Raw genomic sequence first — 230,686 nt, 5'->3', positions numbered from 1 at the left:
ATCTTATTTTTACAAAAAGATAAATGGAGAGAAGTGTATACCTCCAGATTTGCATTCAGGATATAGCAGCTTGGGTAGTATTGCTATCGAATATGATATGTCTCGCATAAAATCAATTGTCACATCCAATAGAGAGGGGAAAAGTGATTTTTTTAAACATATATATAATACTTTTTTTAAAGGTTCTCCTGTAGGTGCTGCGAAAGGTTTTTTCATTGATAGTGACTCTGACACAAGCTTTACGCTAAAACTTATAATAAATAAAGATGATTCTGTTTCATGGTCTACAAAAAACGAAGATCACATAAAAATTATTGGATACTTGTTTCCTTTTTTTGAAATTGAAACAAGGCATATAAATTTATACGATTGGGATAAAATATGGGAGCTAATCAGTAGGTTGAAATCATTCAAAGTAAATAGCATTGATAAAGAAGAGATTATCGAGCTTATTAATGAAAAGATTTCACCGACGAGCAATGCTTATAAAGACTTCATCTCAAAAGTTGAAAATATCACGAAAGTTTCGTCTTACAGCTATCGTGAGAAGGTACTTAACTATGTGAAAGTTGGTCTTAATGGTCAGCGCTTCAATGTTAAAGGAAATGATTTAACTACTCAATCTGATGGCACTAATTCTTCTGAATATCTTTCTATTTTTCTCAAGCTATTAATAGCTTTAACTCGACGTGAATACATCTCACCGATAGTTTTTGTTGATGAACCTGAAACTGGACTTCATCCTAAAGCTAGCGAGAAGTTAATATATGAAATATATCAGGCTTGTAATTCTTTTAAAAAGAAAGCTGATGTGTTTGAAGTTGGAAAGTATGCAACACCATTGCCGAAGATATTTATTGCAACGCATTCAGCTAACATTGTCAAATTTGTTGTGAAATATTTTAAGGACAATCATCAGTTGTTGCATTTCAAAAAAACAAACTCAAAAACTAAGGTTAGCACATTAAAATCAACATACAGTGATAAAAGGTTTCTTAATGTATTTAATGACAATGAGGCAAGGCTATATTTTAGTGATTTGATTTTGTTTGTTGAGGGAGATACTGAACTTGAAGCCTTCTCTAATTTCTCTCTAGCAGGAAAATTCCCTCATATGAATTTAATTGAACTGTATCAGGCAAGCTCCAATGTATACTTGGAAAATTTAAACCCTAACAGATCAAAACTTTCGGTCCCTTATTTTTATTTATTTGATAGAGATAAAACCATACAGTTTGAACTAAGTTCAAGGCAATGTAAAATCATTCTCCAAGCTAATGGTCAGCTCTATAGCTTAAAGAATGCTGGTTTAAAGAAAGAAGCGATTTTTTATAAGAAAGGATATAGTCAGGAATTTATGGAGCAAGTTAACTTAATTAAATCATTACAGTCAGTTGAGGGGGTGAAAATTGACTTCAATAACAAAACATTAGACTTTGATAATAGAAATAGAGCTTTTGTAGAAGATATATTTTATAAAATAGATCAACATTTATTGAGAAAGAATATTATTGTTTTAAATAGCACTTTTGAAAAATGTTTAATAAACGAAGGTTCGATACGTATTTTCTTGAAATGGCTTGGTGAAGTAAGCGGTTTTGATGATAAGCTTATAGTTGATTCTTTAAAAGAAAGAGAAGCATTAGATATTAAAGTTCTGGCTACATATATGCGAATGATTTTTAACGGTAAGGCTGAAATAGGATTAGCATATAATCGTGTAGAAAAACCAAGTAAAGACTTTATCATCGCAAGGAAGATATTGAAAATCATTGAAGGAAAAACATTAGAGAAAAGTTATTTTACTGGAAAAACTGGGGGCTGGGTGACGTCTTTCTTAGATTATGCAGTCGATTATATAGATGATGCTTCTCAAGAAAAAGGCATATCCTTTGAAGATGAATTTTCTTCAGTTTTTAGTGAGTTTTATAGTATGATTACGATGCTTCGCCTCGATAGAGGTAAAGGGATCATTAACTGATACTAGATCTACCCCGGTAGACTTGTCTAGCCCTAAAAACTACCAGTTCGTCATATGATTACATGGTTATCTTGGATGAACTTTTAGTTTCACTGCACGTGAAAAGCTGTTCTTGGTATCGGGGCGAAGCATCTTGAAATTTTGTAGGGCTACTACTTAATGTATATCATTGATAAAAATTTTTTTAAGGCTTCCATCCTCCCGATAAATCTCCTTGAACAAGGTATTGTTAAATCTATACCTCCTTCCGCCGTTCACCAGAAAAAAGTCAAGGCTAGGCCATTATTCACACTCGATAAAAAAAGTGATTTTTACACTGCTCAACTGAACATTATCGAACAGTTCCTTAATAATGTTGAGCTTAATGACTGTGCCAAAGGCTTTAGAAAAAATTCCTCATACCTCCATTTTCTTGAGCCACATTCTGGTAACTATCAGTTCCTTCGTCTTGATATAAAAAACTTTTTTCACTCTATTGATGAATTTTTATTGAAAAAGTGTTTTTCTTCATACTTCAGAGATGAATTTATTGACGGAGCCAACAAGCAAAAACTCATAAATTCATTTGTAAATTTAGTGACCTACTATGTTCCATCGCTTGGGGATGATAATGCCCACGCTGGAAAAAGGATAGTTCCAGTGGGTTTTCCTACATCACCTCAGATCTCGAATATATACTTTCGCAGCGCAGATATTCAACTTCAAAAGTTATGCTCAGCTTTAGGGATTACTTATACTCGATATGCAGATGATTTATTGTTTTCTTCTTCCCGAGATAGTGGGTATATACATTCATCTGACTTTGAAAAAGAAGTTAGAATAATTTTGGGGGCTTTATCTCTAAAGTTGAATAACAAAAAAATCATAAAAGTAAAACACAGGATTTCATTAAACGGTTACATCATACAGTCTCGTTCGAAATCTAAGAAGTCTTCGCAGAATGACTTTAAAGGTGTTTTCATTTCGCAAAAGAAAACTGCTTTGGTAGAGAAGGTCTTACATGAAATGTCTCAGCCAAATATAGATTATATAAAAATAATGGAAAAGATTCTTATAAAAAAAATTAAGCCGGGCGACTTTTACTTTCCTTTAACTAAAGTGTTTATTGTTAAATACTATAAGAGTCAAACATTAAATTATTTGGCAGGCTATAGATCTTACCTTATCTCACTATTAAAATTCAATGAAACATATAAATGCATTCCCAAGATTAAAATTGACCGTTACATTACAATTATTGATAAAATAGAGTTATATTTGAAATAACCAATACAATTTCCGTATTGTTGCTATCTCCAACTGAAAAATTTCTCTGGGTCGAGAGCTATGAAATTCGCACCTAGAATCACAAGCCGCAGCTTATCTTGCACAGCTAGCGCGCGCTCGTACCCCCGCCACGCCTGCCCGCTTTATCTAGCAGTTTTCATGCGGCTGCATGAGTCCGTTCAGGCCGCGCCATTGCTGGCCTCAATAGCACAAACTCAGCTGCATTTATTCATGCATTTTCATGCAGCATAGGCATGCACTCATGCGGCTCAGGCTGGCCAGAGAAAAAGGATGTAAAAAAACCGGCACGATGGCCGGTCGGATATTGCTGATGAAGCTCAGTTAGGGGCGTTCTGACGGTTCGAAAGCATGCTGGCTGATCCATAACGGTTTAGCGTCTACCGTGGTGGCGGTGATTCTTTCTCAGGGACGTCTTCATTTACCTTCTGCGGTTTCATGATAATAGTGTCCAGGCTCTCAAGCGTTGTGAACGTGCAGGAACAGTCGATATTACGACACTGATACCACGTCTTTTTTAACGTACCTGTCTGATATTCGCTGGTACGCGTGTGTGCGGTCATGCTGCATTCAGGGCATTTCATTGCCATCACGTTTTATCCTTCTGTTTAGCGCCAGTTCCCGTCCAGGCTGGAGTTAACGGTTTATAAAAACCGTTATCGTTAGCTTTCTTTGTAGGGGGAGAGCCAATGGCGGCTCCGGTGAATGCATTGTGCCGTTGCTGGCACAGGCGAGCTATCGGATGGCGTTGTGTGATGGCCCAGACAAAATGACCTTCATCTGGCTGGCCGCATTGGGGCCAACTTCTGACTCAGCTTTTAGATTTATATATATCCTTCACCATTCTTCACCTTAATAAAAAATAGAGTAAATACAGTATATTAAAGGGTGAATAAACAATGATTATCCCTTCACCCAGTGTTCACCATGCTTCACCCGGCTTTTTATGCAGATAAACTTTATCGAGTGTTTATTTCGATTTTTTTAATGAAAATTAATCATTAAAAACGATTTGCTTAATTCATCTCAGCACTATTGGTCTACATTGCCCTATATTTACCTGTGCAAAAAAAAAGCGGCTAATTTTTGCGCATTTGTGCCAGCCGCAGTACCATTTCGCCTTGTTGCTTTGGCAGTAAATATGCTGAAAATAAAGAGCTACCCGACTTCGGACGCATCTGTCCGTATCACCACGGACTCAATAAGAGGTAGCTCATGCACATCGTATTATCCGCAAACTCCTCCGCTCCTGCGGTCCCGGCTTTACCCGTAAACCCGGTGCTAAACGACCGCTTCCTGCGACTGCCGGAAGTCATGCACGTCTGCGGCCTGTCCCGTTCTACCATTTACGACCTTATCAGCCGCAACGCCTTCCCGGCGCAGGTGTCGCTTGGCGGCAAGAACGTGGCATGGCTCGCCAGTGAAATCAGCGTCTGGATGAGCGATCGCATTGCAGCGCGCGGTCAGGAGCGTACCGCATGAGGTTTTTGAAGCGTGCCGGTAAATCATGCGAACCCTCTGTCGCGCATACAGTGCCGCCTGTGCATGTAACTGGCGCCGGAATGGCTAAACCGCTACAGCAGCAGCGCTTTATCGCAATGAAGCCAGCCTTAGGCATGCAAAGTCCAGGCATCCCGCCCTCCGGTACCCGGACTGTTTCCCGTGGCTATATTCCCGCCGCCAGCTGCTGAGGTTACCTGATGTCACTTTTAACTGCTGCCTCCGGCTTGCGCGCCGGGGCCATTCCCTGGTACAGTAATTTCGCTGTCGCAAAATCGGCAGCCGGGATTGGCGTCCTGAATATCTCAATGGCGACACCAGACGCGCCATGCGTCTTTTTTTGTGTCCATGCCTCAGTGCACCCATTTTTCGGGCTGCGGTTTATTTGCCGTAGTACCGTCTGCGTAATGGTGGCCCGGGCGGGGGCTTCTCACGAAGCGCCGGTATCCATTGAGGCCGGTTACGCCAACCCCGTTCGGGCTACCACCAGTGAAATTGGCGTTTCCGGTGGTAGCGATAACCGCTACTCTTTGGAGACTGCCATCATGGCTACGGTCCTTAATTCCCCATACCCTCAGTTTGTTTTCGTCTTTGCCGCCGTCCGCCGCTGCGAGCGCCGTCAGCAAATTCATATGCTCCGCACCGTTGCCGCCAACGAGCGCGCCGCCCGCCTTTCGCTGGCCCGCGACTACGTGCTGTCCTTTGCCGCCCGCCTGCCGGTCCGGGAGGTGCGCGCATGACTCACGCCACGATTTCTCACGCCGACCTGGTACGCCTTGAGCACCTGCGCAACGCTGGGCGCTTCGTCAGCGACATGACCGCATTTCAGGAGTGCCACGAACTGCCGCAGCCCGCTCAGCGCGCACAGCTGGCTTCGCTGGTCTTTCTCATCACCGAGCAGCTGGATGACGTGGTGACGCGCTGCCAGAACAACTGGATGAACGCGGAGGCTGAATCATGAAAAACCGCACCCTTTCGCCTGAACTGCGCGCCGCGCTTTCACGCCGCGCCGTCGCCTGCGCCTGGCTGACAGTCTGTCATGAACAGCAGCGTTATCCCGGCCTGACGCTGGCGCGCCTCGAGCACGTTATTGAAACCGAGCTCGAGGGCTATTACCTGCGCCAGCATGGGCGGAAGCGCGGTCAGGAAATTGCCTGCGCGCTGCTGGATGACCTGCTGTCCACCGGGCCGCTGAAGTCGGCTCCGCGCCTGAGCTTTCTCGGTCAGGTAATGATGGATGAACTCTGCGGGCGCATGACAGGCGCGCCGGTGCTGCACTGAGGGAGAAAAGAACGATGAAAATGACCGTATCCGAAGCGGCCACCGCTGCGCGTGGCCACTGGCCCCGCATTCTGCCCGCGCTGGGCGTGAAGGTAATCAAAAACCGCCACATGCCATGCCCGGTGTGTCAGGGAACGGACCGCTTTCGCTTCGACGATAAAGACGGGCGCGGGACGTGGATTTGTAATCAGTGCGGAGCCGGTGACGGCATGGACCTGGTGAAAAAGGCGCTCAGCATTACGCTCAGCGAAGCCGCTGTACGCGTTAACGACCTGACCGGCAACCTTCCGCCGGTGGCTGCTGACATCATTACGGCAGCCGCTCCCGAAACGGACGAGGTATCCCGCGCTGCAGCTGCTGCACTGGCGCAACAGCTGGTCAGCACGGCAAAGGAAACGGCGGGCAATCCCTACCTGTCCCGCAAAGGCCTGCCAGAGCAGGCATGCCTTACGCTTTCGAAGGCGCATAAGGTGGCGTTAACGTCCTACCGCACCGGCGATGTGGTTGTGCCCCTGCACGACATGAGCGGCCAGCTGGTTAACGTGCAGCTCATTAATGCCAGCGGGGAGAAGCGCACACTTAAAGGCGGCCAGGTGAAAGGCGCCTGCCACGTTCTCAGCAGCGCTAAGCCGGCAAAGTGCATCTGGCTTGCCGAGGGTTACGCGACCGGCCTGACTGTGCATAACCTGACCGGTGATGAGGTGTGGATTGCTCTCTCATCGGGCAATCTCCTTTCTCTGGCTGGCCTTGCCCGGGAAAAGCACGCCACGCTGCAGCTGATGATTGCCGCCGACCGCGACCTTAACGGCAACGGTCAGGATAAGGCAAAAAAGGCCGCAGATATCAGTAACGCTGTCGTAGCGCTGCCGCCCGTGTTCGGCGACTGGAACGACGCCTTTTTGCAGCACGGCGACGTCCCGACAAAGCAGGCGCTTATTGAGGCCGCAGCGCCCGCTACCGCCAGCCCGTTTGACGTGATGAGCGAAGCGGAGTTTTCGGCCATGAGCGCCAGCGAAAAAGCGGAGCGCGTTGCTGAGCATTACCGAAACGCGCTTGCGGTGGATGCCAGCGGCGAAATCCTGTCACGCTACAAGGCGGGCGCGTGGAAGGTCATTTCGGGGAAGCAGTTTGAGCGCGACGTGGCGAAGCTGTTCCAGCGGCTGCGGGCGCCGTTCTCGGCGGGCAAGATTTCAGGCGTAGTGGATACGCTGAAGCTGATGCTGCCGCAGCAGTCCGACCCGGCGCGCCGCCTGATAGGCTTCCGCAACGGTGTACTGGATACGCGCACCGGCAGCTTCAGCCCACACAGCAAACGCTTCTGGCTGCGCACGGTCAGCGAGGTGGACTTTACCCCACCGGTTAAAGGCGAGACGCTGGCGAACCACGCGCCGCACTTCTGGCAGTGGCTGGACCGCGCCGCCGGACGCGACGCGGCAAAGCGCGATATTATTCTCGCCGCGCTGTTTATGGTGCTGGCGAACCGCTACGACTGGCAGCTGTTTCTGGAGGTCACGGGCCCCGGCGGCAGCGGTAAAAGCATCATGGCCGAAATCGCCACCATGCTGGCCGGAACGGACAACACCACGTCCGCGACCATCGAGACGCTGGAGTCATCGCGCGAGCGCGCGGCGGTGATTGGCTACTCGCTGATAATTCTGCCCGACCAGGAGAAGTGGAGCGGCGACGGTGCGGGCATCAAGGCGATTACCGGCGGCGACGCGGTATCCGTAGACCCGAAATACCGCGATGCCTACTCAACGCACATTCCGGCGGTGATTCTGGCGGTAAACAATAATCCGATGCGCTTCACCGACCGCAGCGGCGGGGTATCGCGCCGCCGGGTCATCCTGCACTTCCCGGAAATCATCCCGGCAAACGAGCGCGACCCGCAGCTGAAGGAAAAAATCAGCGGCGAGCTGGCCGTTATCGTCCGCCAGCTGATGCAGCAGTTCAGCCAGCCGCAGGACGCAAGGGCGTTACTTCAGTCGCAGCAGAACTCCGATGAGGCGATGCGCATCAAGCGCGACGCGGATCCGATGGTGGACTTCTGCGGCTACCTGTTCACCACGCCGGAACCTACTTCACTTTACATGGGGAACGCCAGCATCAGGCCCTTACAGCCGAGGCGCTATCTTTACCATGCCTATCTGGCTTATATGGAGGCGAACGGTTACAGGAATCCACTCAGCATGAAGATGTTCAGTTTGTCGCTGGAGAGCATTATGCGCGAGTACGGGCACCATTATCTGAAGCGGCGCACGAAGCTGGGGATGCAGACCAACCTCGATCTGACTGAGGAAAGCAGCAGCGATTGGCTGCCAAAGTGCGATGTCGCCTGAGCGGTATTATTAACAAGAACCGGCGAAAGCCGGTTATTTACATGGATAAATAGGTCACCATTAACATTACTCTTATTTGCGTTGTGTGTGAGTTCTACTTCTCCGTCAGTCTCTCCTGAGAATCAGGATATCGTTCACCAACAACTTTAAACTTGTTTAGCATTTGCCTGATGTCCTCCAGTTCATCTGGTGAGAATTCAACTCCTATGCTCGCCAGATTCTCATCCAATCGTTCGACCTTTTTCGTACCTGGAATTGGCACAATGCCATCGTACTGGGCAAGCAGCCAACCTAAAGCAATTTGGGCAGGAGTCGCGTTCTTCCTGGAAGCCAGGAGTTTGACGTAATCAACCACCTGCAAGTTTTGGCTGAGATTTTCTGGAGAGAAACGTGCAATTTGGCTGCGGAAATCATCTGAATCAAACGTGGATTTTTGGCTAAAACGGCCTGTAAGCATGGCTTTACCCAACGGGCTATAAGGTACGAATCCAATACCTAATTGCTTGAGTGTAGGTAAAACAGTTTCTTCCGATGCTCGATACCACATCGAATATTCACTTTGCACGGCTGTTAAGGGCTGTACGTGGTGTGCCCTGCGTATGGTATCTGCTGAGGCTTCAGAAAGTCCCCAATGTAATACTTTTCCTTCCGTAATCAGGTCGACTATCGTTCCTGCCACGTCTTCAATGGGTACAGAAGGATCAACACGATGTTGGTAGTAAAGATCAATACGATCCGTTCCAAGACGTTGTAGAGAGCCTTCAATCGCCAAGCGTATTGACTCTGGCCGACTAGAAAGGCCGACTGCACGGCCATTAGGGCCATCCGAATCATTGCCTTTGGCTAAATCAAATCCAAATTTTGATGCAATCACTACTTCATCACGAATAGGCGCTAACGCTTTTCCTAATAAAACTTCATTCGTATAAGGACCGTAAACTTCAGCGGTGTCAAAGAGTGTCACTCCTTTTTCATAAGCGGCACGGATAACCTTAATGGCTTCTTCGTCTGAGATGTAAGGGGGATAACTTTGAGTGAATCCCATACAACCCAGGCCAAGAGCTGAAACTTTTAAGCTGGAGTTTCCTAGAAAACGTGATTTCATCGTTAATCCTCCATAGCGGTTGAAAAATGGAAAGCAATATCACTTAATAAGTTATTAAATAAATGAGCCCGAAATTAGTCCGGGCTCATTTGGATTGAAATTACATTTCCTGACTGGTAGGTCTGAAAAGTATTTCATTGATATCTACATTCGCTGGTTGAGTTATGGCAAATTCAACTGCGCTTGCAAATGATGATGGTGGGATTGCATGTTCATCGTAGAACTGTTGAATATCACCAGCTACACCTTTATCAGTAATGTGGTGAGTCAACTCGGTATCAACAGCGCCCGGCGAAATAATTGTCGTCCGAAGATTATAAGGTTTTACTTCTGAGCGAAGACCTTCACTGATGACTCTTACTGCATGCTTGGTTGCGCAGTAAATGGCCCCAGCGGGTGTTACCTTGTGGCCTGCAATCGATGAGACGTTAATAATGTGGCCGAATTTTTGCTCTTTCATTATTGGCAGCGCGGCGGCAATGCCGTAAAGAGTGCCTTTGATGTTGATATCAATCATGTTATCCCATTCATCAACTTTCAGGCTTTCCAGCATTGATTGCTGCATTAACCCGGCATTGTTAATGAGAACATCAACACGACCAAAAGCCTCAACCGCAGCCTTCAGTAACTTCTCAACCTGATTTTTATCGGTGACATCAGTAGCAAGTGCAATTGCTTTACCGCCTGCGCTTTCAATTTCCTGGACGAGCTTCTCAAGCCGCTCGACTCGACGAGCGCCAAGCACGACAGTTGCTCCTTTAGCGCTCAAACTACGCGCTGTACATTCACCTAACCCGCTGCTAGCGCCTGTTATTACAATAACTTTTCCATCGATATTATTGCTCATTCGATATCTCCATATTGTTCGTCAGAGACCTTTTCCAGCCATTCAACTACGCTGCCATCCTGAGCTTCCTGAATTGCAATATGGGTCATCGCTGTAGTAGCGCTTGCGCCATGCCAGTGTTTCTCATGGGCTGGAATGCATACGACATCACCTGCACGAATCTCGCGAGCCGGCTCTCCCCAGGTTTGGACATAACCGAATCCCGAAGTCACAATGAGACGTTGGCCAAGTGGATGGGTATGCCATGCTGTGCGTGCGCCAGGTTCAAATGTTACGTGGCCAGCGCTGGCACGAGCATTCTCGTCTGCAGCAAACATGGGATCGATTCGGACTGTGCCAGTGAACCAGTCTTCCGGTCCAACCATTGATGCTTGCGAGCCAACTTTGTTGATAATAGTCATCTCATTTCCTTAAATTTTTTTGCGGTGTTCATTTGAAGATTTGAACTAACAGGTTTCTTTCCTGACGTCTTCTTCTTATAAAGCAGAGTTAATCTGCGTATCGGATTTCCAGTATGCATGATGAAAAGCGATGAATTAACCCTCAGGCGCTGAATGCTTTAATGAATGAATTTCATTAATTGGGTGTGGAAAAAAATCAGTTTTAAGCTTGTTTAGATTTTTTCTATTCCCTACAGCCTTAGCGTTAAACACTTCAATCTGTAAAGAAGTTTTAAATTTATGAATTATTGTAATAACTCTATTCATCATTCAATCAAGGTTTTTTGCTATTAGAAAATTTAGAATCAGATCTCTAAGTCATTACGGATGATGATTATATTCACCGCACGGGATTGTTCGGATAAGAGTGAACTATTCAAATTCTAAAATTAGATTTATCTTTGAACTAAGAGGGGTAACCATGCCTGCATTTAAATATACACTACTCTGCTTATCACTGTTAATGGCCTATTCTACCAATACCTTTTCCGCCACACCTAAAACTGTTGCTGAGGGAATCAATGTTGTTGGCTCGCAGAAGATTACATTCAACAACGGTACAATCAGTATGGCCGGAAATTTGTATCTTCCACCGGATTATGACGCTACAAAAAAGTATCCAGCTTTAGTGGTTGCACATCCATGGGGAGGGGTTAAAGAACAAACTTCCGGATTATATGCGCAGCAGTTGGCACGAAAAGGATTTATTACGCTGGCTTATGATGCTTCACACTATGGTGAAAGTGGCGGTGTTCCGCGCGATCTTGAAGACCCTTCTGACCGAGTGCAAGATATTCGTAGTGCAGTAGGGTATCTAGCCAGTCTGCCGCAAGTTGATGCTAATCGTATTGGTGCTATTGGCGTTTGTGCTGGCGGTGGATATACCCTTAACGAAGCTCAGACGGATTTACGCGTAAAAGCTGTTGCCGGAGTAGTAGCTTATGATATCGGCGAAGCGACGCGTACGGGTATTGAAGGCATGCCTGTTACCGCTGAAGATCAGCACAAGTTGCTGGCAAGCGTGGATGAGCAACTGAATAAAGAAGCTGCCGGTGCGCCGGTGCTAGTGAAGCCGTTATTACCCCCTTTAAGTAGCATCAATGCGAGCTCTCCCAGCTTTGTGCGAGAAGCAACAAACTATTATTTGACGCCGCGCGGTGCGCATCCAAATGCCCACAACCGATACGTCGTTACCAGCCCAGGGTTGCATCTGGCCTATTATCCATTGGCACATATGGATCTGATTTCACCGCGTCCCGTTCTGCTTATTTCTGGCTCGCGTGCTGAAACGCTCAAATTCAGCGAAGCTGCATATGCTCAGGCAAAGCAACCAAAAGAGATGGTGGTTATTCCGGGCGCATCGCATTTTGATCTCTATGATAAGCCGCAATATGTCACCCCAGCAGTAAACAAACTGGCGGAATTCTTCGGTAAGAATTTATAGCCCTATTGAGGGAACCTTTTAAACGAGAAAAAGGCTTCCCTCAATCAAATCACTGTTTTTTTCTGCCTAGCAATGCAATCGGAACGGCCATTATCACAACAATGGCGCTCCAGAGGAAAACCACATTCATGTGACCGGAGGACACCGCGAGTCCTAACAGCGGACTTGAAAGACCGATAGCAAGGTCAGGAAATGCTGAGTACGTTGCCATTGCAACACCTTTGTTTGCTCCCCCCAAGCGTCGCACCGCTTCAGACCCAAAGGCGGGATAGACCATTGCCCAGCCAGCACCGGTTAATGCAGCACCTGCAGCAGCAAGCCAGGGAGAAGGTGCTGCCCAGAGTAAAATCTGCCCGAGCGCTGTCACCAGAGAAAAAATCACACCTACGCGGATAGCCCCCGACTGGTCAATTAACTGCCCCAGGAAGAGGCGTGCAGCGATTAACGCGGCTGCAAATGCACTAACCGGTAACCAGCCCATTCCCCAGCCTTTTTCGGCATACATCAGGACAGAAAATGACAATAAAGCGGCGTAACCCACACCATTGAAAGCCGCACCCAATCCGGGCAGCCACACTGATGAAAGAGCCTGGGAGAGGGTTCCTCTCTGTTCTGCGGGGTCAACGCGTTCTGGCAAGATGCGGACAACGAGCATGGCAATGATAGGTAGCAGCGCTGTTGTTAAAGCAATGGCGGCAAAACCAGAATGGTCAAAGATGGCAGTACCTAGCGGTGCGCCAAGGGCAAAAGCAGCAAACATTGCGGTGCCTACCCATGCGATTACTCTACCGGTTTGTTTGCCGCCCGCCAGAGCCAACCCCAGCGTCATGCCGCCAGTGATGATAAAGCTTTCTGCACCACCCACTATCGCTCTGCCAATCAACACTAAAGTGATAGCTGTAATGGGTTGAGTGGCAAATGGAAGTGAAATTAAATAAAAAACGCCTCCCGCTATTGCCAGCAACAATCCCAGATAAATGGCTCGTTTGCCACCACATCGATCGGCATAACGTCCGGCTGCGAAGCGAGTCGCTAAAGAAGCGGCAAACTGCGCGCCAGTGACTAAACCCACAGCAAAAGTACCGAATCCCAACTGGTGGTGCACGTAACGGGGAAGCACAGGCAGTGCGATACCAATAATCAAAAATCCGGCCAAAACGACCAACATTAATGTCAGTAGCATCCGCATAAAATTCATAGATTCACTGGACTCAACCGACTCACTTTGCATAACCAAACTCTCAAGAAAATTAATTGTTTAGCCCGCCAGATGGCGGGCAGGATAATCCATCGCGCTTATTGAGGAAGCGCGAAAGCAATGATGTAGTCGCCCCTAATTGGCGTGGTACGATTTCCCCCGGCACTGATCACCACATACTGCCGTCCATTTTTTGCTGTATAGGTCATCGGGGTTGTTTCTCCACCGACAGGTAAACGCCCCTTCCATAATTCACGACCGGTTTTAATATCCATAGCGCGAAGGTAGTAATCCTGCGTTCCCGCCATAAATACCAATCCGGACGCAGTCGTAACAGGTCCGCCTAAAGTTGGTAAACCTACTGGCATAGGTAAATGCATGGCGATACCCATTGGTCCGGTATCTTCGACCGTTCCCATAGGTACAGACCAAACCACTTTTCTGGTGGCAAGATCGATGGCGGTTAATGTTCCATAGGGGGGGGCCTGGCAGGGTATTCCCAAAGGAGAGAGGAAGCGCGACTGCTCAACACCCCAAGGCGTTCCGTACTGCGGCGCTCCACCGTCATGTGTTCCATCCCCTTGGGCATTAGCATCATATTGCTGCCTACGAACCAAACGGTTCAAAACACCCATGCGCGAGTCGTTTACTAATAGGTATCCTATATTTTCAGCAATAGATGATGATCCCCAATTCATTCCGCCCGCCCAACCTGGGAAAAAGATCGAAGTCTGCTCAGATGGTGGCGTAAATTCCCCTTCATAACGCGCCCGGCGAAACTCAATACGACAAATAAGTTGATCGAGCGGTGTCATTCCCCACATTCGAGACTCTTTCAGTGGTTCTGTTCCGATTGATGGCATTCCTACTGAATAGGGCTGCGTCGGAGAAGTACGGTCATCGCTGACACCTCCCTGAGGAACAGCACGTTCTTCCACTTTCGCAATCGGCTCGCCAGTTCGCCTGTCCAGCATAAAGATTTCACCGCGCTTAGTGGTTTGAATCAGCGCTGGGATGGTACCGCCTTTGCCATCAGGTACATCATAAAGAGCGGGTTGCGAAGGTACATCGTAGTCCCAGCGGTCATGGTGGACAGTCTGGAAATGCCAGCGTTCGCGTCCGGTGGCTATATCCAAAGCCACTACAGAAGAAGAATATTTATCTGCTTCAGGGGAACGATGGCCTCCCCAGAAATCTGGAGTTGCATTGCCAGTTGGTAGATAAATCAAACCAAGCTTGTCATCGTATGCCGGTGTGGACCACACGTTCGGCGTTCCCGGTGTGTAGCCTTCCCCCTTTGGTGGAAGTGCGGTGATGGCTGGATTACCCAGATCCCACGCCCACACCAACTTGCCGGAATGGACATCGAATGCGCGAATGACACCTGATGGTTCACCCGTTTCATGGTTGTCTTGTACCAATCCTCCAACCACAATCAGATTACGCACGACGGTAGGGGCTGCAGTCGGGAAGTAGAATCCCGGCTTAAAGGTCCCCATTCCAGCATGAAGATCAACGATGCCATGCTCGCCAAAGTCCTCACAAGGTTGGCCCGTTTGCGCATCCAGCGCCACTAACCGTGCATCGACTGTCGTGGATATAACGCGACGACGGCACAAAGTCGCTGGTTCAATTGTTGCAGAAACCACTGCTGGATCATTTGAAGCATCATAGAAAGCGACCCCACGACACCGGGGGAAAAAATTGCCGCTGGCATGCGGGTCGAAACGCCAGATTTGTTTACCGTTCTCGGGATTTAGCGCAAAAATCTGGCTCGAATGAGTGCAGCCATAGAGCATGTTATTTGCGAATAATGGCGTGACGACATGGGCTTGAGGACCTTTAGGTATTTCACCGGTACGGTAAGTCCAGGCCTTACTTAAATGAGCTACGTTCTCTGGGGTGATTTGATCAGCATTGGCAAAGCGCGTACCTGCGGGTGTTCGTCCATAATGAAGCCATTCTGCCCCCGGCTCAGCACCCGATGCTTTTCCCGCTACAGGAGCCGGAGGACTGTTTTCGCTCACGAGTGGTTGAGGTATAAAAGCTTTCCATCCCGTGGCGATTAAAGCGAGGATAATAATTCCTGCTGCGCTATAGGCAGATCTTTTCGGCGCATCCCCCTTCCTGAAATTCAGTAGCGGGGTAATCAAAAGAAGAAAGACAGCAAATACACTCAGGGCAAAAAGACGTGAAACAAGTGGCCAGAATGTGAAACCCACTTCCCATATTGACCAAATAAAACTAGCAACCAGTGCTATGAGGTAGAGATAAACCCCAAATGGACGGCGGAGTCCAATTAATATACCCGCGATGGTAATAATGAATCCTGTTGGCGCAAAGTACCAGGAACCACCTAAGGTGATCAGATAAATACCGCCAGACAGCATAAATACACCCACCACAACAATGAGTGTGGCAAGTGTTATTATTAATAATTTCGATGCCCCAGGTTTATTTAACGTAACCATTTTTTAATATCCTTTTATTAACGTTACAAGCAGGTGTTAGATCGAACCATTCGCCTCCAACATGCGAAGACTCTTATCAAAAGAGAAAAGGGGGTTCATCCCATAATTGAAACGAACCCCGAGGGTATTTAACGGACGGTATAGCCACCATCAACAGGTAGTGCATGGCCAATGACAAAAGTAGAGGCAGGACTGCATAACCAAAGTACGGCATCGGCAATTTCTTCAGCGCGGCCCAGACGCTTGATGGGGACATCTTTCATGAGTTCAGCCATCGCTTCAGGCTGGCTTTCCAACATACCAGACACCATTGGCGTCTCGATAATGCCTGGGCAGATAGCATTAACCCGGATGTTTTGCGGAGCATATTCCAGACCTGCGCTTTTGGTTAAGCCCACCACACCGTGCTTTGAAGCATGGTAAATACCACGCTCGGCAATACCCACCAAACCGCCAAGCGAAGAGTTGTTAACGATCGCGCCACTTCCTTGTTTCTTCATCTGAATTAATTCATATTTCATGCAGTTCCAGATACCGCGCAAATTGATATCCATGACGAAATCATAATCCTCAGGATCGGCAATTGCTGTTTCAGCAACTGGACTTTGTACACCCGCATTATTGAATGCAGCATCAATACGCCCAAACGTGGCGACAGCTTGATCAACCATAGCTTTAACCTCGTCAATATTTGCGACATTGCAGCGAATGCCTATCGCACTGTACCCTGCTGCATTCATTTCAGCGGCTGCATTTGCAACCGCTTCTTCATTGACATCCACCATAACGACAGATGCGCCGGATGCAGCGAAAGCCTTCGATGCTGCAAGGCCCATTCCAGAGGCGGCACCGGTAACCAACGCAACCTGATTTTTGAATGAAAAACTCATATGATAATTCCTCTTTATGACGCACAGGAGAACATCAGCGCAAATTAATCAACATGCGCTTGTGCAAGATGTAAATGGATAAAATTTTGCGGGTATTAAGTTATAAATCAGAGCTTGGCAGTCAAAATCAAAGTGGATCGTAGCCAGGTTTTTTATAGAGATTATTTGGCTTTTCTATAATCTCAGGATTGTAAACATCCTTAACCCAACTCTCCTTTGAAATATCCTCTATTGATAAAGAGATGAAATCCTCACTGATTCCCAGCGTTTTGCTCAAGGTATCAGTTAATGCCGCTGCGATTATTTTTTTGTTTTCTTCTGACTGACCAACAATCTTGACAATTATATGGGGCATAAATAACTCCCTGGTTAATTGTAATGCTTTAAATAGCCCGACGATCAGGCTTCCGAATAGCATCAATATTAACATTACATGCCGATAGTGATTACCAACCCTGAATGGGATGGAATCATGAAGAATTCTCATTACTGCGAATTATCTTCGCGTTGCAGTCATGTTTTTTTGAGCGTTAGCTTCAGTAATCTGTCTGCAGACGGGCCTTCCGAACGGGGTGAACGATTGGTAGTAATCACATAGATCGCGTTAGGGGTTGCATAAACATCACGTAGGCGTTCTCCTGAGCTAAAAACTTGCCTAAGTTTCTTCTGCTTGTCATCAAACACATACAAGCCTTTTGCGCCCAGAGCCGCGACTAAAAGGTTTTCGCCCGCAAAGGTTGTACCTGAAGGTGCCCATGTTTGCGAGCCTGAATTGAGCCAGGCAGCTACCATGCCAGCACGTTTTTCATCCCCCTGGATGACCGGCCAGCCGTAATTTGAGCTGGGTTTAATGATGTTAACTTCATCATGTGCGATCTGGCCATGCTCTGTGGCAAACAGCTCTCCACGTTTATTCCACGCTAATCCCTGAGGATTACGATGCCCCCAGCTGTAAACAAGTGAACCGGCAATGGGGTTATCCCGCGGTACCTTGCCATCAAGTGTCATACGTAACACTTTCCCCGCCAGACTTTGTATATCTTGTGGGTGGTCTTCGTTCTCAGTCCAGCCCGTTGTGGCATAGAGATAACCATCTGGCCCAATGGCAATGCGACCGCCGTTATAGAGGCGATGGCCTGGAATACCCGAAAGAATGACTTTCGTTTCCTGCCACTGCTTTCCGTCAAAATGTGCCTGAATGATTTTGTTGGTTAGCCCCGAGCTACTGCGGTAGGTGTGGTATAGCCACGCATTACCGCTTTGAGAAAAATCTTTCGCCAGCGCCATTCCCATCAGCCCACCGCCACCCTCATTAACAATCGGATCTGACGTTGTAATGGCATAGCGCTGAAGCTGACCTTGATGCATTATGACGATGTTCCCGGCCGCTTCAGTAATGACGAGCTGATCCCCTGCGGCTTCCATATCCCAGGGATAATTAAGTTCATCGTTAACAACTTCAACGTTCCAGTCTTGCTGACGGACTGTTTGGAGACGTTCATCAATTCGATCTCCCGCTGCGGCCTCTGCTATTGAAGCCAGTGAAGCCATTGCAGACAATGTTAAAGCAGCAAGCATTCCTCTCATCTATTTTCCCCTATTCAAGAAAACGTCGTGCCGTCACTTGAGCGCCGGCTTTATGAGAATGGTCGCTTCCCGCGTGCGATGACTTATCATTGAACTAAGATATTGACTATATTTATATTTTTTTCGATAAGCATCATCAATCTTATCGATAATATCACCGCGAACAGTTTCGAAGATGACATCTCGGGTGTCACCCGCAGCTACAATTTGTCCCGCTTTTTGCTCCAACGCAGATTGATACCACCGCGAATTTACGCCGTTATAAGCACGGACATACAAAGCGCCTTCAACCTCCACGCACCAGATCCATGTTGGCGTGCCCATAGTTTTACCATCAGCGCGCAAGGGGGAAATATGAAGGTCATCCGCATCAACAATATCGTTAAGTTCTTTGCTGGACCACGGCATAAAAACTCCTCTTCAATGTGATAAATATTAAAACCCCTCCGCTACAGCGGAGGGTAAATACCGACTAAAAACATCAATAAAGGCTTAATTAACATAGCGTGGTTAGCGTTTTTTGATTAGGTGAACATCATGAATAGAGTTATGAGGAATCATCATTAATCGAAAATTAAGTGAGCTGCAGATTCATAGACACTTTTAGAAATATATAGTTAAATCAGCCTCAATCTTTAAGGAGCAAATGAAATGGCACGAGATAACCTCAATGATTTAGTGGCATTTGTCACCGTCGCGCGAGAGCAGAGTTTTACCCGAGCTGCGGCACAGTTGGGCGTATCTCAGTCTGCACTCAGCCATACTATGCGTTCACTTGAAACTAAAATGGGTGTTCGATTGCTGACACGGACCACGCGCAGCGTTTCACCCACTGAAATTGGTGAACAATTACTGGCTAGCCTTGCGCCTAAGTTTGATGATATTTACAGCGAATTGGCTGCCTTACATGACAAAAAAGAACACCCGGCAGGAACGATACGTATTTCAGCTACCGACTTCGCCATTGAAACAATCCTCTGGCCAAAGCTGTCACCCTTAATGCGTACCTATCCTGATATCAATATTGAGTTCGTTAACGATTATGGCCTTACTGACATCGTCGAGAAACGCTACGATGCCGGTGTACGTCTGGGGGGCCAACTGGCAAGCGGCATGATTTCGGCAAGAATTGGTCCTGACATGCGTTTTTTAGTCGTTGGTTCACCGGACTATTTCTCAGGAAAAACGTTGCCAACCTCTCCTCAGGATCTACTGAAACATCAATGTATTAATTTGCGATTACCTGTACATGGTGGCTTCTACGTATGGGAATTTGAGAAAGATGGCCGTGAGGTGACAGCACGTGTTGAAGGACAGATTGTCTTTCATAGCATATTCCAGATAGTAAAAGCAGCTGTAGCGGGTTTTGGCTTAGGCCATGTACCCGAGGAACTGGCTGCACCTTATTTAAAATCTGGAGAGTTGATGAGTGTTATGGAGGAGTGGACGCCCTATTGGGAAGGGTTGCACATTTACTATCCTAATCGACGCGGCTCTTCTAAAGCTTTCTCACTGGTTATAGATGCGCTTCGCTATCGAGATTGATTGGCAGGCTTTCAAGAATGAGAAAGCCTGCAGCAATGAGTCTAACTTCTGCGTGATTCAAAAACTTTTTTTACTACAGGCAGTGCAGAGAATACTTTTGGCCAACCGGCGTAGAACGCCAGTTGTGTCAACATTTCCGATGCCTGGCTTTGTGTCAGACCATTATTCATAGCTCGATTGAGATGGTAGCCAATTTGCTCAACCTGGCCACTGGCAATCAAAGCACTGACGGTGACCATACTGCGATCTCTGGGAGCCAGATCGGGACGTCGCCACAAATCACCAAATACCGCTTTCTCGGTAAATTCAACGGTTCCAGAAGAAACGCTATTAAAGCTATTAGCAACCTGGGTCGATCTCGCTTGTTCAACTTTTTGATCAACCGGCTGTAACGTAACATCGGCTTGCGGCAATTGTGCTCGCGTTATACCGCGCTGGGCGAACACGCTGCGCGTGATTTGCGCGGCGGATGTGGCACTTGGCCAGCCACTATAAAAGGCTAGATGAGCAATAATCTCTGAAATTTCACCTGGTTTAACCCCGTTGTTTAACGCGAGGTTGATATGGTAAGGCAGTTCTACCTGGTCATTGCGCGCGATGAGTGCTGCAATAGTGACAATACTGCGATCGCGGGGACTAAGCTGCGGCCGTTTCCATAAATCATTATCCACATACTTCTGTGTGTAATTCTCTAAGGCGGGTGATGACTGTCCCAAATCGGTTAGTGAAGGAGATAACGGAATAGATGGTTTTTTTGCTGTTGACTGAACACATCCACTCAGCATGATGGCTAATGAAAACACAGTTATAGCGCGAGTTCGCATAGATCAATCCTTATGATTCATTGTTATATTGCTGATCTGATACCTTTTCCATCCATTCAACATTTTTGCCCTCCGGCGTGCCTTCCTGAATCGCCAGATGTGACATGCCGGTAGATGCTGTCGCGCCATGCCAGTGCTTCACGCCCGGTGGGCAATGGATGATATCTCCGGCATGTACTGTTTTCCTCTCTCCTCCCCATTCCTGCGTCCAGCCCGATCCTGATGTGATCACCAAGGTCTGTCCTAAGGGATGAGTGTGCCAGGCGCTGCGGGCACCGGGCTCAAAATTGACATGTCCAACGGTGGTTCTTACGGGAGATTTTGGCTGAGTAAAAAGAGGCTCAACACGCACTGTACCGGTAAAATTCGACTCTGCACCGGTGACCCATGGGCGGCTGCCATTTTTACTGATAATGACGTTCTCTTTCGCTGGCTTGGCAGAAATCGCATGAGAAATATCACTATTATCCGCTAATGTTGAGAAGCTGGCAGCGAGTGTTAAAAAAAATGACGCAGAGGTTATTCGGGACATAATTATCTCCTGATAATAAAATTTATAAATTAAAAGCATTTCAAAGTTTGAAAAATCATCATTCAATTGATTAAAAAGGTAAGTCTGAGGGAATAACTACATTACATATCCAATGCATCAACTTGAGCTATTTGTTTTTAGTGAAACTATTTTGATAGTGGCATTTCTTGAGCCGCCAGTTATCATATGATTCAGATAGGCACTACCTTGATACTTTTGCTTATAGGCGTTGTCGATCTGAGTATTAATATCACCTTGCACCGGTTCAAATCTGACTTCTTTAGTCATGCCTGCAGCAACAATTTTTCCTGCTTTTTCTCGTAAGGCGGCCTGATACCAACTTGAACGCTGCCCATTGTATGCCCGAACATACAGGTTGCCATCTACCTCAACACACCAAATCCATGTTGGCGTGCCATATGTTTTTCCATCTTCGCGAAAGGGTGCGATGTGAAGATCATCAGCTTTTATTATTTGGCTAAGCTCATTAGGGGACCATTGCACTGAAGATAAGTTAGCGTCTCGTTCACTCAGTGTTTGAACTGAATCAGGAGACGTAGTAACGGAAGTTGCGGCATAGCATAAGGATGAAATTGCTAAAGAACCCACAATTAATATAGGTAATTTGAATGTATTCTTTATGGTTTTCATATTATCTCCGTCGCTATCCCTTCATTTCACATTGAGTGTGAATAATGAGAGGCATGAATCTGCCTGAAATGATTTTAATCACGAAGTGATAAATTAAGAATATAGCAACTTAAAGAGTGACACTATGGTGAAAAACTAAATACTACCATGAGGAATTTTCATTAATCTTAAAATGGGTTTCTTTACATTTAATGACATAAAAAGACAACGAGTGCAATTATAACATTGCTAACATTTTACGTTTATCAATTTTTTAATGATAAATTTATGAGCTTTTCTCATGTCAGTATGCAATAAAGCATCATTGAAAATTCAATAGGCGATGCGTAATTTGAATAACAACTGTTGGGCGTGATGGGTTTATCCCGTTAAGGATAGGCCATTTTCCCGGGAAAAATATGAAAATACTATACGAAAATAGAAGAAGTAATTTTTCGCCTATCAACCCCTTTTTAAAAATGATGAACATTAGCCATGTAAATAAAATGGAGGTAAAGCTTTTGCTTTGGGCTTGGTTTTATATTTTTTCACTTTTCCTTTCCTATTATATACTACGGCCAATAAGAGATGAGCTAGGTGTAGCTGGCGGAGTTAGAAACCTGCCATGGCTGTTCACCGGTACACTACTAGCTATGTTGTTGGTGAACCCTATATTTTCATATTTAGTTAAGCGTTGTAGTCGCGAACATTTTATAAAACTGACTTACCGTTTTTTCTCATTCAACTTGTTAGTTTTTCTTGTGGCTTTACAATTCTCATCAAATGCTCAAAATGTCTGGATTGGACGGGTGTTTTTTATCTGGGTATCCGTATTTAATCTTTTCGTGGTCTCGGTGTTTTGGTCTTTTATTGTCGATATCTTCAATTCCGAGCAGGGAAAAAGGCTCTTCGGTTTTCTCACTGCAGGCGCAACAATGGGCGGAATAGCGGGTTCATCACTGACTTCCACCCTTGTTGCAGGAATAGGACAAAATGGTCTGTTGTTTATCGCGATGATTTTGATTGAATGTTCGATTTTCGCTTCACAACGTCTGGCAAATGTACATCATGGTGAGCGGAAAAAAACGGGCACTGTATCTGATGATGAGAAACCGATTGGTGGCGGGATATTCACCGGTATGACGCATACCTTTCGCTCACCCTATCTGTTCTCCATCGCTTTATTTATCTTCTTTTATTCGACAACATCAACCATCCTCTATTTTCATCAGGCCAGTATTGCTGAGTCTGTTTTTAACGACCGTAACAGCCAAACTGCATTTTTTGCCAACATCGATTTCTGGGTGAATGTATTCACTCTGCTCTTTCAACTTTTACTAACAGGCAGAGTATTGGGCTGGTTAGGTGTTGCTTTTACGTTATGCGCTTTACCATTGATTACTACGTTAGGATTTGCAGTATTAATTGGCTATCCCACCATCGCCATATTTGTTGCAGTTCAGGTCGTAAGACGAGTCAGCAATTTTTCATTGGCCAGACCGGCGCGGGAGATACTATTTACCTCTATGACACGGGAAGACCGTTACAAAACTAAAAACTTCATTGATACCTTTGTCTATCGTGCGGGCGATCAATTAGCAAGCTGGACCTACGCGGGGTTCATTGCTGCTGGCTTGAGTTTGAGCGGTATTGCTGTGGTTGCGGTACCGGTAAGTTGCCTGTGGTTAATCCTGAGTATTTGGTTGGGTCGTAAGCATGAAAAATGGGCAGATATGACTATCAAGAGCAACACTGAATGATCTTCCTTAATTTGAAGGAGAATCATGATGACTGCGAATTTCTCTAGCGTCAGTGGGCACCATTTTCATCATATGCAGCAGCAGAAAACAAATCCGGATGCGTTAAACCCGGCAATACAGACGCGGTTTCTTGCACGCTGTGAAGAGTTAACCGGTGTAAAACTTCCAACCTGAATATGTTAGCTGGCTGGCATTCGCAATGCCTCAAGAACCAGTTGAAAAGCGGGTAAAGCGTGTCGGCGGCTAGGATAATAAAGATGATAACCAGGAACATAGGGGCACCACTCTTCAAGCACGGTAGTGAGCTGACCGGATTTAATGTAAGGCTGAAGAATATCTTCTGGGGCAAATGCTAATCCATATCCCTCGACCGCAGCGGTTAGCATCTGTGAAGAAGTATTGAAAATCATTTGGCCGGAGACCTGAACGTTCAGACTCTTACCCTCATGCTCGAACTCCCATGCGTACAAACCACCATGAGTAGCAAGTCTAAGATTGGCACAATTATGTGATATCAACTCATGGGGCGTTTTCGGGGTAGGATGGCGGTTGAAATAATCAGGAGAGCCAACAACTAGCATTCTGTAATCAGGCGAAATTCGCATGGCAATCATATCATTGGCAATTTGGCTTCCGTTCCTGACTCCCGCATCAAAGCGCTCGGTCACAATATTGATCAGTCCATACTCAATATTTATCTCAATATTAACATCGGGGTATTCCCGCAAAAGCGGTGCCAGTTTGGGCCACAAAATTGTGGTGGCCGCATGGTCATGTGCGCTAATGCGGATGGTACCTGAAGGTTTTTCGCGCAGCTCAGTCAACGCAGCAAGTTCAGCCTTAATGCCTGAATAATAGGGTGCAAGATTAGAAAGTAGCCTTTCCCCAGCTTCGGTAGGAGCTGCCCCACGCGTCGTTCGAGTAAGCAGACGCATGCCCAAATTTTCTTCTAAAGCGTTAATACTGTGGCTTACAGCAGACTGAGAAATACCTAATTCTGCCGCCGCTTTAGTAAAACTTTTTTCGCGTGCGACAACGATGAATACCGACAACCCATTGTAATTAATCGTAGTCATTATGAATTTTCCTCATGCTAGTAATCAAAGTATGCCACTTCTGAGATAACTGCGCATTCTCTAAACTCAGTTCTGATTTTCAATTCTTTCTGCATCGTTTCTCGTTGTTGAAATCACCAGAGATGTTATTTATGAGCCAAACCTCAGTCATTGAAGAAACTCGTGAAGCCTCAGTCAAAGCGCAATGGAGCGCGATATTTTCACTTTCATTTAGCGTTATATGTCTTGTCACGGCGGAATTACTGCCTATTAGCCTTCTGACACCAATCGCTTCCGCCCTGAACGTTACAGAAGGTCTGGCAGGCCAGGCCGTCACAGCAACTTCAGTTGTAGGAACCATCGCCAGCCTTTTCATTGCGGCCGCTACGCGTCGACTCGATCGTCGCCATGTGCTGATGATGTTTAGCCTGTTTTTTATTGCCTCAAATGTGCTGGTCAGTCTTTCAACTCGCTACAGCATGCTGATTGCGGGGCGAGTGCTACTAGGTATTTCGCTCGGTGGCTTTTGGTCGATGGCTGCTGCTATTGCAATGCGGTTGGTTCCAGCAACCAAAATCCCGCGCGCGCTTTCCATTATTTTTGGCGGTGTTTCGATTGCCATGGCTATTGCAGCACCATTAGGAACCTGGTTAGGTGGTTTGATTGGCTGGCGAGGTGTATTCGGTGTAACGGCGATGCTGGGACTGATCGGCATCCTATGGCAGTGGCGTGTGTTGCCTGAGATGAAACCTAACAGTCAGTCAACTTTGGCGACGCTGTTCGGCTTGTTGAAAAGACCGCAATTTGGGGCGGGTATTCTCGGGATGGCGCTGGTCTTTGGTGGGCACTTTGCCTTCTTCACCTACTTACGTCCTTATCTTGAGCATGCCATAGGCTTCGGCGTCAATGGCATATCAACACTGCTGTTTTGCTTTGGCGTAGCGAATATTCTCGGAACCTCATTAGCGGGACATATGCTGCGTTACAGCCTCCGTTTAACGCTCGCACTGGTTCCCTTGGTCATGGCCCTGCTGGCAATAGCGCTGATCTATGTCGAGCAGTCTACGACCGGCGTTTCAGTTTTAGTGGTGCTATGGGGATTCTTGTTCGGTGCAGTACCCGTTGCCTGGTCGACATGGGTGACGCGTACCGTTTCCGATGAGGCCGAAAGTGGCGGCGGATTGCAGGTCGCCGCGATTCAATTTGCTATCACTTTAGGTGCAGGGCTTGGCGGCGTACTCATCGATCACGCAGGTCCATACGGTGCAGTCATCGGCAGTTCAGTCACTTTGATAATTGCAGCGTTAGCGATAATGAACCGGATTCGCCCACAACAGATCCATTAATTCTTCTTTAGGAGTCGTTATGCAGAACAACATTACGGGAAAAGTCATTGTCATTACCGGTGCCAGCAGTGGCCTCGGTGAAGCAACAGCTCGCCTTCTTGCAAGCCAGGGGGCAAAAATCGTATTGGCCGCTCGTCGTGCCGATCGTATCAATGCCCTGGCAAAAGAACTGATTGAATCAGGAGCGCATGCTATTGCCGTGACAACGGATGTCGCTAAGCGCCACGACGTGACAAATCTTGTCGATATCACGGTTAAAACGTTTGGGCATATCGATGTGATGATCAATAACGCCGGTGTTATGCCACTTTCGCTGGTTGAAAAGCTTCAAGTTGAAGAGTGGGAGCAAATGGTTGATATCAACCTTAAGGGTGTTTTATATGGCGTAGCCGCTGCACTTCCGTATATGCAATCACGTAAAAGTGGCCAGTTTATCAACGTTGCATCCACTGCTGGGCATCGCGTAATGCCCACTTCTTCCGTTTATTCGGCAACCAAATATGCAGTGCGCGCCTTTTCGGAAGGCCTGCGTCAGGAAGTCACACCGCATAACATCCGAGTTACCATTATCTCGCCTGGCGCATCTGCGACAGAATTAGTGACGCACGTTAGCGATAAAGAGATAGCGAACAACCTGAAAGCCAGCGCCGATTTCGCGTTGCCAGCCAGCGCGTTCGCCAGGATGGTGTCATTCGCTATTAGCCAGCCTGAAGAGGTGGACATTAACGAGATATTGTTCCGACCGACCCGACAAGAGAAATAAGCGCATCCGTCTTATATCATTTGATTGAGGTATTAAAATGAAATCCAGAAAACTGAGAGAACTCAACGTTTCGGCAATCGGTCTTGGCTGTATGGGATTTAGTCATGGCTATGGCCCTGCACCTGAACGTGAAGAATCGATACGACTGATACGCCGCGCCTTTGAAATGGGCTGCAATTTCTTTGACACTGCTGAAGTTTATGGCGCAGGAGATAATGAAATGATTGTCGGTGAAGCACTTAAACCGCTTCGCCAGCAAGCCATCCTGGCGACCAAACTGCATATTTCTGATAACTGTGATAAGTCGCTTAAGTCCATTATCACCGCACACCTTGATGCTTCATTGCAGCGGTTACAAACCGACTATATCGATCTCTATTACCAGCACCGGGTGAATAAAGACATTCCGGTGGAGGAAGTTGCAGAATGTATGGGGACGCTTATTAAGGCCGGTAAGATTCGTGGCTGGGGCCAATCGCAGGCCACTGAGCAAGAGTTACGTCGCGCGCATGCCGTAACGCCATTAACCGCGATTCAAAGTGAATATTCCCTCATGGAAAGAATGTTCGAAAAGGATGTTATTCCAGCTTGCGCTGAGCTAAACATCGGCTTCGTTCCTTTCTCTCCATTGGCCAGCGGATTCCTGAGCGGTAAATACAATGCACAAAGCCATTTCACTGGCGATGATGTGCGCAAAGGCATTACCCGGTATCACAAGGAAAATATTGAGGCCAATCAGCCGTTACTTGATTTGCTAAACCAATTCGCCAGGCATAAACAGGCCACTGCAGCCCAGATTTCGCTGGCGTGGATGCTGCATAAGAATGATTTTATTGTGCCTATACCAGGGATGCGTAGCGAAGCACGGTTTAAGGAAAACTTTGGTACTTTAGAGGTTGAACTGACCACGCCTGAGTTTCAGCAAATCGAGGCTGCACTATCACAGATTGAAATTTACGGTAATCGCACTGACGAAGATATTGCCAGGTTGTATCGTTAAGTGTTCTCAAACACTCTGGCAAATTACATAGCCAGCGTTTTCATGAACATCTATTAAACATAACCAAATATCAACTTACAAATCAACGTTATAAGCGATTTAAAATTAAGGCATCGGCTGTTTAATAATTAACAATTGCGTATAGATGTCTAAAAAGGTGATTTTTTTAATATTAACTACTTGGTGCACATTAAAGTTCAATCTACATACGGTTGTTTTCCACTAACTCATTGTTTTTATTGGTAAGTTAACGCAGGTGAACAGTGTGAAGTATTTTTAACAAAACTTTTTTGGTAAATGGGATAGACCTTAAGGTGGCATCGTTTTGATATGGGGATAGTCATCAGGTAGATAAAAAGTGATTGAAAAAATCTGGGGGCACATAAGGGGGCACTTAAAGTTTTTTATAAATTTATTTTGTTATAATTCAGTTTGTTGCATGGGATTTTGAGTCCGACCTTCGCACCATTCACTTTAATTTCTTATAAAACAGTGAGTTAGAATTAAAATTCTATCTCTCTTGCATGTAAGAAATGTAATAAGTCTTTCACCAAGAATTGCCGCTTAGTTAGTAGTGGTAGATCTTCGGGAATACTAACTCATAGCGGCGTGTCGTTCCAAGCTTCAAACACGTACAGTTTCTCAACTTGAACAGCTATGACGTTGCCCACGTCTCTAAATATCCCAAAACAGTTTGATCGCACGCATTCAAGCCCGATGTCCCGATGTGTAGCGTTGTTCAGCCCCAAAACAGGTCTATGGTGGTAAACGTACCTGCACACGAAATGCAGGCTCTGCCAGCGTCTCAGCCACGCTCCTAACGGTACAGGGTTATCCTGATAAGGTTGTGATCAATCTGGACAGTTGATGAAGTCGCTACGCTCCGCTTGTTGCTAGTACCACCAACGGGACTTTATGGCTTCTATTGCCTTCAGAAGGGCAACTCTCTTTGTATGTCGCAGAACTCATCTAGATCACCATTATGTGCATCTAACATCATCTGATGATGATTGAACCAGTTACCTACCTCAAAAATCGACACAGGCTGATGCATCACGAACCAATAAGCTGTGTTCGTGGTGCGACCAAAACAAAACATCCGTTCTTCACCCTCACGCTTAGTTTCAAAGAGAACTACTGAACCCTGATCAACTCTGTCCAGAAAGCCGCCTGAGTGCACTACTGTCACCCGTTCGGCTCTTTCCCAATAGACTTGAACGCCTCTTGTTACACTAGGATCAAAACCATTCTTGTTGCCCATAAAACCACCACTTAAAAGCTGTATAAATAAACAGTAGTTAGTAAAGGAAAGGAATGCAAGACCTGAGTAGATGAAGAGTGGGTTTATACGTTCGATAGGCTATAACCTCGTCACAACGCTTTAGGTGAGTAATTTCTGATGAGTGGGGATAGGTAGGGGAGAAAGGAAAAAATTACATGAGCTCAGGTGAAATTTAGGATCGTCTTTTTTATACCTAAATAAGCTGGGGCTTCAGCCCCAGCTATGATTAATTTTACCCAGCGTTTGAATCAGGCCCTGCATCATCGTTGGCAGCTCTTTTAAGAAGCTCTAGAACACCTTCTTCTCCGTATTCTTTTACCAAGCGTTTAATGTCTTTCTGAGCCTGACTTTCCTTCTTGCGGCAGGCACTGTCATGACGTTCTTTAAAGACTACTTCCGGTTCAGCTTTTAACCTTTCCTGATCTTCATCAGTAATAAAGAACAGTGATTGCTTTGTTCGATTTCCAACATCCGATTCAGTTTCTACGCGGCGACTGGAGATCGGGAATGAGTATTCCTTCTCTAATGCATGAATCACAGCAGAGGCACGCTTAACACCATAATCAGCCGGGATTGTATAGCCTGATGTGGTAATCGATTTTCTGTCCAATAAGGCTGCAAGTACACAAGCTTGTGTGCGGTTGAGCGCTTGAACGGCTTCTAAAGCTGATGGATGTCCTTCGAAGAAGGAAGCTAACTTGATGCGGGCTTGTTCAGGTGCGTAATCATCGGTAACTTTACGCTGATTAAAATCTTTAGAATTCATAGAGTTTTCTCCATTTTGCTACGGATCAACCTAGAACAGAGATGTAAGTAAGATTTGCAAGAATCCAAAATCTTCTGGAAATCTACGTAATTTAGCCGTAGTCTTCCGCAACGACTTAACCAGATCTGAAAATTTGGTTGAGCCGCTTCAGTCTCTGAACTGGAGCATGAGCAGCTATCGGGCGGGCCTGGAAACCTTTTTGCCTGATAGCTGCTTTTTCGTTTCTGGCATTCATGATCACCAGAATGCCAATGCTACCACGTCATTTCACAATGCACATCTTTAATCTTCCGGTTATGTACATTTTCTGCTCCCAGCGTTCGTCAGATCGATTCTCCGGGCTTTTCTGGTAACTTTTGACGTATACCTAGTTGGACATCGTCAACCGTTTATAGGGCCTTTAAAGCGCTTTAAAACACATGTATAAAAAAATAGGGGTTAAATTTACAGGGGAAAATACTTGGCGTTTTTCCTGTTTAACCTTCATACCTCTCGCTTGCGTTAACTCCACTTCGCTCTTGATTAATATCGATTTTAAAGTGTCTCCGACTATGCAATTTAAATTCATACATGCCAACCTGTGTGCGCAAGCATGCTGAAAAACCCAATATATTGGGGGTAGTGGGAGGTTGAGCTACAAGATGATGAGTATTCTAGTCAGCAATCTCTTCTTAACAAGAGTTGATTTTCACTAAAAAATCGTCATTACCGGGTGGCAAAATTCCTTGATCCGCACCCGGTAAGGCTTGCATTTAGTGTCAACCGCTCAGCACTTTTTTTTTATTTTTTGATCGGGGGATTGTTCTTGCCCATTTAAGTGGTATTTCACGGATAAAGAAGGGGTATTTGTTGAAGAAAAATTAGGATTTGAGTTTCTTTACAATAAATTCAAAAGAAATATTTCCACCAAGGTAATTATTCCTTCGTATCAAAAGTCCTCGCTGCCTTGCAATTCTCACTTGCTGGCACTTCAACAGTACGGGTTAAGTTATGCCCTGTGTAAATGCATAGGGTAGTTCTCCCTTTCTCCACACGCTCAACATCAGTTAGCGTTACCTGCACGGCTGACGCCTTAGCCGCAGCCAGGCACAATAAAATAGTGGCTAATGTTTTATTCATTTCAAATTCCCCCGCCGTGGGCGACTCCATAAGACCATGCCTTTACTCCACAATTGATTGCAGAAAATATCCCATCTCAACGGCTGCTTTGCTAAGCGCGGCACATCCTGCCGGAAATCCTAAACCGCAAAATCCCAAAATATCAGGATGGCTGATCCCGCCAATTACCCTAATTCCGCACGAAAACTTGTTATAAAGCAGGCAACTTTCACCCATTTTTGGTCGCATTAAACATAATGACCCTAACGTGTGCTTGACTAATTTAGTTAGGATTCAAATATCGGTTTGTTGTGTGCTGGCGAAGGTATGAGAATTCTTTGAGCGAACAATAAAAGCTCTTGAGAGAAATTCATGCTTCATCAAATTTATAGGTAATCTTACAGGAACTAATAACTTATAAATTTTGAATCTTACGATTTGTTTCTACGTAGTAGAAAAATAACAATCCAATTCCAAGCGACATGAGTTGGTAAAGGAATCGCTAAAAGGAAGAACACATAATCACCTATTCTTTCTTGAATGAAAGGTTCAAAAATCTATGTCTTAACTCTTTGCGAGTTAGAAGGTTTTGTTGCATGAGATTAAAAGGTAGAACATTGCATGAAATGATAAAAAAATGGCAGCATCTGAAGGTAGGCTATGACATCTATACCAAAACGCGGGTAACATTTTTAGGCAAGAACGGAGAAGTAATAATAGGTTTTATTTACCACTCTGACTAACTTGAAGGCTTAAAAGTTATTTTTTAGGTTTTGATAAAATATCATGTATTAGAAGTGAGTGCTGGTACGCTGGACCTAGGATTTAATATCATTTTTATATCATTGGATGAGCTTAATTATGACGGAAGGTTTAATTGTTGCTCTAACGCCCGTTCAGTTGGCGGCGGTGATTTCTGATAAATCTGTAACAGAAGACGAAACACTCAGCAATCGAGTATGGGGTAGTCTGGATTTTGTTTTAGGCGTCGCTGAAATGGCTGGGGCAGCGACACTTTGTGCTGTACCTGAACCAACTGGGCTGACGAAAGTGGGTTGCGTTGCTGTTGGTGCCCACAGTATGGATGCTGTTAAAACGGCTGCTGATAGAGTTATCACAGGGCTGAATACGCGAAGTGCGACACATCGTGCAGCAGAGGCCTTAGCTAAGGAATTTGGTGCTGATGAAAATACTGCATACAAGATAGGTCTAGCTGTAAATGTTGCCGTACCTCTGGGATTTGCGGCGATAATGGGCGCAGCCAGAGTGGCTTCGGTTCACTCCGGAAAAATTAATCTCTCTAAACATGAAGCAGTTAGTGGTATTCAAGGTGGTGGGCACACAATTGCAAGGCATGTGGGTAAATCATCAGAGGAATTATTGCAGCGTTTGGGGAAAAGCTCTGGCATGCAATCGGCCTCTACGTTCACCGATTTACAGGTTGCAGAGAAAGTCATAAGTCAAACATTAAAAGTTAACCGGCACACTGTTAAGCAATGGGCTAGCAACTCATCATCAGCAAATGTTCTTGAATTGACACATAGCACAGGAAATACTATTGGCTTTGGTTTTCGACAGGGAAGTACAACAAAAGTGATGACAAGCAGTGCTCGCGTAGTTTTATTAAAGAAAGTATATAATGGCCAACCATATTATATCCTCACAGCATACCCGATAATAAAATAGGGGATCATATGAATACAAAGTTCAACCATCTTGGCGTTTTGGTGCGGGTCTTTTTTGGTCAGGATTATGATTTATTTGGTGAAGATTTTTATGAAATATTAGCCGCCTACAAAAACGTAGAAAATACCAAAGCTATTCAGGAAACCATTCGCGAAGCACATCAATTGTTAGAATCCTATCCGGATGAAAACGAACTCAATCTGGTTTTTTCTAACCTTGCTGAGGGGGAGTTTTCACCCACAGCATGGGGGGGTACTGCACGAATTTTTCTCGAGAACGTCATTATTGCGTTGAGTGATTAGATGAAGTGCCTGCGATTGCACATTCTTCAGACGATCTCTGCCAGGGATTGAATCAACGATAAAAATTCGTGGCGCAGCAGGTTATAAATCGCTATCAACTCCACTAAACACTGTATTTTAGATATAAGCGTAGGTCGCTGGCGATACGCGTTGAGCCTATTCAGACGCCTGTTATGGATGTTGTAAAAACCCCGCTTCGCTCCGATATTTCTCCCTTTGTCTCAAAATTCTCTGTTTGAACTTTTTTTTCATCCTGCTGACAAGTTTGCATGGCAGAATGGCGCTCCGGTGAATCAGTGGAGGTGCAGAGGCTATGACAGATGAAATCGAGCAGCGTATCTACGAGCTGGTGCGACGTTACGACGGCGTCTACCTGTTTAAGCAAAAGACGCTGACACCGCAGATTGATATTGATAGCGATCTCAACTTTGAGCGCGAGGAAGCCGCTGCTCTGATGGACGAATTCTTCAACGAATTCAGCGTAGAGCGCGGAGAGTTTGTCATCGAAACTTACTATCCCGCTGAGCCTTCGCTGGTGCAAATTCTCAACCCGTTCAATAAGCGCGACGTGCCGGTGGTGCCTGATTTTACGCTGGGAATGTTAATTGAATCGGCAAAAGTGGGGCGCTGGTTGTACGAATAAAGACAGGCTCACCGCAGAGCCTGCCGCAGTTCACTTCTTCACATGCACATCAAAACCGCGCTCTTCCGGCGCAAATTCATCCTTTAACGTCAGCGCAGGTATCGCATAATCGCCGCCGTTCTGCTGACGATAGGCAATCGGTGCCGTTTCGGCCAACGTATCTAAACGCGTTGCTAGCGCATCACACCAGCCGGCAAAACGCTCCTGCGCTGATTTCTGCACCCGATAGAAAACCAGCGGTGGCAGCACGCTAAAGCCAGGATAAAACAGCATGCCATGATGGATGGGGAACAATAACGCGTCTATCGGGCCATTAATGCCGCGCGGGCTGTAGTGCGATTCCCAGCCGCCGGTCGTCACCACGAGCATGGCGCGTTTGCCGCTGAGATTGCCTTCACCGTAACGATCGCCCCAATGCTGGTCGTTGTGCTCGCCCACGCCGTAGGCAAAGCCGTTAGCGTAAACACGATCAAACCAACCTTTCATGATGGCCGGCATGGAAAACCACCACAGCGGAAACTGGAAGATCACCGTGTCGGCCCAGCGCAGTTTTTCCTGCTCGGCGGCGATATCCGCAGCTTGCAATTGATGATCGTAGGCGAAGCGTGAATCCACAGTGGCATCATAATGACTGCCGACCAGCGGGGCGTGCGTATCACTGGCGTCGAGCTGCGCTTTCCACTGCATGGCATAGAGATCGGAAACCTGCACCTGATGTCCAGCGTGCTGCAGATGTTGTACCGCAAAATCTTTAAGTGAACCGCTAAGTGAGTGCGGTTCCGGATGGGCATACACAATCAGTACATTCATGGCTTAATCCTGTGAGATGAAAACAGCTGCAGATTACGGCCGTGCTGACTATAGTGGAAATCAATTGCTGATATCTCAGGTATAGAAAGGGTGAATATCAACTCACTGGATTTGAATCTGTTGCAGACACTCAATGTACTGTTAAGCGAGCACAACGTTACGCGTGCGGCGCAGCGTCTGCATCTCTCACAACCTTCAGTCAGCGCACAACTGGCGCGGCTGCGGCTACTGTTTGACGATCCGCTGCTGTTGCCCGGTCCGCGCGGCATGCTGCCAACCGCACGCGCTGAGGCGTTACGCGAGCCGTTGCGTCTGGCGCTGGAGGCGGTGGAGCGCGCGGTCGCGCCGCCGGATGCTTTCAACCCAGCCATTGCGGATGTGACCTGGCGCCTCGCCGCCACCGATTACATGTCTTCAGCGCTGATTTTGCCCGCATTGAATTTGGTCCGTGCTGCGGCACCGCTCAGTCGTATGGCGATATTTGCCCTCAATCCACCGCAGGTCGCGCAGCAGCTGGAAAAGGGCGAACTGGATTTGGTGTTTCATACCGGTGACAACGCGCCGCCAACGCTGCATCAGCGTAAATTGTTTAGCGAGCGTTATGTGCTGGCAGGACGGCGCGATCACCCACAGCTGCAACGGCCTCCAACGCTCGATGAGTTTTGCGAGCTGGAGTTTGTCATGGTGTCGCCGGATGGTGGTGGGTTCACTGCGGCGACAGATCGCGCGCTGGCAAAGCGGGGGCGCAGTCGCCGCGTGGCGCTCTCGGTGCCACATTTTCTGTTTATGCTGGATGTCTTAGCAAATAGCGATCTCGTTGCGGTGCTGCCTGAGCGTCTGGTACGTCATGCTCAACAGCTCACGGTTATAGCGCCGCCGCTCGACATTGAAGGCTTTGATATTTTGCTGCTGTGGCACGAGCGTTTGCATCGCGATCCGGCACAGCAATGGCTGCGACAACAAATTGTGGCAGCGCTATAAACCTGAACCTTAACGCGAGTTAAGCGGGCGTTATTGAGCGTAACCTATTTTTTCATAAGGCTTTTTTTCACGCTTTTATCTGAAATCCAATGCGATTAGCGCCGCGGTTTTTCTCCCTGCATCATATGAAAACGACGAAACACTCGCGTTTATCATTTTCAGGAGAACAGACCATGCATGTATTCGTAACCGGTGCCACCGGCTGGGTGGGCTCAGCGGTGGTGGAAGATCTGATCGCAGCAGGCCATGAAGTTTCTGGTCTGGCACGTTCCACAGATAAAGCCCGGGCGCTGGCGGCAGCCGGTGCTCATGTGATTCACGGCTCGCTGGAGGATAGCGATATTCTGCGCCACGCTGCGCAAAACGCCGATGCAGTGATTCATACCGCTTTCAACCACGATTTCTCCCGTTTCGTGGAGAATTGCGAGCAGGATCGACGCGTGATTGAGCAGCTGGGCGCGGCAATTGAAGGCTCCGATCGCATGCTGCTGGTGACGTCCGGTTTATCAGGCATGGCGAGCGGCGCAACGGAGCTGGATCAGCCCAAACCGGTCTCACCACGCCAGTCGGAAGCCGCAGCCCATGTGCTTTCTCAGCGAGGTGTGCACGTGGCGGCGGTGCGTTTGGCACCTTCCGTACATGGCCTCGGCGATCACGGTTTTATCCCGATCCTGGTGCGGCTGGCCCGTGAAACCGGCGTTTCGGCATGGTATGGCGATGGGCAAAACGTTTGGTCGGGTGTGCATCGCCGTGATGCCGCGCGCGTTTATCGCCTGGCACTGGAGCAAGGGGTAACCGAGCGTGTTTACCATGCCGTTGCAGATCAGGCCGTGCCGTTCCAGGCTATTGCGCAGGCGCTGGCCCAGCAACTTGGCCTGCCTGCCGAGGCGCGCGAACGTGAGCATTTTGGTTGGTTCGCGAACATGGCGGCCGGCAACATGGCGGTATCGAGCGTACGAACGCGCGCACTGCTTGACTGGATGCCAACCGGCCCCGATCTGCTGACGGAACTCAACAACCCCGCTTATTACACCCATATTTAATCGTTGGCTGTCGCGGCTTAAGCGACAGCTTTCCGGAATACCATCATGAAATCCACTGTATTTATGACGTTGCTGCCACTCTCGCTGGCGGTATTTATTTCGTTTCTCACCATGGGGATGCAGCTGCCGGTACTGCCGCTGCATCTGCAACAAAACCTCGGCATGGATACGCTCATGATTGGCGCCGTGATCGGTGCGCAATTTATTGCCGCGCTGCTGACGCGTGCCTGGGCGGGAAATTTTGCCGATATGCGCGGACCGAAACGTGCTGTGATTGCCGGGCTGCTGGTCATTGCCAGCTCGGGTTGCATCTACCTGCTGTCGCTGCTGTTCATTCATCAAACCCACACGTCGGTAGCTATTTTGCTGCTGGGCCGCGTGGTGCTGGCGCTGGGAGAGAGCCTGATCGCCACAGGTGCACTCGGCTGGGGATTAGGTTTGGTAGGGCCGGGCAATGCGGGCAAAGTGATGGCGTGGATTGGCATTGCGATTTATGGCGCGTGGGCGCTGGGCGCACCGCTTGGCGTGGCCGTTTATCACGCCTGGCACTTTAGCGGTATTGCTGTAGCCATCATCCTCATCCCTCTGTTACCGCTGCTGTTTATCAGCCGTCAGCGCGGCGTCCAGCCGACGGCAACAACGCGTACGCCATTTTATAAAGTCATGGGGGCGGTTTGGCGGCCGGGCCTGGGTTTGGCGCTGGCCAGCGTGGGATTTGGCATGATCACCGCTTTTATCGCGCTGCTGTTTGCGGCTAAATCCTGGGGCAACGCGTCGCTGGCTTTCACCGCCTTTGGCGTTACGTTTATCGTGGCGCGTCTGTTCTTTGCCCATCTCCCCGACAAGTTGGGCGGAGCACGCGTGGCGTTGGTGTGTGTGATTATTGAAGCTCTGGGGCAGCTGCTGATTTGGGGAGCTGAGAGTGCCAATGTGGCGTATCTCGGCGCAGCGCTAACCGGCTTTGGATATTCGCTGGCGTTTCCGGGCTTTGGCGTGGAAGCGGTACGTCGCGCGCCGCCGCAAACGCGCAGCCTGGCGATGGGCGCTTATGTGGCATTTCTTGATATCGCGCTGGCGATCACCAGTCCGGTTGCTGGCGCGCTGGCGGGCCATTTTGGCATTGCATCGGTGTATCTGGCGGGTGCTATAGCGGTGGGATGCGCGGTGCTGGTGGCAGCAGGTTTACTGGCGCGTGCGCCGGAGACGCAACGCGTAACGGAATAGTCATCGCCGCAAAAAATTCACTTCTCCCGCGTCACAAAAGTCATCACACTAGCCCTCTTTACCATTATGGAGAGATGGCATGTTTACCCGATTGCTGCTGGCGATGTCGTTGCTTGCCAGCTTGAGTGCGCCGTTGTTGGCAGATCAAGATGGTGTCTCCTTTAGCCATAAAGACTGGGAGCTGGCTTGCGATAACACGCTGACCTGTCGCGCGGCGGGTTACAGCGCCGAAGAGGGCGCAGGTGGCTCGGTGCTGCTGGTGCGTGCGGGCGGGCCAAACGCGACGACGCATGGCCGCGTAGTGCTGGCCGATACCGGCGACGATGATTCGAAGCAGGTTGATACTCTAACGTTGTGGATTGACGATCGGGCGTTGGGAGCGGTAGCGAAAGCAGAAAATGACGAATGGACGCTGACCGATGAGCAAACTCAGGCGCTGATTAACGCCATTAAAAACAGCGGCAAGGTGGAATTTCGCGGTGGCGAAGAGCCGTTCGATCTCTCCAGCAATGGCGCGTTCGCGACGCTACTGAAAATGGATGACGCGCAGGGACGTCTCAGCACGCCGGGCGCCCTGGTGCGTAAGGGAAATAAGCCGGAAAGTAGCGTTCCGGCGGCGCAGGCCATGCCGGTGATTCAGCAGGTGAAGGTGGCGAAAGCCGATGCGCGCCCGTTAACTGCCGATGAGCTGGCGCTATTGAAACCGAAGCTGATTGCGTCTCTCACCGATGATGACAGCTGCGACAATCTCGCGCCTTCCGACGATCAGCCGGAAGAGGGCGCAGAGCCACTGACGTTAACGCCGGTGGACAGTGCGCACGTGCTGATTGCCGCGCTGTGCTGGCGCGGTGCTTATAACGAAGGCTACGGTTTTTGGTTGATCGACACCAGGTTACAGGGCAAACCGCAGCTGGTAACGGATTCAGGTACTGATTACAGCGAAGGCGTCATCTCGGAAGCACAGAAAGGACGCGGCATCGGCGACTGTTGGAGCACGGCGGCGTGGGTGTGGGATGGCAAAGATTTTGTACAAAGTAGTGATGCAACCACCGGCATGTGTCGCGCGATTCGCGCCGGCGGCGCGTGGCAGCTGCCAACGTGGGTCACCGAAGTGAAACCGGCTGTGATTCCGTAAGGTGCGCATTTATGCGCACCAGGTCGCCATGAATGGGTACCCTACGACGGGATTATGTAGGGTACCCATTCATGCGTGTCGGGGATTATTTACCGCAGCACTGCTTGTACTTTTTGCCGCTGCCGCACGGGCAAGGATCGTTGCGTCCGGTTTTTGCCCCGGCAAAGTGCGGTAACTGTGGCTCGGGATCCGGTTGCGCCATACGCTGTTCCTGCCAGTACTCATGCAGCTCTAACGCGGCAGGCCGAATCGCATCGATGCTGGCTTCAAACTCTTCTGGCGTGAAAGCTTCACGCTTCGCCAGCTGCTCTTCGCTGCCGTGTAGAGTAATAGCCTCCATCATCGGCTGCAGGGATGCCGGTAGCAGTGACCAATCCGCATCCAGCGCCACGCCGCGCAAATAGCCGTAGCACCAGTCTTCTACCACGGTAAATTCCTGGCCTTCCATCTCTTGCGTACCGAACAGTGGATCAAACTGCTCCGGGAATTCGGCCAGGCGCTCAGCAATGTCGTTGAGATGCTGGAAAGTCAGCGTCATAAAGCGATCCATTTCACGCTCGTTGGACCACTTAGGAATGTGCTTTTTGCCGCCCCACATCGCCACCAGCCACTCGCTCGGTTCGATATCGTTTGGGCCGGAAAGCAGTGCCGTCAGCATGCCATCCAGCTCGGCGGTATCCACCACCGAGTGTTCATTGCCGTATTTCTCCAGCATATCTTCAAGCCAGTTCAGCTCTTTTTCCGTTAATGGGCCCTGGTTCATACGGCGTCTCCTGCTTTGTCATTAAGGGCAATGCCCAAGTTAATGGCGGCGATTATAGCGGGAAGCGGGCGTGATTTACCGCTTTTTGCATATCGATTGCTGAACCTATCCTAAAAATCATTCGCCATAACATAGTGCACAACAGTATTGGCTGCTATTGCCGACAGATGGCAGCGTAAACACCGAACGTTTCCCGATAAAGGATGAAAAAGTATGGCAACCACTTTGCCGGTACTGGATTTAGCGCTGCTGGAATTGCCGGATGCTGAACAGGCGCACTACCTTGCCGAACTGCGGGAAACCGCACGTGACGTTGGTTTTTTTTATCTGGTTAATCATGGCATCAATCCGCAGCTGCTGCAGAACGTGCAAAGTATCACGCGGGCCTTCTTTGCATTGCCGGATGACGAGAAACAGCGCGTCTCGATGATTCACTCGCCGCACTTTCGCGGCTACAACCGCGCGGGCGTGGAATATACCCGCGATCAGCGCGATCAGCGCGAGCAATTTGATATTGGTGCCGAGCGCGAGGCGCTGGCGTTGCAGCCGGGCGATCCGGCGTGGAAGCAATTGCAAGGTCCTAATCTCTGGCCGGAATCGCTGCCGCAGCTGCGTCCGGTGATCCACGCCTGGCAGCAGGCGATGACGCAGGTTTCGCTGCGCTTACTGCGCGCCTTTGCCCGGTCTCTTTCACTGCCGCCGGATGCGTTCGATGCGCTGTACGGTACGCATCCCAACGAACATGTGAAGCTTATTCGCTATCCCGGTCAGGCGGCAGATGCCAGCCAGCAAGGCGTTGGCGCCCATAAAGACTCTGGGTTTCTTACCTTTTTGTTGCAGGACGATCAGCCGGGTTTACAGGTGGAAGTGACGCCTGACCATTGGGTGGATGCGCTGCCAAAACCGGGCGCGTTCGTGGTGAACATTGGCGAACTGCTGGAGATTGCCACCAACGGTTATCTGCGCGCTACCGTGCACCGCGTGATATCGCCACCCGCCAGTCAGGAGCGGTTATCAATCGCCTTCTTTCTTGGTGCGCAACTGGATGCCGAAGTCCCGCTCTACTCGTTGCCACCAGAGCTGGCGGCGGAGGCGCGCGGCCCCACCAGCGATCCCCGCAATCCGCTGCTGCGCGAAGTGGGCTGGAACTACCTCAAAGGGCGTTTGCGATCGCATCGCGACGTGGCGCAGCGTTATTACGCTGACACTCTCCATAGCGTTAAATCATAAGAAACTAAGGGAAGCTCATGAATAAAAAGGTGATAGCAGCGTTAGCGATGATGTCGGTATTCAGCACTTATGCTTCGGCGGCGGCATTGCGCGTGGCGGCGGATGCGGTACCGCACAGTGAAATCCTCAACCACATCAAGCAAACCGACAAGAAGCTCGATCTTAACGTGATTGAGCTTAACGGCAACCTCAACGCCAACGAACTGCTGGCGCGGGGGGATGTGGATGCCAACTACTTCCAGCACGTTCCCTATTTGCGCGATCAGGAAAAAGCGCTGGGCGAGACGTTTTCGGTGGTTGCCACCGTGCATATTGAGCCGCTGGGCATCTATTCGCACAAAGTGAAATCATTGAAAGATCTGCCTGATGGTGCACAGGTGGCGGTGCCGAACAACGTGACCAACCTGAGCCGCGCCCTTTATCTGCTGCAGGCCAATGGTTTGCTTAAACTGAACAGCACCCGCGCCAACACCCTGGTGACCAGCGCAGACATTACCGACAATCCACACCATTTGAAGATTATTGAAGTTGAAGCGCCGCAGCTGCCGCGCGCGCTGGACGACGCGCAGCTGGCGATTATCAACGGCAACTACGCCTTGCAAGCGGGTTTAGTGCCTTCGAAAGATGCGCTGGCGCTGGAACAGGCGAAGGACAACCCCTACGCCAATGTGCTGGTAACGACACCTAAGCTGGCTAAAGATCCACGCATTCTCGAATTAGCGAAAGATCTTGAGTCAAAGCAAACCGCTGAATTTATTAACCAGCATTACCAGGGATCGGTTATTCCTGTTAATCAATAATGCTCGCCACCCCCTGTTTTTGGCAGGGGGCGGTGATTGCCATTAACATGGTTGCTTGCAATTTTACTGCGCCAAAATTCGCCTCAGCTGAGGTATGCTGAGCAGCGAAATTTGACGCGCCAGGCGCGCCGGGGGAACCTTCAGCGTGCTGCGCTTGTCAGTAAATTGGACAGTTAATAATTAACCAGAGTGGAAATCACCAATGCGCAGGACACACGTCACCCTTCTTTCTGCAGGAATTTTTCTGGGCGCTTTAAGCCTTACTCCGGCCGCGCTGGCGGAAGGCGAGCAAACGGATAACGTACCGCCGCCGCCGCAGGTGCAGCAGCCCGCACCCGATGCACAAACACAGGCGCCAACTGCCGATGCACCTGCCAGCAATGAACCGGCCGAATCGAGTGGCGATGTAGCACCTATTCGTCCACCGCAAAGCGGCGATGCTGCTGCACCAAACAATTACGATCTGACGACCATTATCATCGACTACAAAGAGTACAAAGTGGGCGATGTGGTGCCAGACGAATACCGTAAAAAGCAGTACACCATTGTCGAATGGCAGCCGCGTCATCTGCCGGCACCGCAGCCAGGCACACATTGGGCCTATATCAACGCCAACTACATTTTGATTACCGATGATAGCGGCAAGATCGTAATGGGCAAATCGGGTGAAATCTTCTTCCGCGGTTAATCCCCGCGCAGCAGACGCGCTAGCTGCGCAACACCTGCCATAATCTGGCTGGTGCTGGTGTTACCGTAACCCAGCACCAGCCCTTGCTGCTTCTGCTCGCCAAGATAAAATCCTGATAGCGCACCTGGCGCAAAACCACTCTGAATCAATCGATCCACCATCGCCATATCGTTGTGTTCCTCCGTTAACGATAACACTAAATGCATTCCGCAATCCCCACCCAGCAATGGCACCTGCATGCCAAAGGTGTGCTGCAAGGCCTGGCGCAACGTTGCCTGGCGCTGACGATACAGCCGGCGCATTTTGCTCAGGTGACGGCTAAAGTCGCCGCTGCGTAAAAACAGTGCCAGAGCCTGCTGCTCGGGACGATTGCCACCGCGCAGCAGTTCATGCAGAGCAGGGCGTAGCGGCGCGATGAGCTGCGCGGGCATGACCATGAAGCCAAGGCGCAGCGCGGGGAACAGCGTTTTACTGAATGAGCCAATATAGATCACTGGCGTGGGCTGCATCATGCCCTGCATGGCAGCGATCGGCTCACCGCTGTAGCGAAAATCACTGTCGTAATCATCTTCAATAATCCACGTTTGATGTTCACGTGCCGCCGCCAGCAGCGCCAGACGGCGCGGGGCACTCATGATCGCGCCGGTAGGATATTGGTGGGTTGGCGTGGTGTAAATCAGCCGCGGCGTCCGCTGCTGCCACTTTTCCGGCCCGGCGACCAACCCTTGTGCATCAACGGCTACCGGCTCAATACGCATATCGCCCAGGCGCATTGCGGCTTTTGCACCGCGATATCCGGGCTCCTCAACCCATCCAGTGTCGCCTGGGTTGCTGAGTAGCGCGACGCACAGCGTGAGTGCCTGCTGCGCGCCTTCGGTGATCACGATTTGCTCGGGCGTACAGCGAACGCCACGCGCCAGAGCAAGATGTTGCGCCAGCGCTTCCCGTAGCGTGCGCTCACCGAGGGGATCGCCATAGCCCAGCAGTTGCTGTGGCTGATGCAACATCACCCGGTTCAGCGCGCGTCGCCACTGCGCCAGCGGAAAATGGGCCAGCGAAGGAATGCCTGGCCGCAGCGCCATCTCCTGACTGAACGTGCGATGGCTGGATCGCAGCTGGGCAATGCGCGGCGACAACGCGATCTCACTGCTGACGTATTGCGCATGGTCATCAGGCAACTGCGCCATGTGGGTGATATGACTGCCCTGACGATCGCTCAGTAGAAAACCTTCAGCTTGCAACTGCGCGCAGACCGCAATCACCGTATTGCGCGAGACGCCCACTTCCAGTGCCAGCTGGCGCGTGGCGGGCAAGCGCGTGCCTGCGGTGAGTTTTCCCGCCAGAATGGCCTGTTTGATGCGCTGGAATAGCTGTTGTTGCAGCGTCTGCTCGCCCTTTCGCTCCAGCGGGGCCAGCAACAGTTGATGCAGTTCAACGTCACTCATTTATGCGTTTCCGTGGATCCATCAATTTGCGTCATTGTGGCGCTTTTTAACACGCCAGCAAAGTGGCACTCTGCTTCTCAGGCCCTTACACAGAAAGGAAATGAGGAATGTCGCACTACATCAATGCCTATGGACAACCTGTCGGCGCACCCTTGCCGGATTGGCAGCCCCGCGCCTGGCCGAGCTATGAAACTTTCGCCGGGGAGTATTGCCGCCTTGAGCCGCTGAATGCGCAACGCCATGGTGGTGAATTGTATGCCGCTTATGCGCAGGCGGGTGATGGTCGCGACTGGACCTATATGTTCGCCGAACCCTTTGCAGATGAAGCCGCTTATGTTGCCTATGTGCGCAAGCTGGAAAACGGTCGCGATCCGATGCATTTCGCGGTGATCGATTGCCACAGCAATCGTGCGGTGGGAACCCTGGCGTTGATGCGCATTGATGCTACCCACGGCTCGGTGGAAGTTGGGCACGTGGCTTTTTCTCCGTTACTCAAGCAAACCCGCATGGCAACAGAAGCGCATTATTTGCTGATGCGCTATGCCTTTGATCAGTTGGGCTATCGCCGCTATGAGTGGAAATGCGATAGCTGCAATCAGCCCTCACGCAACGCGGCGCGGCGCCTGGGATTCCAGTTTGAGGGAACATTCCGACAAGCGATCGTCTATAAAGGCCGCAGCCGCGATACCTGCTGGTTCTCAATCATCGATAGCGAATGGCCGCAGGTGAAGCAGGGCTTCGAGCGCTGGCTAGCGGCGGAGAACTTTAATGCGGATGGCACGCAGCGCGAGAGGCTGGAAGCGCTGCGCCCTTAATGGCACATTCATACGCACCGGGTCCCAGCTAAAGCGGTAGCTACCCGGAGTAGCTACCGCTTAGCTTTACGGCTGAGGGATGATTTTTATATCCACCATACCGATACCTAATCGGCGCGGATCCTGGCCAATGATATTGCCCACATTCGACTCCTGCGGTTCCGGCGGGACAATAACCAGGTTGCGGCTGCCGGTTGGGTTGGTGAAATGCAGCGTGGTGGTGGTGAAGTCTTCACCCAAATTCAGCTGCTGTTCCTCATCGCCCACGCGCACTGGAATGGCGCGGTGTGCATTCGGGCCATAAGCGCGAGCGGTGATCACCAGATCAAAGCGTTCGGGCAGCGGATCGTTATATTCAATGTTCACTTCAGGCGCCAGATTGGCGTTTGACCAGCGTCCCCAGCTTTCAGGACGCGATATCCCCTTAAAGCTTTTAACGCTGTTGGGCGCGCCAGGCACCGTCAGCAGGAAGCTATCCGCATTGTAACGAATCGCATTGTCTTCGATGCGTATCTGCTGTTCATTAAGCTGGAACGTCTCTGCGCTGACCTCGGCTTTTGGGAACGCTGCCTTACCTTTCCAGAGGGGTTTATCAATGCGGGTAACACGAGGTTTGGCACCCATTTGCCCCATCGATAGGCATAAATCGTTTGAAAGCGCCAAATCTGGCTGCCACAGGCGAGCCATTTTAAAGCAGCGATCCACCCAAACGAACTTGTCAGCGGCAGCGAATTTGGCCAGCTGATAGCGCAGGGGTTCCGAATATTCGCCTTCCGGCAGCGGCTCGACATGCTTATCGGAAACGCGGAACAGAATTGGCAGCTTGAAGGTCGCGCCGGAGAAGCTGAAGGTGTTTTTCTGCTGATCGATGGTGATAGCGTCCATTTTGCTGGGGAAATTCCACAACTGAATAATATCCGCCTTCCAGCCAATAACGCGCTTTGCCATATCGTCGAACTGGGTCGACAGCGAGGTAGAAGAGAGACCGCTGCGGCCAAGGCCAATGGCATTATCGCCGCCAAGAATATCCAGCACGGTCGCACCGTTATCCAGCGTGCTGCGTTTGCTGTCGAGCACCTGCGCCTGTGGCTGATCCCCACGAATCACCATAAACAGGTCATGGCGCGGTTGCTTAATCAAATACTGATGCGCGGTGTTATTCATTGCCAGATGATCGGAGGTCACGACAATGATGGTGTTCTTAAACCACGGTGAAGCCTTGATGCGCGCAATCAGGCGCGCCACATGCTCCTGCGAGCAGGCCACAGCGCTGAAAGACTGGTTGGGTTTGCCATCATAGCTGTAACTTTTTCGCTGGCAGCTACGCGAGATAAAGCCATCAGGATGATGTGTATCTACCGTTAGTGTGAACAATGCGAAGCGCTTTTGTGTACGTGACAGCTCCTCGTATTTCTCAAAAACCTCATCCATCACCGTATCGTCGTAGTAGCCCCAGTTATTGCGATAGTTAGGGTCTGCTACCCGGCTTTTCAGCTCCTGCGAGCCGTACATATTGGCCGCGTCAAAACCGTGTGAAAGCAGGAAGGTGTCTTTACCGGCAAAGCGTAAATCCGCCCCCTGGATAAACCAGTTTTCATAGCCAGAATTTTTCAGTATGTCGCCAAGACAGATGTTCTGAGGATAGAAACTGGAGAGTGATGCCGAGGCATTGCCATCGAAAGGGGCAAACAGCGGAATGCCGCACTGAGAAGCGACCATACCTGCAATCGTGTAATCAGTGCCGGGCAGCTGCTCGGTTTGGCTGAAATCGATGCTGTTATCTTTTTCGCGGCTCAGTTCCGGCGCAAGGCCGGGAAAGGCGTGCTGATCAAAATAGGTCCGTTCGAGACTTTCGCCGTAGATGTAAACCAGATTGAGCTTCGGTTCGGCAATGACCTTATTTGGCGTTTTGTAATAGCTTTCGAAATCGGAGTCAGCGGCGCGCGTATGTGAGGAGATCAGTTCTTTCACCTGGCGAAACGCAGGCGTGGTTTGCACGGAACCGGCGGCACAGGCAATCGCCAGCAAACTCCACCCGAGGTGATGCTGTGTCTTACGTCGACGTAATAGCCACGAAAGCAGGCAAAACAGGGAAAACAGGCCAATGATTAAGCCAATGGCTGGCACCACATATTTGCTCACGCCTGCGCCAGTCAGGCTGTTGGTCAGGGTGTACAGGACGGCGTCATTAATGCCGTCACCGGTAAAATAGTTGCTGGCGATCAGCGTGACGTTCAGCACGATGAACAGGGTGAGCAACAGCAAAATCACACTAAACCAGAATTTATTTCGCCCAGCTTTATAGGAGTAGACTGCAATCGCAGCCAAAAAGAGTACAACCGAAAACAGTTCGGACAACGTCAGATCCTCATCTTGAATGAATACGCATTCCCTGCGCCAACGACCCTCTTTGGGGGTTTTTGCGTCAATCTATATTGGGTGTCATATTGCTGCAACACATCCAACCAGATTTGTGCGATGCATTCCGATTCGTTTAAGGCGAGTTTAAGCAGGCTGTGGTTTGGCCTGGCAGCAACGCAACGGCTGCTGCCAGCGAGGGCAGAGGCGAGGGATTAGAGTTTTCCGGTCAGATATTGCGCTTCACCGTCGGCAAAGCTCCAGTCACCTTTACTGTTGGTGATAAAACTAATCATCAAATCAGTGCCCCTGACGCCACAATTTTCCAGTAGCTCGCGCGCTAACTCTGCCATGAACAGACACTTTTGTTCTTCACTTCTCGGGCTGGTATAGACGCGCACCATGACCAGATTATCGCTGCGCTCAAACCCTAAGCCAGTGTCCTGAAAGACCATCTGGTAGCTTTTGTTTTCGTGAACAATCTGATACCGATCGCGTGTGGGCACTTTAAAAGCAGTTAACACCGCGCGATGTGCGGCATCCAGTAAGGTGCGTAACTCTGCTTCAGAACGGCCCTGAATCACATCAAATGTCAGTAATGGCATCAATAAACCCTCGTTTTTGCGTAGATGAAAAGAGTAGGATGTGGCGCTATGCTGCCGCTTGCTGCAGGAAAGAAAAAGCGCGCTGGTTAAAATGATTATTTATTATTTTGAACAATCTATATGAAAGAAATTAAAACCGATCACCTTTGGGTACATTTGCATTGGCTTACGGTGCTGGCCGAGCTGGGTAGTTTTACCCGCGCGGCTGAGCGATTAGACGTCAGCAAAGCGGCGATGAGCCAAAAGATTAAAGAGCTGGAAAAAATGGCGGGCGTGGCGCTGGTGCAACGCACCACGCGCAGCGTGCGGCTCACCTCTGCCGGGGAAAAGCTGGTGGACGAGCTGCGCGATCCGTTTGCGCGTATTGCGCAGAGTTTTTTCAGCGTGCGTGATGAGGCCGGTCCGGTGCGCGGCATGGTGCGCGTCACCGCGCCGGTGGCATTTGCGCGTCAGCAGCTGGTGCCGATTATTGGCGATTTCTTGCGCGATTATCCGCAGGTACGTTTGCAGCTGGACGTTACCGATCGTTTGGTGTCGCTGGGCAGCGAAGGCTTTGATTTGGCTATCCGTCACAGCGATAACCTGCCGGAAACGCATGTCGCGCTACCGCTGTGTGAAACCCAGGCGCTGCTGGTCGCGTCGCCCACCTATCTGGCACAGCACGGCATGCCCGACTCGCCGCAGGCGTTACAGCAGCATAACTGCCTGTATTATCCGCGCGGGCTGGAGTCGCCGCAGTGGCGCTTCCGTCCCGCAGGCGGTGATAGCGAAACGGTGCAGGTAAAAATTCAGGGAAACTTTGCCACTAACAACAGCGAGTCAATCCGCGACGCGGCGTTGCAGGGATTGGGGATCGCGATGTTGCCCGATTTCAGCGCCAGTGCGGCGTTAGCCAGCGGCACGCTGCAGCAGGTTCTGCCGCAGTGGCAAACGATTGATGCCTTCGCCAATCGTTTGTGGGTGGTGCGCCCGTATGCTGCACAGGTGCCGCGGGCGGTCACCACCTTTATCCACTGGCTACGCGCGCGCTTTGTTGATGGGTGACGCCAGCGCAACAGGCGAGTGCGGCTGCATCATCTGACCCAATAAGCTGCTGCGATTGTAGTGACCCAGACGCAGATTAAAGTCGAGATGCAGCTGTTCATCACCGCTCAGTTTGATGATCGGCGGTGGCGTTTGTGGACGTTGGTGGAACAGCACCGCGTGGGTAAACGCCTCGCTTTTCCAGCCGCTCAGGCGCTGATAGTAATAGGCATTGGCCTCGCATTTACGCAGATAGAGATTGACCCGGCGATATTCTCGCATCGCGACCTGCTGTGCTAACGATCCCAGTTGCTGCTGCGGCTCGGCTATTTTTTGCGTCAGCAATGCATAATCATCGCGCTTACTTAATTCACTGAAATAATTCTGCTCACCAAGATGTTTGACGGGCGCGTAGTGTTTCTGCCATTCGCGGATAAAGGGATTATTGGGCGCAGCGGCCAGGAACCAGCTCTCAATCACCGGCGCAAGAAAATTTACGGTAGAGATTTCGCGATAATAACCAATCACATCCATGCGACGTTCCTGATGCGCGCGATGCACCCAGGAAAGATCTTCAAATAATAACGTGCTGCAATCTATGGCTATGCCGCCATAACGCAACAGTAATTCCAGACGAATCACTTCACTCTTTTGCTGCGCCGTTAATTGAGAAGAGGTAAATATAAAGTCGGGCAATACTTCTTTTACCGTTAGACGGTTTAATAAATGTATCTCATGATCGGGATTATCCTGACGAATTTTTTTAATATTTAATGCCATGGATTTTGGTAAATATTCATTATCCCAATACAGCCAAACTTTTTTCGGAATTTCTGGCAAATCTTTGTCACCAGAAAGTAACACGATATTCTCCTCTTCGCTGGGATCGTATTCCGGCGCACAGAGCGCATTATGCTGTTTTTTCTGCAGGAAAGTCTGGCTGGTAAAGGCAAGCCTTTTCCAGTTGTGCCAGAGCGTTAACGCTGGCTGGAGGCGTTTTTTAGTCATGATGCACCTGATTATTGTGATTATGGCGGCAAGGCTTCCCTGTTACTGGCGCTGAGCGCTCTTCGTTATCCCTTTCTTTGTGCTGTGTAAGAACCTACTTTCTTATGCTTAATAAAACATTCTGTGCGATGAGGCTATCACTTTTTGCTTCTTTCAGATAAACCGGAAAATGAAGGATCCGTTAAGCTTTACATAAAGGGTAAATAAAAGGGGGGATGGCTGTTAATTATATTTTATCCACTTAAGATTATTCCTAATAAAATAACGATACTGCCGCTAACGATGCGACCCGCTTTAAAAAATGGGCGTCAGATCACTGGTTAATCCTGCTGCATTTTTCGCTGGCCCGCCGCGAACATCCCACCGCTATGGTGGGTTAGCTACGCTTAAAGAAGGTGATTAACAAAAGGAGACGCTATGCAGCAACATAACCGTGGATTACTGGCGGTCGATAAGCAGGGCAATCGCGTACTGTTTCTCAATCCAGACACCTTCGCTGTAGAGCAAGAGCTCAACGCATTTCCACCACGCCCGCATGAGCTGTTGCTGTTGCCACAGCTGGAGAAGGCTTACGTACCCATCTATGGCGATGGTATTCATGGCGACAATCCGCATCCGGGCCATAAAGTGGCGATTATCGATTTGCGTTTACGCCAGATCAGCGGCTTTATCGATTTATCACCGTTGAAAGGGCCGCATAGCGGCCAGCTAGCACGTGACGGCAAAGTCTATCTCTGTTGTGAAACCAGTGCGGTGGTCGCGGTGATTGATCCCGTTAGCGATCGGCTGGAAAAAACTATTCAGCTGCCGTCGCATAATGCGCATCGGCTCACGCTATCACCCAGTGGACGCAAGTTATTTACCGAGAACGAAGAGGATGCCAGCATTACCGTGGTCGATCTGTGTGAGGCGGAAGGACGCATTATCGATAATATCCTGATGCCCGGCCCCATTTCAGGCATCGCCGCCTCACCTAAACATCCCTACCTGGTCGCCAGTGCGGCCGATGCTCCGCTGCTGTATGTGGTGGATCGGCAAAGCCACCGCATCCGTCAGCGTCTGACGTTGCCAGGCCATCAGCAGCCTTGTCAGGTGGTGCGCTTTAGCGCCAACGGCGAGCGGCTGGTGGCGATAGGTGATCAGGAGCCGATGGTGACGCTGTTCGACGATCTGCTTAATCCACTTGGTGATATTCATGTAGGCAATAAGCCGATGGATGGTTGCTTCAGTGAAGATAACCACAGCCTGCTGATTGCCAACGAAGGTGATGGTTCACTCAGCCTGATTGATTTGCTGCAAATGAAGGTGATTGCCACGCCGCAGGCTGGCACCGGCTGTGAAGTGCTGAGCTATTTCAGGCTTAAATAAACGGGCGGTGATAAATCGCACTGCTCCAGTGACGGCTGCTGGCGTGTTTCTCTGCCTGCCAGCCGCGCTTACGCAACTCACGCGCGATGAGCTTATTCATGATGCCGTGTCCTACCAGCAGCACCGTGCCTTGCTGCGACAGTGCCACCAGTTTATCCGCCGCACGTCGCGCCCGATCGCGCGCATGCTGCACCGATTCGACATGCCCTGAATAGCCGCATAGCCAGAGAAGACGTAACAATGCCAGCCAGACGCTGAGCGGCAGGTGCGGGCGCGCAAACGGCAGGGTAGGCATCGCGACTTCGCTAAACACGGCGTCCACCGCCTGCGGCTGCAAGCCCAGACGCGCTAAAGAGGAGCGTGCACGCGGCAGCGGGCTGGTGACGATCACGCTTGCCTGGCGCGCAATGGTCACGCTGCGCGGCGGCGGAGAGTCGCAGATCGTAGCCTGATCGTAGCCTTCACTCCACGCGGCCAGCGCTTGTGCCGTGAAACGTCCGGTGACCGGATGATCGGGTTTTCCGTGGCGCATAAGGATGATGGTCATAAGGCTCCCGAATGATCTGGCTTCAGTGTAATGCAGTTGCAGGGTGCATCGCGCGTAAGCGAAAGGTTTTAAGAGTAATACGCCCTTGTCATTAAACCTTCACTGAACTGTGCGAAAAACAGCGCGATGGAAAATCATTTGCCTGCACTGAATGGTAAGCAATTATCGTCAATTACGCGTTTTTGGATGTTTTTTTGCTTACCGGCATTAGCTGTAATGTCATGAATTAACGCCTTTTTTATCTCGTGCCCCAGAGTTATAGTGAAGATTAATTAATAAATATCACGATTATCGCTTGATTTATCTACGCGCGTAGATAGACTGTATTCACAGTGATAACTCACGGTGCCAGAGACGAAGTTGGCCTTGAGATGACCCAGTTACATTTGCCTCACTAATGCGATCGATGAAAATTACATCGGCGGGTAAAGGCGAAGAAGCGAATTCCAACACCAGGGAATTCTTTACTGATTTTTCATCCAGGTTTGCCTACTGAACGTCGTCACCGGGGAGTTCCGCTTGTTGCAAGGGAACTGACCCACGGAAGGGCGTTTGCTATTTTTACCTCTATCAGGGAAATGGTTATGACGGTACATCACTCCGTTTCGCAACAAAGCTCACTCAACTCCTCCTCTTCAGCTGCCGACGCGCGGCTTGAAACAGATGCTGGCCGCAAAGATTTCTGGCGCGCCACGTTCTCCTGCTGGCTTGGCACCGCGATGGAATATGCGGATTTTGCCCTTTATGGCCTGGCCGCCGGAATTATTTTTGGCGATGTTTTCTTCCCCGAAGCCACTCCGGCCATTGCGTTACTCTCCAGTTTTGCTACCTGGTCGGTGGGCTTTATTGCCCGTCCGATTGGGGCGCTGCTGTTTGGCTGGATAGGCGATCGTAAAGGCCGTAAAACGGTGATGATCGCCACCATCATTTTGATGGGTGCCTCCACCACGCTAATTGGTTTGATTCCTTCCTATGCCAGCATTGGCGTCTGGGCACCGGCGTGTCTGGTGCTGCTGCGCTTTACCCAAGGATTAGGCGCTGGCGCGGAACTGTCGGGCGGCACGGTGATGCTCGGCGAATATGCGCCGGTTGAGCGTCGCGGCCTGGTCTCGTCAGTGATTGCCCTTGGATCGAACAGCGGTACGCTGATCGCCTCGCTGGTATGGCTGGCGGTCATTCAGATGGATAAAGAGAGTTTGCTGGCGTGGGGCTGGCGTATTCCTTTCCTCAGCAGCGTAGTGATTGCGGTGGTGGCACTGTGGATTCGCCGTCACCTGCGCGAAACGCCGGTATTTGAGCGTCAACAGGCTGAATTGCAGGCCGAGCGCAGCGCGACGCTGGCGCAGGCGGAAGAGGACGTCGATACCCGCAGCTTCTGGCAGCGCAGTCGTGCATTCTGGGTCATGGTTGGTTTACGCATCGGCGAAAATGGCCCGTCCTATCTGGCGCAGGGCTTTATCGTCGGTTACGTCGCGAAGGTGCTGATGCTCGACAAATCAGTTCCCACTACAGCGGTGTTTATCGCTTCGCTGCTGGGCTTCCTGATCATTCCTTTTGCCGGTTGGTTGTCGGATCGCTTTGGCCGCCGCATCACCTACCGCTGCTTCTGCCTGCTGCTGATGTTCTACGCCTGGCCTGCATTTAGCCTGATGGATAGCCACGATCCGGCAATTGTCATTGCGGTTATCGTCGTGGGCATGGCGCTGGCATCGCTGGGCATCTTCGGCGTGCAGGCGGCGTGGGGTGTAGAGATGTTCGGCGTGAAGCGTCGCTATACCAAGATGGCGGTGGCGAAAGAGCTGGGGTCTATCCTTTCAGGAGGCACCGCGCCATTAGTGGCGGCGGCGCTGCTATCGTTTACCGGACACTGGTGGCCGATTGCGGTTTATTTCTCCGCGATGGCCAGCATTGGTTTTCTCACCACCTTCGTGGCGCCGGAAACGCGCGGACGCGATCTCAATCTGCCGGAAGATGCAATCTGACCCGCAGAGTCGCGTAAATCATCACAGCCATTGGCCGGATATTCCGGCCAATGGCCTTTACGCAGAGGCAAAGGAATGGCGAAGTCTCCAACCGGAAATGTGACACGTACCGATGTTGCCAAAGTGGCGGGAACGTCGGTGGCAGTGGTCAGTTACGTGATCAACAACGGTCCGCGTCCGGTGGCGGAAGCCACGCGGCAACGCGTACTGGATGCCATCAAACAAACCGGCTATCGCCCCAATGCCGTGGCTCGCGCGCTGGCTTCCGGCAGCACCAAAACCTACGGTTTAGTGGTGCCGAATATTGGCAATCCCTTTGTTGCTTCAATGGCGCACATGCTGTTACAGGAATCGCTGAACCACGGCCACGTCATGCTGCTGGGCGACGCCGGTGATGACCGTAAGCGTGAGCTGGAGATCATTCAGGGGTTGCTCAATCGTCAGGTGGATGGCCTGTTCTACAACAGCGTTGATCGCCATCCCTATATTGATGTGATTCAGGCCAGCGGCACACCGCTGGTGATGCTGGATCGTATCGAGCCGCGCCCGGGCGTCAGCATGCTGCGCGTGAATGAGCGCGAGGCGGCACGTCAGGTCACCGCACATCTTCTCAGCCACGGTTATCAGCAGGTGGGCATGATCAGCGGTCCGCTAGACATGCTTAATGCGCAGGATCGTATCCAGGGCTGGCGTGATGCGCTGGCGGAGAAAGGACTGCTGGCGGATGAGGCGATGATTTTCCCCGCCAACTATACGCGTCAGGGCGGCTATGACGCTGCGCAGCGCATGGTGGCGAGCAGTTGCCTTCCTCACGCGCTGTTTACCAGTAATGAAGGCCAGGCGATTGGCTGCATTCGCGCGCTGTCGGAGCATGGACTGCGCGTGCCGCAGGATGTCGCGCTGGTGTGTTTTAACGGCACCGATCAGTCGGCATTTCATGTGCCAACGCTTACTACCGTCCGTCAGCCGCTGCGCGATATGGCGCGCAGTGCGATAGCCATGCTCAAGAACTGGGATGGCGACGCACAGCTGGCGGAATTTCCTCACCATTTAGAAATTGGTGAATCCTGCGGCTGCCAGCTTACTCAACAACAATAAAACTATAACTCTATGAAAAGACTGATTATCGATTGTGATCCAGGAAACGGTATTGCGGGTGCTAACACCGATGATGGCCTGGCACTGGCGTTAGCGTTGGCATCAAAGTCGCTATCGCTTGAGCTGATCACCACCGTAACCGGCAACACGCCGAGTGCGGTTGGCGCGCAGGTAGCGAAAGATTTGATGCAGCGGCTGGGGCTCAATATTCCTGTGGTGCAGGGGGCATTGCAGGCCTTGCGGGAAGATCCTGCGCCATGGCGCGCACGGCTTGACCATGTTGCCGATGAAAAGCTGGGAGAACTTTGGCAGGGCGTGCGTCAACCGCAGCGTATTCCCGCCGATGGTTATGACGCCGCTGGCGTCATGGGGCAGTTGATTTGCGACAATCCTGGCGAATTTACCTTGGTGGCAATCGGCCCGTTAACCAACGTGGCGCTAGCGCTGCAGCGTTATCCGCAAATGGCAGAGTCGGTGGCGGAGATTGTTATCATGGGCGGCGTGTTTGCGCTGGATGATTACATCAAAGACACTAATTTTGGCCTCGATCCAGAAGCGGCACATCAGGTGCTGCACAGTGGCGCAACCATCACGCTGGTGCCAATGGATGCCACTACGCAAACCTTGCTGACCCATCAGGATCTGACGCGTCTTACCGCCAACGATCATCCGCTGCCGCAGTTTGTGCGTGAGACGCTGCGACCGTGGATCGACTATTCAATTCGCACCCGTCATCTGCCAGGCTGCTGGATTCATGATGCGCTGGTGGTGGCGTGGCTGCTTAACCAGCGTGTCGCTGACGGTGTTGATTACCACGTGGATATTGAGCTGCGCCCGGGAGCCACGCGCGGTAAGAGCTGGCGCTATCGCACCCCGTTGCGACTGGATGTAGGCGTGCCGGAACAGAGCGGCGCGCTGGTGCATGTGATTCAAACCGTTAATAACGCGCTGCTACTTGAGATGATCGAAAAGGCGTTTAATCAGCTGAAACGCTGAACCGTTTTTCAGGTGCGCATACATGCGCACCCTACGATGCTGTAGGGGCGCCATTTATGGCGACCCATCCCTCACTTTCCCGCGCGACACGCTTTCTTACACCTCGAATCACTCGCTGACAATTCCCGCCTCAAGTCACCTTTCTGACATGCTATATACAAATAGTTAACACATTAGTAACCGATGCAATTATTTGCGCGGTAACTTCTACAATAAAATCCGGCCAACGATCCGGAAGCTAATCAGACAGGATACCTACATGTTTAACTGGACTGCGACCCAGCGCAACGTGGCTTTTGCCAGTTTCGCGAGTTGGACGCTGGATGCGTTCGACTTCTTTATCTTAGTGTTTGTGCTTAGCGATCTTGCCCAATATTTCCACACCAGCGTCTCCGACGTTTCCATTGCCATCATGCTTACGCTGGCGGTTCGCCCGATTGGCGCACTGATCTTTGGACGTCTGGCGGAGAAATATGGTCGTCGGCCGATTCTGATGCTGAATATCGTTATGTTTTCGCTGTTTGAGCTGCTGTCGGCGTGGTCACCTAATTTCGCAGCATTCCTGGGTTTCCGGGTGATTTATGGCGTCGCAATGGGCGGGATTTGGGGCGTAGCGTCGTCGCTGGCGATGGAAACGATTCCGGATCGCTCACGCGGTTTAATGTCGGGTATTTTCCAGGCCGGTTATCCGTGCGGCTATCTGCTGGCTTCCGTGATTTTTGGTCTGTTTTTCGAAACGGTTGGCTGGCGCGGAATGTTCCTGATTGGCGCATTGCCGATTCTGCTGCTGCCGTTCATCTACTTTAAAGTCCCGGAATCCCCGGTATGGCTGGCGGCGCGTGAACGCAAAGAGAGTACCGCCTTGCTGCCGATCATTCGTAAACATTGGAAAATCTGTATCTACATGGTGCTGCTGATGGCCTGCTTTAACTTCTTCAGCCACGGCACGCAGGATCTGTATCCCACTTTCCTGAAAGTGCAGCATCAGTTCGATCCGCACACCGTCAGTATTATCGCCATTAGCTACAACATCGCGGCAATGCTGGGCGGGATCACTTTTGGTGCGCTGTCGGAGCGTATTGGCCGCAAGAAAGCCATTATTCTGGCGTCGTTCCTTGCGCTGCCGGTGTTACCGCTGTGGGCATTTTCTAGCGGTTCCTGGATGATAGGCATCGGCGCATTTCTGATGCAGTTTATGGTGCAGGGCGCGTGGGGCGTGGTACCGACTTATCTCACCGAACTGGTGCCCGCTAATGCGCGCGCGGTGCTGCCGGGCTTTGTTTATCAGCTGGGTAACCTGATCGCCTCGGTTAATGCGACGGTGCAATCACGCATCGCCGAGGCGCACGGCGGCAATTATGGCCTGGGCATGGCGATTGTGGCCGGGACGGTGGCGGTGCTGATCTGCGTCTTAGTGGCGTTTGGTCGCGAGACGCGCGGCATCGAAATTTCCGGTGCTGCCGCGCGCGAGACGCGTTAAAGCGCCTCGCAGACGTCAATCCATTTTGCCGCGGTGAGATCTGCCATACGCTGCGGTGAAATGCGTACTGCACTATGAATCGATCCGGCTGCTGGCAACACTTCTTCGAAGCTGCGTAGCGTGACATCGCAATAGACGGTCAGCGGGTTTTCCAGCCCGAACGGGCACACGCCGCCCACCGGATGTCCGGTCCAGTTCACCACTTCATCCACGCTTAACATGCGCGCTTTGGCGCCGAGCGCCGCCTTGAGCTTGCGGTTGTCGAGGCGTGCATCGCCACGCGTCACAATCAGCACCACGTCATCTTTCACTTTTAGCGACAAGGTCTTGGCAATCTGCCCCGGCATAACACCATGTACGCGTGCGGCCAGCTCAACGGTGGCGGTGCTTTCCGGCATCTCGATGATGTCGATATCCGGTGCATGTTCGGCAAAGAAGTGCCGTACCGACTCCAGGCTCATTTTTTTCTCCGGTAAAAACAGAGCCAAAAAATGCCATAAGGCAGGAAAACTGTAAACGAGAGAAAAGGAGAATCTGTAACAGAATGCGCGAGCGTTACACCGCTTTTAACGTGCAGTTACCGCAGCGCTCAACGTCGGGGATACGATAGCGCTGACAGCAGCTGCGTCGCTCCATTTCGCCATTACGCGGGATCATGGTGCGGTACAACGGGTTATCACTGCCATCCCGCAGCGATTTGCTGAAAAACAGCGCCTGCTCCAGTTGTAACACTGTGTGTTGCGGCAGCTGGTTTTTTAGCTCGCCCAGAAACCAGTAAAACGAATAGCCCATGTTGTTCCAGATGAGTTTGGCGTTGATATCGCCGTGCTGGGCCATACCGTTGACCGCAGGAATCAGGCATTGCTGAATCAGGCGATCGATGCGCTGCTGCCCATTGAGATAGCGCGCGTCTTCATCTTCCTGCACATCGATCCAGAAAGCGCAGGGGTGTCCGTTTTCGTGGAATTCAACGTGAATAAGATGCGGCGAGCAGTTCAATGCGCGCGGTTCCAGCAATAGCGCCATCATTAGCGGCGGCAACAACAAGCCAAAATACCATTGCGCCCAAAGCGACTGCAGCGGCTTGGCTTCCTGCTGAACATCGGGATGGTCACGGTAGAGGTAATCGCTGTAGCGCTGCGTCAGGCGGCGAAAGTGAACGGGATTCGACCACTCGGCTAGCGTTAAGGTTCCGGCAGGTGCCGGTTGGCCCAGCTTGAGGTTGTCCAGCATATAGCTGCGTTGATCGCGCATCAGATCTTCCAGCGCGCTCGCTAAGCTGCGGTCGCTCTGCATGAAGATCAGGGGATGCTCGCTGTAGCGATGATCCAGACGCGTGATGATGGCCATGCCGGTCCTGAGTGATAACGGGAATCGAGAGACAAATGATAATCGTTCCCGGTTTATTGCACAACTTTTCTGCACGTGTGGTACGTTTGGCCTGGTGCGCATAAATGCGCACCCTACGGGTTACATCGCAGGAACGCCATTCATGGCGACCAGGGTTCAATCCACGCGAAAGACAGGCCGTACCGCCGCCATTTATGGCGACCAGGTTTCAATCCGCGTGAAAAGACAGGCCGTGCCGCCGTAGGGTCGCCATTCATGGCGACCAGGCATACCAAACCAAACCTTATGTCAGCTCGTTACTCACCTGCGCCACTTTCGGCAAATCTTCCCAGGCAAGAATGGTATTACGCCCCTGATTTTTCGCCACATAGAGCGCGCGGTCCGCATTGGACACCGCTTGCTCAAAGTCCTCAGCATAAATCGGTGCGATGCCGGCACTCACGGTAACGTGCGTGGAAACCTTTTCATTAAAGCGGTGAGGGATTTCCAAATCGACGACGTACTGACGAATGCGTTCGGCCAGCTTCATCGCAATAGAGGCATTCACGTTGGTTAACAGCACCAGAAACTCTTCGCCACCGTAGCGCGTTACGACATCGCGTGAACGCACCGCATCACGAATCGCCACGGAGACGCGCGCCAGTGCCTGATCGCCCATCGCATGGCCGTAATTGTCGTTGTAGGCTTTGAAATGGTCGATATCCAGCAGCAGCACAAAGTGGCTGCCTGCGTGGTTTTCCATGATGTTATCAAGACGATTCTTCAGTCCGCGACGGTTATATAAGCCGGTGAGGGGATCAAGCATACTCAAATCACTAAAGCTCTCTTTCTCCTCATACAGCTGGCTGACCAAGCGCAGCGTAAAGGTATCAAAGCGGCGTCGCATTAAATGGTGCAGTGAAAATCCGATTAACGGCAGCATAATCGTGAAGAGGATCATCATTAAATGCTGCCCATCGTCCAATAACAATACTGTTAATACGGGCGGTGTAATGTGTAAACAAAATGCGATCAAATAATCACTTAAGGCAATGGCACTGATAAAAAAGACGCTTAACAGGCTAATTATTAAAAAGCTGCCATCAAAATAGTAAACCAGATGATATCTGAGGTTAATATGCCATGCCCATAATGCGCCTAATAGAAATGCGACAGGATTTAATAGCGGCAATTTTTGTTTTGACACCATTAAGCAAATAAGCAGCAGTGTGGTGCTACAGCCCGCTACCAGCGCGACCGGCAGCGATCGTACGGGATTATCACTGCCTAAAAATGGCAGCAGACAAAAAAGCGAAACGGCGACATTAAGAAACAGAAAAAGCATCAGCGACAGCCGATATTTACTGTGTTTCAACTCTTCATAAGATTGTAATTTCATTATTATTCTCGTGACTGCCCTGATATATCAAAGCGCTACCCGGAATAAATAGCGTTCCTACCCGGATAGTGAGCACGTTATTGTTGTGTTGGCGATTATAGTTATCGGCGGCAATTTAGCATTTTCCAATAATTCTGTCATCCGACATGACGGAGGATAAAAATCCGCTGCAATATGAGAAATATTGTCATATGATAATACGAATACTTATCATTTGAGGGTTGTGCGATGATCGTGGCGATGATGGCCGCCTGCGGCTTATGGGGGGTGAGCTGGATAATGGGTAAGCGTCTGGACAGTGGCTGGGGTGTGTTATTGCCGTGTGCAGCGATGCCGGTTTTTGCCCTGTGGGAACCCAGCTTTAGCCAGTGGCGCGTGGTGATGATCGTGGCGCTGCTGCTGACCATCGTGATGCTGTTTCACCATCGTCTGCGCCACTATTTACTGCTGCCTTCTTGCCTGGCTTTAGCCGGCGGTTTAGCCGCAGTCTCGGTCAATTTCCACGTTATTTAACACAGTGGGCAAATCGCAGAAACGACAACATCACGCTAAGAGCGTGAAGTTCGTTGGCAAAATCTTTTTGGGAATTTACTGCCGGGAAGGAGTGACAACTGTTGGTGCGAAGGGAGGGACTTGAACCCTCACGTCCGTAAGAACACTAACACCTGAAGCTAGCGCGTCTACCAATTCCGCCACCATCGCATCTTAGTTGTCTGTTTATATCATCGCATTGGTGCGAAGGGAGGGACTTGAACCCTCACGTCCGTAAGAACACTAACACCTGAAGCTAGCGCGTCTACCAATTCCGCCACCATCGCTCAGTGCGTACGATATAAACTGTGTGATTATGAGTTTGGTGCGAAGGGAGGGACTTGAACCCTCACGTCCGTAAGGACACTAACACCTGAAGCTAGCGCGTCTACCAATTCCGCCACCATCGCAAACTCACAACACTCTAAAGTATTGCTAACCACGGAGGCGCATTTTAGAGATTTTACTCATTGCGTCAACACATATTTCGCGACGGCAAAACGATCGCTGTAAAAAGCAACGTTTCTGCCGCCGCGCTGCTGGAATCGCGGATTAACGCGTTTTGGCGCCGCGACCATAGACGGCACGATACACCTTAAAGCGGCCGGTTTGCGCCAGCACTTCATGGTTGCCGAAAGTTTCATCCAGAATCTGTGGATACGGTAGGAAGGCGTTGGCCACAATGCGCAGTTCGCCGCCGCTGTTCAGATGCTTCAACGCGCCGCGAATCAGCGTGTTGGCGGCATCAAGACTGGTTTGCAGACCATCATGGAACGGCGGGTTGGAGATAATCATGTCAAAACGGCCGGTTACGTCAGAGAACACGTTGCTGGCAAACACTTCTCCTTCGAGTTCGTTCGCCGCCAGCGTCGCTTTACTGGCTTCAATGGCGGCGGCATGCACATCACACAGCCATAAACGCACGCGCGGCGAGACTTTGGCCATCACGGTCGCCAGCACGCCGCTGCCACAGCCGATATCCAGCACCTTACCACGGAAGTGCGGCGTCAGCGTGGAGAGCAGCAGATCGCTGCCGATATCCAGACCATCGCGGCTGAACACGCCCGGCAAAGTGTGAATAGTCAGATCGTCGAGCTGATAAGTATTGCCATAGCTGCTGGCGTCAAAGGTTGGCTGCTTGTCGAGACGACCGTGATACAGGCCGCAACGGCGCGCGCTGTCGACTTTCTCCAGCGTTGCCCACGCTTCCAGCATGCCTTCGGCGCTGCGCACGCCGCTGCGGTTTTCACCCACCACGAAGATATCGCAGCCAACCGGCAGCAGCGACAGCAGGTTTTGCAGCTGGAACTGCGCTTCGGGTTTGTTTTTCGACCAGTAATAGACCAGCGTATCGCAGCCTTCAACATCTGCCGCCGTGGCAACCATGCTGTAAACCGCACGTTCACCGAGGCGATGGCTAAGGTTCTGCCAGTGATGATATTGCTGGGTATGCACGCGGCTCGACGCGGTTTCTAGCTGGGCGGGCAGGTCATCCTGCAGGTCGCCAGCAAACAACACGTGGCGGGCGGTAAATTCATCACTGTGGCGCAGAATCACTTCGCTGGCCGGGGTAAAAGCAGACATGGAACGCTCCTGTTAAATCAGAGCGGCGATTATAGTGCTTTGTTGGCGCATGTTCGATGGGTTTGCTAGCATAGCGTCGCATTCTGGCAGCATAACGGGTAATAGCATGAGCACAAGGCGCGACTGGCTTCTACAGCAAATGGGGATTACGCAGTATCAGCTGCGGCGTCCGCGCGTGCTGCAAGGGGAAATTGCCGTCACGCTTTTGCCCGATACGCGTTTAGTGTTGGTAGCCGAACAGGCGCCGACGCTGCAAGAACCGCTGATTCGCGACGTGCTGCGTGCGCTGAATATCCAACCTGCGCAGGTGATGGCGCTAACGCCCGAACAGCTGCAAATGCTGCCGGAGCAGGTGGATTGCGCCGGCTGGTTGCTGGGCGTGGAGAGCGAGCATCCCTTTAACGGCATTACCTTCAATACCGCCGTTTTTAATGAACTGATCAGCAGCGGCGCGGCAAAACGTGCCCTGTGGCAACAGATGTGTAACCATGACAGCCATCTCTTTAGTCACCCCTGAAGACCAGCCGCAGCTGCTGGCAATTGAACGTCGCGCGCATGCTTTCCCGTGGAGCGAGCAGACGTTTGCCAGCAACCAAGGCGAACGTTTTGTTAATTTCCGCATTGCAGCAGAAGGTCAGCTGGCCGGATTTGCCATCACCCAAGTGGTGCTGGATGAAGCGTCGCTGTTTAATATCGCGATAGATCCCGATTTTCAGCGTCGTGGCCTCGCGCGCCAGCTGTTGCAGCATGTGATTGCCGAGCTGGAACAGCGCGACGTAATGACGCTGTGGCTGGAAGTGCGCGCCTCAAATACACCGGCGATTGCATTATATGAGCAGCTGGATTTCCACCAGGTGAGCGTACGGCCCAACTACTATCCCACCGCCAGCGGGCGAGAAGATGCCATTATTATGGCGCTAACCCTTTAAGCGATTTGAAAGGAGCACCATGCTAAACGACTGGGACTGCATCCTGTTTGATGCAGACGACACGCTTTTCCATTTCGATGCTTATGCCGGTTTGCAGCGTATGTTTGCCCGCTACGACGTGCAGTTTAGCGCGCAGGATTACAGCGACTATCAGGCGATCAACAAACCGTTATGGGTTGATTATCAGAATGGCACTATATCCGCGCTGCAGCTGCAAACGCGCCGTTTCACCTTGTGGGGTGAAAAGCTCAGCGTGGCGCCGGAAGTGCTTAATAGCGATTTTCTCAGCGCCATGGCCGATATCTGCCTGCCGCTTGAGGGCGCGGCGCATCTGCTGAATACGCTGAAAGGCAAAGTGAAGATCGCCATCATCACCAATGGTTTCACGGCGCTACAGCAGGCGCGTCTTGAACGCACCGGTTTCCGCGATATCTTTGATGCGCTCGTCATTTCCGAGCAGGTGGGCGTGCCGAAACCGGACGTGGCGATTTTTGATCATACGCTGGCGTTACTGGGTAACCCGGATCGCCGCCGCGTGCTAATGGTGGGCGATACGCCAGAATCGGACATTCTCGGCGGCATGAATGGTGGCCTGAAGACCTGCTGGATCGATCACGGTACGCGTCCGTTGCCGGAACATATCACGCCAACCTGGCAGGTAAAAACGCTGGCTGAGCTGGAAGCGTTAATTATTGAAGCTTAAAGTATCTATTCATCTGTAACCTCATGATGATGCTAACAAGCCCGCTGTGCGGGCTTTTTTGTGCAAAAAATCTATTCAAGTATCTATTCACGAATCTATTCATGAAGCGTTCAGATGAGGTAAAACCGCCGATGTTGTTAACGCCCTTTTTCTGTCTCTGAGGCCGCCGCTTCTTCTTCCTCTTTCTCTTTATCCTCTTTCACCGTGCGGCTGGCCGTAAGCAGGAACGGTGATTGCTGCCAGCGGGTGCGGCGGTCACGCAGCAGGGTGCGCGTCAGGATAATACCGATGGCCAGCGCCAGTAACATCATCAAACGCAGGATATTGGTGGTGTTATCCACCTGGCGGGATTCCGTCACCAACACATGGGTATCCAGCGTGACGCGCAGAAAACCTTGCGGGCCCTCTTTGCCTTCCAGTGGTTGCACGATTTGATGGTTGAAGTAGCTGCCCGCGCGTTTGCCATCCAGCGCCAGACGGTCGCGCACATTAATGCTCTCGCCGCTGTGTGCCACCAGGCTGCCGTCGTCAGCATAAACCGAGGCATCCAGAATGCGGCTGCTGTCGGTCATTTGATTGAGGATGGCAGCAATCTGCGCACGGTTATCATCACTGTTGTCCATCAGCGGTTTAAGGCTGAAAGCGACTTGTCTGGTCAGCGTGTGCGCCAGTTCTTCAACCTGTTCGGATCGCGCCATTTGGTGGCCGAGGCTAAACCAGGATGCGCCTTGCATCAGTACCACTAATAGAGCCAGCGAGATAAGAACAATCACCGTGCGATGCAGGCGAAATTTCAGTGCGGTTTTAACCATCAGAAACCCGTGTGATGTAACAGCAGAAAGGCTGGCAATTATGTTGCCAGAACCCGCGCAGACAAGGTAGCCTCTTGCGTGGTTTTGTTGTCCCTACAGGAGCTGTAATGCCAAATCGTCTTACCTGGTGCGATCTGCCCGCCGATGTTTCACTTTGGCCGGGTCTACCCCTTTCCCTCAGCGGTGATGAAGTGATGCCGCTGGATTACCGTGCCGGTCGGACTGGCTGGCTGCTGTATGGGCGCGGGCTCGATAAACAAACCCTGACCGATTACCAGCACAAGCTCGGTGCGGCGATGGTGATCGTCAGCGCCTGGAATGTCGATGAGTATCAGGTGGTACGGTTAGCCGGTTCACTAACGCCGCGCGCCAGCAAACTGGCACACGAAGCCGGTTTCGACGTGGCGCCACTCGGTAAGATCCCGCATTTGAAAACGCCAGGTTTACTGGTGATGGACATGGATTCCACCGCTATCCAGATTGAGTGCATCGATGAGATCGCTAAACTGGCGGGCTGCGGCGAGCAGGTGGCGGACGTCACCGAACGCGCGATGCGCGGCGAACTCGATTTCAAAGCCAGTCTGCGCGAGCGCGTGGGCACCCTGGCGGGCGCCGATCCCAATATCCTGATGCAGGTGCGTGATGCGCTGCCGCTGATGCCGGGTTTAACCACGCTGGTGCAGAAACTGCAGGCGTTGGGCTGGCAGGTGGCGATTGCCTCGGGCGGCTTCACGTTTTATGCCGACTACTTGCGTCAAACGCTGCATCTGGCTGCGGCAGTCGCTAACGAGCTGGAAATTCGCGACGGCAAGCTGACTGGCCAGGTGCTGGGACAGATTGTCGATGCTCAATTTAAAGCCGATACCCTGAACGATCTGGCACAACGCTTTGAGATTGCCCCGGAACAAACCGTGGCGATTGGCGATGGCGCTAACGATCTGCCGATGATTAAAACGGCGGCGCTGGGTATCGCGTATCATGCTAAACCTAAAGTGAATGAGCAGACGGAAATCATCATCCGCCATGCTGACCTGATGGGCGTATTCTGCATCCTGACCGGCAGCCTGATTCACGAAGAGCGTTAACTGAGGATTTGATTTGGCCAAAGCGGCAAAACGCGCCTTCGTTTGTAACGAATGTGGCGCTGATTATCCGCGCTGGCAGGGGCAATGCAGCGCCTGCCATGCGTGGAACACCATCACCGAGGTGCGCATTGCCGCCTCGCCTGCGGCGGCGCGTAACGAGCGTCTAAGCGGTTATGCCGGCGGCAACGCGGGCGTTAGCCGCGTGCAGAAGCTATCGGAAATCAGTCTCGAAGCCCTGCCGCGTTTCTCTACCAGTTTCAAAGAGTTCGATCGCGTGCTGGGCGGCGGCGTGGTGCCGGGCAGCGCCATTCTGATTGGCGGTAATCCGGGCGCCGGTAAATCGACGCTGCTGCTGCAGGTAATGTGCAAGCTGGCGGAAGGGATGAAAACCCTGTACGTCACCGGCGAAGAGTCGCTGCAACAGGTGGCGATGCGCGCCCATCGTCTGGGATTGCCGACCGAAAATCTGAATATGTTGTCGGAAACCAGCATTGAGCAGATCTGCCTGATCGCCGAGCAGGAACAGCCGAAACTGATGGTGATCGACTCGATCCAGGTGATGCACATGGCGGAGATCCAGTCGTCGCCGGGCAGCGTAGCGCAGGTGCGTGAAACCGCCGCGTACCTGACGCGTTTCGCTAAGACGCGCGGCGTGGCGATCATTATGGTCGGCCACGTCACCAAAGATGGTTCGCTAGCCGGCCCGAAAGTGCTGGAACACTGCATCGACTGTTCGGTGATGCTGGATGGTGATGCTGATTCACGTTTCCGTACCTTGCGCAGCCATAAAAACCGCTTTGGTGCGGTGAATGAGCTCGGCGTGTTCGCCATGACCGAGCAGGGCATGCGTGAAGTGAGCAATCCGTCGGCCATTTTCCTGTCACGCGGTGATGAAATCACCTCGGGCAGTTCGGTGATGGTGCTGTGGGAAGGCACGCGCCCGCTGCTGGTGGAGATTCAGGCGCTGGTCGATCACTCAATGATGGGCAATCCGCGCCGCGTGGCGGTAGGTCTGGAGCAGAATCGTCTGGCTATTTTGCTCGCGGTGCTGCATCGCCACGGCGGGTTGCAGATGGCGGATCAGGATGTATTCGTCAACGTGGTCGGCGGGGTAAAAGTCACCGAAACCAGCGTCGATTTAGCACTTTTGATGGCGATGGTCTCCAGCTTCCGCGATCGTCCGCTGCCGCAAGACTTGGTGATCTTCGGCGAAGTCGGACTCGCGGGCGAAATTCGTCCGGTGCCGAGCGGCCAGGAGCGCATTGCTGAAGCGGCAAAGCACGGCTTTAAGCGCGCCATTGTCCCGGCCGGTAACGCACCGAAAAAGCCGGTAGAAGGGATGAAGGTGTACAGCGCGAAGAAGCTGGCGGATGCGCTGGCGATTCTGGATGAGCTGTAAGTTTTACCGGTCGGCATGAATGCCGACCCTACATTCGTAGGGTGCGAATTTATGCGCGCCGTCTTAAAGGCCGCACCGCCCTTTATTCCACGCAGGAGGCACTAAATGTCATCGTTTGACTACCTGAAAACAGCCATTCGCCAGCAAGGCCACACGCTGCAGCAGGTTGCCGATGCCAGCGGAATGACCAAAGGCTACTTAAGCCAACTGCTCAACGCCAAAATCAAAAGCCCGAGCGCGCAGAAGCTGGAAGCGTTACACCGTTTTCTGGGGCTGGAATTTCCCCGTCGCGACAAAACCGTTGGCGTGGTATTCGGTAAATTTTATCCGCTGCACACCGGCCATATCTATTTGATCCAGCGCGCCTGTAGCCAGGTGGATGAACTGCATATCATTATGGGCCACGACGATCCGCGCGATCGTGAACTGTTTGAAAACAGCGCTATGTCACAGCAGCCGACCATCAGCGATCGTTTGCGCTGGCTGCTGCAAACCTTCAAATACCAGAAAAATATCCGCATCCACTCGTTTAATGAGGAAGGCATTGAACCTTATCCGCACGGCTGGGACGTGTGGAGCGGCGGCGTTAAAACGTTTCTGGCTGAGCAGGGCATAGAGCCGAATTGTGTTTATACCAGCGAAGAACCTGATGCCGCGATGTATGAGCAGCACCTCGGCATTCCGGCGGTGGTGGTTGATCCTAATCGATCGTTTATGAACATCAGCGGTGGTCAGATTCGCCAGGATCCGTTCCGCTATTGGGAATACATTCCTACCGAAGTGAAGCCGTTCTTCGTGCGCACCGTGGCGGTGCTGGGCGGCGAGTCGAGCGGTAAATCGACGCTGGTGAACAAGCTGGCAAACATCTTCAATACCACCAGCGCGTGGGAATATGGCCGCGACTATGTCTTCTCGCACCTCGGCGGCGATGAGATGGCGTTACAGTATTCCGACTACGACAAAATCGCGCTGGGACAGGCGCAGTACATCGATTTCGCGGTGAAATACGCCAGCAAAGTCGCCTTTATTGATACTGACTTCATCACCACGCAGGCGTTTTGCCTCAAGTACGAAGGGCGTGAACATCCGTTTGTGCAGGCGCTGATTGATGAATACCGTTTCGATCTGGTGATTCTGCTGGAGAACAATGTGCCGTGGGTGGCGGATGGTTTACGCAGCCTCGGCAGCTCAATGGATCGCCGTGAGTTCCAGACGATGCTCATCACCATGCTGCGCGAAAACAATATTGAGTTTGTCCACGTAAAAGAGGATGACTACGATGCGCGCTTCCTGCGCTGTGTAGAGTTGGTGAAGCAGATGCTGGGCAGTTAATTCAGCCATAAAAAAGGCGCCAGTCGGCGCCTTTTTCACGTAATAACCCTTACTTCGCCATACGTTTGTACTTGATACGCTTTGGCTCGAGCGCGTCGGCGCCGAGAGTGCGTTTCTTGTACTCTTCGTATTCGGTAAAGTTACCTTCGAAGAACTCCACCTTGCCTTCATCCTGATAATCGATGATATGGGTGGCGATGCGGTCGAGGAACCAACGGTCATGCGAGATCACCATGGCACAGCCAGGGAATTCCAGCAGGGCGTTTTCCAGCGCGCGCAGGGTTTCGATGTCGAGGTCGTTGGTCGGTTCATCGAGCAGCAGCAGGTTGCCGCCCACTTGCAGCAGTTTCGCGAGGTGCAGACGACCGCGCTCGCCACCTGACAGCTCACCGACGCGTTTGCCCTGATCGGTGCCTTTGAAGTTAAAGCGGCCAACGTAAGCACGGCTTGGCATCTCGGTATTGCCGACACGCATAATGTCCTGGCCACCAGAGACTTCTTCAAATACGGTTTTGGAATTGTCCATCGCGTCACGGAACTGATCAACCGACGCCAGCTTGACGGTTTCGCCCAGCTCGATGGTGCCAGAATCGGGTTGCTCCTGGCCTGACATCATGCGGAACAGCGTGGATTTACCTGCGCCGTTCGGACCGATGATGCCGACAATCGCGCCTTTTGGTACGGAGAAGGTCAGATCGTCGATCAGCACGCGATCGCCATACGATTTCTTCAGATTGGTCACTTCCAGCACTTTGTCGCCGAGGCGCGCGCCAGGTGGAATGAAGAGTTCGTTGGTTTCATTACGCTTCTGGTAATCGGTGTTATTCAGCTCTTCAAAGCGTGCCAGACGGGCTTTGCCCTTCGACTGACGGCCTTTCGCGCCTTGACGCACCCACTCCAGCTCTTTCTCGATAGATTTGCGACGTGCAGCTTCAGAAGAGGCTTCCTGCGCCAGACGCTGATCTTTCTGCTCCAGCCAGGAAGAGTAGTTACCTTCCCACGGAATACCTTCGCCGCGGTCCAGTTCCAGAATCCAGCCGGCAACGTTATCAAGGAAGTAACGGTCGTGCGTGATCGCCACAACGGTACCTTCGAAGTCGTGCAGGAAGCGTTCCAGCCACGCCACGGATTCCGCATCCAGGTGGTTGGTCGGTTCGTCGAGCAGCAGCATGTCTGGCTTTTCCAGCAGCAGACGACACAGCGCGACGCGGCGACGTTCACCACCAGAAAGGGTGGCGATTTTGGCATCCCAGTCTGGCAGACGCATCGCATCGGCCGCACGGTTCAGCTGCGTATCAAGGTTGTGACCATCATGCGCCTGGATCACTTCTTCCAGACGGCCCTGCTCGGCGGCCAGCTTGTCGAAATCGGCATCCGGATCGGCGTACAGCGCATAGACTTCATCAAGGCGCTTCAGCGCACCCACCACTTCGGAAACCGCTTCTTCCACGGATTCACGTACGGTGTGTTCCGGGTTCAGCTGCGGTTCCTGCGGCAGATAGCCAACATTAATGCCCGGCTGCGGGCGTGCTTCCCCTTCGATATCGGTATCGATACCGGCCATGATGCGCAACAGCGTCGATTTACCGGAACCGTTTAGGCCGAGGACGCCGATTTTTGCTCCAGGGAAGAAGCTAAGAGAAATATTCTTCAGGATGTGACGCTTCGGCGGAACGACTTTGCCGACGCGATGCATGCTATAGACGAATTGAGCCACGTTGTTATGAGCCTTTTGGTCTGTGAGTGGTGGACAACTGATGCAGAAGTTTAGCCGTTTTCCCCCTTTATTCATACCCGTCATACTTCGAGCTGCAGCGGCGTTGGCTGCGTGTGTCCACCCCAGTCACATACTTATGTATGCTCCTGGGGATGAACCCACTTGCCGCCTTGCTGCAGCTCGAATTATTTAGGGTATGGATCGTGAGCAGATTATTGAAAATACAGGAATTATAAACTTATGGCAGGCGCAGTGGGATGTTATGTTGCGCCAGCCAGTTCTTCAGCGCCGGTTCCGGTGCGCTGTCGCTCACCAGCAAATCAAAACCGCGCAGGTCGCCAATCCGTGCCGGCAGCACTTTGCCAAACTTACTGCTGTCGGCCACCAGCACCCGCTGGCGCGCTCGCAGCATGGCATGGTGCTTCATCGCCAGTTCATTGATGTTGTAGCAGGTTGCGCCCTGTTCATGGTCGATCCCCGCTGCGGAGATAAAGGCCAGCGTGGGGCAGAGATCGTCGAGGATCGAATGTGCGCCAATCGGCGTAAACAGCGCATTATCAGCATGAAACTCGCCGCCGCTAAGGATCACATTGCAGGCCGGTTTCTCTTTCAGCGCCAGGAAGGTGTTCATGGCGCAGCAAATCGCCGTGAAGGGCAGGCCATCTGGGATCGCATCGACGATGTAAGGCAGCGTGGTGCCGCAATCAAAAAACACCGTGTCATTTTCACCGATCAGGTCCGCCGCGGCCTGCGCCAGGCGCTGCTTGCGCGCGGCATTTTGTCCATGTTGATCGGAAATGAAATAGTGGCCAGCGTGGTTTTTCGGATCGCTAACAATATAACCGCCTAGCAGCACCACGCTTGAGGCGGGTTCGGTAAGGTCACGGCGGATGGTCATTTCTGAAACGCCCAGTAGCTGCGCCGCGTCTTTCAGGTGCAGTTTATCAGTGCGTTTTAACGCCTGAGCCAACTTGTGAATACGTTCGTCGCGCCGGGTTTCCATGATCATCTCTGCGTTATGAATCCTGAAGTCGAAGTTGCCTGGTCAAAAATCACGATAAATCTCACAGTTTTTAATCAGTTGCGACCTATCTCGCAGGTCGGTTTTCAATCTTACCTGTAATGAGATCGCCCCGCAAACGCCACGCAAATCCGTAATCACCGCGCTTCGCTCACCGGCTGGCTTACTTCTTAATGATGTTGCTTTGTTAGAATAATAACATTCCATTCCATGAATGTTTGGCTGTTTTTCGGCTTTTATTGGCAACTCTGAGGTGTGAAATTTATCACATAATTAACTTTATTAACCTGATATTGTGATTTTTATAACATTTAGGCGTTGAAAATTTACCGGGAGAAAAAAATGGATATCGCGGTCATTGGGTCAAACATGGTTGACCTCATTACCTATACCAATCAGTTACCTAAAGCAGGGGAAACGTTGGAAGCCCCCGATTTTGCCATTGGCTGTGGCGGTAAAGGTGCGAATCAGGCGGTTGCGGCAGCGAAAATGGGGGCGAGCGTCATGATGGTCAGCAAAGTTGGCGACGATCTCTTCGCGCCGAACACCGTAGCCAATCTGCAACAGCAGGGCGTTGATACGCGCTTTGTAACGACCGCGCCCGGTACCTCGAGCGGTGTCGCGCCGATTTTCGTCGACGATCAATCACAAAACCGCATTTTGATTATCAAAGGAGCCAACCAGCAGCTGAAACCAGCCGATATCGATGCCGCCGCCGACGCGTTGAAAGCCTGTAGGCTTATCATCCTCCAGCTGGAGATCCCGCTGGAAACCGTCTATTACGCCTTTGATTTTGCCCGCCAGCACGATATCAACGTGATCCTCAATCCGGCACCCGCCGTGGCGGATCTCAATATTGACTACGCCTGTAAATGCGACTTTTTCATGCCGAACGAAACCGAGCTGGAGATCCTCACCGGTATGCCGGTTAACACCGATGAAGAAGTGCAACTGGCGGGGCAATCACTGCTCAAACGCGGGCTGAAAAACCTGATCATCACGCTCGGCGGCCGCGGTTCGCTGTGGATGTCTGGCGACCAGCTGCATCACGTGGCACCTACCGCTGTTAACGCGGTGGACACCAGCGGCGCGGGCGATGCCTTCATTGGCTGCTTTGCACAGGCGCTGGTGAAAACCGGCGATATTGCGGGCGCGATGGTACAAGCCTCCGCCTATGCCGCCTGCAGCGTGACCGGTCGCGGCACGCAGCGCTCCTATCCCGACGCGGAAACCTTCCAGCGTTTTCTCAACGTTCATTGAGGTCGAGTTATGCAAACGAACATTGTTCAGCAATCTGATGGCTATTTGAATAAAACGCCGCTGTTCCAGTTCATTTTGCTCTCGTGCCTGTTCCCGTTGTGGGGCTGTGCGGCGAGCCTGAATGATATCCTGATCACCCAGTTCAAAAGCGTATTCGCGTTGAGCGACTTCGCCAGCGCGCTGGTGCAGAGCGCGTTCTACGGCGGCTACTTCCTGATTGCCATTCCGGCCTCGCTGGTGATCCGCAAAGCGACATACAAACTGGCGATTTTGCTCGGTCTGGCGCTGTATATCGTCGGCTGCGTGCTGTTCTATCCCGCTTCACACATGGCGACTTACACCATGTTCCTTGCGGCGATTTTTGCCATCGCCATTGGTTTGAGTTTTCTGGAAACGGCGGCCAATACCTATAGCTCGATGATTGGTCATCGCGATCACGCGACGCTGCGGCTCAACATCAGCCAGACGTTCTATCCCGTGGGTGCTTTAATGGGCATCGTGCTGGGCAAATATCTGGTGTTCCAGGATGGCGACAGTCTGGCAAGCCAGCTGGCGGGCATGAACGCTGAACAGGCGCATGCCTTCCGCCTTTCCATGCTGGAGCACACGCTGGAACCGTACAAATATCTGGTTATGGTGCTGGTGGTGGTGATGCTGCTGTTCCTGTTCACCCGCTATCCGCGCTGTAAACCAGAAAGCAGCGAAAAATCATTGCCGTCGCTCGGCGAAACCTTCCGCTATCTGGCCTCCAATCGTCACTTTAAACGCGGCATCCTGGCCCAGTTTCTGTATGTCGGCATGCAGGTGGCGGTGTGGTCGTTCACCATTCGTCTGGCGCTGACGCTCGGCGCAACTAACGAACGTCATGCTTCCAACTTCATGATTTATAGCTTTATCGGCTTTTTTATCGGCAAGTTTGTGGCCAACTTCCTGATGACGCGTTTCCGCGCGGAAAAAGTGCTGATTGCCTACTCGGTACTCGGCGTGATCACGCTAGCGTGGGTGATGTTTGTGCCGAACTTTACTGCCGTGTATGCCGCCATCTTTGTCAGCGCGCTGTTCGGTCCCTGCTGGGCGACCATTTATGCCGGTACGCTGGCGACTGTCGATAACAAATACACTGAAGTTGCTGGTGCGTTTATCGTGATGTCGATTGTCGGTGCCGCCTTTATTCCCGCGCTGCAGGGCTTTGTTTCCGATCATCTGGGATCGATGCAGCTGGCCTTTGGCGTATCACTGCTGTGTTTTGCCTGGGTTGGCTTCTTCTTCTGGGGTGAGCTGCGCCATAAAAAGCAGGCGGAAGCGGTCGGTCGTTTAGTCGAGGAGATGCCATGAAAACCCGTTTACCGTTACGTCGGGAACAGTTTCAGGAAACACCGAGTACGCTGCTACGCAACGAGACTTTTCACGTTGAGCTGTTTCGCTACCCGGCGGGCGTGGAAGCGGTGCGCATCAGCAACCCTCGCGGCACGGTGATCGTGCTGCCGTTTTACGGCCAGATGATATGGGACGCCCATTTTGATGGGCATTCGCTCACGATGGGGCACAGCTTTAAACAGCCGCTGCTCGGCAGTTCGATAATTGATACCTACGGCTGCTTTGCTTTCCACTCCGGGCTGTTGGCCAACGGCTGCCCGGCGGCCGATGACAACCATCCGCTGCACGGCGAAATGGCCTGTGCGCGTATGGATAGCGCGTGGATGGTATTGGAAAACGATCGTTTGTCGCTGGAAGGCGAAACCGAATATGTGAAGGGCTTCGGTCATCATTATCTCGCTGCGCCTGCAGTGCGGCTTGAGGCCAATGCGGCAAGGCTGCACATTGAGATGAACGTCACCAATCTGGCCGGTGCGCCGATGCCCTTGCAGTACATGTGCCATCTCAACAGCGCGTGGATTGAGCAGGGCCGTTTCCAGCAGTCAATCCCGACGGATGCGTTCCAGCTGCGCACCTCGATCCCGGCACACGTCAAGCCTACGCCGCAGTGGCGCGCTTATACCGAGCGGCTGGCGGCCGATCCGCAGGCGTTTCAGCCATTGGATCAGCCGGAGATGTGCGATCCAGAGATCGTATTCTTCGCTGACGATCTGCAGCAGTATGGCGATGAGGTGCAGTTCGAGCTGCACTCGCCGCAGGGTTTTGCCCTGATGACGCGCTTCTCCAGCCAGCATTTCCCACACGCTACGCGCTGGATGCTGCATAATCGCGATCAGCAGGTCGCTGCCTATGTGCTGCCGGCAACCTGCCGCCCGGAGGGGTTCAAGGCGGCGCAGCGCGCGGGAACGTTGATCGAATTGGCCCCCGGCGAGCAGCGCCACTTCAGCGTCGAAACCGGGATTTTGTAATTAAACCGTAGGGTCGCCATTCATGGCGACCAGGTGCGCATCAATGCGCACCCTACGATTAAACGGCGCGACTAAATCGCCACCAACCCGCGCACGCCGTCGGCTTCCATGCTGGATCCGGCGCCGCGCTGCACGATCTCACCGCGCGACATCACCAGATAGCTGTCGGCCAGCTCGGCGGCGAAATCGTAAAACTGCTCGACGAGCAGGATCGCCATATCACCGCGCTGCGCCAGCTGGCGGATCACCGCGCCGATCTCCTTGATCACCGACGGCTGGATCCCTTCGGTAGGCTCATCGAGAATCAACAGCGTTGGTGAACAGGCGAGGGCGCGGCCAATCGCCAGCTGCTGCTGCTGACCGCCCGACAAATCGCCGCCACGGCGCGCTTTCATCTCGCGCAGCACCGGGAACAGCTGGTAGATCTCTTCCGGCACCGCTTTGGCCTGCGCGCCAGAAAAGCGCGCCAGCCCCATCAGCAGATTCTCTTCCACCGTTAAACGCGGGAAGATTTCACGCCCCTGCGGCACATAAGCGATGCCAGCCTGCACGCGCTGGTGTGGCTTGCGGCCGTTAATCACTTTGTCCTGCCAGCGAATCTCGCCGGATTTGGCCGGAATCAGCCCCATCAAACACTTCAACAACGTGGTTTTTCCCACGCCGTTGCGTCCCAGCAGGCAGGTGATTTCACCCGGTTTAGTCTCAAACGACAGGCCGCGCAGAATGTGGCTGCCGCCGTAATATTGATTCAGTTCCGCGACTTGCAGCATGTTAACGCCCCAGATAAACGTCGATAACCCGATCGTCCGCCTGCACTTCGCGTAACGATCCCTCGGCCAACACCTGGCCCTGATGCAGCACGGTCACGTGATCGGCAATGGTTTCAACAAAGCCCATGTCGTGCTCAACCACCATCAGCGAATGCTTGCCGGCGAGACTGCGGAACAGCTCGGCGGTGTACTCGGTTTCGGCGTCGGTCATGCCCGCCGCCGGTTCATCCAGCAGCAGCAGATGCGGGTCCTGCACCAGCAGCATGCCGATTTCCAGAAACTGCTTCTGGCCGTGCGACAGCAAACCGGCCTGGCGCTGACGTTCGCCGCCGAGTCGTAGCAGCTTCAGCACCTCATCAATGCGATCCTGCTGCTCGCCGTTCAGCCGGGCGCGCAGGCTGGCCCACACCGATTTGTCATTTTTCAGCGCGATTTCCAGATTCTCGAACACCGTGAGCGCTTCAAATACCGTGGGTTTCTGGAACTTGCGTCCAACGCCGGCGCGCGCGATCTCCACCGGCGACATTTTGCTGAGATCGGTATCCTGGTCGTAGATCACCTGGCCATTGTCCGGCCGGGTTTTACCGGTGATCACATCCATCAGCGTGGTTTTACCCGCGCCGTTGGGGCCGATCACGCAGCGCAGTTCACCGACGCCGATCTTCAGGGAAAGATCGGTCAGCGCGCGGAAACCGTCGAACGACACGTTGATCTTCTCCAGCTGCAATACCGGATCGGTCTGCGCACGATGACGATCCGCTGGATGAGGCTGGGTAAACAGGTGTTCAGTCATCACGCCTCCGGCGCAGCAGGCCAATCACGCCACGCGGCAGGAACAGCGTGACCAGGATAAACATCAGACCGAGGAAGAACAGCCAATATTCCGGGAAGGCGACGGTAAACCAGCTCTTGGCACCGTTAACGATCGCCGCGCCAAGCAGCGGTCCAATCAGCGTGCCGCGTCCGCCTAACGCCACCCAGATTGCGGCTTCAATCGAGTTGGTCGGCGACATTTCACTCGGGTTGATAATGCCGACCTGCGGCACATAGAGCGCGCCCGCCAGCCCGCACAGCACCGCCGAGAGCGTCCAGACAAACAGCTTGAATCCTTTGGGATCGTAACCGACGAACATCAGGCGGTTTTCCGCATCGCGCACTGCCGTCAGCACGCGGCCGAATTTGCTGCGTGCCAGCGCGAAGCCGATGCCGAGACTCACCAGCAACAGCAGCACCGTGGCAACGAACAGCCCGATGCGCGTGCCGGTCGCGGTGACGTTGAAGCCAAGCAGCGTGGTGAAGCCGGTAAACCCGTTGTTGCCGCCGAAGCCCGTTTCGTTACGGAAAAACAGCAGCATGCCGGCGTAGGTCAGCGCCTGCGTCATGATGGAGAAGTAGACGCCTTTGATTTTCGAGCGGAAGGCGAAGAAGCCGAACACCAACGCCAGCAGGCCCGGCACCAGCACGATCAGGCACAGCGCCCAGGCGAAATGCTGCGTGCCTGCCCAGAACCATGGCAGCTCGTTCCACGAAAGAAACGACATAAACGCCGGCAAGCCGTCGCCGGAGGCCTGACGCATCAAATACATGCCCATCGCATAGCCGCCGAGCGCGAAAAACAGGCCGTGGCCGAGTGACAGCAAACCGGCGTAGCCCCACACCAGATCGAGCGCTACCGCGACGATGGCGTAACAGAGGATTTTGCCGACCAGCGTCAGCGTGTAGGTGGAGATCGCCAGCGGATGCGTGGCGGGCAGCAGGGCGCAAAACGGCAGCACCAGCAGCAGCGCCGTGATGGCTACACCCAGGCTGAGGGTCAGCCGCGGCGCTTTACGCGCCATGGTTAACGTCATTGGTTGGCTCATCAGTCAATCACCCTCCCTTTGAAGGCAAACAGCCCCTGCGGACGTTTCTGGATAAACAGCACGATCAGCACGAGGATGAGGATTTTGCCCAGCACTGCGCCAATCTGTGGCTCCAGCACTTTGTTAAGAATGCCGAGGCCAAACGCCGCCACGACAGTGCCCGCCAGCTGGCCAACGCCGCCCAGCACCACCACAAGGAAAGAGTCGATGATGTAACCCTGACCGAGCTCTGGGCCAACGTTGCCCAACTGCGACAGCGCCACGCCGCCGAGCCCGGCGATGCCGGAACCGAGGCCAAACGCCAGCATATCAATGCGTCCGGTGGGCACGCCGCAGCAGTCGGCCATCGCCCGGTTCTGCGTCACGGCACGCACGCTGAGGCCAAGCCGGGTTTTGTTTAGCAGCAGCCAGGTGAGGCCCAGAACGGCAAATACGAACAGGATCACTGCGATGCGGTTGTACGGCAGCACCAGATTCGGCAACAGCTGCAGGCCGCCGGAGAGCCAACCTGGGTTAGCCACCTCGAGGTTTTGTGCACCAAAAAGCATGCGCACCAGCTGAATCAGCATCAGGCTGATGCCCCAGGTGGCGAGCAGCGTTTCCAGCGGGCGTCCGTACAGATGGCGGATAATGGTGCGCTCCAGCAGCATGCCCATGCAGGCGGTGACCAGAAATGCCACCGGCAGCGCCAGCAGCGGATACCAGGCCAGCCACTGCGGCGCAAACTGCTGGAACAGACTCTGCACAAACCAGGTGGCGTAGGCGCCGAGCATCAGCATTTCGCCGTGCGCCATGTTGATCACTCCCAGCAGGCCGTAAGTGATCGCCAGGCCGAGTGCCGCCAGCAGCAGAATCGAGCCGAGCGACAGGCCGGTAAACGCCTGGCCGAGCAGATCGCCCCACATCAGGCGCTGTTTAATCTGCTTCAGGCTGGCGGCGGCGGCCTCGCGTACTTTGGCATCGGGTTCATTGCTGGCTTGGGTTAAGCGAGTAAGACTAGCCTGCATGTTGGGATCGCTGGATTCGCCGAGCAGCGTCACCGCGTTGAGGCGCAGCGCGGCATCCGGGCTGGCCAGTTGCAGGTTTGCCGCCGCCATCAGCAGCACCGCATGAACCTGCGTGTCTTTCTCACTGGCGAGGCGCTGTTCAAGCAGTGGCAGCATGTCGGCGACGCCATCGTTTTGCAGCTGCTGTGCAGCGCGCAAGCGGATCGCGGGGTCCTCGCTCACCAGCTGGTGGGCGGCGAGGGCGCTGGCGATTACTACGCGCAGCCGATTATTCATAAACAGCTTTTTCGTGTCGCCGCTGGGCTGTTGCGCGCTGTCGAGCGGCTGCAACGTATCGCCCTGTTTGCTGAACGGCTGCTGTTTTTGGTCGATGACCACGGTTTCATTGCGCAACGCCTCGAGTAGCGGCAAGCGGCTGGCCTGCGGCGCGGCGGCCCACTGTTGCAGCAGCGCAGCTTGTTGGGTGCGGCTGGCGGCCGCGAAGTCTGCGCCATCGCCCGCCTGGGCGAGCCAGGGCAGCAGTAACAGCAGACAGCAGAGATAACGGCGAATTGTCATGGTTCTGGCCCTGAAGGAGGTAGTTAGGTGCGGTCTGATGTCCTCACCCCGGCCCTCTCCCACAGGGAGAGGGGGATGCTGCCAAATGTATGCTCGATCAATTCCCTCTCCCGCTTGCGGGAGAGGGTTAGGGTGAGGGCTTACTGCGTTGATTTCACCGGATGATCGGGCTTCTTGTCGTTACCCGCGATGTACGGGCTCCACGGCTGGGCGCGCACCGGTTGCTCGGTCTGCCACACCACGTTGAACTGGCCGTTCTCTTCCACTTCGCCAATCATCACCGGCTTGTGCAGGTGGTGGTTGGTGTTATCCATGGTGAGAGTGAAACCGTCCGGCGCTTTGAAGGTCTGGCCCGCCATCGCCGCGCGTACTTTGTCTACATCCGTGGTGCCGGCCTTCTCCACCGCCTGTGCCCACATATGCAGCCCAACGTAGGTCGCTTCCATAGGATCGTTAGTGACGACGGTATTGGCGTTCGGCAGATTGTGTGCCTTGGCATAGGCGCGGTAATCGGCGACAAACTTAGCGTTGGTTGGGTTATCCACCGACTCAAAGTAGTTCCACGCCGCTAGCTGACCAACCAGCGGTTTGGTATCAATACCGCGCAGCTCCTCTTCACCCACCGAGAAGGCGATCACCGGAATATCGGTGGCTTTGATGCCCTGATTCGCCAGCTCTTTGTAGAACGGCACGTTGGAGTCGCCGTTAATGGTGGAGATCACCGCGGTTTTGCCACCGGCAGAGAATTTTTTAATGTTGGAAACGATGGTCTGGTAATCGCTGTAACCAAACGGCGTGTAGACCTCTTCGATATCTTTATCCTGCACCCCTTTGCTGTGCAGGAAAGCGCGCAGAATCTTGTTGGTGGTGCGCGGATAAACGTAGTCGGTGCCCAGCAGGAAGAAGCGTTTAGCGCTGCCGCCATCTTCACTCATCAGGTACTCCACCGCAGGAATCGCCTGCTGGTTAGGCGCGGCACCGGTGTAGAACACGTTCGGCGACATCTCTTCGCCTTCGTACTGCACCGGATAGAACAGCAGGCCGTTCAGCTCTTCAAACACCGGTAGCACCGATTTGCGCGAGACCGAGGTCCAGCAGCCGAATACCGCCGCGACTTTATCCTGCGTCAGCAACTGGCGCGCTTTCTCGGCGAACAGCGGCCAGTTGGAGGCCGGATCCACCACCACCGGCTCCAGCTTTTTACCCAGCACGCCGCCTTTGGCGTTGATCTCATCGATTGTCATCAGCGCCACGTCTTTCAGCGGCGTCTCGGAGATCGCCATGGTGCCGGAGAGTGAGGACATAATGCCCACCTTGATGGTGTCAGCAGCCTGTGCGGCAAAGGCAAAGCCCATGCTGGCCACCGAGGCAGAGAGCGCAAAAGCCTTGAGCAACGAACGTCTTTTCATCAGTAAACCCCTAACTGTGTTTATGTTGTTATTCAATGGGTTGAAGTCGAGCCTGCTGTAACATATGCAATGTGATCTTTCTGACCTCAGCCTTACTGACGGCGATGTGGTCGGTTAAAATGCGCTGCGCCTCCTCGGTCTGTTGCTGGAAAATCGCCCGTAAAATCTGAGCGTGTTCGCGGTATGTCGCCTCGATTCGGTCGTCGCGGGTGAAATCGAGACGGCGAATGATGCGGATTTTTTCGGTCAGTTCGGCGTGGATGCGCGCCATCTCCTGATTGCCGGCGGCCGCCACCAGCGCCATATGAAAGGCTTCATCCTGCGCGGAGACCGCTTTGCCATCGGCCAGCGGTAGCGCATCAATCCAGAAGCTTTTCACCGCCGTTAAGGTTTGTGCGCACTGCGCAGCAGGCAGCGCGCACAGGCGGCGCACCGCTTCGCACTCCAGTACGGTACGCAGATCGTACAGCTCCTCGAAATAGGCGAAGTCGAACGGCTTCACCTGCCAGCCGCTGCGGAACCACACTTCGACGTAGCCCTCGCGCTCCAGCCAGAACAGCGCCTGACGCACCGGCGTGCGGCTGACTTCCAGCCGGTCGGCGATTTCGTTTTCGCTGAAACGGTCGCCAGGCATCAGACGGAACTCAAAAATGTCCTGTTTCAGCGCCTGGTAAACCTTCTCGGCCAATGCTTCAGGGCGACCTTTGCTGCGTGGGTTCGTGTTCATGCCGTCTCCTTATTCCAGCCACAGCAGGGCATCGCCCGGACTCACCGGACGTCCTGCCTGGCAGGCAATGCGTTTCACCTGGCCTGCCTGCGGCGCGACAATCGCCAGTTCCATTTTCATCGCTTCCACGATGATCAGCGTTTGACCGGCCTCCACCACGTCGCCCGGCTGAACCAGCACTTTCCAGATGTTGCCGTTCATATCGGCGCACACCGCCAGCGCATCGTCGTCGGCTTCGGCCACCACCAACGTCTCCTCGCTGGTGAGCGGCGCGTTCTGCTCTTCCTGCGCCCACAGCGTCACCTCCTGTTCGAAGGCGGCGGACTGGCGCTGACGGAAATCACGAATCGAGGCAGCATGATCGGCCAGGAACTGCTGATGCGCGGCGAAGTCGAATACCGTTTCTTCGATGCGCACCGTGGCGCGGCCTTCGCGGAAGTCATCGCGCAGCTGCGTCAGCTCATCTTCCGTTACCGGGTAGAAGCGCACCTGATCGAAGAAGTGCAGCAGCCAGGGCTCGTCGGCGGCGAACTGCGGGTTTTTGAGGAACTTGTTCCAGATTGGCAGGGTGCGGCCCACCAGCTGATAGCCACCCGGTGAATCCATGCCGTAGATGCACATGTACATGCCGCCAATGCCAACGGTGCCTTCGGCGGTGAAGGTGCGTGCCGGGCTGTATTTGGAGCTCAGCAGGCGATGGCGTGGATCGATCGGCACCGCGCACGGCGCGCCGAGATAGACGTCGCCGAGGCCGAGAATCAGGTAGCTGGCGTCAAAAATCGTGTCGCGCACCGCTTCACGGCTGGCTAAACCATTAATGCGCTGGATAAAATCGACGTTGTTCGGTAGCCAGGGTGCGCTGGCGCGCACGGTTTCTTTGTAGCGCTCCACCGCGCCGAGCGTGGCGCTGTCTTCGAACGCCATTGGCAGCCAGACAATGCGCGACGGTACTTTCAGCTGGCTGACATCGCCAAGTCCAGCCTCCAATTCCAGCAGCAGCTGCATCAGCTGTTTCTGGCTGAGGATCAGGCTGTCGTAGCGCACCTGCAACGAGCGTACGCCAGGTGATAGCTCTTCCACGCCGGGCACCGCGCGCTCACGCAGCGCATTCATCAGCAGATGCACGCGCAGGCGCAGCGCCAGATCCAGCACGTTGTCGCCGTACTCAATCAGCACATATTTGTCGCCCGCCTGACGATAGACCGCCGCGGGCGTGGTTGCCGTGGCCGGTAACGCCGCCAGCAGGGTGGCGGAGCCGATGTCGCTAGCGGCCAGCGATGGCACGGTAAAGGTTGGTGCATGCGCGCTGCGCAGGGTGGCCACGCTGTGCGCCTGGGCTTTTTCCAGCGCCACCGCTTCGTCAGCGCTGATCGGGTGGAAGCGAATGCGGTCGCCCGGTTTCACCTGGCCCACTTTCCACAGCTCGGCATTGGCGATGGTCACCGGGCAGACGAAGCCGCCGAGGCTTGGGCCGTCATGCGTCAGGATCACCGGGAAGTCGCCGGTGAAGTTCACCGCGCCAATGGCGTATTCGCAGTCGTGTACGTTAGACGGGTGCAGACCGGCTTCGCCGCCGTTGGCGCGCGTCCACGTGGGTTTTGGGCCAACCAGGCGTACGCCGAGACGGTTGGAGTTGTAATGCACCTGCCAGTCGCTGGCAAAGAACTCATCAATCGCCGCCTGAGTGAAGAAATCCGGTGCGCCGTGCGGTCCGTACAGCACGCCAATGCGCCACTCGCTGCCGTAATGCGGCACCAGTGCATGATCGAGCGGCTGCGGTGCGCTAACCGGCGCGGGCGTGGTGCAGGCCGGCAGCTGCGGCTGGGAGATCGGCAGCATATCGGCGACGCGCAGGGTGCGTCCGGCGTGGCCGCCAAACTGGCCGAGCGAGAAGGTTGAGCGGCTGCCGAGATACTCCGGCACGTCGAAGCCGTTGCGCACCGCTAAATAGGTGCGGCAGCCGCTTTGGGCGCGGCCTAACGTCAGGGTTTGACCTGCTTTAACGCTGACGGGCTGCCAGTAGGCGATGCTGTCGCCATCAATATCGGCTGGGCAATCGGCGCCGGTTAAGGCGATCACCGCATCGCTATGGAAGCGCAGCGTGGGGCCTTGCAGGGTGAATTCGAGGCCCGCGGCGCTGTCGTGGTTGCCGACAATGCGGTTGGCGAGGCGGAAGGCGAAATCGTCCATCGGGCCGGACGGCGGCACGCCGATATCCCAATAGCCAAGGCGGCCAGGGAAATCCTGAATGCTGCTGAAGGTGCCGGGCTGCAGCACTTCAATCACGCTGGCGGATGGCGTGAAGCTGTCGAGGAAGCGCGTCCACACCTTGCCGCTGCGGAACGCCTCGGTGGCGACGATCTGGCGCAGATAATCGAGGTTACTGGCAATGCCGTGTAGCTGCGTGGCACCTAGCGCCTGCTGCATTTTTGCTAGCGCCGCGTCACGCGTCTCGGCATGCACGATCAGTTTGGCCACCATCGGATCGTAAAACGCCGAGACTTCGGTGCCGGTGTCGATCCAACCATCGACGCGCACATCATCCGGGAAGCTGACGTGGGTCAGCACGCCGGGGCTGGGCTGGAAGTTTTTCAACGGATCTTCGGCGTAAATACGCACTTCAATCGACGCACCTTGCGGTACCTGCTGCAGACGCGCCCAGTCGATGGCATCGCCCGCCGCCACTTGCAGCATGCACTCCACCAGATCGAGACCGGTGACGCATTCGGTGACCGGATGTTCCACCTGCAGGCGGGTGTTCACTTCGAGGAAGTAGAAAGCATCCTGCTCGGCGTCGTAGATGTACTCCACCGTACCGGCGCTGCGATAGTTGACCCGCTCGCCAAGGCGCACCGCCGAAGAGAGCAGCGCTTCACGCGTGGCCTGTGGCAGATTCGGCGCCGGCGTTTCTTCCACCACTTTCTGGTTGCGGCGCTGCAGCGAGCAGTCGCGTTCGCCGAGGGCAATCACTTTGCCGCGGCCGTCGCCAAAAATCTGCACTTCCACGTGGCGTGCGCGGTCGATGCAGCGTTCTAAAAACACCCCCGCATCGCTGAAGAACTGCTCGCCAAGACGGCGCACGCTCTCCCACGCGTTGCGCAGCGCGTCGGCGTCGGCGCAGCGCGTCAGACCAATGCCACCGCCGCCAGCGGTGCTTTTCAGCATCACCGGATAACCGATGCTGTCGGCGGCGCTTAAGGCTTCGTCCAGCGAACTCAGCAGCGGCGTGCCCGGCGTCATTGGCACGCCAGCGCTGGCGGCTAATTCACGCGCGCGGTGTTTCAGGCCAAACTCGCCAATCTGCTGCGCGGTGGGGCCGACAAAGGCGATACCAGCTTTTTCACAGGCATCGGCGAACGGCAGGCTTTCCGAGAGGAAACCGTAGCCGGGCCAGATGGCTTCGGCACCGGTTTCCTGCGCGGCGGCGAGGATTTTATCGATGCGCAGATAGCTGTCGCTGGCTTTATCGCCGCCAAGCGCGATCGCCACATCGGCTTCTTTGACGTGGCGCGCGTTGCTATCGGCATCGGAATAGACGGCGACGCTTTTCACGCCGAGGCGTTTTAAGGTGCGGATGGCGCGGCAGGCGATTTCGCCACGGTTAGCAATCAAAACGGTGCTGAACATGCTTATTTACTCCCCTGAGCAGCCAGCCAGTTACGCCAGCCGCCAAATTCGGTAATTTCCAGCGCCTGCGACAGCACCGCCGGTTCACAGATAAAGCCTTTGACGCTGCGGCCGTCGGCCAGCGTTAACGAGCCAATGCCGAGCGGGGCGGGGATTTCTGCTACGAACTCGCCAAAGCGTGCCAGCGGGATATCCCACAGCTCGACGGTAATCGCCGCGCCGCTCTCGCCGCGCAGCAGGCCCGGCTTCTTAATCGGGCCATCGAGCAGGGCGAACAGGCGGTAGTTACTGGCGGTTTGCGTCTCTTCCACCAGCACCGCCTGACGCGTTGTCAGCTGGAAGTTGAGCGGCATGCCGGTGAGATGCGCGCCAACCACCGCCACGCGCACATGATCGGCAGAGAGCGGCAAGGTGGCAGATTCCGCAGGCTGTACTTTGCCAGTGGCACCCAATGGCAGCGCCATCTGCTGCTGCCAGCGCACACCGAAAGCGGCCAGCGCGCGATCCTGCCAGGCGGGCGCAATCAGCGTGATGCCCGCCGGTAAACCATCGGCGCGGAAGGGCGCTGGCAGCGCCAGCGCGCTGAGGTCGGCAAGGTTGGTGAAGTTGGTGTAGGTGCCAAACTGCGAGTTGTAGTGCACCGGCTCCTGCTGCATTTCGGCCAGCGTGTGGATGGTGGGCGAGGTGGGCACCACCAGCGCGTCAAACTGCGCCAGCGTTTGCTGGATCTGACGCGTCAGCTCGGCGCGCAGGTATTCCGCCTGATAGGCTTCCACCGCGCTGTATTTCAGGCCGCTGCTGACAATGCCGAATACCACCGGATCCATCTCTTCCGGACGATTGATCATCTCGCCCACCGCGACGGTGCGCTCGGCGACCCACGGGCCGTAATAGAGCTGTTCGGCCAGCTGGTGGAACACGGAGAAATCGATCGGGTGCAGCGTCGCGCCACCCGCCTGCAGTTGCTCCAGCGCCGCCAGCCATGCCGCTTCGGCCAGTTTGTCGCCGAAAAATTCGGGCGAGGCGGGAATGGCGAAATCGGGCTGCGCTTTGAAGCTGGCTGGCGCGGTGTGCGGATTGCTGCGCGAGTAGGCATCGCCCGCGTCATAGCCGCCCGCCGCCGTTGCCACCGCGAAGGCATCTTCCACCCGCAACGCGAATACCGAAATGGTGTCGTTCAGGCGGCAAGCCGGTACCACGCCGCTGGCCGAGAACCAGCCTTTGGTGGGCTTGAGGCCGACGATATTGTTGAAACCAGCGGGCACGCGGCCCGAACCGGCGGTATCGGTGCCGAGCGAGAAGCCCACCAGCCCGCGTGCCAAAACCGAAGCCGAACCGGAGCTGGAACCGCCGCTGACATAATCAGGATTGAAGGTGTTACTCACCGCACCAAACGGTGAACGCGTACCGACTAAGCCGGTGGCGTATTGGTCGAGGTTGGTTTTACCAATCACCACCGCGCCGGCGGCTTTTAGCTGTGCCACCACAAAAGCATCGGCCTGAGCGGTATAAGTGAAGGCAGGGCAGGCGGCGCTGGTCGGCCAACCGGCAACATCAATATTGTCTTTCACCGCAAAAGGTACGCCAAACAGCGGCAGCGCGGCCGGATTACGCTGGTAGCTGGCCAGCAGCGGCTCGATTTGTGCCTGCAGCTGCGCGGGCGTGGCGAGATAGAGCCAGGCATTATCCTGCGGGTCGATGGCGTCAAGATGCGCCGCCAGCAGGGAGGTAATTTGCTGTGGATCCTGTTGGTAACTGTGCTGCCAATCCTGGAGCGTAAAGCCAAAGGTCGATGCCATGAGTGAATTCCAACTGGTATACAAGATGGAATTCAACAGAGCAAAGCGCGTGCCATTTTTGTAAGCCGATGAAAGCGCGTAGTTAATTGATGTGTAATATGTTTTTCTGATGATAAATTGCACAACGGCGGCGCAAACGCTGCGCAATGGCGGTGCGCGAGCGTAAATTTTGTGAAGAACATGGCAAGAGGCGGTTGGCCTGGTTAGCATGAAGGAAGTCTGGCATGAGCTGGATCGCAGCACTGAGAGGAGAGCGTAATGGAGAAGTGGCGTTACTGGATGCTAGGGATCTGTCTGGCCAGCACGGCCAGCAGCGTATGGGCCGATTCGCTGGATCAGCAGCGACAGCGCTATGCACAAATCAAGCAAGCCTGGGATAATAAACAGATGGACCAGGTAACGCAGCTGATGCCAACGCTGCAGGATTATCCGCTCTACCCGTATCTGCAATATCGCCTGCTGGCGCAGGATCTCGATCAAGAGACGCCGCTGGCGGTGAAAAACTTTATTCAGCAGTATCCTACGCTGCCACCGGCGCGCTCGCTCTCAACACGCTTTGTGAATGTGTTGGCCAATCGTCAGGACTGGCAAGGCGTGCTCAGCTTCAGCCCGGATGAACCAAAACCGGTGCAGGCGCGCTGTAACTGGTATTACGCCAAATGGGCCACCGGGCAACAGCAGGCGGCGTTTGCCGGGGCCAAAGAGATTTGGCTGCGCGGCACCGCGTTGCCGAATGACTGTGACAAGCTGTTCTCGGTCTGGCAAGCCAGCGGTCAGCTCTCGCCGATCACCATTCTGGAGCGTATCCGTCTGGCGATGAAAGCCGGTAACGATAGCCTGGTGAATTATCTGGCGAAAATGCTGCCAGCGGATTATCAAACCACCGCCAGCGCGCTGATTGCGCTGCAGCAGAATCCGCAAACCGTCACTACCTTTGCCAGCAGCATGGGCCCCACTGATTTCACTCGTATGGCAACCAGCTATGCCTTCGCCCGCGTGGCGCGTGAGGATATGGACAACGCGCGCATGATGATTCCGCAACTGGTGCAGGCGCAGAAGATGAGCCAGGCCGATGAGCAGGATCTGAAAGAGACGGTGGTATGGCGCATGATGGGCGCGGATCTCACCAGCGAGCAGGCGCGCTGGCGTGATGCGGTGGTGATGAACAGCGAATCCACCGCGCTGGTGGAGCGTCGCGTACGTTTGGCGCTGAGCCAGAACGATCGCCGCGGGTTGAATACCTGGATCGCGCGTTTGCCGGTGGAAGCCAAAGAGAAAGATGAGTGGCAATACTGGCAGGCGGATTTGCTGATTTCGCAGGGCCGCAAGGAGGAAGCGGATGAGATTCTACGTAAGCTGATGCAGGCGCGCGGCTTCTATCCGATGGTGGCGGCACAGCGGCTTGGCGTGGAGTATCCATTGCAGGTCGATCAAGCGCCAGCAGCCGACAAGAGCGTGGTGCAGGGCGCCGAGATGGCGCGCGTGCGTGAGCTGATGTATTGGGGACTGGATAACCTGGCGCGCAGCGAATGGGCCAATCTCATCGCCAGCAAAACCCGTTCACAGCAGCAGATGCTGGCGCGTTATGCCAACGAGCAGGATTGGTGGGATCTTAGCGTGCAGGCCACTATCACCGCGAAGATGTGGGATAGCCTGAAAGAGCGCTTCCCGCTGGCGTGGCAGAATCTGTACCAGCAATACACCAGCGACAAAGGTATTCCGCCAAGTTATGCGATGGCAATTTCGCGTCAGGAGAGCGCGTGGAATCCGAAAGCACGTTCACCGGTGGGCGCCAGCGGCTTAATGCAGGTGATGCCCGGCACGGCAACGCATACCGTGAAGATGTATAACATTCCCGGCTATGTGAACAGCAGCCAGCTGCTGGATCCGCAGACCAATATCCAGATTGGCACGCAGTATCTGGAATATGTCTATCAGCAGTTTGGTCAGAACCGTATCTTTGCCTCGGCGGCTTACAACGCTGGCCCGGGACGAGTACGTACCTGGCAGAATAACAGCGGCGGCAAGCTGGATGCGGTGGCGTTTATCGAAACCATTCCGTTCTCAGAAACGCGTGGCTACGTGAAAAACGTGCTGGCCTACGATGCGTATTATCGTTATTTCATGGGTAAGCCGGACAAGATCCTCGCCGACAATGAGTGGAATCGTCAGTATTGAGGAGCACATAGAAATGAGCCGTTTCCTCCATGAAGAAGTTTTTGAGGAAATAATGTAGTCAGGCTCTAAGTTTGAAAAGGATCTCATGGAGATCCTTTTTTTATTGTAGGCATATTTTATTAGGGCGTAGATAATGCCTTACTTAGCGTTCACACAAGAAATAAGGTTCTTTTTGTGGAGCCAACTCAATATTTAATTGAGTTAATGCTCATTGTAAGAGAAAGATTGAAAGTCAGTTAGTTGATTATGTTATCTGAAGAATAGTCAGATAAGCATTCAAGGGAATACTTTTTCTGTTTTCAAAATGATTAATCTTGGCGTGGTTTAATGAATGAGGTGCTTATATGCAGAAAGATTAATGGTTTTTTTCTAAAAATTCTTTATAAAAAGATAGCACTTAAAACATAGGTTTAGTGGGGTTATTAAATAAACCATTAACAGCGAGAAAAGCACCACCAATAAGTTAATGAACAGTTCGGATGTATCGTTATAGTCTGAAATAGAAAGTGGGTAAGTGAGTAAAATAACTACAGACAATAGGCAGCCACGAATAAATCTTCTTTTCATTTCTGGCATGATAGAAATGAGGTCAGGGTATTTTTCACGATTGTTGTTCTTAAGGACGAAATTAAGTTTCTTTAGTTCACTTTCAGTGAAGCCACTTTTTATGAGTTCATTTTTAATGTTTGAATCCATTTTATTTTATCATTCCTTTGTTACAATTACGCTGTAAGAGTATAAAATACGGTCATTAAAATCTGCAAGGCATTCTATTTGAATGCTGAAAACAAACTACGAAAAGTCTGCTCTATTGCTCGATAATTTTTCTGTTTGCGAAACTAAACGGTTGTGAGAAGCCTGCGCGCTTTTTAATAAGAGGATTGTACTCAGCGAAGCGCATTGTTGCTGTCAAAATTTAAGCTCTTAAACAAGGATAATTTGCAAATTCCAAGCGAAATCCGGATTGACTGTGCTATGCTTCCGTACTCGCTAATGAGTACGGAAGCCCGCCATGAGCCAACCCCTTTCTTCCCAGCCGGAATCGGCTCAGCCTGTTGAAGATAACTGGCTGCGTTTTATTGAATTAATGCAAAACGCCTTTGCCGATGGCGTCGCGCTACCGTTGCTACAGCTGATGATGACGCCCGATGAGCGTGAATCTTACGGCACGCGTTTACGCATTATCGAAGAGCTGATGAGCGGTGAGATGAGCCAGCGTGAACTGAAAAATGAGTTAGGCGTGGGTATCGCCACCATCACGCGCGGCTCAAATAGTCTGAAAGAAGCGCCGCCAGAGCTGAAACGCTGGCTAGAGGCGCATCTTGGTCGCGATTAATCTTGCTCGTAGAGCGGATGGGTGAAGGGACACAGCGCCAGAATTAACGCCTGATGATACACGCTCGAGCGGCTCAGCAGGCCATGCGTAAAGGCACCAATCGCGCCGCCTTTGTGTTTGATATTCTCTACGCCAGTCAGGCGTGCCATTTCGTCACCGAGTTCACGTCCGGCCGCTAAGCCAGCCACGACAATCGGTGGCAGGGTAAAGCTGGCGGAACGCGATTCACCGCGCTGCTGTGCATTCTCAATCACCATCCACGCAAAGGCACAATCCCCCTCAATTCCCGCTTCAATCGCCACCCAATAATCGGCCTGTGGACGTTCCTGACGCGCGTTGGCTACGCGTTGACGTGCGCCAGTTCGCGTTTCAACATCGCTAATTGGCTGGGCTGCGACGCCGCTCTCGACCTCGACCCCTTCAATGTGGCAGGATCCTTCGCCGAAAACGTCGTTGAACGCCTGCGCAATCGCGCGAATTTTTGCCGGGTTGATGGTGGCTGCGACAACATGGTACATAATTGATTGAACCCTCGAGGCAAATTTGTCGCAGTATAACGGAAATTAAGCATGCTACAGGTCTATCTTGTTCGTCACGGTGAAACGGTATGGAATGCGGCGCGACGCATTCAAGGGCAATCTGACAGCCCGCTAACGGAAAAAGGTGAGCTGCAGGCTCATCAGGTTGGCGAGCGCGTGAAATCGCTGGGCATTACCCACGTGATTGCCAGCGATTTAGGACGTACACGTCGCACGGCGGAGATCATCGCCGATGCGTGTGGCTGCACCGTTACGCTCGATGCGCGTCTGCGTGAGCTCAACATGGGCTGCCTGGAACAGCGTCCTCTCGATGGTTTGACGGAAGAAGAGGAAAACTGGCGTAAAACGCTGGTGGACGGGACCACGGCGGGTCGTATCCCGGGCGGTGAATCGATGGCAGAGATGGCGGCGCGTATGCACGAAGCGCTGAATGCACTGCTGGAATTGCCGGCCGGCAGTCGTCCGCTGATTGTTAGCCACGGCATGGCGCTTGGCGTGCTGGTCAGCACCATTCTTGGCCTGCCTGCGCATGCGGAACGTCGTTTGCGTTTGCGTAACTGCTCGATTTCCCGCGTGGACCATCAGCAGAGTGCGTGGCTGGCGGCGGGTTGGGTGGTGGAAACGGCGGGCGATGTTTCGCATCTGGATGCGCCGGCGTTGGATGAACTTCAGCGTTAAAAAGGTCGCCAGCAATGGCGACCTTACGATGTTGTAGGGTGCGCATTAATGCGCACCTTACTGATAGGATTAATGATTTTGCGGGCGAATCGGAATCAGGTATTCGCAGCGGATCTCTGCCGGTGGCTCGCTACGCTTCTTGCCGCCGTGCGTATAGAAGCGCTCAATGTCCTGCCCCTGGCGACGCACTAAACCGAGCGTAGGCATGCAGGTTCCATACAGCAGCAGGATGAATTCCCCCAGCGCGCTACGCGCACCCTGATAGGTAAACTGCACGTAATCGCCCGCGTCCACTATCACGCTCTGGTTCGATTGCATGCTCAATGCCTGCTGATCGGTTGGCACCGCCGTGGTGTAGAGAATCTCCTGCTCATCATCCTTTTCATGGCTGGCGCGTACCTGATGCAGGCCATACAGCACCGGCGGCACCGTATCGGTTTCCAGCAGGAACTGCTTCCAGAAATGAATGCGCATCTCATCGCGGTAGCTGGATATCTGCTCCAGCGTGCAAGAGTAGCTCTGCGTCTGACCGACCAGAACAGTTTCTGGCAGGGTAACAAACTGCGCTTCTGGCAGGCTACTGTCATCCAGCCGAATCGGCGGACGGATACCAAAGGAGTTCCACTCCGATGAGCGACGATACCAGGCGGGCGTTTGGTTAAACTGCTTTTTAAACGCGCGCGTGAACGTCTGCTGTGAATCGAAGCGATATTGTAAGGCGATGTCGAGAATGGGGCGGCTGGTCAGGCGCAAGGCCACCGCGGCTTTCGACAGCCGACGCGCGCGAATGTACGCGCCAATCGCGTGGCTGGTTACTTCCTTGAACATACGCTGCAGATGCCACTTGGAGTAGCCCGCTTTCTGCGCAACGTTATCTAATGAAAGCGGTTGATCCAGATGGCTCTCCAGCCAGACAAGCAAATCGCGAATGATACCGGCTTGGTCCATAAAACATCCTCATAACTCTCTGGTGGCGCAACTATGAAGTCGTCGAATAATAGCACGAAATGCACAAAAGCGTGGGGGCGGTTTGCTAATCGAGTGTGCTAAGTCAATGCGGGTTAAAACCCGTTTAGGTTTGGTTCTGGGTTCGATTGACAGTACATTACATTCTCATCTATTCGATTGGCAATGGTAACTCAATGACAATAGCTCGTATTCTTATAATCACGCTGGCAACTTATGTGTTCAGCGCTGGCGTTCAGGCCGAGGAAATCGGCTCTGTAGACACGGTATTCAAGATGTTCGGGCCCGATCATAAGATCGTGGTGGAAGCCTTCGATGACCCCGATGTAAAAAATGTAACCTGTTATATCAGTCGGGCAAAAACCGGTGGCATTAAGGGCGGACTGGGTTTGGCGGAAGATACTTCTGACGCCGCCATCTCCTGCCAGCAGGTTGGGCCGGTAGAGCTTAGCGATAAAATCGCACAAGGCAAGTCGCAAGGTGAAGTGGTGTTCAAGAAACGGACATCGCTGGTATTCAAGAAACTGCAGGTAGTGCGCTTCTTTGACCAGAAACGTCATGCTCTGGTGTACCTGAGCTACTCAGACAAAGTGGTGGATGGTTCGCCAAAAAATGCGCTTAGCGCCGTGCCGATTATGCCCTGGCATTAATGCAGGCATAAAAAAACGCCCTGATGGGCGTTTTTTTTCATTCAAACTTAATCCTGCAGCTCACCGCAGAAGCGGTAGCCTTCGCCATGAATGGTGGCGATGATTTCTGGCGTATCTGGCGTAGATTCGAAATGCTTGCGAATACGGCGGATGGTGACATCCACGGTACGGTCATGCGGCTTCAGCTCGCGACCGGTCATTTTCTTCAGCAGGTCGCCACGCGTTTGGATTTTGCCTGGGTTCTCACAGAAGTGCAGCATGGCGCGGAATTCACTGCGCGGCAGTTTGTACTGTTCGCCATTCGGGCTGATCAGTGAGCGGCTGTTGATGTCCAGCTCCCAGCCATTAAAGCGATAGCTTTCAACCTGACGGCGCTCTTCACTCGGCATTGCCAGATTCATGGTGCGCGACAGTAAATTGCGGGCACGAATAGTCAATTCACGCGGGTTGAAAGGTTTGGTGATGTAATCATCGGCACCAATTTCCAGGCCGAGGATTTTATCCACTTCATTATCACGACCTGTCAGGAACATCAGCGCCACGTTTGCTTGTTCGCGTAATTCGCGCGCCAGCAGCAAACCGTTTTTACCTGGCAGGTTAATATCCATAATCACCAGATTGACGTCGTTCTCCGTCAAAATCTGATGCATCTCGGCGCCGTCGGTGGCTTCATAGACCACGTAACCTTCTGCCTCAAAGATGCTTTTGAGGGTGTTACGCGTGACCAGTTCGTCTTCAACGATAAGAATGTGCGGGGTCTGCATGTTTCGCTACCTAAAATTTGCCAACAAATCGAAAACAGGGCGTACGGCGGTTGCTGAACCTTGTCGCAACCGGTATACGAAATAATCTTCGGAATACACCATCCATCTACGTCAACTTCAGTGTTAGCTCAGCCAGTCAGGATGGATATTTGCGCGCCCCGAGGGTATCGGACTGGCGCTCATCCTAACCGTATTAACAGCAACCTAACAGCACCAACAACAACCGATAAGCATAAAAACAACGCTTCGTTGACTTATATCAAATGCAAGTGTAGCACGTTAACACTTTTATGAAAAACTTCTCCAGGAATGCTAGTTTAGCTCACAAAATGCAGCATTTTCGCTACATTTATCCCTGGCCGAACGGAAAGGTAAATGCGCAGGAAATTATATTTCAATAAATTGAAATGAAAGGGGTTTGTGCCAGATAAGTGCTATAATTTTGCTTATGCCCACTAATTTTCCCTACACAGAGATTTTCTCCACTTTTAACATCCTTAACATCTTATTTTCTCACACCGCGACGGTTGGTATTTTCTCTGCTGCATGCCAACATAATGCGAGTTGTTAATTGCTCGATGGAAAAATCATGCATTTCCCCTTAATCCTTGTCTCTCCCGCCCGTCCGGAAAATATCGGCGCGGCTGCTCGTGCCATGAAAACCATGGGATTCAGCGAGTTGCGCATTGTGGCCAGCGATGCCTGGCAAGATCCGGCAGCACGGCGTGTGGCGCACGGTGCCGGTGAGATCCTCGATAACGTAAAAACTTATGCCACGCTGAGCGAGGCGCTTAAGGATGTGGATTTCTCCGTGGCGACCACCGCACGCAGCCGCGCGAAGTTTCGCTATTACGCTACACCCGTTCAGGTTGAAAACATTCTGCAGGAAAAACGTCAGTGGTTAAGCCGTATCGCACTGGTGTTTGGCCGTGAAGACAGCGGCTTAACCAATGAAGAGCTGGAGCAGGTTGATCTGTTGACCGGCATTCCCATGGCGAATGACTATCCTTCGCTTAATCTTGGCCAGGCGGTGATGGTGTATTGTTATCAGCTTTCAGCGTTGAATCAGATTGCGGCCGAACCTGCCGAGGCGGCTAACGCCCATCAACTTCAGGCGCTGCGAGAGCGTTTCCACCAGCTGTTGGTGAAACTGGATGTCAGCGATGACGTCAAAATGTCTGACTGGATCGACCAGCGCATTGGCCTGTTGGAACAGCGCGATAGCGCCATGCTGCATCGCTTACTCCACGATGTAGAAAAAAAACTTATAGATAATTGCTCGGATAAATCCTGAGTTGCTAGTGACAGATCGGGTTAATCCCCTCATCTCGTGAACGATCGCAATAGGATTTACCCCGACAAGCGCAGCAGTGCGCAGCAGTGAAGCGGGCGCGGCTAAGACAAATTCGTTGACTTAACGTGCGCTTTGCTTTACTTCTGGAAGGCAGACGGACAAGACAAAGACAGACAGAAAAAAATCTAAATGCGTAAACTCAGCCTGAACACCACAATTATTATTACCACCACCATTACCACAGGTAACGGTGCGGGCTGACGCATACAGGAAAAACAAAGAAAAAAGCCCGCACCTAAACAGTGCGGGCTTTTTTTTCGGCAAAAATTCAGGAGAGCTTCAACTATGCGAGTGCTGAAATTCGGCGGAACCTCAGTGGCCAATGCGGATCGTTTTCTCCGCGTGGCGGACATTCTGGAAAGCAATGCACAACAGGGACAGGTTGCGACCGTTCTCTCTGCGCCAGCGAAAATTACCAATCATCTGGTGGCGATGATTGAGAAAACCATCAGCGGCCAGGATACGTTACCGAATATCAGTGATGCCGAACGCATTTTTGCCGACCTGCTGCAAGGCTTGCATGATGCGCAGCCCGGTTTTGACTTCGACGGACTGAAAACCCGCGTACAGCTGGAATTTGCGCAATTAAAGCAAGTGCTGCACGGCATCAGCCTGCTGGGCCAATGTCCCGATGCCGTCAACGCAGCCATCATCTGCCGTGGCGAGAAGCTGTCGATTGCCATTATGGAAGCGCTGCTGCAGGCGCGCGGCCATAAAGTGACCGTTATCGATCCGGTTGAAAAGCTGCTGGCCGTCGGTCATTACCTTGAATCTACCGTTGATATTGCTGAATCTACCCGCCGCATTGCTGCCAGCCAGATCCCGGCGGATCATTTTATCCTGATGGCCGGTTTCACCGCGGGCAATGAGAAGGGCGAATTGGTGGTGCTGGGCCGCAACGGCTCTGACTATTCTGCTGCCGTGTTGGCCGCTTGCCTGCGCGCCGACTGTTGTGAAATCTGGACTGATGTCGACGGCGTCTACACCTGCGATCCACGTCAGGTGCCAGATGCGCGCTTGCTGAAATCCATGTCTTATCAGGAAGCGATGGAGCTCTCCTACTTCGGCGCTAAAGTACTTCACCCTCGCACTATCGCACCTATCGCCCAGTTCCAGATTCCTTGCCTGATTAAAAACACCGCCAATCCGCAAGCGCCGGGCACCTTAATTGGCGGCGAAGGCGAGCTGGATGAAAATCCGGTGAAAGGCATTACCAACCTGAACAACATGGCGATGTTTAACGTCTCCGGTCCGGGTATGAAAGGCATGGTGGGCATGGCGGCGCGCGTGTTCGCTGCCATGTCACGCACCGGCATTTCGGTGGTACTGATCACTCAGTCCTCTTCCGAATACAGCATCAGCTTCTGCGTACCGCAAAGCGACCAGGCGCGTGCGCGTCGCGTGCTGGAAGAGGAGTTTTACCTGGAGTTGAAAGATGGCCTGCTCGATCCGCTCGACGTGCTGGAACAGCTGGCGGTGATCTCGGTGGTGGGCGATGGCATGCGAACGCTGCGCGGCATCTCCGCTAAATTCTTCTCGGCATTGGCGCGCGCCAATATCAATATCGTGGCGATTGCGCAGGGCTCGTCTGAGCGTTCCATCTCGGTCGTCGTGAGCAATGATGAAGTCACCACTGGCGTCCGCGTGGTGCACCAAATGCTGTTCGCCACCGATCAGGTGATCGAAGTGTTCGTGGTCGGCGTTGGCGGCGTTGGCGCGGCGCTGCTCGATCAGCTGCACCGCCAGCAAGCGTGGCTGAAACAGAAGCATATCGATCTGCGCGTGTGCGGCATCGCTAACTCGCGTGCGCTGTTAACCAACGTGCACGGTATCGACCTCAGCAACTGGAAGGCGGAGTTGAGCGAAGCCAAAGAGCCGTTCAATCTCGGCCGCTTGATTCGTTTGGTGAAGGAGTATCACCTGCTGAATCCGGTGATCGTCGATTGTACCTCCAGCCAGGCGGTGGCCGATCAATATGCGGATTTCCTCGCCGAGGGCTTCCATGTGGTCACGCCGAACAAAAAGGCCAACACCTCGTCGTGGAATTATTACCAGCAGATGCGTGCCGCAGCAGCGAAGTCGCGCCGTAAGTTCCTGTACGACACCAACGTGGGCGCCGGTTTACCGGTGATCGAAAACCTGCAAAACCTGATGAACGCCGGTGATGAGCTGATCAAATTCTCCGGTATTCTTTCGGGTTCACTCTCCTTTATCTTCGGTAAACTCGATGAAGGCGTTTCGCTGTCAGAAGCCACCAAAATGGCGCGTGAGCTGGGCTTTACCGAGCCGGACCCGCGCGACGACCTTTCCGGCACCGACGTGGCGCGTAAGCTGCTGATTCTGGCACGCGAAGCCGGACATCAGCTGGAGCTGAGCGATATCGATATCGAACCGCTGCTGCCCGCCAGCCTGGCGGATATCGCCGACGTTGAGCAGTTTATGGAACGCTTGCCGGAGTTGGATAATGCTTTTGCGGCGCGCATTGCCAAAGCGCGTGACGAAGGGAAAGTGCTGCGCTTCGTCGGTGCGATTGAAGAGGGCGGCGTCTGCAAAGTGAAGATTGATGCGGTGGACGGCAACGATCCGCTGTACAAAGTGAAGAACGGTGAGAATGCGCTGGCATTTTACAGCCGCTATTATCAGCCCATCCCGCTGGTTCTGCGTGGATATGGTGCGGGGAATGATGTAACAGCTGCTGGCGTATTTGCTGACCTGTTGCGTACGCTGTCGTGGAAGTTGGGAGTTTGATGATGGTAAAAATTTATGCACCGGCCTCGATAGGCAACGTTAGCGTCGGCTTTGATGTGCTGGGCGCAGCGGTTTCGCCGGTGGATGGCACCCTGCTGGGTGACTGTGTTTCCGTGGAAGCGGCCGACAGCTTTAGCCTGGTGAATTCCGGGCGCTTTGTCAGCAAACTGCCGAGCAATCCGCAGGAAAACATCGTTTATCAGTGCTGGGAGCGTTTTTGCCAGGCGATTGGCAAACAGGTTCCGGTGGCGATGACGCTGGAAAAAAATATGCCGATCGGTTCCGGCCTCGGCTCCAGCGCCTGCTCGGTGGTGGCTGGGCTAATGGCGATGAACGAGTTCTGCGGCAAACCGCTGAATGATACTGAACTGCTGGCGCTGATGGGCGAGCTGGAAGGGCGGATTTCCGGCAGCGTGCACTACGATAACGTCGCGCCATGCTTCCTCGGTGGCGTACAGCTGATGATTGAAGAGAACGGCATTATCAGTCAGGAGGTGCCGTGCTTTGACGAATGGTTGTGGGTGATGGCCTATCCGGGCATCAAAGTCTCCACCGCCGAAGCGCGCGCCATTTTGCCGGCGCAATATCGCAAAGAAGATGCCATCAAGCATGGACGTCTGCTGGCGGGCTTTATTCACGCCTGTCATACGCGCCAGCCTGGGCTGGCGGCTAAACTTATGCAGGATGTTATCGCCGAGCCGTATCGTACCAAACTGCTGCCGGGCTTCGCCGATGCGCGTAAAGCCGCGCAGGATATTGGCGCGCTGGCGTGCGGCATTTCGGGTTCTGGCCCCACGCTTTTCGCCGTTTGCAACGAGATGGCAACGGCACAGCGGATGGCGGACTGGCTGAGCCAGCACTATCTGCAGAATGAAGAAGGTTTCGTCCACATCTGCCGTCTTGATACGGCTGGCGCACGTAAATTGGGATAATGCATGAAACTCTACAACCTTAAAGATCACAACGAGCAGGTTAGTTTTGCTCAGGCGGTTAAACAGGGCCTCGGCTCGCAGCAAGGGCTGTTTTTCCCGCTCGAACTGCCGGAATTTGAACTAACCGATATCGATGCCATGCTGGAGATGGATTTCGTCAGCCGCAGCAGCAAAATCCTGTCTGCTTACATTGGCGATGAAATTGCGGCGCATCAGCTGGCTGAGCGCGTGAAAAACGCCTTTGCTTTCCCGGCTCCCGTCGCGAAGGTGAGCGCTGATGTGGCTTGCCTTGAGCTGTTCCACGGCCCAACGCTGGCGTTTAAAGATTTCGGCGGCCGCTTTATGGCGCAGATGCTCTCGTACGTAAGCGGCGCGGATGAGCAGATCACTATTCTGACCGCGACTTCCGGCGATACTGGTGCCGCCGTGGCGCATGCGTTCTACGGCATGGAAAACGTGCGCGTGGTGATTCTCTATCCGCAGGGCAAAATCAGCCCGTTGCAGGAGAAACTGTTCTGTACGCTGGGCGGCAACATTGAAACCATCGCGGTTGAAGGCGATTTCGATGCGTGCCAGGCGCTGGTAAAACAGGCATTTGATGATGAAGAGCTGAAGAAGGCGATTGGTCTGAACTCGGCGAACTCTATTAACATCAGCCGCCTGCTGGCGCAGATTTGCTACTACTTCGAAGCGGTGGCGCAGCTGCCACAAGAGCAGCGCAACCAGCTGGTGGTTTCCGTACCAAGCGGTAACTTTGGTGACCTGACGGCGGGTCTATTGGCGAAATCGCTGGGTCTGCCGATCAAGCGTTTTATCGCTGCGACCAATGCCAATGACACCGTGCCGCGCTTCCTCGGCAACGGCGCATGGCAGCCAAATGCGACGGTGGCTACGCTGTCGAATGCGATGGATGTCAGCCAGCCAAATAACTGGCCGCGCGTGGAAGAGCTGTTCCGCCGCAAAACCTGGCGCTTGACCGATCTGGCTTACGGTGCGGTTTCTGATGAAACCACCAAATCCACTATGCGCGAGCTGGCGGAGATTGGCTATATCTCAGAACCGCATGCGGCAATAGCTTATCGTCTGCTGCGCGATAACCTGCAGGAGGGCGAATATGGCCTGTTCCTTGGGACTGCGCATCCGGCGAAGTTCAAAGAGAGCGTGGATGAGATTTTAGGTCAGGATCTTCCGCTGCCAAAAGAGCTGGCCGAGCGTGCCGATTTGCCACTGCTGTCACACAATCTGAAAGGCGATTTCGCTGAGCTGCGGGCGTTTTTGCTGAAGTAAATCCAGTAGGTGCGCATTAATGCGCACCCTACATAACCATGCTGAGATGGGGTCGCCATTCATGGCGACCCTGCTTATTTCTGCTCGCGGCGCTTAAACACCAGCTCGTTATCTTTGCTTTCTGCCGCATCAAAGAAGTATCCATCCACATCGAATTTCTTCAACTGCGCTGGCTTGGTCAGGCGGTTCTGAATCACATAGCGGCTCATCAAACCACGCGCTTTCTTAGCGTAGAAGCTGATGACTTTAAATTTGCCGTTCTTCTCATCCAGGAAAACCGGTTTGATCAACTGCGCGTTGAGTTGTTTTGGCTTGATGGCTTTGAAATACTCATCGGATGCCAGATTGATCAGCACTTCATCGCCCTGTTCCGCAATTGCCTCGTTCAACTTCTCTGTTAGCAGATCGCCCCAGAAGCCGTAAAGATCCTTCCCGGCCGGATTCGCCAGCTTGATCCCCATCTCCAGACGATAGGGCTGCATCAGATCGAGTGGTCGCAGCAAGCCATATAAGCCAGAAAGCATGCGCAGGTGCTGCTGGGCAAACTCGAAATCGCCATCGTTGAAGGTTTCAGCCTGCAAACCGGTATAGACATCACCTTTAAACGCCAGAATCGCCTGACGCGCGTTATCTGGTGTGAATGTGGGTTGCCAGCTGTGAAAACGATCGGCATTGAGATGCGCCAGCTTATCGCTAATGCCCATCAGCGAGCTGATTTGCGCCGGTGAAAGGCCGCGCGCCACCTGAATCAGCTGTTGTGACTTGTCTAACAACGCCGGCTGAGTAAAACGCTTGGTCGCCAGCGGGCTTTCGTAATCCAGCGTCTTCGCAGGAGAGATGACAATCAGCATGGTTTTGCTTTTCCATTGAGTTTTGAAATGACGTGATGAGTGTAACAAATTCATCTGCGTAATCGAACCGGCCAGAGTGCGTTGTTAATTATCAAAGCAACAGGTGGACTTTTAAGAAACGGTAAATAGAGGTATCGATGTTATTTGTGGTGCAGGTTAAGCCCAGTCTTAAATTTAACTTTTTTCCTTTATAAAATTCTGAAAGTTTAATGTTGAGAACGGTCTCAAAGGATGTCTTTTTGTATTTTGTGTTTATTTATCAATTATTTATTATTTTTGTTCAATCGTTTTCTTCTGATAAATTAAAGCGGCTGTTAATGGCTATTGGCGCATATCTCTATTAGCAATGGAGTGAAACTTTAACTATATGGATGAATGGTTATGAGCAATGAAGAAAATAAATTAATAAAAGAAAAAAGACGGTCGCAGCGAAATAGATCATCAGTTCAATTATCGGGTAAAAAATGGGTTGCCTGGACGACGTTATCCATACAGATCGCCACCCTATTAAGTTCAACATTGCTGCCGGTCGCGCAGGCCGCTTCAATAAGTCGCGACAATGAAAAAGCGCTCACGGCCAAACAGGCTGAAACCTTACAACAAACTGAACAAGAACGTTACGCCACTTACAGTGATAAAGCACAAACTTTGGCGACGGTACTCAGCCAGAAAGACAGCGCCAATGCCGCCAGTTCGCTGGTACGCGGTGCTGCCGTTAATGAAGTGAATCGTTCAGTTGAAAGCTGGCTAAATTTATATGGATCGGCGCGTGTTGCGCTGAACGTTGATGCAAAAGGCGGGCTGGACGGCAGTGCTGCCGATGTTCTCTTCCCGCTGTACGATCGTGAATCCTGGCTGTTATTTAATTCGCTGGGGCTGCGCCATATCGATCAACGTACCACCGGGAATATCGGTATTGGCGGTCGTTATTTCGCTGATAGCTGGATGATGGGTATTAATACCTTTCTGGATAATGACTTTACCGGTAAAAATCGTCGTTTTAGTGTGGGAGCAGAACTGGGGCGTGATTTTGCTAAAATCTCAGCCAACACTTACTGGCGCATCAGCGACTGGCATCAGTCGCGCGACTTTGTCGATTATGATGAGCGTCCAGCCAATGGTTACGATTTGCGCTTCGAAGGTTGGCTGCCGATCTACCCGCAATTAGGGGGGACGCTGGCGTATGAAAAATATCGCGGTAACGAAGTGGCTTTATTTGGCAAAGACCATCGTCAGAAAGATCCTTCCGCAATGACCATGGGCATTAATTACACCCCAATTCCACTGGTCACATTAGGCAGTAACTATCGAAGCGGAAGCGGCGGTAATAACGAAACGCAGTTCAATCTGCAGCTGAATTATCGCCTGGGTGATAAATGGAGCGATCACCTTGATAGCGATCGCGTAAAACAAACCCGAACATTAGCAGGCAGTCGCTACGATTTAGTCGATCGTAATAATACTATCGTTCTTGATTACCGCCGTAACGATACCGTCACGCTGGATATCGCGCCTAAACATAGCGGCAATGCCAGTGATACGTTATTAATCAAAGGTCATGTCAGGTCAAAATATCCGCTCAAAGCGATTGATTGGGATACAGGACCTATTTTGGCTGCCGGTGCGAAAATGGTTCAACAACAGTCTGATTCGATAGTGGTTATGCTGCCCGCCTATCATTACGATCGTGACCTGAATGCGAACAAGTATGTTATTTCCGCCGTCGCTCGGGATGAAAAAGGCAACGCTTCCAAACGTGTACAGACCGTGGTTGAAGTTATGCCTGCAACCGGTTCATTTGGCGCTGTGAAGGTGGTTAAGAATCACGCGGTCGCCAACCAGATTGAACACAACCAAATCACGGCTGAAATTCTGGACAATCTCGGGCAGCCGCTGGAAAACGTCGAAGTTCGCTTCAGCACATCCTCCGCCGCTCTGCTTTCCAGCAATAAAGCCTTGAGTGATGCCCAGGGTAAAGTCAGCGTGGACATCCGACATAACAAGGCGATATCGGTTCCCGTGACATTTGAAGTCAGCGGGAAACAACAGACAACGGCAGTGGACTTTATTGCTGACAGCACAACGGCCACCTTTGAGCCGGGAACGCTGCTGGTTAAACAGGATAATGCCATTGCGGATGGCGGTTCATTTAACCAGGTGACCGGACGTATCCTGGATGCTTTCGGTAACCCGGTCGCGGGCATGAAGATGACCCTGACGATGACCAATGGCGCGACGATACAGGGCGATGTGATTACCGATGAAAATGGTGTCTTCGTCGCGGATGTCTTCAACAAAAAAGCTGGTGAAGCGCGGGTTACTGTACAGGTCAATGGTCAATCTCAGGAGTTGAGTACGACGTTTATTGCCGATAACGGATCTGCTTCGCCAACCTTGACGCTGGTGAAGGATAACAGTGCCGCCAATGGCACGGCGATGAACACCTTGCAGGTGAAAGTCGTTGATGCCAATAGCAACGACGTTCCCGCACAGAGCATCACTGTCTCAGCCAGCAATGGCGCTAAATTAAAGGCCGATACCGTGGTGACCAATGCAAGCGGCGTGGCGACTATTGAAGTCAGTAATACGCTGGCTGGCATCACGAATGTCGTTATCGAAACCAACGGTAAGCAGCGTAAGCTGGATACGCACTTTATTGCTGATGTTGCTACGGCAAAAGTCACCGACTTTGTGGTGCAGCAGAATGGTGTGGTTGCCAATGGCAGTGCGACAAACACGTTGAAAGCAGTGCTTAAAGATGCCTTGAATAATCCGATTGCAGGCGAGGTCATCAATTTTACGGCGACCAATGGTGCATCTATACAGGGCAGTGGCACAGCGAGTAATGCACAAGGGGAAGTGATCGTTGCCGCGACGAACCTGCGCGCAGGAACCAGCAAGGTCAGCGCGGCATTCAATGGCTCGCAAATGACGCAGGATATTCAGTTTATTGCTGATGCGAGCACCGCTAAAGTTGATGATGCTACTTTTATTATCACCCGCGATCGTGCCGAAGCAGGAAAAGAAGCCAACCGCGTATCGATGAAAGTTGTGGATGCTAATAGTAACCCGGTGGCAGGCGTGAAAGTGCGGTTCAGCGCCACGAACGGCGCTACACCAGCAAATCCCGAAGTATCTACCGACAAAGATGGCAATCTTTCCGTGGAGATTAACAGCACAAAGATTGGCACTGCTCGCTTAACCGCAACGTCAGGGAATGTGCTGACTCGCGATCTCACGTTCTCGGGAATAAGTAGCATTGAGGGATTGGATCTGGCCAATGGCGCCGTTCGTAGCCATCAGCCTGGTGCTGCATTCCCTCAAACCGGTTTTAAAAGTGCCAGCTTCAATGTGGTGGTGAATAATCTGACGGCAGCGGCAACCGACTTTATCTGGAGTAGTAGCGACCCTGCGGTAACCGTCAATGCGAGCGGTAAAGTCACAATTAACGACTTGCCTGCTAGCCGCACGGTTGAAATCAGTGCCAAAGATAAGACAACAGCAACATCATTGCGCTACAGCTTTACGATTAAACACTGGGCGTTTGTTCCTTCGCCTAATAGCGACATCACTTATTCAGTTGCAAAATCGTATTGCGCATCTGAAGGAGCCGTTCTTCCCAACTCCACCTTGCTGGGGGCTAAAGGCGTTAGGGGTGTAGGAACGGTGTTTGGTGAATGGGGCGATTTAACGCGTTTGATAGCAACCTTATTCTGGTCTGATAATTCTCTCTACCATTTCCATCAAGATAGTGCTGAATATCATGCTAATACCGGAACGCTGTACTATCAGACTCTATGTATAAAATGAGTTTAAAATAGTTTTATTTTTTTCCCAAGAGGCAGATTAGCTGCCTCTTTTCCCTTTTTTCAGTAGCACTCTGTGCACTGAACCTCTCCTTGCACCGCCGTTGCTGCATGATATTATCCCTTCAGCTTTTTTCACCCTGACAGTCAACTAAGAGAAAAGAACATGACGGACAAACTTACTTCCTTGCGTCAGCTGACCACCGTAGTCGCCGACACCGGTGATATCGCAGCGATGAAGCTGTACCAGCCGCAGGACGCTACTACCAACCCTTCTCTGATTCTGAACGCCGCGCAAATCCCTGAATACCGCAAACTGATTGACGAAGCCATTAGCTGGGCGCGTCAGCAGAGCAGCAACAAAGACGATCAGCTGGCGCTGGTTTCTGACAAGCTGGCCGTCAATATTGGTCTGGAAATTCTTAAACTGATCCCGGGTCGCATCTCGACGGAAGTCGATGCGCGCCTCTCTTACGACACTGAAGCGAGCATCGCGAAAGCGCGTAGCCTGATCAAACTGTACAACGATGCCGGCATCAGCAATGACCGCATTCTGATCAAACTGGCGTCAACCTGGCAGGGCATCCGTGCCGCCGAGCAGCTGGAAAAAGAAGGCATCAACTGTAACCTGACGCTGCTGTTCTCCTTCGCGCAGGCGCGTGCATGTGCCGAAGCGGGCGTGTTCCTGATTTCGCCATTCGTAGGCCGTATTCTCGACTGGTACAAGCAGAACACCGATAAGAAAGAGTACGCAGCACACGAAGATCCAGGCGTGGTCTCTGTGGCTGAAATCTACAACTACTACAAGCAGCACGGTTATGAAACCGTGGTCATGGGCGCCAGCTTCCGTAACGTTGGTGAAATCATTGAGCTGGCTGGCTGCGACCGTCTGACCATCTCTCCAGGCCTGCTGAAAGAGCTGGCGGAGAGCGAAGGTACCGTTGAGCGCAAACTGAGCTATACCGGCGAAGTGAAAGCGCGCCCGGCGAAAATGACCGAAGCTGAATTCTTCTGGCAGCATAACCAGGATCCAATGGCTGTGACCAAGCTGGCCGAAGGCATCCGCAACTTTGCCATCGATCAGGGCAAACTTGAGAAGATGATCGCCGAACTGCTGTAAGGTGATATGTCGTGGCGGCGTCGAGTCGCCACGGTTTTACCCGCTTCCCTCGCTACTGTATTATCCTTTTCATTTCCCCCATTTGCAGCCTACACAGCGATAACACTATGGATACTTTACGTATTGGCTTAATTTCCGTTTCCGATCGTGCGGCGAACGGCATCTATCAGGATCAGGGCATTCCAGCGTTGGAAAGCTGGCTCGCCGCCGCGCTTGCCACGCCGTTTGAAATCGAAACGCGGCTGGTGCCGGATGAGCAGCCGATGATTGAGCAGGCGATCTGCGAACTGGTCGACGAGCTGTTCTGTCATTTGGTGCTCACCACCGGCGGTACCGGACCGGCGCGGCGCGATGTAACGCCCGACGCCACGCTGGCGGTCGCCGATCGTGAAATGCCGGGTTTTGGCGAGCAGATGCGCCAGATCAGCCTGCAGTTCGTACCCACGGCGATACTTTCGCGTCAGGTTGGTGTGATCCGCAAGCAGTCATTGATCCTCAATTTGCCGGGCCAGCCGAAATCCATCAAAGAGACGCTGGAGGGGCTGAAAGCTGACGATGGAACGGTCAAAGTGCCGGGGATTTTTGCCGCTGTACCTTATTGTTTACAGTTGCTTGAAGGGCCATATGTGGAAACGCATCGCGACGTCGTAGCAGCTTTTCGCCCTAAAAGCGCCCGCCGTGAGACAAATAACTAAAGATCGGCATTTTCAGGCATAAAATCTAGCAGCGCTGGTGTGGCAAAATATTGACGATATAGTAATTCAATCTTTACAAACGTCTGTTTAGCCTTTGGATACTGCTGGATTATGGATTCGCACACCTCGCGTCGACTCAATGGACAGGATTACAAAACGCTGTCGCTAGCCGCCCTTGGCGGGGCGCTGGAATTCTACGACTTCATTATATTTGTCTTCTTTGCCGCCGTCATTGGCGAGCTATTTTTCCCGCCAGACATCCCCGAATGGTTGCGCCAGGTGCAAACCTTCGCCATCTTTGCCGCTGGCTATCTGGCGCGTCCACTGGGCGGCATCATCATGGCGCACTTTGGTGACAAGGTCGGGCGCAAGAAGATGTTTAGCCTGAGTATTCTGCTGATGGCGTTGCCCACGTTGGCGATGGGTGCGCTGCCAACCTATGCCAGCATCGGCATCGCTGCGCCGTTGTTAATGCTGCTGATGCGCGTGCTGCAAGGCGCCGCGATTGGTGGTGAGGTGCCTGGCGCGTGGGTGTTTGTGGCCGAACATGTGCCTGAGAAACGCATCGGCTTTGCCTGCGGCACGCTAACAGCCGGATTAACCGCTGGCATTCTGTTGGGTTCGCTGGTGGCAACCGTGCTGAATACTGCTCTATCCCCGGCGGCAATTCGCGATCACGGCTGGCGCATTCCGTTCTTCCTCGGCGGTATATTTGGCCTGCTGGCAATGTATTTGCGCCGCTGGCTGCATGAAACGCCGGTGTTCCAGCAGCTGCAGCAGCGTAAAGCGCTGGCAGATAAATTGCCGCTGCAAACCATTCTCACCAGTCATAAGCGCGGCATCGTAATTTCGATGCTGCTCACCTGGCTGCTGTCAGCCTGCATTGTGGTGGTAATTTTGATGGCGCCCACGCTGATGCAGAAACAGCATGGCATTTCAGCGGCGCTCAGCCTGCAAGCCAACAGTGTCGCTACCATTATGCTGTTGCTGGGGTGCATCATCGCCGGATGGCTGGTGGATCGCTTTGGCGCGGCGCGTACGTTGGTGGTGGGTTCGATACTGTTGGCCATCGCGAGCTGGAACTTCTTCCATCAGCTGGGCAACACACCAGAAATGTTGTTTGTCTGGTATGGCTTAGCGGGTTTGAGCGTCGGCGTGGTGGGCGTGGTGCCTTTTGTTATGGTGCGGGCGTTTCCGGCGGCGGTGCGCTTTACCGGCATCTCTTTCTCGTACAATGTCTCATACGCCATTTTTGGTGGACTGACGCCGATTAGCGTGACGCTAATGATGAGTCTGACGCCGATGGCACCCGCGTGGTATGTGCTGGCGTTAGCGGTGATGGGTTTTCTGGTGGGCGTTTGGCTGTGGCGAGATAGCCGCCAGCGGCATGCACAGCTGGATGTGTCGCTGCACTCTTCATAAAAAAACGCGGAGCCCAACAGGCTCCGCGTTTTTTTTAATCACCGATTGGCAACACGCTGCGGCCAAACTTTTCGTTCAGGACTTCGCCCATCGCCAGATAGAACGCGCTCGATCCGCAAATGATGCCAATCCAGCCGGCAAAACGTATTAAGCCAGCGTTGTCAGCCAGATGTCCGATTGCCAGCAACGCAAACAGCAGCGCCAGGCTGGCAAACACAAACTGCAGCATTTTCGCTGACTTCAGCGTGCCGAAAAATAAAAACGCGGTGAAAATCCCCCACAGCGCCAGATACGCGCCGAGGAAGTGGCCATCCGCCGCGGCAGCCACTCCCAGTTTCGGCAGCAGCAGGATGGCGACCAGCGTTAACCAGAAGCTGCCGTAAGAGGTGAAGGCGGTCAGCCCGAAGGTATTGCCTTTTTTGTACTCCAGCAGCCCGGCAAAAATTTGCGCGATGCCGCCATAAAAAATGCCCATTGCCAGGATGATCACATCCATCGCGAACAGACCGGTGTTGTGTAAATTGAGCAGGATGGTAGTCATACCGAATCCCATCAGGCCCAACGGGGCGGGATTCGCCAGCGTAGTGTTGCTCATAATTCCTCAGAAGCAGCGTTTAAGATATTTTTAATGTTTACCCACGCATACCGCTGGGGGCGCGAGGCGCTGCATAATAATCAACCTCATTTTGGCCAACTTTGATCTTAATCGCGCAGAGAATGAAATTTTTTTTAGTTTTAACCCTTGATGCGCATCGAACCGGCCCCATTTAGTTGTCATCGAGCGTTGTGAGGCAGCAAAAAAAAGCCTGCTCCAGCAGTTGAAAGTGGTCAGTTTGACCGCATCTCTGTTTCACAACCCAAATTGGCAAAGAATTTAAGTAGGAGACGTTTAGATGGGTAAGATTATTGGTATTGACTTGGGTACAACCAACTCATGTGTTGCGGTTATGGATGGTGGTAAAGCACGCGTGCTGGAAAACGCCGAGGGCGATCGCACCACGCCGTCGATCATTGCGTATGCACAAGATGGCGAAACTCTGGTAGGTCAACCGGCTAAACGTCAGTCTGTGACCAACCCGCAAAATACCCTGTTTGCGATCAAGCGCCTGATTGGCCGTCGCTTCCAGGACGAAGAAGTACAGCGTGATATCAAAATCATGCCTTACAAAATTATCGGCGCTGATAACGGCGACGCATGGCTGGATGTAAAAGGCCAGAAAATGGCACCGCCGCAGATCTCTGCTGAAGTGCTGAAAAAAATGAAGAAAACCGCGGAAGATTTCCTCGGTGAAGCAGTAACCGAAGCGGTTATTACCGTTCCAGCTTACTTCAACGATGCGCAGCGTCAGGCGACTAAAGACGCCGGCCGTATCGCAGGTCTGGAAGTAAAACGTATCATCAACGAACCAACCGCAGCCGCGCTGGCTTATGGTCTGGACAAAGGTCAAGGCAACCGTACTATCGCGGTTTATGACCTGGGTGGCGGTACCTTCGATATCTCAATCATCGAGATCGATGACGTTGATGGCGAGAAAACCTTTGAAGTGCTGGCAACCAACGGTGATACCCACCTTGGTGGTGAAGACTTCGATAGCCGTTTGATTAACTACCTGGTGGCTGAATTTAAGAAAGATCAGGGTATCGATCTGCACAACGATCCACTGGCAATGCAGCGTCTGAAAGAAGCCGCTGAGAAAGCGAAGATCGAGCTGTCTTCTGCGCAGCAGACCGACGTTAACCTGCCGTACATCACGGCTGATGCAACCGGTCCTAAGCACCTGAACATCAAAGTGACCCGTGCGAAACTGGAATCACTGGTTGAAGATCTGGTTGCGCGTTCTATCGAGCCGCTGAAAGTCGCTCTGCAGGATGCGGGTCTGTCGGTTTCAGACATCAACGACGTGATCCTGGTTGGCGGTCAAACGCGTATGCCAATGGTTCAGGCCAAAGTCACTGAGTTCTTTGGTAAAGAGCCACGTAAAGACGTGAACCCGGATGAAGCAGTTGCCGTTGGTGCTGCGGTTCAGGGTGGCGTGTTAGCGGGTGAAGTGAAAGACGTACTGCTGTTGGACGTTACTCCGCTGTCGCTGGGTATCGAAACCATGGGCGGCGTGATGACCTCGCTGATCAGCAAGAACACCACCATCCCAACGAAACACAGCCAGGTGTTCTCGACGGCTGAAGATAACCAGTCTGCCGTGACCATTCACGTGCTGCAGGGTGAGCGTAAACGTTCGGGTGATAACAAATCACTGGGCCAGTTCAACCTCGACGGTATTCAGGCTGCACCGCGCGGTATGCCGCAGATCGAAGTCACCTTCGATATCGATGCGGATGGTATCCTGCACGTGTCTGCGAAAGACAAAAACAGCGGTAAAGAGCAGAAGATCACCATTAAGGCGTCTTCTGGTCTGAACGAGGAAGAGATCGAAAAAATGGTGCGTGACGCGGAAGCGAACGCCGAGTCTGACCGTAAGTTCGAAGAGCTGGTGCAGACCCGTAACCAGGGCGATCAGATTTCGCACAGCACCCGTAAGCAGTTAGATGAAGCGGGCGACAAGCTGTCTGCTGACGATAAAGCACCGATCGAAGCGGCACTGACCGAGCTTAACACCGCGCTGAAAGGCGAAGATAAAGCTGAAATCGAAGCCAAAATGCAGGCATTGATGGAAGTGTCCAGCAAACTGATGGAGCTGGCACAGCAGCAGGGTCAGGCAGCTGACGCTGGCGATGCTTCTGCGAAGAAAGATGACGACGTAGTCGACGCTGAATTCGAAGAAGTAAAAGACAAAAAATAATTGCCCCTGACCGGGCGCGACGGCTGGCCTGACAGCCGTTGAAACCAGCACGGGCGTAGGAGATTTCTCCACGCCCGTGCGATCATGTTAAGGGCAGAACAAATATGGCTAAGAGTGATTTATACGAGATCTTAGGCGTCTCTAAATCCGCAGATGAGCGTGAAATCAAAAAGGCTTATAAGCGCCTGGCGATGAAATATCATCCGGACCGTAACCCGGACAATAAAGAAGCCGAAGCGAAGTTTAAAGAAATTAAGGAAGCCTACGAAATCCTGACCGATGCGCAGAAGCGTGCGGCCTACGACCAATACGGTCATGCAGCCTTTGAACAAGGTGGTATGGGTGGCGGCGGTGGCTTCGGCGGCGGCGGTGCTGATTTCAGCGATATCTTTGGCGACGTATTTGGCGATATTTTTGGTGGTGGCCGCCGTCAGCGTGCCTCTCGTGGCGCCGATTTACGCTACAACATGGAGCTAACGCTGGAAGAAGCGGTACGCGGCGTGACCAAAGAGATCCGCATTCCTACGCTGGAAGAGTGCGATGTCTGCCACGGCAGCGGCGCCAAAGCGGGCACCAAACCGCAGACCTGCTCAACCTGTCACGGAGCGGGCCAGGTGCAGATGCGCCAGGGTTTCTTCACCGTGCAGCAGGCGTGTCCAACCTGCCATGGTCGCGGTTCGGTGATCAAAGATCCGTGCAATGCTTGTCATGGTCATGGTCGTGTTGAGCGCAGTAAAACCCTGTCGGTGAAAATCCCGGCGGGCGTCGACACCGGCGATCGCATTCGCTTGAGCGGTGAAGGTGAAGCGGGCGAGCACGGTGCACCGGCGGGCGATCTCTACGTTCAGGTTTCGGTGAAAAAACACCCGATCTTTGAGCGTGAAGATAACAACCTGTACTGCGAAGTTCCGATCAACTTTGCTATGGCAGCATTGGGCGGCGAGATTGAGGTGCCAACCCTTGATGGCCGCGTAAACCTGAAAGTGCCTTCTGAAACGCAAACCGGCAAACTGTTCCGGATGCGGGGTAAAGGGGTGAAATCGGTACGTGGCGGTGCGGTAGGCGATTTGCTGTGTCGTGTGGTGGTAGAAACGCCAGTGAGCCTTAATGACAAACAGAAAGCGCTGCTGCGCGAACTGGAAGAGAGCTTTGGTGGTGCAGGCGGCGAGAAAAACAGCCCGCGCTCCAAAAGCTTCTTCGATGGCGTGAAAAAGTTCTTTGACGATCTGACACGTTAATCTTGCCAGGCATGCTAACGAAGCGGAGAGGAAACTCTCCGCTTTTTTTATGTTTCGCTGTTAACCTGCCGCTCCTGATATATGCTCAATTTTGCCGGAATTGATGTAAGCCAAAAAAACCTGCTAAAAATCGGTATTATCGAGCAATCACTGAGAAATAAGCTGCTTTTAACGAGGTGTTTGAATCGCTACACTTCTCAGCCAAATGTCTCTACTCAGGAGGAGTTGTGAACAAACCCCGCAGTATTCGAAGCTTGCTGAAAAGCTTCATCGCCAGTGATGCCAGTAATGGCCTGGTACTGATTCTGGCCGCCGTGGTGGCAATGATATTAGCGAACAGCGCGGAGACCGCTCAGGGCTATCAATCATTGCTTGCGCAACCGGTACAAATTCGCTTTGGCGCATTAGATATCAGCAAAAACCTGCTGCTCTGGATCAATGACGCTATGATGGCGCTGTTTTTCCTGGTGATCGGCTTAGAAGTGAAACGCGAACTGGTTACCGGCGAACTGGCCAGCCGCGATCGCGCCATATTTCCGGTTATTGCTGCGCTCGGCGGCATGGTTTTACCGGGACTGATATTTTTTGCGTTAAACCATGGCGATCCTATTGCACGCAATGGCTGGGCGATTCCCACTGCTACCGATATTGCCTTTGCTTTAGGCGTGCTGGCTCTATTGGGAAGCCGTGTTCCGACCGCGCTGAAAGTATTCCTGATGGCGCTGGCGATTATTGATGACCTCGGCGCCATCGTGATTATCGCGCTGTTCTATACCAGCGATCTTTCTGTACTGTCGCTGAGCGTGGCGGCGGGGGCAATTGTGCTGCTGGCGATTCTTAATCGCTGTGGTGTACGCAATATCGCGATCTATATGCTGGTCGGCATAGTGCTGTGGACTGCGGTGCTGAAATCTGGCGTGCACGCCACGCTGGCGGGCGTTGTTGTCGGCTTCTTTGTGCCGCTGGAAGAGAAGAACGGCCATTCACCGGCTGAGCATTTAGCGCATGGCTTGATGCCATGGGTAAACTGGCTGATTCTGCCGCTGTTTGCCTTTGCGAATGCCGGTATTTCACTGAGCGGCATTACCTTTATGGATACGCTGTCGCCAGAACCGCTCGGTATCATTCTGGGATTGCTGGTCGGTAAACCGTTGGGTATTACGCTGTTCTGCTGGCTGGCGGTGAAGTGGCGGCTGGCGGTGCTGCCTGCAGGCACTACGATACGCGATATCATGGCGATTGGCGTGCTGTGCGGTATTGGGTTCACCATGTCGATATTTATCAGCTCGCTGGCCTTTGATGCCGCACATGAGCAACTGGTGACCTTCTCCAAACTGGGGATTCTTAGCGGCTCAATGCTCTCAGCGGTGATCGGTTATACGCTGCTGCGCATCAAACTGCGTTAAAGAGAGGAAAGAGGGCGCAAGCCCTCTTTTTTTGCCGATGAATCAGCTTAACTTCAATCATCTCTACTATTTCTGGCAGGTGTGCAAAACCGGTTCGGTGGTGCGGGCGGCAGATGTGCTGTGCCTTGCGCCACAAACCGTTACCGGCCAGATTAAGTCACTGGAAGAGCAGTTAGGCGGCGTGCTGTTTCGCCGTCAGGGACGCGGCTTAGTGCCTTCAGAACTCGGACAATTGGTGTTCCGCTACGCCGACCGCATGTTCATGTTGAGCCAGGAGATGCTCGATATCGTTAACTACCGCAAAGAGTCGCATCTGCTGTTTGACGTGGGCGTCGCGGATGCGCTGTCTAAGCAGTTGGTGAGCAAGGTGCTGGAAGCTGCGGTGGTCGCTGATGAGAGAATCCATCTGCGCTGCTTTGAATCGACACACGAGTTGCTGCTGGAGCAGCTCAGCCAGCATAAGCTGGATATGATCCTCTCCGATTGCCCAATTGATTCCACGCAGCAGGAAGGGCTGTTTTCGGTCAAACTTGGTGAGTGTCCAGTTAGCTTCTGGTGTCACACCCCGTTGCCAACCATGCCGTTCCCCGCTTGTCTGGAAGCGCGTCGCTTGTTGATTCCGGGACGGCGCTCCATGCTCGGACGCAAACTGCTGAACTGGATTCATAGCCAGGGTTTGCAGGTGGAGATTCTGGGGGAATTTGATGATGCGGCATTGATGAAGGCGTTTGGTGCGCTAAATAACGCGATTTTCGTCGCCCCCTCACTGTACGGCGCAGACATCTATCGTGATGATGCTATCCGGGAAATTGGGCGTTTAGATTCGGTGCTGGAAGAGTATCACGTGATCTTTGCCGAACGTATGATCCAGCATCCGGCGGTACAGCGGATTTGCCATCGCGATTTCAGTACGCTGTTTACCACGCAATGACAGGCATAAAAAAACCGGCTAAGCGCCGGTTCTTTCTACAAAGCGATTAACAGACGGGCGATTAAGCCAGTTTGTTGATCTGTGCAGTCAGGTTTGCTTTATGACGTGCAGCTTTGTTTTTGTGGATCAGACCTTTAGCAGCCTGACGGTCCACGAGTGGTTGCATTTCGTTGAATGCGTTCTGCGCAGCAGCTTTGTCGCCTGTTGCGATAGCCGCGTATACTTTCTTAATGAAAGTACGCATCATTGAACGGTTGCTTGCGTTATGCTTGCGACGTTTCTCAGATGTTACGGCGCGTTTCTTAGCTGATTTGATATTAGCCAAGGTCCAACTCCCAAATGTGATCTATATGGACAAATCAAAGGCCGAGGACTATGCCTTTTGCGCCTTCTTATGTCAATGGATTTGTGCAAATAAGCGTCGTTTTAGTAACAACACTCGATTACGTAATTGATGGCGCAGGATTCTACCAGCAACGCGTCGTTGAATACAGTATTTCGCAGCAAAAATCTTCAGATCCTTGCTAAGCGACTGGCCACATACGGATTAACCCGCTTCAGAAGCAGGAAAGGCACGTATACGGGTTAACCTCAACGCCATTCAAGGGTATAATCCGCCGATTTCCACCGGTTTGAGTCAGCCATGAAGTTTATCCGCGGTATTTATAATCTGAAAGAGCAGCATCGCGGCTGCGTCCTGACCATTGGTAATTTCGACGGCGTACATCGCGGCCACCAGGCTTTGATGGCGCAACTGATTGCCGAAGGACGACAACGCAATCTGCCGGTGGTGGTGATGCTGTTCGAGCCACAACCGCTTGAATTGTTCGCTGGCGATAAAGCCCCGGCGCGCCTCACGCGTTTACGTGAAAAACTGAAATACCTCGAACAAGCGGGCGTCGATGCGGTGCTCTGCGTGCGTTTCGATCGCCGCTTTGCTGCGCATTCAGCGCAGAGTTTTATCTCTGAGCTGTTGGTCGATAAGCTGAACGTTAAATTCCTCGCGGTCGGCGATGATTTCCGCTTTGGCGCTGGTCGCCAGGGGGATTTCCTGTTATTACAGAAAGCCGGTGCGGAGTATGGCTTTGAGGTCATCAGCACCCAGACTTTTTGTGATAGCGGCAAGCGTATCAGCAGCACAGGTGTTCGTCAGGCGCTAGCGCAGGATGATTTTGCGCAAGCTGAAGCGCTGCTGGGCCATCCATTCAGCATCTCAGGCCGCGTAGTGCACGGTGATGCACTTGGGCGCACCATCGGTTTTCCTACGGCTAACCTTCCTTTACGGCGTACCGTTACGCCGGTGAAAGGCGTGTTTGCGGTTGAAGTTTTAGGCCTCGGCGAACAGCCGCTGCCGGGCGTGGCAAATATTGGTACACGTCCAACGGTGAAAGGTTTACGTCAGCAGCTTGAAGTTCATCTGCTTGACACACATATGAATCTTTATGGGCGTCACATTGAAGTGGTGCTGAAACAGAAGATTCGCGATGAACAGCGTTTCGCTTCGCTGGACGCGTTGAAAGAACAAATTGCGAAAGATGTGGTGACGGCCCGCCAATTCTTTGGGCTAAAAACACCGGTTTAATGACCGAAATACGGAATCGAGAATCTGATGAGTGACTATAAATCTACCCTGAATTTGCCGGAAACGGGGTTCCCGATGCGTGGCGATCTGGCCAAGCGTGAACCGGGAATGCTGCAACGTTGGTATGATGACAACCTGTACGGCATCATCCGCGAAGCCAAAAAAGGGAAAAAAACCTTTATTTTGCATGATGGCCCTCCTTATGCGAACGGCAGCATTCATATTGGTCACTCAGTTAACAAGATTCTGAAAGACATTATCGTTAAGTCGAAAGGCATGGCGGGCTATGACTCGCCGTACGTTCCTGGTTGGGACTGCCACGGCTTGCCGATTGAACACAAAGTTGAGCAGATGATCGGTAAGCCGGGCGAGAAAGTGAGCGCGGCTGAATTCCGTGCAGCTTGCCGTCAATATGCGGCTGAGCAGGTAGAAGGTCAGAAAAATGACTTCATCCGTCTCGGCGTATTAGGCGACTGGGATCGTCCTTACCTGACGATGAATTTCCAGACTGAAGCCAACATCATCCGCGCACTGGGTAAAATCATCGGCAACGGGCATCTGCACAAAGGCGCCAAGCCGGTGCACTGGTGCATGGATTGCCGTTCTGCGCTGGCTGAAGCGGAAGTCGAGTACTACGACAAAACCTCACCGTCCATCGACGTGATGTTCAATGCCGTTGATGCTGACGCGGTACGCGCGAAGTTTGGTGTAACCCGCTCAGAAGGCCCGGTTTCGCTGGTTATCTGGACCACCACGCCGTGGACCATGCCCGCCAACCGCGGTATCTCGCTGCATCCGGAATTTGAATACCAGCTGCTGCAGATTGAAGGCCGCAGTCTGATCCTCGCTAAAGAGATGGTCGAAAGCGTGATGAAGCGCGCCGGCATCAGCGACTGGACAGTGCTGGGCGAATGCAACGGCGCGGCACTTGAGCTACAACTGTTCCAGCATCCGTTCCTTGAGCAGATCCAATCCAAAGTAGTTCTGGGTGAACACGTAACCCTGGAAGCCGGTACCGGTGCGGTACACACTGCACCTGGTCACGGCCCGGATGACTATGTGATCGGTCAGAAATATGGCCTGGAAACCGCCAATCCGGTTGGTCCGGACGGCGCTTATCTGCCAGGCACGTATCCTACGCTGGATGGCGTGAACGTCTTTAAAGCCAACGACATGATCGTTGAGCTGCTGAAAGAGAAGGGTGCGCTGCTGCACGTTGAGAAACTGCTGCACAGCTATCCGCACTGCTGGCGTCACAAAACGCCGATCATCTTCCGCGCTACGCCGCAATGGTTCATCAGCATGGATCAGAAAGGCCTGCGTGCGCAGTCGCTGAAAGAGATTAAAGGCGTGCAGTGGATTCCGGATTGGGGCCAGGCGCGTATCGAAGCGATGGTGGCCAACCGTCCAGACTGGTGTATCTCACGTCAACGTACGTGGGGCGTGCCGATGGCGCTGTTCGTGCATAAAGAGAGCGAGCAGCTGCACCCAGATACCCTGGAGCTGATGGAAAAAGTCGCCAAACGGGTTGAGCAGGACGGCATCCAGGCATGGTGGGATCTCGATCCGCGCGATCTCATGGGCGACGACGCTGATCACTACATGAAAGTGCCAGATACCTTAGACGTCTGGTTTGACTCCGGATCGACCAGCTACTCGGTGGTGGATGCGCGTCCAGAGTTTGGTGGCCACACGCCAGATATGTATCTGGAAGGGTCGGATCAGCATCGCGGCTGGTTCATGTCTTCCCTGATGATCTCCACGGCAATGAAAGGTAAAGCGCCTTATCGTCAGGTACTGACGCACGGCTTTACCGTTGACGGTCAGGGCCGCAAGATGTCGAAATCCATCGGCAACACCGTGGCACCGCAGGACGTCATGGATAAGCTGGGCGCGGACATTCTGCGTCTGTGGGTTGCCTCAACCGATTACTCTGGTGAGATGGCGGTATCCGACGAAATCCTCAAGCGTGCCGCAGATAGCTATCGTCGTATCCGTAACACCGCGCGTTTCCTGCTGGCTAACCTCGCTGGCTTCAACCCGGCGACCGACTGCGTGAAGCCGGAAGAAATGGTCGTGGTAGATCGCTGGGCGGTCGGCCGTGCGCTGGCAGCGCAGCAGGATATCGTGCAGTCCTACGAGAACTATGATTTCCATGAAGTGGTGCAGCGCCTGATGCACTTCTGCTCCATCGAAATGGGCTCGTTCTATCTCGATGTGATCAAAGATCGTCAGTACACCGCGAAAGGCGATAGCCTGGCGCGTCGCAGCTGCCAAACCGCGCTGTGGCACATTGTGGAAGCGCTGGTGCGCTGGATGGCACCCATCATGTCCTTCACCGCCGATGAAATCTGGGGTTATCTGCCGGGCGAACGCGTGAAATACGTGTTCACCGAAGAGTGGTATCAAGGCCTGTTTGGTTTAGCGGATAACGAAGCGCTGAACGACGCCTACTGGGATGATCTGCTGAAAGTGCGTGGCGAAGTGAACAAGGTTATTGAACAGGCACGTAGCGATAAACGCATCGGTGGTGCGCTGGAAGCCACGGTCACGCTTTACGCGGATGCCGAGCTGGCAGCCAAGCTGCAGGCGCTGGGCGATGAGCTGCGCTTTGTGCTGCTAACCTCAGGCGCAACCGTAGCGGATTACGCCACAGCCAGCGATGAAGCGCAGCAGAGCGAGTTGTTAAAAGGTCTGAAAATCGCGCTGCACAAAGCTGAAGGCGAGAAATGTCCGCGCTGCTGGCATTACACTACCGATGTAGGCCAGAATCCCGAGCACGCTGCAGTATGCGGTCGTTGCTATACCAACGTTGCCGGTAATGGCGAACAGCGGAAATTTGCCTGATGAGTAAAGCGCTTTGTTCAACCGGTTTGCGCTGGCTGTGGCTGGTGCTGGTGGTGATTGCCATCGATTTTGGTAGCAAGATGTGGGTCATCAACAACATGATGCTGCATGAAACGCAGCCACTAATGCCGTTCCTGAATCTGTTCTACGCGCACAACTACGGCGCGGCGTTCAGCTTCCTGGCGGATAAAGGCGGCTGGCAGCGCTGGTTCTTTGCCGGTATCGCCATTGCTATCGTGGTGGCGCTGTTGGTGATGATGTATCGCAACCGCGCCGCTAACAAGTTAACCAATATCGCCTACGCGCTGATTATCGGCGGGGCGTTAGGCAACCTGTTTGACCGTTCATATCACGGCTTTGTGGTCGATTTTATCGACTTCTATGTCGGTGACTGGCACTTCGCAACCTTTAATATCGCCGATTGCGCCATCTGCATCGGGGCGGCGCTGGTGGTGTTAGAAGGTTTTCTCAGCCCGAACGGCAAACCGGCTAAGGAATAAAAGATGACAGACTTAGTTCAGCGCGATAGCGCGTTGCTGGTGCATTTTACACTGAAGCTGGAAGATGGCTCGACAGCTGAATCCACGCGCGCCAACGGCAAACCTGCGCTGTTCCGTCTGGGTGATGGCAGCTTATCGGCCGCGCTGGAACAGCATCTCATCGGGCGTAAAGTGGGTGACAAGCACGCCTTTACACTGGAACCGGAAGATGCGTTTGGCGGCACCAGTCCTGACCTGGTTCAGTACTTCTCGCGTCGTGACTTCAACGATGCGGGCGAACCGGAAGTGGGCGCCATCATGCTGTTTAGCGGTCGAGGCGGCAGCGAAATGCCGGGTGTGATCCGTGAAGTTTCTGGCGACTCGATCACCGTGGATTTTAACCATCCGCTGGCGGGTCAACGCATTCAGTTCGACATTGAAGTGCTGGAGATTGATCCGGTGCTGGAGGCCAACGATGCAAATCCTGTTAGCTAACCCACGCGGTTTCTGCGCAGGCGTTGATCGCGCCATCAGCATCGTTGAGCGCGCGCTGGAGATGTACGGCGCGCCCATCTACGTGCGTCACGAAGTAGTACATAACCGCTACGTGGTGAGCAGCCTGCGCGAGCGCGGTGCAATCTTCATTGAAGAGATCGCTGAAGTGCCGGACAACGCGATTCTGATCTTCTCCGCGCACGGTGTATCACAAGCCGTTCGCGCTGAAGCCAAAGCACGTAACCTTACCATGCTGTTTGATGCCACCTGTCCGCTGGTGACTAAAGTGCATATGGAAGTGGCGCGCGCCAGCCGTAAAGGTGTTGAAGCCATTCTTATTGGTCATGCGGGTCATCCTGAAGTGGAAGGGACCATGGGCCAATACAGCAATCCGAACGGCGGCATGTATTTGGTGGAATCTCCGGAAGACGTCTTTAAGCTGAATGTGAAAGATGAAAGCAACCTGTGCTTTATGACGCAGACCACGCTTTCCGTTGATGATACCTCGGACGTGATTGATGCCTTGCGTCAGCGCTTCCCGGCGATTATCGGCCCACGTAAAGATGACATCTGCTACGCCACTACCAATCGTCAGGAAGCGGTGCGCGTGCTGGCGCGTGATGCCGAAGTGGTGTTGGTGGTGGGTTCGAAAAACTCCTCTAACTCCAACCGGCTGGCGGAACTGGCGCAGCGTGCCGGCAAGCTGGCGAAGTTGATCGACTCAGCGGATGACATCCAGGAAGAGTGGGTTAAAGATAAGCAGGTCATCGGCGTTACCGCGGGGGCATCAGCGCCGGACATTCTGGTGCAGCAGGTGATTCAACGTTTGCGCGAGCTTGGTGGTGAAGCCGCCATTGAGCTGATTGGTCGCGAAGAGAACATCGTGTTTGAAGTACCGAAAGAACTGCGCGTCGACGTGCGCAACGTGCAGTAAGCGGTTCACGCCGCAGTAGAAATCAGGCCGACATTGTTCGGCCTTTTCTTTGTCTGTCGCCACGGAAAATCCCACTTCCAGCATGCGGGATTGCTTTTACTGATAATGTTCCGCGGCTAGCATAAAATTCTTATTATCCCTTTATTATTGTGGCGTGACGGTTATCGGACCGTTAACCTGTTTACGCTTTATATGCATAGATTTGTATCAGGAATGAATAATTATGAGTGAAATCCGCATTGCTATCGTTGGTGCGCCGGGTCGCATGGGACGCAATTTGATTCAGGCCGTTCAGCAGGCGGAAGGTGTCGCACTCGGTGCGGCATTGGCACGTAGCGGTTCATCGCTGCTGGGTGTAGATGCCGGTGAACTGGCGGGCATTGGTAAAACCGGCGTGATTGTCACCGACGATCTGCGACAAGTGGTCAACGACTTCGATGTGCTGATCGATTTCACCCGTCCGGAAGGCACGCTGGAGTATCTGACGTTTTGCCGCAAGCATAAAAAGGCGATGGTGATCGGTACCACCGGTTTTGATGAAGCCGGTAAAGCCGCGATTAGCGCGGCGGCAGAAGAGATTGGCATTGTGTTTGCCGCCAACTTCAGCGTCGGCGTTAACCTGGTGCTGAACCTGCTGCAGCAAGCGGCAAAAGTGATGGGCGACTACGCGGATATTGAAATCGTCGAAGCGCACCATCGTCATAAAGTTGATGCACCCTCAGGAACCGCGCTGGCGATGGGCGAAGCGATTGCCGATGCTATGAACTGGAATCTGGATGAGCACGCGGTCTATGCCCGTGTAGGCCATACCGGCGAGCGTAAAGCGCAAACCATCGGTTTTGCTACGGTGCGCGCGGGCGATATCGTCGGTGAGCATACTGCGATGTTTGCAGATATTGGCGAGCGCGTAGAGATTACCCACAAGGCTTCCAGCCGTATGACCTTCGCAAATGGCGCAGTTAAGGCGGCAAGCTGGCTTAAGAGTAAGAAATCTGGCCTTTATGATATGCGTGATGTGCTGGATTTATCGATGTTGTGAGTGTTGTGAACCATCGTGATGTGGTTATTTCAATCGGTAAGACCTTGATTGACGAGGGCAATGTGATCATTGCCCTTTATTTTATGTGAAAAAGCTCATCTTGAGTCATTATCTCTATGAGATTGTTGTTTTAAATTGTTTTAGTCTAATTATCAGGCTTCAAAAGGTCATTTTTGACCATTTGGTCAAAAATTTATGCGCGTTAGCACCACTTTGTAATTATTGCCGTCAGGCAACCGATTATTTTTCCGAGTTATCTCACTCTTTTATCGTCTTTCGCCATTTTTAACATTCAGGTGCCCGAAATATACAAAAAAATAACCTCATGGTGTAGACAAGGCGCAGGCCGATCATTAGAATGCGCGCAATTTGCCAAAATTCGAGTACTCAGGCGGGTTTTGCATTGATTCTGGCACTGCTTTTGAATTAATATGCAAATATTGTGACTGTTTATTCCCTGGAGGATGTTTTGATTAAGTCAGCGCTCTTGGTTCTGGAAGACGGAACCCAATTCCACGGTCGGGCCATCGGGGCTACGGGGTCGGCAGTGGGAGAAGTTGTTTTCAACACTTCAATGACCGGTTATCAAGAAATCCTCACTGATCCTTCCTATTCCCGCCAAATCGTTACCCTCACTTATCCCCATATCGGCAATGTTGGCGTTAACGCCGCTGATGAAGAATCCAGCCAAATTCATGCACAAGGCCTCGTTATTCGCGATCTGCCGCTGATTACCAGCAACTTCCGCAGTGAAGAAAGCCTGTCAGCTTATCTGCAGCGCAATAACATCGTCGGCATCGCCGATATCGATACGCGCAAACTGACCCGTTTGCTGCGTGAGAAAGGTGCACAGAGCGGCTGCATTATTGCGGGCGATAATCCGGATGCCGCACTGGCGCTGCAGAAAGCGCAGGCGTTCCCGGGCCTGAAAGGGATGGATCTGGCGAAAGAAGTCACCACCGCAGAAACTTACGCGTGGCAGCAGGGCAGCTGGACGCTGGAAGGCGACCTGCCGGAGCAAAAAAGCGCCGAAGCGCTGCCATTCCATGTGGTGGCGTACGATTACGGCGCTAAGCGCAACATCCTGCGCATGCTGGTGGATCGCGGCTGCCGCCTGACGGTGGTACCGGCACAAACTTCGGCGGAAGACGTGCTGGCACTTAATCCAGACGGTATTTTCCTGTCGAACGGTCCTGGCGATCCTGAGCCGTGCGACTACGCCATTAAGGCCATTCAGGCGTTCCTGAAAACGGATATTCCCGTATTTGGTATCTGCCTCGGCCATCAGCTGTTAGCGCTGGCGAGCGGTGCCAAAACCGTCAAGATGAAACTCGGCCACCACGGCGGGAACCATCCGGTGAAAGATCTCGATAACAATACCGTGATGATTACCGCGCAGAACCACGGTTTTGCGGTTGATGACAGCCAGTTGCCAGCGAATCTGCGCGTGACGCATGTGTCGCTGTTCGACCAAACCGTGCAGGGTATTCACCGCACCGACAAACCGGCCTTCAGCTTCCAGGGACACCCGGAAGCGAGCCCAGGCCCGCACGACGCGGCGCCGCTGTTCGATCACTTTATCGAACTGATCGAAGCTTACCGTTCTAACGCGAAGTAATCAGGAGCCATTGATGCCAAAACGTACAGACATAAAATCCATCCTGATCCTTGGCGCTGGCCCGATCGTCATCGGCCAGGCATGCGAATTTGACTACTCCGGTGCGCAGGCGTGTAAAGCGCTGCGCGAAGAGGGTTACCGCGTCATTCTGGTGAACTCGAACCCGGCCACTATCATGACCGACCCGGAAATGGCCGATGCCACCTACATCGAGCCGATTCACTGGGAAGTGGTACGCAAAATTATCGAAAAAGAGCGCCCGGATGCAGTGTTGCCAACCATGGGCGGCCAGACAGCGCTGAACTGTGCGCTGGAGCTGGAGCGTCAGGGCGTGCTGGCGGAGTTCGGCGTCACCATGATTGGTGCCACCGCCGATGCGATTGACAAAGCCGAAGATCGCCGCCGTTTTGACGTGGCGATGAAAAGCATTGGTCTCGGCACGGCGCGTTCCGGTATTGCGCACAATATGGAAGAAGCGCTGGCGGTGGCCGAAGACGTTGGCTTCCCGTGTATCATCCGTCCTTCCTTTACCATGGGCGGCACCGGCGGCGGTATCGCCTATAACCGCGAAGAGTTCGAAGAGATTTGCGAACGCGGTCTGGATCTGTCGCCAACCAATGAGCTGCTGATTGACGAGTCGCTGATTGGCTGGAAAGAGTACGAGATGGAAGTGGTGCGTGATAAAAACGACAACTGCATCATCGTCTGCTCAATCGAAAACTTCGATGCGATGGGCATTCACACCGGCGACTCCATCACCGTGGCACCAGCGCAAACCCTGACCGACAAAGAGTATCAAATCATGCGTAACGCCTCGCTGGCGGTACTGCGTGAAATCGGTGTAGAAACCGGCGGTTCTAACGTGCAGTTCTCGGTGAACCCGAAAGATGGCCGTATGATCGTCATCGAAATGAACCCGCGCGTGTCGCGCTCTTCGGCGCTGGCCTCGAAAGCTACCGGCTTCCCGATTGCAAAAGTGGCCGCAAAGCTGGCGGTAGGCTTTACCCTCGATGAGCTGATGAACGACATCACCGGCGGCTTAACGCCGGCATCGTTCGAACCGTCAATCGACTACGTCGTGACCAAGATTCCTCGCTTCAACTTCGAGAAGTTTGCCGGTGCCAACGATCGTCTGACGACGCAGATGAAATCGGTGGGTGAAGTGATGGCGATTGGCCGTACTTTCCAGGAATCGATGCAGAAAGCGCTGCGTGGTCTCGAAGTCGGCGCCAACGGTTTTGACCCAAAAGTCAGCCTGGACGATCCCGAGGCCTTAACGCGCATCCGCCGTGAACTGAAAGACGCCGGTTCTGACCGTATCTGGTACATCGCCGATGCCTTCCGCGCCGGCATGTCAGTGGATGGCGTATTCAATCTCACCAACATCGACCGCTGGTTCCTGGTACAGATTGAAGAGCTGGTGCGTCTGGAAGAGCGAGTTGAGCGCGAAGGCGTGAACTCGCTGAATGCTGAGTTCCTGCGAGCTCTGAAGCGTAAAGGCTTTGCCGATGTGCGCCTGGCTGCGCTGGCGGGCGTTTCAGAAGGTGAAATCCGCAAGTTGCGTCAGCAGTTTAACCTGCATCCGGTCTACAAGCGCGTTGATACCTGCGCCGCTGAATTCGCCACCGATACTGCGTATATGTACTCCACCTACGAGGAAGAGTGCGAAGCCAATCCAAACCAGGATCGTGAAAAAATCATGATTCTGGGCGGCGGTCCAAACCGTATCGGTCAGGGCATCGAGTTCGATTACTGCTGCGTGCACGCCGCGCTGGCACTGCGTGAAGACGGTTACGAAACCATCATGGTTAACTGTAACCCGGAAACCGTCTCGACCGATTACGATACCTCAGACCGCCTGTACTTCGAACCCGTTACCCTCGAAGACGTGCTGGAAATCGTGCGCATTGAGCAGCCAAAAGGCGTGATCGTGCAGTACGGTGGCCAGACGCCGCTGAAACTGGCGCGCGCGCTCGAAGCGGCTGGCGTGCCGGTGATTGGTACCAGCCCGGATGCGATTGACCGTGCAGAAGACCGTGAGCGTTTCCAGCAGGCGGTTGATCGCCTGAGCCTGAAGCAACCCGCGAACGCCACCGTGGCTACGCTGGAGCAGGCGGTAGAAAAAGCGGCCGGCATCGGCTATCCGCTGGTGGTGCGTCCTTCTTATGTGCTGGGCGGCCGCGCGATGGAAATCGTTTACGATGAAATCGACCTGAAGCGCTACTTCCAGACTGCGGTTTCCGTCTCTAATGATGCGCCAGTACTGCTGGATCGCTTCCTCGACGATGCGGTTGAAGTGGATGTCGATGCGATTTGCGACGGCGAGCGCGTGCTGATTGGCGGCATTATGGAGCACATCGAGCAGGCGGGCGTGCACTCCGGTGACTCTGCGTGTTCACTGCCGGCCTACACGCTGAGCACGGAAATCCAGAACGTCATGCGTCAGCAGGTCGAGAAACTGGCCTTTGAGCTGAATGTACGCGGCTTGATGAACGTGCAGTTTGCGGTGAAGGACAACGAGGTTTACCTGATTGAGGTTAACCCGCGTGCCGCACGTACCGTACCGTTCGTGTCGAAAGCCACCGGCGTGGCGCTAGCCAAAGTGGCGGCGCGCGTAATGGCAGGCAAAACGCTGGCGGAGCAGGGCGTCACCAAAGAAGTGATTCCACCGTATTACTCGGTGAAAGAAGTGGTGCTGCCGTTCAACAAGTTCCCAGGCGTTGACCCGATTCTTGGCCCTGAAATGCGCTCTACCGGTGAAGTGATGGGCGTGGGTCGTACCTTCGCGGAAGCCTTTGCGAAAGCGATGCTAGGCGCGCAGAGCAACATGAAGAAAACCGGTCGTGCACTGTTGTCGGTGCGTGAAGGCGATAAGAAACGTATCGTCGACCTGGCGGCGAAGCTGCAGAAGTTTGGTTTCGAGCTGGATGCGACACACGGCACCGCAGTGGTGCTGGGCGAAGCGGGTATTAATCCTCGTCTGGTGAACAAGGTGCACGAAGGTCGTCCACACATTCAGGATCGTCTGAAGAATGGCGAATATGCCTATATCGTGAACACCACAGCGGGACGTCAGGCAATTGAAGACTCCAAGCTGATTCGTCGCAGCGCGCTGCAATATAAAGTGCATTACGACACCACGCTGAACGGCGGTTTTGCGACGGCGATGGCGCTGAATGCCGATCCGACTGAGCAAGTTATCTCAGTGCAGGAAATGCACGCACAAATTAAAGGCTAAGCAGACATTGCGGTATGAAAACGGCTCCTGTGGGGGCCGTTTTTTTTGCCTTTAGTGACCAGGCAAATATCGTTATCTGTAAAAATCATATTAATTTGACATAGTATTTACCAGTTGATGCGGAAACTGTTACATCCAGGAATATCCGCACAAAATTATAAATAACAACCCAGTAAGCGCACCGTACTATTTCGCTCGCTCATCAATAGAGCGCTCACCTTTACTGGGAATAAAAAATGAAAATGCGTGCTTTCACTCTCAGCGCTATTGCTGCATTACTCGCAGCGGCGCCACTTGCTAGCCAGGCGGAAATCACTCTGCTGAAGCAGGATCCACAGGCAGGCGATCCGCTTAGCCGTCTTGACTTCAAAGTGGGCGGCAGTATTCGTCCACAGTTCCAGCATCAGAACGGGGTTAACGACCAATCATACAAACGCAATGGTTATGATGGTGGTTCACGTTTCCGTTTTACCGCTAATTACTACCTGTTTGATGACGTGAGTTGGGTAGGTTATTACGAGCTGGGTGTTAACTTCCCTGCATGGTGGGGATGGGATAATCATCATGCTGATGGTGCTAACAATACCACGCGTCGCCAGCTCTATACCGGCTTCAAAAGCGCCTCTTTGGGTGAACTCTACTTTGGTCAGCAGAACAGCGTTTATTACGATGTAGTAGGCGCGAAAACCGATATCTGGGACTACGATATGCTAGCCCAGGCACCGGGCAACGGCATCAATGGTGACTACGACGGTTCTTATCGTTCACGCAAAATGCTGAAGTACAAAAACACCTTCGGTGATGCGGATGTGTACGCGGCATATCTGTTTGAAGATGATGATTTCCTGCCGGGAAATGGCCTGCGCTACAAGCGTAAAGGCGGTGGCTCGTTGGGTGTTAACTACCACATCACCAAAGATCTGGCATGGGGCACCGCGTGGAACTACACCCGTGCTGATATCCATAATCCAGGCAACGGCGACAGCAAGCGCTACGACCAGAATATCTACGGTACCGCACTGAGCTGGACGCCGGATAACTGGACGCTGTCAGCCGGCGCCGGTTGGTATGAGAACTTCTCGCCTACCAAACGCAATACCGTCAACAACTACTTCGCCGATGACGCGTGGGGCGTTGAATACTTCGCGGGTTACAAATTCCCGATTGGTCAGTACGCGGTGAAATCCATCCAGCCTTACTTCATGGGTGACCGTCTGGAGTTCGTCAACGGACGTGATTACAAACGTATCGACAATGGGGTTGGCGTGAGCGCACAGCTCGACTATGGCTTCCGTGTTGATTACGAATATGTCATCACATCTAGCACCGACAAATCACTGGGTAACGTAAACCTCGTGCGTCTGCGCTACGATTTCTAACCTGTCTTAACGGCTCCCGCGGGAGCCGTTTTCTTTTATCGCACAGAGTGCGCTTTTCTTTACACTGCGCTACCCACGATCTGCCGTGATGCGCTGAGTTGTGCCGTCTCACCAGCAATTTCTGGCGCCTCTCCCCGCTATTGCTGGAAAAGTCGGTGCAAAACTCTGTCCAATAACAAAAGTGCGGTGGCATCGGAGCTTTACGCAAATAGCGGGGTCGGCCTATCGACGAAAGTTTCGCCTTTACGTATGATGGCGCCAATTTTTTCCTGTAGGTCTTTTAACATGATTAGTCTGATCGCGGCGCTGGCTGCGGATCGCATTATCGGTATGGAAAACGCCATGCCCTGGAACCTGCCTGCTGATTTGGCGTGGTTTAAGCGTAATACCTTGAATAAGCCGGTGATTATGGGCCGTCTGACCTTTGAATCTATCGGTCGTCCGCTGCCAGGGCGTCTGAACATTGTGGTCAGCAGCCAGCCAGGCAACCATGAAGGCGTTACCTGGGTAACGTCGCTGGAAGAGGCAGTGAAAGCCGCAGGTGATGTTGACGAGATGATGGTGATTGGCGGTGGACGCGTTTACGAGCAGATGCTGGCGCGCGCAGATCGTCTGTATCTGACGCATATCGACGCGGAAGTGGAAGGGGATACGCAGTTCCCGGATTACGAGCCGGATGAGTGGCAATCAACCTTCAGCGAATTCCACGATGCCGATGAGCAGAACTCACACAGCTACTGCTTCGAGATTCTGGATCGCCGTTGATTACATTTGTTATTCGTAGGGTCGCCATTCATGGCGACCTTTTTTATTTATGGCGTATCGCTTAACGGTGGGTGTGCGCTGACCGCGCTTTCCGCCATCGCCTGCTCGCGATTGGAGGCTTGCACGTAATAGTGTTTGCTTTCCCAATGCAGCAGCGTCAGTGTTCCGCCCCAGCAGCAACCGGTATCCAGACCAATTACGTGCTCCGGCGTGCCTTTCCCCTCCAGTGACGCCCAATGACCAAAAATCTGCGTGTAGTGACTGTCGATCTTGCTCGGCACCATAAACCACGGCTTCAGCGGCGGTGGTGCAGATTCCGGGGATTCCTTACAAATCATATCCAGCTGGCCATTTGGGAAGCAGAAGCGCATGCGCGTCAGCGCATTGGTGCTAAACCGCAGGCGTGCCAGCCCGCTAAGCTCCGGCGTCCAGTTATTAGGCATGTCGCCGTACATGGCGTCGAGAAACAGCGGATAGCTGTCGCTGGAAAGCACTGCTTCTACTTCGCGCGCGCACATTTGCGCCGTGTCCAGATCCCACTGCGGCGTAATGCCGGCATGAGCCATCAACAGTTTCTTCTCTTCATCCACCTGCAACAGCGGCTGACGGCGTAACCAGTTGATCAGTTCATCGGCATCATCGGCTTCCAGCAGCGGCGTCAGGCGATCCTTCGGCTTATTACGGCTAATTCCCGCATACACAGCGAGCAGATGCAGATCGTGATTGCCCAGCACTAAGCGTACGCAATCTCCCAGCGATTTCACGTAGCGCAGCACCTCAAGCGAGCCGGGGCCGCGCGCCACCAGATCGCCGGTAAGCCATAGAGTGTCGTGCTGCGGATCGAAATCTACCTGCGCCAATAGCGCACGAAGCTCGTCATAACAGCCATGAATATCGCCAATCAGGTATGTACTCATTGTCAGTCCGATGAAAACGCGCCGCCCGGACTGGCCGGGCGGGGGAGGATTAATGAATGTGGGTTTGCACCGCAAGTCGGAACACCGGGATCTCGACGTGGAACTCTTCTCCCGCGTCATCGATCATCACATAGTGGCCCTGCATGGTGCCCATCGGCGTTTCCAGAACTGCGCCGCTGGTATACTGATATTCGCCGCCGGCAGCAATGTGCGGCTGTTCGCCGACCACGCCTTCACCTTGCACTTCAGTCTCGCGACCGTTGCCATTAGTGATGAGCCAATAGCGGCTGCGCAGCTGTACGCTGCCGCGCCCTAAATTGCGGATGGTGATGGTGTAGGCAAACACGTAGCGATCCTCGTCGGGCAAGGATTGCGACTCCACATACTGACTATGTACATGGACACAGACGCGGGCCAATTCACTCATGCACTCAATTCTCCGGAGTTTCTGCCTGATGATTGCTCAACCAGTTTGCCAGTTGGCAATATTGCGCCACAGAAACGTTTTCTGCACGCAGCGAGGCATCGATGTCCAATTGATCCAGCGCACCAGCCGCAAACATATGAGCGAGGCTGTTGCGCAGCGTTTTACGGCGTTTACCAAAGGCTTCAGTGGTAATGCGGCTCAGCAGACGAATATCGCTGACCGGATACTGCGGCTGCATATAAGGCACTAAACGCACCACGGCCGAATCCACTTTCGGTGCCGGCGTGAATGACTCTGGCGGCACTTCAAGCACAGGAATGACCTGGCAGTAATACTGCGCCATCACACTTAAACGCCCATAAGCTTTGCTGCCCGGTCCGGCGACTAAGCGATTCACCACTTCTTTCTGCAACATAAAGTGCATGTCTTTAATCGAACCAGTATAGCTGAAAAGGTGGAACATCAGCGGCGTCGAGATGTTGTACGGCAGGTTGCCGAACACGCGTAGCGGCTGACCTTTCTCCTGCGCCAGCGCGGAGAAATCAAAGGTCATGGCATCCTGCTGGAAAATGGTCAGCTTTGGACCGAGGAACGGATGCGTTTGCAGACGCGCGGCAAGGTCGCGGTCCAGTTCGACAACGGTCAGCTCATCCAGACGCTCGCCTACCGGCTCGGTTAACGCACCAAGGCCGGGGCCAATTTCCACCACCGCTTCACCTTTTTGTGGGTGAATGGCGGAGACAATGCTGTCGATAATGTACTGATCGTTCAGGAAGTTTTGCCCGAAACGTTTACGGGCATAATGCCCCTGATGGACGCGATTATTCATTACTGCTCTTGATCATAGTGATGGCGAGATTAAGCGCCGTGATAAAGCTGCCCGGATCTGCCTGGCCAAGGCCGGCTAATTCAAGCGCGGTGCCGTGATCGACAGAAGTCCGGATAAAGGGCAGGCCAAGGGTGATATTCACCGCACGACCAAACCCCTGAAATTTTAGCACCGGTAAGCCCTGGTCGTGATACATCGCCAGCACTGCGTCGGCATGTTGCAGATATTTCGGCTGGAACAACGTATCCGCGGGCAGTGGTCCGGTGAGTTGGATGCCTTGCTGACGCAACTCGTTGAGCGCCGGAATAATGGTATCAATCTCTTCGCGGCCCATATGGCCGCTTTCGCCTGCATGCGGATTAAGGCCACAGACGAAGATATGGGGATTCGGCAAACCAAACTTTTGCTGCAGATCGCGATGCAAAATGGCGATCACTTCATGCAGACTTTCGCGGGTAATCGCAGCGGAAACATCTTTCAGCGGCAGATGGGTGGTGGCCAGCGCAACGCGCAGCTCTTCCGTTGCCAGCATCATCACCACCAAATCGCCACCAGCGCGATCGGCAAAGAACTCGGTATGGCCGGTAAACGGAATGCCGGCATCATTGATAACGCCTTTATGCACGGGGCCGGTAATCAACGCGGCGAACTCACCGTTGAGGCAGCCGTCACAGGCGCGTGCCAGCGTTGCCAGCACATAGTGACTGTTCGCGACACAGAGTTCGCCAGCCGTGACCGGCTGAGCAATATCTACTTGCAGCAGCGTTAGGGTGCCCGCCTGCTGCGGTTGTGCTGCGACGCCAGGCTGATAATCGCGTAGCGTCAGCGGTAAACCCAGTAAAGCAGCGCGACGGCGCAGAAGCTCGCCGTCGCCGCAGACTACCAACTCAACTGGCCAGTTTTGCTGCGCCAGTTGAACGGTGAGGTCGGGACCAATCCCGGCAGGTTCGCCGGGGGTGATCGCTACACGATAATTACTGACCATTGTTATCCAGGATCTTCACGTAAGCACCGGCGCGTTGTTCCTGCATCCAGGTTTGCGCTTCTTCCGCAAATTTACGGTTGAACAGCATGCGATACGCGCGCTCTTTTTGCGCTGCGTCGGTCTTATCAACCTGACGCGTATCCAGCAGCTGAATCAAGTGCCAGCCAAATGAGGAGTGAACCGGTTGGCTAACCTGGCCTTTCTGCAGTTTCAGCAATGCATCACGGAACGCCGGATCGTAAATTTCCGGGGATGCCCAGCCGAGATCGCCGCCCTGGTTTGCTGAGCCCGGATCGTCAGAGAACTGTTTAGCCGCAGCAGCGAAGGTGGTTTTGCCACTTTTAATATCAGCTGCGATCTGTTCGATCTTGGCTTGTGCCTGCGCATCAGTCAGGATCGGTGACGGCTTCAGCAGAATGTGGCGCGCGTGGACTTCGGTCACGGAGATGTTTTTGCTTTCGCCACGCAGGTCGTTCACTTTCAGGATGTGGAAGCCCACGCCTGAACGAATTGGACCGACAATATCGCCTTTCTTCGCCGTGCTCAGCGCCTGCGAGAACAGCGTTGGCAGCTCTTCAATCTTGCCCCAACCCATGTTGCCGCCTTTCAGCGCCTGCGGATCGGCAGAGTAGGTCACTGCCAGTTTGCCAAAGTCGGCGCCGGCTTTCAGTTGACCGACCAGCTGGCGAGCCAGCGTTTCCTGATCGTCAACCTGCTGTTGCGTTGGATTTTCTGGCAGCGGCAACAGAATCTGGCTGATATTCAGTTCGGTACCCTGCGTGTTCTGTGCGCCAACCTGAGCGGCCAGCGTGTCGACTTCCTGCGGCAGAATAGTGACGCGGCGACGCACTTCGTTATTACGCACTTCAGCGATCGTCATCTCTTTGCGAATCTGCGCACGGTACACGTTATAGTCCATGCCATCGTACGCCAGACGGCTGCGCAGCTGATCGAGACTCATGCGGTTCTGCGCGGCGATGTTCTGAATAGCCTCATCCAGTTGCTGATCGGTAATCTGAACGCCCGCTCTTTCACCCATCTGCAGAATGATGGCATCCATGACCTGGCGTTCCAGGATTTGATGACGCAATGTTTTGTCATCAGGGAGCTGCTGTTTTGCCTGCTGCGCCTGTGATTTCACGGTGCGCATCATGTCATCAACGTCACTTTCCAGTACCACGCCGTTATTCACGACAGCGGCAACTTTATCAACCACTTGTGGGGCTGCGAACGCAGTGTTGGCGGTAATCGCCACACCAAGAATCAGCATTCTCCAGTTCTTCATACTTTATCCATTGTTGTTTCCGCACTGCGGGATAGCCTGTCAAACATCACAACATCAGAAAGCGCGCTGGTAAGGGATGATGCCCTGACGCAGCATTTCATTGGTGCCTAAGCCATAGTTGGAACTCAGACCACGCAGCTCAATGTTGAATGAGATTTGGTTGTCATACTTACTGTCGTTGTTTTCCCAACCGTTGATCTTGCGTTCGTAACCCAGACGGATGGCGTAGCAGCACGAGCTGTACTGCAGGCCGACCAGCTGCTCAGCCGGACGACTGTTGCGGGTATCGTAGTAATAACCGCCAACCAGTGACCAGGCATCGGCAATTGGCCAGCTGGCGGTGGCACCCACCTGCGAAATCCCGTTTTTGTAAATCGGATCCGTCACCAGGTTTGAGTTATTCAGCGCCTGCGCTACGTATTCCGGGCTGCTGTAGCGGTAGCTCAGCTGTACCATGCGATCGGCATCCTGACGATACTCAACCACGGCGTTACCCTGTGCCACGTTATCGAGGCGCGTGTCATATTGCAGTCCACCACGCGCGCCCCAGCGATCGCTGATTTTCCAGTAAGTGTCGCCGGCCCAGACCAGGCTGCCGGTGTCATCTTCTTTGTTCGTCTGGTTTACGCCGGTACGAGACGGGGTAAACGAGTAGATTTGACCCACAGAAACGTTAAAACGTTCAACCAGATCGTTATCATAAATACGCGTGGTAACACCAGAAGCCACTTCGTTAGCGGAAGCGATGCGATCCAGGCCGCTGTAGGTACGATCGCGGAACAAACCGGTGTAATCAGTTTGCAGTAGGGTTGAGTCGTAAGGGTAGATATTGCTCTGGTTACGATAAGGAACGTAAAGGTACTGCACACGCGGTTCCAGCGTCTGCGTATAGCCAGGTTCCCAATCCATATCGCGGTCAAATACTAAGCGACCATCGACTTTGAACTGCGGCAGAGTACGGTTAACCGAATCATCCAAACGACCGCTTGAACCGCCGACGTTCGCAATTTCGCCGTTGTTATAGGCGTTGATATTTTCTTGTTGGTAATGGGTTGCCAGGAATTTCGCTTCGGTATCCAGGCTTGCCCAGCCGTTTGACAGTGGCAGATCCAGCGTTGGTTCGAGGTGCAAACGCGTCGCTTCCGGCATGCGGCTGTTTACGTTGGTAAATTTCACCGCTTGAGCATAAACGTGGCCATCAAACGGTCCTATATCGTTCTGATAGAAATTCAGATCGAGCTGAGGCTGAGCGCGATAGACATTGCTGTTGCTGGTGTTACCAAAGACCTGGAAGTCTTTACTCGACAGGGTGGCATCCCAGTTGGTGTCCGCATAGCCAAAACTGAACTTCTGCGTGGCGTAACCGTCGGTGGAGCTGTAGTACTTCGAGTCGAGATCGTTGAAGTAATACGGATCGCTCACTTTGGTGTAGTCAGCATTGAAACGCCAGTGCTGATCGTAAACGCCTGCATGACGCCAGAAGAATAACCAGCGATCGGAGCTGTCATTCTGTGCGATTCCGCGCACGGCTTTGTCGTTATCGTACTGCTTATCTGACTGAAGATAATCCAGCTCCATCAGACCCGCACCAAACACCGTCAGATAGCGGAATTCGTTCTGCAATTGCAGACCGCGTTTTTCCATATAATGCGGCGTAATAGTGGCATCGGCCTGTGGCGCGATATTCCAGTAATACGGCAGCATGAATTCGAAGCCGTTATTGCTACCGTACTTCGCATTCGGGATCAGGAAGCCAGAACGACGACGATCGCCAATCGGCAACTGCAAATAGGGGCTGTAAAACACCGGCACATTGCCGAGTTTAAAGCGGGCGTTCCAGATCTCCGCGACTTCTTCTTCGCGGTCCTGAATCACTTCGGAACCCACCACGCTCCAACTGTTGGAACCCGGCAAGCAGGAGGTAAAGCTGCCGTTTTCCAGAATGGTATAGCGATTATTACCGCGCAGTTTCATCTGATCGGCATCGCCGCGGCCCTGGCGGCCAACCATCTGATAATCACCGTTCCACACATTGGTGTCTTTGGTGTTCAGATTTGACCAGGCTTTCGGACCTTTGAGGATGACCTGATTGTCGTCATAGTGCACATTACCCAGCGCATCCACGGTGCGAACCGGCGTGGTTTGGCCATCCTGCGGACGTTGATGCAGCTGCACCTCGTCGGAACGCAGGCGGCTATTGCCCTGTTGCACATCGACGTTGCCAGTGAACACCGCGTCATTCGGATAATTGCCTTTGGCTGAATCAGAATTGATGGTGACCGGCAGCGAATTGGTATCGCCATTAACCAGCGGGCGGTTGTAGCTCGGCACGCCCAGCATGCACTGCGACATCAGATCGTCGGCAAGTGATGACTGGCTATAAAGCGCTGCACCAATCATGGTAGCCAGCAGGGTAGGTATACGTTTTTTCATACGCGGTTTCGATAATTCCATGAAAACTGGCATCATGCCGACAATCCGGTCAGAGACTAACTTACTGCCCGGCGTTGCGCCAGTGTTAATCCTTGTCTGTCCGCGTTGCCGTTAGGCGCTGAGATAAATGACAGGTATGATAATGCAATTTTCAGCCGCAAGCATGGCGAATTGAGGAGTTTATGCGCTACTGGGGAAAAGTAATCGGTCTGGCTATCGGGATATTTTCCGGTGCAGGCTTTTGGGGCATTGTACTGGGTCTGATCATTGGTCACATGTTTGACAAAGTACGCAGCGTGAAGGGACAGGGTTATTTTGCCAATAACCAGGCGCGTCAGACGCTGTTTTTCAGTACCACTTTCCAGGTGATGGGCCATTTGACCAAGTCAAAAGGGCGCGTGACCGAAGCAGATATCCAGATTGCTTCCTTATTTATGGATCGTATGCAGCTGCACGGTGATGCACGTACCGCCGCACAGCGGGCTTTTCGTGAAGGCAAACAGAGCGACTATCCATTGCGTAGTAAACTACGCGAGCTGCGCAGCGCCTGCTTTGGTCGTTTCGATCTGATTCGGATGTTTCTGGAAATCCAGATTCAGGCGGCGTTCGCCGATGGTTCACTGCATCCCAACGAGCGGCAAGTGCTGTATGTCATCGCCGAAGAGTTGGGCATTTCACGAGCACAGTTTGATCAGTTCCTGCGTATGATGGAAGGCGGCCAGCAGTTTGGTGGCGGCGGTTCTTACTCCGGCGGGGCCTATCAACAGTCGCAACGTGGGCCTACGTTAGAAGATGCCTGCAGCGTGCTGGGCGTGAAAAGCAGCGATGATGGCACCACCATCAAGCGCGCGTACCGCAAGCTGATGAGCGAGCATCATCCCGACAAGCTGGTGGCGAAAGGCTTGCCGCCGGAAATGATGGAGATGGCGAAACAGAAAGCGCAGGAAATTCAGGCGGCTTACGATTTGATTCGTAAGGAGAAGGGGTTTAAGTAAGGTTGTTTTTCCCTCACCCCGGCCCTCTCCCGCAAGCGGTAGAGGGGGCTGATCGAGCAAATTTTGAGGTTGAGTGATTCACTTTAACATCGCACAAAACGGTTCCCTCGCCCGCTTGCGGGAGAGGGCTAGGGTGAGGGACGAAACTAAAAATCTGCCGGCTGTCTAAACGTCATACTGTTACCAAACGCTGGATGCGTAATCGTCAGCGACTCGGCATGCAGCTGCAAACGCGGCGCCATGGCCAGAGCCTCTTCATGCGCATAAAAACGATCGCCGAGAATCGGATGCCCCAGCGCCAGCAAATGCACACGTAGCTGGTGGGAACGACCGGTAATGGGCTTCAGCTGTACGCGCGCACTGTTGGTGGTTTCATACTCCAGCACCTGATATTCGGTCTGCGCTGCTTTGCCGTTCTCGAAACACACCATCTGCTTCGGTCGATTTGGCCAGTCGCAAATCAGCGGCAGATCGATTAAGCCTTTCTCGGCGGCCGGATGGCCCCAAACGCGCGCCACATAATACTTAGAGGGCTCACGCTCACGGAACTGGCGCTTGAGTTCACGCTCTGCCGCTTTATTCAGGGCCACGACAATCACGCCGCTGGTCGCCATATCAAGACGATGCACCGATTCCGCCTGCGGGAAATCACGCTGGATGCGCGTCATCACGCTATCCTTGTGCTCCTCCAGGCGGCCCGGCACCGACAGCAACCCGCTCGGTTTATTCACCACCATAATGTGCTCGTCCTGATACAGAATATGCAGCCAGGGTTCGAGCGGCGGGTTGTACGCTTCCATCAGCATGATGTCGTGGTCCTGAACATTATTGGTGCGTCACGACGATCAGGCGCAGCGCATCAAGACGCCAGCCGGCGTCGCCGAGGCTTTCCAATACCTGCTCGCGATTGCTTTCCAGCGCTTCAACCTCATCATCACGGATGTTGGGGTTAACGGCGCGCAGCGCTTCAAGGCGTGACAGTTCGGCTCCCAGCTTCTCTTCGGCTTCGACTTTCGCCGCAGCAATTATCGCCTGCGCTTCCGGCACGATCACTTTTTCCGCCTGGGTCAGAATCTCATGCACGTCTTGCTGCACCGCATTCACCAGCTTGCTGCCGGTATGACGATTCACCGCATTCAGCTGACGGTTGAAGCTTTCGAACTCGACCTTGCCAGCCAGGTTATTACCGGCACGGTCCATCAACAAACGCACTGGCGTTGGCGGCAGGAAGCGGGTGAGCTGCAGGTTTTTCGGTGCCTGCGCTTCCACCACGTAGATCATCTCGACCAACAGCGTGCCTACCGGCAGCGCCTTGTTTTTCAGCAGCGATAGCGCGCAGCTGCCGGTATCGCCCGAAAGAATCAGGTCAAGGCCATTGAGGATCAGCGGATGCTCCCAGGTGATGAACTGGGTATCTTCGCGCGACAGCGCCTGATTGCGGTTAAAGGTCACAGTGCAACCGTCTTCCGGCAGGCCTGGGAAATCGGGAACCAGCATATGATCGGAAGGCGTCAGCACGATCAGGCTATCGCTGCGATCTTCCTGATTGATGCCGACGATATCGAACAAATTCAGCGCGAAGCTGACCAGATCGGTATCGTTGTCCTGCTCGCCGATCGCGTTCGCCAGCGCTTGCGCCGCTTCACCGCCATTGGAGTTCAGTTCCAGCAAGCGATCGCGCCCCTGTTCCAGCTGAGATTTCAGCGCATCATGCTGCTTACGGCTTTCCGTGATGAACGCATCCAGCCCCTGCGGATTCTCCGGCGCGGCGAGGTATTCAATCAGCTGAGAGTACTCTTTATCGTAAATGGCGCGGCCGGTTGGGCAGGTATGCTCAAACGCGTCCAGACCTTCGTGATACCAGCGCAGCAGCACCGCCTGTGCGGTTTTTTCCAGCCACGGCACCAGAATCTGGATGTCATGCATTTGGCCGATACGATCGAGACGACCGATACGCTGCTCGAGCAGATCCGGGTTAAACGGCAGATCGAACATTACCAGGCGGCTAGCGAACTGGAAGTTACGGCCTTCAGAACCGATTTCTGAGCACAGCAGCACCTGCGCACCATCCTCTTCTGAGGCGAAGAATGCTGCCGCGCGGTCACGCTCGATGATCGATAAACCTTCGTGGAAGACGGCGGCGCGGATGCCTTCGCGCTCACGCAGCACCTGCTCCAGCTGCAGCGCGGTGGCCGCTTTAGCGCAGATCACCAGCACTTTCTCTTTGCGGTTGCTGGTGAGATAGCCCATCAGCCACTCTACGCGCGGATCAAAGTTCCACCAGGTTCCGCTATCGCCTTCAAATTCCTGATAAATCTGCTCGGGATACAGCATGTCACGCGCGCGTTCTTCTGCGCTTTTACGCGTGCCCATAATGCCGGAGACTTTAATTGCGGTTTGATACTGCGCCGGCAGCGGCAGGCGAATCTGATGCAGCTCGCGTTTCGGGAAGCCTTTTACACCGTTACGCGTGTTGCGAAACAGCACGCGGCTGGTGCCGTGGCGATCCATCAGCATTGAAACCAGCTCTTTGCGCGCATCTTCTTTGCCGTCGCGATCGCTGTTAGCCACCTGCAGCAGCGGCTCGATATCCTGCTCACCGATCAAATCGTTGATCAGATTCATTTCATCTTTGCTGATGGCGTGATCGGCCAGCAGCGAGCTGACGGCATCCGCCACCGGGCGGTAATGCTGCTGTTCTTCAACGAACTGGCCAAAATCGTGGAAGCGATTTGGATCGAGCAGGCGCAGACGGGCAAAGTGGCTCTCTAAGCCCAGCTGTTCCGGCGTTGCGGTCAGCAGCAGCACGCCAGCCGTTTTCTCAGCCAGCTGCTCAATAACCTGATATTCACGGCTCGGTGCGTCTTCGCTCCACGCCAGGTGGTGCGCTTCATCGACCACCAGCAGATCCCAATCGGCATCCGCCAGCAGTTCAAGACGCTGCTTGTTACGGCGTACAAAATCAAGCGAACAGATAATCAGCTGCTCGGTTTCAAAGGCGTTATCGCTGTCGTGCTGCGCTTCGGTATAGCGATCATCATCAAACAGCGCAAAGCGCAGGTTGAAGCGACGCAGCATTTCGACCAGCCACTGATGTTGCAGCGTTTCTGGCACCACGATCAGCACGCGCTCGGCACGGCCCGCCAGCAGCTGTTGCTGGATGATCATGCCGGCTTCGATGGTTTTACCCAGGCCGACTTCATCCGCCAGCAGCACGCGCGGTGCGTGACGACGGCCAACATCGTGCGCAATGTGCAGCTGATGCGGGATCAGGTTGGTGCGCATGCCGCGCAGGCCGCTGATCGGCAAGCGGTATTGCTCACTGTGATATTTGCGGGCGCGGAAACGCAGCGCAAAACGATCCATGCGGTCGAGCTGACCGGCGAACAGGCGATCCTGTGGCTTGCTGAACACCAGTTTGCTGTCCAGCATCACTTCGCGCATCACCACACCCGTTTCTTCGGTATCAAGACGCGTGCCGATGTAAGTCATTAATTCGTTTTCGTTGCGGACTTCATCGACGCACATCTGCCAGCCTTCATGACTGGTGATGGTGTCACCCGGATTGAAAATTACGCGAGTTACCGGAGAATCATTTCGGGCATAGAGGCGATTTTCGCCGGTTGCCGGAAACAGCATGGTGATCATGCGCGTATCGATCGCAACAACCGTGCCCAGTCCCAGTTCACTTTCCGTATCACTAATCCAGCGCTGACCCAGTGTAAAAACCATATATTTTTTGCTCGACTCTCTTACATGCCATAAAGAAGTTCACCTGCACTCAGGCAATACGCAACCGCCAAACGGGTGTTTGGTCAAATTGTGTGTGCGGTGAGAATCAGGAAGGGCGCTATGGTACTGGATGGCAAGGCATTCGTCACCTGTCAAAAAAGCCCCAGCTGCCCAGTAATCAGTGTAGCAAAGTCATCACCCACGAACGGTAAAATGCCGTCAGCCACCGGTTGTAGCTGTTTGGTGACGTAATGATCGTAGTCGAGAGGCGTGTTACGCGCCTCAAGCGGTTCCGGTCCTGCCGTCGCCATCACATAGCGTATCGAGCCGCCGTTTTGGTACTGCAACGGCCGTTGCAGCTTACGATTTTGCTCATCGGCGAGGCGCGCGGCGCGCACGTGGGGCGGCACATTGCGCTCGTAATCTTTTAACGCACGACGCAGCCGCTTTTTGTAAATCAGCTGCTCATCGAGCTCCCCGGCCAGCAGTTGCGCCACGGTTTCGCGGATATAATCCTGCCACGGCTCGCCGCGGAAAATGCGGCCATAAAGATTTTGCTGGAACTGCTGCGCCAGCGGCGTCCAGTCGGTACGCACCGATTCAAGACCTTTAAACACCAGCCGTTCGCCGCCGTCGCTTCGCATCATGCCGGCGTAGCGCTTTTTGCTGCCTTGTTCAGCGCCGCGAATCGTTGGCATCAGGAAACGGCTGAAATGGGTTTCGTACTCCAGCTCCAGCGCGCTCGCCAGTCCATAAGTCGCTTGCAGATGCTGTTGCCACCAGCCGTTGACGTGTACAGCCAGACGGCGACCAATTGCCGCAGCATCCTCTTCGCTGTGCGCGCCTTTCAGCCAGACAAAGGTAGAATCGGTATCGCCATAAATCACATCAAAGCCTTCCGCTTCAATCAGCTCACGCGTTTGTTGCATGATGGCGTGGCCGCGCAGCGTAATGGATGACGCCAGGCGCGGATCGAAAAAGCGACAGGCGCTGGTACCGAGCACGCCATAAAAGGCGTTCATGATGATTTTCAGCGCCTGTGACAGCGGTTTATTGCCGTCGCGCTTGGCCGCTTCGCGCCCTTGCCAAATCTGCTCAACAATCGCCGGTAAGCAGTGGATTTCGCGGGAAAAGCGCGCGTTGCGAAAGCCGGGCACGGAATCGGCATCATCCGGGTGCGCCAGGCCCTCGACCAGCCCAACCGGATCGATCAGGAAGGTGCGAATAATCGAGGGATAAAGGCTTTTATAATCCAGCACCAGCACCGAGTCGTACAAGCCGGGACGGGAATCCATGACGTAGCCGCCGGGGCTGGCTTCCGGTGCTACTTCACCAAGGTTAGGCGCGACGAAACCGGCGCGGTGCATGCGAGGGATATAGAGATGACCAAATGCCGCCACCGAACCGCCGTGGCGATCGACTGCCAGGCCGTTTACCGTGGCGCGTTCCAGCAGAAACGGCATGATGGCGGTGTGCTGAAATATGCGCGTTACCAGCTCGCAATCTTTAAGATTGTATTTCGCTAACGCCGGCTTATCGTTAGCAAAGCGCCAGTTGATCTCTTCCATGCGCTGCCACGGATTGTCGATGGCTTTACCTTCGCCCAGCAGCTGGCGTGAGACCGCTTCAAGGCTGAAAGAGGGGAAATCCCAGAAGGCAGATTTAAGCGCGTCGATGCCGTCAATAATTAAGCGGCCGGTGGCCTGCGCGAAGAATACATCGGGTTTAAAACCGTGCTCACGCCACTCTAAAGCCTGTTTCTGACGACCTAAACGCAGCGGAATGCCGTAGCGATCGGCATGTTTTTGTAACACGCGCAGGTCAAACTGCACCACGTTCCAGCCGATAATCACGTCTGGTTCATGTTGCTCAAACCACGCGTTGAGCTGCTCCAGCAGCTGCGGGCGGCTTTCAACATAGATGAGTTCAAAATCGAGGGTGCTGGCGTCACCGTTAGCGGGGCCGAGCATGTAGACCTGACGCTGGCCGCAGCCTTCCAGGCCAATACAATAAAGCTCGCCGTGCTGGGTGGTTTCGATATCCAGCGACACCCATTTTAGCTGCGGACGGTAATCGGGATGGGGTTTCAGGCGCGCATTCACCACGCTGTCGCCGCGCGTTTCACCGCTAAACCATACCGGCGAGGTAATAAAGCGCTCCATCAAATAGCGTTCAGGCGGACGAATATCCGCTTCGTAAACGGGAATGCCGTTCTCGCGCAGGCGTTTTTCCAGATTCTGCAGTTGGCGGTTGCTGCGGCAATAGAGGCCAAACACCGGGCGGCGGCGGAAATCCTTCAGCTCCAATGTTTGCAGGCGCGTATGGCGCTCGTCGTGCAGTAGCGCCTCAGTTTGCGCGCGAAACTCCTCTGGAATAAACGCCACCGATTCCTGAGCAGGCAGTACCAGCCGCTGCGGGCCGCTGTCGGTTGCCAGCCATAGCACCACTTCGCTGCCGGTCGGCGTATCTCGCCAATGTCGGGTAAGCAGAAAACCTGCGCGCGGATCGGTCACGTTAACTCCTGAGAATGAATTAGGCTCAGTATAACATGGATGTTTATACAGTGTCTCGGCGGGTGAAATTGTCACCACTTTGTCAACATCGTTCTACAATTCTTGCCTTGACGCCTGCAGGTATGCTCTGGACAATCCAGCCTCTATATTCCGCAGAGGATATTTATGGAAGCCTGGATTCAACACCTGTTTTCGCAATCGCTGGAGTACGCGCTGATCGCCGTGGCGCTGGTGACCTTTCTTGAGTCGCTGGCCTTCGTGGGATTGCTGTTGCCGGGCACGGTATTAATGGCCAGCCTTGGGGCGCTGGTTGGCAGTGGACAAATTGGTCTTTACCCCGCGTGGGCGGCCGGATTCGTGGGTTGTTTAATCGGCGACTGGGTCTCTTACGGCATCGGCTGGAAGTTCCAGGGGCCGCTGCATCGCTGGAAATATCTGAAAAAGTACAAGGGATTGCTGGATAAAACTGAGCATGCGCTGCATGAACACAGCATGTTCACAATTTTGGTGGGGCGCTTTGTGGGGCCGACGCGCCCGCTGATTCCGCTGGCAGCTGGCATGCTGGAGCTGCCGGTGCGCAAGTTTCTGCCGCCTAATATCATCGGCTGCATTCTTTGGCCGCCCGCCTATTTGATGCCGGGCATTTTAGCGGGCGTGGCGATTGATGTACCGCAGGCCGCGCAGGGCGGCAGCTTTAAATGGCTGCTGTTGCTGGTGGCGCTGCTGGTATGGATCGGTGGCTGGCTACTGTGGCGCTGGTGGCGCAGCGGGAAAACCGTCGATTGGGCAACGAAGTATCTGCCGACTGCACGTCTGCGCTGGCTGGCACCTTTAGCGGCGGCGATTGGAGTGGGCGCGTTTATCGCGATCCAGTTCCATCCGATGATGCCGATCTTCCGCCAGCTGCTGTGGAAAGTCTTCTTCGCTTAACGCGCTTGCACGCCAAGGATGGCGGCTGCCTCACTTTCGCCTCGCATCAAACTCTCCGTGCTGCCATCCCAGTAGATGCGCCCATCGACAATCACCAAACTGCGCGGCGCAATCTGCTGGGCATCTTCCAGGCTGTGCGACACCATGAGCAGCGTGATATTGCGCGTTTCGCACACCGAACGCACCAGCTGTAACATTTCGCCGCGCAGCGCCGGATCGAGCGCCGAAAACGGCTCATCCAGTAGCAAAATAGGCTGATTGCGTAGCAGGCAACGCGCCAGCGCCACGCGCTGGCGCTGGCCACCCGAAAGTTGGCCCGGCAAGCGCGTCAGCATCTCCTGCAAGCCGGTTTGTTCGGCAATGTCAATGACTTGCTGCTGCTGCGCGCGCGTGAGTTTCAAGCCAGGATGTAAACCCAGCGCCATGTTTTGCTGCACCGTCAGGTGCGGAAAGAGGTTGTTCTCCTGGAATAGCATCGAAACAGGCCGCGCCGATGGCACGCTCTGAGTATGATCAACGCCGTTCATCACCAGCGAACCCTGGTTTACCGCTAAAAAGCCGCCAAGCAAACTCAGCAAGGTGCTTTTCCCTGCGCCGCTCGGGCCAAGGATCGCCAGGCGTTCACCGGCCTGTGCCGCGAAAGTGAAGCGCATCGGCAGATGCTGATAAAGGTAAGTGAGGTTATTCAGTGTCAGCATGGCGGCCCGGTAATTTTTCCATCAGCGTAAAGAGGAGCAAGCAGAGTAGTAGTAGCAGCAGTGCGGTGACGGCACCGTCCGCGCCACGATAGGCACCGATCTGCTGGAACAGGTAGAAGGGCAGCGTGCGAAAATCGGCGCTGCCAAACAGCGCGACCACGCCGAAATCGCCGATTGACAGCACGCAGGCAAATGCCAGCGCCTGTGCAATTGGACGTTTCAGCGCGCGCAGCTCAATCAGCCGCAGGCGGTTAAAACCTGAGATGCCAAGTGAAGCGCAGAGCTGGCCGTAACGGGCGCTGATATCGCGCATCGGGTTCTCCAGCACTTTCATTGCGTAGGGAATGGCGATCAGCGCGTTAGTGAAAATCACCAAACCATCGGCGCGCTGCGGCAGGCCAACGGTGGCATTAAACAGCAGGAAAAAACCGCTCGCCAGCACAATGCCCGGCATCGCCAGAATCAGCATGCCGCTGAGTTCCATGGCCTGAGCGGAAAACATGCGCTGGCGCTGACGCAGTTCGCGGCTGCTCCACAGTAGCATCATAGTCAGCACCACACACAGCACGCCGGCACCGAGAGCGATGCGCAGTGAAGTCAATGTGGCTTGCCATAGCGCGGATTGTTGCAGCGCACCGGCCACGCCGCCGCGCAGGCCATCCACCACGACCGCAGCCAGTGGTGGTAGCAACAGGAGTAATGCTGACATGATGAGCAGCGTGTCGCCAACGCGCGCAGGCCATGAGTCCTGCGGATCGCGCCAGCCGCGAATGTTCTGGCTGCCGGTAGGAATGGCTTTGCTAAAGCGCTGGCTAAGCAGTACCAGCAGTAAACAGCAGCCGAGCTGTAACAGCGCCAGCAGCGCCGCGCGCGCCGGATCGTAATCAAAATTCAGCGCCTGATAAATCGCCAGTTCCAGCGTGGTAGCCTGCGGCCCGCCGCCTAGCGCCAGCACGGTGGCAAAGCTGGCAAAGCACAGCATAAAGATTAGCGCGGCAGTCGGCAGAATCTGGCGGCGCAGCCACGGCCACTCCAGCAGACGAAACAGATTCCAGCCGCGCAGGCCGAGCTGCGCGGCCAATTGCCGCTGCTCGCCGGGAATGTTCTCCAGCGCCTGCAGCAGCAGACGCGTTGCCAGCGGCAAATTAAAGAAGACGTGCGCCAGCAAAATGCCCTGCAGGCCGTACGGCGAAAAGTGGTAGTCAAAACCGATGGCCGCGCACAGTTGCGCCAGCCAGCCGCTGCGGCCATACACGCTCAGCAGGCCGAATACCGCCACCAGCACCGGCAGCACCAGCGTCATGGCGCACAGGCGCAGCAGCAGAGTGCGGCCAAGAAAACGGCGGCGATAGAGCGCGCGTGCCAGCAGGATAGCAGGCAGTACCGACAGCAGCGCCGAAAGTAGCGCCTGTTCAAAGGAAAACGCCAGCACATGATGCAGATAGCTGTCATCAAGCAACGCGCGCCAGTCAGTAGCCGGTGCGACCATCACCAGCGCACCAAAGGCCAACAGCGCCACCGCGCACAGCAACAGCGCGGTGATGCTGCCTGGAATTAACCAACCGGGCATTAGCGGCTAACTGCGCGTTGCCAGGCGCTAATCCACGCGGCGCGATGATCGGCTACTTCCGCTGGCGTGAATTGCAGGGCTTTATTTGGCACCTGCAACGCGTGATAACCCGCTGGCAAATCGCTTTTGATCACCGGATACATCCAGTTACCGCTGGGAATGGTCTGCTGGAAGGCCGGAGAAACCATAAACTGCATGAACTGCTGCGCCAGCTTTGGCTGCTTGCTGCTGGCGAGCTGCGCGGCAACCTCCACCTGCAAATAGTGGCCTTCGCTAAATTCGGCCGCGGCGTAGTTCTCTTTCTTCTCTTCGATGATGTGGTAGGCCGGAGAGGTGGTGTAGCTCAACACCAGATCGCCTTCGCCTTTCAGGAACAGACCGTAAGCCTCGCTCCAGCCTTTGGTGACGGTGACGGTTTTTTGCGCCAGCTTCTGCCAGGCATCTGGCGCGTTATCGCCATAGACCTTCTGCATCCACAGCAGCAGACCAAGGCCAGGCGTGCTGGTGCGCGGATCTTCATAAATCACGCGCCATTTCTCCGGGCTTTCGACCAGTTCTTTCAGGCTTTTGGGTGGGTTCTTCAGCTTGTTTTTATCGTAGACGAAGGCGAAGTAGCCATAATCGAATGGGATGAAAGTCTCGTTGTGCCAGCCATCCGGCAGCTGCAAAGCTTGAGTATCGACGCTGCTTTTGGCAAACAGGCCGGTTTTCTCTGCCGCCTGCAGCAGATTGTTATCGAGGCCCAGCACCACATCGGCTTTGCTGTTTTTGCCTTCCATACGCACGCGATTAAGCAGCGATACGCCATCTTCCAGCGCCACGTAATTCAGCTCGCAACCGCACTGCGCTTCAAAGGCTTTTTTTACCGCCGGACCGGGACCCCAATCGGCCGAGAATGAATCGTAGGTGTAAACGGTCAGAACCGGTTTGGCAGCCAAAGCCGGTGCAGCAACCAACAGCATCACAGGCAGAACTTTATTTAACACTTTGCGCTCCTTGAGGAGAAAATAAGGTTGAGTCGCAAAGGATCTGAGGAGTGAGGCATCTCAAATCCCTACGCCGGTATTAGCCGGATCAGGTTCGACGGGTCTATCTCAGCCAAATTAAGGCACCCCGTTGAGAACGGCACATTCTAGACATTTAAATGACAGCGCGAAAGGATCACCGGTTGGAAGTCTGGTGCCAGGCTTCCCGGTGCGCATGAATGCGCACCCTACAAAACGGCGCTGGCGACCTTTTCACAACTCCGGCGGTGCAAACCAGGCGGATTTGAAGTCAAACCAGCCGAGGGTATTCAGCCGTACGCCGCGCATGCTGCGTTGACCTTCCAGCAGCAGCCAATGGTGGAACAGCGGATGCAAATAATCGCTATCAATTAACTGCTTGCTCCATTCTGCCAGCGCTAAATCTTTCTGACGCCAGCGCGCTGCGTCGGCTTGCCAGTCAATCGGAATGCAGTGATGCATCAGCGGCAGTTCATACAGCTGAGCGAACAGCGCATACTCGAGCGGCAGGGTAAAGTTGACGCTGCCGAGCCAGATATCACTCTCGCCCGCGCCCTCAAACCACGCTTCATAACTCACCTCACGCGTAATCAACTCGACGCCTTGCAGCGCCAGCAGCGGACGCAGCGCGTTAGCGATACCCTCATGCTCAACGTGATGGCTGTACCAGCTGAGGGTTAATTGTGTGAGTCCTTCCGGCTTGTCGGCAGGCGTGAGGTCGCGGCGATGATGCCAGCGCGGCAACAGGCCATACGCCGGAAACCAGTAGCGCTGATAACCTACACCCGCATGATTAAGCAGGGCGATAGGATTGAACAGATAGCTCACCCAGCGGCGAAAATGGGCATTTTGTCCCCGCTCAGAACGCTGATCGAAAAGGAGGAAATAACAGCCTTCTTCCAGACGACTCTCTTCTGATTTCTCATCAGCGGTTTCGCCCTGCAGTTTTACGCCAGCGTACACTAGCTCATCGCTGATCTCGGGCAGTACCCAAATCGACACATCATCAATTAAGGCACGATAGCCAAAGTAATCATCGAAGGCGGCGATTTTTAGCTGCGTTTGCTGGTTACGCACCACGCTGTACGGACCGGTGCCAATCGGTTGGCGAGCAAAGTGGCGTAACGTCGGCCACTCGCGCGGCAGAATCATTGCGCTGACGCTCGCCAGCAGCCAGGGCAACCAGTCATCCGGCTGGCTCAAATAGATATCCAGCGTCCAGGGGGCGGGCGAATGCAGCTTTTCGATATGGGAAAACAGCGGCTGGCTGCGCACGCGTTCCAGCGAGGTAATGATATCCTCCATTTCCAGTTCGCGACCATGATGAAAGCGAATCGCCGGGCGCTGGAAAAAGCGCCAGTGCAGGGGGGAGGTTTGCTGCCAATGGTGCGCGATATCGGGTTCGATTTCCCCCTTTTCCTCATTTATGCGCATCAGGCCGTTGAAGATTTGCCGTGCCAGGTGAGTTTCTGAGCGGCGTAGCGGTGAACCGGGCAGCAGATTGGGCAACGGGCGATAATAGAGCACGCGCAGGATATGCTTGCCCTGGCGGAAGCTGCGGCCTAAATGTGCCGCGATCATCTGGCGCACCTGATTTTTGTCGCCGACCAACTGCACCAGCTGCTCAATGCGATCCTGCTCCAGCAGATCCTCGGCACGCTGCTGCTGTAGCGCTAAACCGGTGTAACAGAAACTCAGCGTTGAACGCTTGCCACGCCCCGCTTCCGCCTGCCAAATCAGCCAGCCCTCATGCTGCATGGCGTTAAGCAGGTTACGCATATGGCGGCGTGAGCAATGCAGCAGATCGGCCAGATCGCTTAACGTAGTTTCCTGATCCTGCCCCTGACAGCTTTGCCATAAGCGGATAAATTGCTGTTGCAGACGTGAAGAGGACATAAAAGGGGAACTCCTTCTCAGAATCGCTCAGTTTTTCCTGCCTCATATTAGAGGCATACTGCCCGGCAATGGAAGAGCGGGAGGCATTCAGCAATGAATGGCGCTCTGCCAGCGGTTCCGCCGACGTGGAACCTCTTTCTGAGTAGGGTGCATTTTCACCGCCAGCAGCGCTTTATCTGCTGGCTTTTTTCGTTTTGCTGTAGAATCTTCTACCCTCATTTCTCTACCTGTTTTTTTCCGCAAAGGGATTTCGGCATGAAATCGCTGTTAACGCGTCAACGTCGCATCAATCCGGTCTATCTCTCGTTTATGGCGGTGTCATTTATGACCGGCGTCGCCGGTGCGCTGCAGGCACCGACGTTAAGTCTGTTTCTGACGCGTGAAGTGCAGGTGAGCCCGTTTTGGGTTGGCTTATTCTTTACCATCAATGCGATAGCGGGGATTGCCATCAGCCTGCTCATGGCCAAGCGCTCTGATAATCGGGGCGATCGTCGCAACCTGATTCTATTCTGCTGTCTGATGGCGACGCTTAATGCGCTGCTATTTGCCTTCAATCGCCACTATTTAACCCTTGTCACGCTGGGCGTGTTCTTATCTGCACTTGCCAGCGTTTCCATTCCGCAGGTGTTTGCGCTCGCGCGTGAATATGCCGATCAGTCAGCGCGTGAAGTGGTGATGTTTAGCTCGGTGATGCGCGCGCAGCTGTCGCTGGCGTGGGTGATCGGCCCGCCCTTGTCGTTTGCACTGGCGCTTAATTACGGCTTTGTGACGCTGTTTTGCGTCGCGGCGGGGATTTTTCTGCTGAGCATGCTACTGATCTGGCGCACCTTGCCGTCGGTGCCACACGTGGTGGCTTCACCCGAAGAAGTGTTAACGCAGTTGAGCCCGTGGAAAGAGAGTCAGGTGCGGCTGCTGTTTATCGCTTCGGTGACTATGTGGACATGCAACACCATGTATATCATTGATATGCCGCTGTATATCAGTACCACGCTTGGCCTGCCGGAGAAGCTAGCAGGGTTACTGATGGGCACCGCCGCCGGGCTGGAAATTCCGATCATGCTGGTGGCCGGGCATTACGCGCGTCGTATCGGCAAACGGATGCTGATGTTGCTGGCGCTGGTGGCAGCGATTGTATTTTATCTCGGTTTGGTGATGTTCCAGACGCGCACTGCGCTAATGGTGCTGCAGCTATTCAACGCGGCATTTATCGGCATCATCGCCGGGATTGGCATGCTGTGGTTCCAGGATTTAATGCCGGGGCGCGCGGGTGCGGCAACCACCTTGTTTACCACGTCGATTTCCACCGGCATGATTATCGCGGGCATCATCCAGGGCACCATGAGCGAGCGCTTTGGTCACGAGTCGGTTTACTGGCTGGCGTTGGGGTTAGCGGTGCTGGCGCTGGCATTAGCGTCGCGCGTGCGAGATGTGGTTGAGAGTTAGAAAAGAGAAGGGCGACATCAGTCGCCCTTATTGCCTTAGCGTAAGAACGCGGGCTGATTGGTTTCGTAGCTGGAGATCGACGCTTCGTGCTGCAGCGTCAGGCCAATGCTATCAAGGCCGTTGATCATGCAGTGACGGCGGAAGCTGTCGATTTCGAAGCTGTAGGTTTTATCGCCTGCGGTTACCGTTTGCGCTTCCAGATCTACCGTAAAAGTGATGCCCGGCTGTGCGGCGACCAGTTTGAACATCTCATCCACTTCTTCATCGCTCAGCTTCACCGGCAGCAGCTGGTTGTTGAAACTGTTGCCATAGAAGATGTCGGCGAAACTTGGCGCAATCACCACATGGAAACCGAAGTCGGTCAGCGCCCAGGGCGCATGCTCACGCGACGATCCGCAACCGAAATTCTCACGCGCCAGCAAAATGCTGGTGCCTTTGAATTCTGGCTTGTTCAGCACGAAGCTGGCGGTGGGTTGGGTACCTGCATCGTCATCAAAACGCCAGTCGTGGAACAGGTGCGCGCCAAAACCGGTGCGCGTCACTTTCTGCAAGAACTGCTTCGGAATGATGGCATCAGTATCGACGTTGGCCGCATCCAATGGCGCCACAATCCCGGTGTGTTGAGTAAATTTGTTCGCCATGGTTTAAGCTCCCTGAGTCAATTCACGAATGTCGGCAAAGCGACCGGTTACGGCAGCCGCCGCAGCCATCGCCGGGCTTACCAGGTGAGTGCGTCCACCGCGGCCCTGACGACCTTCAAAGTTACGGTTGCTGGTTGATGCGCAGCGCTCACCCGGATTCAGGCGGTCGTTGTTCATTGCCAGACACATAGAGCATCCCGGCAAACGCCATTCAAAACCGGCTTCGAGGAAGATTTTATCCAGGCCTTCGGCTTCGGCTTGGGCCTTCACCGGACCTGAGCCCGGCACCACCATTGCCACAACGCCTGGTGCCACTTTGCGACCTTTAGCAATCGCGGCCGCCGCGCGCAGATCTTCAATACGTGAGTTGGTGCAGGAGCCGATAAACACTTTATCGATCGCTACGTCGGTCAGTTTGATACCAGGCTGCAGATCCATATAAGCCAGTGCTTTCTCTGCGGAGGCGCGCTCCACCGGATCGGCAAAGGATTGTGGATTCGGGATAGCTTGATCCACCGCCATCACCTGGCCTGGATTGGTGCCCCAGGTGACCTGCGGTGCGATATCTTCCGCATGCAGGGTAACGATAGTATCGAATGTGGCACCTTCATCGGATTTCAGCGTGCGCCAGTAAGCCACCGCTTGATCCCACTGTTCGCCTTTTGGTGCGAACTGCTTGTCTTGCAGGTAATTGAACGTGGTGTCATCCGGCGCGACCAGACCCGCTTTGGCACCCATTTCAATCGCCATGTTACACAGCGTCATGCGGCCTTCCATGCTCAGCGCTTCGATCGCGGGGCCACAGAATTCAACGACGTGACCGGTACCACCGGCGCTGCCGGTTTTGCCAATGATCGCCAACACGATATCTTTGGCGGTAATGCCCGGTGCAGCCTTGCCCAGCACTTCAATTTTCATGGTTTTCGCGCGACCCTGTTTCAGGGTTTGCGTGGCGAAGACATGCTCAACTTCCGAGGTGCCGATCCCGAACGCCAGCGAACCGAACGCACCGTGGGTGGCGGTGTGAGAGTCGCCGCAGACGATGGTCATGCCCGGCAGCGTCATGCCTTGTTCTGGCCCAATGACGTGCACAATGCCCTGGAACGGGTGATTCAGGTCATACAGCTGAATGCCGAACTCAGCACAGTTCTTAATCAGCTCCTGCATCTGAATACGCGCCATTTCGCCAGACGCATTGATATCTTTGGTCTGAGTGGAAACGTTGTGATCCATGGTGGCGAAGGTTTTCGACGGCTGGCGCACTTTGCGGCCGTGCGCGCGCAGACCATCAAAGGCCTGCGGTGACGTTACTTCATGAATCAGATGACGATCGATATACAGTAACGGGGTTTCTTTAGGCGCTTCGTGGACGACATGTGCATCAAATAACTTCTGGTATAAGCTTTTCATTTTATTATTTTTCCTCGGCGATAAACCCGGCAATGATGCTGCCCATCTCATCGGTGCTCACGGCTTTGCCGTCACCGGCCAAATCACGGGTGCGATAACCCGCTTCCAACGCGCGGCTCACGGCGCGTTCAATGCTAGCAGCGGCGTCATCCGCATTCAGGCTATAACGCAGCAGCAGCGACAGCGACAGAATCTGCGCAATTGGGTTGGCAATGTTCTGACCGGCGATATCCGGTGCGGAGCCGCCTGCGGGTTCAAACAGGCCGAAACCCTCTTCATTCAGGCTGGCGGAAGGCAGCAAGCCCATGGAACCGGTAATCATCGCGCATTCGTCAGACAGGATGTCACCGAACAGGTTAGAACAGAGCAGCACGTCAAACTGTGAGGGATCTTTAATCAGTTGCATGGTGGCGTTATCGATGTACATATGGCTCAACTGCACATCCGGGTAATCTTTTGCCACTTCGTTGACAATCTCGCGCCACATGACTGACGTCTGCAACACGTTGGCTTTATCGATAGAGGTGACGATGTTGCGACGTTTGCGGGCAGATTCAAAGGCGATGCGGGCAATGCGCTCAATTTCGAAACGGTGATACACCTCGGTATCGAAAGCGCGCTCGTGCGGACCGCTGCCTTCGCGGCCTTTCGGTTGGCCAAAATAGATGCCGCCGGTCAGTTCACGCACGCACAGGATATCGAAACCGCGCTCGGCAATATCGCTGCGCAGCGGACAGAAGGCTTCAAGACCTTTATACAGTGCAGCCGGACGCAGGTTGCTGAACAGCTTGAAGTGCTTCCGCAGCGGCAGCAACGCGCCGCGCTCTGGCTGCTGAGCAGGTGGCAGATGCTCCCATTTGGGCCCACCTACTGAGCCAAACAGAATTGCATCGGCTTGTTCTGCGCCAGCAACGGTAGCCGGTGGCAGTGGTTCGCCGTGACGATCGATGGCGATACCGCCAACATCATATTCGCTGGTGGTGATACGCATATCGAAACGCGTACGAATGGCATCGAGAACTTTCATGGCCTGCGCCATCACTTCCGGGCCAATTCCGTCGCCTGGCAATACCGCGATATGAGAAGACTTAGACATAGTTACACCGTTTCCTTCTGATCTTTAAATTTACGCTGCAATTCTTTTTCCACCTGCTTAGCACGCCAAATGTTGTTCAACGCGTTCACCATCGCTTTAGCAGAGGATTCGACGATATCGGTCGCCAGACCCACGCCGTGGAATTTACGACCGTTGTAATTGACCACGATATCAACCTGACCCAGCGCGTTCTCGCCGTGGCCTTTCGCGGTCAACTTGTAATTCATCAGTTCGGCTTCAAAGCCGGTGATGCGGTTGATGGCTTGATAAACCGCATCCACAGGGCCATTACCGGTGGCGGCATCCGACTTCGTCTCTTCACCGCAGCCCAATTGCACAGATGCGGTAGCGGTAACGCTGGAGCCGGTCTGCACGTTGAATTCGTTCAGCTGGAAATACTCTGGCTCTTCGTTCTGTTTGTTAATGAAGGCTAAGGCTTCCAGATCGTAATCAAAGACCTGACCTTTCTTATCAGCCAGCTTCAGGAAGGCGTCATATAAGGTATCCAGATTGTAATCAGACTCTTTGTAGCCCATCTCTTCCATGCGGTGTTTTACCGCAGCACGACCCGATCGTGAGGTCAGATTCAGCTGGATTTTATGCAGGCCGATAGATTCTGGCGTCAGGATTTCGTAGTTTTCACGATTCTTCAGCACGCCATCCTGATGAATGCCCGAGGAGTGGGCGAAGGCGTTGGAGCCGACCACCGCTTTGTTAGCGGGAATTGGCATGTTGCAGATTTGGCTAACGGTTTGGCTGGTGCGGTAGATTTCCTGATGATTGATGTTGGTGTGCACATTCATGATCTGCTGACGGGTTTTAATCGCCATAATCACTTCTTCCAGCGCACAGTTACCGGCGCGCTCACCCAGACCATTTAAGGTTCCTTCAACCTGACGTGCACCTGCTAACACTGCGGCGATAGCATTGCCGGTCGCCATACCCAAATCGTCATGGGTATGAACAGACAGGATGGCTTTATCGATGTTCGGCACGCGTGCTACCAATTGGCCGATGATGTTGGCGTATTCGCCAGGTAAGGTGTAGCCCACGGTATCCGGAATGTTGATAGTGGTTGCACCGGCATGAATAGCGGCTTCAACCATGCGGCACAGATCGTCGATTGGCGTACGGCCGCCATCTTCACACGAGAACTCAACGTCGTCGGTATAGTTGCGGGCGCGTTTAATCATGTGTACTGCGCGTTCAATCACTTCTGGCAATGTGCTGCGCAATTTGGTGGCGATGTGCATCGGCGAAGTGGCGATGAAGGTGTGAATACGGAACGCTTCAGCAACACGCAATGATTCATATGCGGCGTCAATGTCCTTCTCAACGCAGCGTGCCAGTCCGCAGACACGGCTGTTTTTAATGGTACGAGCGATGGTTTGTACGGATTCGAAATCACCTGGGGAGGAAACGGGGAAGCCCACTTCCATCACATCCACGCCCATACGTTCCAACGCCAGAGCGATCTGCAGTTTTTCTTTAACACTCAGGCTAGCCTGTAAAGCCTGTTCGCCGTCACGCAGAGTGGTATCGAAAATAATAACTTGCTGGCTCATCGTAATCTTCCTTTTGCATTAACTTTGCCGGTGCTACGAGCATAAAAAAACCCGCGCATTGGCGCGGGTTTCTTAAACTTCTGCAGGTTCGAATCAGTTATTGATTCCGCCCACGAGTCTACCGCGCAAACTGGATGCGTTTAGTAGTAGACCGAGTAGGCGGAAAGAATGAAACATGACTCAAACCTCGTAAATTGTGTGCTGCACATATTGGTACTGGAATTGACGAGTGAAGTCAACCTCAAGTGCAAGGGTATTTTAGCGCAGTCAAAAGGGTGATGTGCTGCGATTTTTCGGCTGAGCAGAGCAATGGCATTAATTAGCACCTGGATAAGCAGAATCCGCAGCTTAAACAAACGTTTAGAAAAAATAATTTATTTTAAATTGTTGTTATTTAACGTTTTAAATGATTGAGGCAAGATGTGGTAAAAACAGGACAAAGCTTGTTGTTTAGAGGAATATGATGTGAGCGAAGCATTTTTCAGTTAATCACGCCAGAAAGTAATTATCCCAAAAGATTGTGGCCTGAGTGGTCAGGTAATATGAAAATCATATTTCTTATATCACGCTGCAAATAATCTCCAATCCAGCATTTTCCTCTGAGGTTATGACAAAGCATTAGTTTAATCCTCGCAGGCGATAATCACGCATCAGTGCCTTTATTGCCGGATCGAACGTGAGGTGGCGTGCTGGCGTTTGCAGGCCGGGTTGTCTGCGGTTATGGTAATCGACCTACTCTCAGAAGAATTAACTCAAGTAGATTCCCTGTACCTGGAAGGCGGAAATGAACGCCGTCTTCTGAGCATAAACATAAGGTTTTGATCTTAATTGGTATGCGGGGGCCGGATATCAGTGGCGTGCGGGAAACGCGAACGTCAGTGGATTCAGTCCCTCAAGCCTGGAGGCAGAAAATGGAGATGTTGTCAGGAGCCGAAATGGTCGTCCGTTCGTTAATCGATCAGGGCGTTAAGCAGGTATTCGGCTATCCGGGCGGAGCGGTGCTCGATATTTACGATGCACTGCAAACGGTCGGTGGAATTGACCACGTATTGGTCCGTCATGAACAAGGCGCGGTGCACATGGCCGATGGCCTGGCGCGCGCCACCGGCGAAGTGGGCGTAGTGCTGGTAACTTCGGGTCCTGGCGCCACCAATGCCATTACCGGCATTGCAACCGCCTATATGGATTCTATCCCGATGGTGATTCTGTCGGGTCAGGTGCCTTCTTCACTCATCGGCTACGATGCGTTCCAGGAGTGCGACATGGTCGGCATCTCCCGCCCGGTGGTGAAGCACAGCTTCCTGGTAAAAAGCACCGAAGAGATTCCAACCGTGCTGAAAAAGGCCTTCTGGCTGGCGGCGAGCGGTCGTCCGGGCCCGGTGGTTATCGATCTACCAAAAGATATCCTCAATCCGGCTAATAAATTGCCTTACGTCTGGCCGGAAACCGTGAGCATGCGCTCTTACAATCCAACGATTCAGGGCCATAAAGGCCAGATTAAGCGCGCATTGCAAACATTGCTGGCGGCACATAAGCCGGTGATTTACGCGGGCGGCGGTGCGATTATGTCCGGCTGTGAAGCTGAGCTGCTGCAGCTGGCTGAGCAACTCAATATACCGGTAACCATGTCGCTGATGGGCTTGGGTGTATTCCCCGGCACACATCGTCAGAGCGTTGGCATGCTTGGAATGCACGGCACCTACGAAGCTAACATGACCATGCATAACGCTGACCTGATTTTCGGGATTGGCGTGCGTTTCGACGATCGCACCACCAACAACCTGGCGAAGTACTGCCCGAATGCCACCATCATGCATATCGACGTTGATCCAACCTCGATTTCAAAAACCGTCAGCGCAGATATTCCAATTGTCGGTGATGCGAAACAGACGCTGGCGCAAATGCTTGAACTGTTGGCACAAAGCGATGCGAAGCAGGAGCTTGATAGCCTGCGCGATTGGTGGCAAACCATTGAAGGCTGGCGCAGTCGTAAATGCCTGGAATTTGATCGCAGCAGCGACAAAATTAAACCGCAGGCGGTCATCGAAACCATCTGTCGTCTGACGAAAGGCGAAGCTTACGTCACCTCCGACGTGGGCCAGCATCAGATGTTCGCTGCGCTTTATTACCAATTCGACAAACCACGTCGTTGGATCAACTCCGGCGGCCTGGGCACCATGGGCTTCGGCCTGCCTGCTGCCCTGGGCGTGAAGATGGCGCTGCCGGATGAAACGGTTATTTGCGTGACCGGCGATGGCAGTATCCAGATGAACATTCAGGAACTCTCTACTGCGCTGCAGTACGATTTGCCGGTGCTGGTGTTGAACCTTAACAACGGCTTCCTCGGCATGGTTAAGCAGTGGCAGGACATGATTTACTCTGGTCGCCACTCTCAGTCTTACATGCAGTCGCTACCGGACTTCGTTCGTCTGGCGGAAGCGTACGGTCATGTGGGTATCGCGATTCATCATCCTGCCGAGCTGGAAGAGAAGCTGCAGCTGGCGCTGGATACATTGGCGAAAGGGCGTCTGGTGTTTGTTGATGTGAATATTGACGGCAGCGAGCACGTTTACCCGATGCAGATTCGCGGTGGTTCGATGGATGAGATGTGGTTGAGCAAAACGGAGAGGACTTAATTATGCGTCGTATTTTATCGGTTCTGCTGGAAAATGAATCCGGCGCATTGTCCCGCGTAGTGGGGCTTTTCTCGCAACGCGGCTATAACATCGAAAGTCTTACCGTGGCGCCCACCGATGATCCCACGCTATCGCGTATGACCATCCAAACGGTTGGCGATGCGAAAGTGCTGGAGCAGATCGAAAAGCAATTGCACAAGCTGGTTGACGTGTTACGTGTCAGCGAGCTGGGGCAGGGCGCCTATGTTGAACGCGAAATCATGTTGGTGAAAATTCAGGCTAGCGGCTACGGTCGTGAAGAGGTGAAACGCAGTGCGGAGATTTTCCGTGGGCAGATTATTGACGTCACACCAACGCTTTACACGGTTCAGCTAGCGGGAACGAGCGATAAACTCGACGCGTTTCTCAACACGGTTCGTGACGTGGCGGAAATTGTTGAAGTGGCACGTTCAGGAATCGTTGGCGTATCACGCGGCGATCGCGTTATGCGCTAATAACGCACCGTAACCATCATATTCTGTGCTAACCCGGCGAAATGCCGGGTTTTTTTATTTTATGCGCTTCGGCAAGATGCTGGAGAAAAGCGGTTGCTCAGCGTACTTTTCTGCGGTTAGATGTTACAAATGTTTTATCCTTAGCTACTCTGCGGATATTTTCGCCAGCGCTGGCTTATCAGAATTAAGGTGTCATCGTGAAACTGGATGAAATTGCGCGCCTGGCAGGCGTGTCGCGCACCACGGCCAGCTACGTAATCAATGGCAAAGCGCGGCAGTATCGTGTCAGCGAAAAAACCGTCGAGAAAGTCATGGCGGTGGTGCGTGAACACAATTATCACCCCAATGCCGTCGCGGCAGGCCTTCGCGCCGGACGCACGCGCTCAATTGGCCTGGTGATCCCTGATTTGGAAAATACCAGTTATACGCGTATCGCTAATTATCTTGAGCGTCAGGCGCGTCAACGTGGTTATCAACTGTTGATTGCCTGCTCGGAAGATCAGCCAGATAACGAAATGCGCTGTATTGAGCATCTGTTGCAACGCCAGGTGGACGCCATCATTGTTTCCACCTCGCTGCCGCCTGAGCATCCGTTCTATCAGCGCTGGATTAACGATCCTTTGCCAATTATCGCGCTGGACCGCGCGCTGGACCGTGAGCACTTCACCAGTGTTGTGGGGGCCGATCAGGATGATGCGCAGATGCTGGCCGCTGAATTGCGTCAGCTTCCAGTTAAAAATGTGCTGTTCCTTGGCGCGCTGCCGGAGCTGTCGGTCAGTTTTTTGCGTGAATTGGGCTTTCGCGATGCGTGGAAGGATGACGCGCGACCAATCGATTACATCTACTGCAATAGCTTCGATCGTGCTGCTGCGGCAACGCTGTTTGAAAAGTACCTCGAAGATCATCCGATGCCGGACGCACTATTCACAACCTCTTTTGGCCTGTTACAAGGGGTGATGGATATCACGCTCAAGCGCGATGGTCGTTTACCCACCGACCTGGCGATTGCCACCTTTGGTGACCACGAACTGTTGGATTTCCTGGAATGCCCGGTCCTGGCTGTGGGGCAGCGTCACCGCGATGTTGCGGAAAGAGTTCTGGAGCTGGTATTAGCCTCATTAGATGAGCCGCGGAAACCGAAGCCGGGTTTAACGCGCATTCGCCGTAATTTATTCCGCCGCGGACAATTAAGTCGTCGCACTAAATGAAAGTGTGGGCAGTTCTCTGCCCGCGCTTTATTTTCTTCACAACTATTTTGCTCAAATGCGCCAGGCGTAAAAAAGCGTAAATTATCGCCACCCTATCTAACAATTTATCCCCACTGACTTTTCGTATTTGTTTACATATTCAGCAGTAGCTGCTAGCAGAGCTGTTGTGATGGTGCTGGGCTTCCTTTCAGAAATCCCCTAAAATGCAGCCGCTGTCGCATATTACGGGGCAAATATATTTTTGCCTGACAGCGTTTTATTTTTCGCCACTTTTCACATTGCGAAAAAATTTATTCAACTATTCATCAGGTTAATTTTTTATTTCTCTACTTATTACCCTTTTATTCCCTCCCGGATTAATTTCACGCGATGTAAATAGTGATATTCACTTGCCGTTGCGGCTTGACAAGGATTTCATCGGCTCCGTAAACTCGTTTCGTGGTAAAAAGTGGGATAAAGTGGTGAAAACGGGTGATTGAGGGGTAAGGCTGGCATGTTCCGTGGAGCAACGTTAGTCAATCTCGACAGCAAAGGACGATTAGCAGTACCAACACGCTATCGTGAATTGCTTGTCGCAGAGTCTCAGGGGCAAATGGTATGCACCATTGACCTCCACCAGCCATGCCTGCTGCTTTATACCCTGCCCGAATGGGAAATTATTGAGAAAAAGCTCTCTCGCTTATCCAGCATGAATCCCAGCGAGCGTCGCGTGCAGCGATTGCTGTTAGGACATGCTAGTGAGTGTCAGATGGATAATGCTGGCCGTTTGTTGTTGGCGAATACGTTGCGACAACATGCAGGCCTGAGCAAAGAAGTGATGCTGGTTGGACAGTTCAACAAGTTTGAGCTGTGGGATGAACAGACCTGGTATCAACAAGTTAAGGATGATATTGACACAGAACAGTCGGCTCAGGAGCCTTTATCTGAGCGGTTGCAGGACTTGTCGCTATAGCTATGCAGGAAAATTTTAAACACACCACAGTGCTGCTGGATGAGGCGGTTAACGGCCTCAATATCAGGGAAGACGGCATTTATATTGACGGCACTTTTGGTCGCGGCGGTCACTCGCGCTTAATCCTTTCGCAGCTTGGCGAGAAAGGGCAATTGATAGCGATTGATCGCGATCCGCAAGCGATAGCCGCAGCCGCTGAGATAAAAGATCCCCGTTTTTCGATCGTTCATGGGCCATTTTCGGCGCTGGCGGAGTATGTCGAAGCACGCGGGCTGACGGGCAAGATCGATGGCGTTTTGCTTGATCTTGGCGTCTCTTCACCGCAGCTGGATGATGCCGAACGTGGCTTCTCCTTCATGCGTGATGGACCACTGGATATGCGCATGGACCCCACGCGTGGGCAGTCGGCAGCAGAGTGGCTAATGAGCGCTGAAGAGGCCGATATCGCCTTCGTGATTAAAACCTACGGTGAAGAGCGTTTTGGTAAACGTATCGCGCGCGCCATCGTTGAGCGCAATCGTGAACAGCCAATGACGCGCACCAAAGAACTGGCCACGGTTATCGCTGCGGCAATGCCGGTGAAAGACAAGTTTAAGCATCCGGCGACGCGTACCTTCCAGGCGATTCGTATCTGGATCAACAGCGAGCTGGAAGAGATCGATATCGCGTTGAAGGGCGCGCTGTCAGTTCTTGCTCCCGGCGGCAGATTATCGATCATCAGCTTCCATTCGCTGGAAGATCGCTTAGTGAAGCGTTTTATGCGCGATCAGAGCCGTGGTCCGCAGGTGCCGGCCGGGATCCCAATGACTGAAGCGCAGCTTAAAGCCTTGGGCGGCCGTGAATTGAAAACGCTTGGCAAGCTGATCCCCGGCGAAGCCGAAGTGAACGAAAACCCACGAGCGCGCAGTTCGGTATTGCGTATCGCGGAGCGAACCGCGTCATGATTGGCAACGAGCGCCATAGCTTACCGGGCGTCATCGGGGGGGACCTGCTGCGATTTGGCAAGATACCGGTGCTGCTGTTGGTGGCCGTGCTGGTCTCCTCAGTCTTGGTTGTGACGACTACGCATAAAACGCGTCTGCTGACGGCGCAACGTGAACAGCTGGTGCTGGAGCGTGACGCGCTTGATATCGAATGGCGCAACCTGATTCTTGAAGAAAACGCGCTCGGCGATCATAGCCGGGTAGAGCGGATAGCAACCGATAAACTGCAAATGCAGCATGTTGATCCTTCACAGGAAAATATTGTGGTGCAGAAATAAGGAATCGCAGAACTCAATGAGTGGCGCAGGCAAAACGCTGAAGTTAAAAAAACAAGAAGATAAGGCCAGCTTTGTAAGCTGGCGTTTTGCGTTACTGTGCGGTTGCATTTTACTGGCGCTGGGCGGACTGCTGTCGCGCGTAGCGTGGCTGCAGGTGATCAACCCCGATAAACTGGTCAAAGAGGGCGATTTACGCTCGCTGCGCGTTCAGGCGGTGCCCACAGCACGCGGCATGATTAGCGATCGAGCGGGACGTCCGCTGGCGGTAAGCGTGCCGGTAAATGCGATCTGGGCCGATCCCAAAGAGCTTCATGAGCACGGCGGTGTATCGCTGGATGGTCGCTGGAAGGCCCTGTCTGATGCCTTATCGATTCCACTGGATCAGCTCGCATCGCGAGTTAACGCCAACCCAAAAGGACGCTTTGTATATCTGGCGCGTCAGGTAAATCCAGCGATTGGCGAGTACGTAAAAAAACTTAAACTGCCGGGCATTTATCTGCGTGAAGAGTCGCGTCGTTATTATCCCGCGGGCCAGGTTACCGCGCACCTGATTGGTTTCACCAACATCGATGGCCAGGGCATCGAAGGCATCGAAAAGAGCTTCGACAAATGGCTGACTGGCGCACCAGGCGAACGTACTGTGCGTAAAGACCGCAACGGCCGCGTAATCGAAGATATCTCCTCGGTTGATAGCCGTGCGGCACATAACCTGACGCTGAGCATTGATGAACGTCTACAAGCGCTGGTTTACCGCGAACTGAATAACGCCGTGGCCTTCAACAAAGCGGAGTCGGGCACTGCGGTGCTGGTGGATGTGAACACCGGTGAAGTGCTGGCAATGGCAAATAGCCCCGCTTATAACCCGAATAATCTCAGCAACACGCCGAAAGATGTCATGCGTAACCGCGCCATCACCGATATTTTCGAACCGGGTTCCACCGTGAAACCGATGGTGGTGATGACGGCTTTACAGCGTGGCGTGGTGAAAGAAAATAGCGTCCTGAATACCGTGCCGTACCGCGTGAATGGTCATGAGATCAAAGACGTGGCGCGCTACAGCGAATTAACCCTTACCGGGGTTTTACAGAAGTCGAGTAACGTCGGGGTTTCACGTTTGGCGTTAGCGATGCCCTCCTCAGCGCTTGTAGATACTTATGCGCGCTTTGGCCTGGGTAAACCGACCAATTTGGGGCTGGTCGGGGAAAGCAGTGGCTTATACCCTCAAAAACAACGGTGGTCTGACATAGAGAGGGCCACCTTCTCTTTCGGCTACGGGCTAATGGTAACGCCGTTACAGTTAGCGCGAGTCTACGCAACCATTGGCAGCTATGGCATTAACCGCCCGCTGTCGATCACCAAAGTTGACCCGCCGGTAGCGGGTGAACGCGTTTTCCAGGAAGACCTGGTGAGAACGGTGATGCATATGATGGAAAGCGTGGCGTTGCCAGGCGGTGGCGGCGTCAAAGCCGCCATCAAAGGCTATCGCATTGCCATTAAAACCGGTACCGCCAAAAAGGTGGGACCGGATGGTCGTTACGTCAATAAATACATTGCTTATACCGCAGGCGTTGCGCCTGCCAGTCATCCTCGTTTTGCGCTGGTTGTGGTTATCAACGATCCACAGGCCGGTAAATATTATGGTGGTGCGGTTTCAGCACCGGTGTTTGGCGCCATCATGGGCGGCGTGTTACGTACCATGAACATTGAACCTGATGCGCTGCCAACGGTTGATAAGAACGAGTTGGTGAAGAATAGAAGTGAGGAATCAAGTGACAGATCGTAACCTGCGCGACTTACTGGCCCCGTGGGTGCCGGGTGCGCCGGCGCGTCCACTCCGTGACATGACACTAGACAGCCGCGCGGCGGCTTCTGGCGATCTGTTTATCGCCGTGGCGGGCCATCATGCTGATGGACGTCGTTTTATTCCGCAGGCTATCGCACAAGGCGTGGCAGCAGTCATTGCCGAGGCCGAAGGCGAAGCCAGCGATGGAGATATCCGCGAGATGCATGGCGTCCCGGTTATTTATCTGGCGCAGTTACAGCAGCGTCTCTCTGCACTGGCCGGACGCTTTTATCAGCAGCCTGCGAGCAAACTGAAATTAATTGGTGTGACCGGCACCAACGGTAAAACCACCACCACACAACTGATGGCGCAGTGGGCCAATCTGCTGGGTGAAACCGGCGCAGTGATGGGCACGGTGGGCAATGGTCTTTACGGTCAACTGGTGGCAACTGAAAACACCACCGGTTCCGCGGTAGATGTGCAACACGTTCTGAATGATTTGGTCGAGCAGGGCGCAACCCTGACAGCAATGGAAGTGTCTTCACACGGTTTGGTGCAGCACCGCGTCGCAGCGCTGCCGTTTGCCGCGGCGGTATTTACCAATCTAAGCCGCGATCACCTTGATTATCATGGTGATATGCAGGGCTACGAATCTGCCAAATGGCTACTGTTCTCTGAGCATCAGGTGGCCGAAGCCATTATCAATGCCGATGATGAAGTAGGAGGTCGCTGGCTGGCAAAATTGCCGGATGCCGTAGCGGTGACTATGGAAAATAATCTGCAATCTGGCTGCCATGGCCGCTGGCTCAAAGCCACGGCGGTGAATTACCACGATGGTGGCGCACATATTCAATTCAGCTCCAGCTGGGGCGACGGCGAGTTTGATAGCCGCCTGATGGGCGCTTTCAACGTCAGCAATTTGCTGCTGGCGCTAGCGACATTGCTGACGCTGGATTATCCGCTCGATGCGTTGGTAGCGACTGCGCCACAGTTGTTACCGGTTTGTGGTCGCATGGAAGTCTTCACCGCACCAGAAAAACCTACGGTTGTTGTCGATTACGCTCACACGCCGGATGCGCTGGAGAAAGCGTTGGAAGCCGCGCGTCTGCACTGTAAAGGTCAGCTTTGGTGCGTGTTTGGCTGCGGTGGCGATCGTGATAAAGGCAAACGCCCATTGATGGGTGCAATTGCTGAGCAATTCTCCGACATCGTGGTGATCACCGACGATAATCCGCGCAGCGAAGAGCCGATGTCCATTGTGAATGACATTCTCACCGGGCTGCTCGATCCAGGCCGTGCACGCGTAGTCGCAGGGCGTGCGCAAGCGGTGACCAACGCCGTCATGCAAGCCCGCGCGGATGACATCGTGCTAGTGGCCGGAAAAGGCCACGAAGATTATCAAATCATTGGTAACCGCCGCTTAGATTATTCGGATCGTGACACCGTCGCTCGTTTGTTGGGGGTGATGGCATGATCCCCGTTTCTCTGCAAACCCTGGCCGATATCAGCGGCGGTAAACTGCACGGTGCGGATTTAACCGTCGCCGATGTCACCACCGATACGCGTAAAGTCACCGCCGGCAGCCTGTTTGTGGCGCTGGTCGGTGAACGTTTCGATGCCCATGATTTCGCCAATGATGCCATTACCAACGGTGCGCAGGCGCTGCTGGTCAGCAAACTGTTGCCGTCTACAGTGCCGCAGGTGGTCGTGGCTGATACGCGCATTGCCTTTGGACAGCTCGCTGCGTGGGTGCGTCAGCAGGCGAACGCACGTGTCGTAGCGCTGACAGGTTCATCCGGTAAAACCTCCGTTAAAGAGATGACCGCCGCGATTCTGCGCCAATGCGGTGAAACGCTCTACACCGCAGGCAATCTGAATAACGATTTTGGTGTGCCAATGACGCTGCTGCGTCTCACCAAAGAGCATGCTTACGCGGTGATTGAGCTGGGCGCCAACCACCAGGGTGAAATTGCCTACACCACTGATTTAGTGCGTCCGGAAACGGCGCTAGTGAATAATCTTGCGGCGGCGCATCTGGAAGGCTTCGGTTCGCTGGCGGGCGTCGCCAAAGCAAAAGGCGAAATTTTTGGTGGACTGCCGGTTCACGGCACCGCGATCGTCAACGCCGACAGCAACGACCTTGCCCACTGGCAATCTCAGTTCGTGGATAAAACTTTGTGGCGCTTCTCACCGCAGCCGATGGCTGATGCTGAGTTTCGTGCCAGCGAAATCATTCTGCGTGCGGATGCCACGCTGTTCACCATGCATACACCGCGCGGCGATATTGCGGTTGAGCTGCCGCTGCCTGGGCGTCATAACATCGCCAATGCGTTAGCCGCAGCAGCGCTGGCGCTGTCGGTAGATGCACCACTGACGGCAATTCAGAGCGGGCTAAAAACGTTGCAGCCGGTTCCCGGACGCCTGTACCCGATTCGTCTGGCGGCCAATCAATTACTGTTGGATGACAGCTATAACGCCAACGTCGGTTCGATGACGGCCGCGGCGCAGGTACTGGGTGATATGCCTGGATTCCGCGTGATGGTAGTGGGCGATATGGCAGAGCTGGGTGATGAAGCGGAGTTGTGTCACCGTCAGGTGGGCGACGCAGCGAGAACCGCAGGCATTGATTGCGTATTAAGCACCGGAACGCTCAGCCAGCTGATTGGCGAAAGTAGCGGTAAAGGCGAGCATTTCGCCACTAAAGCCGCGTTGACTGAACGTTTACGCACATTGCTGTCCGAACATCAGGACATCACTATTTTGGTTAAAGGTTCACGTAGTGCCGCCATGGAGCAGGTAGTACAGAGCTTACAGGAGAAAGGAACATGCTAGTCTGGCTGGCCGAACATCTGGTCGCATTTTATTCCGGCTTTAACGTCTTCTCGTATCTGACGTTTCGCGCCATTGTCAGCCTGCTGACCGCTCTGTTCATTTCTCTGTGGATGGGTCCACGCCTGATTGCCTGGCTGCAGAAACTGCAGATTGGCCAGGTGGTACGTAACGATGGCCCAGAATCGCACTTCAGCAAGCGCGGCACGCCCACCATGGGCGGCGTGATGATCCTCACCTCCATCACCATTTCGGTGCTGATGTGGGCGTACCCGTCCAATCCTTATGTCTGGTGCGTGCTAGTGGTGCTGGTTGGCTTTGGCATCATCGGCTTTGTGGATGACTACCGCAAAGTGGTGCGTAAAGATACCAAAGGCCTGATCGCGCGCTGGAAGTACTTCTGGATGTCAGTGATTTCTCTGGCCGTCGCGTTTGCGCTGTTTATCGCTGGCAAAGATACGCCAGCCACACAGCTGGTGGTGCCGTTCTTTAAAGATGTTATGCCGCAGCTGGGTTTGTTCTACGTAGTGCTGGCGTATTTCGTGATTGTCGGTACGGGTAACGCCGTTAACTTAACGGATGGCCTTGATGGCCTGGCGATTATGCCAACCGTATTTGTGGCAGCTGGCTTCGCGCTGGTGGCCTGGGCGACCGGCAACGTTAAATTTGCTGAGTATCTGCATATTCCGTATTTACGGCACGCCGGTGAATTGGTGATTGTCTGCACCGCGATTGTCGGGGCAGGCCTCGGATTTTTGTGGTTCAACACTTATCCAGCGCAGGTGTTTATGGGCGATGTCGGCTCATTAGCGCTGGGTGGCGCGCTTGGCACCATCGCGGTGCTGCTGCGTCAGGAATTCCTGCTGGTAATTATGGGCGGCGTGTTTGTCGTGGAAACGCTGTCGGTGATTCTGCAGGTGGGATCGTTCAAGCTGCGCGGCCAACGCATTTTCCGCATGGCGCCAATTCATCATCACTATGAATTGAAAGGCTGGCCGGAGCCGCGCGTCATCGTGCGCTTCTGGATTATTTCGCTGATGCTGGTGCTGATTGGCCTGGCAACGCTGAAGGTACGTTAATCATGGCTGACTATCGGGGCAGAAAAGTCGTCATCATTGGATTAGGCATCACTGGCCTCTCCTGTGTTGATTTCTTCCTCGCGCAAGGCGTAACGCCACGCGTGATGGATACCCGTGTCTCGCCGCCGGGACTGGAAGAACTGCCAGCCTCGGTGGAGCGCTATGTTGGCGGTATCAATAGCGATTGGCTGCTGGCGTCTGATTTGATTATCGCCAGCCCTGGCATCGCGCTGGCTCATCCTGCCTTAAGCGAAGCAGCGGATGCCGGGATTGAGGTCATCGGCGATATTGAGCTGTTCTGCCGTGAAGCCCAGGCACCGATTGTGGCGATTACCGGTTCCAACGGCAAAAGTACCGTAACTACCTTGGTGGGTGAGATGGCTCGCGCGGCAGGTTGGCAGGTGGGCGTGGGCGGCAATATCGGTTTACCCGCGCTGACACTACTGAAATCACCGGCTCAGCTATATGTATTAGAACTTTCCAGCTTCCAGCTGGAAACCACGCATAGCCTGAAAGCGGCGGCGGCAACGATCCTCAATCTTACTGAAGATCATATGGATCGCTATCCGCTGGGCATGCAGCAATATCGTGCAGCCAAGCTGCGCATTTACGAAAACGCCAGCGTCTGCGTGGTCAATGCCGACGATGGCATGACCATGCCGGTACGCGGCGTCGATCAGCGCTGCGTGAGCTTTGGTATCAACCTTGGCGATTATCATCTCAATCAGCAGCAGGGCAGTACCTGGCTGCGAGTGAAGGGTGAAAAGGTTCTGAATACCGATGAGATGACGCTGGTAGGTCAGCATAACTACACCAACGCGCTGGCTGCGTTAGCATTGGCCGATGCGGTAAATATTCCGCGTGCCTCCAGTTTAAAAGCGCTTACTACCTTCACTGGCCTGGCGCATCGCTTCCAGCTGGTACATGAAGCTAACGGTGTGCGCTGGATTAACGATTCCAAAGCCACCAACGTGGGTAGCACCGAAGCGGCACTGAATGGCCTGCAGGTGAAAGGTACGCTATGGCTGCTGCTGGGCGGTGACGGTAAATCGGCTGATTTCAGCCCGCTGGCGCGTTATCTGCAAGGCGACAACGTAAAGCTGTTCTGTTTTGGCCGCGATGGCGACGCGTTAGCGGATCTCCGCCCGGAAATCGCAACGCGCACCGAGACTATGCAGCAGGCGATGATTCAGATCGCCGCTCAGGTGAAACCTGGCGACATGGTGCTGTTGTCACCGGCTTGCGCCAGCCTCGATCAGTTTCGTAATTTTGAACAGCGTGGCGATCGGTTCGCGCAACTGGCGAAGGAGCTGAGCTGATGCGTATTCCTGGTTCCGGTATAGCCAGCTATCTGTCACTTCGCTTACGCGATTGGGTGATGGGCGCGCGTGATAACGATGATGCGCCGGTGGTGCTGTATGACCGAACGCTACTGTGGTTGACCTTTGGTTTGGCGCTGATCGGTTTTGTTATGGTGACATCGGCGTCAATGCCAGTAGGCCAGCGCCTGAACGAAGATCCCTTCTATTTTGCCAAGCGTGATGCATTTTATATCGCCCTAGCATTCGGTATGGCGCTGGTGACATTACGTGTCCCAATGGATTTCTGGCAGCGCTATAGCAACGTGATGCTGATGGTTTCGGTCGTCATGCTGCTGATTGTATTAGTTGTCGGCAGCTCCGTTAACGGCGCATCTCGCTGGATTGCCCTTGGCCCGCTGCGTATTCAGCCAGCCGAGCTTTCGAAGTTAACGCTGTTCTGCTATCTCGCCAGCTATCTGGTGCGCAAAGTGGAAGAAGTGCGCAATAACTTCTGGGGTTTCTGTAAACCAATGGGCGTAATGGTGGTGCTGGCGGTACTTCTGCTGGCACAGCCGGACCTCGGCACCGTGGTGGTGCTGTTTGTTACCACGCTGGCGATGCTGTTCCTCGCCGGTGCGAAAATGTGGCAGTTCCTGGCGATTATCGGCTCCGGCATTTTTGCTGTGGTGCTGCTGATCATCGCTGAGCCTTACCGTATGCGTCGCGTCACTTCTTTCTGGAATCCATGGGAAGATCCCTTTGGTAGCGGCTATCAGCTGACGCAATCCTTAATGGCTTTTGGTCGCGGTGAGTTTTGGGGCCAGGGTTTAGGCAACTCGGTACAGAAACTGGAATATCTGCCAGAAGCCCATACCGACTTTATCTTCTCCATCATCGGTGAAGAGTTGGGTTATGTCGGTGTGGTTTTAGCGCTGTTGATGGTATTCTTCGTCGCTTTTCGCGCGATGTCGATTGGTCGCCGTGCTCTGGAGATCGATCAGCGCTTCTCAGGCTTCCTCGCTTGCTCAATTGGCGTGTGGTTCAGCTTCCAGGCGCTGGTTAATGTCGGTGCGGCAGCCGGTATGCTGCCCACCAAAGGTCTGACGCTGCCGCTGATCAGTTACGGTGGTTCGAGTCTGATCATCATGTCGACCGCCATCGTGTTTTTATTACGCATAGATTATGAAACGCGTCTGGCAAAAGCGCAGGCGTTTACCCGAGGTGCTCGATGAGTGGCAAACGGCTGATGGTCATGGCAGGCGGTACTGGCGGACACGTGTTCCCCGGTCTGGCCGTTGCCCATCACCTGATGGAACAGGGCTGGCAGGTGCGCTGGCTCGGAACCGCTGACCGTATGGAAGCGGATTTGGTGCCGAAAAACGGTATCGAAATTGATTTTATCCGCATCAGCGGTTTGCGCGGCAAAGGTGTGAAAGCGCAGCTTTTGGCACCGGTGCGCATCTTTAATGCGTGGCGCCAGGCGCGTCGCATTATGAAGAGCTGGCAACCGGATGTGGTGCTGGGCATGGGCGGTTACGTTTCGGGTCCCGGCGGATTGGCCGCGTGGAGCTGCGGCATTCCGGTGGTGCTGCATGAGCAGAACGGCATTGCCGGGCTGACCAACAAGTGGCTGGCGAAAATCGCCACCAAAGTGATGCAGGCATTTCCGGGCGCATTCCCAACGGCTGAAGTGGTGGGGAATCCGGTGCGCACCGATGTGCTAGCCCTGCCGTTACCGGCAGAGCGGCTGAGTGGACGTTTCGGCCCGATTCGCGTGCTGGTGGTCGGTGGCAGCCAGGGCGCACGCATCCTCAATCAGACCGTGCCACAGGTGGCTGCGGAATTGGGTGAAGCCATTACGGTTTGGCATCAAACCGGCAAAGGCGGGCTGGAAACCGTGCAGCAGGCTTATCGCGCCGCGGGCCAGCCGCAGCACAAAGTCACTGAGTTTATCGATGACATGGCCGAAGCCTACGCATGGGCGGATGTGGTGGTGTGCCGTTCTGGAGCTTTGACGGTTAGCGAAGTGGCTGCCGCAGGTTTACCGGCGATCTTCGTGCCGTTTCAGCACAAAGATCGTCAGCAGTACTGGAATGCGCTGCCGTTGGAAAAGGCGGGCGCGGCCAAAATTTTCGAGCAGCCGCAGTTTACTGCGTCTGTTGTAGCGGACACGCTGCGTCACTGGGATCGCACCTCATTACTGGCGATGGCAGAAAAAGCCCGTCAGGTGGCGATTCCGGATGCAACCGAGCGGGTTGCAAATGAAGTGGCGCGCGTCGCGAAGTAAATTAATCGGCCAGTTGATTTGGCCCGTACCTTAAGCGGGTACAAACGGGAAAAACAGGTAATTGAAACAGATGAATACACAACAATTGGCAAAACTGCGTTCTATTGTGCCCGAGATGCGTCGCGTCCGGCACATTCACTTTGTTGGCATCGGTGGTGCTGGCATGGGCGGTATTGCCGAGGTGTTGGCGAACGAAGGTTATCACATCAGCGGTTCTGATTTGGCGCCAAACCCCGTGACGCAGCATTTGGCCTCGCTGGGCGCAACGATTTACTTCAATCATCGTCCAGAAAACGTGACCGATGCGAGTGTTGTCGTGGTCTCAACGGCCGTAGCGCAAGATAACCCGGAATTAGTGGCCGCGCGTGAGCAGCGTATTCCTGTGATTCGCCGTGCGGAAATGTTGGCGGAACTTATGCGTTTCCGTCACGGCATTGCGGTTGCCGGAACGCACGGCAAAACCACCACTACCGCGATGGTAACCAGTATTTATGCCGAAGGCGGCCTGGATCCGACTTTCGTTAACGGTGGATTGGTTAAAGCTGCAGGTACACATGCGCGCCTTGGCAGCAGCCGTTACCTGATCGCCGAAGCGGACGAAAGCGATGCGTCCTTTCTGCATCTGCAGCCGATGGTGGCGATTGTGACCAACATCGAAGCGGATCACATGGACACTTATCAGGGCGATTTCGAGAATCTGAAACAGACGTTCATTAACTTCCTGCACAACCTGCCATTCTACGGACGCGCGGTGATGTGTGTGGATGACGCGGTGATTCGTGACCTGATTCCACGTGTAGGCCGTCAGGTCACAACTTACGGCTTCAGCGATGACGCTGACGTGCGTATTGAAAATTACGAGCAGCGTGGCGCACAGGGGCACTTCACGCTGATCCGTCAGGACAAGCCAGTGCTGAACGTCACGCTGAATGCGCCTGGCCGTCATAACGCATTGAACGCGGCGGCGGCGGTGGCGGTGGCCAGCGAAGAGGGGATTGAAGATAACGCGATTCTGGCCGCGCTGGAGAGCTTCCAGGGCACCGGACGCCGCTTTGATGTCTTGGGCGAGTTTGATACCGCCGCCGTCAATGGCAACCCGGGCAGCGCGATGCTGGTCGATGATTACGGCCATCATCCAACCGAAGTGGATGTCACCATCAAAGCCGCACGTGCCGGCTGGCCTGAGAAGAAACTGGTGATGGTATTCCAGCCACATCGTTACACGCGTACGCGTGACCTGTTTGATGATTTCGCTAACGTGCTGTCGCAGGTGGATGTGCTGCTGATGCTGGATGTTTATCCGGCCGGTGAAGCCGCCATTCCGGGCGCCGATAGCCGCTCCCTGTGCCGCGCGATTCGTAACCGTGGCAAGGTGGACCCGATTCTGGTCTCTGAGCATGATGCCTTACCAGATGCATTGGCCCCGTTGCTGTCAGGTGATGACCTGGTGATCGTTCAGGGCGCAGGCAACATCGGCAAGATTGCACGTAAGCTGGCGGAAAACGCCCTGCAGCCTGCGGTAAAAATGGAGGCGCGTCATGACTGAGAAGGTCGCAGTATTGATGGGCGGCACCTCAGCCGAACGTGAAGTCTCGCTGATGTCAGGTGCGGCGGTGCTGGCCGGACTGCGTGAAATGGGCATTGATGCGCATGCTGTCGATACGCGTGATGTGTCGGTACTGGAGCTAAAACAGCAAGGCTTTGCGAAAGCGTTTATTGCGCTGCATGGTCGCGGTGGTGAAGACGGCACCTTGCAAGCGGTGCTGGAATTCTTGCAGCTCCCTTATACCGGCAGTGGCGTAATGGCCTCGGCGATCACCATGGACAAACTGCGCAGCAAATTGTTGTGGCAGGGCAGGGGATTACCTTCAGGCAAATTTGTCTGGCTAACGCGTCAGCAATATCAGCAAGGTTTAGATGCAGATACCACCGCCGCCGTTCAGGCGCTGGGTTTACCGCTGTTTGTGAAGCCAAGCTGTGAAGGTTCCAGCGTTGGCATCAGCCGTGTGAATCATGCGGACACACTACCTGCCGCGCTGGAAGAGGCATTTCGTCACGATAACGACGTGCTGATTGAAGCGTTTCTCAGCGGCGCCGAGTACACCGTGGGCATCGTGGGTGAGCAAATTCTGCCTTCAATCAGAATTAAAACCGCCAGCGAGTTCTATGACTATGAAGCTAAATACATTTCTGACGATACTGAGTACTTCTGTCCGAGCGGTTTAAGCGCTGAGCAGGAAGCAGAGTTGCAGACGCTGGTGTGGGCAGCCTGGCGCGCGTTGGGTTGCAGCGGCTGGGGACGTGTGGACGTTATGGCTGACGGCGAGGGCAATTTCCAGCTGTTGGAAGTGAATACCTCACCAGGCATGACCAGCCACAGTCTGGTACCCATGGCGGCGAAGCAGGCGGGATACAGTTTCCCGCAGCTAGTGGCGCGTATTCTGGAGCTGGCTGACTGATATGTCTCAGGCGGCGATACGAGTACGCAATCGTGAACCTCAGGAGCGTGCGCGCTCCGGGCGTAGCAACGGTGCACGACTGTTTGGCATCGTGTTCCTGCTGATAGTGTTAGGCATTATGGTGGCGGGCGGCCTTGTGGTGCTGAAGTGGATGAATGACGCGTCGCGCTTGCCGTTATCCAGGCTGGTGGTGACGGGGCAAACCCACTACACCACGCATGATGATATTCGCCAGGCGATTTTATCGCTCGGCGCGCCTGGGACCTTCATGTCGCAGAACGTCGATATCATTCAACAGCAGATCGAGCGTTTGCCCTGGATAAAGCAGGTCAGTGTGCGGAAGCAGTGGCCTGATGAGCTGAAGATAAATTTGGTGGAGTATGTTCCGGTGGCACGTTGGAACGACTCACATATGGTTGACGCCGATGGCGTCTCCTTCAGCGTTCCGGCCAGTCACATTGGCAAAGAAACCTTGCCAATGCTTTATGGCCCGGAAGGCAGTGAAAATGAGGTGTTGGCCGGCTATCACACCATGAGTGATGTGTTAAAGGCTAACAAGTTTACCCTGAAGGTCGCGTCGATGACGGCGCGGCGCTCATGGCAATTAGTGACCAGTGACGATGTGCGCATTGAGCTGGGACGCAGCGATACCATGAAGCGTCTGAACCGTTTTATTGAGCTCTATCCGGAGCTGCAGCAGCAGGGCCAGAGTCATAATCAGCGCATTACCTACGTCGATTTGCGCTACGACTCGGGCGCCGCAGTGGGCTGGGCAGCGGCACCGATAGAGCCACAGGACAGTAATCAGCAACAGAACCAGGCACAGGCTAAACCACAATGATCAAGGCAACGGACAGAAAACTGGTAGTAGGACTCGAAATTGGCACCGCAAAGGTGTCCGCCCTGGTTGGGGAAATTCTGCCCGATGGTATGGTCAATATTATTGGGGTGGGCAGTTGCCCGTCTCGCGGTATGGATAAAGGCGGCGTAAACGACCTTGAGTCGGTGGTGAAATGCGTACAGCGCGCCATCGATCAGGCTGAACTGATGGCGGATTGCCAGATTTCTTCGGTCTACCTTGCATTATCGGGCAAACATATCAGTTGCCAGAACGAAATCGGGATGGTTCCGATTTCGGAAGAGGAAGTGACTCAGGATGATGTAGAGAACGTAGTGCATACGGCGAAATCCGTTCGCGTACGTGATGAACATCGTATCCTGCATGTGATACCGCAGGAATATGCCATCGATTATCAGGAAGGCATCAAAAATCCTGTAGGCCTTTCCGGCGTACGTATGCAGGCGAAGGTGCATCTGATCACCTGCCACAACGATATGGCAAAAAATATTGTTAAAGCCGTTGAACGTTGCGGCCTGAAAGTTGACCAACTGATTTTTGCCGGGCTGGCTTCCAGTTTTTCCGTCTTGACTGAAGATGAACGTGAGCTGGGAGTCTGTGTTGTTGACATCGGTGGCGGTACAATGGATATCGCTGTTTATACTGGCGGAGCGCTGCGTCATACCAAAGTGATCCCGTATGCAGGGAACGTGGTGACCAGCGATATTGCTTACGCCTTTGGTACACCGCCTACCGACGCGGAAGCGATTAAAGTGCGTCACGGTTGTGCATTAGGCTCGATTGTCGGCAAAGACGAAAACGTCGAAGTGCCGAGCGTCGGTGGACGTCCACCTCGCAGCCTGCAGCGCCAAACGCTGGCCGAAGTGATTGAGCCGCGTTACACCGAACTGTTGAATCTGGTTAACGACGAGATTCTGCAACTACAGGAGCAGCTGCGCCAGCAGGGCGTAAAACATCATCTGGCGGCCGGTATCGTGCTGACCGGTGGTGCGGCGCAGATTGAAGGTTTGGCAGCCTGTGCACAGCGTGTATTCCACACGCAGGTGCGCATTGGACAGCCGCTCAACATCACCGGCCTGACGGATTATGCGCAGGAGCCGTATTACTCTACGGCGGTTGGACTGCTGCATTATGGCAAAGAGTCACATATGAACGGTGATGCGGAAACGGAAAAACGTGCTTCGGTGGGCAATTGGTTTAAGCGAATCAATAGCTGGCTGAAGAAAGAGTTTTAATTTTTGAAAAAGGAGATCATGCTGGCAATGTTTATGATCTCCAGGCGACAGGCACATAACGGAGAGAAATCATGTTTGAACCTATGGAATTAACCAATGACGCGGTGATTAAAGTCATCGGCGTCGGCGGTGGCGGCGGTAACGCCGTAGAGCACATGGTACGCGAGCGTATCGAAGGTGTGGAATTCTTCGCTGTGAACACCGACGCGCAAGCGTTGCGTAAGACAGCGGTCGGCCAGACGATCCAGATCGGGACCAATATCACTAAAGGTCTCGGTGCAGGTGCGAACCCAGAAGTGGGTCGTAACTCTGCAGAAGAGGATCGCGAAGCACTGCGTGCTGCGCTGGATGGTGCAGACATGGTGTTTATCGCAGCAGGCATGGGCGGCGGTACCGGTACGGGTGCTGCGCCAGTGGTCGCTGAAGTAGCCAAAGATTTGGGTATCCTGACTGTTGCAGTGGTAACGAAGCCATTCAACTTTGAAGGCAAAAAGCGTATGGCTTTTGCTGAGCAGGGTATCGCCGAGCTTTCGAAGCACGTCGATTCATTGATCACTATTCCAAACGACAAGCTGTTGAAAGTATTAGGCCGTGGTATTTCGCTGTTGGATGCGTTCGGCGCAGCTAACGATGTACTGAAAGGCGCTGTACAGGGTATTGCTGAGTTGATCACGCGCCCTGGCTTGATGAACGTTGACTTCGCAGACGTGCGTACCGTGATGTCAGAAATGGGTTACGCCATGATGGGTTCAGGCGTGGCATGCGGTGAAGATCGTGCGGAAGAAGCCGCTGAAATGGCGATTTCAAGCCCGCTGCTGGAAGATATCGATCTTTCTGGCGCGCGCGGCGTGCTGGTCAACATCACCGCTGGCTTCGATCTGCGTCTGGATGAGTTTGAAACCGTGGGTAACACCATTCGCGCTTTCGCGTCTGACAACGCTACCGTAGTAATTGGTACTTCTCTGGATCCAGAGATGAACGACGAACTGCGTGTCACCGTAGTTGCGACCGGTATTGGCATGGATAAGCGTCCAGAAATCACCCTGGTAACGAATAAGCCAGCCACACAGCCAGTGATGGATCATCGCTACCAGCAGCACGGCATGGCGCCGCTGCCGCAGGAGCAGAAACCTGCTGCTAAAGTGGTTAATGACCAGCCAGCCGCATCAAGCAAAGAACCTGATTATCTGGATATTCCAGCCTTCCTGCGTAAACAGGCTGACTAAGAATATCCCGAGAATTGGGATTCTCCGCTCTTTGTGCTAAAGTATTCCCCCGCCGGTAATTTATACTGGCGGTCGGAAGGTAATATTGCGAGATAATGCGATGATCAAACAAAGGACATTAAAACGTATTGTTCAGGCGACAGGTGTCGGTTTACATACCGGCAAGAAAGTCACGCTGACATTACGCCCTGCGTCGGCTAATACCGGGGTCATCTATCGTCGCACTGACTTGAATCCACCGGTTGATTTCCCGGCTGATGCAAAATATGTGCGCGACACCATGCTAAGTACGTGCCTGGTGAATGATGAAGGCGTGCGTATTTCAACAGTTGAACACCTGAACGCCGCACTGGCGGGTTTAGGCATCGACAACATTATTGTTGAAGTTGATGCACCGGAAATCCCGATTATGGATGGCAGTGCCGCACCTTTTGTCTATCTGCTGATGGATGCAGGCATTGAAGAGCTGAGCAGCGCGAAGAAATTTGTGCGTGTTAAGCAAACCGTGCGTGTGGAAGATGGCGATAAGTGGGCTGAGATCAAACCTTATAACGGGTTCTCACTCGACTTTACTATCGACTTTAAACATCCAGCGATTGACTCAAGTTCGCAGCGTTACCAGCTCAACTTCTCGGCTGAGAATTTCGTGCGTCAAATCAGCCGTGCGCGCACTTTTGGCTTTATGCGTGAAATCGAATATCTGCAGTCTAAAGGCCTGTGCCTGGGCGGTAGTTTAGATTGTGCGATTGGCCTTGATGATTTCCGCGTATTAAACGAAGACGGTTTGCGCTTTGAAGACGAGTTTGTTCGTCACAAAATGCTCGATGCGATCGGTGACCTGTTCATGTGCGGCCACAATGTTATTGGCGCATTTACCGCCTTTAAATCGGGCCATGCATTGAATAACAAGTTACTGCAAGCGGTTCTGGCGAAGCAGGAAGCTTGGGAATGGGCTACCTTCGAAGATGAAGCAGAACTGCCACTGGCATTCAAAGCACCTAATTTAGTTCTGGCGTAAGTCAGACGTAATGCGGCAGGTTTCGCTGACACCCTCTCCGGTCAGTGGAATCTGCCGTTTTTTATTGCCTCGCTTTTAATCCTGCAAAACCGATCTCATTTCACTGTCGTGACTGGCGAAACCCTGTACAAAAAAACGTGAATTCCGCCGAAGCCCCTTTAATCACTGGTGTCGAAGCGCAACATAAGTGCTATCATCTGGCGCTCATATAAGCCGGGTAACGCAGACTCACGCGAAGGCTTTATCCTTTTATTCAATGCATTGTGGACGGGTTGTGATCGGGATTTTCTCACGCTGGCGACAATTAGGCAGACGCTACTTCTGGCCTCATCTCCTATTAGGGATGGTGGCGGCCAGTTTGGGTTTGCCTGCCTGTGCGCAAAGTTCTGAGCCCACGGCGAACGATTCGCCGATCAGCAGCCTGTTTGTTGGCAATGTTGTCCATTTCGATCATCTGATTCGTCTGCAGGAAAGTGCGCGTCGACCAAGTTTTAACGTCGATTACTGGCATCAACATGCCATCCGCACAGTTATCAGACATCTTTCTTTTAGTATGACGCCGCCTGCTCAGGCGGAGGCCAATCAAGCTGTACCATTAGCGGCACAAAAACTGGCGTTGATTGGTTCGCTTCAGGCGCTACTGACATCACCTACGCAACCGCTTAATGCCGTTGAGCCACAGCTAGCACTGCGCCACCGTGAACCGCAAATCCACACTTCTGCTGACTGGCAGGCTGCTATCCATGGCATCCGCGCCGGACCTTTCATTGCCTAACTGCTAACGTTTTTTTCCACATCCTGTTTTAGATTTTGCAGTCCGTGAAGTCACGGCTGAAAAGAGAATAATTTATTATGTTAATCAAACTGTTAACTAAAGTATTTGGCAGCAGCAATGATCGTACTCTGCGTCGTATGCGCAAAGTGGTAGACATCATCAACAAGATGGAGCCGGATTTCGTTAAGCTCTCTGATGATGAACTGAAAGCAAAAACCGATCTGTTCCGTGAGCGCCTGAAAAAGGGCGAAAGCCTTGAAAGCCTGATTCCTGAGGCCTTCGCCACCGTGCGGGAAGCGAGTAAGCGTGTATTCGGCATGCGTCATTTTGACGTCCAGCTGATTGGCGGCATGGTGTTAAACGATCGCTGCATCGCTGAAATGCGCACCGGTGAAGGTAAAACCTTGACCGCGACCTTGCCTGCTTATCTGAACGCGCTAAGCGGTAAAGGTGTGCACGTGGTCACCGTCAACGACTATCTGGCGCAGCGCGACGCCGAAAATAACCGTGCACTGTTTGAGTTCCTTGGCCTGACCATCGGTATTAACCTGCCTAATATGCCAGCCGTAGCGAAGCGTGCAGCCTATGCGGCTGATATTACTTACGGTACGAACAATGAATACGGCTTCGACTATCTGCGCGATAACATGGCGTTCAGCCCTGAAGAGCGTGTTCAGCGCAAACTGCACTATGCGCTGGTGGATGAAGTTGACTCCATTCTGATCGATGAAGCGCGTACGCCGCTGATCATCTCTGGTCCAGCCGAAGACAGTTCTGAGCTGTATACCAAGGTAAACAAAATTATCCCGCATCTGATTCGTCAGGAAAAAGAAGATTCTGACACCTTCCAGGGTGAAGGCGATTTCTGGGTTGATGAGAAAGCGCGTCAGGCACACATGAGCGAGCGCGGCCTGGTTAAAGTTGAAGAGCTGCTGGTTAGCCAAAACATCATGGAAGAAGGTGAGTCTCTCTACTCTCCAACCAACATTATGTTAATGCACCACGTTACTGCGGCACTGCGTGCCCATGCGCTCTTTACCCGCGACGTGGATTATATCGTGAAAGATGGCGAAGTGGTCATCGTCGATGAACATACCGGTCGTACCATGCAAGGTCGTCGCTGGTCAGATGGTCTGCATCAGGCGGTTGAAGCGAAAGAAGGCGTGGAAATTCAAAATGAAAACCAGACGCTGGCCTCCATTACTTTCCAGAATTACTTCCGTATCTACGAGAAACTGGCCGGTATGACCGGTACCGCCGATACCGAAGCGTTTGAATTCAGCTCAATCTATAAGCTCGATACTATCGTGGTGCCAACTAACCGCCCGATGGTGCGTAAAGATATGGCCGACTTGGTTTATATGACCGAGAAAGAGAAGATCGACGCCATTATTGAAGACATTCGTAACTGCACGGCAAAAGGTCAGCCGGTATTGGTAGGTACAATTTCGATTGAAAAATCTGAAGTGGTTTCCAATGAGCTAACGCGCGCGGGCATCAAACACAGCGTACTGAATGCCAAGTTCCACGCCAGTGAAGCGGATATCGTGGCACAGGCAGGCCAGCCATCGGCAGTAACCATCGCCACCAACATGGCTGGTCGTGGTACCGATATCGTGCTGGGCGGTAGCTGGCAGGCTGAGCTTGCCGCCATGGACGAGCCGACTGAAGAGCAAATTGAGGCGATGAAAGCCGCCTGGAAACTGCGTCATGATGCAGTGCTGGCGGCGGGCGGCCTGCACATCATTGGTACTGAGCGTCACGAATCGCGTCGTATCGATAATCAGCTGCGTGGTCGTGCTGGTCGTCAGGGTGATGCCGGTTCTTCACGCTTCTACCTGTCGATGGAAGATGCCTTGATGCGTATCTTCGCTTCGGACCGCGTATCAAACATGATGCGTAAACTGGGTATGAAGCCAGGTGAAGCGATTGAGCATCCATGGGTCACCAAAGCAATTGCCAACGCTCAACGCAAAGTGGAAAGTCGCAACTTCGATATTCGTAAACAGCTGCTGGAATACGATGACGTCGCTAACGATCAGCGTCGTGCTATCTATAGCCAGCGTAACGAACTGCTGGATGTTTCTGATGTGTCTGAAACCATCAACAGCATCCGTGAAGATGTCTACAAAACCACTATCGATACGTACATTCCACCGCAGTCGCTGGAAGAAATGTGGGATGTGGCGGGACTGGAAGAGCGTCTGCGTAATGACTTCGATCTGAACCTGCCGATTGCCGAATGGTTGGATAAAGAGCCAGACCTTCATGAAGAGACGCTGCGCGAACGTATTATGAGTAACGCTGCCGAAAACTATGCTGCTAAAGAAGAAGTGGTTGGCGCTGAGATGATGCGTAACTTCGAGAAAGGCGTGATGTTGCAAACGCTGGATTCACTTTGGAAAGAGCATCTGGCGGCAATGGATTATCTGCGCCAGGGGATCCACCTGCGTGGTTATGCGCAGAAAGATCCCAAGCAGGAGTACAAACGTGAATCCTTCGCAATGTTTGCCGCCATGCTGGAGTCGCTGAAGTATGAAGTGATCAGCACCTTAAGCAAGGTGCAGGTACGCATGCCAGAAGAAGTAGAAGCGATGGAGCAGCAGCGTCGTGAAGAAGCTGAGCGTTTAGCACAGCAGCAGCAGTTGAGCCATGTTGATGATGCAACTGCAGCAGCCGAAGCCTTAGCGGCACAAGGGGGCGAACGCAAAGTAGGGCGTAATGACCTTTGCCCATGCGGTTCTGGCAAAAAATACAAACAGTGCCACGGACGTTTGGCCTGATAGAAAAAGGAGCCTCAGGGCTCCTTTTTCTTTGCTATCGCGTTATGAGAATCTCTGCGTAAAAGCGATCAGTTTCTCTTCGTTTAATCGTACGCCGTGGTAGGGCAGAGTAATAAGCAGCCCATCCGGCAAGCCAAAGCGCTTAAACAATGCTCTGCTTTGAAAGAGCAGCTGATGGTAATTATTATCACTGATGCTCGGATAGCTTTCATTCCATACAGTGGCAATGATCTGATGTTTAGAGGTGATGCGCAGCAACAGGCAGGAGAGAAAACGCTTTTGCGCTTCATTTAGCGGGATGATTTTATGGTCAGGCCACCAGGTTAAGGTGTTTTGCGTGCTGTCTAACGTCAACACATCGTGAAATGCCAAATGACGTAGAGCGTGGGGATGTTCAGGTCTGTTTTGCTCCAGCAGCGTTGTATCTTCGAATTCCATAGGTAATCGGGTTTAGCAGAAGAGAGAAGCAGCGAGTATTCCCAACATTCCCGGTCAGGATCATTACGACCTGTCTCAATACGCGAGTTTTGTGCGACACCAGACGCCACTTCCCCTTCGCGGGTTAACATCGCTTAGCATCTGATTTACACTTTGCGCTCACTTATTAAAAGCGGAATCCAGCTTATGAAACACCTGCAGGTTGCGGTGGGCATCATTCGCAATACAGATGGTCAAATCTTTCTGGCTCAGCGCGCGGCAAGCTCCTACATGGCTAATAAATGGGAGTTTCCTGGTGGAAAAATCGAACAAGATGAAACTGCTGAGCAGGCGTTAAAACGTGAATTAATGGAAGAAACCGGCATTGAAGTCACTGCGGCTACTGCGATTGGCCAGGCCGATCACAGTTATGACGATCTGCGCGTTACGCTGCATTTCTTCCTGGTAGAGGGTTGGAACGGTGAACCTTATGGACGAGAAGGGCAGCCACAACGCTGGGTTGAACAGCAGGATTTGGTTGCGGATGAATTTCCTCCGGCAAACCATGAGCTGATAGGTCGTCTAGTAGCCGGCGAGATTTAAGTTAAGGGGCTGCTGGCCCCTTACTTTTTTGTTACTGCTGCTCTTCGCTCCAGTCATCGCTGTCCGTCAGGTCACCGCTGCTGGGAATGCGTTTTTCTTCCGCAGCCCACTCACCTAAATCAATCAACTGGCAACGTTTACTGCAAAATGGCCGCCACGGGCTCAACTCATCCCAGATCACATCTCTGCGGCAATTAGGGCAAGGTACGGTAATAATCTCTTCCGGCATAACGTCCTCTAGCAACAAGCTAATTCAAAATTCAGTCGGGCTGGCACTTCTCCGCGTTCACTGTCTAGCGGTAGAAAACGAATCGCATAGCGGCTTTTATGGCCCGAGACTTGCGGGTACAAGGCATCTTCCAAGGTTAACTGCAGACGCAATAGGTCAGAGCCTTCGGCGTTGTCTTGATAAAACCCATTGAGGCTGGTTTGATGACGAAAAACGCCGGACTGACGAACCAAATCGAGGATCATCGTCAAACTGTTACGCAACGGATTCAATGACTCAAGCCAGCCATTAACCTGCACATCACGTACGGATTGTTCCTGATGCAGCCAGATATGCAGGCTCGGCAGATCAAAACTACAGCAGCCGCCGGGAATGCTTAGACGCTGCCGCACCAGCGCAATCAGGCGATCCTCGCGTAACTGTTGGCCCATACGAGGTGCCGCCATTAACTCGCTCGAAAATTGCTTCAGCTGCAGACGTAAGTTATCGACGCGCAGCTCGTCAACGCCGGGCACATCCAGCCAGGCGCGTAATTTCTGCTGCTGACGCTCAAGCTCTTTCAGCAGTTCAGTGCGCATATCACCGCGTTCAAAAATATCCAGTAGGTCGCTAAGGGTACGAAAAACGCCAAGTGCCGAGACCGATCCATCTACGGGTACGGTTTCATGCAGCTGGTCGATCAGATATTCGACGCGTAACCAGGTACGCATCTTCTCGTTTAGGGGGTGTTCAAAGAGAACAACTGTACTCATGATGTTAATCCTTTCCGGTTGCTGCCAGGCGTAAATAGCACTGATGGAGTTCAGCAACGCGCAGTAGAGCCTGTTCAGGCTTACCGCTGTTATCAATGATGTCATCCGCACAGGCGAGGCGCTGTTCACGGCTGGCCTGTGCGGCAAGAATATTCTTCGCCTGACTCAATGAAATGCCATCGCGCTGTTGTGTACGCTGCAACTGCGTCTCCGCATCCACATCAACAACTAATACCCGATCGGCCTGGTGCTGTAGGCCGTTTTCCACCAACAGCGGTACCACCCAAAGAACATAGGGTGAAGCGGCCAGTAACTTTAGCTGCTGCGTGCGGGCGTTAATAAGCGGATGGAGCAAATGATTGAGCCAGTTTTTTTCTTGCGGCTGCTGGAAAATAATTTCGCGCAGGCGAGCACGATAGAGTGTGCCTTCAGCCGTAAGGATGGCATCTCCGTGGCGTTGAACAATCGCCTTTAGCGCCGGCGTTCCAGGTTCAACCACTTCTCTGGCAATGACGTCAGCGTCAATGATATCAACGCCTAGCGCGGCGAAAGCATTGGCGATCGTGGTTTTACCACTGCCGATGCCACCGGTGAGCGCAACGGTATAAGGCATAGCGTTCTCGCAAAAATTTAAATCGTGAGCAGCCATTGACCGCAGCAAGATGAGAGCAGGATCACAATCATTTTTCTCAGCTAAATTTAAGGGATTGTAGCCTAAATAAAGTGAAATTCGCAGTCTTGTCGCGGAACGAATGGCGCGTATGATAACGACACTGGAGCCGTGAGTGCTACCCGAACTGCGGTTCGTCGTCACCAACCAGGACAATCAGCTATGCGTATTGAAGAAGATTTAAAACTGGGTTTCAAGGATGTGTTGATCCGCCCAAAACGCTCCACCCTGAAAAGTCGTTCTGAGGTTGAACTGGAACGCACCTTCACCTTTAAACATTCTGGCTTAAGCTGGAGTGGCATACCGATTATTGCCGCCAATATGGATACCGTTGGCACATTCACCATGGCTGAAGCTCTCGCCAGTTTTAACCTCCTCACCGCGGTGCACAAGCATTATAGCGTCGAGGCCTGGCAAGCGTTTGTGCAGCGTGTCCCGTCAACGGTGCTGAACTATGTGATGGTTTCCTCCGGTACATCAGAATCAGATTTCACAAAGTTGTCTGCGATTCTGGCGTTATCGCCGCAGCTTAATTTTATCTGTATTGATGTGGCCAATGGCTATTCTGAGCACTTCGTCCAATTTCTGCTGCGGGTACGTGAAAGCTTCCCAGGCAAGACTATCTGCGCAGGAAACGTGGTGACCGGCGAGATGGTAGAAGAGCTTATTTTGTCTGGTGCAGATATCGTTAAAGTCGGGATTGGCCCCGGCTCGGTATGCACCACGCGAGTGAAAACCGGTGTTGGCTATCCTCAGCTTTCCGCTGTTATTGAGTGCGCCGATGCTGCGCACGGCTTGGGTGGACAAATTGTCAGCGATGGCGGATGTTCGGTTCCTGGCGATATTGCCAAAGCGTTCGGTGGCGGTGCAGATTTCACCATGCTCGGCGGAATGCTTGCGGCGCACGACGAGTGTGAAGGCACCATCGTTGAGGATCAGGGCGAGAAGTTTATGTTGTTCTACGGCATGAGCTCCGAATCTGCGATGAAGCGCCATGTCGGCGGCGTGGCGCAATACCGTGCAGCTGAAGGTAAAACTGTGCGCTTGCCGTTGCGTGGCCCGGTTGAAGATACCGTAAAGGATATCCTCGGTGGTTTGCGTTCAGCCTGTACCTATGTGGGCGCAGAGCGTTTGAAAGAGCTGACTAAGCGCACCACCTTTATCCGCGTAGCAGAACAGGAAAACCGCGTGTTTACGCGTTAAGCAGAAATAGCGGGCGCGCACTGCGCGTGCCCGTTAACGAATCGCATCCCCTAAGCCAAATACCGGCAGATACATCGCAATGACTAGCGTGCCAACAATCCCGCCAATCACCACCATCATCATCGGTTCCAGCGAGGCAGCCAAAGCGTCTGCACGCGCCAGCGTTTGTGCTTCATGCCATTCTGCTAAACGCGCAAGCATCACATCCAGCGCACCTGCCTCCTCACCCACTCTAATCAGCTGTGCGCAAAGTGGCGTAAAGAGCAGATGTTGCTGAAGAGCCTGATAGAGCGGAGCACCCGCAGCAATGTGCTGTTGCAACTGAACAATCGCATCACGCCATAGACGAGACACCAGCGTAACCTCAACCGCCTGCAGGCTTTGCAGCAAGGTTAAACCTGATTGCTGCGTGAGTTGCAGGATGGCGTAAATCTGGCTGAGTTGTCCGCCGCGCCACAGCGGAGAGAGTAGCGGCATACGTAGCAGCCATTGATGCGTGCGCTTTTGCCAGGGCACTGAACGCCGATATATTTGCTGCGCAGTCCCCAGCACAGTCGCACATATCAGCGACAGCGGAAGTGCGGCTTGCTGCAACAGCGCCGATAGCGACATCACGGCGACGGTAAATGCGGGCAACGGTGCATCAAAGCTGGCATACACCGAGACAAACTCCGGCAGGACGAACAGCAGCATGCCGGCACTGACCGCGAGCGCCACCAATAAGATAAATAAGGGATAGCGCAGCGCCTTCACGACTTTTTGCCTTAGGTATTGTTGCTTACTCTGCTGCTGAGCCAGCTGGCGACAGCATTCGTCGAGTTGTCCTGTTAACTCACCCACTTGCATCAGCGCGGGAAACAGCGGCGGAAAGATTTGCGGCCACTCCTGCAGGGCCTGCGAGAAGGGTTCTCCCGCGATGACCCGCCGCTGTAATCCTTTCAGTAGTACCCGCCAACCGCTATGTGGATGGCCTTCCGCCAGCAGTATCAGGCTCTCTGCCAACGGTAAACCGGCTTTAAGGAGAGTGGCCAGCTGTCGTACCAGATCGATCTTCTGCTGCCACTTCCAGTCACGCGTGCGCCAGCATTTACCACGCTGCCAGCTCACCGGCAGCATACCGCGATCGGAGAGTTGATTAAGCAGCGCATCCTGGCTGACGCTAAGCGATTCCCCCTCCTGCAGCGCGCCCATCGTATCAAGTGCCTGCCAGCGGAAATGATAAAGATTAGCCATCGCCTAGCCCTACCACGCGCTGCATCTCTTCAAAGGAGGTTTCGCCTCGGCTCACCGCCTCCAGTCCTGCAGCCAGCAGCGTTTTCATTCCCTGCTCATTGGCTAGCGCCAGCAGATGCTCCAGCGGCATATCGGCCGAAATCGCATTTTGCAATTTGCTGGTAACGGGCAGTATTTCAAACAGCGCCAGCCGCCCGTAATAACCCGAAAAGCAGTGATCGCAACCGGGTGCTCGCCAGGTTTGCAGCGTGCCTGGCCAGAGTTCTGTGGGTAAATGAGCGATGGCTTGTCCTGGCTGACGACAATGCACGCACAGGCGTCTGACCAGCCGCTGCGCTACCACCAGTTGCAACGCGGGGCCCAGCAGATAACCGGGAATATCCATCTGCCGCAGGCGCGTGAGTGTTTCAGCGGTTGAGTTGGTATGCAGCGTGGAGAGCACCAGGTGGCCGGTTTGTGCTGCCTTGACGGCAATACTTGCGGTCTCGGCATCCCGGATTTCTCCTACCATAATCACATCAGGATCCTGGCGCAGCAGCGCGCGCAGCACACGATTAAAATCGAGTCCGCTACGCGGTTGTATCTGCGTTTGATTGATCCCCTCCAGCGGAATTTCGACTGGGTCTTCAACGCTGCATATATTTTTTTCGGGCACGTTAAGTGCGCTTAACCCGCTGTAGAGCGTGAAAGTTTTGCCGCTGCCGGTAGGGCCGGTAACCAATATCAACCCCTGAGGTTTTGCCAACGCGCTTTTCAGCAGCCGCAACTGTATGGCTGGCATGCCCAGTTTATCGAGCGTGATGGCGCTATTCTCACTTTGCAGTAGCCGCACCACGGCTTTTTCGCCGTGGCTAATCGGCAGCGTTGAGAGGCGGAAAGCCGCCAGTTTGCCATCCATCTCAAGGGTAAATTGCCCATCCTGCGGCAGACGTCTTTCGGCAATATCCAGTCCACCGAGGATTTTCAGGCGCGCCAGTATTGCAGCCGGCTGGGCTTCCGCGGGCTGCGGCAATTTGTGCAGCACACCATCAATGCGCAGGCGCACACGCAATCCATGCCGCTGCGGTTCGAAATGGACATCAGACGCACGGCGCTGAATGGCCTGGCGCAGTATTTGATCCACCGCGTTAATCGCCGATTCCGCATTGGCATGCTCGCGAGGGGCCGCATCGGGCTCAGGTTCGTGTAACAATTGCTCAATTCGCGCTGCAGGCCAGCACTCAATATCGACGTTGCATTGGCTAGCGAATCGCAGGGCCTCCAGCAGCAGCGGATCGGGTGTCTCAGCCACTGCCACGCGAAGTTGCGTGGCATCGTGATGCAAAATCACCGCCTGATAGCGTGCGCACAACGCTTGCAGTGCAGCATTAGCATTGTCCATCATTTGGCATCCTTGTCAGCAAAGCGGAACTGTTCGAGGCAGCTATCACGCAGGCTGCTGTTATCGCTGGTGCAGGTACGCTGCCAGCTTAAGGTGCCATCGGTGGCGTTCCAGTTTGGTGTCATTTCAACCGCCAGCCCGGTAAGACTCTCCTGCCCAGTAAGGGTTATCGTGCCATTAACCACGCTAAGCGTTGCCACATAGCGCGAACCCTTAGCCGCAGGAATACCGCGTTGTCCTGCCTGGCATTGGGCGGGGCCGCCACGCTCAATGGCACAGAGTTCTACCGCGGTTTTGTAGGGCACCATGGTTTGCAGCATGTCGGTGAGCGCTGCGCGTTGCAGATAATTTTGGTAGGCCGGTAAACCGATGGCGCTAAGAATGGCGACGATGCCAATCACAATCATTAGTTCGATGAGGGTAAAGCCGCGTTGTCTTTCCATGGTAAGGCTCCTTGTTGTGGAGCCGCTACGGTAGAAAAGGGGGAGCCAAAGCGGAAGTCAGGTTTGCGCGAGGTTGGAAAGCGACGCGCAAAGAATCGTCAGAATTGCAGGTGAGAAAGCAGAAATGTGGAAGTCATCACGCAAATCCGCCGCACGACTAAGGCGGCGGAGAGAGGAAATCACAACTCGCGGAAGCGCATCGATAGATCCAGCGCGTGCACATGTTTGGTCAGCGCACCAACCGAAACATAGTCGACACCCGTCTGCGCAATGTGCGGCAGGGTAGTTTCCGTCACATTACCGGAGACTTCGAGCAACGCGCGCTTATTGGTTAGCACCACCGCTGCGTGCATCATTTCAAGGCTGAAGTTATCCAGCATGATGATATCTGCACCTGCATCAATGGCATCCTGTAGCTCGGCGATGGATTCAACCTCAACTTCTACCGGCACATCGGGTGAAAGCCACAGCGCTTTTTCTACTGCGTTGCGCACCGAACCGCTGGCAATAATGTGGTTCTCTTTGATCAAAAAAGCATCCGACAAACCTAAACGATGATTATTACCGCCACCGCACAGCACCGCATATTTCAATGCCGTGCGCAGGCCAGGCAATGTTTTGCGCGTATCAAGCAGTTGGGTTTCGCTGCCTTGCAGCAGGGTGACATAGCGACTGACTTCGGTGGCAACGCCTGACAGCGTTTGCACGAAATTAAGTGCGGTACGTTCAGCCGTTAGAAGCAGGCGCGCCGGGCCGGTAAGCTCAAATAGCGGTTGATCGGCAACGAGGGCCTGGCCATCTTCAACTTGCCAATTTATCGTTACTTTGTTGCCCAGTTGAATAAACACTTCTTCCACCCAGCGTTTACCACAAAAAACACCGGGCTCACGTGTGATGACTTGTGCCACAGCCTGTTTCTCTGCGGGGAGCAGCAACGCGGTGATATCACGGTCGGCATCAATTTCACCCCCTAAATCCTCCTGAAGCGCGCGGGATACGGCTTCGGGGATGTCCTGTTCAATTCGTTTAATCAATGCCTGATGGCGTTGATCGGGATCGTAACGACGCGTTGCCATGGTTTTACCACTCTACAAGACGAAATTTCGTGCGCTCACCTTAGCGTGATTTATCATCTATTGCCAGTTATCACCAATGAAATGTTTAGTATCCTGAACTCACATGGGCGGGCGCATTAAGTCGCAAGCCCCAAGTCTGAAACATGTTATTCTCAGCCTGATTTTGCTTAGGATTTAACGGCATGAAACTGGAAGAGGGCTGGATTACCAGCGCACGCAAAGTACCTTCACCGCACTTTAATCAGCGTCCGAATGATGAAGTTCCCTCGCTGTTAGTGATTCACAACATCAGCTTGCCGCCGGGTGAATTTGGTGGGCCGTGGATCGATCGGCTGTTTACCGGCACGCTACCTGCCGATGCACATCCCTATTTTGCCGATATCGCCCATCTACGCGTGGCAGCGCACTGTTTGATTCGCCGCGATGGCGAGCTGGTGCAATATGTCTCTTTTGACCAGCGTGCGTGGCATGCTGGGGTGTCGCAGTTTGAAGGGCGCGAGGGCTGCAACGATTTTTCGATAGGCATCGAACTGGAGGGCACCGATACGTTGCCCTTTACCGACGCGCAATATGCCACCTTACAGCAGGTGACATCGTTGTTATTACAGCATTATCCGCTGACGCCCGCGCGCATCACCGGTCACAGCGATATAGCACCAGCGCGAAAAACGGATCCCGGTCCCGCTTTTGACTGGTTGCGCTATAGAGAGTCCATCAGGCAAAAGAATCCCTGAGACAGCAGGAGCAGGTATGACGTTGTTTAGCTTGTTATTAGTTTTAGGTTGGGAGCGCCTTTTTAAGTTAGGTGAACATTGGCAGCTGGATCATCGGCTTGAGGCTCTGTTCCGTGGACGCCAGCGCTTTTCGTTGTTGCGCACAGTCGTCATGACCGTCATCGCGATGCTGATTGTCTGGCTGGTGGTGTGGAGCCTAAAAGGTATTCTGTTTGGTGTGGCGCAATTGCTGTTCTGGATTGTCGTGGGGTTGCTGTGTATCGGTGCGGGCTCGGTACGCTTGCATTATCACCGCTATCTCAAGGCCGCGAGCCATGATGATGAAGCTGCGCACAAGGCGATGGCCGCTGAGCTGACGCTGATTCACGGCGTGCCGGTGGAGTGCAGTGAGCGTGAGTTCTTGCGTGAACTGCAGAATGCGCTGATTTGGATTAACTTCCGCTACTATCTTGCGCCGATGTTTTGGTTTGTGGTCGGTGGTCCTTATGGTCCGGTACTTCTGGTGGGTTATGCATTTCTGCGTGCCTGGCAGAGCTGGCTGGCAAGACATCATTCGCCGCTGGAACGCTCGCAGTCCGGGGTTGATCGCCTGCTGCACCTGCTTGACTGGGTTCCTGTGCGGCTGGCCGGCGTAGCTTACGCGCTCCTTGGACACGGCGAGCGCGCGCTGCCAGCCTGGTTTGCCGCCTTGGGCGATCTGCATCGCCCACAGTATCAGGTGCTGACCAGCCTGGCGCAGTTCTCACTGGCGCGCGATCCGCATATGGATAAGGTGGAAACGCCACGTATTGCGGTGGCGTTGGCAAAACGCATTTCCTTAGTGCTGGTGGTGGTGGTGGCGCTGTTGACCATTTACGGCACGCTGGTGTGATCGGCCGGCGGCACACCGAAATCGGGTGTGCCGTCTTCGCGCCAATGGAAGTATTTCAATCGCGTATGACGATTTGGATCCCACAGCGGATCGCCTTCAATTTCGGTGTAATTACGTGCGTGATACACCAGCACATCTCTTCCTGCTTCATCCACCGTAAAGCTGTTATGCCCCGGCCCGTATTGTTGATTATCCCAACTGGTAGCAAATACCGGCCGCGCCGATTTGCGCCAGGCGCTGAGGTTGAGCGGATCGGCCAATATATCGATGCTTAAAATGCCCAGGCAGTAATTTTCATCGGTCGCACTGGCGGAATAGGTGACAAACAGCTTATCGCCGTGCTGAATCACCGCCGGTCCTTCATTGACGCTAAATCCCGCGCACTCCCACTCATATTCAGGACGGCTCAGCATCACAGGCGCACTTTTCAACGTCCACGGATTGAGTAACTCGGCGAGATAGAGATTAGAGTTGCCGGGAATGGCCGGATCTTTCTGCGCCCAGAGATACCAGTGTTTACCCTGGTGTGCGAAGTAGGTGGCATCCAGAGCGAAGGAGTCAATGGGCGTATGTACGCGGCGGCAGGGCTGCCAGTTGCCACTGAGCGGATCGGCATCATTGCACACCAGCGCATACATGCGGTGCTGGAACAGACCGTCCTTGATCTCACGCGTGGGCGCCGCAGCAAAATAGATTACCCATTGCCCATTAATGTGATGCAGCTCCGGTGCCCAAATCAACGCGCTGAACGGACCGGTATCCGGTTTATGCCATACGGTAACGGCTTGCGCATCAATGAGGCCAGCCAGCGTGGGCGCAAAGCGAATCTCCAGCCGGTCATACTCTGGCACCGAGGCGATAAAATAGTAGCCATCCGCATGGCGCAGAATAAAGGGATCGGCGCGTTGGGTAATAAAAGGGTTGGGCCAGCTCATTTGATCTCTCCAGGTTGCGAAGTCGCTGAGGACACGACAGGGGATAGGTGAGGTGAATGGGCACGGCGTAGCGCCAGATCGGCCTGGATGGTACGCATCAGTTGGCGATCCACTTTCATCAGGCGCACCACGCCAGCGGTAATCAGATAACCCACGCCCGGAATCATGGTAAACAGCAGCATAATGCCGTTAATGGCGCTGGGCGCTTGCTGTTTGGCACCGGCATCGTAGCCATAAATCGACAGCAGGAAACCAACCATCGCACCCGCCACCGCCAGCCCGACTTTAAGGAAGAACAGATTGCCGGAGAAGCTCATCCCGGTGATGCGTTTGCCGGTTTTCCATTCACCGTAATCATCCACGTCGGCCATCAGCGACCAGTGCAGCGGTGATGGAATCTGATGCAGGATATTCAGCAGGAAATAGGCGATGACCACCGCCGCGGTGGCGTGCGGATCGATCCAGTAGAAACCGCAGGAGAACAGCGCCAGCGCAATATTGGTCCAGAAAAACACTTTCAGCTTGCACCAGCGATCGGTAAGGATTTTCGCCAACGTGCTGCCGAACATCATGCCAATAACACCAAGACTGATAAACAGCGTGGCGAAGTGCGTCGACTGCCCCATCACCCAGGTAACGTAATACATGGTGGCAGCCATGCGAATAAAGCCAGGGCAAACGTTGCAGAAGGTCAGCAGCAAAATACGCACCCACTGATCGTTTTTCCAGACATCGCGCAGGTCCTGTTTCAAATCATCGTTGCTTGGCGCCGCAGGCCGAATGCGTTCACGCACGGTAGCAAAGCAGAACAGGAACATCGCCAGGCCAATCAGCGCCAGCACGCTCATCGCCAACTGATAGCCACGCGCTTTGTTGTCGCCGCCAAACCATTCGGCCATCGGCAGCAGCGAAAGCGAAAGAATAAGCGTGGCGACGCCCACCATCACAAAGCGATACGACTGGCACGACACGCGTTCGCCGGGATCGTTGGTAATCACACCGCCCAGCGAGCAGTAAGGAATATTGATGGCGGTATAGGTCAGCGACATGAGGAAGTAGGTGACAAATGCCCAGATAACTTTGTTGTCATAGCTCCAGTCCGGCGTGGTAAACATCAAGACGCTGAACAGCACGTAAGGCACGGAAATCCACAGCAGCCACGGGCGGAAACGGCCCCAGCGGCTTTGCGTGCGGTCAGCAATCGCGCCCATGATCGGATCGGTGACGGCATCCAGTACGCGCACCGAAAGCAACAGCGTGCCGACCAGCGCCGGCGCTAATCCAAACACATCAGTGTAGAAATAGTTGAGGAATAACATGATAGCACCGCCAATCATGTTGCATCCGGCATCACCCATGCCATACCCCAGTTTCTCCCGGAACGAGAGGGCTGCTCCTTTCATTGATCGTCTCCAGCGACAAGATGAGCAGGAATTATCTGTGCTAAATCAGTAATCTGCTGGGGAGCAAATGGTTAGGTAGATGGACAAAACGCGCGGGCGGGGAAAAGTGTGAGCCAGATCGGTGGAACTGCCCGGCAGCGGCGTGCCGGGCAGAGAGAAACATTAAGCTTTTTGCAGTTTGTTTTTGATGGTGTAGCCGATACCCAGGATCACCAGCCAGACCGGAATCAGCCATACCGAAATCGCCATGCCAGGCGTCATCAGCATAATCACCAGAACGCCCGCGAGGAAGATCAGGCAAACCCAGTTACCCAGCGGATACAGCACCGCTTTAAAGCGCGTGGTGACACCCTGCTGATCTTTCTTCTTACGGAATTTCAGGTGCGCAAGGCTGATCATCGCCCAGTTGATTACCAGCGCAGATACCACCAGCGCCATCAGCAAGCCGAAGGCTTCGCCAGGCATCAGATAGTTAATCAGTACGCAGAGGGCCGTCGCGACGGCAGAGACCAGAATCGTTGCCACCGGCACGCCGCGACTATCTACTTTCAGCAATGCTTTAGGCGCGTTGCCCTGCTGTGCCAGACCGAACAGCATGCGGCTGTTGCAGTAAACACAGCTGTTATAGACCGACAGCGCCGCCGTCAGGATCACCACGTTTAGCGCATTCGCCACAAAGGCATCGCCCAGCTCATGGAAAATCAGTACGAACGGGCTGGTATCGGCGGTTACGCGCGTCCACGGCAGCAGTGACAGCAGCACGGCCAGTGAGCCGATATAGAAAATCAGGATACGCCACAGCACCTGGTTCGTGGCTTTGGGAATGCTCTCTTCTGGATTGTCGGCTTCGGCGGCGGTGATGCCCACCAGCTCAAGGCCGCCAAACGAAAACATAATGATCGCCATCATCATGACCAGTCCGGTCATGCCGTGCGGCAGGAAGCCACCCTGATTCCATAGGTTGCTTACGCTGGCCTGCGGGCCGCCGTTGCCGCTGAACAGCAGCCAACCGCCAAACAGAATCATGCCGATAACGGCGACGACTTTAATAATGGCGAACCAGAACTCCATCTCACCAAAGACTTTTACGTTAGTCAGGTTGATGGCGTTGATCAGCACAAAGAAGATGGCAGCCGTGGCCCAGGTGGGGAAGTCTGGCCACCAGAACTGCACGTATTTGCCGACGGCGGTCAATTCAGCCATGGCAACCAGCACGTACAGCACCCAGTAGTTCCAGCCTGAGGCGAAACCGGCGAAGTTGCCCCAGTATTTGTAGGCGAAGTGACTGAAGCTACCGGCAACCGGCTCTTCAACGACCATCTCACCCAGTTGGCGCATAATCAGAAAGGCAATAAAACCGGCAATCGCGTAGCCGAGAATAACGGCAGGACCGGCCGATTTAATCACTGATGCGCTGCCCAGAAACAGGCCAGTACCTACGGCTCCGCCCAGCGCAATCAGCTGAATATGGCGATTCTTTAAGCCGCGATGCAGCGTGTCGCCATGCTGTTGTTCCATACAAACCTCGTGATGTTGTTATTGTGCACCTGCAGTGCGCGCACTGTAAGGCTGTTTATCCTAATGTACTCTTTTCTTTACGGTATCTGGCGTGCTGTGTGCATGCGTGAGCTACCAAGGCGTCCAGAATAGTGATAAGCGCGCCGCTTTGCACCTGCTTTTGCTTTTTGTGCTGAGAGATGACTGAAAAAGCAGCAGCATCCTCTGGGCACTGCGCAAATTATTTCTGCCACGAACCTGGCGAAAACACGAATAGCTTTCCCTTATATCTCAGCCATGATGAAGGTGCTAACTCAGTGTAAGGTTTGGTAAAAGTGCAATTTATTAACATTTACCTCACCTAGGAAATTTCTTGCTTTATGCCGGTAAGTTAGCGCATTCCCACAGCATTCTTCCCCTGAAGTGTGACCGCGACCATATAGACACAAGGTGAATACTTTGTTACTTTACGGGCACTATTTTTCAATTGGTATTACCAATTTACTCCGGACGTTTGGCTCATAAGAAGGGAAGATGGCTTACAGTAAAATTCGCCAACCCAAGCTCTCCGATGCGATTGAGCAGCAGCTGGAATCCCTGATTATGGAAGGGACGCTCCAGCCGGGTGAAAAACTGCTCCCCGAGCGCGAACTGGCGAAACAGTTTGATGTCTCACGTCCATCCTTGCGCGAAGCGATTCAGAGCCTGGAAGCCAAAGGCCTGCTGATGCGCCGTCAGGGCGGTGGCACCTTCGTCCAGAAAAATCTCTGGCAAAGCCTGAGCGACCCGCTGGTCGGTCTGCTTGCCGAACATCCAGAATCTCAGTTTGACCTGCTGGAAACCCGCCATGCGCTGGAAGGTGTTGCTGCCTACTACGCGGCGCTACGGGGTACCGATGAAGATCTGCAGCGCATCCGCGACTGCCATGTTCATATTCAGCAGGCACAGGACAGCGGCGATCTCGACGCCGAAGCTGATGCGGTGATGAAGTATCAGATCGCTGTCACAGAAGCAGCCCATAATGTGGTGCTTCTGCATTTGCTGCGTTCCATGGGCCCTATGCTGGAACAAAACGTCCGCCAGAATTTTGAATTGCTCTACGCTCGCCGGGAAATGCTGGCGAAAGTGAGCGGTCACCGCGCCAGTATTTACGAGGCGATTGTGGCTCGTGAGCCAGAACAAGCACGCGAGGCCTCTCATCGTCACCTGGCGTTCATTGAGGAAATCTTGCTGGATAGAAGTCGGGAGCAGAGTCGTCGTGAACGCTCCCTGCGTCGTTTACAGCAACGTAAGGAATAACGCACGGCAACGAACGTGCGGAAAACACGACGGGCCTGTCTTCTTGTGCTGTGAACCAGAAGCAAAGCACAAGCAGACAGGCTCCTGATAATTTCAACGTATTAGACACAGATAAGGAATACACCCCATGTCAGAACGTTTACAGAATGACGTGGATCCGATCGAAACTCGTGATTGGCTACAAGCGATCGAATCGGTCATCCGTGAAGAAGGTGTTGAGCGCGCGCAGTATCTGATTGATCAGGTAATGAGTGCAGCACGCAAAGGTGGCGTGAAAGTTGCCGCAGGTTCCTCTGCAATCAGCAACTACATTAACTCTATTGCTGTTGAAGATGAGCCGGAATACCCGGGCAACACCTCTCTTGAACGTCGTATCCGTTCCGCAATTCGTTGGAACGCCATCATGTCGGTGCTGCGTGCGTCGAAGAAAGATCTGGAGTTGGGTGGCCATATGTCCTCCTTCCAGTCTTCCGCGACCATTTATGAAGTGTGCTTCAACCACTTCTTCCGCGCGCGTAGCGACAAAGACGGTGGCGATCTGGTTTACTTCCAGGGTCATATCTCTCCAGGCATCTACGCACGTGCGTTCCTTGAAGGTCGTCTGACTGAAGAGCAGATGAACAACTTCCGTCAGGAAGTGCATGGCAACGGCCTGTCGTCTTATCCGCACCCGAAACTGATGCCAGACTTCTGGCAGTTCCCGACCGTTTCTATGGGCCTGGGCCCGCTGTCGGCGATCTATCAGGCGAAATTCCTGAAGTATCTGGAGCACCGCGGTCTGAAAGACACCTCAGCCCAAACCGTTTATGCCTTCCTTGGTGATGGCGAGATGGATGAGCCGGAATCCAAAGGTGCGATCACCATCGCTACCCGTGAGAAGCTGGACAACCTGGTGTTCATCATCAACTGTAACCTGCAGCGTCTGGATGGCCCGGTCACCGGTAACGGCAAGATCATCAACGAGCTGGAAGGCATCTTTGCCGGTGCTGGCTGGAACGTGATCAAAGTGATCTGGGGCGGTCGTTGGGATGAGCTGCTGCGTCAGGACACCAGCGGCAAGCTGATTCAGCTGATGAACGAAACCGTTGACGGCGATTACCAGACCTTCAAATCCCGTGACGGCGCCTACGTGCGTGAGCACTTCTTCGGTAAATATCCGGAAACTGCCGCGCTGGTGAAAGACTGGTCAGACGAAGAGATCTTCGCCCTGAACCGCGGCGGCCACGATCCGAAGAAAGTCTATGCAGCACTGAAAAAAGCGCAGGAAACCAAAGGTCAGCCAACGCTGATTCTGGCGCATACCATTAAAGGCTATGGTATGGGTGACACTGCCGAAGGTAAAAACATCGCGCACCAGGTTAAGAAGATGAACATGGATGGCGTTCGCTACATCCGCGATCGCTTCAACGTGCCGGTTGCTGACGAGAAAATCGAAGAGCTGCCGTACGTGACCTTCGAAAAAGGCTCTGAAGAGTACAACTATCTGCACGGTCAGCGTGAGAAGTTGGGCGGCTATCTGCCAACGCGTCAGGCGCAGTTCAGCGAGAAGCTGGAAATGCCAACGCTGGAAGAGTTCCGTCCGCTGCTGGAAGAGCAGAACAAAGAGATCTCTACCACCATCGCCTTTGTGCGTGCTCTGAACGTGATGCTGAAGAACAAGTCGATCAAAGATCGTCTGGTTCCGATCCTCGCGGACGAAGCCCGTACCTTCGGGATGGAAGGTCTGTTCCGTCAGATTGGTATCTACAGCCCGAACGGTCAGCAGTATACCCCGCAGGACCGCGAGCAGGTTGCTTACTATAAAGAAGACGAGAAAGGCCAGATTCTGCAGGAAGGGATCAACGAGCTGGGCGCAGGTTCATCCTGGCTGGCGGCGGCGACCTCTTACAGCACCAACAACCTGCCGATGATTCCGTTCTACATCTATTACTCGATGTTCGGCTTCCAGCGCATCGGCGATCTGATGTGGTTGGCGGGCGACCAGCAGGCGCGCGGCTTCCTCGTCGGCGGCACCTCCGGTCGTACCACGCTGAACGGCGAAGGTCTGCAGCACGAAGATGGTCACAGCCACATTCAGTCGCTGACTATTCCAAACTGTATCTCTTACGATCCGTCTTACGCGTACGAAGTGGCGGTCATCATGCAAGATGGCCTGGTGCGTATGTATGGCGAAGCGCAGGAAAACATCTACTACTACATCACCACGCTGAACGAAAACTACCACATGCCGGCGATGCCGCAGGGTGCGGAAGAGGGTATCCGTAAGGGTATCTACAAGCTGGAAACCGTAGACGGTAGCAAAGGCAAAGTACAGCTGCTGGGCTCAGGTTCTATCCTGCGTCACGTGCGTGAAGCCGCGCAGATTCTGGCGAAAGATTACGGCATCGGTTCTGACGTCTACAGCGTGACCTCGTTCACCGAGCTGGCGCGTGATGGCCAGGATTGCGAGCGCTGGAACATGCTGCACCCAACCGAAGAGCCACGTGTACCGTACATCGCGCAGGTGATGAACGAAGCGCCGGCCGTGGCATCAACCGACTACATGAAGCTGTTCGCAGAACAGGTTCGCAGCTACGTGCCTTCCAGCGATTATCGCGTGTTGGGAACTGACGGCTTCGGTCGTTCAGACAGCCGTGAAAACCTGCGTCACCACTTCGAAGTGGATGCATCGTATGTGGTTGTGGCTGCGCTGGGTGAGCTGGCTAAACGCGGCGAAATCGATAAGAAAGTGGTGGCAGAAGCAATCACCAAGTTCAACATCGACGCCGATAAAGTTAACCCGCGTCTGGCTTAAGAGGTAAGAGAGTAATGGCTATTGAAATTAACGTGCCGGACATCGGGGCAGACGAAGTTGAAGTCACCGAAATTCTGGTGAAGGTGGGCGACAAAGTTGAAGCTGAACAGTCGCTGATCACCGTAGAAGGCGATAAAGCCTCAATGGAAGTGCCTTCGCCGCAGGCCGGCGTGGTGAAAGAGATCAAAATTTCAACCGGTGACAAAGTGGAAACCGGCAAACTCATCATGATCTTTGACGCAGAAGGTGCCGCAGAAGCGGCGCCAGCGCCAGCAGAAGAGAAGAAAGCGGAAGCCGCTCCTGCTCCAGCTGCTGCCGCTGCTGCGGTCAGTAAAGAGGTCAACGTACCGGACATCGGCGGCGACGAAGTTGAAGTTACCGAGATCCTGGTGAAAGTGGGCGACAAAGTTGAAGCTGAACAGTCACTGATCACCGTTGAAGGCGACAAAGCCTCGATGGAAGTCCCTGCACCGTTCGCGGGTGTGGTGAAAGAGATCAAAATCGCCACCGGCGATAAAGTGAATACCGGTTCACTGATCATGGTGTTCGACGCAGAAGGCGCAGCGCCTGCTGCGGCTCCAGCCGCCAAACAGGAAGCGGCTCCAGCAGCAGCCCCTGCGGCCGCTGGCGCGAAAGACGTCAACGTGCCGGACATTGGTGGCGATGAAGTTGAAGTTACCGAGATCCTGGTGAAAGTGGGCGACAAAGTGGCGGCTGAGCAATCACTGATCGTGGTTGAAGGCGACAAAGCGTCAATGGAAGTGCCTGCACCGTTCGCCGGTACCGTGAAAGAGTTGAAAGTGGCAACGGGCGATAAAGTCAGCACCGGTAAACTCATCATGGTGTTCGAAGTGGAAGGCGCGGCACCGGCTGCGGCTCCAGCAGCGAAGCAGGAAGCCGCTCCGGCAGCCGAAGCGGCCAAACCTGCCGCCGCGCCAGCGCCTGCGAAAGCGGATGCTAAGGGCGAGTTCGCTGAGAACGATGCTTACGTGCACGCAACGCCGGTGATTCGTCGCCTGGCGCGCGAGTTCGGTGTTAACCTGGCGAAAGTCAAAGGCACCGGCCGTAAAGGTCGCATCCTGAAAGAAGACGTACAGTCTTACGTTAAAGACGCGGTGAAACGCGCTGAAGCGGCTCCGGCTGCTGCAGCCAGCGGCGGAAGCCTGCCTGGTCTGCTGCCTTGGCCGAAAGTGGACTTCAGTAAGTTCGGCGAAATCGAAGAAGTGGAGCTGGGTCGTATCCAGAAAATCTCGGGTGCCAACCTGAGCCGTAACTGGGTGGTTATCCCGCACGTTACGCACTTCGACAAAACCGACATCACCGATCTGGAAGCCTTCCGCAAACAGCAGAATGCTGAAGCGGAGAAACGTAAACTGGATGTGAAATTCACGCCAGTGGTGTTCATCATGAAAGCGGTTGCTGCGGCGCTTGAGCAGATGCCACGCTTCAATAGTTCACTGTCTGAAGATGCACAGAAACTGACGCTGAAGAAATACATCAACATCGGTGTGGCGGTGGATACGCCAAACGGTTTGGTGGTTCCGGTGTTCAAAGATGTGAACAAGAAAGGCATCACTGAACTGTCTCGCGAGCTGATGGCGATTTCGAAGAAAGCGCGTGATGGCAAGCTGACGGCAGGCGATATGCAAGGCGGTTGCTTCACCATCTCCAGCCTTGGTGGCCTGGGTACCACGCACTTCGCGCCGATCGTTAACGCGCCGGAAGTGGCTATCCTCGGTGTTTCCAAGTCAGCGATGGAGCCGGTGTGGAACGGAAAAGAGTTTGAGCCGCGTCTGATGATGCCAATCTCACTCTCCTTCGACCACCGCGTGATCGACGGTGCTGATGGTGCGCGCTTTATCACCATCATCAACAACACGCTGTCCGACATCCGCCGTCTGGTGATGTGAAGTTAATCAAGGCCGGCGAATGCCGGCCTTGTTGTAAGCATTCAATGTTGCCGCGGTTGGCAGTTTGTTAACAATTCTGTAAACTCTCGCGGTGAAATGTCCCGGCGGATATAGGGCATTAGAGCTTGGGAAAAGCTTTCTCCTGACTGCCGGTAATCAAACAAGAGGTCATGATGAGTACAGAGATTAAAACTCAAGTCGTGGTACTTGGGGCAGGTCCTGCAGGTTACTCTGCAGCCTTCCGTTGCGCTGATTTAGGTCTGGAAACCGTAATCGTTGAGCGTTACAGCACCCTTGGCGGTGTTTGTCTGAACGTAGGCTGTATCCCGTCAAAAGCGCTGCTGCACGTCGCCAAAGTGATTGACGAAGCAAAAGCCCTGGAAGAGCACGGTATCGTGTTTGGCCAGCCGCAAACTGACATCGACAAAATTCGTAGCTGGAAAGAGAAGGTGATTAACCAACTCACTGGCGGCCTCGCGGGTATGGCGAAAGGTCGTAAAGTGAAGGTGGTGACTGGCCTCGGCAAATTCACCGGTGCGAACACGCTGGTGGTAGAAGGTGAAGGTGGTGCCACCACCATCAACTTCGACAACGCGATCATCGCGGCCGGTTCTCGTCCAATCGAACTGCCATTTATTCCGCACAACGATCCGCGCGTGTGGGACTCTACCGATGCGCTGGAACTGAAAGAAGTGCCGAAGCGTCTGCTGGTTATGGGCGGTGGCATCATCGGCCTGGAAATGGCCACCGTTTATAAAGCGCTGGGTTCAGAGATCGACGTGGTTGAGATGTTCGACCAGGTGATTCCGGCTGCCGATAAAGACGTGGTGAAAGTGTTCACCAAACGCATCAGCAAGAAATTCAACCTGATGCTGGAAACCAAAGTCACCGCGGTTGAAGCGAAAGACGACGGTATCTACGTTTCAATGGAAGGCAAAAAAGCACCTGCCGATGCACAGCGTTACGACGCGGTGCTGGTGGCCATTGGTCGCGTACCGAACGGTAAAGGCCTGGATGCCGGTAAAGCGGGCGTGGAAGTGGACGATCGCGGCTTCATCCGCGTCGATAAGCAGATGCGCACTAACGTACCGCACATCTATGCTATCGGTGACATCGTGGGTCAGCCAATGCTGGCGCACAAAGGCGTGCACGAAGGCCACGTAGCGGCGGAAGTGATCTCCGGTCTCAAGCACTACTTCGACCCGAAAGTGATCCCATCTATCGCCTACACCGAGCCAGAAGTTGCCTGGGTTGGCCTGACCGAGAAAGAAGCGAAAGAGAAAGGCATTAGCTACGAAGTGTCCACCTTCCCGTGGGCAGCTTCAGGCCGTGCGATCGCTTCTGACTGTGCCGACGGTATGACCAAGCTGATCTTCGATAAAGAAACGCACCGTGTCATCGGTGGCGCAATTGTCGGTACCAACGGCGGCGAGCTGCTGGGTGAAATTGGTCTGGCGATTGAAATGGGCTGTGATGCCGAAGATATCGCGCTGACCATTCACGCGCACCCAACGCTGCATGAGTCTGTCGGCCTGGCGGCTGAAGTGTTCGAAGGTAGCATCACTGACCTGCCGAATCCGAAAGCGAAAAAGAAATAAACTTACGTAAGTGAGCTTGTTGCTAAAAAACGGCCCAGAGCGGCCGTTTTTTTATGCATAAAATAGCGATAATAATATTTTCGGTGGATTACTTTTTTAATCGTTATGCATTGTTACGCATTGCTTTAGAATTAACAGGTGCATGTAGTAAGTTCTTTCCGGGCAATAAGAAATAACTGATAGCTTAATAAGTCATTACTGATGGCATATAATTATTCCTTTCCTTCCCCCCAAAATAATCTTGAATGCCTATTGCTAAATAACAATAATCAAATGATTCATGCAGTCATGTGTATTTTTTTATCAACGCTTAAGATGCGTTGAATAAATCCATATGTGAAATGATAAGTTCATGTCTTGATTTACGCTGCTAACAAACCTCAGGATGAGGGTGGTGTTTCAGGTTTAGTCTTCAGCCTAATTATGAGTGATATATATAATGATTATTGCAATGGTTTTGCGCAGTGGTGGTGAATACAATGCTCGCCATGTGCATTGGCTTCATCGTCAGTTACCTAAAGGATATAGGATTGTATGTTTTTCTGATGTAAATATTGAAGGAATTGAAACTATTCCGCTTCAATATGATTGGCCGGGATGGTGGGCGAAAATGGAACTTTTCCGTCCAGATATTCCCGACGATATATTTTATCTTGATCTCGATACGGTCATTACCGGCGACATCACGGGAATGCTCAGCGTTCATCGCCCGATGATGTTGAAAGACTTTTATAATCCACAACAATTTGGCAGCGGGTTAATGTTTATCCCTCATGAGGCGAAAGCGCGCGTATGGTCTGCCTTCCTGAAAAATCCAGAAGAACATATGAATCACTGCAGCACGCCAGAATGCTGGGGCGATCAGGGTTTTATCTCGCGCGAAATGGAAGGGATTACGGCATGGCAGAGTGTCTTTTTTGATCAAGTCGTCAGCTTTAAAGCGCATGTCATGCATTCCGCAAATCCTAAACCTGGAGAGCTACCAATGAATACGCGTATTTGCTGTTTTCATGGCAAGCCGCGTCCATGGGATTTGAGAATACCCTATCACTGGCTACCAAAATTCAATTAACGCCTCATCAGCCCTGGGATCTTAACGCAGCCGGATAGATTAACGAGATTGTTAAATTCCCAGGCTTTTTCCATTAACCATAGCTATCCATTCTTAATGAGCAATAGCTTCAGGTAATGGATTTTCAGCCCTGACTTACTCCGTCAGGCCTTATAGTTGAGTGGTCGTAGGGAGGTTAGGCAGTGATATATCGGGTTTATGTTGCTTTTTTGTAAACAGATTAACAATCGTTCGAAATGCTGCTATGCTGCCCCTCGCGGAACCGGGCACCTCACCCTACTGTTTGACAGCATCCAGGGGTGCGCCGGAAAGCTATACAATGAGAGCGAGGAGAACGTCGTGCTAGAAGAATACCGTAAGCACGTTGCCGAGCGTGCTGCCCAGGGAATCGTACCTAAGCCGTTAGATGCTTCCCAAATGGCCGCGCTGGTTGAACTGCTGAAAAACCCGCCAGCGGGTGAAGAAGAATTCCTTATCGACCTTTTGGTCAACCGTGTTCCACCAGGTGTTGATGAAGCGGCGTATGTTAAAGCCGGTTTCCTGGCAGCTGTCACTAAGGGCGAAGCCCACTCTCCTCTGGTTACTCGCGAAAAAGCCGTTGAGCTGCTGGGCACCATGCAGGGCGGTTATAACATCCACGCGCTGATTGAAGCGCTTGATGATGAAGCCTTAGCACCGATTGCTGCTGAAGCCCTGTCCCACACGCTGCTGATGTTCGATAACTTCTACGATGTCGAAGAGAAAGCCAAAGCGGGTAACCCACACGCGAAAAAAATTATCCAGTCCTGGGCCGATGCCGAATGGTTCCTGAAGCGTCCAAAACTGGCTGAAAAAATCACCACTACCGTGTTCAAAGTGACCGGCGAAACCAACACCGACGACCTCTCTCCGGCGCCGGATGCATGGTCACGTCCGGATATTCCACTGCACGCGCTGGCGATGTTGAAAAACGCCCGTGAAGGCATCGAACCCGATGATGCTGGCAACATTGGCCCGATCAAACAGATTGAAGCGCTGCAGACCAAAGGCTTCCCGCTGACCTATGTCGGCGACGTAGTGGGTACCGGTTCTTCACGTAAATCCGCCACCAACTCGGTGTTGTGGTTTATGGGCGACGATATCCCATACGTACCGAACAAAAAGGGCGGCGGTCTGTGCCTTGGCGGTAAAATCGCACCGATCTTCTTCAACACCATGGAAGATGCGGGCGCACTGCCGATTGAACTTGATGTTGATCGTCTGAACATGGGCGACGTTATTGACGTGTACCCGTACAAAGGCGAAGTACGTAATCATGAAACCGATGAAGTGCTGGCGACCTTCGAACTGAAGACCGACGTGCTGCTGGACGAAGTTCGTGCCGGCGGTCGTATTCCGCTGATCATCGGCCGTGGCTTGACCACCAAAGCGCGTGAATCACTGGGGCTGCCGCACAGCGATGTGTTTGTGCAAGCCAAAGATGTGGCTGCCAGCACCCGTGGTTACTCACTGGCGCAGAAAATGGTTGGTCGTGCGTGCGGCGTAGAAGGTGTCCGTCCAGGTGCTTACTGCGAACCGAAAATGACCTCAGTGGGTTCTCAGGATACCACCGGTCCAATGACGCGTGATGAACTGAAAGACCTGGCGTGCCTTGGCTTCTCAGCCGATTTGGTGATGCAGTCATTCTGTCACACCGCGGCCTATCCAAAGCCGGTTGACGTTACCACGCACCATACGCTGCCTGACTTCATCATGAACCGTGGCGGCGTATCGCTGCGCCCGGGCGATGGCGTTATCCACAGCTGGCTGAACCGCATGCTGCTGCCGGATACCGTTGGTACCGGCGGTGACTCGCATACCCGTTTCCCGATCGGCATTTCCTTCCCGGCAGGTTCGGGTCTGGTGGCGTTTGCTGCTGCCACTGGCGTGATGCCGCTCGACATGCCAGAATCGGTGCTGGTGCGCTTCAAAGGCGAAATGCAGCCGGGCATCACCCTGCGCGATCTGGTCCATGCCATTCCGCTGTACGCCATCAAAGCGGGTCTGCTGACCGTGGAGAAGAAAGGGAAGAAAAACATCTTCTCTGGCCGCGTGCTGGAAATCGAAGGCTTGCCGAAGCTGAAAGTTGAGCAGGCCTTTGAGCTGACGGATGCCTCTGCTGAGCGTTCTGCTGCCGGTTGTACCATCAAGCTGGATAAAGAGCCGATCATCGAGTACCTCAACTCGAACATTGTGCTGCTGAAGTGGATGATCTCTGAAGGTTACGGCGATCGCCGTACGCTGGAGCGCCGCGTTGAGGGCATGCAGAAATGGCTGGCCAATCCGCAACTGCTGGAAGGTGATGCCGATGCCGAATACGCTGCGGTGATCGATATCGATCTGGCGGAGATCAAAGAGCCAATTCTGTGTGCACCGAACGATCCAGACGATGCGCGTTGGTTGTCTGACGTGCAGGGCGAGAAGATCGACGAAGTGTTCATCGGTTCGTGCATGACCAACATTGGTCACTTCCGCGCAGCCGGTAAACTGCTGGATGCCCATAAAGGGCAGCTGCCAACCCGTCTGTGGGTTGCGCCGCCAACCAAGATGGATGCCGCTCAGCTGACCGAAGAGGGCTACTACAGCGTCTTTGGTAAGAGTGGTGCGCGTATTGAGATTCCAGGCTGTTCACTGTGCATGGGTAACCAGGCGCGTGTGGCGGACGGCGCGACGGTGGTTTCCACCTCAACCCGTAACTTCCCGAACCGTCTCGGTACCGGGGCTAACGTGTTCCTCGCATCGGCTGAGCTGGCAGCGGTAGCTTCACTGCTCGGTAAACTGCCAACGCCGGACGAGTACCAACAGTTTATGCTGCAGGTAGATAAGACCGCCGCTGACACCTACCGTTACCTCAACTTTGATCAGCTGGGACAATACACTGACAAAGCGGATAGCGTGATCTTCCAGACTGCCGTTTAAGCGGTTTTCAGGATGAACAAGGGGACGATGAAAATCGTCCCTTTTTTTATGCGCTTTTTTCCGCTGACATCTCCAGGCATAATGCGAGCGCGATCCCACTTTATTCAGCGTGCTGCGCACAAAATGCACTAAGACGGTGCCGCACGGCGCGTCATCAGTATGAGGCAAACCCATGGAGTATGAATTTCTGCGTGATTTGACCGGTCAGGTCAAAGTGCGTATGTCGATGGACCACGAAGCCGTGGGGCACTGGTTCAACGAAGAGGTCAAAGACAATCTGCCGCTGCTGGATGAAGTTGAGGCCGCTGCCCAGCAGGTAAAAGGCACCATTAATCAATGGCAGCGCGTGGGGCATGAATACACGCTGTGGCTCGATGAAGAAGAGGTGATGATTCGTGCCAACCAGCTGGCGCTGGACGATGACGGCATGGAAGAGGGCATGACCTATTACGACGAAGAGAGCCTGTCGTTTTGCGGGGTGGAAGATTTCCTTGCAGTGATCGCTGCTTATCGGCGGTTTTTAGCCGGGAAGTGAAATCGGTGCGCATTCACGCGCACCTCACACCCTACTGTCGCCATTCATGGCGACCACGCCGCTATCTACACTGTCGCAATCGGCGTAGCGGGCGAGCCCACTGCGCCCGGCAAACGTAGCGGCGGCGCGGTGAGCAGAAACGCATGGCGCTGATGCTGTGCCAGCCAGTCTGCCAGCGGACTCAGCAGCATCAACTCTCCGAGATAGACGCCCAGCCGGAACAAGCAGAGATCGTGCAGCGGATGCGACGGATAGAAATCATCATTCATTGGCCGCGCTGGGAGAATCTCCACCGCCGGGTTATCTGCGATTAATGCCACCACGCCGCTCTCGTCAATCCAGTTACGTAAGGCCCGATCGCTACCGTCCAGTCCGGCAAAATGCGTATTGAGGAAGTCCATATTCGGCTCACCCTGCATGGCGAGAATGGCTTCGTCCATGCCGGTGCGGAAGCAGACGAAATCGCCCGCTCGCACCTCAATATTATCGGCCTGCAGAATCTGTTGCAGATGCGGATAACCAAAGGCAAACCGTCGGTTACCGAAATGGCGTTTGATATCAATCATCACCGCACGGCCTTGCATACCGTGCGCTGCCATGTTCTCAATGCCCAGCGCTTTGGCACCGAGATGGCTGCCGCGATCGCAGCCACAGCCAGCGCGGTAATCGGTCTCGCCGACAATATCCACATTGGCCTTGTACCCGTTGTAGAACACCATTTCCGGCTCGCCGTTATCGTTGACGTCAAACCATTGGCCCATGTGCGCCAGACTGTCCCATTGCGTTGAATATTGCAGCGCCAGCGTTACGCTATCGTCGCAGATCACATCGGTGAGCTGCGGATTGTCACGCGAAAGAGGATAAGTCATATTGGCGTGTTCACCGCGTCGCGTGGCATTAAGCTGAGGCGGTGGACGCCGTGGATTCATCGCCGTACCGCCGGGTAAATCGAGTGGCAAACTCAGGCAGAAGGTTTCCCCCGTCTTCACCTCTGCGACACCTTCTCGCACTTTGGCAGCAGTAAGCAGATTAAGCCGGCCGAGCTGATCGTCCGAACCGAAATCGCCCCATGTCGATTGGGCTGGGCGTTTTTTCCAACGTGCATTCATACTTCTCTCCTTAAGGTGCCATCCAGCGCGGCGTTGTGGTCTGCACCCATTGGCTGTACGCGCGGCAACCAGAACGCGTAAATCAGCGCGCCAACCACGCCGATGACACCGGCAATTTCCAGTGGAATCACGAACGAATGGGTGAATTGCATCAGCACGCCAATCAAAATCGGTGAGATGATCCCGGCAAGATTAGCCGCCATGTTTTGAATGCCGCCGATGGTGGCCACGTTGGCGCGGTTGGGCGCAACGTCCGAAGGCAGCGCCCATAAGGCTGCCGAAGCAAACGTGGCGGCGAAGTTAGCAAAGCACAGTGCCGTCAACGCCAGGCCTACGGTTGGCGAGAAGGCCGCCAGCCCAATGGTCGCGCTGCCGAGCATGCCGCCTACCAGCGGGATCTTGCGTGCCACGCTGAGTGAATAGCCGCGACGTACCAGCGCATCCGACAGCAATCCGCCACACCAGCCACCGACAATCGCGGCTACGCCCGGCAGCATGCCGAGCAAGCCGAACTTCATCAGCGACAGATGAAAGGTTTCCACCAGATAGGTGGGGAACCAGGTGAAGAAAAAGTACGAGACGAAGTTGATGCAGAAGAATCCGGCCATCATCGCCTGCACGGTGCGTTGACTAAGTAGCTGACGTACACTCATCGGATCGCCGGTTTGCGGATCCTGGTTGGTTTCGATGAATTCCACTTCTTCGCGCGTTACGCTGGGGTGCTGGCGTGGATCGCGATACCACAGATACCACGCCAGCGCCCACACTACCGCCACCACGCCAGAAATAACGAAGGTCATACGCCAGCCAACCAGTGCAATCAGAAACGAGATGATCGGAATGGCCAGCGTGCCGCCAATTTTGCTGCCGTTGTTAAAGGTCGCTGCGGCGAAGCTGCGCTCCTGACGCGGGAACCAGCGTGTAACCGTAGAGGAGCTAGCGGGATAACTTGGCGCCTCCACGGCACCGAGCACAAAGCGAAAGCCAACCAACGCCGTAATCGAACTGGCAAGTCCGCATGCGGCAGTGGCTAATCCCCAGCCGAGGCTGCTTAGCGCAAAGGTAATGCGCGGTCCGAGTTTATCCACCAGCCAGCCACCGGGCAGTTGAAACAGCACGTAGCTCCAAAAGAAGGCGGAGAGCAGCAAGCCGCTGTCGGTGGGCGAAAAGTTCAGCTCCTGGCTCATAAACGGCATCGCTACGCTCATTGCGGCGCGATCGATATAGTTGATGGCGATGCCGACGGACAGCACCGTAAGAATGACGAAACGAAATTTCCCTTTCGCTTTACTTGCCGAAATTGCAGCAGGTGTTCCATTGGAATTTAGCGACATCATCGCCTCCAATTATTTTTTATTTTCAGTAGGGGAAAAGCCGCATCAGAACGATGCGGCGGGTTTGGCGCTTATGCGCCGCTTACGACAGAGTGGGAATGCGTCGCCTGTTCCTCATCCACGATAGGTTCAACTTTTCCCATCAGGAACAGATAGTTAAGAATACCAATCACCACCAGCACCGCCGAGAACACCAGCGCCCAGGTAAAGTGGCCGGTCGCACCGACAATGGCGCCGGTAATAATCGGGCCAACGGCACCGCCCATATTGGAGACGGTGTTTTGCAGCCCGGCGACAATCGATACGCTATTTTGCGGCGCAACATCGCCCGGCAGCGCCCATACCTGTGAGGCCGCAACGGTGGTGCCTGATTTTGCGATACACAGCAGCAGCACGGTCATGAACACCGAGTCGGTGAACGGCGCAAAGCCGATGCACAGCGCCATCAACAGGCCAATGGTCAGGAACAGTTTGCGCGTGGCGGTCAGCGACAGCACTTTGTTATGCACCATACGATCCGATGCCCAACCGGCCAGCACTTCAATCACCATGCCGCAAATCAGCGGCAGCGCAGCCACCATTCCCATTTTGAGGAAATCCATACCTTTATCTTTCACCAGATAGGTCGGCAGCCAGGTGATAAAAAAGTAGGAGGTGTAGTTGATGGTGAAGAAACCAATGCACATCGCCCAGATATTGCGATAGCGCAGCAGCTTGTACCACTTCATCGGACGCACGCTTTTATCGCCATGCTTCTGCGTCTGACCGCCGCGGATAAAGCGTACTTCTTCTTTGCTGATCGACTGATGATCTTCCGGGTTTTCGGCGTAGATAAAGTACCAGGCGATAACCCAGAACAACCCTAGTGCACCAATGGCGAGGAAGGTCAGACGCCAGTCGAACATGGCAATCATAAACACAATCAGCGGCATCGCCACCGCACCACCAAACTTCGAGGCGCTGTCGAACAGGCCCGACACCGTGGCGCGTTCGCGGTCCGGGAACCAGCGCGCGGTGATGCCCGCGTTGCTCGGATAGGCTGCTGCTTCACCCACGCCCAACGCTAAACGCAGCGCCAGCAGCGATTTAAAGCCGGTCGCCAGACCCATTGCCATGGTGGCGATTGACCACCAGCCGACGGCAATCCCCAGGCCTTTTTTCTGACCGAAGCGATCGGCGAACCAGCCCGCCGGGATCTGCAGCAGCGCGTAAGACCAGAAGAATGCCGCCATGATAAAGCCCATCATTTCCGGATTGATATCGAGCTCTTTGATCAGATGCGGTGCCGCCGCCGAGAGAACGGTGCGGTCAATGTAGTTAATGGCGATGGCCAGCCACATCAGGCCAGCGATCCACCAACGGATACGACTCGAGCGCGCAGAGTTAGTCATAATAATTATCCACTCGAAAAAGGGTTACAGGGTAAGGCGGCGAATTATTCCAGCCCGTTCATCACGTTAAGCGGGCGTTCGCCCTGACAAATGCACTGCACGATTTGCGTCACGCAACGTTCGCCTATCGCGCTGATGGCGCCGTCGGTGTAACCGGCGATGTGCGCGGTGGGAATGAAGTTGCTGAGCGTGAACAGCGGATGCTCCGTCAGCGGTTCTTGTACGAACACGTCAGCCGCAGCCCCGGCAATCACGTTATCCCGCAGCGCCTGATAGAGATCCTGCTCATTCACCACACCGCCGCGTGAGGCATTAATCAGGAAGGCGCTCTTCTTCATGCGTTTCAGCCGGGCGGCATCGAACAAGTGGTGGGTTTTGTCGGTCAGCGGCATATGCAGGGTGATGAAATCGCTGGTTTCCGTCAGCTGATCCAACGTGACGAATTCGATGCCGTGCTCGGCAGCAAATGTCTCGTCTGGATAAAAATCGAAGGCAATCACCCGCATGTTGAAGCCTTTAGCGCGCAGCGCGACCTGCTTGCCGATATTGCCCAGCCCAATAATGCCCAGCGTTTTGCCGTAAACATCGGTGGCAAAAATGCGCGGCCACGTGCCGGCGCGCGTTTCAATCGCCGCCTGCGTCACCTGGCGCGCGCAATTTAGCATTAGCGCGAAGGCGAAATCGGCTACCGCATGTTTGTTGGCGTCCGGCACGTTGGTGACGTAAATACCGCGCTTGCGTGTGGCATCCAGATTGATATTGTCGACGCCCACGCCGTGCTTACAGACGATTTTCAGCTGTGGCGCCAGCGCCAGTAGCGCGTCGTTGACGTCGGTAAAAGCGACGATCAGCGCGACCGTATCAGCCAGATGCGGCTCAAGCGCGCTCAGCGGCGCATCGGCGGGCAGCGTGATCAGCTCAAAACCCTGTTGTTGCAGGATTTCAATGGGTGTCGCGTCATATTTCGCAAACGACGGTGAAGTACAGATGACTTTCATAAATCTTCCCGATGTTGAAAATACAGCTAAGAGCCGGTGCGGCGATTAACAGGGTGCGCATAAATGCGCACCCTACAAAACACCTGGGGGCGCCATTTATGGCGACCTGGCAGGCCGCTCATCCGCTAATTACTGCAAATACTGGTTCACAATCTGGCGAATTTTCTGCTCTTCCTCGGCAGAGAAACTCACCGCATAGCGGCTATCGCCCACGTCAAAGCCGAGCAGCGACACCGCTTTTTTTACTGCAGCCGGCGAGAAGCCGACGCTATACAGATCGGTGCGCAAGCCGGTGACATTTTCCTGCGCCAGACGTGAACCTTCGATGTCGCCAGCATGGAAGCGCGCCCAAATGGCGTTGATCTCGTTGGGGGCAACGTTGGCGAGCCCTGAAATACAAGCCGAGCAGCCGTCGACGAAGCCCTGATGAATCAGCGAATCCGGACCATTCAGCACATCGAAGCTATCGATGCCTGCTGCCGCCTGCAGAAAACCGCTCAGGCTTTCATAGCTGCCTGCGCTATCTTTGATGCCGATGATGTTCGGATGCGCAGCCAGCGTGCGCACGGTCTCTGGCTGCAGCGTGTTGCCAGTGCGCGCCGGGATGTTATAGAGGAACAGCGGCACATCAATGGCGTCGGCTACCGCGCGATAGTGGGCGATCAGCTCTTCCTGTTTCAGCGGCACGAAATAGGGAGTAATCACCGAAACCGCATCCACGCCCAGCTTCGCCACTTGCTTGCCGAGGCGAATGGTTTCACGCGTGGAGATTTCGCCAATGTGCGCCACTACCGGCGCCGTGCCATTAACTTCATCGACGCAGGTTTGCGTCACCGCCAGCTTCTCCTGCTCGTTCAGCACGAAGAATTCACCGTTGGTGCCGCCGCAGAAAATACCGTTGCCAGCCCTTAACTGGCGTTTGACCTGCTCGCGCTGGGCGACGGGATTAAAGGCACCGTCGCGATCGAAGGTGGTAACGATGGCGGTTAACACGCCCTGAATTTTCTTACTCATGGTGTCCTCGATAATGCTTAGTGGCTCAAAGCGGGAAACAGCGTCAGGTAAACGTTGCGTACGTCATCGGCGCCCACTTTCATCGGTACATTCTTCATCAGGCGCTGCACGTCGAGTGCGGCTTCAACCAGATACGGCAGGTGATCCGGGCCGATACCCAGCTCTTCCAGACTGGCGGGCAGCTTCAGGCGTTTTACCAGCGCGGCAAAGTATTCAACCAGCGCATGAGATTTGGCTTCTTCATCCAGTGACGTATCGACATTGGGCAACAAATCGTAAGCCTGAGCGAATTTGCTCACTGCCGCTGGACGCACAAAGCGCATGCACGGCGCGAGCAAAATGGCGTTAGCCACGCCGTGCGGAAGGTGATATTTGCCACCTAGCGGATAAGACATCGCGTGCACCAGATGCGTACCGGCATGCGCAATCGATGCGCCGCCATAATAAGATGCCCACAGCATGTTCAGGCGCGCTTCAAGGTTATCTGGCTCTGCAATAGTGGTTTCGAGGCTGGTAAACAGCTTTTTCATGCCGATCAGCGCATAGTTATCGCTTACCGGATTTGACACGGTAGCGGTAAAGCATTCGATCAGGTGGCACAGCGCATCGATACCGGTAGAAGAGGCGATATGCGGCGGCATGCTGGTGGTGAGTTCCGGTATCAGCGCGACATAATCCGGCAGCATCACCGGCGTGATAATGCCGACTTTGGTCTCTTTCTCCGGGATAGCCAGAATGGCGTTCGGCGTGGCTTCCGAGCCGGTACCTGCCGTGGTGGGAATCAGCAGCGAAGGGGTGCGCGTCTGCGGTTTTTCACCGGCCAGTAACGCATCCAGCGTTGGCGCGCCCGCGACGCACAGAATAGAGAGCAGCTTCGCGACATCCAATACGCTGCCGCCGCCGACGCCAATCACCAGATCGATATCGCTGTTTGGTAGCGCAGCGACAATGGACGCCACATCATGCTGGCTTGGTTCTGGCGGCACCGTATTGATGATGCATAGGCTACCCATTTGCTGCTGCAGCTGGGCGATCAGCCTCTGAACCGCCGGAATGCCTTCGATATTCTTATCGGTCACCAGCAGGGCTTGCTTCTTACCTCGCAGCAGATAGCTGAGGTCATTAAGCGCCTGAAAGCCACTTATCACGGTGCTGTTGATATTCATTACATACCCTTATCGCGTTTTTCGTGCTGAATGATTAATTTTGCTCAAACGGCGCGAGGTCCATCACTACAGAGCCTAATTTTATAGGACAAATTGATTTCGATTAATTTGATCTTGCTCACATATAATCAATCATGATTGAATATAATCATTGCAGCGCGGCGGTAGCCGATTAAGGAGAGAGAATGACTTCACAGCCATGGAAAACACCCGTCTTAGTGATTGCCGATGATTTTACCGGTGCTAATGATGCGGGGAGCGGGCTGGCACGCGTCGGAGCGCGCGTGCATGTGCTGTTTGACAGCAGCACGCCGCATCCAGCTGGCAGCGCCGATGTGCTGGTGATCAGCACCGATAGCCGCGCGGTGAGCGCGCAAGAAGCGGCGCGTCGCACCCGTACTGCGCTGGAGCAGCATCAGGCGATGGCCAACGATGGCTGGCTGTTTAAGAAAATCGATTCCACGCTGCGCGGCAATCCCGGTGCGGAAATCAGCGCGGCGCTGCAGGCCAGCGGCAAAAAATTAGCATTGGTCGTGCCGGCGGTGCCAAAACTGGGCCGTACTACACGCGACGGTGAGGTCTGGATCGATCGGCAGCGTTTGATCGATACCGAATTCGCCAGCGATCCCAAAACCCCGGTCACTAGCAGCCATGTGCTGACGCGTTTGCAAATGCAAAGCGCGCTGACCGGCGAAACTCTCGACCTCGCCACGGTACGCGGCGACCAACTCACGCAGGTACTGGCGAGCAAACAGGGCTTACTGGTGGTGGATATCGAGCAGGATGCCGATCTTGCCTTATTAATGGCGGCGGCGGCCGCGTTAGATGAGCGGCCGCTATTGGCCGGAGCCTCTGGCCTGAGCGATGCGCTGGGCGAACTGCTGGCTGCCCGTCAGCCGCGTCCGGTGCTGGCGGTGGTGGGGTCGATGAGCGCGATGGCGCAGCAGCAAATTGCGCGCCTCGCCAGTCAGCGCGACATCCGCATTATCGATATTGATATCCGCCAGCTGTTTGCCCAGCCGGCCTGGCCGCAAGCCGCCGATTGGCAACAGGCGATACTGCAGGCGCTGCACGATGGCGCACATTGTGTGGTGCGCACCACGCAGCATGCCGATCAGCGTCACGACATTGAGCAACTCTGTCTGCAGCATCAGGTTTCGCGCCAGGCATTAGGCGAACGCATCTGCCAGTTTCTCGCGCAGTTAACCAGCACCGTTTGTCGTCAGGTGCAGCCTGCGGGGCTTTATCTCTCTGGCGGAGATGTGGCGATTGCCGTGGCGCAGGCGTTAGGTGCCAGCGGTTTCCAGATTCAGGGCCTGGTGGCGGGCTGTGTGCCGCACGGGGTTCTGCTTGACAGTGAATTACACCTGCCGGTGATGACCAAAGCAGGTGGCTTTGGTGACGAAAATACCCTGGTAGAAGCCATTCGTTTTATTGAGGAGAAGTTGAGTGAATAAAATTATTGCGATTACCATGGGCGATCCGGCGGGCATTGGCCCGGAGATCATCATTAAAGCGTTGGCAGAAGGTGAATTAGCGGGCGTGCCGGCCGTGGTGGTTGGCTGTGCAAATACGCTGCGCCGGGTGATGGGGCTAAATGTGACCCCGCAAGCTGAGCTACGGGTACTTGATCAGATTAAAGAGGCACATTTCGCGCCGGGCATTATCAACGTGATTGATGAACCGCTGGCGGATGCTGATGCGCTAAAACCGGGCGTGGTGCAGAAAGAGGCGGGCGATCTGGCTTGGCGCTGTGTTAAACGTGCTACCGAGTTAGCGCTGGCCGGGGAAGTACACGCTATTGCGACCGCCCCCCTGAATAAAGAAGCGCTGCACTCGGCAGGTCATCTTTATCCTGGTCACACCGAGCTGCTGGCCCAGCTAACCAACACGAAAAATTACGCCATGGTGCTTTACACCGATAAGCTGAAAGTGATTCACGTCACCACACATATCGCGCTGCGTAAGTTCCTCGATACCTTAAACGGTGAACGTATTCAGACGGTGATCGGCATGGCCGACAGCTTCCTGCGCCGCGTGGGATTTGATAAGCCGCGCATCGCGGTAGCGGGGGTTAATCCTCATGCCGGTGAAAACGGACTGTTCGGCGATGAAGAGATCGCTATCGTCGCGCCAGCGATTAAAGAGATGAAACAACAAGGCATTGATGTACATGGCCCATGCCCGCCCGATACCGTGTTCCTGCAGTGTCAGGAAGGGCAATACGATATGGTGGTGGCGATGTACCACGACCAAGGGCATATTCCACTCAAATTATTAGGTTTCTATGATGGCGTAAATATTACTGCGGGCTTGCCCTTTATCCGCACCTCGGCGGACCACGGCACCGCATTTGATATCGCCTGGACAGGTAAAGCGAACTCTGCGAGCATGGCAATCTCCATTAAACTCGCGATGCAGCTTGCATAGGGAAATATGAAGGGACAAAGCCGTCTCGACCAGATTATGGACTATCTGAAGAGTCATAATCTGGTCACCGTTGAACAACTGGTGAGCGCTATTTCCGCCTCGCCAGCGACCATCCGCCGCGATCTGATTAAGCTGGACATGGAAGGCGTGATTAGCCGCAGCCACGGCGGCGTTACGCTGAATCGCTTTATTCCCAACCAGCCCACCACGCTGGAGAAGATGCAGCGTAATCTGGCGGAAAAACAGGCCATCGCTCAGTTTGCCGCCCGTTATGTGCAGTCGGGTGATGCGGTAGTATTGGATGCTGGCACCACCATGCTGGAGCTGGCGCGCCAGCTGACGCATCTCAAGCTGCGCGTCATCACCGCCGATCTGCATATCGCGCTGTTTTTATGCGAGTTTAAGCAAATCGAAACCACCATAATCGGCGGACGCATCGATGATTCCAGCCAGTCCTGTATTGGTGAACACGGGCGTCGCCTGTTGCGCAGCATCAATCCGGATATCGCCTTTGTCAGCTGTAACTCGTGGAGTATCGAACGCGGTATTACCACGCCAACCGAAGATAAAGCCGGATTGAAGATGGACCTGCTGGCCAATGCGCGCCGCCGGGTACTATTGGCTGACAGCAGTAAATACGGGTCATGGTCGCTGTACTGCGCGGCACCCATTGATAGCCTGACCGATGTGGTGACGGATGCGCGTCTGGATGAAGCGGTATGTCGCGACCTGCGCGAGCGTGGATTGGGTTTGCAGTTAACCTAACATGTTGCAGCGTCTCCCTCTCCCGTGGGAGAGGGCATCAGCCCGCATCCAATCTGATTACTTAACGTAAGCCAGCAAACTCAGCGAGTCGCGTGCTAACGACTTACACTTCTGGTCGTTGGTAATGGCGATGCCGCTCAAATCCTTGTAGCTCTCTTCACCGAGCGACTTCATGTTGTAGTTGCTGTAGTTGCTCAAATCCCAACGGTTCTGTTGGGCAAAAAACACCAGCGCTTTACGAATCTGCGCGTCCGGCAAATCCTGATAGCCACAATCGTTCTTTAGATAAACGAACACCGCGGTGAGGTCGGCCAGATCTTCTGCTTCGGATTCACTCAGGGCAAAACTGGTGGAGGAGAAGCCAAGGAGTCCCGCCAGCAGCAGGATCTTGATGCTTTTCGTCATAATCATTCTCAACAAGGGACAATTTATTGACGTTAGCACAGTTATTGCCGCTATTCCGCTAAATTTGCCCTTTTGGGCCATCTGCGGCCTTTTTATCAGCCCATTCTGTTTCAGTGCTTGACCCTCCCGCAGGGTAAAGGTTTACGCTGTGCCCTTATTCACGACAAGGATAAGAATATGCAACGTCGTCATTTTCTAAAGTTGACTGCCGCACTCAGCGCCGCCGGCGCGCTGCCGTTGTGGAGCCGCTCGCTTATGGCCGCCACGCGCCCGTTATTGCCGATTCCTTCCATTTTGGAACCTGATGCGCGCGGGCAATATACCTTAACCGCCATGACCGGCAGCAGCCAATGGAATGGCAAAGCCGTGCCTACATGGGGCTACAACGGCAGCTTGCTGGGGCCAGCTCTGCGACTACAGCGCGAAAAAGCCGTTACGGTGAACATTCATAACCAACTGCCCGAAGCCACGACGTTGCATTGGCACGGCCTGGAAATACCCGGCGATGTCGATGGCGGACCGCAGGGCATCATCGCCCCAGGCGCCACGCGACAGGTGAGTTTCACCCCGGATCAACCGGCGGCGACCTGTTGGTTCCATCCGCATCAACATGGCAAAACCGGCTATCAGGTGGCGCAAGGCCTGGCGGGTTTGGTGCTGCTGGAAGATGAGGCCTCCGGCAAGCTGCGTCTGCCGATGCAGTGGGGTGAAGACGATGTCCCCTTGATCTTTCAGGATAAACAGCTGAACAAAGCGGGCACGAAAATCGATTATCAACTCGATATCATGCAGGCCGCCGTCGGCTGGTTTGGCGATTTAATGCTGACCAACGGCGTGCCTTATCCACAGCATGCGGTACCGCGCGGCTGGCTGCGTCTGCGCTTATTGAACGGCTGTAACGCGCGTTCGCTAAACATCTCCACCAGCGATCGTCGCCCACTGTATGTGATTGGCAGCGACGGCGGTTTGCTCGCTGAGCCAATAAAAGTGCAGAACCTGCCGCTGCTGCCGGGTGAACGTTTTGAAGTGATGGTGGATACCTCGGATGGCAAAACCTTCGACGTGGTAACGCTACCCGTGACGCAAATGGGCATGACGTTAGCGCCGTTTGATCAACCCCTTCCGCTGGTGCAGATCCTGCCGCTGCGTGTGATGGCAAGCGGCACGATGCCGGATAAGCTGGTGGATCTGCCGCCGATCCCGTCGACCGATGGCCTGCAAAGCCGCTGGCTGCAGCTAATGATGGATCCGCAGCTTGATCAGCAAGGTATGCAGGCGCTTATGGATCGTTATGGCGATAAAGCCATGGGCGACATGAAAATGGACCACGGCAACATGGACATGAGCAGCGGCGACAAGCCGATGGACCATGGCAATATGGCGATGGATCACAGCAGCCACGGCAAAGCCGCCGCGTATGATTTCCACAACGGCAACAAGATCAACGGCCAGGCTTTCAACATGACCAAGCCGATGTTCCATGCTGAACTCGGCAAGCTTGAAAAGTGGACCATCTCCGGCGAAGGCGATGCGATGCTGCATCCGTTCCACATTCACGGCACTCAGTTCCGCATCCTGTCAGAAAATGGCAAGCCGCCGGAGCCGCACCGCGCCGGATGGAAGGACATTGTCAGCGTCAACGGCTGGCGCAGTGAAGTGCTGGTGCGCTTCAACTATGTTGCTAACGCTGAAAATGCCTATATGGCGCATTGTCATCTGCTGGAACATGAAGATACCGGCATGATGCTCGGTTTTAGCGTTAGTTAAGCGCTGCCTCGAGCGCCAGGCGCATATCTTCAATCAAATCATCGGCGTGTTCGATGCCAATTGATAAGCGAATGGTCGCGTCGGTGATACCGATACGCTGACGAACTTCCTGCGGCACGCCTGAATGGGTGGTGCTGCCTGGATGGCTGGCGAGCGATTCCGTGCCGCCGAGGCTCACCGCCAGCTTGAACAGCGCCAGCGTATTGAGGAAGCGGAATGCGGCCGGTTGTCCGCCTCGAATATCAAACGAGAACGTCGATCCCGCGCCGCTGCACTGACGCTGATAGGTTTGGCCCGCCGGGCTCTCTGCATCCAGATACGGCAGCCAATGCAGTTTTTCCACTTGCGGATGATCGCGTAAAAATGCCGCCACTTTCTCCGCATTACTCGCCGCTTTCTCCATCCGCAGCGACAGCGTTTCCAGCGATCGACCAATCATCCAGCTAGAGTGTGGATCGAGTTGCGTACCGATGGCGCTGCGCAGCGATCGCACTTTACCGATCAACGCTTTGCTGCCCAGCACCGCGCCGGCAATCAAATCCGAATGGCCGCCCACGTATTTGGTTAACGAATAGAGTGACAAATCCGCGCCATGCTGCAGCGGATGCTGAAACACCGGGCCCAGCAGCGTGTTATCGCAGGCGAGAATGGGGCGCGAGCCTTGCTGCTGAGCAATCACATCCGCGACCTCCTGCATCAGTTTGATATCCACCAAACTGTTGGTGGGATTGGCTGGCGTTTCAATCAAAATTAGCGCCACGCGCCCGCGTTGCCATGCCATTTTCGCCGCTTCATGCACCTTGTCTTCACTGGTGCCATCGCTAAAACCGACCGCTTTGATTTCCAAATCGTGCAGCGTTTTACTTAACAGCGTTTCGGTGCCGCCGTACAGCGGCTGAGAATGCAGAATAACTTCGCCCGGGCGGGCAAACGTCAGCAGCGTGGTGGCAATTGCCGACATGCCAGAAGAAAACAGCGCAGCGCTCTCGGCACCTTCATAGATGGCCAGCCGATCCTCAACGATTTCGCTGTTGGGATGGTTGAAGCGCGAATAGACCAGGCCGCCACTTTTGCCTTCCGGCGGCTGCTTGCGTCCGGCAACAAAATCGAAAAAGTCCTGTCCCTCTTCGGCGCTGTTAAACACAAAGGTGGAGGTAAGAAACACCGGCGGTTTAACCGCGCCTTCTGACAACTGCGGATCGTAACCGTAATTCAGCATCTGCGTTTCCGGATGCAAATCGCGCGTACCTATCTGTGTTTTTTTACTGGATGAAGCGGTCATAGGAACTCCAGAACCAAGCGGTGAAGGGGCGAACTCGTCCATACAGTTAACGTCAGCGCGATAAATTTCGCCACGAAATCGTTTGCGTTGTGTGCGCAGCGTTAGACGCCCGTTCGTCTATGATAGACTTCGTGGCTTTCCAAAAACCGTTATTGGACGCATGCAATGAAACATACCGTCGACGTGATGATCTCCGAGCAAGAGATTGCAACCCGCATTGCCGAACTGGGCACGCAGATTAACGAACACTACCGCGACAGCGGCAGCGAAATGGTGTTGGTGGGTCTGCTGCGCGGCTCCTTTATGTTTATGGCCGATCTGTGCCGCGCTATCGACGTGCCGCATGAAGTCGACTTTATGACGGCGTCAAGCTATGGCAGCGGAATGTCGAGCACCCGCGACGTGAAAATTCTCAAGGATCTTGATGAAGATATTCGCGGCAAAGATGTACTGATCGTCGAAGACATCATCGATTCCGGCAACACCCTGAGCAAAGTACGCGAGATTCTGCGCCTGCGCGAGCCAAAGTCGCTGGCGATTTGTACGCTGCTGGATAAGCCAGAGCGCCGCGAAGTGGATGTGACCGTGGAATATGTCGGCTTCACCATTCCGGATGAATTCGTGGTGGGCTTCGGTATCGATTACGCCCAGCGCTATCGCCATTTGCCGTATATCGGCAAAGTTATCCCAACTGGCGAATAACCGCACAATCTTCCAAGGCTAATCTCTCCCGCCTGAGATAAACTGCGCAGCCCGTGAGCCAGCGGCTTATGGGCTGGCTCGACTCTCTGCTAAACTCCATTGATTTCTTAATCTTAATGATCTGCGACAGCGCATGCAGATTCGCGCGCATCGGCTTTTTTCATCTGGCTTTGATGTCACTATAACAAGGTATGGATTCGCAATGACATATGCACTGGAAATTTCCGGGCTAACCAAAACCTATCCCGGCGGCGTACAGGCGCTGAAAGGACTCGATCTCAACGTAGAAGCGGGTGATTTTTACGCCTTGCTGGGCCCCAACGGCGCCGGAAAATCGACCACCATCGGTATTATCAGCTCGCTGGTGAATAAATCCGGCGGCAGCGTGCGCGTGTTTGGTTATGACCTGCAAAAAGATGTGGTCAATGCCAAGCGTCAGCTCGGGCTGGTGCCGCAGGAGTTCAACTTTAACCCGTTTGAAACTGTGATGCAGATTGTGGTCAATCAGGCCGGTTATTACGGTGTTGAACGCGCTGAAGCCAATAAACGCGCGGAAAAATACCTCAATCAGCTCGATCTGTGGGGCAAACGCAACGAACGTGCACGCATGCTCTCGGGCGGCATGAAGCGTCGCCTGATGATTGCGCGTGCGCTGATGCATGAGCCGAAGCTGCTCATCCTCGATGAACCCACTGCCGGCGTTGATATCGAACTGCGCCGCTCTATGTGGAGCTTCCTGAAAGAGCTGAACATCAAAGGCACCACCATTATCCTCACCACGCACTACCTGGAAGAGGCGGAGATGCTGTGCCGTAATATCGGTATTATCCAGAGCGGCGAGCTGGTGGAAAACACCTCGATGAAAGGGTTGCTCTCCAAGCTGCAATCCGAAACCTTCATTCTGGATCTCGCTCCGCGCAGCCCGCTGCCGCAGCTGGAGGGCTTCCAGTATCGTTTGGTGGATACCTCCACGCTGGAAGTGGAAGTGATGCGCGAGCAGGGGCTGAACAGTGTGTTCAGCCAGCTGAGCGCGCAGGGCGTGCAGGTGCTGAGTATGCGTAACAAAGCTAACCGCCTTGAGGAGCTGTTCGTCAGCCTGACGCAGGGAAAAACAGGAGTGAAAGCATGACGCACTTGTATTGGGTGGCGCTCAAGAGTATCTGGAGCAAAGAGATTAACCGCTTCGCCCGCATCTGGATTCAGACGCTGGTACCGCCTGTCATCACCATGACGTTGTATTTCATCATCTTCGGCAACCTGATTGGTTCACGTATCGGTGATATGCACGGTTTCAGCTACATGCAGTTTATCGTGCCGGGCCTGATTATGATGGCGGTGATCACCAACGCTTATGCCAACGTGGCGTCGTCGTTTTTCAGCGCCAAGTTCCAGCGCAATATTGAAGAGCTGCTGGTGGCGCCGGTGCCGACGCACATTATCATTGCCGGTTATGTCGGCGGTGGCGTGGCACGTGGCGTGTGCGTGGGCATTTTGGTTACTGCGATTTCCCTGTTCTTCGTGCCGTTCCACGTGCATTCGTGGTCGATGGTGGCGCTGACGCTGCTGCTCACTGCCATCCTGTTCTCGCTGGCGGGCCTGCTGAATGCGGTCTTCGCGCGCACTTTTGATGATATCAGCCTGATTCCTACCTTCGTGCTGACACCGTTAACCTATCTGGGCGGCGTGTTCTACTCGCTGACGCTGCTGCCGCCGTTCTGGCAAGCGGTGTCGAAGCTGAATCCGGTGGTGTATATGATCAGCGGCTTCCGTTACGGTTTCCTCGGCATCAACGATGTGCCGCTGGTGTTTACGCTCTCGGTGCTGATTGCCTTTATCGTGGTGTTTTACGTGCTGGTGTATACGCTGATTCAGCGTGGCAGGGGATTACGTACGTAATGACGGTCGCGGTCGCCAGCAGTGACGACCCGACGAATAACAAGGGCGCGGTGTAAAAACCGCGCCCTTGTTGCATCAGGCGACCTGAACTGGCAACGCCTTGGCAAGGCGCTTCATCTCATTATCACCTTCGAAATAGGCGACTTTCGGCTGCCAGCTGCGGGCGACTTCATCTTCTACCTGCACATAAGAACAGATGATCATAATATCGCCAGCGCAGGCGCAGCGTGCGGCGGCACCGTTGACGGAGATGATCTTCGAGCCGCGTTCTGCGGCGATAGCGTAGGTGGAAAAACGCTGGCCGTTGGTGACGTTATAGATATCGATGGCTTCATATTGCAGAATGCCGGACGCGTCGAGGAAATCCTGGTCAATGGCGCAGGAACCTTCGTAATGCAAATCTGCCTGGGTCACTTTAACGCGATGCAGTTTGCCTTGAAGTACGGTACGTATCATAGCGGGATAACCTTTGTATGCTGCTAATAAACGACGGAACGTTACTCCGTCAGATCCACTTGCTGATTATCGATCAGACGCGCATTGCCCAGCCAGGCTGCCATCAGGATCACCGCGCGTTGGCTATCAACCGTCAACGCTTGCAGCGTGGCGGCATCGCAAATGGCCAGTCCGTCTGGACGGAAACCCTTTTCACGTAGCGCGGTTTCCGCTTGCTCAATAATCTCTTCCACATGACGTTCGCCCTTGCTCAGGCGTTCAGCCATGCTGTTCATCACCTGGCTTAAGCCCGCCGCGATTTTACGCTCGTCGGCGGTGAGATAGCCATTGCGCGAGCTTAGCGCCAGGCCATCTTTGGCCCGCACGGTAGGTACGCCAACAATTTCAATATCGAAGCCCATATCCGCCACCATCTTGCGGATAATCGCCAGCTGCTGGAAATCTTTCTCGCCAAAGCAGGCGATATCCGGCTGCACCAGATTGAACAGTTTACTGACGACGGTGGAGACGCCACGGAAATGGCCCGGACGGCTGGCACCTTCCAGCAGCGATGAGAGTCCCGGCACCTCGACAAATGTCTGGCTATCAAGGCCTTGCGGATAAACTTCCGCTGGCGCTGGGGCGAAGACCACATCCACGCTATGACGATTAAGCTTCTCGCAATCGTCCTGCAACGTGCGGGGATAACGCGCCAAATCGTCGGGGCGATCAAACTGCATCGGGTTTACGAAAATCGACACCACCACAATATCGGCCCGTTCTCGCGCTTCATCGACTAACGTCAGATGACCGTCATGCAGGTTGCCCATGGTGGGCACCAGCGCGATACGTTTGCCTGCCTGACGCCAGCGACGAATTTCACGACGCAGCAACGGCAGTGTTTCAATGATCAGCACTGCAAATCTCCTGATTTACTGGAAACTGTGTTCAGCGGCTGGGTAGGTGCCCGCCTCAACGTCGGCAATATATTGGCGAATCGCCGCACGAATGTCGCCGGTTTCGGCGAGGAAATTTTTGGCAAATTTGGGAATGTGGCCGCCGGTAATGCCGAAGGCATCATGCATCACCAGAATCTGACCGTCGGTGACATTGCCGGCACCGATACCAATTACCGGCACCGACAGCGCTTTAGTGACGCGTTCGGCTAATGCCACCGGCACGCACTCCAGCACCAGCAGCTGCATGCCAGCGGCTTCCAGCGCCAGCGCATCGGCCAGCAGACGTTCGGCGGCGGCTTCATCGCGTCCCTGAACCTTGTAGCCACCGAATACATTCACCGACTGCGGCGTCAGGCCCAGATGACCACATACCGGCACGGCGCGCTCGGTCAGCATGCGCACGGTTTCTGCCAGCCACTCGCCGCCTTCCAGCTTCACCATGTTGGCGCCGGCACGCATCAGCTGCGCGGCGCTGGTGAAGGTCTGCTCCGGCGTGGCGTAACTCATAAACGGCAAATCGGCCATCACCAGCGCATGCGGTGCGCCGCGACGGACGGCGGCGGTGTGATAAGCGATATCCGCCACGGTGACGGGCAGGGTTGATTCATGGCCCTGCACGGTCATGCCCAGCGAATCACCAATCAGCATCACCTGAATGCCCTGGTCGGCAAACAGGCGGGCAAAACTGAAGTCATAAGCCGTTAGCGTGGCGAATTTGCGGCCGCTGGCTTTCAGTTGGCGTAAATGGGAGATAGTTGTCGGTTTCATCACACACTCCAGAGTTTTCTGATGCGCGCAGTGTACTACGGGTTACTCAGACCACAAACGGATAGCGCTGCGATCGAGCGTGGCAAGAATGGCGGACAATGCTTGTCCATTCGGCAGCGACAGCTGCGGGGCAATTTCCAGCAGCGGCACCAGCATAAAAGCGCGGTTGTGCATGTCGTAGTGCGGCACGGTAAGACGTGGCGTAGTTATTGTGGCGTCGCCAAACAGCATGATGTCGAGGTCCAGCGTGCGCGGTCCCCAGCGTTCGGCTTTGCGCACGCGCCCGTGTTTCAGCTCAATGCGTTGGGTGTGATCGAGCAGGGCTTCGGCGTCCAGCGCGGTTTCCAGTTCAACCACCGCATTAAGGTAATCGGGCTGATCCGGCGGGCCGTAGGGCGGTGTGCGATACAGCGAAGAGGTTTTGATGCGCGAGGTGTGTGGGATGGCATCGAGCGCGGCCAGCGCTGCATCAACCTGATGCAGCGGATCGGCCAGATTACTGCCTAAAGCGAGGTAAACGCGGGTCATTGCGCGCTATTGGTATCGCGACGTGGCCCGGTTGGACGGCGACGCGGACGACGCGGTTTACGGCGTGGTGCCGGATCGTCGCCCAGCGTGGTCATCATGGTTTTTTGCTGAACCGGCGCGGCCGCCTGGAACTCACCCCACCAATGCGTCAGCTTTTGCAGTTCTGGATTGTTTTCCACCTCGGCACGCAGCGCCAGCAAATCGTAGGCCGCGCGGAACTTAGGATGCTCCATCAGCTTCCACGCACGCTTGCCGTGACGGCGTGACATACGCAGTTGCAGCTGCCAGATATCGCGAATCAGCGTGGTGATACGCTTCGGAATCGCCAGAGCACGGCAGGCTTCATCCAGCGTTTCGTTCATCGACAGTGCGAAGGCATCGTAATAGGTCAGGCCGCTTTCCTGCGCTATACGCTCGGCGGATTCCAGCTGTGGATACCAGAACATTGCACCGAACAGGAACGCCGGATTCACGCGCATATCATTCTGAATACGGGTATCGGTGTTTTTCAGCACCTGCGCCAGCATGCGTTCCATCAGGCTATCGCTTTCAGCGGTGAAGCCGCGCGTTAGCGTCGGGAACAGCGGCTGGAACAGCTGATATTCACGCATCATTTGATAGGTGCGGTAGCCGTAACCGGCCTGCAGCAGCTTCAGCGACTCTTCAAAAAGACGCGCCGGAGGAATATCGTTGAGCAGGGTAGCCAGACGTGGAATCGGCTCGGCGGTTTCTGCCGCGATGCGCATTTCGAGCTTGGCGGCGAAGCGCACCACGCGCAGCATGCGCACCGGATCTTCGCGGTAGCGGGTTTCCGGATCGCCAATCAGTCGAATGATGCCTTCCTGCAAATCGTGCAGGCCACCAACATAATCACGGACGGTGAAATCCGCCACGCTGTAATAGAGGCTGTTGATGGTGAGATCGCGGCGCTGAGCATCGTCTTCTATGCTGCCGAAAATGTTGTCGCGCAACAGCATGCCGTTCTGGCCGCGCTGCGAACTATTGCGATCTTCTTCACTCTCTTCCTGATGATGGCCACGGAACGTCGCCACTTCGATCACTTCCGGACCGAACATCACGTGCGCCAGACGGAAACGACGTCCCACCAGGCGGCAGTTGCGGAACAGCTTACGCATCTGCTCAGGCGTGGCGTTAGTGGTGATATCAAAGTCTTTCGGCTTGGTGCCCAGCAGCAAATCGCGCACGCCGCCGCCAACCAGGTAGGCTTCGTATCCGGCTTTATTCAGACGATAGAGCACTTTGAGGGCGTTTTCGCTGATATCTTTGCGTGAGATGTTGTGGCTTTCTCGTGGAATGACGGTCATCAGACTCTCAGCTTCCACCTCTTCAGGCGCCTCCTCATCACGCTTGAGGACTCTCCGGCAAAAATTAGCGACTCGGGTAAAAATGGGACACCTCGACAGTGATAAAAGGGTGTTAATAAAATCAGCGGCTAATCATAGCCTGTTGAGAACCATTTAGGAATGGCGATGTCATTTCATCGGGCTTCATGGCGTTCTGCAACGGAATCAGGCGGATATTCCACTGTGCGACAGCCTGTTTCAGCAGGCTTTCCAGCGATTCATCCTGCCAACCTTCACCTACCGGCTGGCCCAGGAAGCGCAATGCCTGGACTAACAGCGGTCGCGCATCACCAGTGGGCAACGCGGGCGCATGATTCTGTTTGGAAAGCTTATTGCCATCCTGATTGATTGCCAGCGGCAAATGCAGGTACGCCGGCGCCGGCCAGCCGAACTGCTGATAGAGCGCAATTTGCCGTACGGTGGGTTCAATTAAATCCGCGCCGCGTACAATCTCGTTCACGCCCTGAAAATGGTCGTCAACCACCACCGCCAGGTTATAAGCAAACAGCCCATCACGGCGATGAATAATAAAATCTTCCTCTGCTAACCGTTCTTCCGCCTGTAAATGCCCGCGCAGGCGATCGTCAAAGCCATATACCGGTGCATGCTGGCGCAGGCGCAGTGCGGCATCCTCCCGCGGCAGCTGCAAATCGCGGCAATGGCCGTCATAACTGCCGCCGAGCAGCTGAATACGGCTGCGCGGGCAGCTGCAAAAGTAACTTTGACGATGGGTTTGGAGCCAGCTGAGTGCGTCACGATAGGCTTCATGACGCTGTGACTGCCATAGAATGTCGCCATCCCAATGCAAACCATAATGTTCCAGCTGCTGCAAAATACGCGTTGCCGCACCGGGAACTTCACGGGGGGGATCAATATCTTCAATACGAACCAGCCAGCGTCCCTGTTGCGCGCGCGCGCTCAGGTAACTGCCTAATGCGGCGATGAGCGAACCAAAATGCAGGTCACCAGAAGGAGAGGGAGCGAAGCGCCCGATGCAGGGAGAGGTTGAAGTGTTCATAAAGAAGTGTACCGCACGGCGGGAAAACCAGCATTTTCCCGGCTGTGCGGTAACAGTCTGCTCACGGCCATTAGCCTGCCATCTGCTTCTCGCGGATTTCTGCCAGCGTTTTGCAGTCAATGCAGAGATCGGCCGTCGGACGCGCTTCAAGGCGGCGAATACCAATTTCTACACCGCAGGAATCACAGTAACCGAAATCGTCGTCATCCACTTTCTTGAGCGTTTTCTCAATCTTTTTAATGAGTTTGCGCTCACGATCGCGGTTACGCAATTCCAGGCTGAACTCTTCTTCCTGTGCGGCACGGTCGACCGGATCCGGGAAGTTGGCAGCTTCGTCCTGCATATGTGACACAGTGCGATCTACTTCATCCCGAAGTTGGTTGCGCCAGGCTTCCAGAATCTTACGGAAGTGACCTAGCTGGGCGTCGTTCATATACTCTTCGCCCGGTTTCACCTGATACGGCTCCACTCCAGCAATGGCGAGGATACTCAGGGACGATGTTTTACGGTTTTGCCCTTCTTGCATGTTGTTTCTCCTGGATAACACGCACTATCGATTCCCTTAAAGGGAAAAAAACAGGCCGCTATAAATAGCAGAAGCAATCAAGGTTGGCAATTAATCCTGACCACTACTTGACAAGCCTCTGAAGAATCGCGTATTCAGCGCCTCGCCCAGAACATTCCTATCACAGCAAATTGCTATAAATATTACAACGCTACGTTAATTGGATGCGTAAGTAATATCTGTAAAGGTGATATCTGAGCACGGTACGCTAACACTTCCACACCACAGCGTTGCGCCTGTTCCAGTAGTTCTGCGTATTGCACGTCGATATGGCGTGCCGGGGAAACGTCCTCAATCCCCGTATGCAAAACAGCGAACAACAAAACGGCCCGATGGCCTTCTGCCACGATAGTGCTAAGTTCGCGCAGATGTTTCTGGCCCCGAGTCGTCACAGCATCCGGAAAGTAGCCTTTACCTAGATGTAAAAGGGTGACGGACTTGACTTCAATATAGCAGTTCGATCGGCCCTCCGCTTGCAGCAGGAAGTCAATTCGGCTTTTTTCCGTGCCGTATTTCACTTCAGGCTGGCAATGGCTGTAAGCGGATAATTCCGGAATCGTATTGAGAGTCAGCGCCTCACGCACCAATTGGTTAGCGCGCAGGGTATTCACGCAGATCCAGTGGCCTTGTTGGGTCTCGGTGAGCTCCCAGCTGTGCGGATATTTGCGCGTGGCGCTGGTGGAGGTTGAGTACCACACGGTATCACCCGGCGTGGCGCAGCCGGTCATTGCGCCGGTGTTAGCGCAGTGAATGGTCAGCGTTTCGCCTTCTGGCGTTATCACATCGGCTAAAAAACGTTTGTAGCGGGCGATTAAGCGGGCGGGTCTGAGCGGCGGATCGAACTGCATTTATACTCCTGTCGATGAGGGCAGCGGCCAGCGGGCTAGCGCCTGATAGCGCGTGCGCCCGCCAGCAACGTTCGATGCAAACAAGGTGAAATGGCGGATATCAGCGCGCCAGTGAAAGCCGCGCGGCGGCAGCGTAACCTGATGCGCGGCGTGACGCAGCAGCGTGACGTGTGGATGAAAAGGCTGTGGACTCTGCGCACAACCATGACGTGCGGCCTGTGCGCGTAGCAGGCTGGCAAGTTGCAATAAACTGCGCGGCGCACGCTGGCAACCTAGCCACACCACGCCGGGACGCGGCCAGTGGCCGGCATCATCCAGATCCAGCGCAAAGCCCGGTTGCACGATGCGCGAGGCTAACCGCTGCAGCTTGCGCGATGTCTCATCGCTCACCTCGCCAAGAAACGCCAGCGTCAGATGCAAATTGGCCGCCGCCACCGGTTTACCCGCCTCCGCAGCAAAGTTATCTGCACGCCACTGCACCAGCTGTTGCTGAAGCGGAGCGGGCAGTTCAAGGGCAAAAAACAGACGTTGCGTTGCCAGGTTGGCCTCCGGTAATCCGCGTCGTAGAGTGCTACAATGCGCGCCATCTTAGCACAGGCATTTTGGGAGTTGAGTTTGAGTGAGTTACCGGTAAGCGAGGTGCTGCCCGAATTGCTGGCCGCGCTGGCGCAGTCGCCACAGGTGCTGCTGGCGGCGCCAACGGGCGCAGGTAAATCCACCTGGCTGCCGTTACAGCTGCTGCAACACGGTCAATTACCGGGCCGCATCATCATGCTGGAACCGCGTCGGTTAGCTGCACGCAACGTGGCACAGCGTCTGGCAGAGCTGCTCGACGAGCAGCCAGGCGGGACTGTCGGCTATCGCATGCGCGGTGAAAGCTGTTGCGGCGCCACTACCCGACTGGAAGTGGTAACTGAAGGCATTCTGACGCGCATGCTGCAGCACGATCCGATGCTGGAAGGCGTGTCGCTGGTGATCCTCGACGAATTCCACGAGCGCAGTTTGCAAGCGGATTTAGCGCTGGCGCTGCTGCTCGATGTGCAGCAGGGACTGCGCGACGATCTGAAGATCTTGCTAATGTCAGCGACGCTCGATAACCAGCGTTTGCGTCAGCTGCTGCCGGACGCGCCCTTTATTGTGTCGGAAGGCCGCAGCTTCCCGGTCACACGCCGTTATGCCTCGCTTAATAGCCAGCAACGTTTTGAAGAAGCGGTAGCGCGCGAAGTGGCGCAGCTACTGCGCGAAGAAGGCGGTTCGCTGCTGCTGTTCTTACCCGGCGTGGCAGAGATTGAGCGGGTAAAGTGCGAGCTGGAAGCGCGCGTCAGTGAAGAGGTGGATCTGGCACCTTTATATGGCGCGTTATCGCTGGATGCCCAGCGGCGGGCGATTTTACCGTCACCGGCGGGGCGTCGCAAAGTGGTGCTGGCGACCAACATCGCGGAAACCAGTTTGACCATCGAGGGCATTCGCCTGGTGGTCGACAGCGCGCTGGAACGCTCGGTGCAGTTTGATGTGCGC

Annotated in this window: 200 protein-coding genes, 3 tRNA genes, 1 pseudogene, 1 riboswitch and 1 other annotated feature (2 of these 206 only partly in view); of the genes and pseudogenes, 111 read left to right on the top strand and 93 right to left on the bottom strand. The window is 53.6% G+C overall.

Going from position 1 to position 230,686, the window contains the following annotated elements; translation table 11 throughout:
* Positions 1-1,981, top strand: the 3' portion of a protein-coding gene (locus ACIP6T_RS15825) for a retron Eco8 family effector endonuclease (RefSeq protein WP_400458075.1). It extends 128 nt beyond the left edge of the window; only the last 1,981 of its 2,109 coding nucleotides appear in the window; its start codon lies off the left edge, out of view; its stop codon occupies positions 1,979-1,981.
* Positions 1,982-2,140: 159 nt separating this feature from the next.
* Positions 2,141-3,247, top strand: a complete 1,107-nt coding sequence (locus tag ACIP6T_RS15820) for a reverse transcriptase family protein (protein WP_400458074.1) — start codon at positions 2,141-2,143, stop codon at positions 3,245-3,247.
* Positions 3,248-3,645: 398 nt separating this feature from the next.
* Here ACIP6T_RS15820 and ACIP6T_RS15815 read toward each other — a convergent pair whose 3' ends face one another.
* On the bottom strand, positions 3,646-3,855 hold the full coding sequence (locus ACIP6T_RS15815) for an ogr/Delta-like zinc finger family protein (protein WP_400458197.1): 210 nt from the start codon (positions 3,853-3,855) through the stop codon (positions 3,646-3,648).
* Positions 3,856-4,480: 625 nt separating this feature from the next.
* On the opposite strand from ACIP6T_RS15815, the gene ACIP6T_RS15810 reads away from it, so the two are divergent.
* The 6 genes from ACIP6T_RS15810 to ACIP6T_RS15785 all read left to right on the top strand — a co-directional run bounded on the left by ACIP6T_RS15810 (position 4,481) and on the right by ACIP6T_RS15785 (position 8,385).
* The gene (locus ACIP6T_RS15810; RefSeq protein ID WP_400458072.1) at positions 4,481-4,747 is read left to right on the top strand and encodes a helix-turn-helix transcriptional regulator; all 267 of its coding nucleotides are present in this window, start codon (positions 4,481-4,483) and stop codon (positions 4,745-4,747) included.
* A gap of 80 nt (positions 4,748-4,827) precedes the next feature.
* Positions 4,828-4,956 (top strand): hypothetical protein, encoded by a 129-nt coding sequence (locus ACIP6T_RS15805; protein ID WP_400458071.1) that lies wholly within the window; start codon positions 4,828-4,830, stop codon positions 4,954-4,956.
* 9 nt (positions 4,957-4,965) lie between these two features.
* Positions 4,966-5,505, top strand: coding sequence for a host cell division inhibitor Icd-like protein (locus ACIP6T_RS15800; protein WP_400458070.1), 540 nt, complete (start codon positions 4,966-4,968; stop codon positions 5,503-5,505).
* Positions 5,502-5,726, top strand: a complete 225-nt coding sequence (locus tag ACIP6T_RS15795; RefSeq protein WP_110867847.1) for a hypothetical protein — start codon at positions 5,502-5,504, stop codon at positions 5,724-5,726. The genes ACIP6T_RS15800 and ACIP6T_RS15795 overlap by 4 nt, the downstream gene beginning before the upstream one ends.
* On the top strand, positions 5,723-6,046 hold the full coding sequence (locus tag ACIP6T_RS15790) for a DUF5375 domain-containing protein (RefSeq protein ID WP_400458069.1): 324 nt from the start codon (positions 5,723-5,725) through the stop codon (positions 6,044-6,046). Before ACIP6T_RS15795 ends, ACIP6T_RS15790 begins: the two co-directional genes overlap by 4 nt.
* A gap of 14 nt (positions 6,047-6,060) precedes the next feature.
* The gene (locus ACIP6T_RS15785; protein WP_400458068.1) at positions 6,061-8,385 is read left to right on the top strand and encodes a phage/plasmid primase, P4 family; all 2,325 of its coding nucleotides are present in this window, start codon (positions 6,061-6,063) and stop codon (positions 8,383-8,385) included.
* Positions 8,386-8,479: 94 nt separating this feature from the next.
* On the opposite strand, the gene ACIP6T_RS15780 is transcribed toward ACIP6T_RS15785, so the two are convergent.
* The 3 genes from ACIP6T_RS15780 to ACIP6T_RS15770 all read right to left on the bottom strand — a co-directional run bounded on the left by ACIP6T_RS15780 (position 8,480) and on the right by ACIP6T_RS15770 (position 10,738).
* Positions 8,480-9,490, bottom strand: coding sequence for an aldo/keto reductase (locus tag ACIP6T_RS15780; RefSeq protein WP_400458067.1), 1,011 nt, complete (start codon positions 9,488-9,490; stop codon positions 8,480-8,482).
* 100 nt (positions 9,491-9,590) lie between these two features.
* Complete coding sequence (locus ACIP6T_RS15775; RefSeq protein ID WP_400458066.1) at positions 9,591-10,337, bottom strand: SDR family oxidoreductase; 747 nt, start codon at positions 10,335-10,337, stop codon at positions 9,591-9,593.
* On the bottom strand, positions 10,334-10,738 hold the full coding sequence (locus ACIP6T_RS15770) for a cupin domain-containing protein (protein WP_400458065.1): 405 nt from the start codon (positions 10,736-10,738) through the stop codon (positions 10,334-10,336). The genes ACIP6T_RS15775 and ACIP6T_RS15770 overlap by 4 nt, the downstream gene beginning before the upstream one ends.
* Positions 10,739-11,198: 460 nt before the next feature.
* On the opposite strand from ACIP6T_RS15770, the gene ACIP6T_RS15765 reads away from it, so the two are divergent.
* The gene (locus ACIP6T_RS15765; RefSeq protein WP_400458063.1) at positions 11,199-12,221 is read left to right on the top strand and encodes an alpha/beta hydrolase; all 1,023 of its coding nucleotides are present in this window, start codon (positions 11,199-11,201) and stop codon (positions 12,219-12,221) included.
* Between the two features lie 49 nt (positions 12,222-12,270).
* On the opposite strand, the gene ACIP6T_RS15760 is transcribed toward ACIP6T_RS15765, so the two are convergent.
* From ACIP6T_RS15760 to ACIP6T_RS15735, 6 genes are all read right to left on the bottom strand, one after another.
* Complete coding sequence (locus tag ACIP6T_RS15760) at positions 12,271-13,452, bottom strand: arabinose transporter (RefSeq protein ID WP_400458062.1); 1,182 nt, start codon at positions 13,450-13,452, stop codon at positions 12,271-12,273.
* 65 nt (positions 13,453-13,517) lie between these two features.
* Entirely contained in the window at positions 13,518-15,890 is a 2,373-nt protein-coding gene (locus tag ACIP6T_RS15755; RefSeq protein ID WP_400458061.1) for a membrane-bound PQQ-dependent dehydrogenase, glucose/quinate/shikimate family, read from the bottom strand.
* A 128-nt stretch (positions 15,891-16,018) separates the two neighbouring features.
* Positions 16,019-16,780, bottom strand: coding sequence for a glucose 1-dehydrogenase (locus ACIP6T_RS15750; protein ID WP_400458059.1), 762 nt, complete (start codon positions 16,778-16,780; stop codon positions 16,019-16,021).
* Between the two features lie 127 nt (positions 16,781-16,907).
* Positions 16,908-17,135, bottom strand: a complete 228-nt coding sequence (locus ACIP6T_RS15745; protein WP_400458058.1) for a tautomerase family protein — start codon at positions 17,133-17,135, stop codon at positions 16,908-16,910.
* Between the two features lie 158 nt (positions 17,136-17,293).
* Positions 17,294-18,367, bottom strand: coding sequence for a PQQ-dependent sugar dehydrogenase (locus ACIP6T_RS15740; RefSeq protein ID WP_400458057.1), 1,074 nt, complete (start codon positions 18,365-18,367; stop codon positions 17,294-17,296).
* Between the two features lie 33 nt (positions 18,368-18,400).
* Positions 18,401-18,775 carry a DUF2255 family protein gene (locus ACIP6T_RS15735; RefSeq protein ID WP_400458056.1) on the bottom strand — a complete coding sequence of 125 codons (375 nt, stop codon included), beginning with the start codon at positions 18,773-18,775 and terminating at the stop codon, positions 18,401-18,403.
* Between the two features lie 243 nt (positions 18,776-19,018).
* Between ACIP6T_RS15735 and ACIP6T_RS15730 the strand changes: the two genes are divergently transcribed.
* Positions 19,019-19,912 (top strand): LysR family transcriptional regulator, encoded by an 894-nt coding sequence (locus ACIP6T_RS15730; RefSeq protein ID WP_400458054.1) that lies wholly within the window; start codon positions 19,019-19,021, stop codon positions 19,910-19,912.
* Positions 19,913-19,953: 41 nt separating this feature from the next.
* On the opposite strand, the gene ACIP6T_RS15725 is transcribed toward ACIP6T_RS15730, so the two are convergent.
* The 3 genes from ACIP6T_RS15725 to ACIP6T_RS15715 form a co-directional block, all read right to left on the bottom strand.
* Positions 19,954-20,736, bottom strand: coding sequence for a carboxymuconolactone decarboxylase family protein (locus ACIP6T_RS15725; RefSeq protein ID WP_400458053.1), 783 nt, complete (start codon positions 20,734-20,736; stop codon positions 19,954-19,956).
* Between the two features lie 10 nt (positions 20,737-20,746).
* Positions 20,747-21,268, bottom strand: a complete 522-nt coding sequence (locus tag ACIP6T_RS15720; protein WP_400458052.1) for a cupin domain-containing protein — start codon at positions 21,266-21,268, stop codon at positions 20,747-20,749.
* Positions 21,269-21,385: 117 nt separating this feature from the next.
* Positions 21,386-21,919: a DUF2255 family protein gene (locus tag ACIP6T_RS15715; RefSeq protein WP_400458051.1), complete on the bottom strand. Its 534-nt coding sequence runs from the start codon at positions 21,917-21,919 to the stop codon at positions 21,386-21,388.
* 398 nt (positions 21,920-22,317) lie between these two features.
* On the opposite strand from ACIP6T_RS15715, the gene ACIP6T_RS15710 reads away from it, so the two are divergent.
* Entirely contained in the window at positions 22,318-23,658 is a 1,341-nt protein-coding gene (locus ACIP6T_RS15710) for an NTP/NDP exchange transporter (RefSeq protein WP_400458050.1), read from the top strand.
* A 179-nt stretch (positions 23,659-23,837) separates the two neighbouring features.
* On the opposite strand, the gene ACIP6T_RS15705 is transcribed toward ACIP6T_RS15710, so the two are convergent.
* Entirely contained in the window at positions 23,838-24,734 is an 897-nt protein-coding gene (locus tag ACIP6T_RS15705; RefSeq protein WP_400458049.1) for a LysR family transcriptional regulator, read from the bottom strand.
* A 131-nt stretch (positions 24,735-24,865) separates the two neighbouring features.
* On the opposite strand from ACIP6T_RS15705, the gene ACIP6T_RS15700 reads away from it, so the two are divergent.
* From ACIP6T_RS15700 to ACIP6T_RS15690, 3 genes are read left to right on the top strand one after another with little or no spacing between them, the layout of a single operon-like run.
* Positions 24,866-26,059, top strand: a complete 1,194-nt coding sequence (locus ACIP6T_RS15700) for an MFS transporter (RefSeq protein ID WP_400458048.1) — start codon at positions 24,866-24,868, stop codon at positions 26,057-26,059.
* A gap of 19 nt (positions 26,060-26,078) precedes the next feature.
* Positions 26,079-26,822 carry an SDR family oxidoreductase gene (locus ACIP6T_RS15695; protein ID WP_400458047.1) on the top strand — a complete coding sequence of 248 codons (744 nt, stop codon included), beginning with the start codon at positions 26,079-26,081 and terminating at the stop codon, positions 26,820-26,822.
* A gap of 37 nt (positions 26,823-26,859) precedes the next feature.
* A complete protein-coding gene (locus ACIP6T_RS15690) occupies positions 26,860-27,822 on the top strand; it encodes an aldo/keto reductase (protein WP_400458046.1) in 963 nt (320 codons plus the stop codon).
* Positions 27,823-28,753: 931 nt separating this feature from the next.
* Here ACIP6T_RS15690 and ACIP6T_RS15685 read toward each other — a convergent pair.
* Both ACIP6T_RS15685 and ACIP6T_RS15680 read right to left on the bottom strand, forming a co-directional pair.
* Positions 28,754-29,083 (bottom strand): hypothetical protein, encoded by a 330-nt coding sequence (locus ACIP6T_RS15685; RefSeq protein WP_345827339.1) that lies wholly within the window; start codon positions 29,081-29,083, stop codon positions 28,754-28,756.
* A gap of 253 nt (positions 29,084-29,336) precedes the next feature.
* Positions 29,337-29,870 (bottom strand): hypothetical protein, encoded by a 534-nt coding sequence (locus ACIP6T_RS15680; protein WP_345827338.1) that lies wholly within the window; start codon positions 29,868-29,870, stop codon positions 29,337-29,339.
* A gap of 1,959 nt (positions 29,871-31,829) precedes the next feature.
* Here ACIP6T_RS15680 and ACIP6T_RS15675 point away from each other — a divergent pair.
* The 3 genes from ACIP6T_RS15675 (at position 31,830) to ACIP6T_RS15665 (ending at position 33,599) form a co-directional block, all read left to right on the top strand.
* A complete protein-coding gene (locus ACIP6T_RS15675) occupies positions 31,830-32,654 on the top strand; it encodes an RNase A-like domain-containing protein (protein ID WP_345827337.1) in 825 nt (274 codons plus the stop codon).
* A gap of 8 nt (positions 32,655-32,662) precedes the next feature.
* Positions 32,663-32,956: a contact-dependent growth inhibition system immunity protein gene (locus ACIP6T_RS15670; protein WP_400458045.1), complete on the top strand. Its 294-nt coding sequence runs from the start codon at positions 32,663-32,665 to the stop codon at positions 32,954-32,956.
* A gap of 313 nt (positions 32,957-33,269) precedes the next feature.
* Positions 33,270-33,599 (top strand): DUF1493 family protein, encoded by a 330-nt coding sequence (locus ACIP6T_RS15665; protein ID WP_345827335.1) that lies wholly within the window; start codon positions 33,270-33,272, stop codon positions 33,597-33,599.
* A gap of 30 nt (positions 33,600-33,629) precedes the next feature.
* Here ACIP6T_RS15665 and ACIP6T_RS15660 read toward each other — a convergent pair whose 3' ends face one another.
* On the bottom strand, positions 33,630-34,409 hold the full coding sequence (locus tag ACIP6T_RS15660) for an NAD(P)H-dependent oxidoreductase (protein ID WP_097095039.1): 780 nt from the start codon (positions 34,407-34,409) through the stop codon (positions 33,630-33,632).
* A 90-nt stretch (positions 34,410-34,499) separates the two neighbouring features.
* Between ACIP6T_RS15660 and ACIP6T_RS15655 the strand changes: the two genes are divergently transcribed.
* The 4 genes and pseudogenes from ACIP6T_RS15655 (at position 34,500) to ACIP6T_RS15640 (ending at position 38,792) form a co-directional block, all read left to right on the top strand.
* On the top strand, positions 34,500-35,390 hold the full coding sequence (locus tag ACIP6T_RS15655; RefSeq protein WP_097095038.1) for a LysR family transcriptional regulator: 891 nt from the start codon (positions 34,500-34,502) through the stop codon (positions 35,388-35,390).
* 173 nt (positions 35,391-35,563) lie between these two features.
* Positions 35,564-36,433 (top strand): SDR family oxidoreductase, encoded by an 870-nt coding sequence (locus ACIP6T_RS15650; RefSeq protein WP_400458044.1) that lies wholly within the window; start codon positions 35,564-35,566, stop codon positions 36,431-36,433.
* Between the two features lie 39 nt (positions 36,434-36,472).
* Positions 36,473-37,657 (top strand): annotated as a pseudogene (locus ACIP6T_RS15645) (arabinose transporter); the annotation flags it as partial.
* Positions 37,658-37,736: 79 nt separating this feature from the next.
* The gene (locus ACIP6T_RS15640; protein ID WP_400458043.1) at positions 37,737-38,792 is read left to right on the top strand and encodes a DUF1176 domain-containing protein; all 1,056 of its coding nucleotides are present in this window, start codon (positions 37,737-37,739) and stop codon (positions 38,790-38,792) included.
* An 85-nt stretch (positions 38,793-38,877) separates the two neighbouring features.
* Here ACIP6T_RS15640 and ACIP6T_RS15635 read toward each other — a convergent pair whose 3' ends face one another.
* Positions 38,878-39,555 (bottom strand): YecA family protein, encoded by a 678-nt coding sequence (locus ACIP6T_RS15635; RefSeq protein ID WP_400458042.1) that lies wholly within the window; start codon positions 39,553-39,555, stop codon positions 38,878-38,880.
* A gap of 213 nt (positions 39,556-39,768) precedes the next feature.
* Here ACIP6T_RS15635 and ACIP6T_RS15630 point away from each other — a divergent pair, with 213 nt between their 5' ends.
* The 3 genes from ACIP6T_RS15630 to ACIP6T_RS15620 all read left to right on the top strand — a co-directional run bounded on the left by ACIP6T_RS15630 (position 39,769) and on the right by ACIP6T_RS15620 (position 42,273).
* Complete coding sequence (locus ACIP6T_RS15630) at positions 39,769-40,785, top strand: isopenicillin N synthase family dioxygenase (protein WP_400458040.1); 1,017 nt, start codon at positions 39,769-39,771, stop codon at positions 40,783-40,785.
* Between the two features lie 17 nt (positions 40,786-40,802).
* Positions 40,803-41,585: a MetQ/NlpA family ABC transporter substrate-binding protein gene (locus ACIP6T_RS15625; RefSeq protein ID WP_400458039.1), complete on the top strand. Its 783-nt coding sequence runs from the start codon at positions 40,803-40,805 to the stop codon at positions 41,583-41,585.
* A gap of 202 nt (positions 41,586-41,787) precedes the next feature.
* The gene (locus ACIP6T_RS15620; protein WP_345827327.1) at positions 41,788-42,273 is read left to right on the top strand and encodes an RcnB family protein; all 486 of its coding nucleotides are present in this window, start codon (positions 41,788-41,790) and stop codon (positions 42,271-42,273) included.
* Here ACIP6T_RS15620 and ACIP6T_RS15615 read toward each other — a convergent pair.
* A complete protein-coding gene (locus ACIP6T_RS15615; RefSeq protein ID WP_400458038.1) occupies positions 42,270-43,718 on the bottom strand; it encodes a PLP-dependent aminotransferase family protein in 1,449 nt (482 codons plus the stop codon). The two genes, ACIP6T_RS15620 and ACIP6T_RS15615, sit on opposite strands and share 4 nt — an antisense overlap.
* A gap of 107 nt (positions 43,719-43,825) precedes the next feature.
* On the opposite strand from ACIP6T_RS15615, the gene ACIP6T_RS15610 reads away from it, so the two are divergent.
* Complete coding sequence (locus tag ACIP6T_RS15610) at positions 43,826-44,533, top strand: GNAT family protein (protein WP_345827326.1); 708 nt, start codon at positions 43,826-43,828, stop codon at positions 44,531-44,533.
* 66 nt (positions 44,534-44,599) lie between these two features.
* On the opposite strand, the gene opgB is transcribed toward ACIP6T_RS15610, so the two are convergent.
* Positions 44,600-46,891 carry a phosphatidylglycerol--membrane-oligosaccharide glycerophosphotransferase gene (gene opgB, locus ACIP6T_RS15605; RefSeq protein WP_400458037.1) on the bottom strand — a complete coding sequence of 764 codons (2,292 nt, stop codon included), beginning with the start codon at positions 46,889-46,891 and terminating at the stop codon, positions 44,600-44,602.
* A 215-nt stretch (positions 46,892-47,106) separates the two neighbouring features.
* On the bottom strand, positions 47,107-47,496 hold the full coding sequence (locus tag ACIP6T_RS15600) for a tautomerase family protein (protein ID WP_345827324.1): 390 nt from the start codon (positions 47,494-47,496) through the stop codon (positions 47,107-47,109).
* A 120-nt stretch (positions 47,497-47,616) separates the two neighbouring features.
* Here ACIP6T_RS15600 and ACIP6T_RS15595 point away from each other — a divergent pair, with 120 nt between their 5' ends.
* Positions 47,617-48,540: a LysR family transcriptional regulator gene (locus tag ACIP6T_RS15595; RefSeq protein ID WP_097095026.1), complete on the top strand. Its 924-nt coding sequence runs from the start codon at positions 47,617-47,619 to the stop codon at positions 48,538-48,540.
* Here the strand turns inward: ACIP6T_RS15595 and ACIP6T_RS15590 are convergent.
* On the bottom strand, positions 48,514-49,527 hold the full coding sequence (locus tag ACIP6T_RS15590) for a glycosyltransferase family 32 protein (RefSeq protein WP_400458036.1): 1,014 nt from the start codon (positions 49,525-49,527) through the stop codon (positions 48,514-48,516). The genes ACIP6T_RS15595 and ACIP6T_RS15590 overlap by 27 nt on opposite strands.
* 417 nt (positions 49,528-49,944) lie before the next feature.
* On the opposite strand from ACIP6T_RS15590, the gene ACIP6T_RS15585 reads away from it, so the two are divergent.
* Complete coding sequence (locus ACIP6T_RS15585; RefSeq protein ID WP_097095024.1) at positions 49,945-50,895, top strand: YncE family protein; 951 nt, start codon at positions 49,945-49,947, stop codon at positions 50,893-50,895.
* Here ACIP6T_RS15585 and ACIP6T_RS15580 read toward each other — a convergent pair.
* The gene (locus tag ACIP6T_RS15580; RefSeq protein WP_097095023.1) at positions 50,888-51,442 is read right to left on the bottom strand and encodes a histidine phosphatase family protein; all 555 of its coding nucleotides are present in this window, start codon (positions 51,440-51,442) and stop codon (positions 50,888-50,890) included. The genes ACIP6T_RS15585 and ACIP6T_RS15580 overlap by 8 nt on opposite strands.
* 584 nt (positions 51,443-52,026) lie before the next feature.
* Between ACIP6T_RS15580 and ACIP6T_RS15575 the strand changes: the two genes are divergently transcribed.
* The 4 genes from ACIP6T_RS15575 (at position 52,027) to ACIP6T_RS15560 (ending at position 56,998) form a co-directional block, all read left to right on the top strand.
* Complete coding sequence (locus ACIP6T_RS15575) at positions 52,027-53,424, top strand: MFS transporter (protein WP_097095022.1); 1,398 nt, start codon at positions 52,027-52,029, stop codon at positions 53,422-53,424.
* 75 nt (positions 53,425-53,499) lie between these two features.
* Positions 53,500-54,522: a LacI family DNA-binding transcriptional regulator gene (locus ACIP6T_RS15570; protein WP_400458035.1), complete on the top strand. Its 1,023-nt coding sequence runs from the start codon at positions 53,500-53,502 to the stop codon at positions 54,520-54,522.
* Positions 54,523-54,534: 12 nt separating this feature from the next.
* Positions 54,535-55,518 carry a nucleoside hydrolase gene (locus tag ACIP6T_RS15565; protein WP_097095020.1) on the top strand — a complete coding sequence of 328 codons (984 nt, stop codon included), beginning with the start codon at positions 54,535-54,537 and terminating at the stop codon, positions 55,516-55,518.
* Between the two features lie 259 nt (positions 55,519-55,777).
* Entirely contained in the window at positions 55,778-56,998 is a 1,221-nt protein-coding gene (locus ACIP6T_RS15560; protein WP_097095019.1) for an MFS transporter, read from the top strand.
* On the opposite strand, the gene ACIP6T_RS15555 is transcribed toward ACIP6T_RS15560, so the two are convergent.
* The 3 genes from ACIP6T_RS15555 to ACIP6T_RS15545 all read right to left on the bottom strand — a co-directional run bounded on the left by ACIP6T_RS15555 (position 56,995) and on the right by ACIP6T_RS15545 (position 59,726).
* Positions 56,995-57,459, bottom strand: a complete 465-nt coding sequence (locus ACIP6T_RS15555) for a YbaK/EbsC family protein (protein ID WP_400458034.1) — start codon at positions 57,457-57,459, stop codon at positions 56,995-56,997. The two genes, ACIP6T_RS15560 and ACIP6T_RS15555, sit on opposite strands and share 4 nt — an antisense overlap.
* A 94-nt stretch (positions 57,460-57,553) precedes the next feature.
* Complete coding sequence (gene fhuF / locus ACIP6T_RS15550; protein WP_400458033.1) at positions 57,554-58,348, bottom strand: siderophore-iron reductase FhuF; 795 nt, start codon at positions 58,346-58,348, stop codon at positions 57,554-57,556.
* Positions 58,349-58,631: 283 nt separating this feature from the next.
* The gene (locus ACIP6T_RS15545; RefSeq protein ID WP_097095016.1) at positions 58,632-59,726 is read right to left on the bottom strand and encodes a diguanylate cyclase; all 1,095 of its coding nucleotides are present in this window, start codon (positions 59,724-59,726) and stop codon (positions 58,632-58,634) included.
* Positions 59,727-59,954: 228 nt separating this feature from the next.
* On the opposite strand from ACIP6T_RS15545, the gene ACIP6T_RS15540 reads away from it, so the two are divergent.
* Positions 59,955-60,239, top strand: coding sequence for a DUF1435 domain-containing protein (locus ACIP6T_RS15540; RefSeq protein ID WP_097095015.1), 285 nt, complete (start codon positions 59,955-59,957; stop codon positions 60,237-60,239).
* Positions 60,240-60,341: 102 nt separating this feature from the next.
* Here ACIP6T_RS15540 and ACIP6T_RS15535 read toward each other — a convergent pair.
* The 4 genes from ACIP6T_RS15535 to rsmC all read right to left on the bottom strand — a co-directional run bounded on the left by ACIP6T_RS15535 (position 60,342) and on the right by rsmC (position 61,841).
* A tRNA-Leu gene (locus ACIP6T_RS15535) sits at positions 60,342-60,428 on the bottom strand.
* Positions 60,429-60,457: 29 nt separating this feature from the next.
* Positions 60,458-60,544, bottom strand: a tRNA-Leu gene (locus ACIP6T_RS15530).
* A 36-nt stretch (positions 60,545-60,580) separates the two neighbouring features.
* A tRNA-Leu gene (locus tag ACIP6T_RS15525) sits at positions 60,581-60,667 on the bottom strand.
* A 142-nt stretch (positions 60,668-60,809) separates the two neighbouring features.
* Positions 60,810-61,841, bottom strand: coding sequence for a 16S rRNA (guanine(1207)-N(2))-methyltransferase RsmC (gene rsmC / locus ACIP6T_RS15520; RefSeq protein WP_400458032.1), 1,032 nt, complete (start codon positions 61,839-61,841; stop codon positions 60,810-60,812).
* 106 nt (positions 61,842-61,947) lie between these two features.
* Between rsmC and ACIP6T_RS15515 the strand changes: the two genes are divergently transcribed.
* The 3 genes from ACIP6T_RS15515 to yjjG are packed head-to-tail and all read left to right on the top strand — an operon-like array spanning position 61,948 to position 63,473.
* Positions 61,948-62,358: a DNA polymerase III subunit psi gene (locus ACIP6T_RS15515; protein WP_097095013.1), complete on the top strand. Its 411-nt coding sequence runs from the start codon at positions 61,948-61,950 to the stop codon at positions 62,356-62,358.
* A complete protein-coding gene (gene rimI, locus ACIP6T_RS15510) occupies positions 62,330-62,770 on the top strand; it encodes a ribosomal protein S18-alanine N-acetyltransferase (protein ID WP_097095012.1) in 441 nt (146 codons plus the stop codon). The genes ACIP6T_RS15515 and rimI overlap by 29 nt, the downstream gene beginning before the upstream one ends.
* A 19-nt stretch (positions 62,771-62,789) precedes the next feature.
* Positions 62,790-63,473 carry a pyrimidine 5'-nucleotidase gene (gene yjjG, locus ACIP6T_RS15505; RefSeq protein WP_400458030.1) on the top strand — a complete coding sequence of 228 codons (684 nt, stop codon included), beginning with the start codon at positions 62,790-62,792 and terminating at the stop codon, positions 63,471-63,473.
* Positions 63,474-63,610: 137 nt separating this feature from the next.
* On the opposite strand, the gene ACIP6T_RS15500 is transcribed toward yjjG, so the two are convergent.
* A complete protein-coding gene (locus tag ACIP6T_RS15500; protein ID WP_400458029.1) occupies positions 63,611-64,285 on the bottom strand; it encodes a YtjB family periplasmic protein in 675 nt (224 codons plus the stop codon).
* A gap of 107 nt (positions 64,286-64,392) precedes the next feature.
* Here ACIP6T_RS15500 and serB point away from each other — a divergent pair, with 107 nt between their 5' ends.
* The 3 genes from serB to nadR all read left to right on the top strand — a co-directional run bounded on the left by serB (position 64,393) and on the right by nadR (position 68,101).
* The gene (gene serB, locus ACIP6T_RS15495; protein WP_400458028.1) at positions 64,393-65,370 is read left to right on the top strand and encodes a phosphoserine phosphatase; all 978 of its coding nucleotides are present in this window, start codon (positions 64,393-64,395) and stop codon (positions 65,368-65,370) included.
* Positions 65,371-65,383: 13 nt separating this feature from the next.
* Complete coding sequence (gene radA / locus ACIP6T_RS15490) at positions 65,384-66,769, top strand: DNA repair protein RadA (protein WP_345827314.1); 1,386 nt, start codon at positions 65,384-65,386, stop codon at positions 66,767-66,769.
* A 105-nt stretch (positions 66,770-66,874) separates the two neighbouring features.
* Complete coding sequence (gene nadR, locus ACIP6T_RS15485) at positions 66,875-68,101, top strand: multifunctional transcriptional regulator/nicotinamide-nucleotide adenylyltransferase/ribosylnicotinamide kinase NadR (protein ID WP_097095008.1); 1,227 nt, start codon at positions 66,875-66,877, stop codon at positions 68,099-68,101.
* Between the two features lie 49 nt (positions 68,102-68,150).
* On the opposite strand, the gene ettA is transcribed toward nadR, so the two are convergent.
* Complete coding sequence (ettA, locus tag ACIP6T_RS15480; RefSeq protein ID WP_097095007.1) at positions 68,151-69,818, bottom strand: energy-dependent translational throttle protein EttA; 1,668 nt, start codon at positions 69,816-69,818, stop codon at positions 68,151-68,153.
* A gap of 238 nt (positions 69,819-70,056) precedes the next feature.
* Positions 70,057-70,821: a DNA-binding transcriptional repressor DeoR gene (gene deoR, locus ACIP6T_RS15475; protein WP_097097599.1), complete on the bottom strand. Its 765-nt coding sequence runs from the start codon at positions 70,819-70,821 to the stop codon at positions 70,057-70,059.
* 360 nt (positions 70,822-71,181) lie between these two features.
* Between deoR and rbsK the strand changes: the two genes are divergently transcribed.
* The 3 genes from rbsK to ACIP6T_RS15460 are packed head-to-tail and all read left to right on the top strand — an operon-like array spanning position 71,182 to position 74,444.
* Positions 71,182-72,099 carry a ribokinase gene (rbsK, locus tag ACIP6T_RS15470; RefSeq protein ID WP_400458027.1) on the top strand — a complete coding sequence of 306 codons (918 nt, stop codon included), beginning with the start codon at positions 71,182-71,184 and terminating at the stop codon, positions 72,097-72,099.
* 9 nt (positions 72,100-72,108) lie between these two features.
* Positions 72,109-73,434: an L-fucose:H+ symporter permease gene (gene fucP, locus ACIP6T_RS15465; RefSeq protein ID WP_400458026.1), complete on the top strand. Its 1,326-nt coding sequence runs from the start codon at positions 72,109-72,111 to the stop codon at positions 73,432-73,434.
* Positions 73,431-74,444: an aldose 1-epimerase family protein gene (locus ACIP6T_RS15460; RefSeq protein ID WP_400458024.1), complete on the top strand. Its 1,014-nt coding sequence runs from the start codon at positions 73,431-73,433 to the stop codon at positions 74,442-74,444. The genes fucP and ACIP6T_RS15460 overlap by 4 nt, the downstream gene beginning before the upstream one ends.
* 71 nt (positions 74,445-74,515) lie before the next feature.
* Here the strand turns inward: ACIP6T_RS15460 and urtE are convergent, their stop codons facing one another.
* The 8 genes from urtE to atzF all read right to left on the bottom strand — a co-directional run bounded on the left by urtE (position 74,516) and on the right by atzF (position 86,203).
* Positions 74,516-75,214 (bottom strand): urea ABC transporter ATP-binding subunit UrtE, encoded by a 699-nt coding sequence (urtE, locus tag ACIP6T_RS15455; RefSeq protein WP_400458023.1) that lies wholly within the window; start codon positions 75,212-75,214, stop codon positions 74,516-74,518.
* Position 75,215: 1 nt separating this feature from the next.
* Entirely contained in the window at positions 75,216-76,007 is a 792-nt protein-coding gene (gene urtD, locus ACIP6T_RS15450) for an urea ABC transporter ATP-binding protein UrtD (protein WP_400458022.1), read from the bottom strand.
* A complete protein-coding gene (gene urtC, locus ACIP6T_RS15445; protein ID WP_400458021.1) occupies positions 76,000-77,076 on the bottom strand; it encodes an urea ABC transporter permease subunit UrtC in 1,077 nt (358 codons plus the stop codon). Before urtC ends, urtD begins: the two co-directional genes overlap by 8 nt.
* Entirely contained in the window at positions 77,076-78,641 is a 1,566-nt protein-coding gene (gene urtB / locus ACIP6T_RS15440) for an urea ABC transporter permease subunit UrtB (protein WP_400458020.1), read from the bottom strand. The genes urtC and urtB overlap by 1 nt, the downstream gene beginning before the upstream one ends.
* 140 nt (positions 78,642-78,781) lie before the next feature.
* The gene (urtA, locus tag ACIP6T_RS15435) at positions 78,782-80,050 is read right to left on the bottom strand and encodes an urea ABC transporter substrate-binding protein (protein ID WP_400458019.1); all 1,269 of its coding nucleotides are present in this window, start codon (positions 80,048-80,050) and stop codon (positions 78,782-78,784) included.
* 28 nt (positions 80,051-80,078) lie between these two features.
* Positions 80,079-80,777: a GntR family transcriptional regulator gene (locus ACIP6T_RS15430; RefSeq protein ID WP_400458018.1), complete on the bottom strand. Its 699-nt coding sequence runs from the start codon at positions 80,775-80,777 to the stop codon at positions 80,079-80,081.
* A gap of 9 nt (positions 80,778-80,786) precedes the next feature.
* Positions 80,787-84,404: an urea carboxylase gene (gene uca, locus ACIP6T_RS15425; protein WP_400458017.1), complete on the bottom strand. Its 3,618-nt coding sequence runs from the start codon at positions 84,402-84,404 to the stop codon at positions 80,787-80,789.
* A 2-nt stretch (positions 84,405-84,406) separates the two neighbouring features.
* Complete coding sequence (gene atzF, locus ACIP6T_RS15420) at positions 84,407-86,203, bottom strand: allophanate hydrolase (protein ID WP_400458015.1); 1,797 nt, start codon at positions 86,201-86,203, stop codon at positions 84,407-84,409.
* Positions 86,204-86,461: 258 nt separating this feature from the next.
* Between atzF and sltY the strand changes: the two genes are divergently transcribed.
* Positions 86,462-88,381 (top strand): murein transglycosylase, encoded by a 1,920-nt coding sequence (sltY, locus tag ACIP6T_RS15415; RefSeq protein ID WP_400458014.1) that lies wholly within the window; start codon positions 86,462-86,464, stop codon positions 88,379-88,381.
* 1,012 nt (positions 88,382-89,393) lie between these two features.
* Complete coding sequence (gene trpR / locus ACIP6T_RS15410) at positions 89,394-89,717, top strand: trp operon repressor (protein WP_097094994.1); 324 nt, start codon at positions 89,394-89,396, stop codon at positions 89,715-89,717.
* Here the strand turns inward: trpR and yjjX are convergent.
* On the bottom strand, positions 89,714-90,235 hold the full coding sequence (gene yjjX, locus ACIP6T_RS15405) for an inosine/xanthosine triphosphatase (RefSeq protein ID WP_097094993.1): 522 nt from the start codon (positions 90,233-90,235) through the stop codon (positions 89,714-89,716). The genes trpR and yjjX overlap by 4 nt on opposite strands.
* Before the next feature lie 51 nt (positions 90,236-90,286).
* On the opposite strand from yjjX, the gene gpmB reads away from it, so the two are divergent.
* Positions 90,287-90,934, top strand: coding sequence for a 2,3-diphosphoglycerate-dependent phosphoglycerate mutase GpmB (gene gpmB / locus ACIP6T_RS15400; protein ID WP_097094992.1), 648 nt, complete (start codon positions 90,287-90,289; stop codon positions 90,932-90,934).
* A gap of 69 nt (positions 90,935-91,003) precedes the next feature.
* Here the strand turns inward: gpmB and robA are convergent, their stop codons facing one another.
* Positions 91,004-91,882 carry an MDR efflux pump AcrAB transcriptional activator RobA gene (gene robA, locus ACIP6T_RS15395; protein WP_097094991.1) on the bottom strand — a complete coding sequence of 293 codons (879 nt, stop codon included), beginning with the start codon at positions 91,880-91,882 and terminating at the stop codon, positions 91,004-91,006.
* Positions 91,883-92,076: 194 nt separating this feature from the next.
* Here robA and creA point away from each other — a divergent pair, with 194 nt between their 5' ends.
* Positions 92,077-92,550 carry a protein CreA gene (gene creA, locus ACIP6T_RS15390; RefSeq protein ID WP_097094990.1) on the top strand — a complete coding sequence of 158 codons (474 nt, stop codon included), beginning with the start codon at positions 92,077-92,079 and terminating at the stop codon, positions 92,548-92,550.
* A 47-nt stretch (positions 92,551-92,597) separates the two neighbouring features.
* On the opposite strand, the gene arcA is transcribed toward creA, so the two are convergent.
* On the bottom strand, positions 92,598-93,314 hold the full coding sequence (arcA, locus tag ACIP6T_RS15385) for a two-component system response regulator ArcA (protein ID WP_097094989.1): 717 nt from the start codon (positions 93,312-93,314) through the stop codon (positions 92,598-92,600).
* A gap of 589 nt (positions 93,315-93,903) precedes the next feature.
* Here arcA and ACIP6T_RS15380 point away from each other — a divergent pair.
* The 5 genes from ACIP6T_RS15380 to thrC all read left to right on the top strand — a co-directional run bounded on the left by ACIP6T_RS15380 (position 93,904) and on the right by thrC (position 99,635).
* Positions 93,904-94,608: a tRNA/rRNA methyltransferase gene (locus ACIP6T_RS15380; RefSeq protein ID WP_097094988.1), complete on the top strand. Its 705-nt coding sequence runs from the start codon at positions 93,904-93,906 to the stop codon at positions 94,606-94,608.
* 189 nt (positions 94,609-94,797) lie between these two features.
* Positions 94,798-94,869, top strand: coding sequence for a thr operon leader peptide (gene thrL, locus ACIP6T_RS15375; protein WP_071531027.1), 72 nt, complete (start codon positions 94,798-94,800; stop codon positions 94,867-94,869).
* Positions 94,805-94,927 (top strand) — a sequence feature (Thr leader region). It overlaps the preceding gene by 65 nt.
* 26 nt (positions 94,928-94,953) lie before the next feature.
* Complete coding sequence (gene thrA / locus ACIP6T_RS15370) at positions 94,954-97,416, top strand: bifunctional aspartate kinase/homoserine dehydrogenase I (RefSeq protein ID WP_097094987.1); 2,463 nt, start codon at positions 94,954-94,956, stop codon at positions 97,414-97,416.
* A gap of 2 nt (positions 97,417-97,418) precedes the next feature.
* Complete coding sequence (gene thrB, locus ACIP6T_RS15365; RefSeq protein WP_097097598.1) at positions 97,419-98,348, top strand: homoserine kinase; 930 nt, start codon at positions 97,419-97,421, stop codon at positions 98,346-98,348.
* A 3-nt stretch (positions 98,349-98,351) separates the two neighbouring features.
* Entirely contained in the window at positions 98,352-99,635 is a 1,284-nt protein-coding gene (gene thrC, locus ACIP6T_RS15360) for a threonine synthase (protein WP_097094986.1), read from the top strand.
* A gap of 74 nt (positions 99,636-99,709) precedes the next feature.
* Here thrC and yaaA read toward each other — a convergent pair whose 3' ends face one another.
* Positions 99,710-100,486 carry a peroxide stress protein YaaA gene (yaaA, locus tag ACIP6T_RS15355; protein WP_400458012.1) on the bottom strand — a complete coding sequence of 259 codons (777 nt, stop codon included), beginning with the start codon at positions 100,484-100,486 and terminating at the stop codon, positions 99,710-99,712.
* Between the two features lie 381 nt (positions 100,487-100,867).
* Here yaaA and ACIP6T_RS15350 point away from each other — a divergent pair, with 381 nt between their 5' ends.
* From ACIP6T_RS15350 to ACIP6T_RS15335, 4 genes are all read left to right on the top strand, one after another.
* Complete coding sequence (locus tag ACIP6T_RS15350) at positions 100,868-104,296, top strand: inverse autotransporter beta domain-containing protein (protein ID WP_400458011.1); 3,429 nt, start codon at positions 100,868-100,870, stop codon at positions 104,294-104,296.
* Positions 104,297-104,458: 162 nt separating this feature from the next.
* Complete coding sequence (gene tal, locus ACIP6T_RS15345; RefSeq protein ID WP_097094983.1) at positions 104,459-105,412, top strand: transaldolase; 954 nt, start codon at positions 104,459-104,461, stop codon at positions 105,410-105,412.
* A 107-nt stretch (positions 105,413-105,519) separates the two neighbouring features.
* A complete protein-coding gene (gene mog / locus ACIP6T_RS15340; protein ID WP_400458010.1) occupies positions 105,520-106,107 on the top strand; it encodes a molybdopterin adenylyltransferase in 588 nt (195 codons plus the stop codon).
* Between the two features lie 111 nt (positions 106,108-106,218).
* Complete coding sequence (locus tag ACIP6T_RS15335) at positions 106,219-107,529, top strand: MFS transporter (RefSeq protein WP_345827294.1); 1,311 nt, start codon at positions 106,219-106,221, stop codon at positions 107,527-107,529.
* A gap of 34 nt (positions 107,530-107,563) precedes the next feature.
* Here ACIP6T_RS15335 and satP read toward each other — a convergent pair whose 3' ends face one another.
* Positions 107,564-108,124: an acetate uptake transporter gene (gene satP, locus ACIP6T_RS15330; RefSeq protein ID WP_345827293.1), complete on the bottom strand. Its 561-nt coding sequence runs from the start codon at positions 108,122-108,124 to the stop codon at positions 107,564-107,566.
* A 298-nt stretch (positions 108,125-108,422) separates the two neighbouring features.
* Between satP and dnaK the strand changes: the two genes are divergently transcribed.
* The 4 genes from dnaK to nhaR all read left to right on the top strand — a co-directional run bounded on the left by dnaK (position 108,423) and on the right by nhaR (position 113,902).
* The gene (gene dnaK, locus ACIP6T_RS15325; protein ID WP_097094979.1) at positions 108,423-110,327 is read left to right on the top strand and encodes a molecular chaperone DnaK; all 1,905 of its coding nucleotides are present in this window, start codon (positions 108,423-108,425) and stop codon (positions 110,325-110,327) included.
* 104 nt (positions 110,328-110,431) lie between these two features.
* On the top strand, positions 110,432-111,565 hold the full coding sequence (gene dnaJ / locus ACIP6T_RS15320; RefSeq protein WP_097094978.1) for a molecular chaperone DnaJ: 1,134 nt from the start codon (positions 110,432-110,434) through the stop codon (positions 111,563-111,565).
* 227 nt (positions 111,566-111,792) lie between these two features.
* The gene (gene nhaA / locus ACIP6T_RS15315; protein WP_400458009.1) at positions 111,793-112,971 is read left to right on the top strand and encodes a Na+/H+ antiporter NhaA; all 1,179 of its coding nucleotides are present in this window, start codon (positions 111,793-111,795) and stop codon (positions 112,969-112,971) included.
* A gap of 37 nt (positions 112,972-113,008) precedes the next feature.
* Positions 113,009-113,902, top strand: a complete 894-nt coding sequence (nhaR, locus tag ACIP6T_RS15310; RefSeq protein ID WP_400458008.1) for a transcriptional activator NhaR — start codon at positions 113,009-113,011, stop codon at positions 113,900-113,902.
* 61 nt (positions 113,903-113,963) lie between these two features.
* On the opposite strand, the gene rpsT is transcribed toward nhaR, so the two are convergent.
* Positions 113,964-114,227, bottom strand: a complete 264-nt coding sequence (gene rpsT / locus ACIP6T_RS15305) for a 30S ribosomal protein S20 (RefSeq protein WP_036619798.1) — start codon at positions 114,225-114,227, stop codon at positions 113,964-113,966.
* Positions 114,228-114,545: 318 nt separating this feature from the next.
* Here rpsT and ribF point away from each other — a divergent pair, with 318 nt between their 5' ends.
* The 10 genes from ribF (at position 114,546) to folA (ending at position 128,278) form a co-directional block, all read left to right on the top strand.
* Positions 114,546-115,484 (top strand): bifunctional riboflavin kinase/FAD synthetase, encoded by a 939-nt coding sequence (gene ribF / locus ACIP6T_RS15300; RefSeq protein WP_097094975.1) that lies wholly within the window; start codon positions 114,546-114,548, stop codon positions 115,482-115,484.
* 27 nt (positions 115,485-115,511) lie between these two features.
* Entirely contained in the window at positions 115,512-118,331 is a 2,820-nt protein-coding gene (ileS, locus tag ACIP6T_RS15295) for an isoleucine--tRNA ligase (RefSeq protein ID WP_400458007.1), read from the top strand.
* A complete protein-coding gene (gene lspA / locus ACIP6T_RS15290; RefSeq protein WP_097094973.1) occupies positions 118,331-118,831 on the top strand; it encodes a signal peptidase II in 501 nt (166 codons plus the stop codon). The genes ileS and lspA overlap by 1 nt, the downstream gene beginning before the upstream one ends.
* A gap of 3 nt (positions 118,832-118,834) precedes the next feature.
* Positions 118,835-119,305 (top strand): FKBP-type peptidyl-prolyl cis-trans isomerase, encoded by a 471-nt coding sequence (gene fkpB, locus ACIP6T_RS15285; protein WP_097094972.1) that lies wholly within the window; start codon positions 118,835-118,837, stop codon positions 119,303-119,305.
* Complete coding sequence (gene ispH, locus ACIP6T_RS15280) at positions 119,286-120,239, top strand: 4-hydroxy-3-methylbut-2-enyl diphosphate reductase (protein WP_064737614.1); 954 nt, start codon at positions 119,286-119,288, stop codon at positions 120,237-120,239. Before fkpB ends, ispH begins: the two co-directional genes overlap by 20 nt.
* Positions 120,240-120,462: 223 nt before the next feature.
* Positions 120,463-121,278 carry a 4-hydroxy-tetrahydrodipicolinate reductase gene (gene dapB / locus ACIP6T_RS15275; RefSeq protein WP_400458006.1) on the top strand — a complete coding sequence of 272 codons (816 nt, stop codon included), beginning with the start codon at positions 120,463-120,465 and terminating at the stop codon, positions 121,276-121,278.
* A gap of 469 nt (positions 121,279-121,747) precedes the next feature.
* The gene (gene carA / locus ACIP6T_RS15270; protein ID WP_097094970.1) at positions 121,748-122,896 is read left to right on the top strand and encodes a glutamine-hydrolyzing carbamoyl-phosphate synthase small subunit; all 1,149 of its coding nucleotides are present in this window, start codon (positions 121,748-121,750) and stop codon (positions 122,894-122,896) included.
* Between the two features lie 13 nt (positions 122,897-122,909).
* The gene (gene carB / locus ACIP6T_RS15265; protein ID WP_400458005.1) at positions 122,910-126,134 is read left to right on the top strand and encodes a carbamoyl-phosphate synthase large subunit; all 3,225 of its coding nucleotides are present in this window, start codon (positions 122,910-122,912) and stop codon (positions 126,132-126,134) included.
* A 236-nt stretch (positions 126,135-126,370) separates the two neighbouring features.
* Positions 126,371-127,513, top strand: coding sequence for a porin (locus tag ACIP6T_RS15260; RefSeq protein WP_097094968.1), 1,143 nt, complete (start codon positions 126,371-126,373; stop codon positions 127,511-127,513).
* A 285-nt stretch (positions 127,514-127,798) separates the two neighbouring features.
* Positions 127,799-128,278, top strand: coding sequence for a type 3 dihydrofolate reductase (folA, locus tag ACIP6T_RS15255; RefSeq protein ID WP_097094967.1), 480 nt, complete (start codon positions 127,799-127,801; stop codon positions 128,276-128,278).
* 47 nt (positions 128,279-128,325) lie between these two features.
* On the opposite strand, the gene apaH is transcribed toward folA, so the two are convergent.
* The 6 genes from apaH to lptD are packed head-to-tail and all read right to left on the bottom strand — an operon-like array spanning position 128,326 to position 135,154.
* Positions 128,326-129,195, bottom strand: a complete 870-nt coding sequence (apaH, locus tag ACIP6T_RS15250; protein WP_097094966.1) for a bis(5'-nucleosyl)-tetraphosphatase (symmetrical) ApaH — start codon at positions 129,193-129,195, stop codon at positions 128,326-128,328.
* 49 nt (positions 129,196-129,244) lie between these two features.
* Positions 129,245-129,622, bottom strand: a complete 378-nt coding sequence (apaG, locus tag ACIP6T_RS15245) for a Co2+/Mg2+ efflux protein ApaG (protein WP_400458004.1) — start codon at positions 129,620-129,622, stop codon at positions 129,245-129,247.
* A gap of 4 nt (positions 129,623-129,626) precedes the next feature.
* A complete protein-coding gene (gene rsmA / locus ACIP6T_RS15240) occupies positions 129,627-130,451 on the bottom strand; it encodes a 16S rRNA (adenine(1518)-N(6)/adenine(1519)-N(6))-dimethyltransferase RsmA (RefSeq protein WP_097094964.1) in 825 nt (274 codons plus the stop codon).
* On the bottom strand, positions 130,444-131,436 hold the full coding sequence (gene pdxA, locus ACIP6T_RS15235) for a 4-hydroxythreonine-4-phosphate dehydrogenase PdxA (RefSeq protein ID WP_097094963.1): 993 nt from the start codon (positions 131,434-131,436) through the stop codon (positions 130,444-130,446). Before pdxA ends, rsmA begins: the two co-directional genes overlap by 8 nt.
* A complete protein-coding gene (gene surA / locus ACIP6T_RS15230) occupies positions 131,426-132,721 on the bottom strand; it encodes a peptidylprolyl isomerase SurA (RefSeq protein ID WP_400458002.1) in 1,296 nt (431 codons plus the stop codon). The genes pdxA and surA overlap by 11 nt, the downstream gene beginning before the upstream one ends.
* A 54-nt stretch (positions 132,722-132,775) precedes the next feature.
* The gene (gene lptD / locus ACIP6T_RS15225; protein ID WP_400458001.1) at positions 132,776-135,154 is read right to left on the bottom strand and encodes an LPS assembly protein LptD; all 2,379 of its coding nucleotides are present in this window, start codon (positions 135,152-135,154) and stop codon (positions 132,776-132,778) included.
* Positions 135,155-135,336: 182 nt separating this feature from the next.
* Between lptD and djlA the strand changes: the two genes are divergently transcribed.
* Positions 135,337-136,149: a co-chaperone DjlA gene (gene djlA, locus ACIP6T_RS15220; protein ID WP_097094961.1), complete on the top strand. Its 813-nt coding sequence runs from the start codon at positions 135,337-135,339 to the stop codon at positions 136,147-136,149.
* Between the two features lie 146 nt (positions 136,150-136,295).
* Here the strand turns inward: djlA and rluA are convergent, their stop codons facing one another.
* The 3 genes from rluA to polB form a co-directional block, all read right to left on the bottom strand.
* On the bottom strand, positions 136,296-136,955 hold the full coding sequence (gene rluA / locus ACIP6T_RS15215) for a bifunctional tRNA pseudouridine(32) synthase/23S rRNA pseudouridine(746) synthase RluA (RefSeq protein WP_345827284.1): 660 nt from the start codon (positions 136,953-136,955) through the stop codon (positions 136,296-136,298).
* 19 nt (positions 136,956-136,974) lie between these two features.
* Positions 136,975-139,881 carry an RNA polymerase-associated protein RapA gene (rapA, locus tag ACIP6T_RS15210; protein WP_400458000.1) on the bottom strand — a complete coding sequence of 969 codons (2,907 nt, stop codon included), beginning with the start codon at positions 139,879-139,881 and terminating at the stop codon, positions 136,975-136,977.
* 152 nt (positions 139,882-140,033) lie between these two features.
* Positions 140,034-142,394: a DNA polymerase II gene (gene polB, locus ACIP6T_RS15205; protein WP_400457999.1), complete on the bottom strand. Its 2,361-nt coding sequence runs from the start codon at positions 142,392-142,394 to the stop codon at positions 140,034-140,036.
* Positions 142,395-142,559: 165 nt separating this feature from the next.
* On the opposite strand from polB, the gene ACIP6T_RS15200 reads away from it, so the two are divergent.
* Complete coding sequence (locus ACIP6T_RS15200) at positions 142,560-143,324, top strand: DedA family protein (RefSeq protein ID WP_097094957.1); 765 nt, start codon at positions 142,560-142,562, stop codon at positions 143,322-143,324.
* Here ACIP6T_RS15200 and thiQ read toward each other — a convergent pair.
* The 4 genes from thiQ to sgrR all read right to left on the bottom strand — a co-directional run bounded on the left by thiQ (position 143,321) and on the right by sgrR (position 148,492).
* A complete protein-coding gene (thiQ, locus tag ACIP6T_RS15195) occupies positions 143,321-144,022 on the bottom strand; it encodes a thiamine ABC transporter ATP-binding protein ThiQ (protein WP_400457998.1) in 702 nt (233 codons plus the stop codon). The genes ACIP6T_RS15200 and thiQ overlap by 4 nt on opposite strands.
* Entirely contained in the window at positions 144,006-145,592 is a 1,587-nt protein-coding gene (gene thiP / locus ACIP6T_RS15190; protein WP_400457997.1) for a thiamine/thiamine pyrophosphate ABC transporter permease ThiP, read from the bottom strand. Before thiP ends, thiQ begins: the two co-directional genes overlap by 17 nt.
* A complete protein-coding gene (thiB, locus tag ACIP6T_RS15185; protein WP_345827279.1) occupies positions 145,592-146,578 on the bottom strand; it encodes a thiamine ABC transporter substrate binding subunit in 987 nt (328 codons plus the stop codon). Before thiB ends, thiP begins: the two co-directional genes overlap by 1 nt.
* Before the next feature lie 47 nt (positions 146,579-146,625).
* A riboswitch (TPP riboswitch) is annotated at positions 146,626-146,718 on the bottom strand.
* Between the two features lie 112 nt (positions 146,719-146,830).
* Entirely contained in the window at positions 146,831-148,492 is a 1,662-nt protein-coding gene (gene sgrR, locus ACIP6T_RS15180; RefSeq protein ID WP_400457996.1) for an HTH-type transcriptional regulator SgrR, read from the bottom strand.
* A 255-nt stretch (positions 148,493-148,747) separates the two neighbouring features.
* On the opposite strand from sgrR, the gene ACIP6T_RS15175 reads away from it, so the two are divergent.
* On the top strand, positions 148,748-149,935 hold the full coding sequence (locus tag ACIP6T_RS15175; RefSeq protein ID WP_400457995.1) for an MFS transporter: 1,188 nt from the start codon (positions 148,748-148,750) through the stop codon (positions 149,933-149,935).
* A 35-nt stretch (positions 149,936-149,970) separates the two neighbouring features.
* On the opposite strand, the gene leuD is transcribed toward ACIP6T_RS15175, so the two are convergent.
* From leuD to leuL, 5 genes are all read right to left on the bottom strand, one after another.
* Positions 149,971-150,576, bottom strand: a complete 606-nt coding sequence (gene leuD, locus ACIP6T_RS15170) for a 3-isopropylmalate dehydratase small subunit (protein WP_097094951.1) — start codon at positions 150,574-150,576, stop codon at positions 149,971-149,973.
* Between the two features lie 3 nt (positions 150,577-150,579).
* Positions 150,580-151,986, bottom strand: a complete 1,407-nt coding sequence (gene leuC / locus ACIP6T_RS15165) for a 3-isopropylmalate dehydratase large subunit (protein WP_400457994.1) — start codon at positions 151,984-151,986, stop codon at positions 150,580-150,582.
* Between the two features lie 4 nt (positions 151,987-151,990).
* Complete coding sequence (leuB, locus tag ACIP6T_RS15160) at positions 151,991-153,082, bottom strand: 3-isopropylmalate dehydrogenase (RefSeq protein ID WP_007885003.1); 1,092 nt, start codon at positions 153,080-153,082, stop codon at positions 151,991-151,993.
* A 2-nt stretch (positions 153,083-153,084) separates the two neighbouring features.
* Complete coding sequence (gene leuA / locus ACIP6T_RS15155; protein ID WP_097094949.1) at positions 153,085-154,647, bottom strand: 2-isopropylmalate synthase; 1,563 nt, start codon at positions 154,645-154,647, stop codon at positions 153,085-153,087.
* Between the two features lie 93 nt (positions 154,648-154,740).
* Positions 154,741-154,824, bottom strand: coding sequence for a leu operon leader peptide (gene leuL / locus ACIP6T_RS15150; protein WP_099686952.1), 84 nt, complete (start codon positions 154,822-154,824; stop codon positions 154,741-154,743).
* 734 nt (positions 154,825-155,558) lie between these two features.
* On the opposite strand from leuL, the gene ilvI reads away from it, so the two are divergent.
* The 21 genes from ilvI (at position 155,559) to secA (ending at position 180,832) form a co-directional block, all read left to right on the top strand.
* Complete coding sequence (gene ilvI / locus ACIP6T_RS15145) at positions 155,559-157,283, top strand: acetolactate synthase 3 large subunit (protein ID WP_097094948.1); 1,725 nt, start codon at positions 155,559-155,561, stop codon at positions 157,281-157,283.
* A 2-nt stretch (positions 157,284-157,285) separates the two neighbouring features.
* Complete coding sequence (gene ilvN, locus ACIP6T_RS15140) at positions 157,286-157,777, top strand: acetolactate synthase small subunit (protein WP_007885011.1); 492 nt, start codon at positions 157,286-157,288, stop codon at positions 157,775-157,777.
* A gap of 197 nt (positions 157,778-157,974) precedes the next feature.
* Positions 157,975-158,985, top strand: coding sequence for a catabolite repressor/activator (gene cra, locus ACIP6T_RS15135; RefSeq protein ID WP_097094947.1), 1,011 nt, complete (start codon positions 157,975-157,977; stop codon positions 158,983-158,985).
* A gap of 493 nt (positions 158,986-159,478) precedes the next feature.
* Positions 159,479-159,937 carry a division/cell wall cluster transcriptional repressor MraZ gene (mraZ, locus tag ACIP6T_RS15130; RefSeq protein WP_097094946.1) on the top strand — a complete coding sequence of 153 codons (459 nt, stop codon included), beginning with the start codon at positions 159,479-159,481 and terminating at the stop codon, positions 159,935-159,937.
* A gap of 2 nt (positions 159,938-159,939) precedes the next feature.
* A complete protein-coding gene (rsmH, locus tag ACIP6T_RS15125; RefSeq protein WP_345827273.1) occupies positions 159,940-160,881 on the top strand; it encodes a 16S rRNA (cytosine(1402)-N(4))-methyltransferase RsmH in 942 nt (313 codons plus the stop codon).
* Positions 160,878-161,198 carry a cell division protein FtsL gene (gene ftsL / locus ACIP6T_RS15120; protein WP_097094944.1) on the top strand — a complete coding sequence of 107 codons (321 nt, stop codon included), beginning with the start codon at positions 160,878-160,880 and terminating at the stop codon, positions 161,196-161,198. Before rsmH ends, ftsL begins: the two co-directional genes overlap by 4 nt.
* 16 nt (positions 161,199-161,214) lie before the next feature.
* Positions 161,215-162,981, top strand: a complete 1,767-nt coding sequence (locus ACIP6T_RS15115) for a peptidoglycan glycosyltransferase FtsI (protein ID WP_097094943.1) — start codon at positions 161,215-161,217, stop codon at positions 162,979-162,981.
* Positions 162,968-164,455 carry a UDP-N-acetylmuramoyl-L-alanyl-D-glutamate--2,6-diaminopimelate ligase gene (murE, locus tag ACIP6T_RS15110; protein ID WP_400457993.1) on the top strand — a complete coding sequence of 496 codons (1,488 nt, stop codon included), beginning with the start codon at positions 162,968-162,970 and terminating at the stop codon, positions 164,453-164,455. Before ACIP6T_RS15115 ends, murE begins: the two co-directional genes overlap by 14 nt.
* Entirely contained in the window at positions 164,452-165,813 is a 1,362-nt protein-coding gene (gene murF, locus ACIP6T_RS15105) for a UDP-N-acetylmuramoyl-tripeptide--D-alanyl-D-alanine ligase (protein ID WP_345827271.1), read from the top strand. Before murE ends, murF begins: the two co-directional genes overlap by 4 nt.
* Positions 165,807-166,889 (top strand): phospho-N-acetylmuramoyl-pentapeptide-transferase, encoded by a 1,083-nt coding sequence (gene mraY / locus ACIP6T_RS15100; protein ID WP_097094940.1) that lies wholly within the window; start codon positions 165,807-165,809, stop codon positions 166,887-166,889. Before murF ends, mraY begins: the two co-directional genes overlap by 7 nt.
* A gap of 2 nt (positions 166,890-166,891) precedes the next feature.
* Positions 166,892-168,208: a UDP-N-acetylmuramoyl-L-alanine--D-glutamate ligase gene (gene murD / locus ACIP6T_RS15095; RefSeq protein WP_400457991.1), complete on the top strand. Its 1,317-nt coding sequence runs from the start codon at positions 166,892-166,894 to the stop codon at positions 168,206-168,208.
* Positions 168,208-169,422, top strand: a complete 1,215-nt coding sequence (gene ftsW / locus ACIP6T_RS15090; RefSeq protein ID WP_097094938.1) for a cell division protein FtsW — start codon at positions 168,208-168,210, stop codon at positions 169,420-169,422. Before murD ends, ftsW begins: the two co-directional genes overlap by 1 nt.
* The gene (gene murG, locus ACIP6T_RS15085; RefSeq protein WP_400457990.1) at positions 169,419-170,477 is read left to right on the top strand and encodes an undecaprenyldiphospho-muramoylpentapeptide beta-N-acetylglucosaminyltransferase; all 1,059 of its coding nucleotides are present in this window, start codon (positions 169,419-169,421) and stop codon (positions 170,475-170,477) included. The genes ftsW and murG overlap by 4 nt, the downstream gene beginning before the upstream one ends.
* 70 nt (positions 170,478-170,547) lie before the next feature.
* Positions 170,548-172,023: a UDP-N-acetylmuramate--L-alanine ligase gene (gene murC / locus ACIP6T_RS15080; protein ID WP_097094936.1), complete on the top strand. Its 1,476-nt coding sequence runs from the start codon at positions 170,548-170,550 to the stop codon at positions 172,021-172,023.
* Entirely contained in the window at positions 172,016-172,936 is a 921-nt protein-coding gene (locus tag ACIP6T_RS15075; RefSeq protein WP_400457989.1) for a D-alanine--D-alanine ligase, read from the top strand. Before murC ends, ACIP6T_RS15075 begins: the two co-directional genes overlap by 8 nt.
* Before the next feature lies 1 nt (position 172,937).
* Positions 172,938-173,777 (top strand): cell division protein FtsQ, encoded by an 840-nt coding sequence (gene ftsQ, locus ACIP6T_RS15070; RefSeq protein WP_097094934.1) that lies wholly within the window; start codon positions 172,938-172,940, stop codon positions 173,775-173,777.
* On the top strand, positions 173,774-175,030 hold the full coding sequence (ftsA, locus tag ACIP6T_RS15065) for a cell division protein FtsA (RefSeq protein ID WP_007888634.1): 1,257 nt from the start codon (positions 173,774-173,776) through the stop codon (positions 175,028-175,030). Before ftsQ ends, ftsA begins: the two co-directional genes overlap by 4 nt.
* A gap of 71 nt (positions 175,031-175,101) precedes the next feature.
* On the top strand, positions 175,102-176,256 hold the full coding sequence (gene ftsZ / locus ACIP6T_RS15060) for a cell division protein FtsZ (RefSeq protein WP_008108602.1): 1,155 nt from the start codon (positions 175,102-175,104) through the stop codon (positions 176,254-176,256).
* A gap of 100 nt (positions 176,257-176,356) precedes the next feature.
* Positions 176,357-177,274 carry a UDP-3-O-acyl-N-acetylglucosamine deacetylase gene (gene lpxC / locus ACIP6T_RS15055; RefSeq protein ID WP_097094933.1) on the top strand — a complete coding sequence of 306 codons (918 nt, stop codon included), beginning with the start codon at positions 176,357-176,359 and terminating at the stop codon, positions 177,272-177,274.
* A 274-nt stretch (positions 177,275-177,548) separates the two neighbouring features.
* Complete coding sequence (secM, locus tag ACIP6T_RS15050; protein ID WP_320204463.1) at positions 177,549-178,049, top strand: secA translation cis-regulator SecM; 501 nt, start codon at positions 177,549-177,551, stop codon at positions 178,047-178,049.
* Between the two features lie 77 nt (positions 178,050-178,126).
* Positions 178,127-180,832 carry a preprotein translocase subunit SecA gene (gene secA / locus ACIP6T_RS15045; protein ID WP_097094931.1) on the top strand — a complete coding sequence of 902 codons (2,706 nt, stop codon included), beginning with the start codon at positions 178,127-178,129 and terminating at the stop codon, positions 180,830-180,832.
* Positions 180,833-180,874: 42 nt separating this feature from the next.
* On the opposite strand, the gene ACIP6T_RS15040 is transcribed toward secA, so the two are convergent.
* Positions 180,875-181,270 (bottom strand): transcriptional regulator, encoded by a 396-nt coding sequence (locus tag ACIP6T_RS15040; RefSeq protein ID WP_400457988.1) that lies wholly within the window; start codon positions 181,268-181,270, stop codon positions 180,875-180,877.
* A 186-nt stretch (positions 181,271-181,456) separates the two neighbouring features.
* On the opposite strand from ACIP6T_RS15040, the gene mutT reads away from it, so the two are divergent.
* The gene (gene mutT / locus ACIP6T_RS15035) at positions 181,457-181,852 is read left to right on the top strand and encodes an 8-oxo-dGTP diphosphatase MutT (protein ID WP_097094929.1); all 396 of its coding nucleotides are present in this window, start codon (positions 181,457-181,459) and stop codon (positions 181,850-181,852) included.
* Between the two features lie 31 nt (positions 181,853-181,883).
* On the opposite strand, the gene yacG is transcribed toward mutT, so the two are convergent.
* The 3 genes from yacG to coaE are packed head-to-tail and all read right to left on the bottom strand — an operon-like array spanning position 181,884 to position 183,446.
* Positions 181,884-182,081: a DNA gyrase inhibitor YacG gene (yacG, locus tag ACIP6T_RS15030; RefSeq protein ID WP_097094928.1), complete on the bottom strand. Its 198-nt coding sequence runs from the start codon at positions 182,079-182,081 to the stop codon at positions 181,884-181,886.
* 8 nt (positions 182,082-182,089) lie between these two features.
* The gene (gene zapD / locus ACIP6T_RS15025) at positions 182,090-182,833 is read right to left on the bottom strand and encodes a cell division protein ZapD (protein ID WP_097094927.1); all 744 of its coding nucleotides are present in this window, start codon (positions 182,831-182,833) and stop codon (positions 182,090-182,092) included.
* A 4-nt stretch (positions 182,834-182,837) separates the two neighbouring features.
* Positions 182,838-183,446: a dephospho-CoA kinase gene (gene coaE, locus ACIP6T_RS15020; RefSeq protein ID WP_097097596.1), complete on the bottom strand. Its 609-nt coding sequence runs from the start codon at positions 183,444-183,446 to the stop codon at positions 182,838-182,840.
* Positions 183,447-183,665: 219 nt separating this feature from the next.
* Between coaE and ACIP6T_RS15015 the strand changes: the two genes are divergently transcribed.
* The gene (locus tag ACIP6T_RS15015) at positions 183,666-184,706 is read left to right on the top strand and encodes a GMP reductase (protein WP_345827266.1); all 1,041 of its coding nucleotides are present in this window, start codon (positions 183,666-183,668) and stop codon (positions 184,704-184,706) included.
* A gap of 33 nt (positions 184,707-184,739) precedes the next feature.
* On the opposite strand, the gene hofC is transcribed toward ACIP6T_RS15015, so the two are convergent.
* From hofC to nadC, 4 genes are all read right to left on the bottom strand, one after another.
* On the bottom strand, positions 184,740-185,939 hold the full coding sequence (hofC, locus tag ACIP6T_RS15010) for a protein transport protein HofC (RefSeq protein WP_400457987.1): 1,200 nt from the start codon (positions 185,937-185,939) through the stop codon (positions 184,740-184,742).
* Positions 185,932-187,320, bottom strand: a complete 1,389-nt coding sequence (gspE, locus tag ACIP6T_RS15005; RefSeq protein WP_400458196.1) for a type II secretion system protein GspE — start codon at positions 187,318-187,320, stop codon at positions 185,932-185,934. Before gspE ends, hofC begins: the two co-directional genes overlap by 8 nt.
* The gene (gene ppdD, locus ACIP6T_RS15000) at positions 187,320-187,763 is read right to left on the bottom strand and encodes a prepilin peptidase-dependent pilin (RefSeq protein ID WP_097094924.1); all 444 of its coding nucleotides are present in this window, start codon (positions 187,761-187,763) and stop codon (positions 187,320-187,322) included. Before ppdD ends, gspE begins: the two co-directional genes overlap by 1 nt.
* A 179-nt stretch (positions 187,764-187,942) precedes the next feature.
* Positions 187,943-188,839 carry a carboxylating nicotinate-nucleotide diphosphorylase gene (nadC, locus tag ACIP6T_RS14995; protein WP_400457986.1) on the bottom strand — a complete coding sequence of 299 codons (897 nt, stop codon included), beginning with the start codon at positions 188,837-188,839 and terminating at the stop codon, positions 187,943-187,945.
* Positions 188,840-189,021: 182 nt separating this feature from the next.
* On the opposite strand from nadC, the gene ampD reads away from it, so the two are divergent.
* Complete coding sequence (gene ampD / locus ACIP6T_RS14990) at positions 189,022-189,573, top strand: 1,6-anhydro-N-acetylmuramyl-L-alanine amidase AmpD (RefSeq protein WP_400457985.1); 552 nt, start codon at positions 189,022-189,024, stop codon at positions 189,571-189,573.
* Between the two features lie 16 nt (positions 189,574-189,589).
* Positions 189,590-190,444, top strand: coding sequence for a beta-lactamase regulator AmpE (gene ampE / locus ACIP6T_RS14985; protein WP_400457984.1), 855 nt, complete (start codon positions 189,590-189,592; stop codon positions 190,442-190,444).
* Here ampE and ACIP6T_RS14980 read toward each other — a convergent pair.
* The 3 genes from ACIP6T_RS14980 to aroP form a co-directional block, all read right to left on the bottom strand.
* Positions 190,426-191,379, bottom strand: a complete 954-nt coding sequence (locus ACIP6T_RS14980; protein WP_097094920.1) for a family 43 glycosylhydrolase — start codon at positions 191,377-191,379, stop codon at positions 190,426-190,428. The genes ampE and ACIP6T_RS14980 overlap by 19 nt on opposite strands.
* Positions 191,376-192,782 carry a glycoside-pentoside-hexuronide (GPH):cation symporter gene (locus ACIP6T_RS14975; RefSeq protein ID WP_400457983.1) on the bottom strand — a complete coding sequence of 469 codons (1,407 nt, stop codon included), beginning with the start codon at positions 192,780-192,782 and terminating at the stop codon, positions 191,376-191,378. The genes ACIP6T_RS14980 and ACIP6T_RS14975 overlap by 4 nt, the downstream gene beginning before the upstream one ends.
* Before the next feature lie 162 nt (positions 192,783-192,944).
* Positions 192,945-194,300 (bottom strand): aromatic amino acid transporter AroP, encoded by a 1,356-nt coding sequence (aroP, locus tag ACIP6T_RS14970; RefSeq protein WP_097094918.1) that lies wholly within the window; start codon positions 194,298-194,300, stop codon positions 192,945-192,947.
* 513 nt (positions 194,301-194,813) lie between these two features.
* On the opposite strand from aroP, the gene pdhR reads away from it, so the two are divergent.
* The 7 genes from pdhR (at position 194,814) to yacL (ending at position 206,424) form a co-directional block, all read left to right on the top strand.
* Positions 194,814-195,578 carry a pyruvate dehydrogenase complex transcriptional repressor PdhR gene (gene pdhR, locus ACIP6T_RS14965; protein WP_097094917.1) on the top strand — a complete coding sequence of 255 codons (765 nt, stop codon included), beginning with the start codon at positions 194,814-194,816 and terminating at the stop codon, positions 195,576-195,578.
* Positions 195,579-195,705: 127 nt separating this feature from the next.
* The gene (aceE, locus tag ACIP6T_RS14960) at positions 195,706-198,372 is read left to right on the top strand and encodes a pyruvate dehydrogenase (acetyl-transferring), homodimeric type (protein WP_097094916.1); all 2,667 of its coding nucleotides are present in this window, start codon (positions 195,706-195,708) and stop codon (positions 198,370-198,372) included.
* Between the two features lie 14 nt (positions 198,373-198,386).
* Positions 198,387-200,282: a pyruvate dehydrogenase complex dihydrolipoyllysine-residue acetyltransferase gene (gene aceF, locus ACIP6T_RS14955; protein WP_345827258.1), complete on the top strand. Its 1,896-nt coding sequence runs from the start codon at positions 198,387-198,389 to the stop codon at positions 200,280-200,282.
* A 173-nt stretch (positions 200,283-200,455) separates the two neighbouring features.
* A complete protein-coding gene (gene lpdA / locus ACIP6T_RS14950; protein WP_008108560.1) occupies positions 200,456-201,880 on the top strand; it encodes a dihydrolipoyl dehydrogenase in 1,425 nt (474 codons plus the stop codon).
* Positions 201,881-202,319: 439 nt separating this feature from the next.
* The gene (locus tag ACIP6T_RS14945; RefSeq protein WP_400457982.1) at positions 202,320-202,952 is read left to right on the top strand and encodes a hypothetical protein; all 633 of its coding nucleotides are present in this window, start codon (positions 202,320-202,322) and stop codon (positions 202,950-202,952) included.
* Positions 202,953-203,291: 339 nt separating this feature from the next.
* Entirely contained in the window at positions 203,292-205,889 is a 2,598-nt protein-coding gene (acnB, locus tag ACIP6T_RS14940) for a bifunctional aconitate hydratase 2/2-methylisocitrate dehydratase (protein WP_097094913.1), read from the top strand.
* 172 nt (positions 205,890-206,061) lie between these two features.
* Positions 206,062-206,424, top strand: coding sequence for a protein YacL (yacL, locus tag ACIP6T_RS14935; RefSeq protein WP_400457981.1), 363 nt, complete (start codon positions 206,062-206,064; stop codon positions 206,422-206,424).
* 65 nt (positions 206,425-206,489) lie between these two features.
* Here yacL and ACIP6T_RS14930 read toward each other — a convergent pair whose 3' ends face one another.
* The 6 genes from ACIP6T_RS14930 to ACIP6T_RS14905 all read right to left on the bottom strand — a co-directional run bounded on the left by ACIP6T_RS14930 (position 206,490) and on the right by ACIP6T_RS14905 (position 213,436).
* Positions 206,490-207,533 (bottom strand): cyclase family protein, encoded by a 1,044-nt coding sequence (locus tag ACIP6T_RS14930; RefSeq protein ID WP_097094911.1) that lies wholly within the window; start codon positions 207,531-207,533, stop codon positions 206,490-206,492.
* Positions 207,530-208,867 (bottom strand): MFS transporter, encoded by a 1,338-nt coding sequence (locus ACIP6T_RS14925; protein ID WP_400457980.1) that lies wholly within the window; start codon positions 208,865-208,867, stop codon positions 207,530-207,532. The genes ACIP6T_RS14930 and ACIP6T_RS14925 overlap by 4 nt, the downstream gene beginning before the upstream one ends.
* Positions 208,868-208,938: 71 nt before the next feature.
* Entirely contained in the window at positions 208,939-210,258 is a 1,320-nt protein-coding gene (locus tag ACIP6T_RS14920; RefSeq protein WP_400457979.1) for an MFS transporter, read from the bottom strand.
* Positions 210,259-210,302: 44 nt separating this feature from the next.
* A complete protein-coding gene (locus tag ACIP6T_RS14915) occupies positions 210,303-211,256 on the bottom strand; it encodes a phosphoglycerate dehydrogenase (RefSeq protein WP_097094908.1) in 954 nt (317 codons plus the stop codon).
* 129 nt (positions 211,257-211,385) lie between these two features.
* Positions 211,386-212,270, bottom strand: coding sequence for a dihydrodipicolinate synthase family protein (locus ACIP6T_RS14910; RefSeq protein ID WP_345827255.1), 885 nt, complete (start codon positions 212,268-212,270; stop codon positions 211,386-211,388).
* A gap of 17 nt (positions 212,271-212,287) precedes the next feature.
* The gene (locus tag ACIP6T_RS14905; RefSeq protein WP_400457977.1) at positions 212,288-213,436 is read right to left on the bottom strand and encodes an iron-containing alcohol dehydrogenase; all 1,149 of its coding nucleotides are present in this window, start codon (positions 213,434-213,436) and stop codon (positions 212,288-212,290) included.
* A gap of 185 nt (positions 213,437-213,621) precedes the next feature.
* Here ACIP6T_RS14905 and ACIP6T_RS14900 point away from each other — a divergent pair, with 185 nt between their 5' ends.
* From ACIP6T_RS14900 to ACIP6T_RS14890, 3 genes are read left to right on the top strand one after another with little or no spacing between them, the layout of a single operon-like run.
* The gene (locus ACIP6T_RS14900) at positions 213,622-214,893 is read left to right on the top strand and encodes a four-carbon acid sugar kinase family protein (protein ID WP_097094905.1); all 1,272 of its coding nucleotides are present in this window, start codon (positions 213,622-213,624) and stop codon (positions 214,891-214,893) included.
* Positions 214,886-215,866, top strand: coding sequence for a D-threonate 4-phosphate dehydrogenase (locus ACIP6T_RS14895; RefSeq protein WP_097094904.1), 981 nt, complete (start codon positions 214,886-214,888; stop codon positions 215,864-215,866). Before ACIP6T_RS14900 ends, ACIP6T_RS14895 begins: the two co-directional genes overlap by 8 nt.
* A 6-nt stretch (positions 215,867-215,872) precedes the next feature.
* Positions 215,873-216,631 (top strand): DeoR/GlpR family DNA-binding transcription regulator, encoded by a 759-nt coding sequence (locus ACIP6T_RS14890; RefSeq protein WP_400457976.1) that lies wholly within the window; start codon positions 215,873-215,875, stop codon positions 216,629-216,631.
* Positions 216,632-216,688: 57 nt separating this feature from the next.
* Here ACIP6T_RS14890 and ACIP6T_RS14885 read toward each other — a convergent pair whose 3' ends face one another.
* Entirely contained in the window at positions 216,689-217,036 is a 348-nt protein-coding gene (locus tag ACIP6T_RS14885; protein ID WP_097094902.1) for a YacC family pilotin-like protein, read from the bottom strand.
* A gap of 177 nt (positions 217,037-217,213) precedes the next feature.
* Between ACIP6T_RS14885 and cueO the strand changes: the two genes are divergently transcribed.
* Positions 217,214-218,803 carry a multicopper oxidase CueO gene (cueO, locus tag ACIP6T_RS14880; RefSeq protein WP_097094901.1) on the top strand — a complete coding sequence of 530 codons (1,590 nt, stop codon included), beginning with the start codon at positions 217,214-217,216 and terminating at the stop codon, positions 218,801-218,803.
* On the opposite strand, the gene ACIP6T_RS14875 is transcribed toward cueO, so the two are convergent.
* Positions 218,796-220,085, bottom strand: a complete 1,290-nt coding sequence (locus tag ACIP6T_RS14875) for a cystathionine gamma-synthase family protein (RefSeq protein ID WP_097094900.1) — start codon at positions 220,083-220,085, stop codon at positions 218,796-218,798. The genes cueO and ACIP6T_RS14875 overlap by 8 nt on opposite strands.
* Positions 220,086-220,250: 165 nt before the next feature.
* On the opposite strand from ACIP6T_RS14875, the gene hpt reads away from it, so the two are divergent.
* From hpt to ACIP6T_RS14860, 3 genes are all read left to right on the top strand, one after another.
* Positions 220,251-220,787, top strand: coding sequence for a hypoxanthine phosphoribosyltransferase (gene hpt, locus ACIP6T_RS14870; protein WP_097094899.1), 537 nt, complete (start codon positions 220,251-220,253; stop codon positions 220,785-220,787).
* A 202-nt stretch (positions 220,788-220,989) separates the two neighbouring features.
* A complete protein-coding gene (locus tag ACIP6T_RS14865) occupies positions 220,990-221,916 on the top strand; it encodes an ABC transporter ATP-binding protein (protein ID WP_049851473.1) in 927 nt (308 codons plus the stop codon).
* The gene (locus ACIP6T_RS14860) at positions 221,913-222,683 is read left to right on the top strand and encodes an ABC transporter permease (protein WP_007888752.1); all 771 of its coding nucleotides are present in this window, start codon (positions 221,913-221,915) and stop codon (positions 222,681-222,683) included. The genes ACIP6T_RS14865 and ACIP6T_RS14860 overlap by 4 nt, the downstream gene beginning before the upstream one ends.
* Before the next feature lie 75 nt (positions 222,684-222,758).
* Here ACIP6T_RS14860 and panD read toward each other — a convergent pair whose 3' ends face one another.
* From panD to thpR, 9 genes are all read right to left on the bottom strand, one after another.
* Positions 222,759-223,139 (bottom strand): aspartate 1-decarboxylase, encoded by a 381-nt coding sequence (panD, locus tag ACIP6T_RS14855; protein ID WP_007888760.1) that lies wholly within the window; start codon positions 223,137-223,139, stop codon positions 222,759-222,761.
* A 41-nt stretch (positions 223,140-223,180) separates the two neighbouring features.
* On the bottom strand, positions 223,181-224,035 hold the full coding sequence (panC, locus tag ACIP6T_RS14850; RefSeq protein WP_400457975.1) for a pantoate--beta-alanine ligase: 855 nt from the start codon (positions 224,033-224,035) through the stop codon (positions 223,181-223,183).
* Positions 224,036-224,050: 15 nt separating this feature from the next.
* Positions 224,051-224,845 (bottom strand): 3-methyl-2-oxobutanoate hydroxymethyltransferase, encoded by a 795-nt coding sequence (gene panB, locus ACIP6T_RS14845; protein WP_097094897.1) that lies wholly within the window; start codon positions 224,843-224,845, stop codon positions 224,051-224,053.
* Between the two features lie 42 nt (positions 224,846-224,887).
* On the bottom strand, positions 224,888-225,373 hold the full coding sequence (folK, locus tag ACIP6T_RS14840) for a 2-amino-4-hydroxy-6-hydroxymethyldihydropteridine diphosphokinase (RefSeq protein ID WP_097094896.1): 486 nt from the start codon (positions 225,371-225,373) through the stop codon (positions 224,888-224,890).
* Positions 225,370-226,782, bottom strand: coding sequence for a polynucleotide adenylyltransferase PcnB (gene pcnB / locus ACIP6T_RS14835; RefSeq protein WP_320204508.1), 1,413 nt, complete (start codon positions 226,780-226,782; stop codon positions 225,370-225,372). Before pcnB ends, folK begins: the two co-directional genes overlap by 4 nt.
* Before the next feature lie 37 nt (positions 226,783-226,819).
* On the bottom strand, positions 226,820-227,755 hold the full coding sequence (gene gluQRS, locus ACIP6T_RS14830) for a tRNA glutamyl-Q(34) synthetase GluQRS (protein ID WP_400457974.1): 936 nt from the start codon (positions 227,753-227,755) through the stop codon (positions 226,820-226,822).
* Positions 227,756-227,825: 70 nt separating this feature from the next.
* Positions 227,826-228,281: an RNA polymerase-binding protein DksA gene (gene dksA / locus ACIP6T_RS14825; RefSeq protein WP_007888770.1), complete on the bottom strand. Its 456-nt coding sequence runs from the start codon at positions 228,279-228,281 to the stop codon at positions 227,826-227,828.
* Positions 228,282-228,463: 182 nt separating this feature from the next.
* A complete protein-coding gene (sfsA, locus tag ACIP6T_RS14820; RefSeq protein WP_097094893.1) occupies positions 228,464-229,168 on the bottom strand; it encodes a DNA/RNA nuclease SfsA in 705 nt (234 codons plus the stop codon).
* Positions 229,169-229,708 (bottom strand): RNA 2',3'-cyclic phosphodiesterase, encoded by a 540-nt coding sequence (gene thpR, locus ACIP6T_RS14815; protein ID WP_400458195.1) that lies wholly within the window; start codon positions 229,706-229,708, stop codon positions 229,169-229,171.
* 36 nt (positions 229,709-229,744) lie between these two features.
* On the opposite strand from thpR, the gene hrpB reads away from it, so the two are divergent.
* On the top strand, positions 229,745-230,686 hold the start of the coding sequence (gene hrpB / locus ACIP6T_RS14810) for an ATP-dependent helicase HrpB (protein ID WP_400457973.1). Its footprint extends 1,533 nt past the window's final position; the window shows 942 of its 2,475 coding nt (coding positions 1-942); it begins with the start codon at positions 229,745-229,747; its stop codon lies off the right edge, out of view.

Origin of the sequence: Pantoea sp. NPDC088449 (assembly GCF_044753225.1) — a bacterium.
In the GTDB taxonomy this organism is placed as follows: domain Bacteria; phylum Pseudomonadota; class Gammaproteobacteria; order Enterobacterales; family Enterobacteriaceae; genus Pantoea; species Pantoea floridensis.
The sequence above is the reverse complement of the archived record's forward strand: the minus strand, read 5'-3'. Positions and strand labels throughout refer to the sequence as shown.

Bases quoted from the DNA above. Each gene is read 5' to 3' on its own strand.
- ACIP6T_RS15820 (WP_400458074.1), top strand. From the start codon at position 2,141: ATGTATATCATTGATAAAAATTTTTTTAAGGCTTCCATCCTCCCGATA.
- ACIP6T_RS15815 (WP_400458197.1), bottom strand. From the start codon at position 3,855: ATGGCAATGAAATGCCCTGAATGCAGCATGACCGCACACACGCGTACC.
- ACIP6T_RS15810 (WP_400458072.1), top strand. From the start codon at position 4,481: ATGCACATCGTATTATCCGCAAACTCCTCCGCTCCTGCGGTCCCGGCT.
- ACIP6T_RS15805 (WP_400458071.1), top strand. From the start codon at position 4,828: ATGGCTAAACCGCTACAGCAGCAGCGCTTTATCGCAATGAAGCCAGCC.
- ACIP6T_RS15800 (WP_400458070.1), top strand. From the start codon at position 4,966: ATGTCACTTTTAACTGCTGCCTCCGGCTTGCGCGCCGGGGCCATTCCC.
- ACIP6T_RS15795 (WP_110867847.1), top strand. From the start codon at position 5,502: ATGACTCACGCCACGATTTCTCACGCCGACCTGGTACGCCTTGAGCAC.
- ACIP6T_RS15790 (WP_400458069.1), top strand. From the start codon at position 5,723: ATGAAAAACCGCACCCTTTCGCCTGAACTGCGCGCCGCGCTTTCACGC.
- ACIP6T_RS15785 (WP_400458068.1), top strand. From the start codon at position 6,061: ATGAAAATGACCGTATCCGAAGCGGCCACCGCTGCGCGTGGCCACTGG.
- ACIP6T_RS15780 (WP_400458067.1), bottom strand. From the start codon at position 9,490: ATGAAATCACGTTTTCTAGGAAACTCCAGCTTAAAAGTTTCAGCTCTT.
- ACIP6T_RS15775 (WP_400458066.1), bottom strand. From the start codon at position 10,337: ATGAGCAATAATATCGATGGAAAAGTTATTGTAATAACAGGCGCTAGC.
- ACIP6T_RS15770 (WP_400458065.1), bottom strand. From the start codon at position 10,738: ATGACTATTATCAACAAAGTTGGCTCGCAAGCATCAATGGTTGGACCG.
- ACIP6T_RS15765 (WP_400458063.1), top strand. From the start codon at position 11,199: ATGCCTGCATTTAAATATACACTACTCTGCTTATCACTGTTAATGGCC.
- ACIP6T_RS15760 (WP_400458062.1), bottom strand. From the start codon at position 13,452: ATGCAAAGTGAGTCGGTTGAGTCCAGTGAATCTATGAATTTTATGCGG.
- ACIP6T_RS15755 (WP_400458061.1), bottom strand. From the start codon at position 15,890: ATGGTTACGTTAAATAAACCTGGGGCATCGAAATTATTAATAATAACA.
- ACIP6T_RS15750 (WP_400458059.1), bottom strand. From the start codon at position 16,780: ATGAGTTTTTCATTCAAAAATCAGGTTGCGTTGGTTACCGGTGCCGCC.
- ACIP6T_RS15745 (WP_400458058.1), bottom strand. From the start codon at position 17,135: ATGCCCCATATAATTGTCAAGATTGTTGGTCAGTCAGAAGAAAACAAA.
- ACIP6T_RS15740 (WP_400458057.1), bottom strand. From the start codon at position 18,367: ATGAGAGGAATGCTTGCTGCTTTAACATTGTCTGCAATGGCTTCACTG.
- ACIP6T_RS15735 (WP_400458056.1), bottom strand. From the start codon at position 18,775: ATGCCGTGGTCCAGCAAAGAACTTAACGATATTGTTGATGCGGATGAC.
- ACIP6T_RS15730 (WP_400458054.1), top strand. From the start codon at position 19,019: ATGGCACGAGATAACCTCAATGATTTAGTGGCATTTGTCACCGTCGCG.
- ACIP6T_RS15725 (WP_400458053.1), bottom strand. From the start codon at position 20,736: ATGCGAACTCGCGCTATAACTGTGTTTTCATTAGCCATCATGCTGAGT.
- ACIP6T_RS15720 (WP_400458052.1), bottom strand. From the start codon at position 21,268: ATGTCCCGAATAACCTCTGCGTCATTTTTTTTAACACTCGCTGCCAGC.
- ACIP6T_RS15715 (WP_400458051.1), bottom strand. From the start codon at position 21,919: ATGAAAACCATAAAGAATACATTCAAATTACCTATATTAATTGTGGGT.
- ACIP6T_RS15710 (WP_400458050.1), top strand. From the start codon at position 22,318: ATGAAAATACTATACGAAAATAGAAGAAGTAATTTTTCGCCTATCAAC.
- ACIP6T_RS15705 (WP_400458049.1), bottom strand. From the start codon at position 24,734: ATGACTACGATTAATTACAATGGGTTGTCGGTATTCATCGTTGTCGCA.
- ACIP6T_RS15700 (WP_400458048.1), top strand. From the start codon at position 24,866: ATGAGCCAAACCTCAGTCATTGAAGAAACTCGTGAAGCCTCAGTCAAA.
- ACIP6T_RS15695 (WP_400458047.1), top strand. From the start codon at position 26,079: ATGCAGAACAACATTACGGGAAAAGTCATTGTCATTACCGGTGCCAGC.
- ACIP6T_RS15690 (WP_400458046.1), top strand. From the start codon at position 26,860: ATGAAATCCAGAAAACTGAGAGAACTCAACGTTTCGGCAATCGGTCTT.
- ACIP6T_RS15685 (WP_345827339.1), bottom strand. From the start codon at position 29,083: ATGGGCAACAAGAATGGTTTTGATCCTAGTGTAACAAGAGGCGTTCAA.
- ACIP6T_RS15680 (WP_345827338.1), bottom strand. From the start codon at position 29,870: ATGAATTCTAAAGATTTTAATCAGCGTAAAGTTACCGATGATTACGCA.
- ACIP6T_RS15675 (WP_345827337.1), top strand. From the start codon at position 31,830: ATGACGGAAGGTTTAATTGTTGCTCTAACGCCCGTTCAGTTGGCGGCG.
- ACIP6T_RS15670 (WP_400458045.1), top strand. From the start codon at position 32,663: ATGAATACAAAGTTCAACCATCTTGGCGTTTTGGTGCGGGTCTTTTTT.
- ACIP6T_RS15665 (WP_345827335.1), top strand. From the start codon at position 33,270: ATGACAGATGAAATCGAGCAGCGTATCTACGAGCTGGTGCGACGTTAC.
- ACIP6T_RS15660 (WP_097095039.1), bottom strand. From the start codon at position 34,409: ATGAATGTACTGATTGTGTATGCCCATCCGGAACCGCACTCACTTAGC.
- ACIP6T_RS15650 (WP_400458044.1), top strand. From the start codon at position 35,564: ATGCATGTATTCGTAACCGGTGCCACCGGCTGGGTGGGCTCAGCGGTG.
- ACIP6T_RS15640 (WP_400458043.1), top strand. From the start codon at position 37,737: ATGTTTACCCGATTGCTGCTGGCGATGTCGTTGCTTGCCAGCTTGAGT.
- ACIP6T_RS15635 (WP_400458042.1), bottom strand. From the start codon at position 39,555: ATGAACCAGGGCCCATTAACGGAAAAAGAGCTGAACTGGCTTGAAGAT.
- ACIP6T_RS15630 (WP_400458040.1), top strand. From the start codon at position 39,769: ATGGCAACCACTTTGCCGGTACTGGATTTAGCGCTGCTGGAATTGCCG.
- ACIP6T_RS15625 (WP_400458039.1), top strand. From the start codon at position 40,803: ATGAATAAAAAGGTGATAGCAGCGTTAGCGATGATGTCGGTATTCAGC.
- ACIP6T_RS15620 (WP_345827327.1), top strand. From the start codon at position 41,788: ATGCGCAGGACACACGTCACCCTTCTTTCTGCAGGAATTTTTCTGGGC.
- ACIP6T_RS15615 (WP_400458038.1), bottom strand. From the start codon at position 43,718: ATGAGTGACGTTGAACTGCATCAACTGTTGCTGGCCCCGCTGGAGCGA.
- ACIP6T_RS15610 (WP_345827326.1), top strand. From the start codon at position 43,826: ATGTCGCACTACATCAATGCCTATGGACAACCTGTCGGCGCACCCTTG.
- ACIP6T_RS15600 (WP_345827324.1), bottom strand. From the start codon at position 47,496: ATGCCATTACTGACATTTGATGTGATTCAGGGCCGTTCTGAAGCAGAG.
- ACIP6T_RS15595 (WP_097095026.1), top strand. From the start codon at position 47,617: ATGAAAGAAATTAAAACCGATCACCTTTGGGTACATTTGCATTGGCTT.
- ACIP6T_RS15590 (WP_400458036.1), bottom strand. From the start codon at position 49,527: ATGACTAAAAAACGCCTCCAGCCAGCGTTAACGCTCTGGCACAACTGG.
- ACIP6T_RS15585 (WP_097095024.1), top strand. From the start codon at position 49,945: ATGCAGCAACATAACCGTGGATTACTGGCGGTCGATAAGCAGGGCAAT.
- ACIP6T_RS15580 (WP_097095023.1), bottom strand. From the start codon at position 51,442: ATGACCATCATCCTTATGCGCCACGGAAAACCCGATCATCCGGTCACC.
- ACIP6T_RS15575 (WP_097095022.1), top strand. From the start codon at position 52,027: ATGACGGTACATCACTCCGTTTCGCAACAAAGCTCACTCAACTCCTCC.
- ACIP6T_RS15570 (WP_400458035.1), top strand. From the start codon at position 53,500: ATGGCGAAGTCTCCAACCGGAAATGTGACACGTACCGATGTTGCCAAA.
- ACIP6T_RS15565 (WP_097095020.1), top strand. From the start codon at position 54,535: ATGAAAAGACTGATTATCGATTGTGATCCAGGAAACGGTATTGCGGGT.
- ACIP6T_RS15560 (WP_097095019.1), top strand. From the start codon at position 55,778: ATGTTTAACTGGACTGCGACCCAGCGCAACGTGGCTTTTGCCAGTTTC.
- ACIP6T_RS15555 (WP_400458034.1), bottom strand. From the start codon at position 57,459: ATGAGCCTGGAGTCGGTACGGCACTTCTTTGCCGAACATGCACCGGAT.
- fhuF (WP_400458033.1), bottom strand. From the start codon at position 58,348: ATGGCCATCATCACGCGTCTGGATCATCGCTACAGCGAGCATCCCCTG.
- ACIP6T_RS15545 (WP_097095016.1), bottom strand. From the start codon at position 59,726: ATGAAATTACAATCTTATGAAGAGTTGAAACACAGTAAATATCGGCTG.
- ACIP6T_RS15540 (WP_097095015.1), top strand. From the start codon at position 59,955: ATGATCGTGGCGATGATGGCCGCCTGCGGCTTATGGGGGGTGAGCTGG.
- rsmC (WP_400458032.1), bottom strand. From the start codon at position 61,841: ATGTCTGCTTTTACCCCGGCCAGCGAAGTGATTCTGCGCCACAGTGAT.
- ACIP6T_RS15515 (WP_097095013.1), top strand. From the start codon at position 61,948: ATGAGCACAAGGCGCGACTGGCTTCTACAGCAAATGGGGATTACGCAG.
- rimI (WP_097095012.1), top strand. From the start codon at position 62,330: ATGACAGCCATCTCTTTAGTCACCCCTGAAGACCAGCCGCAGCTGCTG.
- yjjG (WP_400458030.1), top strand. From the start codon at position 62,790: ATGCTAAACGACTGGGACTGCATCCTGTTTGATGCAGACGACACGCTT.
- ACIP6T_RS15500 (WP_400458029.1), bottom strand. From the start codon at position 64,285: ATGGTTAAAACCGCACTGAAATTTCGCCTGCATCGCACGGTGATTGTT.
- serB (WP_400458028.1), top strand. From the start codon at position 64,393: ATGCCAAATCGTCTTACCTGGTGCGATCTGCCCGCCGATGTTTCACTT.
- nadR (WP_097095008.1), top strand. From the start codon at position 66,875: ATGTCATCGTTTGACTACCTGAAAACAGCCATTCGCCAGCAAGGCCAC.
- deoR (WP_097097599.1), bottom strand. From the start codon at position 70,821: ATGGAAACCCGGCGCGACGAACGTATTCACAAGTTGGCTCAGGCGTTA.
- rbsK (WP_400458027.1), top strand. From the start codon at position 71,182: ATGGATATCGCGGTCATTGGGTCAAACATGGTTGACCTCATTACCTAT.
- fucP (WP_400458026.1), top strand. From the start codon at position 72,109: ATGCAAACGAACATTGTTCAGCAATCTGATGGCTATTTGAATAAAACG.
- ACIP6T_RS15460 (WP_400458024.1), top strand. From the start codon at position 73,431: ATGAAAACCCGTTTACCGTTACGTCGGGAACAGTTTCAGGAAACACCG.
- urtE (WP_400458023.1), bottom strand. From the start codon at position 75,214: ATGCTGCAAGTCGCGGAACTGAATCAATATTACGGCGGCAGCCACATT.
- urtD (WP_400458022.1), bottom strand. From the start codon at position 76,007: ATGACTGAACACCTGTTTACCCAGCCTCATCCAGCGGATCGTCATCGT.
- urtC (WP_400458021.1), bottom strand. From the start codon at position 77,076: ATGAGCCAACCAATGACGTTAACCATGGCGCGTAAAGCGCCGCGGCTG.
- urtB (WP_400458020.1), bottom strand. From the start codon at position 78,641: ATGACAATTCGCCGTTATCTCTGCTGTCTGCTGTTACTGCTGCCCTGG.
- urtA (WP_400458019.1), bottom strand. From the start codon at position 80,050: ATGAAAAGACGTTCGTTGCTCAAGGCTTTTGCGCTCTCTGCCTCGGTG.
- ACIP6T_RS15430 (WP_400458018.1), bottom strand. From the start codon at position 80,777: ATGAACACGAACCCACGCAGCAAAGGTCGCCCTGAAGCATTGGCCGAG.
- uca (WP_400458017.1), bottom strand. From the start codon at position 84,404: ATGTTCAGCACCGTTTTGATTGCTAACCGTGGCGAAATCGCCTGCCGC.
- atzF (WP_400458015.1), bottom strand. From the start codon at position 86,203: ATGGCATCGACCTTTGGCTTTACGCTCCAGGATTGGCAGCACAGTTAC.
- sltY (WP_400458014.1), top strand. From the start codon at position 86,462: ATGGAGAAGTGGCGTTACTGGATGCTAGGGATCTGTCTGGCCAGCACG.
- trpR (WP_097094994.1), top strand. From the start codon at position 89,394: ATGAGCCAACCCCTTTCTTCCCAGCCGGAATCGGCTCAGCCTGTTGAA.
- yjjX (WP_097094993.1), bottom strand. From the start codon at position 90,235: ATGTACCATGTTGTCGCAGCCACCATCAACCCGGCAAAAATTCGCGCG.
- gpmB (WP_097094992.1), top strand. From the start codon at position 90,287: ATGCTACAGGTCTATCTTGTTCGTCACGGTGAAACGGTATGGAATGCG.
- robA (WP_097094991.1), bottom strand. From the start codon at position 91,882: ATGGACCAAGCCGGTATCATTCGCGATTTGCTTGTCTGGCTGGAGAGC.
- creA (WP_097094990.1), top strand. From the start codon at position 92,077: ATGACAATAGCTCGTATTCTTATAATCACGCTGGCAACTTATGTGTTC.
- arcA (WP_097094989.1), bottom strand. From the start codon at position 93,314: ATGCAGACCCCGCACATTCTTATCGTTGAAGACGAACTGGTCACGCGT.
- ACIP6T_RS15380 (WP_097094988.1), top strand. From the start codon at position 93,904: ATGCATTTCCCCTTAATCCTTGTCTCTCCCGCCCGTCCGGAAAATATC.
- thrA (WP_097094987.1), top strand. From the start codon at position 94,954: ATGCGAGTGCTGAAATTCGGCGGAACCTCAGTGGCCAATGCGGATCGT.
- thrB (WP_097097598.1), top strand. From the start codon at position 97,419: ATGGTAAAAATTTATGCACCGGCCTCGATAGGCAACGTTAGCGTCGGC.
- thrC (WP_097094986.1), top strand. From the start codon at position 98,352: ATGAAACTCTACAACCTTAAAGATCACAACGAGCAGGTTAGTTTTGCT.
- yaaA (WP_400458012.1), bottom strand. From the start codon at position 100,486: ATGCTGATTGTCATCTCTCCTGCGAAGACGCTGGATTACGAAAGCCCG.
- ACIP6T_RS15350 (WP_400458011.1), top strand. From the start codon at position 100,868: ATGAGCAATGAAGAAAATAAATTAATAAAAGAAAAAAGACGGTCGCAG.
- tal (WP_097094983.1), top strand. From the start codon at position 104,459: ATGACGGACAAACTTACTTCCTTGCGTCAGCTGACCACCGTAGTCGCC.
- mog (WP_400458010.1), top strand. From the start codon at position 105,520: ATGGATACTTTACGTATTGGCTTAATTTCCGTTTCCGATCGTGCGGCG.
- ACIP6T_RS15335 (WP_345827294.1), top strand. From the start codon at position 106,219: ATGGATTCGCACACCTCGCGTCGACTCAATGGACAGGATTACAAAACG.
- satP (WP_345827293.1), bottom strand. From the start codon at position 108,124: ATGAGCAACACTACGCTGGCGAATCCCGCCCCGTTGGGCCTGATGGGA.
- dnaK (WP_097094979.1), top strand. From the start codon at position 108,423: ATGGGTAAGATTATTGGTATTGACTTGGGTACAACCAACTCATGTGTT.
- dnaJ (WP_097094978.1), top strand. From the start codon at position 110,432: ATGGCTAAGAGTGATTTATACGAGATCTTAGGCGTCTCTAAATCCGCA.
- nhaR (WP_400458008.1), top strand. From the start codon at position 113,009: ATGAATCAGCTTAACTTCAATCATCTCTACTATTTCTGGCAGGTGTGC.
- ribF (WP_097094975.1), top strand. From the start codon at position 114,546: ATGAAGTTTATCCGCGGTATTTATAATCTGAAAGAGCAGCATCGCGGC.
- ileS (WP_400458007.1), top strand. From the start codon at position 115,512: ATGAGTGACTATAAATCTACCCTGAATTTGCCGGAAACGGGGTTCCCG.
- lspA (WP_097094973.1), top strand. From the start codon at position 118,331: ATGAGTAAAGCGCTTTGTTCAACCGGTTTGCGCTGGCTGTGGCTGGTG.
- fkpB (WP_097094972.1), top strand. From the start codon at position 118,835: ATGACAGACTTAGTTCAGCGCGATAGCGCGTTGCTGGTGCATTTTACA.
- ispH (WP_064737614.1), top strand. From the start codon at position 119,286: ATGCAAATCCTGTTAGCTAACCCACGCGGTTTCTGCGCAGGCGTTGAT.
- dapB (WP_400458006.1), top strand. From the start codon at position 120,463: ATGAGTGAAATCCGCATTGCTATCGTTGGTGCGCCGGGTCGCATGGGA.
- carB (WP_400458005.1), top strand. From the start codon at position 122,910: ATGCCAAAACGTACAGACATAAAATCCATCCTGATCCTTGGCGCTGGC.
- ACIP6T_RS15260 (WP_097094968.1), top strand. From the start codon at position 126,371: ATGAAAATGCGTGCTTTCACTCTCAGCGCTATTGCTGCATTACTCGCA.
- folA (WP_097094967.1), top strand. From the start codon at position 127,799: ATGATTAGTCTGATCGCGGCGCTGGCTGCGGATCGCATTATCGGTATG.
- apaH (WP_097094966.1), bottom strand. From the start codon at position 129,195: ATGAGTACATACCTGATTGGCGATATTCATGGCTGTTATGACGAGCTT.
- apaG (WP_400458004.1), bottom strand. From the start codon at position 129,622: ATGAGTGAATTGGCCCGCGTCTGTGTCCATGTACATAGTCAGTATGTG.
- rsmA (WP_097094964.1), bottom strand. From the start codon at position 130,451: ATGAATAATCGCGTCCATCAGGGGCATTATGCCCGTAAACGTTTCGGG.
- pdxA (WP_097094963.1), bottom strand. From the start codon at position 131,436: ATGGTCAGTAATTATCGTGTAGCGATCACCCCCGGCGAACCTGCCGGG.
- surA (WP_400458002.1), bottom strand. From the start codon at position 132,721: ATGAAGAACTGGAGAATGCTGATTCTTGGTGTGGCGATTACCGCCAAC.
- lptD (WP_400458001.1), bottom strand. From the start codon at position 135,154: ATGAAAAAACGTATACCTACCCTGCTGGCTACCATGATTGGTGCAGCG.
- djlA (WP_097094961.1), top strand. From the start codon at position 135,337: ATGCGCTACTGGGGAAAAGTAATCGGTCTGGCTATCGGGATATTTTCC.
- rluA (WP_345827284.1), bottom strand. From the start codon at position 136,955: ATGCTGATGGAAGCGTACAACCCGCCGCTCGAACCCTGGCTGCATATT.
- rapA (WP_400458000.1), bottom strand. From the start codon at position 139,881: ATGGTTTTTACACTGGGTCAGCGCTGGATTAGTGATACGGAAAGTGAA.
- ACIP6T_RS15200 (WP_097094957.1), top strand. From the start codon at position 142,560: ATGGAAGCCTGGATTCAACACCTGTTTTCGCAATCGCTGGAGTACGCG.
- thiQ (WP_400457998.1), bottom strand. From the start codon at position 144,022: ATGCTGACACTGAATAACCTCACTTACCTTTATCAGCATCTGCCGATG.
- thiP (WP_400457997.1), bottom strand. From the start codon at position 145,592: ATGCCCGGTTGGTTAATTCCAGGCAGCATCACCGCGCTGTTGCTGTGC.
- sgrR (WP_400457996.1), bottom strand. From the start codon at position 148,492: ATGTCCTCTTCACGTCTGCAACAGCAATTTATCCGCTTATGGCAAAGC.
- ACIP6T_RS15175 (WP_400457995.1), top strand. From the start codon at position 148,748: ATGAAATCGCTGTTAACGCGTCAACGTCGCATCAATCCGGTCTATCTC.
- leuD (WP_097094951.1), bottom strand. From the start codon at position 150,576: ATGGCGAACAAATTTACTCAACACACCGGGATTGTGGCGCCATTGGAT.
- leuC (WP_400457994.1), bottom strand. From the start codon at position 151,986: ATGAAAAGCTTATACCAGAAGTTATTTGATGCACATGTCGTCCACGAA.
- leuB (WP_007885003.1), bottom strand. From the start codon at position 153,082: ATGTCTAAGTCTTCTCATATCGCGGTATTGCCAGGCGACGGAATTGGC.
- leuA (WP_097094949.1), bottom strand. From the start codon at position 154,647: ATGAGCCAGCAAGTTATTATTTTCGATACCACTCTGCGTGACGGCGAA.
- leuL (WP_099686952.1), bottom strand. From the start codon at position 154,824: ATGTTTCATTCTTTCCGCCTACTCGGTCTACTACTAAACGCATCCAGT.
- ilvI (WP_097094948.1), top strand. From the start codon at position 155,559: ATGGAGATGTTGTCAGGAGCCGAAATGGTCGTCCGTTCGTTAATCGAT.
- ilvN (WP_007885011.1), top strand. From the start codon at position 157,286: ATGCGTCGTATTTTATCGGTTCTGCTGGAAAATGAATCCGGCGCATTG.
- mraZ (WP_097094946.1), top strand. From the start codon at position 159,479: ATGTTCCGTGGAGCAACGTTAGTCAATCTCGACAGCAAAGGACGATTA.
- rsmH (WP_345827273.1), top strand. From the start codon at position 159,940: ATGCAGGAAAATTTTAAACACACCACAGTGCTGCTGGATGAGGCGGTT.
- ftsL (WP_097094944.1), top strand. From the start codon at position 160,878: ATGATTGGCAACGAGCGCCATAGCTTACCGGGCGTCATCGGGGGGGAC.
- ACIP6T_RS15115 (WP_097094943.1), top strand. From the start codon at position 161,215: ATGAGTGGCGCAGGCAAAACGCTGAAGTTAAAAAAACAAGAAGATAAG.
- murF (WP_345827271.1), top strand. From the start codon at position 164,452: ATGATCCCCGTTTCTCTGCAAACCCTGGCCGATATCAGCGGCGGTAAA.
- mraY (WP_097094940.1), top strand. From the start codon at position 165,807: ATGCTAGTCTGGCTGGCCGAACATCTGGTCGCATTTTATTCCGGCTTT.
- murD (WP_400457991.1), top strand. From the start codon at position 166,892: ATGGCTGACTATCGGGGCAGAAAAGTCGTCATCATTGGATTAGGCATC.
- ftsW (WP_097094938.1), top strand. From the start codon at position 168,208: ATGCGTATTCCTGGTTCCGGTATAGCCAGCTATCTGTCACTTCGCTTA.
- murG (WP_400457990.1), top strand. From the start codon at position 169,419: ATGAGTGGCAAACGGCTGATGGTCATGGCAGGCGGTACTGGCGGACAC.
- murC (WP_097094936.1), top strand. From the start codon at position 170,548: ATGAATACACAACAATTGGCAAAACTGCGTTCTATTGTGCCCGAGATG.
- ACIP6T_RS15075 (WP_400457989.1), top strand. From the start codon at position 172,016: ATGACTGAGAAGGTCGCAGTATTGATGGGCGGCACCTCAGCCGAACGT.
- ftsQ (WP_097094934.1), top strand. From the start codon at position 172,938: ATGTCTCAGGCGGCGATACGAGTACGCAATCGTGAACCTCAGGAGCGT.
- ftsA (WP_007888634.1), top strand. From the start codon at position 173,774: ATGATCAAGGCAACGGACAGAAAACTGGTAGTAGGACTCGAAATTGGC.
- ftsZ (WP_008108602.1), top strand. From the start codon at position 175,102: ATGTTTGAACCTATGGAATTAACCAATGACGCGGTGATTAAAGTCATC.
- lpxC (WP_097094933.1), top strand. From the start codon at position 176,357: ATGATCAAACAAAGGACATTAAAACGTATTGTTCAGGCGACAGGTGTC.
- secA (WP_097094931.1), top strand. From the start codon at position 178,127: ATGTTAATCAAACTGTTAACTAAAGTATTTGGCAGCAGCAATGATCGT.
- ACIP6T_RS15040 (WP_400457988.1), bottom strand. From the start codon at position 181,270: ATGGAATTCGAAGATACAACGCTGCTGGAGCAAAACAGACCTGAACAT.
- mutT (WP_097094929.1), top strand. From the start codon at position 181,457: ATGAAACACCTGCAGGTTGCGGTGGGCATCATTCGCAATACAGATGGT.
- yacG (WP_097094928.1), bottom strand. From the start codon at position 182,081: ATGCCGGAAGAGATTATTACCGTACCTTGCCCTAATTGCCGCAGAGAT.
- zapD (WP_097094927.1), bottom strand. From the start codon at position 182,833: ATGAGTACAGTTGTTCTCTTTGAACACCCCCTAAACGAGAAGATGCGT.
- coaE (WP_097097596.1), bottom strand. From the start codon at position 183,446: ATGCCTTATACCGTTGCGCTCACCGGTGGCATCGGCAGTGGTAAAACC.
- ACIP6T_RS15015 (WP_345827266.1), top strand. From the start codon at position 183,666: ATGCGTATTGAAGAAGATTTAAAACTGGGTTTCAAGGATGTGTTGATC.
- hofC (WP_400457987.1), bottom strand. From the start codon at position 185,939: ATGGCTAATCTTTATCATTTCCGCTGGCAGGCACTTGATACGATGGGC.
- gspE (WP_400458196.1), bottom strand. From the start codon at position 187,320: ATGGACAATGCTAATGCTGCACTGCAAGCGTTGTGCGCACGCTATCAG.
- ppdD (WP_097094924.1), bottom strand. From the start codon at position 187,763: ATGGAAAGACAACGCGGCTTTACCCTCATCGAACTAATGATTGTGATT.
- nadC (WP_400457986.1), bottom strand. From the start codon at position 188,839: ATGGCAACGCGTCGTTACGATCCCGATCAACGCCATCAGGCATTGATT.
- ampD (WP_400457985.1), top strand. From the start codon at position 189,022: ATGAAACTGGAAGAGGGCTGGATTACCAGCGCACGCAAAGTACCTTCA.
- ampE (WP_400457984.1), top strand. From the start codon at position 189,590: ATGACGTTGTTTAGCTTGTTATTAGTTTTAGGTTGGGAGCGCCTTTTT.
- ACIP6T_RS14980 (WP_097094920.1), bottom strand. From the start codon at position 191,379: ATGAGCTGGCCCAACCCTTTTATTACCCAACGCGCCGATCCCTTTATT.
- ACIP6T_RS14975 (WP_400457983.1), bottom strand. From the start codon at position 192,782: ATGAAAGGAGCAGCCCTCTCGTTCCGGGAGAAACTGGGGTATGGCATG.
- aroP (WP_097094918.1), bottom strand. From the start codon at position 194,300: ATGGAACAACAGCATGGCGACACGCTGCATCGCGGCTTAAAGAATCGC.
- pdhR (WP_097094917.1), top strand. From the start codon at position 194,814: ATGGCTTACAGTAAAATTCGCCAACCCAAGCTCTCCGATGCGATTGAG.
- aceE (WP_097094916.1), top strand. From the start codon at position 195,706: ATGTCAGAACGTTTACAGAATGACGTGGATCCGATCGAAACTCGTGAT.
- aceF (WP_345827258.1), top strand. From the start codon at position 198,387: ATGGCTATTGAAATTAACGTGCCGGACATCGGGGCAGACGAAGTTGAA.
- lpdA (WP_008108560.1), top strand. From the start codon at position 200,456: ATGAGTACAGAGATTAAAACTCAAGTCGTGGTACTTGGGGCAGGTCCT.
- ACIP6T_RS14945 (WP_400457982.1), top strand. From the start codon at position 202,320: ATGATTATTGCAATGGTTTTGCGCAGTGGTGGTGAATACAATGCTCGC.
- yacL (WP_400457981.1), top strand. From the start codon at position 206,062: ATGGAGTATGAATTTCTGCGTGATTTGACCGGTCAGGTCAAAGTGCGT.
- ACIP6T_RS14930 (WP_097094911.1), bottom strand. From the start codon at position 207,533: ATGAATGCACGTTGGAAAAAACGCCCAGCCCAATCGACATGGGGCGAT.
- ACIP6T_RS14925 (WP_400457980.1), bottom strand. From the start codon at position 208,867: ATGTCGCTAAATTCCAATGGAACACCTGCTGCAATTTCGGCAAGTAAA.
- ACIP6T_RS14920 (WP_400457979.1), bottom strand. From the start codon at position 210,258: ATGACTAACTCTGCGCGCTCGAGTCGTATCCGTTGGTGGATCGCTGGC.
- ACIP6T_RS14915 (WP_097094908.1), bottom strand. From the start codon at position 211,256: ATGAAAGTCATCTGTACTTCACCGTCGTTTGCGAAATATGACGCGACA.
- ACIP6T_RS14910 (WP_345827255.1), bottom strand. From the start codon at position 212,270: ATGAGTAAGAAAATTCAGGGCGTGTTAACCGCCATCGTTACCACCTTC.
- ACIP6T_RS14905 (WP_400457977.1), bottom strand. From the start codon at position 213,436: ATGAATATCAACAGCACCGTGATAAGTGGCTTTCAGGCGCTTAATGAC.
- ACIP6T_RS14900 (WP_097094905.1), top strand. From the start codon at position 213,622: ATGACTTCACAGCCATGGAAAACACCCGTCTTAGTGATTGCCGATGAT.
- ACIP6T_RS14890 (WP_400457976.1), top strand. From the start codon at position 215,873: ATGAAGGGACAAAGCCGTCTCGACCAGATTATGGACTATCTGAAGAGT.
- ACIP6T_RS14885 (WP_097094902.1), bottom strand. From the start codon at position 217,036: ATGACGAAAAGCATCAAGATCCTGCTGCTGGCGGGACTCCTTGGCTTC.
- cueO (WP_097094901.1), top strand. From the start codon at position 217,214: ATGCAACGTCGTCATTTTCTAAAGTTGACTGCCGCACTCAGCGCCGCC.
- ACIP6T_RS14875 (WP_097094900.1), bottom strand. From the start codon at position 220,085: ATGACCGCTTCATCCAGTAAAAAAACACAGATAGGTACGCGCGATTTG.
- hpt (WP_097094899.1), top strand. From the start codon at position 220,251: ATGAAACATACCGTCGACGTGATGATCTCCGAGCAAGAGATTGCAACC.
- ACIP6T_RS14865 (WP_049851473.1), top strand. From the start codon at position 220,990: ATGACATATGCACTGGAAATTTCCGGGCTAACCAAAACCTATCCCGGC.
- ACIP6T_RS14860 (WP_007888752.1), top strand. From the start codon at position 221,913: ATGACGCACTTGTATTGGGTGGCGCTCAAGAGTATCTGGAGCAAAGAG.
- panD (WP_007888760.1), bottom strand. From the start codon at position 223,139: ATGATACGTACCGTACTTCAAGGCAAACTGCATCGCGTTAAAGTGACC.
- panB (WP_097094897.1), bottom strand. From the start codon at position 224,845: ATGAAACCGACAACTATCTCCCATTTACGCCAACTGAAAGCCAGCGGC.
- folK (WP_097094896.1), bottom strand. From the start codon at position 225,373: ATGACCCGCGTTTACCTCGCTTTAGGCAGTAATCTGGCCGATCCGCTG.
- gluQRS (WP_400457974.1), bottom strand. From the start codon at position 227,755: ATGAACACTTCAACCTCTCCCTGCATCGGGCGCTTCGCTCCCTCTCCT.
- dksA (WP_007888770.1), bottom strand. From the start codon at position 228,281: ATGCAAGAAGGGCAAAACCGTAAAACATCGTCCCTGAGTATCCTCGCC.
- sfsA (WP_097094893.1), bottom strand. From the start codon at position 229,168: ATGCAGTTCGATCCGCCGCTCAGACCCGCCCGCTTAATCGCCCGCTAC.